Genomic DNA, 230686 nt, shown 5'->3' on the forward strand with positions numbered 1-230686 from the left:
CAACGAAGGGCTAAGACACAAGATCCACCCATGCTTCTCAGTTCAGTATCACCCTGAAGCAAGCCCGGGGCCGGAAGATGCGAATTACCTGTTTGATGAGTTCATTCAAATGATGGAGGACTTTAAAAAGTAAGAAAGACTTCAGATATTAGACATCAGATAACAGACTCTATCATGCATAATTTTGAAAAATTAGTTTTTTGGCAAAAATTAATTGAACTTGCAAAACAGGTTTATATCATTTGTTCAGAATTACCTAAAGATGAAAAGTTTGGTTTGATTTCTCAAATAAAAAGGTCAGTAATTTCAATTCCATCAAATATTGCGGAAGGAGCAGGAAGAAATAACGATCGGGAATTTTATCATTTTCTTGGTATTGCAAATGCTTCCTCTTTTGAATTGCAGACACAGTTAATCTTAACTAGAGAATTAAATTTACTTGATGTAGAAAAAATCAACAGTCTAATATCAAATCTGAATGAAATTCAAAGAATGATTTATACATTCAAATCTAATCTAAAAAAGTAAACACAACGCTGGAAAGTCTGAAATTTGACATCTGGCATCTCATATCTAAATTAGAAAATGGCAAAACGTACAGATATAAAAACAATTTTAGTAATCGGTTCAGGACCTATCATTATTGGTCAGGCAGCAGAATTTGATTACGCAGGAACGCAGGCTTGTTTGTCTTTGAAAGAAGAAGGTTACAAAGTGATCCTGATCAATTCAAACCCTGCAACAATCATGACAGATGTGGAAATCGCTGATAAAGTATATATCGAGCCGATTTCATTACAGTTTGTAAGCCACATTATCAGAAAAGAGCGTCCTGATGCACTTTTACCGACACTTGGAGGACAGACGGGTCTTAATATGGCGGTAGAGCTGGAAAAGTCCGGAATCCTTGAAGAATGTAAAGTAGAAGTACTGGGAACAAAGCTTTCAGCAATCAACAGAGCAGAAGATAGAGACCTTTTCCGTGAGCTGATGAGAGAACTGAATGAGCCCGTTCCGGAATCTGACATCGTTAACACGGTAGAAGGTGCTTTAGGATTCGCTGACAATATCGGTTATCCTGTAATCGTTCGTCCGGCCTTCACAATGGGAGGAACCGGAGGAGGAATTGCTTCCAACGAAGTAGAATTGAAAGAGATTGCTGAATTAGGACTGAAGTACAGTCCTGTTACCCAGTGTCTTATTGAAAAATCAATTGCAGGTTTCAAAGAAATAGAATACGAAGTAATGCGTGATGCGAACGACAATGCAATTGTAGTTTGTAACATGGAAAATATTGATCCGGTCGGAGTTCACACGGGAGATTCAATCGTAGTAGCACCTTCCCAGACCCTTTCAGACAGAGAGTATCAGTTATTGAGAAATGCTTCCTTAAAGATCATCAGAGCATTGGGAATTGAAGGAGGATGTAACGTGCAGCTGGCTTTAGATCCGCATTCATTCGACTATTATATCATTGAGGTTAACCCTAGAGTTTCCCGTTCATCAGCATTAGCAAGTAAGGCAACAGGGTATCCGATTGCAAAGATTGCGGCGAAAATCGCGGTAGGATTAACGCTGGATGAGATCATGAACCCGGTAACAGGAAAAACATACGCTTGTTTCGAGCCTGCTCTTGACTATGTGGTAACAAAATTCCCAAGATTCCCATTCGATAAATTCGAAACGGCGGACAGAAGACTTTCTACTCAGATGAAAGCAACAGGAGAAGTAATGGCTATCGGAAGAAACTTCGAAGAATCTTTACAGAAAGCGATCCGTTCCTTAGAAACAGGAATCAAGCATTTAGGATTAAAAACGAAGCAGGCAGAGGCTCTTACAGCTGAAGAAATTGAAAGAAGAATCAGAGTATGCGACGATGAGAGATTATTCATCATCGGAGATGCTTTAAGAAGAGGATATGACTGGGAACAGATTGTAGAATGGAGTAAAATCGATAAGTTCTTCATCTGGAAACTGAAAAAACTGGTTGACTTCGAAAAAGTGATCGCAGACAATAAATTTGATAAAGAAACTTTAATTCAGGCTAAAAAACTAGGATTTGCCGATATCAATATTGCAGTTCTTTGGGAAGTAAAAGAGCGTGAGGTTTTCAACTTCAGAAAAGAAAACGGAGTGATGCCGGTTTACAAAATGGTAGACACCTGTGCCGCTGAATTTGAAAGTGAAACCCCTTATTTCTACGGAACTTACGAAGAAGAAAACGAAAGCGTTGTTTCAGATAAAGAGAAGATCATTGTACTGGGTTCAGGACCTATCAGAATCGGGCAGGGAGTTGAATTCGACTATGCAACCGTTCACTCGGTTTGGGCCATCAAAGAAATGGGTTATGAAGCAATCATCATCAATAACAATCCTGAAACGGTTTCCACAGACTTCTCAATCTCTGATAAACTATACTTCGAGCCGCTTACAGAAGAAGATGTAATGAATATCATCGATCTTGAAAAGCCTAAAGGAGTAGTAGTACAGTTCGGAGGACAGACTGCGATTAACCTTGCCGATAAACTGGCCTCTCATGGAGTACAGATCCTGGGAACTTCTCTGGAAGACCTTGACAGAGCTGAAAACAGAGATAAATTTGAAAAGGCACTTCAGGAAATGGGAATTCCTCAGCCTTTAGGAAAAACATCAACTTCAAAAGAAGAAGCGATTAAAATTGCGAATGAAATCGGTTATCCGGTATTAGTACGTCCAAGCTACGTTCTTGGAGGTAGAGCAATGGAGATCGTATACGCAGAAGCAGAGCTGGCACACTATATGGAGCATGCAGTAGATGCAAGCCCTGAACATCCTGTCCTTGTAGACAAATACATGGTAGGTAAAGAGATTGAAGTAGATGCAATCTGTGACGGGGAAACTGTTGTGATTCCCGGAATTATGGAGCACATCGAAAGAGCAGGAGTTCACTCCGGAGACTCTATCGCTGTATATCCGCCGCAGAATATTTCACAAAGCGAAGTTGAAACACTGGTAGATTATACAAAAAGACTGGCAAAAGGACTGAACGTAATCGGATTAATGAATATCCAGTATGTTCTTTTCGAAGGAAACGTTTATGTGATCGAAGTAAACCCAAGATCTTCAAGAACCGTTCCTTTCCTTTCCAAAATTACAGAAGTTCCGATGGCTAATCTGGCAACAAAAGCCATTCTTGGACAGAAATTAACAGATCTGGGCTACAAAGACGGCCTGGTTCCAAATAAAGAAGGAGTATTTGTAAAAGTTCCGGTATTCTCTTTCTCAAAACTGACGAAGGTTGACATCTCTTTAGGCCCTGAAATGAAGTCTACAGGAGAAGTAATGGGGAAAGATACGACCTTGGAAAAAGCCCTGTACAAAGGACTTATCGCAGCAGGAAGAAAAGTTCCGATGCATGGTTCAATCCTTTTCACAGTAGCAGATAAACATAAGCAGGAAGCAGCTGACCTTGCGGCAAGATTCCATGAAGTAGGTTTCAGAATCTGGGCTACAGAAGGAACCGCGAAATTCTTTGAAGAAAAAGGAATTCCTTGTAAAATAGGATACAAAATCGGAGAAGAAGATGTGAACCTGATCGACCTGATCCAGAAAGGAAAAGTTCAGTATGTAGTGAACACAACCACCAAAGGAAAACAGGCAGAAAGAGACGGATTCCAGATCAGAAGAATGAGCGTGGAAAACGGAGTACCTTGTCTGACTTCAATGGATACAGTAGAAGCCATCTTAAAAGTAATTGAAAGCATGAGTTTCAAAATGGAAACCATGTAATCAGAACTTAAAATAATATTGTAAACCTCATAGATTTTTATAATCTGTGAGGTTTTTTTATTAAATTCGGATGCAAATATTTTTGAATAAAAGAGTATCAGGTAATTTTACAAAACTTTAAATCAGAATCAATGCATCTTCTAAAGAAATTTAAAATCATCTACGGAGTTATTTTCATCTTTATTTTGTTGGGGTGCTCAATACCAACAGATTTTTATATCCAGAATCTGACACAGACCAACAAAGTTGTAAAAATCAATTATGCAAGAAAGATAACCAATGCATTGAATAATGATGGTTATGGACATTTCAGTTTCAATTATCAGGAAGACATTGTAAAACCCAGAGTTTTTAAAAGGAATAAAAACCTGCGATCCTTGGAAAAAATAAGTATTACTGATTCTTTGATCACCATTGAAATTCCCCCGCATTCAACGGTAAGGATCGAAAAAACACATAATTATTACTGGGTGAGAGGCATAAGGAGTGTTGAAATTGATGGGCAGAATTTTGACATTAAAGAGCTAAGAGAAAAGTCAGAAGAAATTAAAGATGATTATGTTTATAAAATTCAATAAAAGGCTTTCAGTAGATTTTCTTAAAACATTACTTTCCAAAAATAAATTACACTCAATTTCAATGCTGCCCGGTACAAACGGCAAACGGCTTGGAAATATAAACGGGACAAACTATAAAGAAACGCTTTCCCCGATTAAAACTAATTAAAAATTAATAAAAATATTCCATGAAAAAAATTGTATTATGCTCGTATGCTTATTTTCCTGTAAGAAAGATCCGGAAATTTCTCAAAGTATGAGCGAAGAAGCAGAAACCTCTTCTCCTATAGAAAATCTGAATATTCAGACCAATTCTTTTATTGAAATTGACAGTACAGGTATTTTAATGTTTCCATTACAGATGGGGGAAAACCCAAGAGAAAACGGAAAGTACTCTTATAAGGAAATGCCGGATAATGGATATTGGAACATCATCTTTCTTAATTCAAACACAAATGAATATCATCTGCTTACAGAAAAGAAAACTCTGATACTGGATTATGACTACAAATATGGTACGGAAGAAGGAATTAACGTTTCCAAAAAGACCAATCATATTTTTTATGCCATAAGAAACCTTGATTTTAATAAGGATAAATTGTTAAATGAAAAAGACCCCGCTTATTTATTTGTTTCAGACCGGTTCGGGAAAAATTTCAGACCCATTTCACCGGTGAATTGTAATGTGAACAGCTGGAAATATATTCAGTCTTCCAATAAAGTGATCATGACTGTAACAAAAGACAGCAATAATAAACTGTTTGATGATAAAGATGAAGTTATGACTTTCGAAATTGTATTAGATCAATCCGAAACGCCTAAAGAAGTCTTTCAGCAGGATATTAAAAATAAACTCAAAAAGCTGTATGACAGAGACTGGAAAAGGATAAAATAATAGGTTTGTTTTATATTTCTTCAAGCTCACAGCAAAGGTTTATGAGTAATTCTGCTTTACTTTAAGTAGGCAAAGTTATGCGACTTCGTCGCTGATGAAGCGGGATGTTTATCCATACGCTTCGACGAATCAACAAAGTTGATTCTAACCTTTGCTCCCTTAAAATCAGCAGCTTCAAAAATGAAGACCTTTGCGTGAGAAAAACGCATCATAAGAACATCTTCTTTTTAATCAAAAAATACTCAAAGAATATGATTAAGATAAAAATTTGAATGATATACAAAAAATCAATTTCAGAAATTTAAACAGGCTGTTAATCTCCCAACTGTATTTCTATTTGCTGCTGCTTTACATAACTGCTGGGTGACATTTGGGTAATTTTCCTAAAATTCCGGTTAAAGCTGGTTTTGGAATTAAATCCGCATTCAAATGCCAGTGCCAGTAAAGTATACTGTCTGCTTTCCGGTTGTAGCAGCAACTCTTTAAAAGCTTCTACCCGGAGCGTATTGATATATTCATAAAAGTTTTTCCCCTCCTTTGAATTAATAACCTGTGAAAGAGTACCGGGAAGAATATTCAGCATTTTAGCCAGATCTCCTAGAGTGAGTTCAGGATCTTTATAACATTCCTGTTCTTTCATTAATGCAGCCAGTTCTGCTTGAATTTCACCTGCTTTGGTCTCTTCCAGTTTTGTCTTTTCGTATTTTATCCGGTCGGCCGTTTTTGTGATAGTCTCAGGTTCTTCCGGCTGACTGTCCGGTTCAAGTACAATTGGAAGAAGAACTTCATGCATTGATGCCGGATTAGAAAAAATGCCCGCCTGGCGGATGCCAAAATAACCGATAAAGAAAATAAACAATGCAACAGCAATATACACAGCCTGGGCCGATTGGATAAATATCACAACAATCCATATAATTCCCATCCCTGAAATAAGGTACCGCATCCAGTTAAGCGTGATTTTATCAGTATTGGAGAACTGTCCCACAATATTGTGCCGGTGTCTGTAGAGGAGGCGGAGTGATAAGGTCACATATACAACCCCTGAAATCATAATGCATCCCACAATTCCCTTAAACAAGGGAGTAAAAGCAGATAGTGCAGAGGTATCCAATCGTGCTGCCGGAATGACAAATGCCAATAAAAGAGATGCCAATAGTGTCGGAATAAAATGAAGTAAATACCGGAAACCATAATAGCGCTGCTGGCCGCTTAGAAACAAAATATAGAGATATAAAAAAGGACCATGCAGAAAGGGGAGTGGTAATTCCCATCCGACCAGTGCCGGAATTTTATAGATAAACCCTGAAGCATAGCCTGCAATGAGTATCAGATGAATCAAAGCAAACAAAAACCAGGTACTCAAAATCTTATCTGCCGTAGTTTTCTTCTGCTTACTGATCAGCATGATAAAAAGAAACAGTGATATTGAAATCCCGCCTATGTAAATAAGTTGCCAGCCTTCCGCCATGGTCATAATAAATCAAAAAAGTAAAAATAACAAATATCAGATTCGGATTTCCCTTTTTTGAGCAATGATTTTATTTATTTTTCATTAAGAGCTATATTTCATCTATTCTTTTTTTATTTTATAGAGCTTGATTCCTATACCCATTTCCAGATAGGCAAGATTGGTTAATGTACCCAGCGGATAATAGCGGATGGGGCTTAACGGAAGATAGAGTCTTGTATCAAATGTACATCTCTTTTTTCCCAGAGAAAATTCATACATAAGACCGTAATCCGGAACTGTATTTCGGGTGCTTACCGTTACCTTTTCCAGCTCCGGATTGTCCATAGTTTCTTTAAAGGCTACATACTTTATACCTCCTAAGGCCAGTAACGTATGTCGGCTTTTCCCTTTTTTCCCATACAGAGAGTAGCCTAAGCCCATTTTTTGTGAAAATGAATAATTATAATGGGTTTTAATATACTGTTGGGGGGAATTCCTGAACAATAAAAAACTGAACATAGAATGGGAAACCACAGAAAACCTGTGATTCAGCGGATAAAGAATCATTGTTGATACAGTAGGCTTTATTGAGCTGCCTGTGCCGCCAATGGCCGGTTTAATTTCTAGGGATGCCACGTGTTTTGTACTATCTTGTGCCTGTATATAAAAGGCAGTCATAAAAAGGAAGATGAATGTCAAACGCATAAAACAGATTAAAGTTGTTGGAAATAAAAAGCAATGGCTTTCCGGATATTGGGCTTTTTGGAACTCATATGGTTCAGCCCTTTAGCCAGATTATATTGTTGTGAAAAACCGGTGTAGTGCTGATGAAGAATCTGACGGAATGCTTCTACAGGTGGACGCATTACCTCTTCTTCAAGTTCACCAACAGCTAAAAAGAACCTACCATTTCGGGTCTGATTTGCAGTCCGGTTTTTTTTTTCTTCTTTAAGTACAATTTGATCTCCTATCCAAAGTGAAGGACTCAGACAAAGGTAGGTGCCGAAAATATCAGGATAATTAGTGAAGCAGTAAGCTCCAAACAGTCCTCCGGCAGAATGACCCAATATAGTACGGTCTTCCCGTGAGACTGCTGCATGAAAATCCTGTTCCACCTTTGGAATGAGCTCCTCATCAATAACCCGGGCAAATTCACTGGCCAGACCCTTTCCATCCTTGAAGGGAACCGGAAGATAATCATCCAGCCGGTCGTTACCCCAGCCAATACCTACTACCAGAATATCATTGCGTTGAGAATTTTCAGACTGTTTCTGAACCTCCCGTGCCACAATATCAAAATCCCATTTCGAATCCAGGACATAAATGGTTTTATATTTTGACGAGGCAGAGTAATTTTTAGGCAGGGCAACCTTAATAGGATAGCTGCTTCCGTTAATGGAAGAATTAAGCGTAAATTCCCTCACGTATTCCTGATCGAATGTATCCTCCCGGCAGGCCGTTAAAAAAAATAACAAGGTGCCGAGACATGCTGTAATATATCTGTTCATCTGGTTGGTTTTACGATTAGGTATGAAGTGTATAGCAGATGGTCGAAGTAAGCTTCGTATTTAAAAGTTGGTTCATGGGTCTTCATTTTGTTGGGGTTTAGTTGTTTTTTAATTTGTACTTCTTTCTTTGAGGTTGATAATGCAAAAATAGCCGGGTTATTTCATGCAGATGCTCCACCTTATAAGATGAAACTTATTTATAATATACTCAAAAACAGTGTGTTATTTCGTGTTTTATGGAAGGGTGTTGAAACTTGATATTCCTGCTAATATTAAATAATAAAATACAAACCGTCCGGAAATTATTTCTAAACAGGAGCATTAAAATGGAAAGGATTTTCTTGTTAATAGTGTTTTGCTTTTTGGTGAAAAAACAATTTAAATTTTACGGAATTATTTATAAATTAGAGCGTTATAAATAAAAGCAGACCATACGATTCAGAAACAGGCAGGAAATTCAACAAACTAAAAACTTACCATGGCAGAATATCAGGCAAAATCCATTAATTCTCTCACTTTTGAAGTCACTGATGAAGGACACACAATAGGAAAACTTATTTATAAAGGCTGGTTCAGTTTTAACGCTGAGATACAGACGTCGGAGGTTTCCTACCAAATTGAACCAAAAGGTTTTTGGGGAACAACCATAGAGCTGAAAGACAATGAAAAAGTACTGTTGAAATTCAGATTAAACTGGAACGGGGAAATTGTGGTGCAGACCTATTTTAATGGAGTAAAAGAAAGTTATGCTTTTAAGTATAGAGGGGTTTTTAAAGAATCGTTTGTCCTTACAGATCAGGAAGGAACAGAGCTTATGGTCATGAAGCCACACCTGAAATGGACCTCTATGAATTACGAATACAGGATCACAACCTCTGATGCATTTGAAGCATCTTCCTATAAAGACATTTTATTGCTCAATTCCTTACACTGTGCCAATTATTATATGGCGATGATAACTTCTGCAATGATATAAACAAGAAAATCCGATGTTCTCCGAATTCAACCCTATCCTGAAACATTTCAGCCAATATATTCCTATCAGAGAGCCCTTCAAAAAAGAACTCCTTGAAAGACTGTCTTTTCAGGTCTTTGAAAAAGGAGAATTGCTGCAGGATGCCGATAAGATCTGTACCAAAAGCTATTTTATTGTTAACGGGCTGGCAAGGACCTATTATCTGAAAGACGGAATTGAAATCAGCGAATACTTTTCCTGTGAAAATGAATGGATCAATTCACCGAAAAGTTTCATAGAAAGAACAAAAGATATTTATTACATCGACTGCCTTGAAAAAACAGAAACCTTCTGCCTGAATGTGCAGGATCTTGTCTATTTATTTGATCATTTTCCGGAAATGGAGCGATATGCTAGGCTTTCCATGGGAAGTGTATTCGGTCATTTGATGGAACGTATTACCTCACAGAGATTTACGACCGCCAAAGAAAAATATGAACATTTTCTCAGAATTTACAAAGGAATTTATCACCGTATCCCACTGGGAATGACCGCTTCCTATCTGGGAATTACCCAGTCTACACTCAGCAGGCTCAGGGCAGAAAAATAGATTTTTTGATCTAGAGCAAAAATAAATTGGAACCATTGAAATAGTTTTGTCAAAAAAAGCAATGAAACTACTATTCAAAACATTACTGATTCTGTTTTTTGTGAGCAGTATATTAAAAGCACAGGACACCCTTGTATCAAAAAATACCGATGCCGTTTTATATACTCCTTCAAAAAAGATTCGTGGTCTTGTTGTAGGATTAGGTGGCTCCGAAGGCGGGAATGCATGGGCCTCCAATCGATGGAAAACGGTGAGAGATCAGTTTCTGGGCAAAGACTATGCTTTTCTGGCAGTAGCTTATTTCGGATCAAAAAACTCACCCCGTCTGCTTGAAAAAATTGAAATTGAAGATGTTTATAAGGTAATTCAGTCTGCAAAAAATAAAATTCATACAGACAAAATAGCTATAATGGGCGGTTCAAGAGGAGCAGATCTGGCGTTGTTATTAGGAAGTTATTATCCGGATATTTCCTGTGTTATCGGACTTTCTTCAAGCCATGCTGTTTTTCCCGGTAATACCGATCATTTTTCTACCTCCACCTGGACCTTTCAGGATAAAGAGCTGCCTTTTATTCCCGTCAACGAAGCTGCTATACCTTTTATGATTCAGAGAAATATCAGAAAGGCATTTGAAGCGATGCTCCAGGATCATGATGCAGAACAAAAAGCCCTTATTCAGGTTGAAAATATCAGAGGTCCGGTTTTGCTGATCTCAGGTACAAAAGATGAAATATGCCCTTCATCCGAAATGTCTGATGCTATGGTTCAAAGACTGAAACAAAAGAATTTCAGGTATCATTATGAACATCTCAGATTAGAAGGCGGACATACAGAGCCCTATAAGCATTTTGATAAAGTCTTTGATTTTCTTCAGCATTATTTTTAAGATCTGCTTATTAAAATTTTGTATGAAAACTTACTCAAACCCCAATAAAACCTTGTATTTTAAAAATAATCGAAGCGGCTTTGCTTATCCTAAAAGCACGAGCATTTTATTAACCGTTGTATGCCTTTGTGATGAATTATAAAATTACTGTGATGTGAAAATATTTATTCTCGCTAATTTATTTTTGCCACTGATACGCGGATAAAATGATTCGTGCAGCAGTGGTATTTATTCTTTTTACTTTTTCGGGTAAGGAATTGCCTTATCCCTTTCTATAGGGTTGTACTCTCTTCGAATCTGATCCTGAGTAGGTTTGGTGAGTTCATAAAACTCCTCTCTTGATTTAATTCTCCTGTCGTTAATCTTTACAAACCAATCCGGATTAAACTCGGCTCTCATTCTGGCATACGGATCATTGTAAAACTCCAGATTCAGTTTGATCCATGTTTTGTAGTTGATCTTCAGGGCATTCAGGTTATAATGTTTTTCAAGAAATCCTGAAGTGTCGTAGGTCTTATCAAAGTTGACATTTCTTGACAGCTGATAGGTAAAATGCTGCTGTGAATCTTCAACAGCAAGGATTAAACCCGGTAGTCCCCTGAATTTATAGGGGCTTTCGGAAATCGGAATATCCGGAGTAAACCATGCAGTCCAATTCCTGCCTCCGAAATACGTGGTCGCCTTCTGAATTTTATAACTTCCCAATGTTTTGGTTTTATTTTCTATCTTCCATTTGATAGGATCATTAGATTCATAAACATAATAATAAGGCATCATCATAATCTGAACATAGTTGAGGTTATTATTGGTGTTTATTTTCCTTTTGAGTGTCTGCTGAGACTGGCTGGTATATTGAGAGTATTCATGTTGCGGAAGCCTGGAGAGGGAGTCGTTTACTGCAAATTGATATTCATAAAACTTTACTTCATCCGGATTAATGTCCAGGGCCATTTCCTGTTTGTCATATTCCGTATCCAGAGTATCCACTTTATATTTAAAATCATAAATAAACCGGTGGGTTTGTGAGAAAATGTTGGCTGAAAACAAAATAAGAGCGACAAAAGTTATCGTTTTTTTCATAATAATTTTTTCAATAAGTGTTTCTGGCTATTGGAAGGCCAGTTATTTAATGCCTGTTATCACATTTGATCTCCATTACCGGTTCCTTTTTATCAAGGAATGTAATAACCGGGCATCCAAAAGATTGAGAAAGGAACCCGAATACCACTATAGGTTTTCCCTTAAGAAGATAGCCTGTCCATTGGGAGTTATAATCCGCAACATCCATTTCAACACCGTTAAGTGGATAAAATTCCTCTCCTTCACCCTCATTCACAAATGATTTTTCAAATATCTTTTCTTTTTTACCGTTAAAAACAATCAGTTTTCGTTCGGCTATTTGCTTTTCCTGAAGGAAATCCTGAAGATAATACGTCAGATCATCATATTGTGCCTGATAGGTTTTTCCATACTCCAGTTTTCCTCCTGAAAAATGTTTTTTCGAAATCTCCGGACCTGCCTTTTCCCATTTAATTGGTTTCATTTTATTCTCAACAAAAGGATTTTGATTTCCGAAAGCAGCAACCGTATTATTGTACACACCATAAGATGCATCAGAACTTTTCTGGGAATTTACTTTGAACCCCAACATATAAGAATATCCGTCAATTTCATCGCCTTCTGAAACATAGGGATCAAGATAGGCAACGGCCTTTAACGTTTTGATGGGAATTTTTTCTAAGGTGTTGGATTCATAATTATAAATGAACAGAAAATCATTTTCTGTGAGATGAATGGCATCCAGCATTTTTTTTCTGTACCGGGCATCCAGTTCAAGATATTTCAGTTTTTCAAAAGAAACCTGTTTCTGTTTTTTGATCATATCTTCCGGAACAGGATGAGGATCATTATAAATATCCGAAACCGAAATAAAAGAATCCAGAAAGCCATTATGATCAATAGAGTAGACATCGAACAGATTAAAATTCTTATAATCTATTTGGTCTTCTGCTTTTTTTATAGAGATATTGGAAACAGCTGCATCAGGAACTGGCTTTTTCTCCTCTTTTTTACACCCGGACATTACGAGCTGGCAGGAAAGTAGGGCAACGGCAGTATTAATTTTTATTAACTTTTTCAAAGGAAAACTTCCGTTGTTTTTTAGATATAACATATTTTAATAAAGTTTATAATAAGGTTCTGAATAATATTTGCTTGGCTTGATATAAGCTGTCTTTCTGTCCGCATCAAAGATCCAGTTGAATCTCCTCAGCATATCCGCCCCAAAGTAATTTTTAGTCTGTATTTTAGGCTCCCCAGTGAAAAAACCGGCTGCCACATCCTTCAGAACAAATTTACCAAGCTTAAAAAAAGGAAGCACTCCCTGTTTGGTGGTGAGAGTTGCTCCACTGGAGGTTTTCAGTTGCTTTTCCCCGGCTATTTTCAGGGTTTTATCAAGTTCTTTTTCCTCCGCGAAATCATTACTGTATAGCAATGCCCCGGAATACCCCGATTGCAGTAAAAATAAAGCTTCCTGCTGTCTTTTGCCATCAATAACATTGTCTGCGGTAATGGAGAACTGATCATTATTATAAAATAGCATAATGGGCAGATATCCCTTCAGATCAGGCTTTTTATCGTAAATAACAAACATATTGTTGTCATAGTCAATTTTAAAAGCTTTTCCCTGAAATAGTCCGGTTCCTATCTTTCCGTCTGCTTCATGACCGGTGAGTTCATTATCGAAAAAACGGACTTTATCCAGGCTTATTTTCCCGATATCTACCGTATTATCATCACTGATTTCATCTTTAAAGATAATATGATCCGCTTTACGTTGTCTTTGCGGCGAAATAGAAGCATCTTTCATAGCAATCTGGAACATCAGATCCAGTGAGTCCTTCTTGTTAACCAGCGCTTTTACAATGATATTATGATGTTTGGTAATCCGGAACGGAACTGTCTGCTGGGCTTTCAGATTAAAAAATCCGATAGTGAGCAGTAATAAAAGACTTGTTTTTTTGAGCATTATCAGGTAATTAGTTATTTAAAAATTTAAAATTACCGATTATCTTTGGAACGGCAAATAATAAAATGCTATGGTAGAAAAATTGCTTAACAGCGGGCTCCATTGGGAAAAGAAAGAATTCAGAAGAAATGAGTTCCTGAAAATCTCGGGAAGTACAGATACTCAGATTTATTTTGTTGAAAAAGGAAGCATCCGGATTTTCATGACCGATGAAAATGAAGAACGCATCATCCGTTTCGGGTATACCGGAAATATTATTGTTTCATTAGACTCTTTTTTATCTGGAAAACCGTCTGAATTTTATATTCAGGCCATCAAAAAAACAACAGTAAAAACCGCTTCAAAAAAAGATTTTTACGAATTTATTGATGCCAATGAAGAACATCTTAAATTCTGGACTTTGGTTCTTGAAGACCTCGTTCTTCAGCAGATCGAACGTGAAAAAGACCTGTTGATTAATTCTCCACGGGAACGGTATGCAAGAGTTTTGAAAAGAAGCCCGCAGCTCTTTCAGGAAATTCCGAATAAATATATTGCCAATTACCTCAGGATGTCTCCGGAAACTTTGTCCAGATTAAAAAAATCTTGAGTTCAGTCAAGATTCAGGAAAAGATAAATTGGGAAATTTGCTAAAAAAATTAAAATGAAAATTTCTTCAGACCAGCTGATCCTCGATCTTCAAAATACCGTCCGAAATGCCATTCAGACTACAGAAAACATAAAAAATAAATCTGAAAATGATCTAAATTTCAGAACTTCTGAAAACAGCTGGAGCGTTCTGGAATGTCTGGAACATCTCAACCGTTACGGCAGCTTTTATATTCCTGAGATTACCCGCCGGATCTCAGCCTCAAAAACTTCTGCTCAGCCTGTATTTACTTCCGGAATTTTAGGAAACTATTTTGCCAACAGCATGCTTCCCAAAGAAAAATTAAATACCATGAAAACTTTAAAAAGTATGAATCCTATCCACAGTCAGTTGAACAAAAATACAGTGGATGAATTTATCAGACAGCAGTATCAGTTGCTGGACCTTTTGGAAAAAGCAAAAAATATCGACCTGAACAGAACCAAAACAAGCATAAGTATTTCGAAATGGATCAAATTGAAATTAGGCGATACGTTCAGGTTTGTCATCAATCATAATCTAAGACATCTTGTACAGGCGGAAAACGTTCTGAAGAATATCTGATAAATTGATGTGGAGATTCCGGAAATTGATTACCTTTAATTCAATGGAAATCATCTACCGAAAAATCATACAGACCCCATTGGGCGAAATGGCAGCCTGTGCCGTAGATCAGGGAGTCTGCCTGCTTGAATTCACCGACCGGAAAAATATTGAGAAACAGTTTACGTCTTTATCAACAATTTTAAAAGCTGAAATTAAAGAAGGAGACCATTCTCATTTTCAACAGTTGGAACAGGAACTGAAAGAATACTTTGACGGAAAAAGAAATTACTTTGAAGTACCTCTTTATACTACCGGGACAGCGTTTCAGGAAAAAGTATGGCAGCTGCTCCGCGAGATCCCGATGGGAGAGATCAGAACCTATAAGCAACAGTCTGAATTTTTAGGAAATCCTAAGGCTATCCGGGCTGTAGGAACCGCCAACGGAATCAATAAAATCGCTATTCTGATCCCTTGCCACCGCGTTATTGGTTCAAACGGTGAGCTGGTGGGCTATGCCGGAGGAATCTGGAGAAAACAAAAATTATTGGAGCTAGAAAAGGCTATTTTGTTTTGATTTTTGTAATTTTATGCAAAATTTTACACGTGAAAAAATTATTAGCAGCACTTTGCATATCAGTTTCAACATTCAGTTTTGCGCAGGATTATTCTGTGCCGGCAGCCAGCCCGCGCCAGAAAGTAGAACAGCAGTTTTCAATGTCTAAGATCTCTATCGATTACGGAAGACCGGGAGTGAAAGGGCGTAAGATATTCGGAGAACTTGTTCCTTACGGACAGGTTTGGAGAGCGGGAGCCAACTCTTCTACGAAAATTACATTCGGACAATCCGTTAACTTTGGAGGAAAAATGGTTCCTGCAGGAACATATGGTCTTTTCATTGTTCCTACTGAAAAAGAATGGAAAGTTATTTTAAATAAAGATTTCCAGCAGTGGGGAGCTTATACCTACGACCCTAAGCAGGATGTGGTAGATGTTACTGTACCGGTAAATAAATTGGCAGACAAGCAGGAATGGTTTGAAATTACCCTGAATCCTACCGATGAAAACTCAGGAAACTTAGTGATTAAATGGGATATGGCTCAGGCAGAGGTTGCTTTAAAACCAGCAAAACCAGATGCTGTGATCAAAATTTCAGATAAGCTGAAAGAAATTAAGAAAATTGAGTCTGACGCTGCAAAAACAAAAAGCTAAACTATGAATTTTTCTGTACAGCCTGTATTGGAAAATCAGGAATACCAATTAATCCCCTTACAGCAAGGGGATTTTGAGTCTTTATATGAAGTGGCTTCCGATCCGAAAGTATGGGAACAGCATCCCAATAAAGACCGCTACAAAAGAGAAGTCTTTGAAAGTTTTTTCAAAGGAGCAATGGAAAGTAAAGGAGCTTTTAAAATTGTTGAAAAAGCTACCGGAAATATATTGGGAAGCAGCCGGTACTACGATTTTGATGAAAATGACAGTCATATTTTCATCGGCTACACTTTCTACGGAACACAATCGTGGGGGAAAGGAATCAATCCTCAGGTAAAAAAGCTGATGCTGGATTATATCTTTCAGTTTGTAGATAAAGTACATTTCCATATCGGAAAAGAAAACTTCCGTTCACAGACGGCTTTAGAAAGACTTGGAGGAGAAAAAATTGCTGAAGAAGAAGTGGCCTATTTTGCCGAACCCACCAGAACCAATTTTGTATATGAAATAAAAAAAGAAAACTGGATATGAAAAAATATAAAATCCAAAAATCTCCGTTTGTGGTTCCTACTACAGACGGAAAATTAATTGAAGAACACTGGGGAAACTCAACCGGAAACAGCGGAGTTTCTATTGCTCACATGGTAGCTCCTCCGGATTGGAGCGAGCCCCATCAAACCCCTGAGTTTGATGAATTCACTTACATTATTTCCGGAAAAAAACAGTTTGAAATAGATGGTGAAATTGTTGTTCTTGAAAAAGGACAAAGTATTTTAGTGGAAAAAGGAGCAAGAGTACGCTACAGCAACCCGTTTTCTGAAGCCTGCGAATACCTTGCAGTTTGCCTTCCTGCTTTTTCTATAGAGCTGGTCAACAGAGAAGAGATTTAATAATGTAGCAATGTAACAATGCAGCAATGTCTTTATGATGGCTTAATCATTGGCTATTGCTGCATTGAAATATTTTTATACCTCCTTATTTGAATAATTTTTATAAGTTCGCGGCGCTAAAAAATGATTAGCACCCTTTAATTTATTCAAAAACTATGAAAATCAAATTATCAGTTATCGCCCTGGTAGGGATTTCGCTTTCTTCCACTTCATGTGCAACAATTTTTACGGGAACCCAGGATAAAATAACATTTAATTCTACTCCTGAAGGAGCAAAAGTATTCCATAAAGGAATTGAAAAATGTACCACTCCGTGTACTGTTAAAATCGAGAGAGCGTTAAGCAAGCAAACCGTTACATTTGAAAAGGAAGGCTTTGAGAACCAAGAGGTAAAACTGGTAAAGAATTTTAATGCCGTTACCCTTCTGAATATCATTCTTGGTGGTGCCATCGGTGTTGGAATTGATGCGGCCACAGGTTCTCTGACCAAGTATTCTCCAAAGCAATATGATGTTGAACTGAAAGCAAACCAGCAGTAGTAAAATATAACAATGTACCAATGATAACGCTTATTGGTACATTGTTACACTGAAATGAAACTTATTTCAGAATCTCCTTCAGAAACATCAGCGTATGATTCCAGGCTCTTTTGGCCATAACTTCATTATAATCCGGTGATTTTGGATCTGTAAAAGTATGCTTTGAGTGGGCATATGTGATGATCTGCCAGTCGGCATTCCCCTCATTCATTTCTTTAATGAGGTTATTGTAATCTTCAGGTGTTACCCCTTTATCATCAGCCGGGTTTTCAACAAGAATCTTAGCACCGATGGGGCCATTTTTTCTCGTCTGATCCTTACCCAGACTTCCATGGATGGAAACAGCACCTGCAACAGGAAGGCTTCCCCGCGCAGATTCCAGAGCTCCCGTTCCTCCGAAACAATAGCCAATCACAGCAATTTTTGCAGGAATAGCTCCATTTTTCTTAAGCTGCTCCAGTGCCAGAGAAATTCTTTTCTGATAAGCATCGTAATTTTTCTTATAATATCCGGATGTCTTGGCTGCACTTTCATTATCAGCCGGAATGTTTCCCTCTCCGTAAATATCAGCAATAAAAGCAATATAGCCTTGCTTTTCAAGTTCAGCAGCAGCCGTTTTTGCTTCCTGATCAATACCTTTCCAGGCAGGGAGAATCAATACGCCGGGCAGTTTTTTTCCGGCATTGGAAGTGATCATTCCATTAAGCTTTTGGCCGCCGTCCTGATAAGATACAGGTTTAAGGTTTTGGCCGAAAAGGGTTCCTGAAGCTACTATCATTGTAGTGGCTAAAGCTGAGCGTAGGGAAAATCTAGTTTTGGTAAGACTCCCATGTATTGTTTTTATACTCATAAGTTATCTTATTATTTATGCCATTTATGTAATCTGTAACTTCAATTTTATAAGGATTTTTGAAATGTACGTTTATAGGTATAGGGATATATGGATTCCCTTTTCCTGTCGCAGGTATCTTGATTCTCTTTGCTTGCTGATCATAATATCTGATCATATAACTAAAGGTAGGTTCACCGATAATTTCACGGTAGATATCAAAATCTTCACGGGGTATTTCAGTTGAAAAATAAAGATTTTTATTATATTTTTTTAAAAGATATTGAATAAAACTTTTATTCCAGAATTTACCCACGAGAAAGTTGTATTCCTTATAACGGTCAAAAAAATCGTCTTTTATGCCTTCGGGAATATTTTGTGCATAGTAAATATCAAGAAAAGTATTCTTATCCATCAGTTCTTTTTTGGATCTTTTTTTCATCATGTCATCCACAATCTTTTTGTTGATGGTATTGTAGATCTGTTCAATATCTCCATTTAAAGCAGCATCAAAGTTCTTCATCTTTTCAGGAGGATACAGTTTGCCCAATTCACAAAGCTGTTGGGAACATCCGTTTCGTTCAGGAACTCCCGGAATGGTAGGGCAGGCATCATCCTTATCCAGGATTCCGTCACCATCTATATCCGTCCACGGGCAGCCGTTATTTTCAGAAGGTCCGGACACATTAGGACACCTGTCGTCCTTATCTGGTATACCATCCTGATCCGCATCTTGCCACGGGCAGCCGTTATTTTCTGAAGGACCAGTTTCTTGAGGACATTTGTCCAGATAATACAGAATATGGTCCTGATCTTCATCCGAAAGACATATTTTCTTACTGAATTCTTTACGGCATTTTTTGAAATCCTCTTGGTTCTCTATATTCTGTGCCTGAAAAAAAGTTCCTGCTAATATCCATAAAATTACAAATTTTCTCATATTCAAAATAATAAATCTTTGTTTGAATAACGAAATCGGGTTATGGGGTCTCAGTTTTCAGCAGCTCCCATTGGTTGTTTTTATATTCATAGGTTATTGTAATTCCGGTTTTAGGATTTCCCGTCTTAATTAGGTAAGGGCTAATAAATTCTACTGTAACAGGTATTGATAACCCTAACGTACTTTTTTGCCTGCCGGGGATTTTTATTTTCATGAGTTCCGGGTCGTAATATTGGGTGATATAATCAGAAGTTTCATCACCAATGACAGCCGGATCGCGGAAAGCTTTAAAGTCTTCCCTCGGAAACTTTGTTGAAAGAATAATTTCTTTACCGTACTTTTTCCGGACATATTCCAGAACCTCTTTGTTCCAGAATTTTGTAATTAAAAAGTTGTATTCCGGAGTGCTTCCGTCATTACAGGAATGCTCATCAAAATACGCCTGATTATTCAAATATTTGATATAAATATAGGTGTTTTTATCATTCAGATCTTTTTTAGACCTTTTTTGGATGAGGTTATCCAGGGCCGTTTTATTGATTTTAGTATATATTTTTTCAATATCCCTGTAATCTGTTTTAAATTTTTCAAATCTTGCCTGAGCTTTTTCCCAGAATTCTTTGCAGTCCTGTTTTTTGAAAGTCTCTTTACCTTCTATATTTTGGGCATGATAAGAAGTTCCTGAGAGTATCAGTAAAAATAAAATTTTCTTCATGGTTATAAAAAATCCTCAGTCTAAAGTAATGAAAATAACTTAGATTGAGGATTAATGTCTTGTTTAGAAATGAAATACAATCAGAATAGTACACCCAAACCAGCCAGCTCTTGTCTGAGGTCCGTATCCGGATTGATCTGGATGGTATGGAAGCCCAATGATTGAGCAGCTTCAATATTTTTAGGATTATCATCAATGAAAACAGATTCTTGTGCATGAATGTTATACCTTTCCAATAAAACATGCCATATCTTCGGATCTGGTTTAATTAGTTTTTCAGTTCCTGAAACCACAATTTTCCCCTCAAACAGCTGGAAGAAATCATAGTTTTCCAGTGCGTAGGGAAAGGTCTCTTCCGACCAGTTCGTTAGTCCGAAAAGATGATAATCTGTATGAGCCAGTTTTCTGAGAATCTCTACATTTTGGGGAATATCACTTTTCAGCATTACCGTCCAGTTATCATAATAGGCTCGGATCTCTTTTTCCCATTCCGGGAATTTTTTTATCTGAATTTCTGTACCTTCCTCCAAAGATCTTCCCCTGTCCTGTTCGATATTCCATTCATCCTGTGCAATGTTTTCAAGGAAATATTCCATTTTTTCATCATCATTGAAATAGGTTTTGAAGAAATACCTAGGGTTCCAGTCCATCAGAACACCACCAAAATCGAATATAATATTTTTTACTTTCATAATAAATCAAATGTTGAGCCTGCTTAAATTTTTGAGCTAAAAAAGTTCCGGGAAAATGAGCCGTTTAGAGTGACAGAAAAGAACTGCAATTCTGAAACTCATAACAAAGATAAACTGGAAAAATGGATTGGCAAAAGGGATTTTCTGCAAGATTGGATTTAGGAAGAAATTTTTCAACTCAATAAATTCACAATTCGTTTAAGGTTTAAGCACCATCCAAAGGTCCTTTAAATCGGGAATATAAGTGGTGATTAATGATACATTTTGTTCCGGATAATTTTTTGCTTCCAGGCAGCCCCATTCACCCTTTGTTCTATAAGGAATCACCTCTGCCCAAAGTGCTTTAGAAGGATCAATGGCCAATAAAGCAGCTACAGTGTCGTGGAGCGCTTTTTCTTTGAGTTCTACGGCATCCAGAAACAGGCTGAGACCTTTGTTGTGGCTTCGAAACGGGATAAGTAATTCAGCATCAGCTTTCGTGAATATAGCGCCATGACATACATTTTTACTGATCATGCGTCTTTCGCTCATCGGGATCGAAAACAGCGCTTCAGCAGCAAGCGGGTTACCGTTCAGATTAAAGGTTGCACAAGTGCGTTTCCCATCGAATTTCTCCAGGCGGTATTCTTTAGGAACAATATTGTCTCCTGCAAAGCCTCCCTGACAAAACCAGCGGTTGAAGAAAACTCCGGTTTCGAATAAAGCATGTGGATTCGTAAGTGCTGCTCCGGTTAACAATGTACAATCGGGAAACTGACGGAGTGTTTCTGCCATGATATTGGCGGCAGTATCATCTGCTTCTGAATGTTCAAAATTTCCAACCCAGTCCCGGTGAAAACCGGAAACGCGGCTGGCCGTAGATTTGGGAGTTCCTGCTCCGATGCGGACATCTTCTCTGTCAAGAATTCGTAAAATATGACGTACGGCACCAATCTGGTCTGTTCCGCCCGGATGTACAGAAACACTGACCAGGTGAACCAGCGGATGGGTTGCTAAAATAGCTAGGGTCATAGAATCATCAGGATCAGCAGTTTCCATATCGAAATGGAAAGGTAATTTAGGGGCCATGAAGTAATTTTTGTTTAGTGTATTAGTTTTGACTGTAAAGATATAGAAAATAAAGATTATGTTTTATGGAGGACAGCTATGCTTTGTTTCTTGAATTTCGGAAGATAACTTTTGAAAAGTTTAACATTCCGGTAGTAATATGTTCATCTGAAAGCCATTTTCCAGATGACAGCAGGCATTTTTTACTTCTAAATTTATTCATGAAAATCTACGGAATATAATATAAACAAAACATCTTCTGGTTTGGAATTTATTCAATATTCGGCTTTAGCCAAAATTTAATAAAATCTGCCGAATCTGAGAGGGATTTATCTCAGATTGACAGATGTTTGTAGGTAAGTTTTAAATTGCTCTTGAATAGGTTGGGAGACGCTAAAGGGCGCAAGGTTTTGAACAATTATGCTGTTTGCAGGACGCAAGAAAATCAGAGATTTTCAGCAAGTTTTTACATCAAATATGCAGGATTAAATTTTATCGGAGATAAAATCCTAGCGCTCTTATTTATGCAGCATGAAAAATCATTTTGCGGCTTTGCGTATGCCAACAATATACATGGACGAAAGAGCAGTTACTCCGGTTTATAAAACATATACTGCCCGTTTTCATAATAGGCATTGATATGCTGAAGACCATTGGTAAGAATGATTTCCTTTGCCCCAATAATTGAGTTATATCTTGCAGTCTGCTCAAATGTTTTTTCCGTTAATTTAATTTGCGGAGCCTTGCATTCGATCAGGATTATGGGTTCTGTTTTTTCGGTAACTAAAAGGTCAATTCTTTTGGTAAGTCCGTTCAGAACGATCTTTTTCTCCGTGATAAGTGCGGAGGCAGAGTAGGCCTTTACCGTAAGATAATAATGGATCCAATGCTGCCTTACCCATTCTTCAGGGGTAAGTAAAAGGTAAGTTTTGCGGACCAGATCATAAATAAAAAACTTATCTTTGTCTTTCTTGAATTTAAAATCAAAAGTTTCCTGAAAATTCAGTTTTGGAAGTTCCATTAATAAGATGAAAGAATTAGATTTAATCCTCAAAAATATTAAAAATAAAGAAGTTTTACCTATTTATTTTTTCCACGGAGAAGAACCTTACTTTATTGATGTTGCTGTAAAAGCCCTTGAACACAACTTTCTGGAGGAAGATGAAAAAGCTTTCAACCAGACGGTGGTGTACGGAAAAGATACCTCTTACCAGGAAGTTCTTTCGCTGGCGAGACAGTTTCCGATGATGGGAGATAAGCAGGTGATCATTGTAAAAGAAGCGCAGGACCTGAAATTCAATGAAGAGGAAAACCGAATTCTGGAAACCTATGTGGACAATCCCGTGCCTTCTACGGTATTGGTTTTTGCTCATAAACATAAGAAGCTGGACAGCAGGAAGAAAGCAACAAAATCACTGGACAAGGCAAAAATTCTTTTCTTAAGTGAATCGGTGAAAGACAGCGGCCTTGCAAAATGGATTGCTGACGAATGTACCAGCCTGAAGATCAAGACCGCCCCGAATATTTCCCATCTTCTTGCAGAATACCTGGGTAATGATCTTTCAAGAATAGCCAATGAGCTGAATAAGCTGAAAATGATTCTTAAAGAAGGGGAACTGCTGGACGGAACCATGGTGGAAAACCATATCGGGATCAGTAAGGAATACAATGTTTTCGAGCTTCAGAAAGCTTTGGGGACCAAAAATGCAGATGCAGCCTTTAAAATTGCTCATTTTATGGGCAAAAATCCTAAGAATAACCCTTTTGTAATGATGTTGGCCAGCCTGTACAGCTATTTTTCCAATGTGATTATTTATCAGACTATGGCCGGGCAGCCGCCCCAGGTAATCGCTTCACAAATGGGGGTGAATCCTTATTTCGTTAAAGATTATGCGGAAAGTGCGCGCCTTTATCCTCTGAAACATGCTACAAGAGTGATTTCTATCCTGAGAGAATTCGATATGAAAGGGAAGGGGCTTGGAGCTGTGAATATGGGAGAAGCGGAACTGATTAAGGAGCTGGTGTATAAGATTATTAATGTAGACAAGATTAAAATGAAGGTTTGAGCATTGTAATTAAAGCAGAAATTTTGTATCCAAACAGATAAACCAATCCATGATGAAAAATATTTTTCTAATCGTTTTATCGGTAGTTTTGTCCGGATGTGCTGTAAAGAATACTACATGCAAAGTGGTGAAAGAAGATCAGTACGAACTGCATACAGCACAGAAGCAGAAAGCGGTTCTTGTTTTATTTCCATGCTTTCCCTGTGATAGTGAGCATACGAAAACGGAAGCAGGGTTTCTGAAAGATATTGAAAAGGAGGGAATCAGTGTTTTGCTTTTAAATTACAATGGGAAGCTGTTTTTAACTGAAGCAGAAAAGAAAGAATACACCTCGGCTTTAGAAGCTATATTCGATAAAAATAAAATTGAAAAGAACAATATATTTATTGGTGGTTTTTCCAGTGGAGGGAATGTAGCGCTTCTGTTATCAGACCACCTGATTAAAAACAAGAGTTCTATACAACCCAAAGGTCTTCTGGTGGTAGATTCTCCGGTTGATCTTGAAAAGCTGTATCATAATGCAGAAAGGGATGTTGCTGCGAATGTGGATCCCGCCGCGGTAGAAGAAGGGAAATTCCTGGTGGAACTATTTGAAAGCGAGTTGGGTAAGCCGGATGAGAATCTGGAGAAGTATAAGGAAGTTTCTCCCTATCTGATTTCTGTTAATTCAACTGAGAATATTCAATATTTAAAAGGAATTAAAACACGATTTTATTGTGAACCTGATCTGGAATGGCAGCAGAAACACAGAGGCCGGAAGTTTGAAAATCTTAATGCTTTTATGCTTAAGAAGGCAAATCAATCCCTAATCAACCTAGGAAGCAGAACCTCAGAATATATAGAAACCCAGAACCGGGGAATACGGGCCAACGGAAAGAAGCATCCCCATTCATGGAATATCGTTGAGCGTGGGGAATTGGTAAAATGGTTGCTGGAGAAGTAAGAGCCGGGGAATTAGAAGTAGTATAACATACTTTTTAAACTCTAAACCTTGAACTCTAAACCTTGAACCCCAAACTTTAAACATTATATCCCGGTTTCTTTCAATGAACCTTTCAGTCAATAATAAATAAACGTAAACGGATTAAACAAAACATTTATCGACAATCCGCATATCTGTTATTGACAAGTATCATTAAAATAACTTTAAAAAAACATTAAAAATTACGAAATTAGCAGACTTTAAAATTAAATCTTTTGAACAAGTAAATTTATGGAGCAAAATATTTTAGATTGTGTGATCGTTGGATCCGGACCTTCTGGTTTTACAGCGGCTATTTATGCGGCAAGAGCAGACCTGAAACCTGAACTGTATACAGGTTTGGAACCGGGCGGGCAATTAACAACGACTACGGAAGTGGATAACTTTCCAGGGTATCCGGCAGGGATTACAGGGCCTGAAATGATGATGGATCTTCAGAAGCAGGCAGAAAGATTTGAAACCAAAGTTCATTATGAAATGATCACCAAAGCTGAATTCTCTAAAGAAGAAGGCGGTGTTCACAAACTATATGCAGGAAACAAAGAGATCTTTGCCAAAACGGTGATTATTTCTACAGGAGCTACAGCCAAGTATTTGGGTCTTGATGATGAGAAAAAATACGCGGGAGGTGGTGTTTCGGCGTGTGCTACGTGTGACGGATTCTTCTACAGAGGAAAAGATGTTGTGGTGGTAGGTGCTGGAGATACAGCCGCTGAAGAAGCGACTTATCTTGCAAAACTATGCAGAAAGGTAACGCTATTGGTGAGAAAAGATGTTTTCAGAGCTTCAAAAGCAATGGTTCACAGGGTAGAAAATACTCCGAATATTGAAGTAAAATTCCACCATGAATTAATTGGAATAGAAGGCGAAAACAGCTTAGTAGAAAGAGCTGTGATCATCAACAACCAAACTCAGGAAACTTCTACAGTTGATGTTGAAGGAATTTTCATCGCTATTGGCCACAAACCGAATACAGATATTTTCGCAGGTCAGATTGATCTTGATGAAAACGGATATATCGTTACGGAAAAAGGTTCTTCCAGAACTAATCTTCCGGGGGTGTTTGCCGCAGGAGATGTTCAGGATCATATTTACAGACAGGCGATTACAGCTGCAGGAAGCGGTTGTATGGCTGCCATGGATGCAGAGAAATATTTAGCAGAATTACACTAAAATTCAGCTTGTTAAAATAATAGAAAGACTGTCTTGAAAAAGGCGGTCTTTTTTTAGAAGAGGATAAAATAGATTTAAGTTAATAATGTATGAGACTGTTTTATGTATCTAAATGACTTATAAGAAGCTGTTGGTAGTGGTTCTAATTATTACACGATGAATAACTTTTCAAAAGCAGATATAAAATATTATGAATCAGATGATCATGAAGATTGTACTATGATTTGATTTTACTATTTCTATTTCAAAGAAAGAATCAGGGCAGTAGTAAGGGGATACTGAAGTCTACAGGGTTTCAATATGGTAATATTTGGTTTGTGAAGATGATTTTCAAAGCATACTGTTCGTTTCTAAAAATAATACCTAAATTTAGCATCCAATCAAAAATAGAATATGGAAAGAAAGGTTATCAAAATCAAACACATCACAGGAACCTACATTATTGAAGTTCCCAATGGAGCACTGAATGAAATGAAAACGCAGCTGGACAAATGTCTGAACGATGAGCAGGGAGCAATTGTTGTAAAAGGAGAGGATGGAGACCAGTTTGTATATCCATCTGAGCTTTTAAAAAACAGCTTTATCTCAATCGTAGACAGGGAATAAGTTTGGTGTTCTGAAAAAAATCTCCCTGATTTTAAGTCTATTATTAAGTTTTGCTGAAATTTCTCCCACAAAAGTTTTGCAGGAAAGTAAAATCATTCTATATTTGCACCACTGAAAACGACGGTACAGCCGAAGTTCAGGGAGAGTTGGCAGAGTGGTCGATTGCGGCAGTCTTGAAAACTGTTGACTGTAACAGGTCCGGGGGTTCGAATCCCTCACTCTCCGCTGGTAGAGATACTAAAATAAGCTAAAACGCTGTAAACATCAATGTTTACAGCGTTTTTTGTTTTGCACTAGTATCAAAGAAAATCAAAAAAGGTCATATTTAAAGTGACCTATTTAGTGACCTATAGTGAAAATATCAAAATAGGTCACTGAAATCTCTGGAAAACCTGACCAATAGGCAGTCTAACGATTGAACATCTTGCAAAAAGTGGTAACAAAAAGTAAATTATTAAACAATTAAAGTTATCACACAATGAACAAAACATTCAACCTGTTATTCTTTATAAAAAAGAATAAAATCAGAACAAACGGAACCGCTCCTATCTACTTACGAATCACGGTAGACGGCAAGGCTGCAGAGATTGCAGCTAAAAGATATATTGACCCAAAGAAATGGGATAACAAATCGCAGAAAGCCATAGGTTATAGTCAAGAAGCCAAAACACTGAACTCTTACCTTAAAACTTTAGAACAGCAAGTTTACGATTTCCATTACTTGATGCTCAAAGAAGAAGACTTCGTAACCGCAGAAAGTTTAAAATCTAAACTGCTTGGAACTGATCTTTCGACAAGAATGCTCATTCCTATTTTTCAGGATCACAATGATAAAGTAGAAGCATTAATAGGTCAGGATTTTGCTCCAGGTACATTGGAACGATACAAAACTTCCTTGAAACACACACAGGAATTTCTAAATTGGAAATATAAAATTTCTGACATTGATATTACAAAGATTGATCACGCTTTCATTATGGATTATGATTTCTGGCTTCGTAGTGTCCGAAAATGCGCTAACAATACTGCTGTAAAATACATCAAGAACTTCAAAAAAATTATGCGTTTATGCATGGCGAACGGTTGGCTATCAAAAGATCCGTTTCTAGGTTACAAAGCAAAAATTAAAGAAGTGGAACGCCCCTATCTTACAAAGAAGGAAATTCAATCGGTTTATGATAAGGAATTTGCTTCAGACAGGTTGAATCAGGTACGTGATATTTTCCTTTTTAGTTGTTATACTGGTTTAGCTTATGTTGATGTAGTGAAATTATCTAGATCCCACATTAATATTGGAATAGATGGTGACAAATGGATATTTACAAATCGTCAGAAAACTGGTACTTCAACCAGAGTCCCACTACTGCCATTAGCTCAAGAGATTATTTTGAAATATGAAGACCATCCAGAATGTATAAATCTAAACGTACTTTTTCCTGTTCTAAGTAATCAGAAAATGAACTCTTACCTCAAAGAGATTGCTAATATCTGTGGGATTAACAAAGAATTGACATTTCATATTGCGAGACACACATTTGCCACTACAGTTACATTATCCAATGGCGTTCCGATTGAAAGTGTAAGTAAAATGCTTGGTCACAAGAATCTAAAAACCACCCAGCATTATGCGAAAATATTGGATAAGAAAGTAAGTGATGATATGTCGGTTTTGAGGCAAATACTTAAAAGTCGAGAGTAATAAAACGTACGGAATATCGGTAATCAAAGATGAATATTAATATACCACTCTAGTCATATGTAATAGCCACGACTTTATCTGACAGTTAGGGGTTAAAAATAATTGTCAGTTATCCAATATTATCCTTACTTCCAAAAGTAAGGATTTTTTGTTCCTCTGCAAGAGTTTCCAATAATTTCTCTTTTGCAATAGTTTTACTATCTAGAAACGTCTGCATCGGTGTTTTACCGTAACAATGTTTTCCTGTATGCGTTCTTTCATTGTTGTAATACGACAACCAGCTGTTCAGGTCTAATTGCAGTTCTTCAATACTTCTGTAAATTTTCTTTCTGAAAGCTATGGCATAAAACTCGTCCTGTATCGTCCTGTGAAAACGTTCACAAATACCATTGGTCTGAGGGCTTTTAGCCTTGGTCTTCGTATGATCGATATCTTCAATGGCCAAATAGAGCTGGTATTCATGCTGTTCTCTTATTCCACAGTATTCCGTTCCTCGGTCTGTTAAAATTCTGAGTAAACGAAGTTCCTGCTGCTCAAAGAAAGGGACTACCTGATCATTAAGCATGTCAGCAGCAATAAGAGCATTTTTACGGTCATATAGCTTTGCAAATACTACCTTTGAATATGTATCAATAAAAGTTTGTTGATAAATATGTCCAACTCCTTTGATATTGCCTACGTAATAAGTGTCTTGAGCTCCTAAATATCCAGGATGATGAGTTTCAATTTCTCCATGAGCTTTTTTCTCTTCCTTAGCCCTTTCTAGTGCTGAAAGTTGAGATTCAGTAAGGACTACACCATCTTGAGCAGATTTGGCTTCTAGGGCTTTCAATCTTAGTTTAAACGTATGTAGATCGTGTCTTAACCAAATACTTCTGACTCCACCTGGTGATACAATGAAACCTTTCTTTTTAAGTTCATTACTTACTCTAAGCTGCCCCAAAGCAGGGTTTTCAATAGCTATATCAACAACAGCTTTTTCAATGACTTCATCTACACGATTCTTTAATACTGGCTTTCTTCTGGAGATTTCCTGTAATGCTAATTCACCTCCTTGCTCATACAATTCTTTAAATCTATAAAAACTGTCTCGGGAATAGCCCATCACCTTACAGGCTTTGGATACGTTTCCTAAATGTTGTGCTAATTCAAGTACGCCTAACTTGTTTTTGATAATCTTTTGTTGTGTTGTCATAATACTTAATCTGTTTTAAAGTTATTTAATTTGATTATAACTGTCAGATTAAGTATTGACTAATTCAAGTCATAGAAGTTGGGATTTTAGTTGCGGTATAGTTCTTGTGAACATTTGCTAAAAAATTGTTGTAGGATATTTTTAATTTTTTAGTAAATTTATTTAATATTAATCTTAGAATTCAAGTTTATAAATTCTGCTACTTTCATCAAATTCTTTAATAATGTCCATTGCTTCAAGGCAATGGATTTTATGAGCTTTGAGAATGATCCAATATAGACTAGATAGCAACTTTCTTCATACCTGCAAATGGAACAGTAATCTCACTTAGATTCTCATTTTTCGCAAATCGTATTATAGTATCATTTCTGTTTGATCAGCTGTTTTTTTCATTTTAATATAATCTGTGTTCATAGATAATAGAGGTTCAAGATAACCTATAATACTATGATGTATTTAAATTTTAAATAAAGTTTATGGCTGACGATTTCTCTAAAGAACGGCAATACTATGTTATAATATTAATAGAAAAAAATATTTGTAAAGGCCTACTTTTAAGTTTAAGGCAATATGTTCTAGAGTCTTGAGACTTAACTTATGAAAACAGACATCTTCATATACTACTATCAATTAAGAATAATTTTAGTTTTTGAATATTTTTTTTCGCCTTTTGGAAAAATAAAAACAAAACTATTATAAGTACTATTGAAATAATGATATCCCGCTTTTAGCTCTTCTCCGTGTTCAGTTACTAAAGAAATGTTACCCTTTTCGTGAAAATTTCGTTTAAATTTAAAATCCTCAACAAATTTCCATTTAAATCCAAATTCACTTGGTAGTTTCAGATTACCAATCTCATTAAGAAAAGATGGTGAGTAAAATAAATTTCTTGTAGTTAGTACATTTGTAAAGCCATTAGCGTTTACTGGATGATTTAATACTAGTAAGCAACATTTATTTTTTGACTTGAGTACATAATTTCTAAATGCTGAATGAACGGATGATCCATATTTTTTGCGAAGAGCCATTACAGCACCCAAACCAAGACTATAATTATCGCAATCTTCTATAAACCTATCATGCTGAAATAATGTCACAGAAGCGAAATAATTTGCTTCTGCTTCAAATTGTTCTTCAAATTCCTCGCTAAGAGTTTCATTATTATCTAATGCAAGAATTATTTCATCTTGCCAAGATAAAACGCCATGCCCAATCTCATGTAGTTTAACAAAATTTTTCTTACCTAGATTTTTATCTAGATTGGTATCTATATATATAATCTTTTCTTCTCGATAGAAAAATCCTTGGACTTTCGATAGTGCATGAAGAAGAGCTTTTTTAGAAGGATCAAATAACTTTTCTTTGAAGGTATCAAAAAAAGAGTGATCAATATTTTCTAAATCAATTTTATTGTCAAGAGCAAAGTTTGAATAATTCAGAATTTTATCAACAGGAGTTGGGAAAACATCAAAAGATTTACTTTCTTTTAAAATATTGTATGAGATCTTATCAATTTCCTTACGAGTGTACTCATCAATCATAGGCCATTTTTTCGAGATTTGACAAATTCTAAGTATTTTAAAACATCATTTCTCTCTTCTTCTGATAAGCCTTCTGCTCGAAATGCAATGTTTTGTGCAAAGCTCAAGTTTGCTTCTTCTTTTTGAACTTCTTTTTTATCAATCATATTGGCGTTTGATAACAAGGTCTTTAAAGCAACTTTATAAATAGAAGATAACTTTGACAAAATATTTACTGACGGATTTTTGATTTTGTCATTCTCTAATTGACTAAGATAAGCATTTGAAATACCGGTTACTTCTTCTACTTGTCTTAAAGTCAATCCAATATTTTTTCTGGACTCTTTCAGAGTAGAACCTAATGTACTCATTTATCTATTTTTATGCAAATGTAGTGAATATATTGCTTGATAAACTTAGAAATATTCTAAATAAAATCTAAATATATAAAATAATTTGCTTGATATATTTAGATTTTTATTATCTTTGTAAAATAAATTAAAATTAGAAACATATTAATATCAAAATGATGGATAAAAACAAACATTTAGATTCAGTTATTTCGACACATCAGATAACTAAAGAAGAAACACTTTTTGACAAGTATGTTAAAAAGAAAAATGAGGTTAAAGAAGCCTTGGAAGAAAACTATGGAAGTAATATCTATTCTCCATTCAACTCAGGTTCTTATGCTAAGAATACCGCTATCAATACAAAATTTGATTTTGATTTGGTGTCCCCATTCAAACGTAATGCTTTTGGCTCGAACGGAACATTAAAAGAAATGTATGAAGATGTCTATGATTTTCTTTACGAAAAATATAAAGATGTTGCAGAGGTTAAAAAACAAAAAGTTTCAATTGGTTTGGAGTTTTACGCTGACAGCGATGGAGATGTAATTAAAATTGATGTTGTTCCTGGTCGTGAGTTGTCCCAAGACAAATATAAGGAAGATGAAAATTTGAACTTGTACGTGTATTACAAATACGGAAATATTGATGCAGGCAGTGAGCGAATTAAAACCAATGTCAAAGCTCAAATCAACAATATTAAAGACAGAGCTACGGCTGAAAAAGATTCGATAAGAAAAATTATACGTCTTTTGAAAGTTTGGAAAAATACCAAGTATAATTATCCTACTAAATCTTTCTTTTTGGAACTCATTACTATTAAAGCATTTGATTCTAAAAGTATTACCGGAAGTATTTGGGATAAACTCGAAACTGTCTTAGAATATATTAGGGACAATGTAACCAAAGAAAACTTTACATTAAAAGACCCAGGCAATAGTTCGAACGATTTAGCTGATACTTTGACTTCAACCGAAAAACAACAATTGTCGGATGATATGAAAAATATGCTTGATAGAATTGAGGATAATGATGAGAATCTGAAAACGTATTTTCCTGCAAATCCTAAGTTTAAAAAAGAAGATACCAACAATAATCAATACGGAAAGAACAGTGGTATGCCAATTCCTCCACCGAAACTAAATTTTGGATAATATTATAATGAGTCAAAGAGTAAATGAAATCAATACAGTAGTAGAAAGCATTCCCGATGTGAAAATTGTAAAGCCATTTGAGCAGAGCAGAATTGACATCGAGGGATGTATTACTGTTTTTGTTGAAGGATTAGAGCAACCATTAGAATTCAATGTTACTATTCATCCTCAATATCCGTTTAAAAGCCACGAAACAGAAACTATTAAGTTTTCTAATGATGATTTGATAGAGCATAAACACATTATGCAAAATGGAGCCATCTGTATTCATACAGCACATACTCCTGTTTTGTCCCAAAAACTAATTTATGATATTGAATCTGTAAAGGCTTGGATTAAGAAATATTACATCAACAAAGATTCGGATACTCATTATGAACATTTAATTGTACCACAAAAAGCATTTAATGAAAACCATTTTGCTTACTTCTTCAATGAAGTAGATTATACTTTCCATAAAAACCAGTTTGGCTTTGTTGACTATTCCATAATGAACAATGGAGTCTTTCACAAAGAGAATATTCAGAGCAGTATTTTTCAGTCTTTCTTAAATAAGGATAGAAAAAAAATAGTAGATGTCGATTGGAATTTTCAACTTAAAAACCTGCCTCAAAACACAGGATTATTTATCTTCTTAAAAGATGCACCAAGTAAAAATCAACGTTGGGTTTTTGATAATTGGAAAGATTTTGAAGCTACATTACCACAAGATTTTTTGAAATTTCTACACAATGTCGAAGAAAGACTTGTAAAAGAGGAAGGGAAATCGCTTCCTTTATTTGTAGGATATAATATTTCTGAAACAGAAATTCATTGGCAAGCAATTATATTGGAAATTGGTAATTTTCCTATTTATGGCGAAAAAATAAACAAACAATGGTTTACAAAGATTAAAGAAGATAAGTCCATCGTTTGGGCGATGACAAGAAATTGCTCTTACAAGTACTTTTTTGGCAGAGGAAAACTAAATGACCGAATAACAGAAAGTAAAATATTGATTATTGGCATCGGAGCTATAGGGAGCATAGTAGCTAAAGCATTGGTAAGGTGTGGCTGTCGAAAATTAGGTTTTATAGAATATGATGTAAAAGAACCAGAAAATGTTTGCAGGTCGGAATATTCTTTCTTTACAGGAATTACTAATAAGACTAATGATTTGATAAATGAATTGTGTTTGGTTTCTCCTTTCTTCGAACCTGTTGATGGTGGATACGATTATTCAGAAGCGTTTGATTTTTTAATTAAATCGCACCTTTCAGATACACGTCTTAAAGACGAAATGAAAAAACATCTTGAAGATTACGATATTATTATTGATTGCTCTACCGACAATGACTTGCTTTACGTGTTAAGTCAGTTAAATATAAATTCAACGCTTTTAAATCTTTCAATTTCAAACCACGCAAAACATTTGGTATGTGCTACGGAACATAATCGGTATGACTTTATAATCTCCCAATTTGGTGGAAATATTCTCAAATTTGACGTTGACGACTTACATAATCCTACTGGCTGTTGGAGCCCAACATTTAAAGCTTCTTACAATGATATAAACGTTCTTGTGCAGACAGCGATAAAGCAGATAAATTTGAAATTAGAGCAAGAAAAAACACTAAGAAATTTTGTTATTGAAACAGACGACATAGATGGTTTCAACATTAATATAAAAGAATTTTGATTTTAAAAATAGAACAAATAGGATTAAGTCTTGAGGTTGAGGACGAACTAATAAATAAACTTTTGGAAATAGGTAAAACCCACTATCCTAAAGAATTTGGTGGATTTTTGATTGGATATTACTCCAAAGACAATAAGCATTTGCATATTACAGATACAATACTTCCGAAGAAGTATCAAGCATCAAAATATTCTTTTGAACGAACTACAAAAGGGATAGAAAATGAACTTGCAGAATTTTACGCAGAGAATCCGAGAAAGATTTACATCGGGGAATGGCATACTCATCCAGATAATAGTCCCATACCAAGTGCAACAGATATTTCCGCAATAAATACAATTATAAACATCAAAAATACTTCCATCGCAAATCCAGTTTTATTGATAATAGGATATTCCAAGACAACGATAGATTTTGGATTTTACGTTTGGTTTGAAAAAAAATTATATAAATATGAGTAAAGTAGATTTAAAACAATTATTCAATGGGTTACAGCAACAGATGTCTGCCCAACTAAATACAAACAGAGAGTTTATTGACCATCCAGGTTCTAAAGGAGATGCTTTAGAAAATGCTTGGATAGATTGGTTGCGAAAATATTTGCCCAACAGATATTGTGTTGACAAAGCAATAGTAATAGACCACCAAGGCAATACGAGCCAACAAATGGATATTGTTATTTACGATAATTGGTTTACTCCGTTTATTTTTACTCAAAACGGATTTCATTATATTCCGGCAGAAGGAGTATATGCAGTTTTTGAAGTTAAACCTGATATACAAGGTAATGTGGGAGAAAGAACCTACATCGAATATGCGGGAGAAAAAATAGAAAGTGTAAGAGTACTAAAAAGAGAAGCTGCAAGCTTCATCAATGGTGGTACAAAATTCACTCCTCGCCCTTTAACAAAAATTGTTGGGGGGATTCTTTGTAGCACTAATGGTTTTACCCATAAGAATAATGATACCATTGAAAAGCACATCAAAGCATTAGATAATCTACAGAGTATTGATTTAGGTTGCATTGCTGATTATGGCAGCTTTTATATAGATTATAATCCAAATGCAGAAATTACAATAGTTGGTCAAGATGCATATTTAGAGTTTTATGCAAATCGAAAATTTAATAAAATGAAATTTAGCGATGCAAGTCATTCATTTGTTACTTTTTTTATGCAATTAACACGCTATTTACAGCAAGCTATAGGCACCATTCCTGCAATAAATTTGAATGCTTATTTGAAAAACATTGGTGAAGAAGTTGATGAACAGATATAGATACTAAATTTTAATATCTTGTACTCTATTGACTTAATTTATTAAGAGAATACCCCAAGGCTTGCCTCGGGGTAGTTTATTTTCGTCTAAAGAGAATACTTCGCAGATTCATTATAGGTCGAAAGAAAATAAATTTTGTAAAATGATGATTTTTTATCACAGAAACATAATTCCTTAATTGAATTAGTCAATACTTAATCTGACAGTTATAATCAAATTAAATAACTTTAAAACAGATTAAGTATTATGACAACACAACAAAAGATTATCAAAAACAAGTTAGGCGTACTTGAATTAGCACAACATTTAGGAAACGTATCCAAAGCCTGTAAGGTGATGGGCTATTCCCGAGACAGTTTTTATAGATTTAAAGAATTGTATGAGCAAGGAGGTGAATTAGCATTACAGGAAATCTCCAGAAGAAAGCCAGTATTAAAGAATCGTGTAGATGAAGTCATTGAAAAAGCTGTTGTTGATATAGCTATTGAAAACCCTGCTTTGGGGCAGCTTAGAGTAAGTAATGAACTTAAAAAGAAAGGTTTCATTGTATCACCAGGTGGAGTCAGAAGTATTTGGTTAAGACACGATCTACATACGTTTAAACTAAGATTGAAAGCCCTAGAAGCCAAATCTGCTCAAGATGGTGTAGTCCTTACTGAATCTCAACTTTCAGCACTAGAAAGGGCTAAGGAAGAGAAAAAAGCTCATGGAGAAATTGAAACTCATCATCCTGGATATTTAGGAGCTCAAGACACTTATTACGTAGGCAATATCAAAGGAGTTGGACATATTTATCAACAAACTTTTATTGATACATATTCAAAGGTAGTATTTGCAAAGCTATATGACCGTAAAAATGCTCTTATTGCTGCTGACATGCTTAATGATCAGGTAGTCCCTTTCTTTGAGCAGCAGGAACTTCGTTTACTCAGAATTTTAACAGACCGAGGAACGGAATACTGTGGAATAAGAGAACAGCATGAATACCAGCTCTATTTGGCCATTGAAGATATCGATCATACGAAGACCAAGGCTAAAAGCCCTCAGACCAATGGTATTTGTGAACGTTTTCACAGGACGATACAGGACGAGTTTTATGCCATAGCTTTCAGAAAGAAAATTTACAGAAGTATTGAAGAACTGCAATTAGACCTGAACAGCTGGTTGTCGTATTACAACAATGAAAGAACGCATACAGGAAAACATTGTTACGGTAAAACACCGATGCAGACGTTTCTAGATAGTAAAACTATTGCAAAAGAGAAATTATTGGAAACTCTTGCAGAGGAACAAAAAATCCTTACTTTTGGAAGTAAGGATAATATTGGATAACTGACAATTATTTTTAACCCCTAACTGTCAGATAAAGTCGTGGCTATTACACCTTAATCAAATTCCTGATAAACTTATTCCTTCAGCCCTCGTTAATCTTACTATTGTATTATATATAGTTATTGTTTCCCTCTAGGATCTCTCGAATTGAGAATAAATTAATTTTCTTAACTCTTTAAATAACTGTCGGTTTAAGAAATTATATAAAGTTTATTTTGAATGATAAACTCACTTTATTTTTCCAAGTATTTTATCTTTCATTTCTTTTCCATGTATCTCAATCTCTGTCAAAGTCCATTTTTGCTGGCGAAGCATGATTTTTTGTTTCAAACTTTCGTATGATTTTGTAGTTAGAAAGAATGTTCTTTTCCCTTCTGGGGGTAAATTCCAAAGTCGTGAATTTGTTTTATTACTTATTAAACATAAATTCCCAAAATTATCTACATCCCTTTGCTCTATTATATCAAGCCCTTCCAAAGGTCTTTGAGGATAATAATGCTCAACAGAGCTTCTGAAAGTAAATTTGAAATTTTCATCAGGTTGCTCTTCCCAAAGTAAAAAGTCGAGATAGTTGAACACAAAGTTTTCAACGGTTGTACCTTGGTCAAGTTTGTTTAAATCAATATCATTTTCAGTGTTTTGAGTTTCACCAGAATTCGAATATATTATTTCAAAATACTCCTTAGGGGAATTGGCTAAATAACGGTCATATAAAAACGATTTAGCTAGAGTTCTTAGATATGTTGTGTAGTTTTCAGTTGTTAATTCATTGTTTTCAAATGCAAATTTTAATGTTGCATTTAACCAATGCTTATAGACAAGAGTAGGTGTTGAAACATGAAACATAGCTAAAAGCATTAAAATTATCTTATTATTAGCGTCTTCATTTTGTTCTTCAACGCCAAAAGAATTCACATAACTTACTTTATTTCCATTATACCATTTTAATCTTTTTAAACTCCAATTATCTGTCCCATTTAAAAACTCTCTTTTGATAACATAATTATCAAATAAAAATTTACATTTAAGTAGATTAAAGACAAATGTTTTTACAAAAGTCGCTTTATTCGTTTCGTTTAGTAACGTATCATCAAATATATCTAAAAGACGTTTATCATCAAGCGGAATATCGGATTTCTGCTGAATTCTTAAAACGTGTAATAAAAAGTTTGGAAAATTGATTACAGAATTAAATCTATCAGGATTATCGCTGTCCTGTTCATTTTTATTTTGGAATGATTTTTTACCTTTTATAATATCAAAAGCTGATAGATTGTGATTGTCTGAATTATTTTCATTATCAACATTATTGAGTTTGGAAATTAAATCATCAAAAGATTGTACTTCAAATTTGTTCCAATCATTATTTCCAAAAATTTGATTTCTTTCAGCAACATTAAAACCATATTGAACATATTTTTCCATGTTAGAACACGCTTCCCAAACCTGACCAAATATTTTCGTTTCAGTTTTGTTTTGGGAAATAATTTCTAACAGCTTTGCTTTTAGCACTTCATGCTTTTCAAGTTGTTCACCTCTACTATTCATTATTTCAAAATAATGATTCAAGTCAGTGTCAGCAGGAACAGGGACACGGAGTATCAAAACCCTTTCAAATAAATAATCGCAAAATTGTTGAGTCTTTTCACTCGGGACAATTCTGGTTAAAATCTTAAGGCAATCTTCGTAGGCAAATTTTATTTCATAATTAAAATTTTGCTTAACAGAATTTTTTCCTTCGTAAACATTTTGCAATGTTTTAGTAGATGTTATTCGACTGTCAAACATCAAATTTAACTTAAACCAAGAAATATCACTTGAAATATTTAGTTTTTCCTGATTGTTTTTTAAAGTTGATAAAAGTATAGTCAATGTTGTTAATCGTTGTTGGCCGTCAATAGTTTCATAGATTAAACCTTTGCTTTCGTCTTTTCTTTCATAAACAACTAATGTCCCTATGTAGTAATCTTTATTGGGATTTTTTTCAGCATAATCTGCAATATCTTGAATGAGTTGTGTAATTTCTTTTTCCCCCCAAGCATAATTTCTTTGATAAATTGGAATACTATAATAGCTGTCTTGATTTAAAAGCTGTCTGATGCTTAAAGGTGTTAAATTAGTTGACATATTTTAATTTCTCAAAATGTTTAAAAATTATTTCTGTTTTGGTCGAATCGTTTTTCTCAATCGGTTTAACACTGTAGTTCATAATGTTTTTAGGTTCCAGTGATTCTCTAATTGCTTTGAAAAGATTATCTTCTAATGCGTGGTTATCAATTGAAGCAATTTGAACAGCCTGTAATTTCATTCTGACTGAATAAGCCCAAACAAAAATTTTATTAATTACTAATTCAATATCATTAATTCCAAATTTATCAATGTAATAAATTAAAGCACAGTCAAATAATGTGCGTACATAACCATCTCCAGTTCTATATCTTCCTTCATATGTTGTTAAAATTTCATTTATTGTTTTAAAATTTTGAAATTTTTCTGTGTCCAATTTATCGGTATTTGAAATGATATTATTGTAATAAATAATCATTTCAAAAAAACGTTTTCCATTAATTATAACTTGATCCAATTGAAAGGGAAAATCCGCTTTACTTAAATCAATATTTCTTTGGTAATTTTTATTGTATTCTTCAGTAAAAAAATGCCCAATGCGATATAATCGATTGTATGGAAAATCCGTTTTGTTTTCAAGGGAGATCCCTTTAAAAACATCAACCTCTTCTTTAGTGAAATACCTTGCAGAATATCCTTTTGACCAATTTCTAATTCTAAATAAATAGTTTTCAAATAAATCCGCAAGTTTTCTTGAATCCATTTCTTCCCAAGCTTTGACAACATTTAGCTTTTCGGTTGTAGAAATGTTCTGCATTTCTCTTAAATGAAATGCTTTTAACAAATCGTGTGGTTCTAAATCTTTTCCTCTTGAGTTTTGAGAATCAAAAAATTGAAATGCTTCCGAAATATCATCTAACTCGATTTGAACCAATTCACACTTTTCAAAAAAAAATCTGATTGAATAAATATCGAATTGCCTTATCCTTCTTGATATTTCTCTGTAATTATTTTGAATATTGAAAAGAGTTATGTCGTTTTGAAATTTAATACTTAGAATTTTTAATTTTTCAAAATCAATAGATTTTAGTTGTTTATCATTTTGAATTTCATTCTTAAATTTTTCATAAATAGCATAAGCTATCAAACTTAAGCTTATCGTCCGTTGCTGACCATCTACAATATTTGAAATGTTATTTTCCTTATGAATGACCAATGTTCCTAAACGATAGGAAGATTTCTTTTTATGAGTAATAATATCATCAATTAGTTGATTGACATTCTTTAAAGTCCATTTGTAAGGTCTTTGATATTCTGGAATATCTAAACTGTTATTTGTAATCAAGTCTTTAACAGTTATGATATGAGGTTGTAATTTTTTCAATTCAAATTTTTGTTTTGTGTAAATGCTGCATTTTCTGCTAGCAATTTCATAGGTTATTGTTGTTAATTTTTGTCAATTATTATATGCTTACATCAAGGAATATCCTTCATTTTGCCAAGATATTTTTGTAAAATCATTTTTTCTCACCAATATATTTATAACATTATCAAAACTCCTCAGCTATGGTTTTCTTGATATAAATTTCTGCTTTACCATTTCTATTGTCAATTAGTAGATGGGTAGATTTCTCAAATCCAATTTTAATTTTTTCAATATCTCTGAGTAGAAGTTCTTTATTTGAAATTAAAGCCTCGGACTTATTTAGTTCGCTAATTATTTTCTCACCATTTGCAATAATCTCATTTTTATTAAAAAAACTATTCTGCTTAAAAATTTCAATATTCATAACTATTTTTGACCTTAATTTTGAATTTATAAATTCAATATCATCAAAAATACTATCATCCATATTGAAGACAGAAATTGCTGTATATAATTCTTTAATTTTTCCAATTCTATTTGAGTCTGGTTCTCTATCGGATAGATTCATTTTAAGTTCAAGAAGTTTTGAAAGCTGGTATAAATGTTCTGCTTTCAAACAAATATCAACATAGAAAAAATACTTACAATCAATTAGTTTATTTGTTAGTTTATTAGTTTTTTCAATTGAATTTTCGCTTAATTTTTGAACGGAATTTAATCCTTTTTCTAATGCAGAATCTTTATATAAATTGTTAAACTTATCGTTTATAATCGATAATAACCTTCCAGTTTTTTGCTTAACAGAAAGTTTCATCCTTTCTAATGCATGAGTGTCTTCAATAGTTGTAACTATATCATAATTATCATCTTGGGTGGTTTCATCAAGAGATTTATCAAGAGATTTATTAATTGCTTGTTCAGCATTAAGTAAATATTCATAACGTATAGTGGATAAAGTGTACTTTAAACTATCGATTGCCATATAATCTTCTATTGTAAAGTAAGATCTTTTATTAAGTTCTGAAATTTTAAAGTTAATATATCGCAGTTTGGCTAATCTTTCATTATGTTGTAGTGAAATTAAATTATTTATGCTTTCGTTTATAGAATTTAATTGCTTGTTTAATCCATTAAAGTAATACTGTCCCGTAATCATTGACGCAAATTGGAAAGCTAAAATTGGCGTAAAAACGGCTATATTTGCATTAACAAAGCCCGCGTGGTTAGCAAATTTTGAACCATTTATAGTTATAGAACTTAATGTTCCGTTTCCATAAGTCATCAAACTATTTATACTTGCTGTAGCTGTGTAAAGCCCACTTGTAGAATACATAGTAGACGAAGCCATAGCTGATGTACCAGCAAATTGTGAAAACAAAAATTCAGCTTTCTTTGAAGAATTTAGAGATATCCAATTTTCGTCAATCTCAAAGTTATTGTTCAACTTAAAACTAATAACACCTGAAATATTACTTAATTGTATTTTTGAGATGGGTTCAAGTAATGTTGAGGAAGTTTCGTTGTTCTTCTCTAAACATTTTGAGATATTTTCTAGTTTGTAATTTGTTTCGTTGTGACTTGTTAATAACTTGACTATATCGGCTGAACTATTATCACCTTTAAAGTTGATTTCATTAATCATTTCATGGATTGAATCAATTCCTAATATTTTTTGTATCCAATTTCTCATTACATCTATTAAATTATTCTTATTATTTTCTCTCAAGAATTATTAAAACATCATACAACATTTTTTTGGTCTCAGTGTGATTCTTTATAAACTCAATTTCCTATAATTTTTTAAATAAAAATTAATCAAAAAAATCGTCATAATATAAAGCTCCTGTTACTCGATTTTAACTTTACTAATAAATATTTTTTTTTCGTCTATAATAAATTTGAAATGTTTTTCAGTATTTTCAGTTAATTGAGCTTTACCATAATGCAGTTGCCTGTGGTGATTGGCACAAACAGTCATTAAGTTTGTTACACTTAGAACGCCTGTTTTTATTGTTGAAACAGGTTCAACGTGATGGGTTTCTATATAAGTATCTCCATTTGCTTTTATAAATGAATTTGTAGGATTTCCTAATGCTTCACAAATTGAGCATTTATAATTGTTTAACTTTTTTACTTTGTTAGAAATTGCTCCCCGTTCAATATAATTTGAAATTCGTTGTTTAATTTCTGGTTGTTGACCTTTCATCTTTTTTTCGAGCTTTTCAATTTCTTTAAGTGTGTCAGCAGTTATAATTCCTACAATGCTAATGAAATCTTCCAAATCAAATTCTTCTTTTGCCAATTTCTCAAGAAGCGGAAATTTTTCAACAAAAAATTTTAGTTTCTTGTTTTTTGCATTCAATGATAGAGCAAGTTTAATTAGGTTATAAACATTGTCAGAATTAAGATAATTAAATCCTTGTTGAGATATTTTTTTTCCTTTTGGTAAAAGATTATTGCTTTGAACAATCTCATTATTAATTACGATAGGATTTTGGAAAAAGATTATATTTTCAGGAAATGCTTTGATATTTCCACTGTCATATTTTTTATAAAGTTTATTTTCTGGTGTTCTTTTAAACCACTCTCCAAAAAGTGGAAACCCATAAAAACCAATGATTGTTTTACGATTACTATTTTTATAATCACTGCTAGTAAAAAATACTACTTGCACATTTCTTGAATTTTTGATGTCGGGTGCTCTATTGAACATTGGTGTATAACCAATATAATAACCATCCTCTTCCGTTGGAAACTTGTCGTGTCCGAAATTTAAACTTTCGTGCATATGAGCATTGTCTTTTACATAATCATACTTGGATCTCTTTAAATCCTCAATGGATGGATCGTCTTCCCACTTATTACTATTCCACGAAATAGATGCAAGTATTCCGTAATTTATAATTGTCGTTTGATCAATATACATTTGATTAAATATTTTGAAAAATTAAGAGCCTTATAATTATTATACGTGACAGTTATTAACTTGATAAAGTTAATATAAAATACAAATTTTATCAGAAGAAAACTTATCAAAATAGCCAGCTATATTCTTAACATTCGTTGTGTTTCTAATTTAGTAATCTCCTGCAAAGTTATTGGGAATGTATTTATTATTTTTTCTAAATCAGTACGATTGATTAAGACAACATCATTTGATTTCGCAAGAATTTTAGCTGATGTACTGTACTCGTTGTTTGTAATAATAAGTAACTTAAACTGGTTTTTAAATTGAGTTTGATAATAATTTTTAGCTGTGTAAATTTCTTGTATTGCTTCATTTCCAACCAATGATTTTGTTTGTTTGACTTGTATAAGATAATTTTCTCCATTCTTCAAAACGACAACATCAACTCCTTTGTCGTTGGAATATGGCGTAAGATAAACTTCAAAACCTTGTTTGTTGTATAATGCTGCTATTGTCGCTTCAAATAAATTTGGATTCAAGCGGTCTATGTCTGTAATCGTTTGAACCTTTGGTTTACTTTCTGTTTTTGTTCCAAATATATTTCCAAACAATTCGTCTGGTGTCAGTTCGGCTTGTTCAGTCGGAAAAAGGGTATTGCTTGCCAAAGCTTTTTTGTTATTCAATAACGTGTCAAGAATTTCATCAAAGGATTTTATTCTATTGCCATGCTCATCTTTCATATCTTCTGGAAATATCGCCATAGGATAGTAAACAAACACTTCTTTTTGTTGTCCAATGCGGTAGGCTCTATCAGTGGCCTGCTCTTCTTTTGCCGGATTCCAATGTCGCGTGTAATGTATAATATGATTTGCTTTCGTAACATTCAATCCAACCCCTGCTGCAATAGGCGACATAATAATTATATTAAATCCATCTTCTGTTTGGAAACGGTCAATTGTTTGTTGTCTGCTTAACTTCGATTTTCCTTCAAGTTGTTTTGTAGTTGGTGTATCTCCGTTAATAATGCTGGCAAATATTCCAAAAATGTCATAAACTATTTTCTGCAACATTTTTTGTGTTTCTCTTCTGTCTGCAAACATAATTACCTTTTCAGCTTTTGATTGTATGTCAGCCAAAATCCCTATTGTAGTTTGTAGTTTGGATGAGCTTGCAATTAGTTCATCGCTGGTGAAATTCAAAATCTGACTTTCTAATAAAAATGGATGGTCCGAAATATCTCTTATCGCCCAAAGAGATTTTAGTTTTTGATTTCTTTTTTCTACTCCTTCTAATTCTGAATTATTTGCCATTTCAATTTCCTGTTTGTAGCGGTTTAACTGAATTGATGGCATTATTTTCTTAAACCTTGATTTTTCGTTGTCGTGTTTTGTTGGTAAATCTTTTGCGACATCACTTTTCAATCTTCTTTTGATAAAAACGCCAATATTGCTACGAAGCTGTTCGGTCAATAGTATAATGTCAGTGTTTTCATCACTCAATGGCTTTTGATATTCCTTTGCAAAGTCTTTGGCATTACCTAAAAGTCCGGGAACTGCAAAGTCCATTAAACACCAAATATCCACCAACGTATTTTCTACCGGTGTACCTGTCATCGCAATTTTGAAATCTGCTTTTAAGGCTTTGCTGGCGTTTGTTATTTGCGTTCCTGGTGTTTTTATTTTTTGTGCTTCATCAAGAGCAATTACTGCAAAGTCAACCAATCCCAAACTAATTTGATATGACCTTAATGTTTCATAATTGGTTAAAATTATTTGTTTGAATTGTAATCGTTTTGCGTCTTGCTGATTTTTTGCTGGATTGTTTTCCTTTGTCAAAGAAACTGAACCATACAATCTGCATAGTGATAGATTTTGTGAGCTGAAAAATTTCTGATATTCATTTTCCCAGTTTTCAAGCAAACTTACTGGTGCTACAATCAAATAAGGTTTGTTATCATTGCAATATTGGCAATGCCATTCAAGAAAATACAATAATTGCAAAGTTTTACCCAATCCCATATCATCGGCCAATAACCCACCCGCAAAGTTTTCTTTGAACAAGGATTGTAACCAAGAAATCCCTTCCTTCTGATGTTCTTTTAAAGTAATTCCGTTTTCTAAATTCGAAATGCTATAAAATTTGTGTTTTAAGTTTTCTGGTAATTCATTTCCATTAGAAAATTCAGTCAATTCTGCATTTTCTTTAATTATAAGTACTTCGTGGTCTGTTTTCTTTTCTTGCTTTACAGGTTTATTTGGATTTTCAAACTGCTTCTTAGCGGTTTTAATAAACTTTTCAGCGTCTTCAATTGGTATTTCAGCGTCTTCCCATTGAACTGTTTGCTTATTTTTCTTAACTGCATTTTCTTTTTGTTCTATGAAATCAGAGAGCTTTTCTTGCGACTTAAAATAAATTCTTTTTTCTCCAAGTACCTTGTCTTTAATAATAATTCCGGGAATCCATTGTGATTTGTACGGGCTTGCGAAAGGGTAGAACTTTGGACTGTAAATGCCAATTTCTTTTACTCTGTCACTGTAAAAAACAGTAAAATCTACTTCCTCATCATTAAAGAACAATTCGGGGTGTTCAATAATTTCTTGAATGTCGTTACGGTCTGAAATTTTTCTTTTCGCTTTTACTTTCTGTAATTCTGTTTTTTGATTTTCAGAAATTACTACTCTCGTTGTTTCTCCATTATCTCCTAATACTGGATATACATTATGAACCATCGGAAATTTATCAAACATATTGGTAAATCCAATTGTGTTTTTAATTTCTATCGAAGGCAAAATTTCAAGAAATCCATTATTGAAATCAATATCTAGTTTTATTTTTTCTGGAATAAATAATTCTTGATTATTTAAAAAATGCTCCAATGTTAAACTGCTATCTTTTGAAAATGATTTAATCTCTGAGAGCTTTTTAAGGTTTGTCATATTTCCTTTATCAGAATCTGCTGATTGATTGAACTCGTCAATTGCTTTGCAGATTTGATATTGGTTTTCAGATAGTAAATATTCGTTTTCTTCAACTTTTATTACTGCTCCGTTTCGGGTCGTTTTTAGTCTTGTTCCATTGGGTGCAAAATCATAAAATCCATATTTGAATTTAAAAGAATTGTGAGTTAAGGTTCCGTCTGATTCTACAAAAATCTCATACGGATAGATTTTTGGCAAATCCAATATTTGCTTATCTAGTTCGCTTAGCCTAACAATATCTATAGTTTCAATGTCACAAGAATTTTCTGTATAATCAGCTAAACCATTATCGTGTAATTCCGTAAGAATTGCAAGTTGTGATAAAAATTCTGCTTGTAATTTTTCCCATTCTGAAACATAAACTTTGCTTCCCGATTCGTTTAGGAAATAAAATGAGAATCTACTATTGTCATTTAAATATTTTAAAATCATTTGAATACTTTTTCATTTAACCAATGATTAAACTTATGTTGCCAATTTTCATTGTGAAATAAACGTCCTTCTTCGTTTGTGTAATAGTAATTTGAATCGCTTTGTATAGCTAATGGTAACGAGCTATTTCTTAAATCATCAACGCTGTTTAATTTATAGTTGAGATTTGGTTTATTAAGGCTGTTGATTTTATATGCGCAACAGGCGTAACCTTCATTGCTAAATTCAATCAGCATATAATCGCCAATGTATAAAATAAAAGCAGAAACATCTCTTCTACTTGAAACTGTTTCAAATCTGGCATCTATATATTCGGTTATTTTTTCATCTCGTTTTAAAATACTTTTAGTATGAACAGGTCCATAAACTTTGAAAGATGATATTTTTGAAGCAAAACGAAGCCAAAATTTCTTTCGTCTTTCATCATTAATGCAAACATTGAAAAACACATTGATAAATTGTTGCGTAATCCACTCGTTCAAAATATTTCGTCCTTGAATTATTTCTCGCTTTTCAATTTCTGTTGCATTCTCAAAAGCTGTCCAATTTGAAATATTACTTGGGTCACCAATTTGAGTGAAGGCGACTTTTTTTATTTTATCTTGTACCATTGCAAATTCAGGTTGGTTTGCTTGGATGATAATTTTACTGATTAACCTTTTATTGGTAACTGAGCTGTTGTGTTTTTGCAATACATCATTCAGGTTTTCAACCTCATCTGCAATTTTGGCTTTGTTTCTTTCGTAATAAGTTACAATAACCTTTGAGAAATAAGGATAATCAAACCAAGATTCAGGAACGCCTAATATTTTTGTAGCTTCTTGAATTGGTCTGTTAAGTTTGGCGATTGTATCTCCTAAAATCAAATCTCCATTTTTTGAGTTGAAAAATCTTTTGTTATTTTTGAATGAAGCTATTGAACTTCGATTGCCTGAATAATTGTCTAATTTTTGATTGATAAAATGCTCTACTTGCTCTAATGATTTCGGATATATTGTTTCCCAATTTTTCAAAAAGCAATCTATCAAACCAACTAAAAATGAATCACGCCAGTTTGATTCTAATAAAGTCAAAGCATATTTCAACTCATTTTCATTGCTGAAAATGGAAGTTAAACTTTGTTCTGAATAATTCAAGGAATAGGTAAGCGTTCTTAATTCTCTCCGTTCAAAACTTGTATCTTTACTAATGATAAAATTTTTAAATTTTCTAAAAACTTGTGGAATGAGATTATTTGGTGGTTCAGGAAAAGGATTTGCTCCGACTTCTTCTGTTATTTTTTGAAGCTTATCAATTCGATGGTCGTTCAACGACGCAAGAGTAATCGGAATAATCTTTTTTGCCGACTGCTGAAATGTAGTTGGTGAAAAATGAAATTGTAATATGTCTTGGGTTGTTGGCATATTAATTTCTTCTTCCGTTTAGTTTGCTAAGTTGTTCGGTTAGTTCTTCCAAAATATCTTCTTGTTTTGATGAGGCTCCCGCAAGTGATTCTGCGGTTTTAGTTAAAGCATCGGTATATTTGCCTAAATAGGTTTCAAGGCTTCCGCTTACGGTTGCTTGATAGTCTTTTAAACCTGTTGTGATTTTTGCAAAAATGTCTTGCAATCCTTTTTCAATAATCTCAAACTTCTGTGCGTAATCGGCAGAAACAGTTTTTGCTGTTTCTAAAGATTTTTGAATTTCAGTGATTGTATTTGAATTGTTTTGTAAGAATTGATTAGAATGTTTTGAAAATTCATTTTGCGATTCTCCAAATCTGCTTGATGAGGTATTGATTTCCTGCGACACGTTTCTAAATACGGAAATAACTTTATCCAACTCTGTTTGAGCTTGATTAAGTTTTGAAATACTTCCGTTTACTTCAGTGGACAGTCCGTTCATTTTTTCAATACTTGTATTGAAAGCACTTAAAAGGTTTTCTGAAACTTGAAGATTTTTAGATTGTTCGGTTAATAGTGTTTGTTGTCCTGATTGTAAATCTCCAACTTTGCTTCGCAGAATTTCGCTCATATCCTCAACTTGCTTTCTCATTTGATTTGTAGATTCTTCCGATTGAGAAAGTGTTTGTTTTGAAATTTGCTGTACCACCTCTTGCAGTCCTCTGAAATTTTCATTGAGGTTATCCGTCATATTTTGCAACTTGGTAGGGAAATCAGTCAATGAACCGCCTGCTTGTCCAAGCAATACTGCTAGACGTTCCATTTCGTTCTTAGTATCTCCACTCATTGAAATTTTAAATTCTTCAATCATTTTACCCATCGATTCCTGCAATTCTTTTACAATATTTTGCGTCATATCTGTTGCAGGATCCTTGAGCTTGTTACCTAAACTTTCAATTTCTGCTTTTACCAATTTCAATTCGGCAACAACACCTTCTGTCGGATTATTCAAAATTTGCTCGAATCCTGCTGAAATAGTCAATGCCAAATCGGAGGAGAATGTTTGTAATGCGTTTGATTGTTTAGCAGATTCTTTATAAATATCCCGAAAAATGTTCCCCGGTTTAATCGTATTACCATTATCGTCAGTAGAAGAAAACTCGTTTCTTAGTTCTGTTATTAATTCGATTAGTTTATTAATGGCGTTTGTTTCATCACTTAAAACTCCTTTTTCATTTTTGTTTTTAATAAATGAAATTCGTTTCGAGAAAATTATTGAAAGTGCAATTCCAAAAATAGATGCAAAAAAAGCTGTTTTTAAACCCTTTAATAATGTTGGGATACTTTGTTCAATATCTTCGGGATTAAAAAACCATAGTCCGTAAGCAATACCACCAAATGTTCCTAAAATTCCAATGGTGGTAAACATTGAAGGGATTAAATCCAAATCGTTTTGGTTTACTTTTTTGTAATCATTTTTTGATATATTTAGAACATATATTCCATAAATTAAATATGAAATCAAGCCTAGTGCGATAATTATTTCAACTATGTTCATTTTTCATCAATATTTTTAAGTGCCTCGTTTATAATGGCTTCACTGGTTGTTACAATTCTAAATTCAACCCTTCTCGATTTGTCATTATCAATCGGTTGTTTAGTGTCGAAGGAGATTTTATAGTTTTTATCAACGGCACGACCATAAGAGAGTCCATTAGCTGTAAGCCAATATTGTAATCTTTCTTTTTCTGTTGGTTGTAAGTTGATGAAACATTTTTGGGTACGCAGAAAAGCAAGTACATTTCTTCCTCTGTCTTGGGAAAGTTTCATATTGTCAATATAAGGGTCGCCTGAAAGTCCGATTGGTTTTGTATCAGTATGTCCTTCAATTCTGATTTCAGCAATCTTATCTTTATATTTTTCTTGCAATACAACAGAAAGATATTTTGGAAGAAAATCCGTAAGAATAGTTTGAAAATGAGAAGTAATGTCGGAGCTTCCTGTTCCGAAAAGCACTTGCGGGTTTGTAAATTTTATCGATAAATCATTGTCAAGCTTTAAATCCCATTTGGCAAAATCATTTTTAAAAGCTTCATTTAATTCATTGTATAAAGCAACTTTTGATTCTTCGTAGTCTTTAAAGATTTTGTTTTGTTCTTTCTGACGCTTTTCTACCAAAGCCATGTAAGAAATAGACATAAATAAAAAAATGACCATTAAAACCGTCATTAAATCCGCTAGGGGAATCCAGTGGCTTTCTTTCTTTGTTCCTGACATTTAATTTCTATATTCTAATTTGGATTCTTGATTATTAGTTAGTTTTGTGTGAAATGTATTAAATCACAAATGTAGCAATACATTTTACATTTATATTATGGTTTTCCGTAATCTATTCAATTAAGTATGCTTAAACTGCAGCTGGTAAGTGCAATGGACGCCAAAAGCACTCTATCATACAACTACAGTTGAATTTATTTGCACCGCAACTCTCCATTTTACTAAACTAATATTATCAGTTGGCATTTTTAATATGCGATTCACAGTCTTATTAATGACAAAATACTCATTATTAAAATTAGTCCTCCAAGTATCCAAACGGAAATTTTTAATGTCTTGTTTTCCTCCTTAATTGCGTGGCTTAACTCTTTTATATTTTTCGAAAACTCAATTTCAAAAATCTGTCTGATTTGGTTTCTCTCGTTCTCAATTAAGTTTTTAATTTCCGATTTATTTTCGTCAAGCTTTATTTTAATTGTACTTTCTAAATCTTTGTAAAACTCTTTATTTTCTTTTCGGATTTGCTCGGTTTTTTCTTCAACAAGTTTTGAAAGCTCAGTTTTGCTTTGCTTGTTAGAGTTTTCAAGTTCAACCAAACTTTGAGCAACTTTTTCTTGCTGTGCTTTTTGAAGTTCATTTATTTTGTCAAGCGTTTTACTGTTTTCATCAAATTGCTTGCTTATTTCGTTATATGTATCAATTAAATGCTCTAACTTTTTGTAAGCACCCGAAACTTCTTTAAGTTGTCCAACTTCTTGGTTGAACTCTTCAAGTGTTTCATTAAATTTCTGCAAGTTGCTCATATAATTTCCTATTAAGTTTTTTTAGTTCTTGTAATTTCTGTGCATATATATCATTGAGTAAATATGCTAATCCATAATATTCAGCTAATTCTTCCAATAAATTAGGATAAGGTTTTGTGATAGAAAGGCATAATTCTAATTGTTGTTCTTCCGACAAATGTTTTCCTAAAATTTTTAGACGGTTCAGAAAGTCGCTTTGTTCTTCTTCCGTAAAAGTTTGTTTGATACTTGATAATGCACTTTCAAATAAATCTTTGCCTCTGCTATTTTCATAGTCATTTAAAGCCAAATGAACAAAACCCGACAGAAAGTTTATACCCTCATTTTTTCCTCTACTACTCTCATAAAAACGACTTATGCCATCTTTCATCTTTCGATATTCTTCGATTTTTGCTAGTGGGTCAACAATTTCAGGAATGTGTACTTTCTTATATATTCTATTGCCATTATCATCAAAGCTTTTTGTGGCTTCATTTAAGTAGAATGCGTCAAACCATTGCAAGTAGTCATTGGGGTTCTCTGTAATATGTTGAAGAATGAATGTTGTGTCTGTGAATTTGAAATAACTATCAATTCTTCTTTTGAAACTTTCACTATCTTTAAATTCAGTACACCATTCTGCTAGTGTTCGTAATGATTCCTTTCTACTAAATGCAATATTTTGAAAAGTCCAATTCAGCAAATACCAAACAGATTTTTCTAAAATTGAATTTTGAGGAATTTTCTCTAAATCCATTTTTACATCTGTGTTCGGTTCATACTTTGTGATGTAATCCGAAACACTTTTTATAATATGGTTTTCATCAACAGTTTTGAACTGAACTTCAAAATGGTCAATGAAATTTGTTGTCCAATCGGAAACAATTCCTAAAAGACTTAAACGATAAATTGCTTTTTGTAAAGTGTCGCTATTGATTTGCAATTTTGAATAAGCGTCATTCCAAAATATCCGAAGTTTTGAGTTTTCTCGGAAATAGTTTGTGATTACACCCAAAATTATTTCCAAGTCTTTTTCAATATCGTTTTGTCCTTGCGTAAAAAGAAAAACTTGTTTGAAAATATCTCTTCCGTTCCATTTTACTTCATCACTTATTTCTTTCATTTCAGCAAAAGTTGTTTCTTTTTTAAATAACCTTTGCACTCGTTCTTCATCGTGAGTTTCGGGCGAATAAAGCACAAAACATTTTCCTATTTTATTTTTGTTTTCCTTTTTTCGTTTGTCCCAACGTCCGGCTCTTCCAGCTTCTTGATACAAAGCTTCAACCGAACTTGGTAAACCGTAATGGAAAGTGTAATGAATATTTTGTTTGTCAATTCCCATTCCGAAAGCTTTGGTAGCGACTAAGAGCTGATATTTATTTTCTTTAAAATCCTTTTGAATTTTTTGCTTGTATTTATTGAATTCATCTCTTGCCATTACCGGCTCTGTCCCAATTTTTCTTCCTGTATTTTCGTCTATAATATCACGTTTTGGAATGTCTCCCGAAAACCAACCTACTTTGTTTTGATAAACAGTATTTAATGTGTTTGAAACCTGATAACAACCATAAGCACCATTTACGTTTGGTGTAAATACCAAGCCTGCTTTTTCTGTTGTTTCAATAAAACTTTCCGTGTCTTTTAAATCTTCAAGAATTTCTCTGATTTTTTGACTTTTATTTCCGTTGTCGTTGATAACTTCAAATTGCAATTCCTTTCGGCTATAATCTAAAAGTGATTTGATATTTTCATCTTCCAAACGTTGCTTCTGTCTTGAAAACTCAATTTTAATATCTTTTAAAACGTTTACGGAAGCGGTTGCAGTTAAACCAATAAATTTGATTTTACCTTCTCCATTTTCGTCTTTCGGGCTTAACTTGTCTATGGTTTTGGCTAAATTCAAATACGAAGTTCTGAAATCGTGTCCCCATTCTGAAAGGCAATGAACTTCATCTACAACTGCGTAAGCGATTGAAAAATTAGCAACAATCACACTTATCTTTTCTCTGAATGTTGGAATTTGAAATTTCTCGGGCGAAATCCAAACAAACAAATATCGTCCTTGCTCGAAGTTTCTTTCAATTTCTCGTCTTTCGTCTGCTTCCAAATTACTGTTGATGTAATTTACATTTGTAATCAACATTTTTTGCAAGTTGTCATTTTGGTCATCCATCAAAGATTTGATGGGACAAACCACAAAATTGATACTTGGCTGAAGTAAACAAGGAAGTTGATAACACAAAGATTTTCCGCCACCTGTCGGTAAAAGTCCGATTGTATCTTTTCTGTTCAATACATTGGAAACAATTGGAAATTGCCCTTCTCTAAAATTTGATTTGTCGAAAATGTTGTCAAGAAAAAACTCTAAAGTCGTTTTGTCTTCGTTCGTAATGTTGTAATTAATTGGTTCAGTTGTGCTAACTCTGAAATAGTTTTTATCTTTTACGATGTCAAAATAATCTGTGCGGACAAAAATCACATCTTCGCTGATTTTGTTTTCATCTGTGTAGCGTTTTAATAGCGAAAAGTCAATGTTTATAGCTTTTGTCGTTGGCTGAAATTTCGTTTTGTCGTTAGTTATTGCAATGTTGAAATTTGGCTTTTTGAGTTCTTGTTTATTTTTGAGTTGCCAAAGGTTATCAATCCAAATAAGTAAATCTTTTATTGCTAGCTCCACAAAATTGGGTAAATATTCATGAGCTAAAATGTTGAAATTCCAATCTTGGTCAAGTGTCAAATACTTGTGGGTAAGCAACTCAATGAGCAAGACTTGAAAACGGATTATTGCCGTAGGCAATAATTTCGTTTTAATTTCTTCTTCGCTCATCCGATTTTCTTCTATTTTCACACAAGCATTTTTGTAGTAGAATAGAAGTTTCTCAAATCTTTCAAGATGATTTAAGATCGTTTCAACTTTTGAAACATAAGAACCATTTTCTAATTCTCTCGTGTCAATTCGTATTGTTGTAATTCCTTTGTTGGATAAAAAGCTATCTCTTGTGCTGTCAGAAACTCTGGTAACTTCAGCAAGTTTGTGTTGTTGTCCATCAATTTCAATCACAAGTTTGGCTTGTGGTAAATAAAAATCAACTTGCTGATTGATGAAGTTTTTATCTTCTTCGCCAATAATTTCGTTGATTTGAATTTCGGGAATGAGCAACGATTGAATAAAAGAATATTCTCCAAATTCATTTAGAATAATTCTTTCAAAAAAATCTTTTGCTGGGTAATAGTTATTGTCTTTGTCGCCTTTTATTGTGTCGTTCCAAATTGGTGTTTGGTTTGTCACAAACAAAAAACGTTCTTCAAAGTTCTCACGTTTATGGATTTTGCCTAATTCGGATTGTAGATATTTTGAAAGAGTTGTCGGAAAACCACGTTGCAAAATGTTTTTTACAACATACAAAATTGGCAACAAGTCAAAGTTTGTCTGATTTGTTACGAGGTTCTGAATTACAAAATTCGGATTAGTATATGTGTAGTTTGCCGTGTATTTCTTCATAAAATATTATCTTATCAATGCTACTATAAGAGATATGTCATAACTTATAAAGGTTATAATTACGGTTAAATTTTATTTTAATCTATAACATAAAAACAGATTCTTTTAATATTGCATACTTAACATAAACAAAAACCCCAACTGTCGTCAAGATTTTCCGTCTATTTTAAAATTGAATAATTCTTGAGCATGAACTTCTAACCCTTTAGATAGTTCTTGTATTGTTGAAATTCTTAAATCAACTTCTCCTTTCTCGATTTTACTGATGTTACTATGATCTACATCGCATTTTTGAGCTAACTCACGATAACTTAAACCTAATTTTTTTCTAAATTTTTCAACTCTTTTACCAAAAGCTATTCGAAATTCAATTTTCTCCATCAAATTTACATTATTAAAGCAATTTGGAAAGATTTCAATAAAAATATGTAGTTGAATTAACCTACAATTTGAAAATTGTATTATATTTGTAAAATAAGTTACTGTAATGTAACTTTGCGATACTTCAAAGAATAATAGAAGCTATTGCTTAGAAACTCGCTCCGAAAACTGGCACTTTTTAGTACACGAGATGATAAGCAGAAAGCTCACGACCTAGGCGTGGGCTCTCTTTATCTGTGTACAAGGTATGCCAGTACCCCAGAGCGGATATTGTAGAGTCCATGCCGTTTTATTTTCCAATGCAGTCCTCATTTTCTACACTCTCTAAGCGTCTTCAAAAACATAGTATCAGATTATACGATACAATGAGGTGTACAACTCATTGCGGCTTTACAGCTTTCTCAGGACATAAATTTTCATTCATATTAATTTTTTTATGATTGTTTGGGCAGGAGGTTTACCTCCACAAAGGGAACCTCCTCTCAAGCATATCATTTCAAACAACAATTAAAAAGTATTATAAGACAAAGATAATTTACAGTAACCTTTAGAAAAAGAAAAGCCCTTTCCGCAACAGTTTGGCGACCAAACGGAAAGAGCATAAGAGTAATTAATAATCATTAAAAACCTATTCAAAAATATGAAAAATATTTTTTGCAGGGGATCTATGTCCCTTGCTTTTACCCTTGTGGCAGCGACCACATCCTTTGCCCAAAATAAATCTCTTAAAATTGGAGATTCTCTTCCCGAGAGCTTTTGGACAACACCATTGAAGGTTGTCAACCATTCTCAGAAAACGATTACTCTTTCCGAGGAAAAGAACAAATTAGTCCTCATCGATTTCTGGAGTACGTGGTGCAGTGCCTGCCTTATGAGTCTCCCTAGAATTGAAGCCTTACAGCAAAAATTTGGAAACAAATTAAAAATACTTCCTGTTAGCAGTCAGGATAAGACAGCTTTGGATAAATTCTTCGCTTCATCCAATGGAAAGAAGTATAAGAGTATGATGTCCACTTATGAGGATAAAGCACTTCATAGTCTTTTCCCGCACGTAGGCGTTCCATTCATCATATGGGTAAAGGACGGAAAACTATTCAATTCCACAGACGCAGGACAGCTTACTGAACAGACCATCAATGAAGTACTAAACGGAGAAAAATCATCCCTGCAGACCATTATCCAAATGGACAGGGCAAGACCATTGATGCTATCTGAAGATTACGACCGTCAGAGAAATGTTCAACTCCTCAATTATTCATTTTTTGCCAAAGGACAAATCCCTGATATTGGTGCAGGGGGAACGTATCGCAAGACAGCTTTAGGGAAAATTCACGGCAGACAGTTCACCAACCAGCCATTATGGGATATATATTATCCTATAGGATACGAGCTTATCAAACAGCAGGATAAAATATCTTTCACGGAAAAAAGGATAATTATAGATGTCAAGGAACCAAAACAATTAATGCCGATAGAAAAAGCAGACGGCTCAAATGATGGAGCAGACCTCTATAACTACGAATTTATTATCCCCGAACAGAAATCTGACTCTCTGTACAATTATATGCTGGAAGACCTCAATCGTTATTCAGGTTATAGCGTAACCTTTGAGAAAAGACCTGTACAATGTCTCGTTCTTGTAAGAACAAGTACCAAAGATAAACTGGAAACCAAAGGAGGTGAAAAGCGCTCCACCTTTCCACAAACCCCATCCATCCTTAAAAATGTACCGCTTAAAAATATGGTCAATATGCTGAATGGTGAGATTCCTATCAAGGAATTGTTTATCGATGAGACAGGATACACAGGCAATGTAGATTTGGAAGTTTCGGGAGTCAAAGATATTGCCACCTTAAAAAAAGAGCTTCAGAAATACGACCTTGACCTCATCCCTCAAGAACGTCAGGTTTTGATGATGGTCATTAGAGACCAACGGAATTAAACATTCCACCGCTTGAATAATCATTGAATTTACATTAATGCAAAACTATATCAGACTATGAAGAAATTATTAGTGCTTCCCGTCCTATGCTACTGTGTGCCTATAATGGCACAACAGATGTTTACAGGAAGTGTTATTGACGAAACAACCCGCTTGCCTGTATCAGGCGCAACCATCGCCATTCAAAACTCAAAAATGGTTACGACTACGGACAGATATGGAAACTTCAGTCTCACAACCAATGATAAGAAAATCAATCTTGTGATACTTGGGAGAGGCTATGAAGAACAGATCATTGTTTTGGAGCTTCCTTTGAAAGAACCTTTAAAAATCAATCTTTCCGAAAAGGTAGCCCAAATTGATGAGGTAGTTCTTACGACAGGTTATCAGAAAATCCCTAAAGAACGTTCCACAGGTTCTTTCTCATCAGTTAGTAATTCAGCCCTGAATACACAGGTGTCTACCAATATCCTTGACCGTTTGGCAGCTACAGCCAATGGAATTGTCATCAACAAAGGAACATCACAAGGAGGCTCACAAATTATGGTCAGAGGATTAAGCACCATACAAGGACCTAAATCGCCATTGATTGTGGTTGATAACTTTCCTTACGATGGAGACATCAGCAATATCGACCCTAACATTGTTGAGAGTATTACTGTTCTTAAAGATGCCGCCGCTTCGAGCATCTGGGGAGCAAGAGCCGCCAACGGTGTAATTGTCATCACGACCAAAACGGCAAAATACAACCAGCCTGTGACGGTCAATTTCAATACTTATCTAATGACAAGTCCAAAGCCTGATTTCAATTATCTGAAAACGATGTCCAGTACAGACTTCATCGATGTTGAGCAGGAACTGTTCAAAAAGAATTTTTACAACACCGATATCAATTCTACAAGCCATCCTGTATTATCTCCTGTGGTTGACCTTTTGAATAAAGAAAAGAAAGGACTGCTTTCATCCGAATATGTACGAAACGAAATAGAACGCCTGAAGACGATTGATTCACGTGACCAGTACAAAAAGTATATGTACCAGCCTTTGGAAAACAGACAGTATTCACTGAGTATGGCAGGCGGAGCTCCTCAATTTTCGTGGACTTCATCTTTGGGGTATGATGACAATACGGGAAACCTCGGAGAAAAATACGAGCGTGTGAATCTTCGTTTCCAGAATACTTGGCAACCGTTGAAGAACCTGACTTTGAATACAGGAATCTTCTTTACCCATTCGGCAACCCAAAGCGGTCGCAGTGCTTTTGGAAGCATTATTATGAAAACCAATTCGGTTCCCTATATGGAAATGGCAGATGCATTCGGAAATCCGTTAGCGGTTTCAAAATCGTATGAGCAGGCTTACAAGTCAGCATTAGGCAACGGAAAATTACTGGACTGGAATTATTATCCGCTAACCGATTGGGAGCATAATACAGCCAAAAGCAAAAGTTCGGAGATCATTCTTAATGCAGGATTGAACTATAAGATACTAAAAGGATTGGATGTTGATATAAAATATCAGTATCAGAGAACTACAGGACTCTCCAATACAATGTATGATGAGGGAAGCTACTTTGTGAGGGATTATGTGAACAGATTCACGATCATCAATTCCGATGGCAGTCTGACCTACAATGTACCCAAAGGAGCGATAGTGGATAAGACCAACTCGCAATTATTAATTAACAATTTCAGAGGTCAGTTGAATTTCAACAGAAGCTTTGGTAGGCATCAGGTTTCAGCTATTTTGGGAAGCGAAGTAAGAGATTCCAATTCTCAGTCAAGTAATAACCGCTATTATGGTTATGACCCCAACAATCTTTCTTTTGGAATGGTAGACCTAAGCAAGAGATTCCCAATCATTGCAGGAGGTACAGCATTTATTGATAATCTGAATTCTTTGAGAGAGTCCACCAATCGTTTTGTATCGGTCTATGCCAATGCAGCTTACACCTATGATAACCGATATACCATTTCCGGAAGCGCCAGACGTGATGCCAGCAACTTGTTCGGACTGAAAACCAATGACCAATGGAATCCTTTCTGGTCGGCAGGTCTCTCTTGGAATGTAGGAAATGAAAAGTTCTATTCTGTAAGCTGGCTTCCGAATCTGAAACTGAGAGGTTCTTATGGGTTTAACGGAAATATCAATCCTGCAATGGTTGCCGTGACAACAATGGCATTACTCGGTGTTTCGACCTACACGCAGGAGCAGATGGCGAGATTTGACAATTACTACAATCCCCAGCTTCGTTGGGAGACGGTCAGAATGGTGAATGCAGGATTGGATTTTGCAACCAAAAACAACAGGATATCAGGTTCAGTAGAGTATTTTCAGAAGAAAGGAGAAAACCTTTTCGGACAGGTTCCGTTGGACTATACCATTGGACTAAGCAGTCTTGTATGGAATGTGGCAGGAATAGAAGGAAAAGGTGTTGATGTGAAACTCAAGACCATCAATATCAATAAATCTTTGAGGTGGTTGACCACTTTTAACTTCAGTACTTACAAAGATAAAGTGACGAAGTATTATCCGAGCAGTACTATGGCAAGGAACTTCGTGCTTGCCTCTGTTCCTATATCAGGAATTGAAGGCTTACCTGTATATTCGATGTTTGGCTACCAATGGGCAGGACTCGACCCACAGACAGGCGACCCAAGAGGTTATCTTAATGGAGAGGTCAGTAAGGATTACGCCAATATAATGGGTGGTGATGTCAAAGACCTGCAGTATTTTGGTTCTGCTGTACCAACTGTTTATGGCTCTTTCACGAATACCTTTGCCTATAAACAACTAAGCCTTGATGTCGGAATTACCTACAAGCTGGGTTATTATTTCAGAAAACCGTCCATTAACTATACCAGCTTATTCAGAGAATGGAACGGTCACAGTGATTACGAGCAAAGATGGCAGAAACCAGGAGATGAAGCCTTTACTAATGTTCCTTCCAACCTTTATCAGACAAATTCCAACAGGGATGCGTTCTATGCAGGTTCGGCTGCTCTCATTGAAAAAGGTGACCATATCCGTCTGCAGTACATCAATCTTGCATATGAGATCAGCAAAAGACAATGGCAAAGTTTACCGCTTAAAAGTCTTCAACTGTATGCTAATGTGAGTAATCTCGGAATACTCTGGAAAGAGAGCAAAAGTGGAATCGACCCTGATTTCAATTTGGGAAACAATATCTTAAAACCTCCTATGACCTTTACCTTAGGATTAAAAACTAAATTTTAAAATGGATAGAAATGAGAAAAACTAAAATACTTTTAATATCATTATCATTAATTCTAATCTCGTTTGGATGCAGTGATTTTTTAGACGAAAAGTCTGACCTGAAATTGGCGACTCCAGACAGATTGGAGGACAACCAAATGCTTCTTAACAATTATGGTTTCCTCAATGTGGAGTTTGCTTCAAGTGGAGAAACAAGTTCAGACGACTACTATCTTACCGATGCCGATTATAACGGTTTGAGCTTCGAGGCCACCAAACGTCTTCATATATGGATGCCTGATAATGTTGCTCCTCCCATTGAATCAGGAAACGATTGGTCTACCTGTTACAGAAGCATCTATATCTGCAATGCGGTATTGTTCAATATGCAGGATAAGAACTTTACAGGAGAACAGGCAGATAACATCAGGGGACAAGCGCTGGCACTTCGCGCTTTCCGATATCTGGACGCCGCTCAGATATGGTGTAAAGCTTATAATCCTCAAACTGCAGGAACAGATTTGGGACTTCCTCTAAGACTTGACCCTGATATGAATATCCCATCAGTACGCTCAACATTGAAACAGACCTATGACCAGATCATCAGTGACCTGCAGACTGCAATACCGCTACTTTTACCAAAGCAGATTTTAGGGATGCGAATATCAAGAGCGGCTGCTTACGGTTTGTTGGCTCGTACCTATCTTTTTATGGGAGATTATACCAACGCGCTATATAATACTCAGCAGGCACTCAGCATCAATAATGAGCTTATGGATTTTAATACGCTGAATCCCAATGCTGATTATCCTATTGAGGAAATGAATAAGGAAATTCTTTTATGGACAGCCCTAACATATGAATCCCACTTAATGCCTGCAAAGATTCCTGACTCCATTTATCAAATGTATGATAGCAATGACTTACGCAAAACTGTGTTTTTCAATAAGAATGCAGATAATGAAATTTTATTCAAAGGCTATTACAACAATGTCAATGGACCAATAGTAAGTGTGGCAACCGATGAACTTTATTTGATGGCTGCCGAATGCAATGCAAGACTGAATAAGATTCAGGAAGGTATGGGTTATCTCAATAACCTCCTTGTCAAAAGATGGAAAACAGGAACTTTTGTTCCGATAACAGCCGGTTCACAAACAGATGCTTTGAATATTATTTCAAAAGAAAGAAGAAAAGAGCTTTTGATTCGTGGGGTAAGATGGTCTGATTTAAAAAGATACAATCGTGACGGGACAAATATTACATTGACAAGAACTATAAATGGGCAAACCTATACTTTACCGCCCAATGATTTGCGATATGCAATAGCAATTCCTGAGGATATTATTACTCTTACAGGAATGCCTCAGAATCCAAGATAAAAATAATAGGGTTGGCAAATTATTGTCAACCCTACTTTTTAATACTGATTGAAAGGACTATTATTGTCTTCTTTCACTCGGATGAATAGCAAGGACCTGCGCATTGGTCATTCCTCCAATCACGTCAACCAAGTCTTGCCCTTCCGGAACTGCAATTGTACAAGGTTTGTTTCCTGTTGTAAGACAAGATGAACCTGCTCCTTCTGCCCAATTCGATACATTAGCGAATGCACCTGCTGAGGTACTAGTACTATTGTAATAAAACTGTTTGTCGGCTGCTTTTTTTTCTACGATTTTAAACGACATAAGAGCGCCTGTAAAAATAATGGCAACTATCGCTACTGCGTTGATTTTCAAAAATTGATTAATTTTCATTGTTATGGTCTTTTTATACATCAAAAAAGATTACCTTAAAAACTTTAGAAACCTGTTTGAGAAGTATAAAGAGTAGGCAGAAAAAATAATTATACCCATAGATTAACGAATCTTGCTGTACCAAAATATCCCATTCTACATATTCCCAAACAAATTGTTGTTAATAAATTCATTTTAGAAATTTTGATTGTTAAACAGCTTTCGGCTGTCTAATTTTAAGGTTAAACATTAATAACAAATTCAAATCATAAACATCCGTAAGCAATTACGGTAACATACTTACTCAGCAGGCCTGCTGTATCTTAGATTTAAACCTAAACCAATAACAGATAGAATGACACAACCAATATTAAAGTACAGATGTTGATGCCAGCTCATCTTCTCCAAAATTCCTCCACAGGAACAAGGAAGATTATTACTTGTACTTAGTATTAAAGCAATATATCCTGTGAAGATGAGCATCAAAACAAAACTTCCTACTAGTCCCATATTTCTTGTTTTCCGGTAGCATAACAATCCTGCAATAAGAACTTCAACAATGATTATCGTGTAAGGTAGGAATTGCAAAGACCCATTCAACAATGGTGATTCTGAAATCTGAACTTGGAAATTCTCAAAATCCAATATCTTACTGATAGCTGCATAGCAGAAGAGAATAACAAAGAAAATGCTTACCGCAAATGGTATTATTTTTTTAAAATATTTCACGACATTAGTTTTTTTGTTGACAGTATTTCTTTGTAATGTGTATGTCTATTTTACTTACAATTACTGATCAAATGTAACACAGAAATTCAACAGAAAAAATGATTTGTAATGCCTGTTTCCTATGTCTGATGCCAGTTTATAAACTGATCCTCTGTATCAAAATCTCAGAGCGGCATAGGTTTATGCTGTAGTTTTTTTCATAAAAGTGATTATAAGTTAGATTTAAATATTGTGCTCAAAAAGACAAATGATACTTATTCATCACATCAAATGTTATTTTGTGTAAATAAGAACAGTGATGGATGGTATTTTGGTTATGTAGTTTACAAAACAGTTGGATATTCCATAAAAAATAACGTAATTTTATAAAAGGTTATAATAAAATGAAGATAACGTGCAGATGCTCAGGTTGTTTATATTGCTATTTGTTTCCACTGCGGAATTATGGGTTGCGCAGAGCACAGACAATGTGGCCTATCATCAGATCAGAAAAAAGTATGATCACCAGAAGGTTAATGATACTACAGCACTTTCTTACGTTGACCTTTTAATTGCCCTCGCAAAAAAAGAAAAAAATTATTCTGAATTAACTTATGCATACCAAGATGCCCTGAATTTTGAGCCATCAGGATACCACAAAAAGCTGTATGCAGACAGTGCAATAACTTCCGCCCAGCATAGTTGCAATAACGATCTTATTGCCTCTGCTTATCTTGGAAGGGGAATTGTGTCTTACTATAGTTTTAAAGATTACCAACCTGCATTGGATGATTATATTAAAGCGTTATCCTACGCCAGACGTAGCACTAGCCCATACGTAAAGTATAGGGTATTATATCATCTGGGTGTAATGAAAAGTTATCTGGGATATTATGATGAGGCGGTTAGTCAATTTAAGGACTGTTCTGCTTTCTTTAAACAGGAGATTTTGAAAAATAATTCACCAGATATCCTTTACAATATGCGCAAAGGCTATTATAACAGTTTACATCAGCTTATTTATTGCTACCAGCAAATGGGAGATGATGATAGCGCCGACCGCTTAATTGAAATTGGCAACAAGGAAATACCCCAAAATTTAGATTTTGTCCAATTAAGGAGCTATTTTCTTAAATCTAAAGGCATTTCTGAATTTCGTAAAGGAAATTACGAGCAAAGTATTGCTGATCTTAATCGTGCACTTCCGGAACTATTCAAGGTAAATGACTTTGCCTGGGTATCAGTGATCTACTTTTATCTAGGAAAGAATAAATTGGCTCAGCACCAGCAGCAAGAATCCTTTAGTTTTTTTAGAAAAGTAGATTCCATTTATCAGAAACACCTTTTTTTCTTTCCTGAGCTTACGGAAAACTATAAAATTTTACTGAAGAATGCCCGTAAAAAATCAAATATAGATGAGACATTATCTTTTGCTGATACCCTCCACGAAATTGAAAAAATAAACATAGAAGACAGACATTACCTTTCTACGAGGTTTGAATTGGAAGAGATAAATATTGAATATTCCAGTACTGCCCAACGTTACAGGAGCATCCTCGCTGGTGTTGTAGCTGTCTCTATGCTCTTATTTGTGTTCATAGTCAACACTTATCTGGAAAAGAAAACCGAGAAAACATACGATGTGGTCTTAGCGGGTGTGGGTGTTGATATTGAGGAATTAGAAGCGGATGTCTTGCCACCAAAATGGACATTGAGCGCAGAGATTCGCAACAGAATTCGGAAAAATCTACAAAAATTTGAAGACGAAAAAGAGTTTTTGAAACCGAACCTGAGTTTGAAAAAAATTGCAATAAGAGTAGGGACAAATCCTAATTATCTATCTGCCTACATTAACACAGAGAAAGGAATGCATTTTAACCGTTACCTAAGTGAGTTGCGCATCAAATATATTGCTGAATTGCTCGCAGAAGATCCTATAACAGCTCATCAAAAAACCGAAGTTCTTGCCAAGTTATGTGGAATTGCCTCCCGCTCCAATTTTCTAAAATTGTTTTCAGAGATCTTTGGTATGTCGCTGCAAGAGTATCAGAATCAATGCAGAGAGAAGTTTGCTGCTAATGACAGATTTTAATTAAGTTGTGTTGGATGAATGTCTAAAATACTCCTCAAATCGTAAGGTTTTATGGTATCTACATTTTAGACATTGCCTAAATCAATTTCATAGATTTTCTCTGATTCAAGAGATTAAACGAAATTGAAGCGAAGCGATTATTATGTAAATTTGATAGCTAATCTTTAATTATAGAATATGCTAAGAGGCTTAGGTGTTTTTTCAGATTTTGAAGTTCAATTATTCAATCAAAATACTGAAACTAAAACCGTTGAAAAAAATGAAGTTCTTCTTTCTGAAGGAAAGATTTCAAAATCGATTTTCTTTATTAAAACAGGAGCTCTTTTTCAACTCCAAAAGATTGATGATGAAGAAATAATTATTGATTTGAATATTCAGAACGATTGGGTTTTCAATTTTGATAGTTTGACGAATCAAATTCCTTCCAATATAATTATAAAGGCATTTTCTAAATCAGAAGTTGTAGAACTAAAATTAGAAAGCTTACACAAGCTGATTTCGATTTCACAAAATTTCTTACAACTCAACAAGATTTTCAATTCGTTGTCTACCAAAATTCATATTTATGACAGCAATTTGAATCCGACTGAAAAATATGATTACCTTCTAAAAAATAAACCTCAAATCATTAAAATTTTTCCTTTGAATATGATTGCTTCTTATTTGAAAATACGCCAAGAAACTTTGAGCCGAGTAAGAGCCAGTGTGATTTTTTGATTTCAATCAAGTGCTCCTTCAATATTAATTCTGGAAATTTGAAAGAAAAAAAATGATTACTGATATTATTGCAAAATTGCCAATGAGACAAAAAGAACTTACTCTGAATTTTTATAAAAAACTAGGTTTTACAGTTTTCGGAAATGAGTTTGATAATTATTTAATGCTACAAAGAGATAATCTACAATTGCACTTTTTCGAATTTAAAAGCCTAATTCCAGACGAAAATTACGGACAGATTGTCCGTACAACCTCCATTGAAAATCTGTATAACACATTCATCGAAAATAAAGTTCCAATACATCCCCATGGACATTTAGCAGAAAAAGTTTGGGGTCAAAAAGAATTTTCTATCCTTGACCCCGATAGCAATCTGATAACTTTTGGAGAAACATTGAATTAAAAAGTCTTACAACATTAATTATGCGGATAGCTTTTACAGGTTCACATAGAGTTGGAAAAACAACTTTGGCAGAAGAGATTGCTGAAAGTTTACCTGATTATGAATTTATAATTGAGCCTTACTTACAACTTGAGGAAGAAGGATATTTGTTTTCAGAAATACCAACGTTGGAAGATTATATTGAGCAATTCAATTTTTCTGTAGAACAGCAACAAAATAATTATGACAACGTGATTTTTGACCGTTGTCCATTAGACCTATTGGCATACGTTTATGCAATTAATAAAAGGAAAAATATATCTTCTCTTTACCAAGAAATGACCACAGCAATTGCTGAAATTGACCTCTTGATTTTTGTTCCTATAGAAAAAGTCGATTTAATAGGTTGTCAAGAATCAGATTTGCCCAATCTAAGGCACGAAGTAAATGGTATTTTAGAAGACTGGATTGGAGATTTTAGCAATGAAATTCTGGAAGTAAGCGGAACTTTAGAGAACAGGAAAAAGCAAATATTAGATAAGATAGCTAATATGGAAAAATAAAAGTTAACCAACAAGATGCTATTAATCTGAGATTTCAATTAAATCTATTTTCAAATCTTAAATCAAATTATTGCCAACTGTTGAGTGTACAAAATTTGTACACTCAAATCAAAAGACTGTACAAATTTTGTACACTCAAATTAAAAACCTGTATAAATTTGGTACAGTCAGCTCACAAACGTATATAAAATTTATACACCCAAACTGTAAACCTGCATATTTTTTATGCAGGTTAAAGATTGGTTCTTTTCATACTTTTTTCTTTCTAAAGTAAAAATATTGAAAAACGCTCATAATCAATGTTTTAAATAATTATTTCAGAGATCTGAAAAATCTGAGTTTTATTACAGCAAGATGTGTCTTTGTATATACAAACTTTTCAAGTTTTACATCCAAAGACTCTCTTGCCTTTTTTGCAAAAGGGGAAAAAACTGCGGAACTTGTTTTTTTGTTTTCCTTAAAATCAAGTTTAAGATTCCAGAATCATCCAGATTCGTCTTATTTAGCCCAGCCACGATTAACACTATTGTTTTCAAGATTTTGATGCTCCAACTTTGCAGAGGAAATTTTAATCAAAAAACAAAAATGAAATAAATATGGTAGTAAACCTCATCACAAAAGAAGACCTTCAGGAATTCAAAACCGAATTGCTGGATGATATTAAGAATTTATTCAATATCAAGGTTTCTGAGCAAAAATTATGGTTACGTTCATCAGAGGTGAAAGAGCTTTTAAAAATCTCTTCTGGAACATTGCAAAACCTTCGCATCAATGGAACTCTGTCTTATAATCGTGTCGGAGGAAGTTTATACTACAATTACAAAGACATCGAAAAATTGCTAAATGGAAAAGGATAATTTATTAGTTCAGAAACAACAGAAAATGAATTACATAAAACATCTCACTGGTTTCTATGAAAAGGTGGCTCGAGACAATACGCTTAATCCTACGCACATCAGCCTCTACTTAGCATTATTCCAATTCTGGAATTTCAACCGTTTCCGAAATCCGGTCAGTATTTCACGGGACGAAGTGATGCGAATCAGTAAAATCCACTCAAAAGCTACCTACCATAAATGCCTGAAGAATCTTCATTCTTCGGGCTATATTGATTATCAGCCGTCTTATAATCCGTTTGTAGGAAGTCAGGTGGTGATGATGGATTTTGCTGGGGAATTAAAGCCTACTTCAAAAAGGCAGTAACAGCAATTAGAAGATGCTAATAGAAGCCTATAAATATAATAAATGGATTATATGATTGGATAAACCACCATTTAAAAAGTATTACTTACAAAAGTGCTTATTTAATTACTCGTTTTACTATCTTTAAGACTTAAAACTAAATTAGCCAATGTCTTTCAACGAAGATTCACGAGTTAAAATACCAGCCATCTTGCATTTGTTGAGGTTAGGTTATCAATATATTTCTTTAAAAAATCAAAACAGGATAGAGGAAAATAATATTTTCCCCTCTATTTTTTTGTCTAAAATTGCAGAGATAAATAGTATTTCTGAAACAGAAGCAAAAAGAGTTCTGGATGAAATTAATTTGGAATTGGATTTTGAGGATCTTGGGAAAAAATTCTATGAACGTTTAACATCAACTTCGGGTATTAAATTAATTGATTTTGAAAATTTTTCAAACAATGATTTTCATATCACAACCGAGTTAACGTGCAAATCTGGCGATGAAGAATATCGTCCGGATATCACAATTCTCGTGAATGGAATTCCATTAGCTTTTGTGGAAGTAAAAAAGCCACACAATAAAGATGGAGTTATTGCTGAACGGAAACGTATTAATGAAAGATTTGCAAACAAACATTTTAGACGTTTTGCAAACATCACTCAATTAATGGTCTTCTCAAATAATATGAATTATGAGGACGGAATTGTTGAGCCAATTTTTGGAGCTTATTATGCAACTTCTGCTTATTGTAATATTTCATTTAATTATTTTAGAGAAGATTTAGATTATCCAGTAAAAGAAAGGTTGTTAGAGTTAAATGAAGACATAGAGTTGGATATTTTGAGAGATAATAATTTGGTTGTTATTAAGCATAATCCAGATTTTACAACTAACAAGAATGAAAATAGTCCTACCAATAAAATTCTAACTTCACTCTTTAGTAAGGAACGATTAAAATTTATTTTACAGTTTGCTATTGCTTATGTAGAAGAAGAAGATAATGGTAAGCCTGTTCAACAAAAACATATTATGCGTTATCCGCAAATTTTTGCAACACAAGCAATTGCTGCAAAAATTGATTCAGGACAAAATAAAGGTATTATTTGGCATACACAAGGCTCAGGTAAGACTGCTTTGGCTTTTTATAATGTAAAACATTTAACTCATTATTTTTCGAAGAAGCATATTATTCCTAAGTTTTATTTTATTGTTGACCGCCTTGATCTTTTGATTCAAGCCTCAACAGAATTTTCCAATCGTGGTTTAAAAGTAAATCCTGTAAATTCTAAATCTGATTTTGTTAACGATTTACAAACTGTTGGTGCAATCCATAACGATAGGGGTAAGCCTGAAATTACGGTTGTTAATATCCAAAAATTTTCTGAGGATGCTACTGTCTTAAAAGATGTAAATTACGATATTAATGTTCAACGGATTTATTTTTTAGATGAAGCGCATCGCTCATATAATCCGAAAGGAAATTATCTTGCAAACCTTATTAATTCTGATAAAAATGCAATCAAAATTGCGCTTACAGGAACTCCTTTATTAAAAGAGGTAGCAAAAGATTATGATTCAAAACTACTTTTTGGAAACTATATCCATAAGTATTACTACAATATGTCTATTGCTGATGGATATACGCTAAGATTGATAAGAGAGCAAATAGAGGGCAATTTTAAAATGCAAATGCAGAATGTAATTGATGAGATTAAAGTTTTGCGAGGTGATATTTCTGCAAAAGATATTTACAAAAATACAAAGTTTGCAGAGCCACTGTTAGATTATATCTGTAATGATTTAATAAAATTCCGTAAAGATCAGCAAGATGCTACTCTGGGAGGGATGGTAGTTTGTGATTCCGCAGACCAGGCAAAGGAGTTATTTCGTCTGTTTCAGGAGAAATATGGAGAACAGGAAACCGATGCAAGTGTATTGATGGTTGCAGAACCAAGAACAAAATACGGTTTGAAAGAAGAGCCCAAACTTACTGCTTCTTTAATTTTACACGATGAAAATGACAAGCAAGTTAGAAAAGAACTTATAAAGGCGTACAAAAAAGGACACGTCGATATCTTATTTGTCTATAATATGCTGTTGACAGGTTTTGACGCTAAACGGTTGAAAAAACTATATCTGGCAAGAGTTATTCAGGATCATAATTTATTACAAACACTCACACGGGTCAATCGTCCTTATAAAAAGTATCAGTACGGATATGTTGTAGATTTTGCTGATATTTCAAAGGCGTTTGATCGCACCAATAAGCTTTATTTTGATGAGTTGCAAGAGCAGTTGGGTGATGAAATGGAAATGTACTCTCATCTATTTAAATCGGAAGAAGAGATTAAACAAGAGATTGAGGAAATAAAAGATACTTTATTTCACTATGACACTCAAAATAAAGAACTGTTTTCTCAACAAATTGCCGAATTAAATGACAAGCAAGAGCTTCTTAGACTTGTAAAAGCTTTAAGAACTGCAAAAGAGTTAAAAAATCTAATTGCATTAAACGGATATGAAGCTTTAAAAGGCTTAACAGATTTTGAACTTCTCAACCGTCTATTAATTGAAACGCAAAATCGACTTGACAATCTCAACCTTGTAGAAAGCATCGGAAACGAAGAAGCGAACCGAAATCTATTAAATGAAGCTTTAGAGGATATAATTTTTCAATTCGTTAAAGTTAATGAAAGTGAATTGGTACTTGCTGATGAATTTAAAAACATTCTACGAAAAGCCAGAGAATCTCTGCAAACTAATTTTGATCAGCTAGATCCTGAATTTGTAAGTCTTAGAGCTGAATTAGAAAGAATTTTCAAGAAAAAAAATCTTAGTGAGGTGACTCAGGAAGATATGGTAGAAAATATGCATCTTCTTCAGAAAATCTATGATCAAGCCAAAGAACTGAATAGAAAAAATGCCTTGCTAAAAGCTAAATATGATAATGACGATAAGTACGCTAGAATTCACAAACGCTTATCACAAAAAGGAGCTTTAAACGCAAAAGAATCTCAACTTCACCGAGCATTGATGCAGGTAAAACTACAAGTTGATGAAACTATTACTAATCAAGAAGAAATGGTGAAAAATGAAGCGTACTTCAAAAGATATCTTTTAAAACTTGTTGTGGATGAATTTAAAAAGAAAGAAAATATAAATATCGACTTTACAACGACAGAAAAAATAAATCAATTAATTTCGCAGGAATATTTACAACAATATCAATATAGATAATGACTCAAGATATAAACTTTATAACCAAAACAAAATCTTTAATAGATAATCTTAAAAGTGTATGCGCCAATTATGGGCTGGGAAATGACGGAAATGAATTTAAAATTATTACACAAATATTTCTATACAAGTTTCTTAATGATAAGTTTCGCTTTGCAGTAAAGGTAGAGCAACCTCAACTGGCGGAAGCTGAGAATTTTTCTAAAGCACTTCGTGAGATGAGTGATGACGAATATCAATTTTTACTAGCAAGTTTAGATCCGAATATTCCAAGATTACATCCGGAACATTTAATTTCCCATTTGTTCTCGATTCAAAATGACAGTGATTTTGGAAAAACATTTGATGATACTTTAAGACAAATATCGATTGAAAATGCTGATGTTTTCTCTGTAAAATCATTTAGCGGTGCAAAAGATACTTTGTTTGATGAGCTTACTCAGTTTATCTCTGATGCTTCTCAACGTGATGCTTTTGCAAAGGCGTTGATTAATAAATTATTTGAGTTTTCATTTGAAGAAATGTTTGTTCAGAAATATGATTTCTTTGCCACAATTTTTGAATATCTAATTAAAGATTATAACACTGATAGTGGCGGTAAATACGCTGAGTATTATACGCCACATGCTGTTGCTCGAATTATGGCGCAAATTCTTGTGCCGCATGAAGTAAAAGGTGTAAAATGTTACGATCCGAGTGCAGGATCGGGAACTTTATTAATGAGTTTAGCTCATCAGATTGGTGAAAAAAACTGTACCATATATTCGGAAGATATCTCCCAGAAATCGAGTAATATGTTACGTTTGAATTTGGTTTTGAATAGTCTTACACATTCGATTCCAAATATTATTAAAACTAACACCATTGCACAGCCTTTTTATTTAGACACGAAATTCGATTGTATTGTTTCCAATCCACCTTTTAAATTGGATTTTTCTGATTTTAGAGATGATTTGGAGAAAGATGCTTTTAAACAAAGATTCTTTGCTGGGATTCCAAATGTTCCGAAAAGTAAGAAAGAATCAATGGCGATTTATCTTTTGTTTATTCAACATATTATGCACAGTTTAAGCGAAAAAGGACAAGCAGCCATTGTTGTTCCAACAGGCTTCATTACTGCCCAAAGTGGAATTGAAAAGAAAATTCGTGAAAGGTTAATCAATAATGGTTGGCTTCGTGGTGTAGTAAGTATGCCAAGTAATATTTTTGCGAGTACAGGAACAAATGTATCTGTTTTGTTTTTTGATAAAAGAGCAGATAGCGAGCATATTATTTTAATGGATGCTTCCAAGCTGGGAAAAACAGTAAAAGAAGGTAAAAATCAACGTACTGTTTTAACTCCCGAAGAAGAAACTAAAATTGTAGACACCTTTAATCAAAGACAGGCTGTTGAAGACTTGTCTGTTGTTGTAACGAAAGAACAAATTGCAGAAAAGAATTATTCTTTCTCTGCAGGACAATATTTTGAAGTTAAAATAGAATATGTAGACATTACACCAGAAGAATTTGCAGAGAAAATGCAAGATTTTGAAACAACTTTACAAAGTCTTTTTGCGAAAGGAAATGCTTTGGATGCAAAAATTCAGGAACAATTAAAAAGTTTAAAGTATGAATAATTGGAAAATGGTTAAACTTTCTACATTATGTTCTCGGATTGGAGATGGTTTACACGGAACACCAAAATATGTTGATTATGGTAATGTTTTTTTTATAAATGGGAATAATTTAAAAGAAGGAAAAATTGAAATTAATGATGATACTAAAAGGGTTTCAGAGGATGACTTAAAAATGAATTTTATTCTGTTAGATTCATTTTCACTTTTAATAGGTATAAATGGGACAATAGGTAATATGGCATTTTATAATGGCCAAAAGTTAATGTTAGGTAAAAGTGCTGCTTATTTAAATTTTAAAAGTGAGATTAATAGATTTTATTATTTTTATTTTCAATTACCTAGAGTACAAAAGCATTTTTATGATATTGCTACTGGCTCAACTATTAAAAATCTTTCCTTACGTTCATTGAATGATTTTGAGGTTCCATTTCCCAACGATGATGAAGGAAATAAAATAGTTTCAGTTTTATCTTCTTTAGACAATAAAATAGATCTTAACAATCAAATAAATGATAATTTACAAGATCTATTTTTAGAATTGATAGAAGATAAGTAAGAATATAATAACAAATCATCATTTAAGAGGCTGTCTAAAATTGGATGGCCTCTGCTCTTTTTGAAATCTGACTGATAGCATTGATCTTAATCTTTGTAAGTCATTAATCTAACTATATTAATCTTAAAAAACAATTCAAACCCACTAATAGAGAAAATTTAGAGAAAATTTGTAAGAGACAATTATAATACGTCAAGTTTTGTCGCTACGCAGATATAAATTTGTAAAATAATCAAAGAAAACAAAAAGGATTGTTTCAATAAATCTTTTCAAAGTAAAAAGAAGTTGGCGCCATTAATTTAATTTTTTTTGATAAAACAAACAATGAAACTCTTACATGAAAATGCAGATAATTTCGAGCTTGGTAATTATCTGCCCAACCAAAACAAGCTAAACATAACCAAAATATTATATAACATTAAATCAATTTTCTAATTATTTATGAGAAAAAAAATTAACCTTATTATAGCAATGAGCATTGTTACAACCTCGTTGTTATATTCATGTACTTCTGAACTTGAAACAGAAAACCAGCGGGAAAACTCAAAAGAAAACTCAGCCCAATTAGCCTCGAAAGAATCAGCTTGTGAGCTTTTTAGTTCTGCCGTTGAAAGTACAATTATTCCAGGCGTAAAAGCAGTAAATCTTGAAAATGGAATTTCAACAACATGCCATAATAATATATTAATTTTTCCAACTTTACAAGATTATGAAAATTCAATCTTAAAACTTGACCAAATGATTGATGCCCATAACGATGATTTTGACCAACAAACTGCCAGCATGACTGATGTTGAAGCAGATGATTATGCAGATGAAGTCGGATTTAATGAGGATCTGCCATTGCTGAAATTTGAAGAAGAGCTGGGCTTTTGCTCTTTAAGGCAACATATCGAAACTATAGAAGATGAGTGGTTGAGTCAACAAGGTGACGGGCCATGGAACTTGGATTTTAATCCCGATAGTCACTATATTGATGATGAAACGGAAAGAGCATTATTGAGTGTGGGATCTGAGTTTATTATAGGCAATTGTAAAAGCGGTTATACTTATTATAAAAAATTTGATTGGGGGACTGTTGAAATTGAAATTAATGATTTAAACTCACTTTCCACAGTTATAGCTGCTCTAAATAATATCGTTAGCCCTACAAATATCAATGGAGCTACCTTGGCCCAAGTTACTGAATTAATAAACGCATCTGATACTCCTAATAAAGTAAGCATTAAAGATATTGGTGCGGTAGTAGGTGTAATTGGCCAACAACCTGGCAGCGAATGTAAGGATAACAATAAAGAAAAAGACGAACACATATTTAGTGGAGACAGGAGGATCATATGGAAGCATAAATATGGTAGATTGTTAAATGGAGGCGGTAATGTAGTAATAAGAGCGAAATCTATTACGAAGTCTTACAGAAAGAAGAAAAGTAAATGGAAAAAATACAGGGCGACAATCAGCGCAGGTTTCAGTGGATCGGCATTTGTTATTTGCTCAACTGCTGAATCATTGGACTCTAATACTACTAAAAAGAGAAAGAGGGTAAAACTGATGAAGTATACTGACGATGTTGCTGGAAATAATCAGCAAAAAAGGCTCAAACCAAATGGGTTATTCAGTACACACAAACAAGAAGGAAATTCTTTTCAGAATGACGTCTATTAACATTTACAAAAACATTGGGGAAAATCCCCAATGTTTTATTCATTTTATTATGGGTAATGATCTATTCACAGAGCTGAATTAAAATATTTAGCGGTTGTGCCAAATTCGTGGCAATGTTCATATTGTGAAATATTAATATTTTGATACTCAAAAATATAAGGGGCATAGTTCGAATCCCTCACTCTCTGCAAGGTTTAAATAAAAAAACAAAGAACTAAACGGTTTGAAGTTTTCAACATCTGAGCTACCTGAAGGAAACTATTTTGTTGTAATTAATTACGTTTTTTGGGTAGTTTTTATTATTCTGATTAGACTGTAGGAAACAGTTTTATATCATTTTTAGTTTAGAAAAGCTGCAGCAAAATACAACTGTGGCTGCTAAAATTCTCTTATTTTGTTATATTCTGATTTGTTACAAAATGAATATATTAAATCTGGCAGCAGATAAAAATTTACTTGAACCAAATTTAAGTTCAAAAAAGTATATCTATCCAAAATTCCTCAGATGTAATTCACTGGATATTGTATCATTATCTGGAATTGAATGTATGAAAATGGCTTAAACAGAAGAGTTCAGAATTACTGTATATAAGTAACATTACCTCTATTTGGAGATGTTTTTGGAATGGAATTCCTTGATCCGGAAAATATAGGTGAACTGGGATCTGATTTACAGAACCTCTGGTTATTATATAATTCCGTTTTTGTCATTAATTGCCAAAGTTTTGTGATTTCCCAATTTTCTGCAATAAAGTCTTTTTCAGTGATGTTTTATCGTTCAACGCTTTAAGTATAAGATCGGAACCATGGTAATCAATTGATTAACTGGTATAATTGCATGTGAAAAAAAAGATTGGGATTTTATGATATTGATAACCATATGATTAAAAAAATACGAATGTTAATATTTTATAATATAAGAAATAATGGAGTATCTTTTGCGTTAAATTTGTATAAAACCCTATATGTGCAAAGTCTATTTATTAGCTGTTAAATTAATTTCATTATTTGTCTTATTGGTTATCCTGTTATGCTCTTGTACTTCTTCTGTAGAAAAGGGTAACGATTATCTTTATAAATTTAATGACGAGTCCTTTGCAATGATTAATCAGCCTGAAAAAATCAATGCATTAAAAAAGAGAGAGCTGGAAAAGTATAAGAAAACCGGTGATCGTCTTTATCTGATAAGCAGTGAATATTGTGGCCTATTTACCCATCATGACAAATTTCCCGATACGGAACAAGTTTTCTTGATTTATAAAATTCTGAACCTGAATAATGATCAATATGATTATATAACGATTACCTGTAACTTTAACCTGGCTTATCAGTTTTTGAATATTTCCCCTGCCCAATCCATGGAATTTCTGGATAGAGCCATAGAAATAGATGAAAAAATAGGTAAAATGTACTTATTACCAGATATGTACCACCTGAAAGGCAAATTATATTATGACAGAAAAGATTATAATAAGGCGCTTCTTTATTACAATAAAGCTATGGAATGCTACATCAAAAGAAGGAAAAAGGGTTATATCCTTTATATTGCCTCTATGTACAGCAATCTGGGCACAGTGTATGAAAAGCAAAAAAATATTGATCTGGCCATTGAAAACGCTCAAAAAGCAATTAGTATTTTAAATGAGAAGAAAAAATTAACTTCAGAGGAACAGTATTATCTTCAGTATTTTAAGGGCCCTCTTGCTATTTATCTTACAGAGAAAAAAGATTATGAGCAGGCAGAAAAGTTACTCCTTACAGCACTGGAGCATTACAAAAAAATAGATTTTTATGATGATTCAATCAGTGCTATTCAAAAACTGATTGATATCTACAAAAAATCAGGAGAAAAAGGTAAGTATGCATCAATAATTAATTCTCTGATTGAAATAGAGCCCAAAGCCAACACGCTTCCGTTCAAAATTACAGCTAATAAAATGCTTCAGGACTATTATTCGGAAATAAATGATCTTCAGAATTTAAAATTGGTATCCAAAAACCTGACGGCTTTAGAACATCAGCATGATACCGATTCTAAAGAAAAGTTACAAAAAGTATCTGATTCTTTGTATAATTATGTATTACAAAAGATAGATGAGGAATATGATCGTAAAATGGCCGAAAACAAAAAAAGAAACTGGGCTCTTCTGGCTCTGGCATTATTTACAGTTTTATTTCTGATTTGGCTCATCACGTACACCAAAAAGAAAAATAAAAGAGAAAAGGAACTTCTGGAGCATCAAAAGCTCATCCTGGAGGAAAATAAAAGATTATTGGAAAAGGATGTACAGCTGCATAAAGAAAAAAATAAAAACCTCAACTTAAATCTTAATCTGAAAATAGAAACCGAAAAAGCTCTTCTCGAGAATCTGAAAAAGATAAGAAAAACCAAAAAGACTGATGTAGAGCAGAATTTGAAAGAATTACAATTCAAAATTAATAACCTGATCCAGATCGATAAGAAAAACTATGACTTCATTAATGAAAGTTCATTGGAAAATAAGCTCTTTACGGAGAAACTCTCTCATCAGTTTCCTAGTCTTACAGAGCAGGAGCTTAAATTATGTGTTTATTTTAAGCTTAATCTTTCATCAAAAGAAGTCTCTTTGCTTGAAGGAATTACTTCGGGAAGTGTGAGGGTATATAAAACGAAAATCAAATCAAAAATGGGATTAGAACGAGAGGAAGGATTAAATGAATTTCTAAACACGATATGAGTTATGTTGAATAAAATATAGTAAAACAAAATTAATTCAGTGTATTAGTTATTTTGTTGAAAATCATATTTTAAGATGGGACATGTTAAAAAGATAGCTGTCCTGTTTTTATTTTTTTTGTATTTTTATTGAAAGGAAAAATGTCTTTTTTAGCCATGAAATGTTTTATTCAATCCTATTATGAGTAAAAATATTATAACAGTTCCGTCTATACACGAGGTGCTTCAGGATAATAAAAAACGGAAATCTATTTTTGCCGGATGCATTGCTGTGTTCATGATGGCTAATGTGCTTTTGGATTATTTATATACACTTTTTCAAAAGAGTACATTTTATATTTCAGAATCTTTTTTATTCAGTGCTTCTTACTGGATTTTGTTTTTTCCTTTGTGGGCCTTACTCTCTGCCGGGCTGAAAAAAATGAATAGTGTCGCATTGAAGTTGGCCGTAACGCTTGCAGTCATTACATTTCATCTGCTTCTTTATCCCGCATTAGTCTGGTTTTTATCCGAAATATGGTATGATCATACATTTCCTTATCAACAGACGTTCAACTTTGCATTGTCGGCTTATTTTATCAAAACAGTACTTGTGTATGGCTTTTCATTGGTGGCATGGATGCTGTTGAGTAAAAATATAAACCAGCCACAAGCAGATGAAGAAACCTGTCAACAAAACTTTATCCGTTCAATTATCGTTACAGATCATAATCATCAAAAACTGGCCTTGGCTATCAGTGATATTTTGTATTTTTCAGCTAACTCACCCTATATTAACATACATCATCTTTCAAAAAAATATCTGTTGACAAGCACTTTAAGATCGTTAGAAACACAATTGGACCCTACACAGTTTGTCCGAATCCATAAATCAAGTATTATCAATATTCAAAAAGCTGTTTCCTACAAATCCCGGTTAAACGGAGATTACGATGTTACTCTCTCAGATGGTGCGGTTTTACGCATCAGCCGTAATTATGCATCAGATTTTAAAATGAAATTTGGAACGATTCATGGGGAGAATAAAACATTCCCATCAGTTATCAACTGAACAAAAATCAGAAATATAAATACCCCTCAGGTTACGGTAAAATTACCTCATTTCACGATATTCTATTTGTAAGAGAATGAATTACAGGATTTCTTTGCTGAAAATTCTGTACAATGAAAAATCTGATGATCTGCAAAACAATTTTTCTTCTGTTGTTGTTTATTGCCTGCGATGGACAAACCAATAATACTATAAAGAAAAATAATAAAACGGTGGGAGGTAGCTGTGATGGCTGTGAACTGATGTACATAGGTATGCCGGAAAAAATATCTTCCATAGAAACCAGTCCCGGCTGGGATGAAACCGGGCAAAAATTAGTAGTTACAGGAACTGTTTTTCAGCTGGATGGGAAAACCCCTGCGCCTGATGTTATTATATATTATTGGCAGACAGATCATACAGGTCATTACACGCTTACAAATGATATGGATGAGAGAACAAAACGTCACGGTCATATCAGGGGTTGGGTAAAGACTGATGCAGAGGGAAAATATACAATTAAGACGATCCGTCCTGCCCCTTATCCTGATGACGTTCTGCCTGCCCATATTCATTTATCCATTAAAGAGCCTGATGTGAAGAATGAATATTATACAGATGAAATTAATTTTGATGATGACAAACTGCTTATTCCCTACAAAAAGAAACATCCTCTTGAAAATCGCGGAGGGAGCGGTGTTGTAAGAATTCTTTTAAAAAACAATGTGCAGATAGCTGAACACGATATCGTACTTGGATTGAATATTCCGGACTATCCCAAAAAATTGAAAACATCAAAAAGATCGGGTTTGAATATTGGTGAAGATCAGCCTTCATTTATTCCTTTTCATGCATACGGTTTGGATAAGGGAACACAAACCTGTCCTGTATGCAAATATGGACGCTATCACGGTATTTTATATTTTGTAGGAAATCAACCGGACCGGAATGAAATAAAAAACTGGCTGTGGTTTTTGGAACAGGAAAGCGAAAAGAGAAAAAAGCATCTGAAGGTTTATTTTATATATGGAGATGAAAAAAACTATAATAAGCAGTCCAGGCAGGCAGAATTGGAAAAGCTGGGAATGGAGCTGCACATTAAAAATATGGCTTTAACTTTTGTTCCTTCATTTACGGACAAAACAACTGAAGCTTATCTGAACAAAATAAATCCTGAGGTTAAAAATACTTTTATCATCTACAAACACAGGAGTATTGTTGATAAATACATTGATCTGCAACCAACATCTGAAAATTTTAAAAAACTTTCCGATGCGCTCAACAATACACAGGGCGACTACTTTGATCTTCCGGAAACGGAATATGAATAATTTAGGTAAATGAAAAATGGCCGGAAAAAGCTCCGGCCATTCTGTAAAATTCACTGTTTTTATTTTACTTTTTAATTCCCTTTATGGTTTGTTTGGTTCCGTCTGTCATTTCTACAGTTAAGAAATAAACTCCGGAGTTAAGATCTGAAAGACTCAACTGGGCGGCTGGTTTTTCTATTGTTTTAAGTACTCTTCCTGAGGCATCAGAAACTGTTACATTTTTCACTTTTTCTATCTGAGAAATCATAACGATATCAGTGAACGGATTAGGAGAGATTTGTACTGTATTTTGCTTTGTTTTCACTTCGCTGGTTGCCAGATTTCCTGCTACCACTTTCAGGTCATCTATTCCAAGATACCATGGAGCTCCTGTAGACGAAACATCTAGGGCAAAGTAATAAACACCTGTAGTAGGAGGGGTAAACGTTACAGAATATGGAACATAGGTGGTGGTTCCTATATCAGGAGTGATAAATGTTCCCAAATCAGTTGCTCCGGTTATCGCCTGTTGTGTATTTACTCTTACATTTCCTGTATATCCAATATAGCTGCTCGTTGTACCTCCTGTATTATAGTTGAAGGCAAATGTATAAGTCGTACCACCTGTCATATTGAAACCCGGTGTCCATAACTGGCTTGCAGTGGTGTTACCGTATGGTATTCTCATATAATTAGGCGCTGATTTTGGAGTGTTGTAGGAAGTGGAGTTGGAGGATACCCATGCTTTGGTTCCGGTAACATTCAGCCAGCATGTTGGTACAGGTCCAACGCTTGTCATACTGTCGAAATTCTCAGTCCATGGAAGGTTAATAGCTCCGCAAAGGGTTGAGAAAGTAAATGGTTTCCATAGCCCTTTAACTCCGCCGCAATTGGATCTCACCCATAAATAATAGGTTGTGACAGCATTCAACCCCGGAATATTTACCGTTGTTACTCCTGCACCTACAGAACCCATAGGAGAAGGATTTTCCGTTGGAGGAGTAGAGTTTGTAGAATAATAATAGTCGTAACCGTCAGAAGGTGCTGAAGTCGGTGCATTCCAGCTGATTTGGGCAGATTGTGAAGTTGGTACCGCTGTAATGTTGGTTGGTGACTGACACGCCGGAACAAAACTAGAGGATACAGCAAAGATATTAGGGATTCCGGTTCCTCCTGTTTTAGCAATCGTAATGCTTTGAATGATTTTACTCTGATTCGCTGCATCCAGTACCAGCTCTTTCTGATACAATCTTGGATTGGTCCCGCCTGCAGGATCTGTGGCATTGTCTGTAAGACTTACTCTTCCTATTCCCTGAATAGCAAAGCCTGTTGCTCCATACCAATCCGATAAAGCAATTCCCGTAAAGACTTGGTTAGAGCCGTCTGAGAAATTAACAGTAGCCGATACCGTAGATGTTCCGCTTCCGCTTGTTGCAAGAAGGTAGAGCTTTAATGCAGCGGAAGGTGTTGCCAGGGTAAGTGTTCCCGAATCATTAGTTGCAGCAAGACGCAATGAATTGTTTGCATCCAGAGACGCCAGCTGATACGATAATCCCGGAGTAGCAGCTACAACAGAATTGATCACTCCATTTACCGGAATTCCGAAATTAATAGGAGTGCTTGAAGAAGTAAGCTGAAAGTTTCTGGCTACAAATGCATAGCTCACCCCATCCACATCTGAAGTAGTGGTGGTACTGGCAGCTCCGATGCCGTTGGCAATAACATCAGCTGTAAATCCTGATTGAATCTGCAGACTTTGATAATCCTGTGCGGAAAGCGCAGTGCATGAAAAAGCCATGACCCCTACGGATAGGGCAGTGAGTAGTTTTCTTCTCATATTTTAACGTTTTAAAAGATTTTCATTATGGTTGTTTAGTTTCATGTTACCATTTTTTATCAAAAAATTCACATGAATCTTTTTCAAATATAGATTGTTTGATTATAAAGATATAATTGTATTTTGTCATTTTATTAATAAAAAAATAACATAATAAAATATTTTGATTCAATAAAATTCAATATACGTTATAGTATTCTGAATATTTAAAATGTGTACTGAGAGAAATTAATGCTGCATTCTGATTTAAAATAGTAAAAAACAAAACCTCCAGATTCTTGATCTGAAGGTTTTTCAAAATGGCCTATAATCGTCGGAATATATTTATATTCGTTTGTTATAGTAATAAATACTTTTCAGTTTTTCCCGGTTTATCCGGATGATATCTCCGTTTTTAGTTTTGTGTTTCTTCTGCAGAGGTTTTCCGTGAACAGAAATCGCCTCTGTTTCAATGAGCCGGTTTAATTGGGAGGAGGAAATAGCCAGCCCAATCCGGATAACAGAAGAAAATCTGAGGTTAAACTCAAAAGGATACCGGATGGTAAAGGTTACTGTTTCACAGTCTTCATTTATAATATCTTCTAAAGTAATGGAGTTGTGCAACACATCATATTTTACACTCTCCAGGTCAGCTTCGGTATTGTTTTTTCGTCTCATTTCTTGAGAAAAAGCGTATTCCCAGGCTGTTTCCGGGTCATTGGCCATAAATTTTTTATACAACTCCATGTTAATTGATTCTGCTCTGATACGTGAAAAGATGGTCATATTATACGTGTTGCTGCATTTTATGCATCTGTAGATGAGCCAGATATCAATATTTTTTTTCTGGGCGTTTATTCTGAATTTTTCACTGCAGTAAAATTTTGTGCTGTCGCAATGGCTGCATCTTTTTTTGAGAAGGGGAGTGTTCCTTGCTTTAATCTCCCATATATGTTCTGTACTCATTATAACGGTCTAGCTTAGTATTCTTTGATAATTTTGACCCATTATTCACTGTATACTGTTTTTGCAGAATTGCAGCAGCTAAAACATGAATAGCAGATGCCACCGCCTTTGACAGTACAATAAATAATAGAATGAAATGAAATAAAGCCCGGACAGAATTACCCGGACAAAAGAATGATCAGCTGCAGTAAATGAAGCTGATACTAAGCGGTAATAATAAGTTTAAGAGTGGTCCTCAAAATAGGTTGTTTTACTTTTACAAGGTGAAAATAGTCAATTTACCTGAAACTTTAAAGGCTTATTGATGATTTTATTATGGTCAGGAAGCTTTTTTCATGGCTTTATCGGATATTTACTGCTATAACAAGACAAAAATTACTTTAACTTTGTCAATTGAATGATATATGCCGGATACTGAACCTGGTACCAATGGCAGAATCATTTAAAAACTAATACTGAGTGACTTAAAATTTAGCGGATAAAACAATTATGAAATATAAGTTCTTAAATTTTAAATTGAGGAAAATTGTTCATTATTCATTGATTCTGTGTATTTTACTGATACAGGTTATTATAGCGGTATTTTTTTACACCGAATCTGTCAATGGAAAAAAACTGAAGTTTATTAAAGACCAGCTGGAGGACAGCAGGGCATTGGGAGGTCTGACTGATAACTCAAGAAGAGACTTTATGGATGCACAGAAGTACTTCCAGAAATATATGGCAACCCAGGACGATAAAGACCTGAAACTCTATTTTGAAGCACTTAAAAAGCTGAAGAATAATTTTGATAAAATTAATAAGTATGAAAACATCAATCCAAGGTTGAAAACTAATCTGGCACGGCGGAAAAAAGATACAATGGAAGTTGTAAAGCTTAAAACCTTAATAGATTCCGTATACCAGTCTTCTAAGAATCCACCGGCTAAAATTGAAGATAAGCAATATGAACCTAAGAAATATAAAAATAACTTCGAAAACCTGAGTATAGAAACCAAAACCTATTCCGATACTGTTAAAAAGAAAGGCTTTATGGGAAGGTTGAAAGATGCCATAACGGGGAAAGTTGAGGTGAAAAAAGAAAGCACAGTAATTACCCTTACCAATAATAAAACCGTTGATCTGCCCGGGCTGAAATCAGAAATGGATAGTACCATGAAGTCAATGGATAAGCATTATGCAGGTGAAGTACAGAAAATTAAGCTGTATGCAGTTAAAAGCCAGAAGGATAATATGCATTTTTACACCAATTTCGGGAAACTGCTGATATACAGCAACGGTCTGATTGACGTATATGATAATGCCATTAAGGATTTTAAGTCTGAACTGGAAAAAGAATACAATGAGCAGAGCTCGGCCAATAATAAGATCAGAAAGTATCTGGTATTGGGATTAATGGTGTTGATGTTCATTGTATCCATCCTGATTATGTATTTTACAAGAGTTGCATTTATCTATGAAAGAAAACTTAACGCGGCCAATGATGAAATTAAAAGAAACCTTAATTTCAAAAACAGGATACTGGGAATGCTCAGTCATGACTTGAGATCACCACTGAAGATTATTAATATTTTTATTGATAAGATCTACAGAACAACAAAAGATGATACGATAAAAGATTATCTCCAGTCCATTAAATTTACCAATAGCACCCTGTTGCTACAGTCTAACCAGATTCTGGAATACACCAAAAATCAGGATGCAGATAAGAAGCTCATCAACACGGTCTTTGATCTTAAAAATGAAATCAATTCTATTGTAAAGGTTATTACACCTTACATAGAAACCCGAAATAATAAATTTGTTGTAACAGACAGGATTCCTGAAAATCTGACCGTGTATTCAGATAATATAAAGATCAATCAGGTATTTATGAATATTCTTGGAAACGCCAATAAGTTTACAGAAAACGGACAGATTGATCTTTCCCTGATTACAGAACTGGCAGGTGAAAATAAAATTTCTCTGATCACTACGGTAACCGATACGGGAGTCGGGATATCAGAAACAGATGTTAAGAAAATTTTTGAACCGTATTATCAGGGAATTGTGTCTGATGAAATTGACAACCTTGGAGCCGGTTTAGGATTAAGTTTATGCAAGGAAATCGTAGAGCTTTTTAATGGTGAAATATCTGTGACAAGCAAGCTTTATAAAGGAACAACCATAACATTCAGAATGAATTTAAATATCAATAATAATGGAAATGCCAATTGAAAACAGGGAAATTAATTTCCTTTTAGCGGATGATCACAGCATTGTAAGGCAGGGAATGGAAATCGTTGTCAGTGATATTGCTCCTAACGCCAGAATTTATCATACCTCATCCTTGCAGCAAATTGTAGAGCTGATAAAAACCAAGGAGATAGAAATGGCCATTATTGATGCTCATTTTCCGGAAGGAAACAGCCTGCATAGCATATCACAAATGAAGACTGTAAATCCTGATATTAAAATTTTAATCTTTACAGGGCTTGAAGAAGATCTGTATGCACTTAAATTCATAAAAGCAGGAGCCAATGGCTATCTGAGTAAACTGAGTGAAGAAGAGGACGTAAGAGAAGCTGTTTCGAAATTTATACAGAACGGAGAGTACTTTTCTGAGACTTTACGAAACTTACTGGTTCAGTTTGTCTACAATCCGAGTCTCATCAATCCGCTAAGCAGTCTTACCAAAAGAGAACTGCAGATTGCTGAAATGTATGCAGAAGGATATGGAAATCTTGAAATATCCAATGATTTGGGCATCAAACAGAATACAGTGAGCACTATTAAAAAAAATATATTTGAAAAATTAAAAATAGAAAATCTGGTTGAGCTGATCGATCTCATCAAAACCCATCATAAAATATAGAATTTCATCTTCAATTTTTATCATCAGAACCGTTTTATCGATAAATATCTATGCTGTTATCGACAGGTATCGATGGAAATTATAGTGCATCCTGTTTTGTAATGTTGTTACTTTGTACCAAGAAAATTTACTAATAAAAACATTAAGTCAACCAAGATATATGTGAAATAGTAAATGATCGCTTGCTAATAGAATAATAAACACAAATTATATAAAGAGCACAAATGATGAAAACGCAAGTGATGAGATGAATAGATGTGTATGCTTGACCTTAGAGTCCGCTTCTTGAAAGCTATTATTAAAAAAACACAAATTAATATAAAGAAGTTTAATTGGTCTTTTTAGGTTAATACTACAGTTAAAAAGGGAGCAGCTGCTCCCTTTTTTATTTTTATAATTATCCCGGTTAGAAGGAAATACGACAATTTTTACGCTTCTGCTTCCTAAATCGATCAATCAAACCTATTACCTCATTTTATCCTTAGCTAGTGTAAATTTCTGTTTTTTCAAAGCTGTAAGTTTAGATAAGGTCTTTGTATTTCTAAGATAAACTAAGCGCCCTTGTTTATCTTAAAAACACCCGGCGATTAATTATAAAAATGAGTTTTTCTCCAATTTTTACAGGTGGCTCCATTACTTTTAAATAGTTTTTAATCTTTCTTTGTACTTAATAATTTTTTACATTAGGATTTAATATATCTATATATTTTGACAAAAAAACTTACAGTAATAGAGAGAATACGTTCATGAAAGATAATTATATATATGTTTTTATTGGAAAAAACTCCGGTTTCCCATCAGGAATTTTTACAACCTTGGAGAAAGCATTAGAATGGATAAAAAAGTATTCATTAAGTGGGATCTTAAATAAATATCCTGTAGATATAGGACTATATGATTGGGCCGTACAAAAAGATTTTTTCACAGTAGAAAATGAATATCAAAAACGATCAGAATTTGTTCAACGGTTTACTTGTGCATCAATGGAGCATCTTCATTTTGAAAATGGGAAACAAAATTGAAATATCTCAGATGATTCCATGCTTAATTTTAGAATAAAATGATCAGGAACTTGCTTTCAGCATCGTGGGTGAGGTTCCATACTTCTTTTTAAATGCAAAAGAAAAGTGTGACAGGTCTTCAAAACCTACTTCAAGATAAACATCCTTAGGCTTTTTATGATGTTCCATTATCTGATAATAAGCCAGTTCAAGCCTTTTACTGATCAGCCATTTCTGTGGAGTGATATTAAAATGTTTTTTAAAATCACGGTTGAAGGTAGACAAACTCCGGCCCGTTAAATATCCCAGTTTCTCCAATGGCATATTGAACATAAAATTCCGTTCCATAAAATTAACCAGGTCAACTTTTCCCGGACTGTCAAAATTGGCAAGAACTCTGTCTACATCAGGGTTAATAGTTCTGAGGATCGTAATGGCTTCTGTAATTTTAAGGCTGGCTATATTTTCAGGGAAAGCTCCGTTCATATCAAAATAAGGAACCAATGAATTCAGAAAGCTGTCCAGCAGAGGGTGGTTATTAAAGCTGTAAATATGCTGGTTGGGAATTATCGTTTCCGGGAGATCAATTTTTTCATAGAAATGTTTCAGACGTTCCACAGAAAGATGCAGGACAACTGTTTTGTGGGGAAGCCCTCCTTTAGGGTAGTTGACAATAGTAGCCAGCTGATTTCTGGGGATCAGGAATATATCACCTGCACAAAAATTATAGGTCTTATCTGCCTGAATAATCCTGGTTTCGCCGGAAATAAACCATACCAGCATATGATCTTCAAACATAAGATCCGATTTGAACAGCTTATCCTCATAGCAGGATAGCTTAATCTCTTTGGTCAGGTATTTTGAGATATGTTCCATGTTTAAATATAGCGAATTTTATCGGTTTTTATCTGTTCGGAAACTCCGGTATTCTCTGTCATACACTCTGCCCTCCATCGATCAGAAACTCCGATCCTGTGATAAATGAAGCATTATCACCCGCAAGATAGGTAACCAGCTTGGCTACCTCAGAAGGTTTACCGAATCTTTTCAGAGGAACAGATTCCAGCATGGCATTTTCCAGACTGTCGTTAAGACCTATCTTCTGCATAATCTCTGTCGCTACCGGACCCGGACTTACAGCATTAACCCGGATACCCCGGTCTGCCAATTCCAGTGCAGCTATTTTCATCAGGGTATTTAATGCCGATTTACTGGAAGCATACACAGAGGCCATGCGAGGAGAGATATGCGCTGAGCTTGAAGACAGCAGAATAACGGATGCATTATCATTCAGTAGAGGAATAAAAGTACTTAAGGTAAAAAATGCGCCTTTGAAGTTGATATTCATCACTTCATCAAACAGTTCTTCAGAGGTAGATTCTATGGAAGCTGTTTTTGTAATCCCCGCGTTGATCAGCAGAATGTCTATTTTATCATAGCGCTGGGCAACTTCGGAAGCCAGAGCTTTTATATCTGTTATATTTGATTGATCGGCTATGATGCCGTCTGCGCCAAGTTTCGTGCAGGCAGCATCCAGAGCATCCTTTCTTCTTCCGGTGATGATAACAGAGGCTCCCTCACGGATGAATTCCTCTGCTGAGGCATATCCGATACCGCTGTTACCTCCCGTTACAACAGCAATTTTATTTTTTAATTGTTTCATTTCTTTATTTTTTAATGAGCTAGTTGATTAATCCGCATTGAAAGTAATTCCTGTAACTTCTTCGCTCCATGTCCAGAGGCGTTTTGCACTGTTTTCATCCAGAGAATAAGGTTTTACACCCTGAGTAACCGTATTTTCAAAGGAAAGCGGTGCAACGCCCACATCTTCGCAATACACTCCGCCGATGTTATTCAATAAAGGGCTCGTAGCGCACCATACCGTAGTGGCAGCCCCTTGAGGGATTGTTTTTAGGGAAGCCTGTACTTCTGGAAGCATATTTCCCCGATCATCAACAAATCCCATTTTTTGAAAAAGTTCCAAAGGAGCTTCTCTGCCGAGTTCAGTTCCTGCGATCGATCCTGGATGTAAAGAATAGGCTCTTACTTTATTCGATTGGGAGCGGGCATCCAGTTCAAGAGAAAAAAGATTAACGGCGGTTTTCGATTGTCCGTAGCCAAGAAGCGTTTCATATTCACGGGTAAGAAAATTAGGGTCTTCAAAATCAAAAGGAGCGAACTGGTGTCCCTGTGATGATACATTCACAACTCTTGCCCCGTCAGCACTTTTGAGAGCGGGCCACAGTCTTGCTGTTAACTGAAATTGAGCCAGATAATTGGTTGCCAATTGAGATTCAATACCGCGCACATCTTTACGGAAAGGAACCCACATGATCCCTGCATTGTTGATCAGCAGATGTAATGACCTTCCCGAAGCCAGAAATTTTTTCGCAAAATGATCTATGGATGCCGGATTCATCAGGTCCATGGGTTCAATTTCTACATTAGAAATCCCATAAAGATTCTCTCTCGCCTTTTCTACATTCCTGGCAGGAACAATAACAGTTGCTCCGGCAGCAGCCAGGGTTTTAACGGTTTCCAGACCTATTCCTGTATTTCCTCCGGTAACGATGGCTGTTGTACCTGAAAGATCAATTCCTTTAATAACATCTTCTGTTGTTGATTTTGCATTAAATCCTGAGTTGAGAGGCTTTTGCAGCACTCCCTGGTAATTGTTGGTTTCCATTGTTTTGTTATTTAAATGTTACATGACAAAGGTATCGCGGAATTTTCTGCAGCGTTTTGCTGTAAATGTCAATTTACTTTGTTGTAAATGTCATACTGGTAAAAATGAGATGATGGGTTTCCATAAAGATAATCGTGACGTTTTAAGTATATTTGAGTTTGAGAATTAAAATCATTGAAAATCATAAAGTAAGAATATTTAACTAAATTGATATGCCAATACCCGATAATATAAAAAGAGAACATGTGTTTCAGGCGATTATTACAATCGATAGAGAGGGAATCCCTCTCAAAAGAAAATCGATCTATTATAATTTACTTTATGCAGCAAAAGAATACCCGTGTAAACTTATAATTTCCTGGGCAAGTATTTTCATTGATGATGAAGAGTTGGATCCTGACCCAAACAACTTTACTACTTACCATGTTCAGGATTACCTTGAAAAATTAGGCTTTACTGTTTTTTAAGCCCTAGCTTTCAATATAGTGCTTACAGAAATCTCATACCGCCCCCAATACCCATTAAACAGCTTTGTGGATTATATCTGGATAGGAAAATCTCCTGATCTCAAGATGAGGTTTGTGCATCATGCAGCCTTATTTACCGAACTTATTTTCAGTTATGGGGACCATTATACGGTGGGAGGAGAAAATACTGAAAGAGTCACTGGCAGGGCAGGGCTTCAGATTATATCCGGATTAAAGCAACAACCGTTCGTAACTGAGACGGAAGGTGTTTATGAATGCATTGGATTACTATTAAAACCCTTCTGCTACGGAATGCTGATCCGTGAATTTGGAACCGGGACTATGGAAGCTATTTCCGAAATCTTATATGACTGTCTGTTTGATAATGAAAATCCGGATTTTGAAGAAGCCGAAAAATGTTTACTGAAAGTATTCGGCACTATGCAGCCCGATCCTGATCTCATGAAATTTGAAAAATATCTGGCTTCTGAGATGGGAGGAAAAGGAATGCTTAAAGACTTTAGTGAACTGCTGCCGATTTCCCAAAAAAGTTTCATTCAGAAATTCAGGAAATATTATTTTTTGACTCCCGGTGAATATCTGAACCTTTATAAAATGAACAGAGCGGTAAAGTTTCTTCAGAATAACCGGTCGGACAGATTAACTGATATTGGCCTTAATTCCGGATTTTATGACCAGTCCCATTTCATCAGAGTATTTAAAAAATTAAGCGGTCAGACCCCAAAAGAATTTTTAAAATCAGGAATAAGGTAAATTCTGTACAATTCTGAATCACATGCAGAAATTAATTTTGTACTGTAATTTTAAAATTGAATTCGATGGATCAGAAAAATAAGGTATTTATTGCCACAAGCCTGGATGGATATATTGCAGACCGAAACGGAGAAATAGGCTGGCTGCTTTCATTACCAAATCCCACCAATGATGATATGGGATATAAGGAGTTTAACTCCCATATTGACGCTCTTGTCATGGGCCGGAATACCTTCGAGGTGGTGTGTGGATTTGACGAATGGTATTATCAGAAACATGTTTTCGTACTGAGCAGCAGCATGACAGAAATTCCTGAAAAATTCAGGGATAAAGCTTCATTGGTTAAAGGAGACTTGAAAGATATTCTGGAAGGAATTCATGGAAAAGGCTATCACAATCTGTATATTGACGGAGGAAAAACCATTCAGGGATTTTTGAAAGAAGACCTGATTGATGAGATGACCATTACAGTGATCCCTTATCTGTTAGGTGCAGGTATTCCTTTATTTGGAGACCTTCCTGAAATGCTGGAATTTGAATGTACAGATACAAAAATCTTTCTGAATTCAATCGTTCAGAATCATTTTACCAGAAAGAGATAACATTTTTCTGTTGATAAAAAGAAGCTTATCTGTCAGGATTTTAAAACAAATACAATCCAGAAAAAGAGACTGATTGACAACCAGTCTCTTTTTCTGTTATTGATAGAAGTTAATCCCATTTATTCTTTGTTGAAACTGCAAATTTTCCGGCTCCGGTAAAAAAGAAACTTAAACCAATCAGAAGGTATATGGCTAATAATTCGAGGGCCCATCCTCCAAATTCATTAAGCTTAAATATACTGCCTGTCTGGGCAAGAATAATAGCCGTAAAACAGTTGCCTGCAAAAATTAATCCGGCCAGTCTTATCCTAAATCCTGCAATAATGAGTAAAGGGGCAATAAGCTCGCCTGCAAATACCCCATAGGCAAAGAATGGCGGAAGTCCCTGCTGTGCCATCATGTTTTCAATAAATCCAATTCCATGTACCAGTTTGCTGATTCCGTAAACCAGCATAGGAAATCCAACGGCTATTCTGCTGATCAGAATACCCAAATCAATGTTTTTGTTCATTTTTATGATTGTTTAAAAGTTATATTTTACAAATACCCCGATATTTTCCAACGTTTTTTTACCGTTGTTGAACTGGTCAAAATTGGAAGCGATACCATACATCATTTTATCCTGTTTCACTCCTAGTCTCAGGAATTGCAGTCCTCTCAGATAGCCACTGTCATCTAAGTTTCCGATGGCCAGCAGGCTGAAATATCCCTGAAGACCTTCTTTCAGGTTGGGGAAATATTCAAATGACAGCGACTGTTCCAGGGAAAATCCTTTCTGATAGGTTGCTCCGAGTGAATAAGAAAAGGAATAAAAAGACTGGATGATTTTATACTGTGCAGAAACCGTAAAGAAGGCTCCCGGATTCTTCACTCCGAATGCGGTATTGATACTTACTTTTTTAGTAAAACTGTAGGAAAGTGCATTTCTTATAAAAAATATATTGTCTTTGTCTTCCGTATATTCAGTGTCAAACAGGGTAAGATTGTTCAGTTTTAAATGATCACTCAGCTGATAATTTACATTGTGCATATAGGTGTAGGAACGGTGCCCCAGAACAAGATCGGAAGTGTAGGAAAGTTTCTGTGCATTCAACTTTGAGAAAGTGGCTGCCAGAATCATAACAACAGCATATTTAGCCTTCATAATTGTACTCGTTAAAAATTCTACGGGCAAAATTATCCAGGCTGAAACGGAAAAAACTTAAGAAAACTTAAGAAAGGTCAGACAGGTGTTTTTTTCTTAAATAACTTAAATATTCCACTGTAATTCCAAGGTAGGAAGCAATCATGTATTGGGGAAAACGCTGTTCAATATTGCGGTATGTTCTAATAAAACTGCGGTATTTGGTATAAGCATCTACCCGTGAATGTTCAAATGTCCTTTCCTGAAGCATCACATAAGCGTTCTGAATTTTCAGACGCCAGAATTCTGATAGAGCCGGAACCTCTTTATACAGCAGTTCCAGATTATTTCTGCTGATCTGTATAACGGTAGTTTCCTCATTGGCCTGAATAAACATTCTTGAAGGCTGTTCACTCAGATAGCTGTACAGATCATTAATCCACCAATTTTCGATGCCGAGCTGGGAGGTGTTTTCTTTCCCTTTTTCATCAATATGATACGCATACAAACTGCCTTTGGCAATAAAACGCATATGCTTTGAAACCTGTCCTTCACGAAGCAGATATTCCTTTTTACTGAGGTGTATAATTTCTAATTTGGGAATGATGGATTCAATATGTTTTTCTTCTAAAGCAACAATTTCCTTGAAATGCTGTATTACTTGTGAAATGGCCGTATCTGTATCCATGAAGGGGAGGTTTTGTAGAAAATACGCTGTTTGATGACAGGTATATAATGCTGTAAATGTACGCAAATATTGTGGTTCGTTGTATGATACAGAAGATGGACAAGTCTTTAATATATTATTTGTGTAAAATTTTCATTAAATATTTAATTTTTAGTAATTTTTTATTGGTTAACTAGTCGTATTTGTATAGAAAAAAATCTATAAATTTAAGTCGATATAATCTCTATTGAGTTTGTAAATACCGATTTTTATATAGTATTTTTGTCTTTTTTCTGTTTCCTTATTAATTGTACTGTTATTAAATATTTTCATGATAAATATTTTCAGCCCTAATTTTTTTCTTAATAACGCTATGTCTGGACATAAGAAAATCATTTTTCTGTTGCTTATTATTTTTCAATCTCAATTGTATTCTTCCCAAAACCGGGATGAATTGATGAAAATTGATAAGCTGCTCAGGCTTTCGGACAGTTGTGCGCAGGTAGATTTTGGTAATGCTTTGAAGTTTTCAAAAGAGGCTTTGGATATGTCGGAGAAAGCAGGTGATTCCGAAAGAAAGGCTTGGTCTTATTATTATATTGTGCGGTCTCTGGTTTTTTTCAGACGGTTTGAGGAATGTGCTCCCTATCTGGAAAAAGGGATGAAAGAAAAAGCGGTTCAGCAAAATAATATACTAAAAGCCTCTTTTTTAAGCCTGGAAGCTGGTTATTACAGCAGAATGTCTTTATTTGAACAGGCTTATCAGAATAATCTGGAAGTGCTGGATTTATTGAAGGGAAGAACTGATCTGGAGTCAGAACTGATTACTTCAAATATGTATATTGGCATTGCAGACTATTATACAGAATTGAAGGATTATAAAACAGCACATTTATATGCCAATAAATCTATTGCTGCTTCTGAAAAAATTCCCATGAATGAATATCTTTCTGCTAAAAGGATCTACAGAGGCAGGGCTTTTATTTATTTTTATAAAAGCTGGATCTATCTGCAGGAAAAAAGACCTGCTTTAGCTTATCCTTTTGTTCAGAAGGCTTATGACCAGGCAGTTCTTGAAAAATATCATTATCTGGCTCCATTCTATGAAACCTATGGAGATTACTATTTTCAGACCTATGATTATAACCATGCTATCGATTTCTATGTAAAAGCGGCAGAGAATAAAGAGAAATTCATGCAGAATTCAGCCTATGTAGATTCTAAAATAGCGGAGTCCTATAAAATGCTGGGCAACGGTGAAAAAGAAATTGATTATCTGAAAAAAGCAGAAGCTCAGCATAAGCTGGATTTGGAAGATGATAAAAGGATTGTTCAAAAAGAAGTGGACAGAATCCTGCTAAAGAAACAGAATGAAAAGTCGGATTTAATGAAAAGAAATATATTGATTATTCTGTTGGTAACAGCTGCTTTTATTGTATTGCTGGCAGTAGTTATAATACGTTATCAGAAGATCCGGAAGAAAAAAAGAGAAATTATTGGAGAGCAGAAGATCAGGCTTTCCGAAATAGAATCAGAAATAAAAGAAAGAGAAGAGAAAATTGAAAAGCTGCAACAAAAAGTCTCTGAATCATTCTCTGAACTCAGTGATCTTGTAAAAGGGAACTCTTCTCAATTTTGGGGCCGTTTTCAGGAAGTCTATCCTGATTTCTGTACAAAAATGCTGGAAATAAACCCAATGTTAAAAGCCTCTGAACTCACTTTTTGTGCTTATATCTATATGGGTTTTTCTACCAAAGAAATTGCAGAATATACTTTTAAAGCTTCCAAAACCATTGAAAATAACAGATATAATCTGAGAAAAAGGCTATGTCTCAGTCCGGAAGAAGACTTAATGGTCTGGATCAGAAAATACATAGATGGAGCTTAGCAAGTATTTTATTTTTATAACGAGAACCTGTAAAAGGTTCTTTTTTTATGCCTGTTTTTTCCGGGATAGAAAAATCCGGTAACGCTTCAGTAGGGAAAGGTATATAATTCTAACTTTTTATTGGGAAAATATTGATGTTTTTTAATTTTGTAAGACACTGATAGTCATTATTTTGTTTAAATAGAGGGCCTGATGAGGGCCTGTTTTTTTTATTTTTTTTGATGGGTTTCATTCATTTGCAGTTGATTTTACAACACATTGATGGCATCAGAAAAATACGATATAGCATTAATCATTTTATTACTTGTTATTTCAGTTTCGAAACTGAGAATAGTAATGGCGATGTTTTTATTAAGGCTGTCTGTTTTTCTTTTTTCAGATGCTGAGAAGTATTTTTTATCTGTAGGAAATTCAGGAGATCCAACGGATGATTTCTATTTAAAAAAATATACAAGACCTCCGCCTTTTCTGGCAATACACGATCATAAAGATATGAATTGGTTTATTTCTCCAAAAACACAGATTCCTTAGAAATAAACCGACGATTTGAAAATCAACAATCAATTTTAAAATATAAAAGCTGATGAATAAAAAAATTTTATTTCTCTTTTCACTACTGCTTGCAAGTATAGCCTACAGCCAATGCAGTGATAATATTTTTAACTGGGTACAGACCCAGAAAGATGATCCTAACCGGGGAGGCTTTGGATTTAATTACGGAAGTGATCCATATGTTTTATCTGACGATGATGCAGGAGGAACTACTATTGCTAAAGGATTTTTTGCTGCTCCATATACCGGAGTGAGTATAACTACCAATAAGCTGGAATTTGATATTGCATTTGACGATTATAATGACGGTTTAACAACTGAACTCTGGGTAAATGGCGTTAAATATATGAACATGGTCATTCCCCGGGATAATGATCCTACTCCTTATCATATTGCAGATTATAATGACAGAACGGTGTATGCCCCTGCAACCGCTTTTGGAGGTGCAATGATCAATGGCCAGCCTTCTGTACAGATCCGGGAGTCTAAACGGGATGCTCCGGCAACTCCTACAGGCTGGGTGAAAAATCATATTGTTTTAACTTTCCCATCTTCGCTCACTATAACTTCCGGAAGTATTGAAATAAGAAACTACTATCCTTATCTTACCGGGACCTCCAATGCCAGATCTCAAGGAGATTACAGATACTATATAAAATTGGCGGGCTGCGTCACAGATTCTGATAATGATGGCATTCCTGATGACGTAGATCTTGATGATGATAATGATGGAATACTGGATGCAGAAGAATCTCCGGAATGTTTTTACAACGTTTTTGAGGCTCATAGAATTGCTTCAGTCAGATCATCTTTCTATGGTTCCGGAACAAATCCTTCAGTTGGGAATGATATCGCATTATTATACAATGACAATACAGATGATGGAGCTGCTGCTTTTACTTTTGCAGCTGGCCAGACAATAACACCGGGTACACCGGTTTTTACAATAGAGTATCCTACATCAGTAGTATTAAGCTCTTTAACTGTTGTTCAAAGTAATTATGGCATGACGTCAACAACGATATACGGAAAATTGTATGGTTCAAACGATGGAGTCACTTACACGGTACTTACTGTAGGGAATGGCCTTAGTCTTGCTACCGGGCCCCGGTCATTTGCTATTTCCTCACAAATTCCATATAAGTATTACCAGATAAGATATATGGGTACAACAGCCGCCGGCAACTCTTCTAACGGAACAGTCGGAACAGCAAGGATTCATGAAATTACTTCGATAATATCAACCTCAGTTCCTTATAATGCTTCGGCTCATCCCAAACCTGGATCCTGCCATGCAGATGCTGACGGAGACGGTATTCCTAATCATTTAGATCTGGATTCTGATGGAGACGGCTGCTCTGATGCGTATGAAGGAGGTGCAGCCACCAATAAAAATGTTTCAGTAATTCCAGGGCCATACGGCAGTAATGGATTGGCAGATTCATTGGAAGCAAATTTAGATAATGGCGTAGTGAAATATACTTCTACCTATCATAAATATGCTCTTCTTGCTAATCAGAAATTATGTCTGGATACAGATAATGACGGTGTTCCGGATCCCATCGATATTGATGATGATAATGATGGAGTGCTGGATACAGATGAAGGAAACTTTTGTGGTAAACTTGACAGAAACATAAGGGTAGGTTATTTAAATCTGGGAGCAGGAAGCAGCGGATTGGCAACAGATCTCTTATATAATTTAAAGAATTTTGGAATCTATGGTACTTTTAATAAAGTAAGAGGAGTAACTTTAATTCCTTATGCCTCGGCAGCGGCAGTTACTGAAGCAGGTTTACTGGCAGATAATATTGATGTTTTCTTTGTAGGTTCTACAGCTGAAGATAATAATAACGCTACCGGTACTTCATCAACCAATAAAGTTCCGACGTCTGTAAATACAATATTGGTCAATTGGGCAAAAAACCATAATAAAGGAATTTTTGCAATACAGAATAATGCAATAGATTATGGATATAAAACAACACCTAATAATACAAATCCTAATACACCTTCAGGAACAATGGGTAAAAGTGTATATACAGACGGATATTGGCCCACACCTACACTATTGCAGTCAGGAAGTGTTCAGATGACTATAATGTCTGCCTCAAGAACATTCGATATTCTAATGACAGACGCTAATCTAAGACCCGTTGTAGTGGCAGATAGGGAATATAATTTAGTTATTTTTCCTGATGCCACCATATACAATGATAATTCCGGAATGACTACTCCGGCTAACAATGATCAAAAGGCTATCGCAGATACCTGGGCTTATATATTTGATAAATATTTGCATACTCAATGTACATTTCTTGACACGGATGGAGATGGAATACCCAATCATTTGGATTTAGATTCAGATGGGGACGGGTGCAGCGATGCGCTTGAAGCAGGAGCAACAGGAAATACATCCCCAAACTTTTCTTTTGCTGCCCAGGCCGGTACATCAACAGACATTAATAGCGATGGATTGGCAGATATTGTTGATGCAAATCTGAATAGTATACCTGATTTTTTGAGTTTTTATGATCCCAATGCACTGGACAGTACCATCAACCAGTGTAAAGACAGTGATGGCGATGGAATAGTAGACAGTATTGATCTTGATGATGATAATGACGGAATACTGGATACAGATGAAGGACTGAGCTGCAATTCATTGAACAGAAATTTAAGAATTGGCTATCTGGACACCACCTTAGGTAAATATGGTCTGATGATGAATATGCTGAATAATCCTTTGAACTTCAGTGAAACAGGGGTTTATAATAAATTTCCGGGAATCACTTTTGTTCCGTACGCTACGCAGGATGCCATTACTGAAGCCCAGTTATTGGCAGATAAAATAGATGTATTTTATACAGGATCTTCTGCCAATGAAACGCAGACTTCATCTGATAAATTATTGACAGCAACCAATAAACGTATTTTTTCATGGTCAGTAAACCATGATAAAGGAGTAATAGCTCTTCAGAATAATGCAACAGATTTTGGGTATATACTATCCAATGTAAGCACCAACCCTTCAATACCATATGGGCCTACAGGTGAAGCTGTATTTACCAATGGATATTGGCCGGTAACTACTTTTAATATGTCGGGCTCAGTACAAATGACAATTAATTCCACAGAGAGAAATTATATCTCTATTATGGCAGATGCAGCCGGGAAGGCCACATTTGTAAGAGACAGAGAAGCTAAAATAGTTTTAATACCGGATGCTACAATTTTTATAGACAATCAGTCTGTTGCTGCGATAGATACCAATGCTACATTAAAAGTGGCTGCAGATGTATGGGCCTTTGCCTTTGATACTTTTTTACAGGGAAAATGCTTTACTCAGGATACCGACGGAGATGGAATTCCGGATCATCTTGACCTTGATTCTGATAATGACGGATGCCTTGATGCCTTAGAAGGAGATCAGAATATAACCAATTCACAATTGATGGATGCGGGAGGAGCCCTAACGGTTGGGACAGGTTCTTCAGCTCTCAATAAGAATTTATGTAAGGATGGAACCTGTGTTGATCAGTATGGTATTCCTACAATAGTGGGAACAGCAGGACAGGGGATAGGGACCTCTCAGAACGGCTCAGTTCAGTCAGGGTGCGAAGGATTTTGTACAAAGCCAGGAAACTTTACAATGGCAGGTACTCCCACCAGACTCGGTATTACCAAACACAATAAATTGGGCGATTGGCCGGGAAGTATTCCAAACGGTTTCGTTGCTCTGGAATCTAATACGAAAGGACTGGTGATCACCAGAGTTCAGAATTCTTCTATGATCAGTGAACCTAAAGAAGGAATGATTGTTTATGACATTCAGGATAAATGTGTAAAACTGTACAATGGTACGATCTGGAAATGCATTGAAAGAAGTTGTAATGACTAATAATTAATATTGAATACAATGAAAAAAATAATATACAGCATCCTGTTTTGTTCGTTAGCTGTTTTTGCTTCAGGCCAGGTTGCCATAGGAAAAGAAAGCGTTAATGGTACAGCCACCATTTTAGATTTTAATAATACAGCCGGAAATACCAATGGCATTATACTTTCTGCCGTGAATAATCTTTCCGGGGCTTTATCTTCAGCTCCACCAGAGAATAATGGAACTTTTCTCTTTGATAAAAGCGATAAAAAGGTAAAAATGTATGAAAACGGAGTCTGGATTGAACTGAGCGATTCAGGAAACGATTCACAGATCATAACAAATACAAGTGCAGAATCCGGGGGTAACCAGGGCGTGATTATCGGGGCATCAACTAGCAATGCCAGGGGAGTATTGGTTCTGGAGGCACAAAGTAAAGCACTGATCCTTCCCCAGATCAATACCCCTCATACAGCAGTAAAAGGTCCTTATCCGGGAATGATGTGCTATGATACTGCGAGTAAATCATTGGCTGTATTTGACGGTTCCAGCTGGAATTACTGGAAATAGAAAGTCAGAATCTGGTATTTATTCAGATTGACCTTTTAATGAGGAAAGAGATATAATACCATACAATATAAAACACAAGTTATATATATAATTCCGTCCTGTCGGAGGCTGGCTTCCGGCAGGACTTTTAATATAAAAATACAGATGAATTTCAAAAATATCCATATAGGAAATATGATTCAGAATGCGGTTAAAGAAAGTGGTCTGGAGCTTTTCAGAATCTGTAATTTCTTTCAATGCACAGAGCAGGAAATAGAAGCAATGTATGGCTCGGAAAGTATAGATACCCATCTGCTGCTGAAATGGAGCAAGTTTCTGGAATATGATTTCTTCAGAACCTATTCCCAGCATCTTATTTTGTATTCACCACCTTCCCGGAAAATGAAAAAAGGAACAACAAAAGAAGTGACAGGCCTGCCGCAATTCCGGAAGACCATTTATACACAGGAAGTCATCGATTTTGTCCTTGAACAGATTCGTTCTGAAAATATGACCAGAAAAGAAGTCATGGAGCGCTATGCAATTCCTAAAACAACACTTTTCAAATGGATTGAAAAATATAACCGATAAAAACAATGAAAAAATACAGACAGCCCAACTTTAAGCAGATTTATACCGATATTCTCTTTAAAAAATATCCGGAAAAATATAACGCATGTGAAGGATTATTATTGAAAAAAGAGCTTCTGGCATTAGATGTAATGAAAATCAATACCCTTATTTTCGGAATATCTGAAAAGAACAGCCAGAGATACCGTTCCTATAAAGAATCTGATATCATTTGTATGCTTGAATATCAGAAAAAAAACAAACTGAACAATACCCAGCTGGCCGTCCATTTTAAGCTGAGCAGAAATACCGTAGCTAAATGGAAAAAAATCTTTCTGTATAACACAGAAGTATGAGAAAGAAAATAAAGGGGAAAGCGTATTTCCCCTTTATTTTTTGTAGTTTAGTTTTTCTGAAAAATAGATTTTTCACCATTTGTCACATTTTACAAAGCTTTATGAAAAGAAACTTCATCAATCAGGAGGAACTCTCGGATAAATTCTGGAATATTGAATATACAGGAACTACACAAACGATAACATTCGGAAAAACCGGAACAAAAGGACGTGAAACCGTCAAAGAATTTGCTGATGAAAAAGAATGCACTCGGGAATCTGAAAAACTGATCAGCCAGAAAATAAAAAAAGGCTATACTGAAATTCAGGAAAACGATGAAATACCTCAGAAAAAAGAACTTTCGGAACAGGAGAAAGCAGATATTTATTTCTGGGAAGCCATCGAAAAATCAAATAAATACAAAAAAGCCCATTGGAGCGAATATGATATAGATGAGCATGTAGAAAACCTGACATCCTATCTCTCTAAATTCGGGAAAGAAAGATTGATTCTTTTCGAAAAAACACTTCAGGAAAAACTAAGTGTGCTCTACACTGCAGAAATTGCAGAACTTTCCTTTATCCTTGAAGGTAACTTTAGACTGGAAAACGGAACCTATGTTTTTGATGGTTATCTTTCCGATGACGGCTTCATCTATTTCCGATGCTGGCTGCTGTTGAAAGGAAAAGAATTCTTTGAAGATATTACAAAAGATATTCAGTCATTCGTAAACGGAAAATACAGCTTTGATATTGGTGATTGCTGGGGTGAAGAACTTCTGTATGTATCAGACCGGGCCTATTCTGAAAATCATGACAATAAAGACGAATCAGAAATAAGAGATACTGTAGATGAATTGTATCCCGGCAATCACTACGACAGTATGGACAGGAAGATGAACCGTGAGCCGAAAAGCGGAGCAGGTTTGCAGAAGATGTATCCGAAACTGGTAAAAGAGATTGGTGACCTGAGGAACTCATAAAGCCTGATATGACCATGTTTACCATACCGGAAGTTTCTGAAGCAGAAGCAGATATTCTGAAAGAAAAGAGAAATCCGCAGAACTTTCCAAAAACAATAACATTTCCTTTTTCTGAACAATATAAAAATCTAGTAACACCCATCAGAACCATTGAAATTGCCTCAGAAACGATCCTGTATAACGCTGTGGAAGCCGTTTCTGAAAACAAGGAATCTGAGTGGAAAGACTATTGGTGTTTTGCCGGAAACGGACAGGGCGACCGTTGGTTTTTGAATAAAGAGAATTCCATTTTTTTCTATGATCATGATGCGTCCGATGAACTTCTGCCCATGGAAATAAACTTTGGGCAGTGGCTTCAGATGGCTTATATAATCCACCAGCTGGATGACTGTTATGATGAATACGAAATTATTCCGCAACTCATAAAAGAGACTTTTTATAAAACATTGAACAATATCGGCCCCGGATTAGGAGAACGTTATCCGTTTACAGTATAAAAGAGTGTATGATGTTTAAAAACAGTTCAAAATAACCATCACAGAACGAATATCATTTCGTAATAATAAAAGTATTGGCGAAGAATAGTTATTTTTGCCAAAATCCTGTTTTATAATGAAGAATGCCATAAGCTGGATATTGATTGTATTTCTCACGGTTTCTCTTTTGCAGAACTGTTTAAATACCCGTGTTCAGAAAGAATTCCGGCAGAAGTCTTCATTTCTCGCGGAATTGAGGATATTATATTCCTCAGGAAACCCTTCAAAATGGCCAAAACCAATCCTTGATCCCGATGCGGCTCCTTATTTTACTGAAATAGGGCATTTACCGGAAGTCGGCTTTCCGGAAGACAATCCATACTCCGAAGATAAAGCATTGCTGGGCAAGACCCTTTTTTTTGATCCACGGCTTTCCCGGTCCAACCAGATTGCCTGCGCCTCATGCCATGATCCGGAACTGGGTTGGGGAGATAACAGAACTTTTTCTTTCGGACATGACCGGCAGCTGGGTATCCGGAATGCAATAACCATTATGAACTCCGCTTATGCCCAACCTTTATTCTGGGACGGAAGAGCGTCATCATTGGAAGAACAGTCCCATATGCCGATTCAGGATGAACGGGAAATGGGTGAGCATATTGATATTGCCGCAGGAAAAATTGCAAAAATCAATGGCTACGGAATATTGTTTGAAAAAGCTTTCGGTGATAAGACAGTAACCAAAGACCGTATAGCCAAAGCGATAGCCACTTTTGAAAGAACGGTTAAAAGCGGAACCGCAAAATTTGACCTTTTCATCAGTGGAAAAGCCGATGCCTACTCTGATGACGAACTTATGGGGCTGCATCTTTTCCGTACCAAGGCGCAGTGTATGAACTGCCACAACTCAGGATATTTCTCCAATAACAGGTTTGAAAATGTAGGAACCGCTCTGTTGGGGGAAACAGGAGAAGATTTGGGGCGTTATCTGGTGACTAAAAAGCCGGAAGATGCAGGGAAGTTTCGTGTGCCGGGTCTTCGTGAGACCGCAAGAACCGGACCCTGGATGCATAACGGTTCCATGACAAGCCTTACGGAAGTCATACAGTTCTACAGCAAAGGAAACCCGGAATATGCACAAAAACGCTCAACCATTCATGAAGGAGTTACTCTGAATTCTGAAAAATCAACTTTTGTAAGATTACTGGATCTTACTGATGAAGAAATCTCACAATTGGAAGCTTTTCTACGCACACTGACCACAAAAACAGAAAGAGTAGCACCTCCCGTTTTGCCAAAATAAAAAAGCTAGTTAAGCTAATCCGGAAATCAAAATAAATCCGGGATTAGATTGAGCCTTAATTCTACTATTTAGCCTATTAAAAATCATTGATTTTTCCTCTTAATCAATCTTAAAAGCTGAATCCCCTTAATGGTTTAAAAAACAACTGAAATTGATATATTCAGAATTGAAATCAACGATGGAAATAATTTACATCCTTCACCTTCAAGCTCCCGTCGTCAAAACTTTTCGTAACTTTATCCATATACAATCATTTCACTATGAATATCAGTCTTTCATCAAAAAATGCTTTAGTAGGAGCTGCCACCCAGGGAATTGGCGCCGGAATTGCCCTTGAGTTGGCCAAATGCGGAGCCAATGTTACCATCATGGCACGAAATGAAACCAAACTAAAGGATATTACAGCCTCACTTCCTGTTGTTAGTCCCGATCAGAAGCATCAGTATCTCGTTGCTGATTTTTCTGATTTTGAGAAATACAGAGAAATCATTGCCGGATATTTTCAGAATCATGCTGTAGATATTCTTGTGAACAATACCAATGGTCCGGAGCCGGGTTTTGCCTTAGAAAAAGAAACCAATGATTACCAGAAAGCATTTGACCTGCTTTTTAAAACGGTATGCGAAACAACACTATTGGCTTTACCTCATATGATCAGGCAGAAAAACGGACGGATCATCAATGTGTCTTCACTTTCCGTGAAAGCTCCTATTGGAAACTTAGCCCTTTCCAATTCTATCCGTTCAGCAGTGATCGCCTGGGCAAAAACCTTATCCAACGAAGTGGCACAGCACAACATTACCATCAATAATATTCTCACCGGCTATTTCGATACGGAAAGAATCCAAAACCTGATTCACCACGAAGCTCAGCAGACAGGACTTCCTGTTGAAGAAATTCTAAAAAACCGGGAAAATAAAATCCCGATGAAAAGACTGGGACAGCCGGAAGAATACGGACATCTGGCAGCTTTTCTTGCATCAGAATATGCGTCTTATCTTACCGGAGCCAGCATACCTTTAGACGGAGGACTGAACAATACCTATTAGAAAAAACAGCGAAATTTCTTTAAAATCCTGTACTTTCGCAAATGACATGAATTAAACTCATAACCGGATGAAAATGAACAACAGGGTTAAGATTCTGAGAGAACAGCAAAACCTTACCCAGACTGAGCTTGCCGAAAAATCTGGACTCTCTTTAAGAACTATTCAGAGAATTGAAGCCGGAAATATACCCAAAGGTTTTACCCTGAAAGCCATTGCGCAATCTTTGGAAGTGACGCCTGAAGACATTATTCCTGATACAGATGAAGAAACAAAAAAAGTGACAACAGATAGGGCAAAAATGATTAATTTATCCGCTTTATCAGGGTTGATTATACCATTCGGAGGAGTTATTTTCCCTTTGATTTTAACCTACAGAACGAAAGATCAGGAAAATAAAAAACTGGGAAAAGAGATTGCAGGAGTACAGATTATTCTGTCTGTTATTCTGTCTGTATTAATGATATTAAGTCCATTTGTTCAAAAAGGGTTGACGATGAGATTTCCTCTTTTTCTTCCCATTTTAATAAGTTTTATGGGTCTTAAATTATGGATTATATTCAAAAACGGAAACAGCCTGAATCAGAAAAATGCCCTTGATATTAAACTGAAAATTGATTTTTTGTAGCACTTATGGTAAGGAATAAATAGAATTTATGTTTTTTTCTAATGAATGATTTGCATTCCATTTTAATCAACTCTATGTAATATTCTGCAGCTCCCGGATGTCTTTAAAATAAGAAAACAGAAATTTACTTTCCGGGATAAAATGATAATCATTGATTTTGGAATTCTGTTAAATAAACGGCTGAAAAAATAAAATTACATTTTTGACTAAAACCATGTAATGATCTGTTACGGCTAGTTGTCTTAATAAGTATTGGAATTAAATATTTATATGAAAAACTGGTCTTTTAAAAAATGGAACACCATTTTAGGATGGGTGGTCTTTATCATTGCATTAATTACATATACCTCTACCATTGAGCATTCGCTCAGCTTTTGGGACTGCGGGGAATATATCTCTTCTGCGGTAAAACTTGAAGTAACGCATGCTCCCGGAGCGGCATTATTCCAGATTGTGGGGGCTGTGGCCAGCATTTTTGCGATGGGGAACGTAGAAAACTATGCTGTGGTCATCAACACCATGTCCGCGGTATTCAGTGCATTTACCATTCTTTTCCTGTTCTGGACCATTACCCATTTTGTAAGAAGATTGCTGAACAAAGATTTTGATGAAATAGCAAAACATCAGGAAATCTCCATTCTTTTTGCCGGAGCTATAGGAGCTTTGTGTTTTACTTTCTCGGATACATTCTGGTTTTCAGCAGTGGAGGGAGAGGTATATGCCATGGCGTCTATGTTTATTGCTTTATTGGTTTGGCTGATCACGAAATGGGAAAATGATTATCAGGCAGCCGACAATGAGCGGTGGATCATCCTTATTTTCTTTATTATTGGCCTTTCTGTAGGAGTTCATATGATGTGTATGCTGGCGATTCCTGCTGTTTGTCTGGTCTATTACGCCAGAAATTATACGTTTTCCTGGAAAAACTTCATCTGGGCGAATCTGATTACTCTGGGAATTCTGATTATTGTTTTCAAAATTATCTTCCCTTTGATCATGACGATGTTCGGAAATCTGGAAATCTTCTTTGTGAATGGGATGGGACTTCCTTTCCATTCAGGGACCATTGCCGCATTTATTTTAATGACAGCAGCATGTTATTTCCTGATTAAATATGCAAGGAAAGCAAAAAGAAAAGTTTACCAGGCCATTGTACTGTCAGTGGTTTATATGATCATCGGTTTCTCATGCTGGATGGTGATCCCCATCAGAGCAAACGCCAATCCTCCAATGAACCTTAACGATCCTGATACGGCGATCGGAATGCGGGATTATTACAACAGAGAGCAGTACGGAGATTGGCCGACAATTTATGGACAGAATTATACCGCTTTCCTTGATGCCAAAGGAATGGAGAAAAACGAAGACGGAAGCTATAAAATAGATAAAACCGGAGATATGTATGAAAAGGATGAAAAAACCGGAACCTACAGGAAAACGGGTGAGCGCTTCAATTACGTATTCAACAAATCTCATATCAGCTTTATGCCGAGGATGTTTAAAGAAGATAAAGAGATCATGGAAAACTATATCGCGTTATATGGGGCTCCGGATTTTACCTTCAACTATGACAATGAAGATGTTGCAGATAATCCTCAGGCCAAACAAATTTTTGATGAGCTGAGAGCCAAATATGAAGATAAAACCATCACGGCAGCAGATTATTTAAAAGTAAAACCCTATGATTTGATCAATGTACAGAGACCATCACTGGCTCAGAATCTTGATTATTTCATTTCCTTCCAGAACGGATATTACTTTGCCAGATACCTGATGTGGAATTTTGTAGGAAGACAAAATGATCTGCAGGGACACAAGGAAATCACCAACGGAAACTGGATCTCAGGAATTCCGTTTATTGACAATGCTTTAGTTGGAAATCAGGATAAAATGCCTGCGAAATTTAAAAATGAAAGCACGGTAAAATTCTTTTTTCTTCCGTTAATTTTAGGATTGATTGGTTTCTTTTTCCAGCTGAACAGAGACTTTGGAAGATTTTATGCCCTTCTTTCCCTGTTTATTCTGACAAGTGTAGGAATTGTTTTCTATACAGGGGTAAAACCGTTTGAAGTAAGGGAAAGAGATTATGCGATGGTAGGTTCGTTCTATGCTTTTGCCATCTGGATCGGATTGGGGGCTGGAGCTATTTTATGGTTTCTTCAATCTAAAATAAAATCCAACGGAGCCAATATTGTTTTAGGAGCTGTTTTATTAGGAATACCTTTCATGATGGGATTCCAGAATTACACGTCACATGACCGTAGTAAAAAAACGGCAGCTTATGATTCTGCATATTCCTTTCTCAGATCTTTACCAAAAAATGATATTATTTTTATTTACGGGGATAATGATACCTTTCCGGTATGGGCCATCCAGGAAACAGAAAGATTCAGGGATGATGTGAAAACCGTCAACTTTACCCTGCTGGCCACCCCATGGAATATTGATCAGGTAAGGAGAAGAACCTACAATGCAGCAGGAATTCCAACCCAGCTGACACATGATGAATACAGAGACGGAGTAAATGACCAGATTTATCTGATGAAAAAAGAAGACTGGGAAGGATTTTTCTCCATGCTGAAAGAGCAAGGGGCTCCGGATACGGAATTCCAGGCCTTCAGAAAATACCTTACACAGGACTCCATTACCCTGAAGGAAGCGATTGAATTTATCAGACTAAAATCTCCTGAAAAAGATGAGCTTCTGAAAATGTACTTCGGGGAAGAAAAATATGAAAAATATAATATCCTTCCGGTTAATAAGTTTATCCTTCCGGTAAACAAAGAAAATGCTGTAAAAGCAGGAATTATTACGCAGGCAGATCTTCCGGATACCGTGAATCAGATTATGATTTCCTACAAAGCCAATACACTTTATAAAAGCAATCTGATGATGCTTGATCTTTTGGCCACTTTTGATTGGAAACGTCCGATTAACTTCTCTTCAGGCGGAGTTTATGAAAGCGAAAATATTTTCTATCTCGATGAATACCTTCAGTTTGACGGGTTCAGCTACAGACTGGTTCCTATCCATACAAAACAGACACCGGATGGAGATTTAGGCAGAGTAGATGCAAATTCTCTTTACAACGTGGTGAAAAACTTTAAGTGGGGCAATTTTAAAGATCTTAGTATTTATTATGATGAATCGGCTACTTCAAACATCATGAGCTACAGAACATCGGCTAGTAGAGCTGCTTCGGCATTGGCTTTAAGCGGACAAAAAACTAAGGCAATTGAAATTCTTGATCTTGCTGCAAGAGAAATCCCGGCAGAAAAATACAATGATCCGCGGTCATTAAGCGCGATGGTCACTGGATATATCGTGGCCGGACAGGAACAGAAAGGTCTTCAGCTGGCGGAAATCCTTAAAAAAGGAATCTTTAAAGAATATGATTATTACCTAAGCTTAGATCCTGCTGATCAAAGGTATGTGAAAAGGCAGATGAGAACGAAACCAATGGAATATTCTCTTGTGGTTTCTGCGGTTACAGATGCTTACAAAAAGATCGGTCAGAACGAAAAAGCCTATGCTTATCTGGTAAAATCAATTGAACCTATCGATAAAAAGTTCAATGTTTTCATCAAAGAACTTCAGCAGATGGGGAAAGAAAAAGCGATGAAAGAATCTGAAAATGTACAGAAAATAACTCCTTTCTACCAGTATTTATTTGATGTGATGGAACCTTTCGATTCTACGTATTCCAAAGAAAAAGAAGAACAGATCACCAAAGCACTTATCAAAGCAACTCAGTAATTTTTCAATAAAAAGATCCTGTTTTTGCAGGAGAAGCAGAGCCTTCTGGTCAATGACCGGAAGGTTTTGTGATATCTGGTGGCCATTAATGTGATTTAAGACAGAAAATATGTCTTTAAATGAAGCCTTTTACAGCCATATTATTGAGTAAACCACCGGAAATCCGTATTATTGTAAGAGTTTAAGGTATACCCCTGAAATTATGATTATAAGAAAAAAAGAACACTGGTTCAGAATGCTTTTTGTATGGCATGGTTCGGTACTTCCAGGGCTGCTGCCCAGGCTGGGGCTTCTTTTTATTTTATCTTTGGTAGTGGTGTATTTCCACGGAACTATTTTAGATTTCAAAATACCGCTTAATCCGGCACCGCTTACTCTGTTTGGGTTTGTGCTGGCTCTTTTTCTGGGATTCCGGAACAATGCAAGCTATGAAAGATTCTGGGAAGGAAGGAAACTTTGGGGAGCTTTGCTCAATATCGCGAGAGCGCTGACACGTCAGGCACTCACATTAGGAAAAAAGGCAGATCCTGCTGCTGTTGAAGACTTTCTGAATTTACTCAGCTCCTTTTTATATGCCCTGAAGCATCAGCTGAGAGGTTCTGATCCTCATGAAGACCTGCAAAAGAGGCTTCATCCTGAACAACTGAAAATCGTTGAAAACGCAAAGTATAAACCTATCGTACTGATGAGGTTATTGGCAGAATGGGTAGAAAGGGCCAGGGAAGAAGGACGAATAGATTCTATCCAGCAGGGACGGTTTGATGAAAATTTAGACCGGTTGGCGGATGTTGTAGGCGGATGTGAGAGGATTTTGTCTACCCCTATCCCGTACAGTTATCGCGTGTTGCTTCACCGTACGGTTTATATTTATTGTTTTCTTTTGCCATTTGGTCTGGTAGACAGCTTAGGATGGTTTACTCCGCTTATCGTTGTATTTGTAGCCTATACTTTTGTTGCTTTTGAAGCCATTGCGGATGAGATTGAAGAACCTTTCGGAACCGAAGACAATGATCTTGCATTAAACAGTATGTGCGAAATGATCGAAAGTACCATACATGAACTGGCCGGAAAACATCTTGAAACCATATCCAGACCTGTAAATAATATTATCAACTAAATTGTGACGCTGTTGTCGCGTATTTCAGATGCAGTCTCAAAACCCTCATATCATTTATACCATAGGCCATTCTACCCGAAGCATGGAAGATTTCCTTGCCCTGCTGAAAGAATTCGGGATTGAGTTATTGGTGGATATAAGACGATTTCCGGGTTCAAAAAAGTATCCATGGTTTGATAAAGAAAACCTTGAAAAAGAGCTTCAGGAAAATGGCATCATTTATATTCATATGGAAAGCCTTGGCGGGAGACGAAAAGTACAGCCTGATTCACCAAATGACCGCTGGCGGAATGATTCTTTCAGAGGCTATGCGGACTATATGGAAACCGATGAGTTTAAAACTGCGGTCCGGAAATTAGAAGATACAGCATCAGAAAAAACTACAGCGTATATGTGTTCAGAAGCCGTTTGGTGGAGCTGCCATCGGTCTATGATTTCAGATTACCTGAAAGCCGCAGGATGGAAAGTCCACCACATTATGAATCACGGGAAAACAGAAGAACATCCTTATACTTCGGCCGCCCGTATTGTGGATGGACAGGTCTGCTATTCGGATGAAAATTTATTCAGTTAAACCATAAAAATACCAACCAGTGATAACGGAATTTAAAATTGGTGATCAAGTAAGCTGGAACTCAGAAGCCGGAATATTATTAAAGTACATACCAAAGACTTTGATTATAAAGGCTATACCCACCATGCCAGTCCGGAAGACCCTCAGTATGAGATAAAAAGTGATAAATCCGCTTATATTGCGGCCCATAAAGGCTCTGTATTTAAGAAAATCGACGACTAAACCTGAAAATCCATCAACATTAAATAATGAGAAAAAAAATACTTACATTAATCCTATTCGCTATTTTTTTGCAGTCCTGCTTCAAAAAAAAGGAAGAGAAAACAATTACACAAACAACCTCTGAAATCAAAGTTTCTGATACGATTCAAAAAAAAGAACCTTCAGTAAAAGATGTTCAATACAATATTGAGGTTGAAAAAATAGATTCAATACAGTTTTATTCAGCAGAAACAAAAGCGGGAAACCGGCAGGAGAAAATAACGAAAATCGAGAATTTTGATGAAGCCAGAAAATTACTGAAAGGCGTTGTAGAATTTTCTGAAAAAGATGAATACGGCGAAAATCAGGCTGTAAAAAAGATCCGCTTCAGAAACGGAAAAATATTTCAGAACGAAAATGATTTTGACGGAGAATTTTTTGTGGCCTATTTTCCGGGGGAAGATATACTACTGTGCGAAGGCGGCCACACAACTGATGTGAGCTTTAATCTGAAAAACGGTCTGCAAACGGAAGACACCGGAAACCCTGATATGATCGTAAATTCACCCGGCAAGGCATTCAGGCTGAATGGTCATTTCGGAGGGCAGGAATGCAGTTTCTATTTTATTCAGCGCAAAATCAACAATGAATATGTAAAGATTATACAGCTGGATAAAGAATTTGAAAAACAGACCAAAACCTGGCTCTGCATTATCGGAAAATCTTTCTGGGCAGACGGGAAAACACTTTATCTAACAGAAGGGAGCAACTATACAGAAAGTGGCGTTAAAAAACGGTATTTTAAAATCATGATTATCGAGAAATAAAAGACTCAAAACTTTACAGGATCAATAAGCTTAGTCCTAAAACGCCGGAAGCTGGAAGGGGGAGGATGGAAGTTACTTTTAGCTATAGGTATTGATGACTGTCATACAATTTTAATGTTATCAAAAGAGTAAAAACAGATCAATAGTTATTCTTGATAACCTTCATAATCTCTTTTTCATGACAATAAGCGTTTCTTTTTTTCCAGGATGAGGAGAAACCTCCTTGAACCCCATTCTTTCGTATAGCTTATAAGCCTTGATATTTTTACAGGTTACTTCCAGAATAATTTCACGCGTACCAAATCTGTGAACAGCTTCCTCTATAACTGCACTGAGAAGTCCTGAACCTATATTTTTACCCTGAACTTCAGCCCTTACATACATCTGATAAATATGGCCTGTATTGTTTTTCTCCTCAATAAATACACAAATTCCGATAAGCTCATGATCCACAAATGCACCCATTACAAACCTTCCCGAAGTCTGGTTTTCTATATCAGTTTCCAGCCTGAGTTTTTCAGTTTTTAGCGCCTCCTGATAATCTGCACCAAATGATTCTGGAAAATGCTTCAGGCTTTCAAGTCTGATGGTTCTGTAAAGAGCGCTTTCTGTAGGTAAAAGGTTTCGGAACTTTATGGTCATGAGAGAAACATTGTAGATTGAGTAAATATAGGGAGTTTTAAATTGAGAATTGATCCGCAGTAAAATGCTGGAAACCTTTTATGTAAAGTTTCGGCGGGCCAAAGGCCCGCCGAAACTCATATTATCAGCATAAAATACTAATCAATCCCATGTTGCCGCATGAATCCTTTCGTGTGGCATTTTTATTTCAAAAAGTTTTTATCTTTATCAAAAACATAATTGACGAGTCGTAATTATAAGTTTTTTAGAAGATAATTTTAAACCACACAATACAATCGAACGGATCTTCAAAATAGTGATATAATTGGAGGATCTTGAGCAAATTGGTATATTGGCACACAACAATGGTCACAAAAAGAGAATCACGAAAAACAAACCACAATCTTAAGAGAACATGCAGAATTGCATTATAATAATACTCCAGAACCAAATAAGAATAAGTTAATGATGAATGTAACACTAAAAGTAGTTTAAAATGATACATGAGGATTTTATAGATAGATTGAATGAGCCTGAAAAGATTAGCACAATAGATATATCAACTTTAAAAATAGAATATGCGGCACAATTAGCCACTCTTATCGATAGTGATGTTCTTTTGGAATATCTTGAATATTATGGTGAATCAGTTTTCATGGAGGGATTATTTTCTTTTATAAATCCTCTTGATTATGAAACATTATTAAAAGAGTTTCCAAAATTAAAAAATCAATCTATTATGCCTTTTGCAAAAACGGCAATGGGTAATTTTTATTTAATTGGGGAACTTGATAATGAAAAGTGTATTGCTTTTTACAATATACAAACAGAAGAATATATATATGTAGATAATAAATTAAATCGATTTCTAGAAGGATACGCAGGAAGTAGGCTTTATATGGAAGATGAGTGGTATGGATACATAGAGCTACCTGCGCTTGATAAATACGGTCCGGTAGCAATTGATGAATGTTTAACGTTTATACCTGCCTTAGTTTTTGGTGGGGACGAAAATATAGAAAACATGCAAAAAGTAAAATTGAAAGAAAATTTACAAATATTAGCACAAGCTTTTAGTTGATATATTATCTGTGCTATAACAATAGATTCACCACAAATTAAGAGAGGGTTTTCTTAGCCATAGAAGATACCGGAAATAAAAAAAGAGGCTGACCTTTTTAGACAGCCTCTCATATTATCTGTATAAAATACTAATCAATCGGTTCCCAAAGCTGGATTTTATTACCCTCAAGATCTAAAATATGAATGAATTTTCCATAATCATAAGTGGCGATTTCATCCAGGATCGTTACATTTTCTTTTTTTAGCTCTTCCACCAGGGTTTCAAGATTTTCAACCCTGTAATTAATCATAAAGTCTTTTTCAGAAGGTTCAAAATATTTTGTATTCTCTGCGAAAGGGGCCCATTGGGTCAGTCCTTTTTTACCATCGGTCTGAAGCCATTCAAAACTGGTTCCGTAAGGGCTGGTTTCAAGACCAAGATGAGCTTTGTACCATTCGTTCATGGCGTTTGGATCTTTAGATTTGAAGAGGATGCCTCCAATTCCGGTTACTTTTTTCATGTATTATTTTTTTATCGTTAGGGGGTTGTGTTCAGCAGAAGCTGAGACGGCCTTCAAATATAAGTAAAAACCGGAAACGCTGTATTGTTTTTTGATTTCAAAGGATTTTTCATGATGCCTATTTCTGGAATTCCTTATCAGTCTGCAGAGGTTGGTTTTACACTCATCTCCTGAACCTCTTCAGCAGAAAAACCATAGATCTGGGGTGTTTTCACATCCAGTAAATTAAGGTAAATATACAATTCGCCTCTGTGATGGATTTAATGCTCCGTCATAGCCCGCAGCCACTTTCATACCGATATTTCACTTCCGGCAGGGGTGAGGCATCTCCGGTTGAGGTCTTCATCAGAAAGCCCACTAAGAATTTCAATCATCTGCCGATGCATTTCATTAAAATATTTTACCGTCTCATCATAGCCGTCCGCCAGATCTTTACCGCAACCCTGATAGGAGCTTTTTCTTCCGGAAATAGTTTCTCCGTACATGTTCCGTTCAATAGCAGCAATATGTCTGATTTGATCTCCGATGGTAAATTTCCCGGGTTTATAGGAGAAATCAATATGTTCAGGAGGAACCACTTCGATGAGCTTTATCGTCCGGGCTCTTATTTTTTCATAATAGTCAATAAATGCTGCGGCAGATGTTATTTCCATGATCAGTTTTTTGAATGGTTAAATTATTGAAAAATAGAAAAATAGACAAAGGAATATTAATCGTTTTTGTTACCCTGATGTCCGTTAAAAAACGCAAGCATCGTTTCCAGAGCTTTTTCCGAATGCATTCGTTCACCGTTATCAAGCGATTCCTGTATGGCTTCGCCAGCCCGTTTCCGCATTTGGTTTTCGTACAGAGCAATAGCTTCTTCCATGGAGTGAGAACTATCATTGGTAAGGCATTTACTCAGTTCCAGAGCATCCAGCATTGCCATATTGGCTCCTTCTCCGGCAAATGGGGGCATCACATGGGCGGCATCACCAATCAACGTTAGATTAGGACGGGTTTTCCAACCTTCATCTAATGGCATATAATAGATTGGGCGGGGAATAAAGGGAGATTCGGCATTTTCAAAAAGTTCCGTCCAGCTGTCATCCCATTCAGAATACTCTTTTTTATACCAGTCCAGGATTTGTGTCTGATCAGAAAAATCAAGACCGCTGGTTGAAGCCCAGTTTTCATCCGCCCTGAAACTTGCATAAAATCCAAGGTTACCGTTTCCTTTCTGTCCAAGCAGTAAATTCTGATGGTTTCCGAAAGCCATGATCTTTCCGCCTTTAAGAAAATCAGTAATGGCAGGAGCTGTTTTTTCTGCCTGGATAATATTCCCTTCAAGCATAGTAATTCCAGAATAAACGGGCTTAATATCTGTGAGATAGGGACGAACTTTAGAATTAGCACCATCTGCAGCAATAACAAGATCCGCATACGCTGATGAACCGTTTTTAAAATGCAGTATCCAGCCTTCACCCTGTCTTTCCATAGAAATAAAATGACTGTCCCAGACTACAGTTTCCGGTTGAAGGGATTTCAGCAGCATATTTCTCAATGGGCCACGGTCAATCTCTGGTCTGAAATGGGCATTTCCGAAATCTTCGTCAGGTTTGCTATCATGATCGCTGTAGAATACTTTGGCATGGTGGTTAACAATCAGGGTTTTATCTGCTCCTGGACGGTAGTTTTCCTTAAACTCTTCCAGAAGGTCTGCCCCGCGTAGGGCCGCCATCCCCGAGTCCTCATGCATATCCAGAGGAGATCCCTGTACGCGGGCATTTTTGTCGAAATCTCTTTCGTATACCCTTACATCTGCATTTTTAAGCTGTAATAGTCTGGCCAGCGTAAGACCGCCAGGACCGCCGCCGATAATGGCTATTGATTTATTTTTTATAAGCATCTTAATTGAATTTACAGATGCAAAGTTATTTTTGTTTTAAAACAGATAATAGTATAAATCGGTCGTCTTTATTTTTTGCCAATTCTTTGGGAATCACGCCGGAAAATTTTTTGATTTCCTTAATAAAATGGTTCTGATCCGTAAAATTGAGCTCCGGAAAAAGTTTTCCTTCTGCAATATGTTCCAGAGAAGCCCGGAAACGGAGAATTGTAGAATATGATTTTAAGGAGAGCCCAAACTGTTTACTGAAATAACGGTTGATCTGCCTGCTGCTCCACGAGACTTTTTCAGAAAGTTCCATGACATTAATTTCACCTTTTGAAGCATAAATGAGCTCAAACAAAAGACGCTTTTTTAAGTCTATGGTTTCAGGAGCTAATTCTTTGAGAACATGGGAAACGTGCTGGTAAAATGTTTCGAAGTCATTCATGATATCCTTTGTGAAGTTCCAGAAACCAATAGGAAGTTCTCTTGCTGTATTTAAAATATCAGCAATGGAAGTTTTCAGAATGTATTCGGCTCCTAGTGGCCGGAAACTGACTACAAATGCCAGGGTATGAGGAGGAATGATTCTCTGTTCGGGAGCAGTTTCCAGTCCGATCAGCATTATGTGAAAGGATTCCGGTCCGGATTGTAAAAAAAACAGGTCGATTCTTCCATCCGGAATAATCACAACTTCTTTAGGCTGATCTGATGGATTATGAAACATTCCTATGCTTTCAACAAAGACATCAAGAGACGGATCAGGGGAGAGGAATTTACAATAAAATTCATGGTTCATATCAGCCGGAATATATTTGATGATGAATTTACAAAAAATGCTTAACTAAAAGTCAGGACGACCTAAGATTACTTTATTATGCTCCGGATTATAAAACATCTTTGTATTGTGAATAATATGGCTTTAAAATTTGGAGAATCCGCAAATAACTGATATTTTAGTCAAAAATGACTAACCATGAAGAAATGGATTTCGATGTTTATTATTGTATTAGGGTTCAATACAATAAGCGCTCAGGCTGTAAATATAGATAAAGAAAAGCTGCTTGAATATTATGAGAACCAACGGTATGCTGATGCCGCACGATATCTGGAAAGCCTTTATCCTCAAGATACACAGGATGTAAAAGCACTTACTCAGATGGCTTACTGCAATATGATGGCAGGAAAACTTCCGGAAGCAGAGAAAAACTACATGAAAGCCAATACGGCAGAACCCAACAATCTATCTATTCTGTTCAGCCTGGCTAATATCAACTCGCGTAGGGGAAATGCAGTGAAAGCTAAAACCTATCTAACGCAAATTATGCAGCTGGACAGTCTTAATTTCAGCGCCTGTAAACAATTGGCGGTTTATGCAGAAACTCCAGAAGCCAGATTGAGCTACCTTAAGAAGGCAAACCGTCTGAACACTACTGATCCGGATGTTGCCTATGACCTCTCCATGGCTTATAAAGAACTGAAACAATACCAGCCTGCTTACGATGTTCTGAAAACAGCTATTGCCGCAGATACAGAGAATTTTACCCTGCAGCAGGCACAACTTCCGGTTGCCAATCTTCTGGGAAAATATCAGGAAGTAATAGATACAGGAAAAAAGCTGATGAAAAATAATACCGATGCCAATGTGATCAATGAAATGGGGCAGGCTTATTTCTATTTAAAAGATTATCAGACCTGTGCTACTGTTTTTAAAACTCTGGAAGATATGGGGATTCAGAATGAAGGTACCCTGTATTTTATGGCTTTGAGTTACCGTGAACTGAAAAACTTCGATCTTGCAGCTATCTATGCTAAGAAAACCATTGAAGAAGGAATATCAAAGCATACTGCTGTTTATTATACTGTACTTGGAGGTATTTACGAAGCGAAAAACCAGTTTCCTGAAGCAGTGACGGCTTACAAAAGAGGGCTTACTTTTGATAGCAGTAATACAATTAATTACCGCTTGGGACTGCTTTACGACCTGAGTATGAAGCAAACCAAAAATGCTTTATCTTATTATAATCTATACCTTAAAAGTAAACCGGATCCGGAGAAAGAAAAAGATCAGATTACCTATGCAAAAGCGAGAATTGCTGCGCTTACTACCTCAAAATAGCCATTTCCTTATTTATTGTAGAGCTTTAAACTCCCGCTCCCGCAAGAACCCTTCAAACACTGATACTAAAGAATGAACAAAAGCTCCCGCTCTTTCCCTGTATATGCCATTGCTGACAAAACAGTCACATGGATGATGCGCATACTGGCATTGATTGGGCTCGTCGTTTTATTTTTATTAGGACTCTTATTGCCGATAGCCTTTGTGGTTGATGATGGGTATAGGGTTTCATACAGCAGAAACCCGGTGAATTCGGTAATATTGATAGCACTCTATGAACTGTGTTTCTTTTTTCTTTGCCGATGGTTGGTAAAATACTGGAAACGGAACCAGGATAAAACAATTGTAAAAATGTGGATAGACGAAAAAGGTCTGCATCGCCAGCAAAAAGATGGCAATATCCTCTCCATTTTGTATAGTCAGTTACGTTCAGTTCCGAAAGAAGGGAGATATGATGTTTATACTCAACAGACCGGGTCCGGAAAATATTCCAGAACCGCACTGTTGGTTAATTACAGGGATGAAACAGGTATCGTGAAACCTGTAGAGGCAGAATTTACGATGAACATCTGGTATGCTTTCTATCCGGCCAACACCATGGAAATGAGAGCTGCCTTTTTTCAGAATATAGCGGGCTATAAAGAAATAAGAATAAATCCTGAAGTATACAGGCATTACCATATAAATCCTGTTACCTTTCAGTTTGATGCAAAAAAATACTGGATACAATGGATCCTGATTCTTCTTTTTATAATTTCTGTACTGCTCATCATTTTATTGCTGACAAAAGAATAAAAGTCATCACAACGTACTGGTTAATCTGAAAATGTAGTAACTTAGAATAATGGAATATTGGTTTTATCCGAAGGAATAACTGCCATATCCGTAATCTTTTCTTTTAATTAATCCCTATGAAATACCTTAGATTTATCATAATATTTGTCCTTTTTGCTGGTCTGGTTATCCTTTTAACGCGTATCGGAGCCAAAGAATATGCTGAAAAAAATAAAGTTTTAAAAAACGGAGTTACCTTTGAAGGCGTTGTAACCGATATAAAAAGATCCAATAATCATAGTTTTGGAATACTGTCTGTAAACATTTCCAAATCAAATGTAAATGACTTTTCAGCTAAACCGGAACAGGGAATATATCCGTATCAAATCAGAGGAAAACAGGGCGAAATCTATTTACCGGTGTTCGTACAAAGAGAGGTGGGTGACAGTGTTAAACTTATTTCTGATAAAGAAATTGTTTATTATAAAGGCCAGAAATCCAGTGATAAAGGCGAAGTTTACATCATTACAGAATCTGAAGATATTGATTTTGTAAAACAAAACTCACTGTTCAAATAAAAAATGAATCTTCTTCACTTCAACAGAATTTTAGTGAAAATCAATACCTTTATCCTACAGAATAAGAAAGATGAAACTGAAATTAGGAATCCTCGATCAATCTCCCGTTATTTCAGGCAGCACTCCTTTGAACGCACTGAACGACAGTCTCAATCTTGCCGTATTTGCTGATGAAGCGGGATTTCACAGCGTAATGTATTCCGAGCATCATGGGGTAGAAGCATACGGAAGTTCAAGCCCTGAGCTTCTTGCAGCTGTTGTTCTGGGAAAAACAAAAAAGATCAAAGTAGGAACAGGGGGCATTATGCTCCGAAATTATTCAGCTTATAAAATTGCGGAATGGACGAAAATGCTGAGCACACTCTATCCCGGACGCTTTATCCTGGGGCTGGGAAAAGCTCCCGGAGGACTAAAAGATGCAGTACAGGCACTTAATAATAACAAACCTCCGGTGTTATCCAATGCAGAAAAGAAATTGGAAGAGATCATCCAATACATCAAAGATGAGGAAGGGATCTACGCTGGGCTGATCGCTCAACCCCAAAAACTGATTCATCTGCCTGAGATCATCTGGCTAGGTTCCGGAGTTACGTCAGCGGGTGAAGCAGCAAGACATGGAGTAGGATATTCCTTTGCGGATTTTATGCGGCATGGAAAAGAAACCGAAAGCACTGAAGCTTATCAGAAAGAATTTGATAACAACGCATACGGAAAAGCTCCCTTACTACAGATTGCAGTTGCTGCATCAGTAGCACCGGACCTGAAAAAGGCCAGGTATAACGCCTATGGAATGGCTTACCAGTTTTTGCAGGCAAGACATTTAGAGGCCCCTGAAGCACTTCTTTCCTCAGAACAGATAGAAAACAGAATCATGGGAACAGAAAATGAGGAGGAATTTTTTAATATTCTGGACAACATCATTATTGATACTCCCGAAAACATAGCCGGCAGATTGCAGGAAACAGCTGAGAAATATAATACGGATGATATATTGATTTTATGCAATATGTTCCAGCAGGAAAACCGTATGAATACCTATAAAAGCATCATTCTGAACAGCAGATAGCAATAGTGCATTCAGAAAATTCCGATATTGAAAGGTTTTTACACCGGACAGCCATTAAAAGTATTATATTGGCGAAATAAAAACAATAAACCAGACCTTCTCCCTATGAGTTATAACATCCAGCTTTTCAGATCCGAAACAAAAGAAAAAGAACAGGCCGCCAACGATGAGAGCTTTTTTGACCGCGAAGATAACCTTATACCGTTTGAAAAACAGCAGATTGCCGGTTTAAAAGAACGCCTTCTGAGTTATAAATATGAGCTGGTCAGGGAAGATGCTTCAGGACTTCACTTCAATCATCCCGATGAAGATTTTGGAAGTGTACTGCTTTCAGAAAGAGGTCTGTATTTCAGAGCAGGTCTGAGCGAAAGCTCCATTTTTGAAGTCGGAATGACTGCGTCAGAATTTACCGATACCGGAGAATTTGCAAAATACGACCCACAGCAGGAAGGTTGGGAAGAATTTTAACCATCTTTGTTGAAAATAAGACTATGAATAAAAAACATATCGTTATAATCGGTCTTGGAGGCGTTGGCGGATATTTCGGATTTAAGATCAATCAGTATAATGAAACTTCAAAACAATATAAAATAACTTTTACAGCCAGAGGAGAAACCTATGAAAAAGTAAAAGAAAACGGTCTGATCCTGCTCTCTCCCGAACATTCGGTTGCCCATACTTTTCCTGATACCGTTGAACAGCAGATCAGCAGCATCAAAGATCCGGATCTTATCCTGATCTGTGTCAAAGAATACGATCTGGAAAATGTCTGCACTCAGCTGAAGCAGGTCATTCATAAAAATACCGTACTCCTTCCGATGATGAATGGAGCCGATATTTATGAAAGAATCAGAACAGTTATTCCGGATAATGTTATTCTTCCGACCTGTATTTATGTGGCTTCCCATATCAAGGAAAAAGGAATTGTAGAACATAAAGGAAAAGCGGGGAAAATGATCATGGGCAGAGATCCTCAGCATTTTTCAGCAGATATAAACTGGATTGTTGAACTGATGAAAGAGAGTAAGATTGACATTGATTTCAAAGATGATTCATTAACCGATATCTGGACTAAATTTATCTTCATTGCGAGCTTCGGACCGGTAACCGCAAAATATAATTCATCTATCGGAACGGTATGTACCGATGTACAGCAGAAACATGAGGCAACGGAAATTATGAAAGAAATTAAGCGGATAGCCGATGAAAAAGGAATTCACCTTTCCTATGATATTATAGCAAAAACCTTTGAAAAAGCAGCAGCATTTCCTTTTGAAACTCCCACATCTTTACAGCTGGATATTCATTCCGGAAAGGAAGATAACGAACTGGAATTGTTTGCCGGAGCTATTTTAAAGTATGGTAAAGAATTGAGTATAGAAACACCTTTCATTCAAAAGGTCTACAATGAGATAAAAGGAAAATAGTTATATCAATAAAGACGGTTTTAGGCCGCCTTTACTAATGCAATAGAAATTTAAATATAGAGAACATTTATCCGGTTAGGAAAAAATCACAATCAATTCTTTGTATTACCTTGTTAAGTTTACCCTTTGTTTACCTTAAAAAAGAGAGTTATCATTTCTCTTTGTCTGGCTTTGCGGTAAAAAAGTATTTAGATATTCTGGATTTATTTAGATTTTTAATCACTAATAATATGAATTAGTGATTAAAAAAGAACTTTTATTATAATCCGTAATTTTATTAAGTTAAACATGAAATTATATTTTGTAGCATTATTATTGGTCTCAGCATGTTCTAAAGATAGCAGTCAGGAATATGCAAAAATTTTAAGGGATGAAGAATGTAATTTAGTTATTCTTTCTCCTCCTTATGACAATTCTGTTTGGTTTTCAACAAAAGGTTATGACCCAATAACACATGAGTTTAAAACCTGTAAAACCCATAACAGGTGGTGGAATATGTTTGCTGACGAAATGGAAACAGGTGATACAATTGTTAAAAGGAAAGGTGAATTAATTTTCGCTATCCATAAAAAAGATACAATAATCTATCATGACTGGAATAAATAACCCTTGTGTTAACAGAGATCGTTAAGACAGGTTGTAAGACGTTCCGTTTAAGTGATGATTCAATATATTTAATCGGCTCGGAAATCTTGTTTTTCTCGTTTTTAATTGCTAGAGTATATTTTCGGGGTTAATAAAAAGACTAAGCTCCATGCATGAATTTCTGCCGGTCTAATAATACCTCATCGGTTTCACGGTGGTCCGGATCATCAATGCAGCAGTCTACGGGACATACTGTTTTACATTGAGGCTCCTCATGAAAACCTTTACATTCTGTACATTTTCCGGGAACAATATAATAAACCTCATCAGAATAGGCCTGTTGGTAAGTTCCTGCATCAGCTTCCGTTCCGTCCGGGAAAACGATCTTTCCTGAAAGCTTTGTTTTATCCTGCCAGCGCCAGTCAATTGCACCCTCATAAATAGCCGAATTAGGACATTCCGGCTCACAGGCCCCACAGTTGATACAGTCGTCGGTTATAATAATAGCCATATTTTTAGTTGTTTTTTAATGATTTTCAAAAAGGGATTTCCTAAACAGCATACACCGTAAGAAATCCCAGTCTAAACTTAAGTAAATAAACTCCGGTATAAGACCGGAAACGTTGAAAAAATAAGCTGCATTGGCAGTTGTTCTTCATTATTCAGCAATTTCTATGGAAAGTCCGTCCATTGCCGCCGTAAGTTGGATCTGGCAGGCTAATCTGCTGGAAGAAGTGGTTGTAAACAGCTCAGACAAAAGAGCTTCTTCAATATCACTTTTTTCAGGAAGCAAAGACGTTTCGCTGAGGATATAGCAGTGGCAGGTAGCACACATCGCCATTCCTCCGCACATGGCTTCCATGGGTAATTCATAGGCTTTGCAGAGATCTTTAAGACTAAGTCCCATTTCCAGCGGACAAACCAGCTGATGAATATTTCCTTCCCGATCCTTTACCGTAATTGTAATTTCATCCATTCTCCTGAACAATTATTTATAAGTCTGAGGTATTCTTTCTATTCTTCTTGTAGTAGCAATGTTGATGAGCTTTTCAAACTTATCCGAGTATAAAGATGAGATCTTTGCCGGATCTTCCTGATCATATAATGCGGCACGGATAACAGGGACACTGAAGGGCAGAGGCCACGCACGGAGCGATTTGGCGATCACATCCATGGTGTTAATGCCCTGCATTGCCTGTAGTCCGTCTGCCCAGCACACCAATCCGACTGTTTTATCAGTAAGATAAGGCTGATAATATCCGGAAGTAACTTCCAGCCAGTCCAGGCAGTTCTTCATTACTCCCGGAATGCTTCCATGGTACAAAGGAGCCAGCCAGAAATGGATATCAGCTTCCAGAAATAACTGTGTCATCCGCTCTACGGCTAAAGGCGTTTTACCAAGCGTAACATCGAACATAGGAATACCAGATTCTGCCAGGGTAAAAATTTCGGTCTCTATTCCTGATTTGTCCAGGCTTTCTTTGAAAAACTGTGCAATACGGCCTGAAGCAGATTCTGTTCTTCTTTCCAGAGATCCGTTGAATATAATGGCTTTCATTCTGATTTAATTTTTAAAAATGACTTTAGGCATACCTATTTCTCCGTACATGAGGCTTTTAACCATGGGTTTCAGAAGCCCGGCTGCCAGTAAATAAAGGGCTGGGTCATGATCTGCTCTTGCTCTCACCACAACTTTCTGATTTTTATAATGTTTCAGATCTGCATACGTCAGACGGCGTTTCCAGAGATCCAGCAAAATCGTCTCAGCATTATTCAGATCTACATAAATAGCATAAGGAGATAATTTTTCCATCAGCAGCATATAAACCCAGGGTGGAATGATGGCATCCGTAGAACAGATGATTCCCACGGCTTTTTCGTTGTATACAGAAAAATCCACGGCAGCAATAGATTCCTTAAACTCTTTCTCCTTTACAATCATTCCCATAAAAAGATGATCTTTGATATCCAGTTCTACAATCTCTGTGGAAGGTTTATAATCCAAAAGATCAAGGGCTATAATACCTGAGGTTTCTGCTTTATTGATGAATATTTTCTGATTCATAACTCTCTTCTTAATCTGAAACAATTTATCTGATTTTGGTGAGTGCTTCTTCGTACTTTCTTTCAACAGCGGCCCAATCCAATACAGCCCAGAAAGAATCAAGATAATCAGCTCTTTTATTCTGATATGCCAGATAATAGGCGTGTTCCCAGACATCAATTCCCAGAATAGGAAAACCTCTGTTTACCAATTGTACATCCATCATTGGGTTATCCTGGTTAGGTGTGGAAGTTACAGCCAGCGAACCGTTGAACTTTACAAACAGCCAAACCCATCCCGATCCGAACTGTCCAAGTCCTGATTTCTTCATTTCCGCTTTTAAATCTTCAAGGCTTCCAAAAGTTGAGTGGATGGCTTCAGCAAGTTTTCCTTCAGGATTTAATTGGGGTTTAGGAGAAAGAATTTCCCAGAATAACGAGTGGTTGTAGTGTCCGCCGCCGTTATTTCTCACCGCCGGACCGTATTCACTTACTCTTTGTAAAATAGAATCAAGATCTGTAGATGTTTCATTTGCTTTTTCTAAAGCAGTATTCAGATTGTCCACATAAGCTTGATGATGACGCTGATGGTGAATAGTCATCGTTTCTTTATCTATAAAAGGTTCCAGGTCATCATAAGAATAAGTCAGCTGGGGTAGTGTAAATGAGTTCATAATAGTATTGTTTTGATTATTACAGGTCAAAGGTAATATTATATTTCAATAAAACAACTATTATGTTGTTTTATTGAGTTTGTTCTTTAAATATATAATGTGTTGATAATTACTAATTTGTATTATAGAATTAAAGGTTATAGAAAATGACTATATTTGTTGTTGAAAAATAAAACAACTAAAATATTGTCAAATGAAGAAGCCGGCTGCCGACCGCATTCTGATGTTTTTAAAAATGAGAGGAGAAGCTACAGCTTTGCTGATCTCAGAAGAGCTGTCCATCACTAAAGAAGGAGCAAGGAAACATTTGCTAAATCTGGCTCAGGACGGTCTCATTATACCTTTTGCAAAAAGTGAAGGAGTAGGGCGTCCGTCTACCTATTATCAGCTGACAGAAAAAGGGATTTCCCAGTTTCCTGATACCCATGCTGATGTTACGGTTCAGATTCTTCGGTCAGTTAAAAATCTTTTAGGCGAAAATGCATTAGAGCTGTTAATTAATGACAGAGAAAAAAATACCTATCAACGGTATGAAAAATCACTGGAAGATGCCGGATCATTGGAACAGCGTCTGGATATTCTTGTCAGAATCCGCAGTGAAGAAGGGTATATGGCAGAGTGGAAAAAAGAGGACGGAGAATATTTTCTGATTGAGAATCATTGTCCGATCTGTGCCGCCGCAGCTGAGTGCCAGGGATTTTGTCGTGCCGAATTGTCTAATTTCCGTAACCTGATCGGTAAAGATTTTCAGGTAGAAAGGGTAAGTCATATCCTTTCAGGCGGACAGCGATGTGTATATAAGATCTCTTGATTAATATCCGTCTACATTGAAATAATCTCGTTTTTTAATCACTAAATTATAGCTCAAGGAAGTAGGTCAGGGAAAAAAAATAAAATATATATAGTTAACTATATAGTTGACTGTATTTTTTATATATTTGTTTATCAATTTATTACTAAAATGGATTTTGATTTCATTAAAGAACTTGGCTACAAAGCTTTAGACAGCAGATTAAAAAGAATCAGTGACCGGATGGCTCATGATGTAAGACGGTTTTATAAAGAACTGGACATAGACGTGGAACCTAATTGGTACCTTGTTTTTATGCTGCTGCAAAAGAATGGGGAAATGGCCATTGTAGATATTGCAGAGCCTCTGGGATATGCTCATCCCACAGTAGTTGTCATGGTAAAAAAGATGGCAGATAACGGATACCTCAATATTAAAAAGGATAAGGTTGATAAACGGAAGCAGATCATTTCGTTGACAGAAAAAGCAGTAAAAATGCTGCCGAAGCTGGAGCATATCTGGGACAGTTGTGAAAAAGCAATTCTTGAAATACTTTCTGATGATCTGGGAATTCTGGCCTATCTGGATGGGATAGATGATGAACTGAAAAGCAAATCCTTTCATAACCGCTTTAAAGAACACTATTTAAAATCACATACTTTATGAAAACATTAATTTTTCTCACTGCATTTCTTTTTTCCGGGCTGATGCTTCACGCCGAAGAAACCAAGGTCATGATTCGGGTAAAAGCCAGAGATGCTAAATTTATCGGCAGCTCATTAGGAGGCGCGCACATTATTGTCCGGAATAAACTGAACAGGGAAATCATGGCAGAAGGAAATACCTCCGGAAGCACAGGAAATACAGACCTGATCATGAAAACTCCCAAAACAAGGGGAAGTTTAATTACAGACAGCCAGACAGCCGGATTTCTTGCAAAAATGAATATTGAAGAACCTGTATTGGTCACCATTGAAGTCATTTCACCATTGAACCAAAGACAGGCACAGGCTGCGGTAAGTACGGAATTATGGCTGATTCCCGGGAAGCATATTTTAGGGGACGGGATTATTTTAGAAATTCCGGGCTTTATTATTGACATATTGAAACCCAGAACTCACCAGTACATCGCTCTGAATAGCATTAAGGACAAACCTTTCCAGTTTCAGGCAAATATTGTAATGATGTGCGGCTGCGTAATAGAAAAAAATGGAGTATGGAACTCTGATGAGATGGAAATAAAAGGTATCCTTAAAAAAGATGGAAAATTGGTTAAAGAGGTCAAATTTTCATTGGTGAACACCAACCTGTTTGAGGGAGATACAATGATCACCACGGCTGGAAATTACGAACTTGTTTTATACGCCTATCATGAAAAATCAGGAAATACAGGAGTTGATAAAATGAATTATGTAATTTATGAATAGTGGGGCAGTACTGTCAAAAATCAATCCATGCGTTGTATTTTGGTTGATGATGAAAATTCATACATTTACATAAAATTGACAGTTGATATAGTATGGAGATGAGCGGATTTGAACTTTCTGAGACGTTAAAAATATTCTGGCAGTTTTCGTGGCTGCAATGGATTCTGTTTAGTTTAACAGTCAATATTTTTCTGTATTTATTTTCTATAGGATTGTATTGGTTTATTGATAAAACCTGCCGTAAAGAGAAATTACAGCCGCAGGATCATCCGGTGAGCAGATCAGATGTTTATCTCAGCTTTCTTACGATTGGCTGTAACAGCTTTGTGATGATATTGGGCGTTTTTTTATGGAAACACGGATGGATCATTCTGAGCCAGAATCAATCCGCAATTGTTGTCATTGCGGAAGTTATTGCTTTATTGCTTCTGATGGATTTTATGATGTACATCTTTCACTATGCAGCTCACAGTCCTTTTGTATACAGTCTTTTGCATAGAAAACACCATGAGCATACAAGTACCAATTTTCTAAGCCTCTTTGTATTGCATCCTTTGGAAACTATCGGATTTGGAATAATGATGCTGATTTTGCTAATGATGTACAATTTTTCGGTTACGGCAGTAGCAGTTTATCTTATGATTAATCTTATCTGGGGAACGATCGGGCATCTGAACAGGGAATTTTTTCCGCCGAAACTGGACCGTTTTTTTATCGGAACAACAAGATTTCACCATCAACACCACACAGACGAAAGTAAGAACTTCGGGTTTTATACCTCTGTCTGGGACAGAATATTCGGAACCTATAAGCCCTGATTAATTGAAGGTTTACAATCCCGTTCCTGCATTGAATGCTTTCGCTTCATCCCAGCAGGAAACACAGACAATTTTAAAATCGCATCCGGTGAACCAGTTTTCGCGATCTTCTTCTGTTTCAGTAAGATCCCAGGCATCTTCACACTGATTGCACCACGCATCAGGGCGTCCCATATCTCCTTCATCATGCTCATGAAACCCTGAAGGTACTTTATGCAACAGACTATGTGCCAGGTGCGTACATAGCAAACCCATTTCCTGTTTTCCATGCGTTGAACAGTCTACATATTTTTGTTCCATCTTTTTTAATTTAAAATTGAAGTATTGTTATTCGTGTACAATCATTTAGGTATATTCAAAACAGATTACAGCTTTCCGGAGATCCCGGTCATAGAAAAGATAGATATGATCTGCCGAGCTCTGCTGGAAATCATAACCTTCAATGCAACAGATATAGTCTAATGGCTTTCCGTTGTGGGCCGGTTTGCTTATCAGGTTACAGCCATCAAAATTGCAGTCTTCAAGAATCTTTTTTTCCGAATTCAGTTCATCAAAAATGCCATGTATTTTAGCAGCATTTCTTTCTTCCATATACTCAGAATTTTCATCCTTTTCAAGATCTTCCGGTGTAAGCTGGCGAAGCCTATCAAGTCTCCTGATATCGTCTACAGTAAGTCCTGATCTATAAGCATATTTATCATAGAGCTGGCGATGTTTATTGAAATAAGCTTTTTTCAGCTGATACATCGCATCATTCATATTGTATTCAATCTCAACATCAGAAAACTCCTCGTCATACTGGTCCGGAGCAATTTCTGTGGACACTTTGAAATAGTTCCAATCTGCATCAAATCTGTATTTCCCCCCAATAACATCAAAACCAAGCATATCAGCCTGAGTAAACGGAGTATAGAATGCGGTACTGTCTTCTCCAACACAGCCGTCATAGATTTCTTTCACAGAAACCACGTGGAGCCATTCATCCTGAGAAGGATCAATCAGTTTAAGATTAAAAGAACAGATGGGCAGAAAGTACTTTTTGTGATTTTCTATATCATCATGAAATACATCTTCATAGGCCGGAAAGATTTTCACAAGTTCATTCATAGAAATAAGATAATGGTGTTTTTTTAAGCTCCCGAAAATACGAATAAATCTTAGTATTTAAAACACTTTAGAGAACTTTAAAAGAAATTCAGGTCCGGAGAACTCAACGAAAAAGACTGTCCGGAGACAGCCTTTCATGATAAAAAATATTCCTATTTAATCATTATCAACCCTGATCCATTTTCCATTTTCTACACCTTCGTAAAAATGGTCATTATGATAGATAATTGCTCCCTGAGCATGAGGCTTCTGAGCGGGAAGCACCAGTGTTTCCGGAAGGGCATCAATGTTTCGGATCATCAATACATCATTTCCTTCCTTCACCGTAATTCCGGTTCCCGGGATGAGCTTTGTCGTTCCGGCATCAACAGGAGGATTAATTAGTGTTACAGGGTCAATCTCAGATAAACGTCTGGCTCCCATACTGGCAGTACATCCTCTCAGAATACCGTTCATCAGCATGGTAACCCCAGGAACAGTACATTCAGGATTGATGTTGATAACAATATTTTTATTATTCAACACAAGTGGACATGCTTCCCCGCTTGAAAAACGGATGCTTTTCAGACGGTAAACAAATGTCCCGGCCTGGTTTTTCGCATGAAGAACGACTGCTTCACCATTAGCTGCTGAGGTGATATCCTGATCCGGACCATTATTTACAGAATAAGTGAAAATATAGGTTTGCGCCAGAGATCCCTTGAATTTCACTTGTACATCACCAGTTGCCTGTTGTACAGCACTTACCGGAGTAATTACGGTATTGTCAACCGGCATGGTGACAGAACTGATCGTAAAATTCTCCGTAATATTACATCCGTCCTGAGCATATACTACTTTCACACTATAGTTTCCGGGTTGAGTGAACGTAACCAATGGGCTGGTACTGATTACTCCGCCGCCCGGTTGATTTATTTTTGTCCATGTATAAGAAGCATTGGCATCCGTTCCGAAGAGAGTAGCCGCGTCATATGTTTTAGGGAATTCCGAAGCACAAAGAGTCTTATTTCCTCCAAAACCTGCTGCCTGTACATTGGTAGGTACAATCGTAAGATTAGTGGTGTTTCCAAGATCCTGACTGTTTCCATATGCACTTACTGCACGGGAGAAATTCATGTCCCGGACAGATGCATAGAACATGGTATAAGCAGCCGCAGGATCCAGTGTAATTAAGCTTTGTCCGGAAGCAGCCGTTCTGCTGATATTAATCCTGTTACACGGTGTACCGGTCATAAACATATTTTCTGTAATAATCTGTCCCCCTGCAATACTGTAATTTCCGGGATTGAAATACAGGGTTTTGTAGCGTCCGGCAGAAGCCAAAGTACTGGTTCCTGCTCCTCCCAGGAAGGTTACTTTATTGAAATTATGAACCGTATTTCCTCCGTTGAGTGTTCCGTTTCCGGTGATAATGATCTCATTAAAATCTGAAATAGTTGGAACAGTAACGGCAAAATTCTGAGTGGTAATTTTACTTCCTTCCGCCTGAATAGTGACCGGATTTCCTCCTGCGTTTATGGTGAAACTATAGGATCCTGTATTGATAACAGACTGGCGGAAATCCAGTACTGGATTTACATTTTGATTATAAGTAAAGCTTACGCCGCCCGTCATCGGGAAATTGTTGGATTTAAAACTTTTTACATTTGTTCCTCCGATATTTCCTAAATATGGGCTCAATAACTCAAAATCGTCCTTATCAGCAAGTATTGCGATGTTTATGTTCACCCCTTTCGTATCAATATATCTGGTATTTACCACTGCCGGGTTTTGAACCATGTTGATGAATGAATTACCCGAAAGAGTGGTCATATCAGGCTGAAGCGTAAGATTTCCATAAATATTCAGATAATAGGAAGAATTACTGCTATATACGCCCAGATTAGGAGAATTAGGAGCATTATTGAAGGTTACATTATTGGCAGAAGCATTGCTTCCTGTAATCGTAATGGATTTCTGGGAAGCTGTGAAACCTGAATTCTGATCAAAGAATACATTATCATTGGCTCTCGGAGGATTACAGCCTGTAATAGCTACCCCGCCTGAGGTCAGTGACCAGTGCAGAGGATCATTCCACTCACCCTGTCCGCCAATCCAGAAAAGATCTCTCGGAGCCGAAGTAAGCGTATCAGAAAAGCTGAAGCCTGTCACACCTCCCAGATTCTTGCTGCTGGAGGTAATATAGGTCTGCCCTCCGGAAGACGAAACATTTCTCAACTGTACCCTGTCTATCACAAAATCTGTAGGATTGTAATTGGAAATAACGATCTGTCTTACCGAATTATCACCCGAGAAAATCACCCGCTCATCTTCCAGACAGCCTCCCTGCAAAAGCATTGAGTTATTCACTGTAATATTGCTTGCTAAGATGACTGAGTTGGTTTTCTGAATATTGAGGTGATTCACATTCAGACCTGTGATCTGAAGAGCATAAGGCTGGGTGTAAAAAGTTCCCTGCAGCATATTAAAATGATTAACAATCCCTCCCTGCATCGAAAAATAAGCAGTAGTGTTGAGGTTAATACTCTTGTAATCAATTCGTTCAAAATAATGGGCCAGGTTATTGGCTGAAAAATTACTTTGTCCTCCCAGTACGGAATTCAGCTTCAGAATACTGTTGTTGGAGATCACAGGCTGTTGTGTATTGGCTGTAAAAGCTCGTACAGTAATGTCAGAATTGCTTAACAGTACCTCCTTCCCATTGAAGGTAACATTGTTAAGATTAAGTAGGGTTCCTGTAAGATCAAGAGTTCCTGCTGTATTGTTCTGAATAATATTACCACTGCTCATATCAGTAACACCTGATCCGTGGTACATCTTCCAGTTGGCATTACCCGAAAAAGTGAAGGTGGCATTAGCCCCGTTGGGATAAATGGCTTTATTGATTCCTGACACTTTTCCAGCTGAGTTTATAAAAATAAATCCACTGAAATATCCTGCATCATAATAACCGGGATGAAGGGTAAGATCTCCGTTGATCCCCATCGAATAATAATTATTGCTTCCTGCAAAATGAGACCGGGCTGAAGACGGAAGCCCACTGAATGTAAGGTTGTTTACCTGTACATTGTTTTCCAGGCTGATGCTTGTAATATTGGCAGGTGAAAAGCCGGAATACTGATCAAAGAACACATTGTCATAAATGGTAGGAAGCCCGCAATTGGCGGTTACCCTTGCTGGAGAAGGGTCCATAGACCAGTGGCTGAGATCATTCCAGTTTCCGTTTCCTCCTTTCCAGTAAAAATTCTTTGCCGTAGGAGGAGTAAAGTTAATTCCGCTGTTGCTGCCGTTGTCAATGGAATTGTTAGCATTTACAGGTTTTGCACCGGCAACAGGAGTAATATAGCTGGCATTAATTCCGGATATCATCATTCTGTTAAGCTCTACAAAGCCGGTTCCGTTGATGTTATTACCCAAAATGAGATTATTGCCTCCATTTCCGGTAAGATTTGCATGAAGATCACAATCTGCACGGTTGTACACAAAAGTATCTGTGGCTCTGAGATTGGCAGATGCATTGAAAGTAATAGCAGAAGGAGCATTAATATTCACATTCTTTACGGTATTAGTATTTACCAGCGTAGTGTAGCTTCCTGAATTGATCTGAAACAGGTTGGCCTTCATATCAGAAAAAGTTGCAGTACCGTTTCCTTCCTGGTAAATGCTTCCGAAAAAATGATTTGGATTGGCTGAATAATACTTGCCGCTATATGTATTACTTATGTATACAGCTGTGTTGGGAGCATTGATCTGCTGTGCAGTGGAAACGTATAGGACAGATGTCCTGATAAGGGCATTATCTATGGAAACATTTTTTCCTCCCAGTCTGAAAGGGCCACCTACTGATATTTTTCTGCCATCAGCAGACAAGGTGCTTACCAGAGTAGAAACACTACTTGATTCATTAAAATTAAAATCTAAAGCAACACTCACGTCATAAGGTGCAGCCCAGCTTGCCGGCAGTAAACGGAATTCATCATTGACATTGATGACAAGAATCCTGTTGACCGTTTGTCCTTCGAAATTCATATATCGGACAACCGGAGGATCGGTACTTTTATATTTTTGAAAACTAAACAGGCCAGATGAAGCCGTCATGTCTTTCTGAAGATAGATATTTCCGTAAATATAGGAATTGGTTACACCGTAAACAGGATTTCCGGGAGCATTGTTCCAGGTCATATTCCGGAAATAGGCTGTGCTTCCTACAGGATTGGTAACGCTGTTATTTCCTGCTGTGAACCCTGAATTGGCATCAAAAACAACATCATCATACATGGTAGGAACACAGTTGGCAGAGACACCGCCGGATGAAAAAGACCATTTGGACGGATCATCCCATGCGCCTGCACCAATTCTGTAATACGTTTTTCCTGTCAGGCCGGTATATGATATATTTCCCGTGTTTCCGCTGCCATCTATAGCTGCTGTTACTGCTGCACCGCCGGATAATAGAGTGTTGGAGAAGGTATAACCTAAGAAATTAGCTCCGGAACCATTGTTAATACTGGCTGGGATGATAAGATTTACAAAATAGGAGCTGTTCATTCCCCCGAAAACAGGCAGAGCCGAATTTTTACAGGACAGATTAGCGGTCAGAGTCTGGGTAACAGTAAAAAAGCCTGAATTAGGTATGGAGTTAAACAGACAGTCACCACCATTCAGGATGAGATTGTTGACGGTATACTTGGCCATAAAGCCAAAATAAAATCTGTTGAGACCATTTCCCAGAGAACAGGTATTGATTTCATTCTCTGCCGCATAAAAATTGGCGGTTCCGCTGTCCGTAGTCAATGTATTGACTTTAATTTTAGCAACATTATAGGACATATTGGATGTTCCGATATTGTAATTTCCACTTCCCGATAAGCTCAGCGTGTTGATGTCGTACTGACCGGTTCCGGTGGTGGTAAGAAGCTGGCCTCCTGATGTTCCGGTAATATTATCTGCCTTCAGGTAAGTTCCTACAGAAATCTGGTTTCGTATAATAATCTTTTTAATATCCTGAGTAGAAGGAACAGATAACTGCCCTGAAACAGTTGCCTGTGTAAGATTGGCATTAGGCGTGTAAGTTGAAGTTCCGCTTACGGAAGTAAGCTGTATTGTTCCGAAATCTGAAACCGCGGTAGAATTATAATTAATATCACCGGTCACCCTGATGTTTTTATTATTGGGATCAAAGACGCTGCTTCCTCCTATAGTAAAGGAAAAATAGCCATTGGTATAGAAATCATTGATCAGCTTAAAACTTCCTGTCCCTAAAAAATTAATGGATGACTGATAACTCGAAGAAAGATAAGTAGAATCTATGAGGTTTCCGGGAATGTCAATAATATTAGGAGTAGGATTCACACTGTCAGAATAAAGATTCATGGTCATATTATAATAACTGCCCACATTTCCTCTCCATTTAAGATTTCCGTAAATATTGAACGTCGTTCCCTGGTTGAAGTTAATCTTTCCGGTAAAAGAATCGTCTATAATGAAATCTTTCGCAATGATGGAAGGAGAGACACTAATGGTTCCTCCTGAAGCCGTAAAGCCACTCCCTGAAGTAAAGTACACATTGTCATACCGGGATGGAATGATGGTAGCCTGCTGTCCGGATGAAGAGCCGATACGCCAGTGATTAAGATCGCTCCAGCTGCCGGCACCGCCTACCCAATAGTAGTTGTTCTGCGCGAAAATACTGCTGCTTATAAGGAAGAGCAGCATGAAATATAGTTTAATTTTCATTGTTTTGGAATTACAGATTAATAATGCCCTGAAATCAGAGGATTTCAGGTGGATATAAACTCGTGATTCAGATTATTTTGCCTTTTTCAGGACCTGAATTTCTCTCTGTAATTCATCGATTTTTTTATCCTGCTCCTGAACGGTCTGCAGCAGAAGCGGGATAAGTTCATTGTAATTGACTGATTTATACCCTTCATTGTCGGTATTTACAATATTCGGAAGGACTTTTTCTACTTCCTGGGCTATTAAACCGTACTGAAGCTGTGCATTTCCACCTTTCTTTTTTCCTTTTTCATTCCAGAAATAAGAAACAGGTCTCAGCTTTGACAGGAGTTCATTAGAAGACTGTATAGGAGTTATATTCTGCTTCAGCCGTTCATCAGAGTTGTAATCTATAGCACTGGCTTTAACCGTTCCGGCTACGTCTAGTTTGGCTGATGCAGAAGGTGCAGTACCTATCCCTACACTTCCGGTTCCGGAAAATACAAGGTTTTTACCATTAAGATCTACATTTCTGGCTGCTAAAGGCGTTGTAATGCTGCCGTCTGCCATATATATATTTGAGCTTACACTTTCCCAGGTGGTTCCGCTCCAGTAATAATAGCCGGATTGGGTGATTTTAGCCACTTTTGCAGTAGGAGAAGCCGGAGCAGAGGTAGCATAGATCATCAGGGATTCCGTTCCGGGTTGTATATTATTGGTCATTGTCTGAATCTGGTCACCTGTGAGACGGGGAATCATTAATCCTTCTGTTTGTGAAGCACCGTTGGTTTTTGCCCGGATATCAAGGGTAGATTTAGGATCGGGTGTATTAATCCCGACTTGGGAGAAAAGAAATGAGCCGGAAATAATGCTTCCGATAAGGCAAAGCTTAGACATTGCAGTGCTGTGAGCCTGCAGGATAGTAGAGTTTTTCATAGTTTTTAAATGCTTTTTATTGTAGTCGTATATTCAGAATTCCTTAGTGTAGTTTTTTTAATAGATCCCGGAGTATTATTTTTGATTTTTCAATGAGTTCATTTGACCTGTAAAGCTGGCTGGTAAGAATAGAACTTTCAAACAGAAGGTAAATGTGAGCTGCAAGAAGTTCATCCTTAATCTCGCTGCTAAAAGAAATTCTCAATCTGTTTTTGTGATCCCGGATGACATCATGAATTGCGGTTTTCTCAGCAGAAACTTCGGATAGCAGATTCAGAAAGCTGCAGCCTCTGAAATTTTCCTTTTTATTCATATACATCAAAAAATCGAAGGACATCATTAGTTTATCCTTAAGATCAACAGCTCCTGAGGTAAAACTGACCAGCTCAGATACCCAGTAATCATATCTCCTTTTCAGGAATTCAATGCACAGGTCATCTTTTGACTTAAAATGCTGATAGAAGCTTGCCTTCGAAACACCTGAATCTTCAATAATCTGATTGATCCCTGTATTGTTATACCCTTGTTGATGAAATAAAACAGAAGCGGTATTTAAAATTCTTTCGCGAGGTCGGTACATTTGTGAATTATTTCCACAAATATAAATAAAAGATGGACTGACTGGTCTGTATTGTTAATAAAATCTTAAAAATAATTTAATATTTTTATGAAAAAATACCTCATATATTCCTTTAAAGACTTATTTGATGGGAATTTTCAAGACAATTATCATATCTCATTTTTTTTAATCAATTTGCATTTCTATGAAAAACTAGCCCGAAATTGATCCAAAAATGGGCAGATTTCTTAAAATTTTATCCCTTTTACAGGTGTAGAGTTCCCCCAATCGTACCAGTAATGAGACTTCTGAAAATATCCAATGCTTAAGAAAGCTTTTGGAAAAGAGAAGACCTTTTGATGAAAATTACCCTTTTGTGGTAGTAATTTTAACCGCAAAATGTTCAAATTAGTAATTGAGAAATTAATGAACCAGCTATCTATTCCATCATTCCAATCCTTATCTTTGATTTATGAAAAAAACAGGTTTTTTGGCATTATTTTTTGTCATTTTCAATAGTGGCAGTCAGGCACAGGCACAGTCTTTATCTAAGATTGAATCAGGTGTGTCATATGAATTGGCCCAATCAAGAAAAAGTACAATAAGTGAGATTAAATATGAGCTTAGTCTGAAAATTCCGGAAAATAAAACAGAAAGGATTTCCGGAACAGAAGTTCTGTATTTTAACTATAAAAAGCAGAATGATGCTCCGCTACAGATTGATTTTAAAGAAGATACTTCTTCTATGCTCTCAGTATCTGTCAATGGACAAACGGTAAGACCTGTTCTGAACAATGAGCATGTCATTATTGATGCCCAATATCTGAAATCAGGATCTAACCGCATTGATTTTACTTTTCTTGCCGGAAATGGTGCTCTGAACAGGCGTGATGGCTATCTTTATGCATTATTTGTACCGGATCGGGCACGAACCATGTTTCCGTGTTTTGATCAGCCCAACCTCAAAGCCAATTATTCTTTAACCCTGACGATTCCTGAGAAATGGAGTGCACTTGCCAATGGAAAACTAAAGAAAGAAACCATACAACAAGGGCAGAAGACTTTGCAGTTTGATCAGTCCGACCTGCTTCCTACCTATCTGTTTTCTTTTGCCGCCGGAGATTTTAAGACAGCTGTACAACCAATCGGTCAGCAGGAATCCCATCTTTTATACCGTGAAACAGATTCTTTGAAAATTAAGAGCAGTATGGATTCTATTTTCACCCTATACCGAAACTCTCTGTCTTATTATGAAAAATGGACAGGCATTAAGCATCCTTTTCAAAAGCATGGAATGGCTGCTATTCCTGATTTCCAGTTTGGGGGAATGGAACATCCGGGTGTGATCTTACTTCAGAACTCAACATTGTTTTTAGATCAGAATGCTACGCAAAATGAATTAAATAACCGCTCGAATCTTATGGCTCATGAAGTGGCTCATCTCTGGTTCGGAGATCTGGTTACGATGGACTGGTTCAATGATGTATGGACGAAGGAGGTTTTTGCTAATTTTATGGCAGATAAGAGTACCGGAGCTTCTTCTGACAAACAGATTTATGATCTGAAATTTTTAACGACCCACTTTCCGGCAGCCTATTCCGTAGATCGTACTTTGGGAGCCAATCCCATCCGACAGGTTCTGGATAATCTGCAGAATGCCGGAATGATGTACGGACCTATCATCTACAATAAAGCGCCCATCATGATGCGCCAATTGGAATTGCTGACTGGAGAAGAAAGCTTTAAAAAAGGAGTAAGTGAATATCTTAAAAAATATGAGTACAGCAATGCAACATGGCCCGATCTTATTGCCATTTTAGATAAACACACTCCTGAAGACTTACAAAGCTGGAATAAAGTATGGGTGAACGACCCGGGACGACCTGTCATTGATTATGATCTGAAAGATAAAAATAATAAAATTCAACGCTTTATTATTTCTCAGCATCCCGAATATGGTAAGGAACAAAAAACCTGGCCGCAGGAATTTCAGATAAGCTTATTTTATGCGGATAAGGTTGATAAAGTAAACGTAAAGCTATCCGGAAGACAACAGGAGATTTCAGAATTAAAAGGGAAAACGAAGCCGCTTTTTATCCTGCAAAACTCTTCAGGAATAGGGTATGGGGTATTCAAAACAGATAAAGCTGTAATGACTAACTTTTCTTTGGTGAAAGACCCTGTCAGCCGTGCCAGTGCTTATATTTCGTTATATGAAAATATGCTGGCCGGTTCGGGAGCTGTGCCGCTGGATTTATTACATTTTTATGCCGGACAGTTGCAGCAGGAAACTACAGAGCTGAATCTCCGGCTTATTGCAGGCTATATTTCTACCATTTATTGGGGATTCTTATCTGAAAATATAAGATTAAAAGAATCTGTAAATATAGAAAATACATTATGGAAGGCATTACATGTACAGACCGCAAAAAATAATAAGAAAATTCTATTCGATGGTTACCGGAATGTTTTCCAGTCTCAGCAGGCTTATGATGCTCTGTATGCCATCTGGAAATCACAGACCCCGCCAAAAGATGTGTCCCTTAATGAAGACGATTTTACGAATCTTGCCCTCTCATTATCCCTACGGAACAGTAATAATGGTGTTTTGCTTGATGATCAGCTGACAAGAATTAAGAATCCGGACCGGGTGAACCGTTTTAAAATTATTATGAAGGCAGCTTCCTCGGATCAGAAAATACGTGATGATTTTTTCAACAGTCTTATGGAAAAACAAAACAGAACGAATGAATCTGCTGTTGGGGCAGCCTTAAGCTACTTACATCATCCGTTAAGGCAGAAAACTTCTGTAAATTATCTTCTTAAATCCTTGGAGGTATTGCAGGAAATACAAAAGACAGGAGACATTTTCTTTCCGGATAACTGGCTTCGTTCAACATTCAGCAATTATCAGAATCCGAAAGCACTTGAAATGGTCAATCAGTTTCTCTTACACAACCCTAATTATAATGCGATCCTGAAGAATAAAATTTTACAGGCAGCCGATAACCTGAAAAGAGCTCAGACCCTGGTGAAATAAATGAGATGTACAATAAAGTTCTAAACGTTATAGGTTTCCAAAACCTATAACGTTTTAATTGCCACGTAATGCAGATCTGCAAGAGATTTTTTCGCTCGCTGATTGGGCAGATGGCGCAGATTTTTTTACTGACTTGGTGAAAATCTTTGATTTTCAAACTTCTGTGTACTTCTTTGCCCCAAAGTATTTAAACTTAAAAATCACTAAACAGTCAAACTACCTTTTGTTCCTTTTGACTTCGTTGAATCTTCAATTTGTGATTTAGAGAAATTATTGCTAATTATGCGGATAAAATGATTCATTTATCCTTGTGGTAAACAATAAAACCGTGAAAGCAGATACTTTACTTCAGTTTTCTGCCATTCATCAGGAAAATTATTTATATTTAAGTAGCCATAAAAATTCAGATGAAAAAATTCATGCTCATTACAGGGATCATTATACTGCTGGTTTTTATTTTCCTTTATAATTTTTGGGGGTTGGATCTGTATCTGATGAATAAAATGAACCGATCTCAATTACCTGATGGATATAAGAATTATCAGAATATTGATACGAAAAAGCCTATTGTTTTCGGGCAACATGAAATGAAACTCATGTGGAATGACAGTTTTGAGCCGATCCAACATTTTATAAGCTCAAAAGGGGATATGATCATTATGACAAGTGAGATCCCTAAGAACAGAGATCAGGAAGAGGTAGAAGAAGAAGCCAGAGGAGGCGGGGTTCGTTTCCATCAGGATTTTCATTTTTATAAGCTTGATAAAGAGGGAAAAATCAAGGATCATTACGTCTATAAGCGGACTAATAAGAACAGGGGAGAAGAGCTGTTTGGAGACTTTATTGTCAATAAGTATAAAAAATATTACCGAACCTGGGTTACAGACGGAGATACACTGGCTAAACCGATTATCATCCAGAATGAAGATCTGAAATGGGATAAGGAGCAGCAGATTAGCCTGTATCATAAGATCTTTGAGGAAACAGACTATTTTGATAATGTCAGTAAAAGTTATCCTGAGCAGGAAACGACCTATTATATGGATGGAAAATGGTATCAGATGCGAACCAATACCAAGCTTACCGAAAGAATCTATAACCACAGAAGACCTAATGGATGGAGCAATCTTTTTAGGCATTATTCTTCTAAAGATATGGCTATGGTACCCAACAGCTTTCCGGAAATATCACCGGTTTATTTTCAGAGAACAGAAGTGGTGGAACTTACCCATAGTGTAGGAGGCGGTTCTGCATCATCTACCGCAAAGAACTGGAAAGGAGAGCTGTACTGCCAGCTACCGGTTGATAAGGATACTTTAAAATTTAAAATACCGATGTATTTTGAAGAAGGCTTTACCACACAGAAATTCTATGAAAGTCCGGGAGAAAAAATAAGAAAATATAAAGCTGAACTGGAAAAACAATATTCACCTTATTTCTATTTTGCAGATAAGAATTTTAATTTTCAGCTGTTTACAACAAGTGACCGGAAACTCTACATCATAAAACCCGTCAAATAAAATCAATTCATTCATAAAAGAGAATTTTAGAAACCCTTGAAAAAACTAATTAGCCATTTTAAATTCAGATTCAATCAGAGTTTTAGATTATTGAATCTGAATCCCAGAGCCAGCCTTCCGGCTTTACTTATTTTCGGCCTTTTGATTGTCGTAAAGCTTCCTGAAAATTATTATTATCCTGTTCTGTTTTTTTTCCTCCTGCTGTTGTTTCATTTGGAAAGAAAAGATATTCCGTTCCTGAAGAAAGTCTTTGTGAAAAGCTGGCCGTGGGTGATCTCCTTAGAATCAGCATGTATCTACAGTGTTTTGTTATTGGGAAACATCCATTATAAAATTGAGAAAACAGCTTTAGCAGGCTATATCCTGATTTTTTTACTGACCGTGATCCCTCAGAAAACGAAACCCTGGCTGTCCCCGAAATGGAATTTTATTCCCAATGATTTATTTGAATGGAGGAGTTTTCTCCGAAAGAATACCTGGATGTTTTTGATAGGATATATTGCTGTTGTATTTTCATCCTATCAACCCATATTGCTTATCTTAGCAGGAACATTTGTATTGGATTTCATTTCCCATATTTATGAACCGCATGAAAGTAAGGAAATGCTCGGAATGTACTTTAAAAAGTATAGCTTGAGGCAAAAACTCAGAAGGAATTCTCTGTTTTTTAACCTTTTGCTTCTGCCCGTTTATTGTTCATATCTCATCTTACATCCGGCTGAAAGCGTATACCTTATTTATTATTTTGCTTTTATGAACCTGTATTTCCTGCTGATTATCACAAGAAAGTACAGACAGTATACCCATAAAGAAAAAAGCAGTTATTATAATATGGCCGTTTTTATTGAATACTCAATCTGCAGTATGACTGTAATCCCGGCTTTGTTTATCCTGAATACTCATTTAAAAGTTGCCACTCAAAATATCAGAACTTATGTTGGAGATTAAAAATGTAAATGTTGAATTTAAAAGCCAGAAGGTATTAAGTAATCTGAATTTATTGATAGAAGAAGGTTGTATACTGGGACTTCTTGGGAAAAATGGAGCAGGAAAGACCACATTGTTTGAATCCCTGTATCAAAGTGTAAAATTCTCAGGAAATATCAATTGGAAAAATAAACGTCTGAAGCGCGAAGTGATCTCTTACCTGGAAACGGAAAATTATTTTTATCCCTATATGACAGGGGAAGAGTATCTGGCTTATTTTATTTCAGAAAAAGAAGTTAATGTTGCGGAAATCACTGAAAAATTCAATCTTCCTCTTAAAAAATATGTACAGTATTATTCCAGCGGTATGAAAAAAAAGCTGGCCCTGATTGGAATGCTGATGCTGGATAAACCGATTAATATTCTGGATGAGCCTTTCAACGGGGTTGATTTTGAAGGGGTACATATTTTATATGATGTGATCAGGCAGCTGAAATCAGAAAATAAAATAGTGATTATAAGTTCCCATATCATTGAAACCCTTTTCCATACCTGTGATAAAATAGCGGTTCTGGAGAATGGAAGCATCCATAAGATCTATGAAAAGAAAGATTTCAGTGAGTTGAGCACATTGAAGTTTTAAAACTATCCGAAAATGAAAAATTCAGACGATCAGCTATATGTAATTACCGGGGGACCTGGTGTAGGGAAAACTACTCTGCTTGAAGCACTGAATAAGCAGGGTTTTACAACAGTTAAGGAAGAAGCGAGAAGGATCATTAAAGAGCAGATAGATTCAGGAGGAGATGCATTGCCCTGGGAAAATAAGATAAAATATGCTGAATTAATGCTGAATGCTTCCGCAGAAACCTATCGGGAAATTAAAAATACACATCCGGAGAATCCCGTTTTCTTCGACCGTGGTATTCTTGATACGGTCTGTTATATGGAAATGGAGAAAATCTCATTATCGGACAAAATCCATACAATAATTCGTGAAACAGTATATAACAATACCGTTTTTATTCTTCCGCCCTGGAAAGAAATCTATGAAAATGATTCAGAAAGAAAGCAGACATGGGAAGAAGCTTTATCAACCTTCGAAAGCATGAAAGCAGCTTATGTAAAATATGGTTATCACGTTGTTGAAGTTCCAAAAGATACGGTGAAAAACAGGGTCATGTTTATTTTGAAAAAAATGGATGGCTTGAAAAATTAATAAAGCAAATTGGCCGCCTCATTTTCGTCTTCAGACCTCTCCAGTTAAATCTTCTGAAGGGGGTTGTGTTTTCCATTGTGATATAATATTCAGTCCATAAAATAGAGAATGCTTATAATTTCCGAAAAATTCACCATTCATAAGTCGTTCATTTGATGCATATTTGTATAAAAACAAACAATGATCTTAAAAATTATCAATGGGATACTAATTCTGGCCGCTGTTTTTATGGGAATAAAGCAAGGAACGGCGATGGTTATGGGGAAACCTGAAATGACGGCAATGTTCGGAAAATGGGGGTTTGATAAAACCGGGCTGATGATTAACGGAGCAGTTACGATTCTTGCCGCTGTATTGATCTTATTCCCTAAAACTTTTATCTGGGGAAATTTTTTGATGGCAGCCGGAATTCTGCTGATTATCTGCTTCCATCTGGCAGACAAAGATTTTAAAGGAGTATTGATTGAGATTCCGTTTCTCCTGCTCAACCTGCTGATCATTTATCTGCAGCATCCTCTTAAAAATTAATGGAGTAACCTTAGTTTGGGATTATAAAGGTTTGAAGCCGGGAGCTGGAAGAGGGAAGTTATGAAGGTCATTAATAATAAGTTTTGATCTGTTTTTAGGATAATTTGATTCTACCATGGTTTTCAATACCTATAACTAGAAGTAACTTCCAGCCTCTTTCTTCCATCTTCCAGCCTTTAATACAAACTCTCAAGATAGCCTATGAAAAAGTATATCATGTTCACTATTTCCGTGATCTGCGGAATATGTACAGCGTGTGGACAGAAATCACCCGAACGTCAGGAACGGAATCCTGCAATATCAACGATAAAAAAACAACAAAGTATGGATCTTTCAAAAATTACAGACACAGATGTAAAATTGGCTGTGGAAGCGTTACAGTCAGGAGATAAAAGCTGGTACAGCTTTTTCACGGAAAACCCGGTTATGACCGATGACGGAAATACCGTTAACTTCAAATCATTCTTCTCCAATGCTCTTGGAAAGGAAAAATTCCTCACCATAGATAAAGTAGAGAACGATGGGAAGGACATTTACGGAAATTTCCAGGCAGGGCAGTGGGGTACATTTCCCGTATTCTTCAAATTTCATAAAAATGCGGAGGGAAAGTTTGACAGACTGGATATAGGGCAGAGCAAGTAGAATACAGCTTTCTTGCTTCTTGTTTTTTTAGAAGTGGCCGGCAAAATTCTTACAGACCTTGTTTACATTTGAACAAGGTCTTATATTTTAACCTCAGTTTGCGATAAGAATTTTTGATTTATAGAGCTTGGAAGATGGAAGATGGAAGATGGAGGTTCTGAAGGTCACCAACAATAGAATGCCCTTTTTTTTAGCTAATTTGATTTTACAGAGGTTTTCAGTATCTATAAATAAAAGTGATTTCCAGCCTACTTCTTCCATTTTCCAACCTTTTATATTTAAACTCCTTAACCCGGCTTCAGGTTATTTTAATTATTTTTTGGAAGATTATATTTTTCGTTTTTCAAGATGGAGGTAATGGCATCTGAAATTTCAAATAGTTTTCCATTGCTGTTATTTCCTAATAAAATAATGGTCAACTTTTCATTCAGGTCAGAAACTAAAAGTGCTTCATAATTTCCGGATTTTCCATCGTGTAGATGCTCAATTAATTTTCCGTTTTTAAATTTTGCTAGTCCTAATGATGATTGAGTTTCCGGAAGATCAAAATGCCGGCCTAATTCAAACAATGAATTTGTACTAATTATTTTATGGGAGTGAAGACACTCTGCCCACTTCAGTAAATCATTAGTGGTGAGGTAGGTTCCGCCTGTTATAGGTAAATCTGGTTTGTCTGCCACTAAATTATTGTTAAATGCCTGAGCTATTCTTTCTTCATTTTCGAAAAGAGTCATTACAGACGAGCTCATCTTACAAGGTTTGAAAATGAATGTTTCAACATATGTTTTAAAGGACATTTTGGTCAGCCGTTCAACAATAAACTGGCGTAGAAATAGATTATTGTTGTTGTAATCGTAATGGGTGCCAGGTTTGAAATCAAGCGTATCAATGCTTTTTAAACCATCGAAAAGGTCTTTATCATTTTTAATTTTTTTCCAGTTTACATTAGGAATTCCGCTTGTATATTGCAGTAAATCTTTTATTTTAACTTCATCTGCCCATTTTGGCAGCTCCGGAATGTATTGGGAAACCACATCCGTTAGTTTCAGTTTGCCTTGTTCTTGTAATTGCAGCAAAGCAACTGCACTAAATTCTTTGGTGATTGAACCAATATTAAACCTGTAATCAGTCGTTAGTTTTTCTGTTTTTGAAGCATTTGTAAAACCAAAAGCCGCATTATAGATTATTTTATTATTTTTTGAAACTAATACATTCCCGTTAAAAACTCCAATTTGACTGGACCATTTCATCAGAGACTCAATCTGATTGATCTTTTTCGTCTGAGCGACAGCATGATGAGTGAAAATGAAGAGAATAGTAAAAATAGAGAATAATTTTTTATAATAGGACATGTTTAATTTCTTGTTTTTTTATTGGTTTTTAGTAATTGTCAATCTGAGTTAACTGATATAGATTGATATTGAACTTCCAGGCCTCTTCAATTTTATTATGGTCTGCTTTTTTTAATATGGTTGATGTGTTCAGCAAAGTCTTTGTAATCGGAATGCCCAATATAACAGGCAAAATAAGGTTTAGAACTATAGATCTTTTTGAGATTTGCTTCATTGTTTTTCCAATCCATTAAATTTTTTAATTCAATAATTTCATCATTTTGAAGGATTAATTTTGAATTGAATATTTCCACAATGTCTTCCGGTTTTTGTTCCGGCGGCATTTCATAAAACAGTCCTTCACCTCTTCGGAAATTCTCATAGCTTCCATCTTTAAATTTTGCAAGAAAGAAATGGGTGGGGGTATTGCTCATGCTTTGAAGAATCCTTTCAGGCATTGCGTATTTACATTTTTCAATTTTGATTATATCAGAGTCAAACTTTACCATATTTTCAGAGGTAAGGGTATACTCAATGATTCCTTTTTGGATAAATTCGGTATCATAAGGCCTTTTATCTATAATACCATACCGTTTTTCATGTAATCTGTTATAGATGATCTCAACTGCTTTTCCTTTATGTCTGAATACGACACAAGGGAAAAATGTTCCGTCATTTAACAGAACAGAAGCAGAATATTCATCGCCGTAAGGTACACTGGAAATAGGTTCAACATATTTGTTCAGAAGGTAAATGAGATCATACTCATCTATTGTTGACCCATAACGCTTAAAATTTTTTTCGTCTCTTTCAATGATAATCATGGCTTTAGATTAGCTTATATATATGACATGCCTGCATAGATGTGTTGTACAGGGTATCATAAATTTTTACAATACTACAAAAAAATAGCTACAGTATAATATTTATCTACTTTTAATATCTCTGATCATTGTAAAGAATTGGAATTCAATTATGTAATGAGCCATTCTATTCTATATTACGTTTGTTGTAAATTGAACACTGTGCCGGCAGGATCCGTAATCCAGTGCATGTTTTCAGGAAGTTCCTCAATTTCGTCACAGGTTTCCACACCGTTTGACTGCAGATATTGGGTCGCTTCTTCTACATTGGGAACGGTAAGCTGTAACCAGGTTTCAGAATGGGTGTAATTGTCTACACAATCCAGCCATACTATATTGCTGCCGAACTTCACCTGATGGGTTCTGGAAACAGTGGGATTATTAATCGGTTTTTCTTCCACATCCAGCTTCAGAATATTCTTGTAAAAAGCAATTGTTTTTTCATATTTATTTTTTGGAATTTTTATAGCGATATTAATTCCAGCTTCAAATTTTGGGTGCATATTATCTGTTTTTTGTGAGTTTTACAAAGTAATTATTGAGGTGAATTAGAAACCTTTGATTAAAATTATCAATTTACTGTGAAAATGAGCTTGCCACAGGACAAGATTTTATCCGGATGAAATCCATTCTTCGTGAATTCTGTTTAAATAAAGGTTTTTCGGTATTTTTTAATTCATATCATATTGTGTTTTATTTTGCGGATTTCAGGGAGAATAAATTCATTTATGGTCAATATTTTTTAAATAATTTACTTTGATTAGAAAAAAATGATTAATTTCGAATGCAAACCAAACCTATTATTATGAAAAATTTAAAAAAAATCCAGAGACAGGAAATGAAAGTAATTAAAGGCGGGATTAACTGCCCGGGCGGACAAATATGCTTAATCGGTGGAAAATGGCAATGCATGCCTTATGATGGATGTGGCGGCGGAAACCAGCCTTAAAATATACGTTTAACCCAATAATTACTTTATTATGAAAAATTATAAGAAAATTTCAAGAGATCAATTAAAAAGTATCAATGGTGGAGCAGCTGGATGCTCTGAAGCATGTTGTCCGCCGCCGGGAATAAAAAAATGTCCCTGGGTGCTTTGTTATGCACCATGTGATATATTAATGTGATAAACAGTATTAATGTAGATAACTAAAAAGCCTTAGATTCAAAGATTCTAGGGCTTTTTTTAATGGGTATACCCGTACTTGGTTAAAATCTATTTAAAAACATCAAATTACCACTTTTGTGGTATTTAAATTTAATCCTAAAATATTGTAATTAGCAATTACAAATTATTGATGCTGAATGAGCATATCAAAACAGAACCCTCATTCCTGCGGTGCGTTTACCTATTTGAAGGCACAATGTTATTCCGGCACGAGACAATGGCAGAATGCCGCGTTATGTTATCAAAAATATTTGCCTATCCATGATTCTTTGTACACGGATGACATACAAAAAAGTATGGATGAAGCGGAAGCGAAATTTCAGAATAAAGAAAAGCAGCTGCAGATAAAATCCCAAGCAAAAAGATCTGAGTTTTGCACTGTAATAACTATCTGACTAAAATGATTATCAAAACTTCTGTGCTATTATAATGCGGAATCTCATAAAGGTTTGTTTGAGGGATAAAGGAAAAATATTTGAAAGGAAGAATAAATCTAAAAAATAGCTTATTCTTATACCTTTAAAATATATAATAGTAACTATTGTAGAGCTTTACTATTAAGTCTTGTATCGGCAACTTTAGTTAAGAGAGCATCACACTTTTTTTCTTCCCCAAGGGTAGCTAGGAAATTCTTAAGACAGAAATTTTCTTTCAAGACCTTCGCATACGCAGCCAGTGTTCCATATGTGGCGATTTCATAATGTTCCACTTTTTGGGCTGCTGCAATAATACCCGCATCTCGGACAGATCCTGCTAGTGTTTCTTCCATAATACTTTTGCCTTCATCCAGTAGTCCCTGCATAGCATCACATTTCTTTGCCTGAGGTCTTTTCTTTAGTGATTTAAAGCATTCTTCCAGTCTCTTAACATGAATTTGTGTTTCCAGTAAATGAGCCTCTATTGCTTCCTTAAGCTTCTTATCCGTAGCATTTTTGTGCATTTTAGGTAAAGCTTTTACTAAAGCCTTTTCAGCCCAGTAAATATCTTTCAGTGAATTTTCAAATAAGTCTTTAAGCTCCTTGGCTGCTCCTTTTTTAGCAGGAGTTTTAATTGTTTTTTTTGTAGCAGTTGATTTACTTGCACTCGTTTTTTTTGTAGTGGATTTTGCCATAATATTAGATTTAGTGGTGAGAATTAATAACAGCAATTTTAAGACCATACATTTTAAGCAAATAACTACGAGTATTTCATCTTATGATCTGGCTCATAAAAAAAAAACAGGGTTCTGCATATATTAGAGAAAATATTACCAGACAGCATTGCATTTCTTTTACCGTTTCAGTTTTGAAATATTGTTTTGTATAAATCCCCTCTTAATTATGAAAAAGAACCTTTTTGACCGATTTTCCGACTGGGCTGTATGTTTTACAGGAAGTGCGGGCGCATTTATCGGCGCAAGTCTGATGGTGGTTGCATGGGCAGCTACTGGCCCGATGTTTAAATTTTCAGAGGTTTGGCAGATGGTAATCAATACCGGAACAACTATTATTACCTTTCTTATGGTATTTCTGATTCAGAAAGCACAGAATAAAGACTCTAAGGCTATTCAGATTAAACTCAATGAACTTATTGCAAGTTATGAGAACGCAAGTAACCGGCTTGTGGATATAGAAGATCTGAGCGAAGATGAACTTGATCAACTCCATAAATTTTACGAAAAATTAGGCAAATCTCCCGGAAATAAAAAAGGACCATCTGGCAAAAGGGATGATAAGTATAAACAAAGCCGTTACAAATAATGATTTATTGAAATGAATTGTTTTATAAAATAGCATAATATGGAATGTGATACATGAAAATTATTCAAATCACTCAAAATGAACCTTTGATTTCTACCACAACAAAAAATTATTCATATGAAAAAAAGTAAAGAAAATAAGAACGAAAAGTTAAATCAGCTTGAATCGTTAAGTACATCCAATGATATTGAGATGCTAACAACCAATCAGGGTCTGAAAATTAATAATAATCAGGATTCCTTAAAGTCAGAAGAAAGAGGTCCCACATTATTGGAGGACTTTATTCTTAGAGAGAAGATCACTCATTTTGATCATGAAAGAATTCCTGAGAGAATTGTCCATGCGAGAGGATCGGGAGCTCATGGTGTTTTCAAGCTTCATAAAAACATGGAGAAATATACAAAAGCAGGATTTTTAAATCAGGTCGGAAAAGAAACTCCTGTATTTGTAAGATTTTCTACTGTAGCAGGAAGTAAGGGAAGTACTGATCTGGCAAGAGATGTCAGAGGATTCGCAGTTAAATTCTATACGGAGGAAGGGAATTATGATCTGGTAGGAAATAATATTCCTGTATTCTTTATTCAGGATGCCATGAAGTTTCCTGATCTGATTCATGCCGTAAAACCCGAGCCTGATAACGAAATTCCCCAGGCCGCTTCTGCTCATGATACGTTCTGGGATTTTATATCATTAATGCCTGAAAGTATGCACATGATTATGTGGGCAATGAGTGATCGTGCTATTCCCCGTAGCCTTAGAATGATGGAAGGTTTTGGGGTTCACACATTTAAGTTCATTAATAATGAAGGTACAGTAAATTTTGTGAAATTTCATTTTAAACCTAAGCTTGGTGTTCATTCCGTAGCATGGGATGAGGCTCAGAAAATATCAGGTATTGATCCTGATTTTCATAAAAGAGATCTTTGGGAAGCCATTGAAAACGGGAACTTTCCGGAATGGGATTTCGGAGTACAGATTATTCCTGAAGAGGATGAAAATGATTTTGATTTTGATCTGTTGGATCCTACCAAACTAATTCCTGAAGAGTTGATTCCTGTACAAATTATAGGAACATTGACACTGAATAAAAACCCCGAGAATTTTTTTGCAGAAACCGAGCAGGTGGCTTTTCATCCTGGACATCTTATTCCGGGGATTGATTTCAGTAATGACCCTTTACTTCAAGGCAGACTGTTTTCCTACACAGATACACAGTTATCTAGGTTAGGATCTCCTAATTTTCATGAGATTCCTATTAACCGCTCTGTTAACGGTGTTCATAATAATCAGCGTGATGGCCATATGAGACAGCAGATCGTAAAGGGAAAAGTAAGTTATGAACCTAATACGATTGGGGGTGGGTGTCCTTTTCAGGCAATGATGAAAGAAGGGGGTTTTACTTCGCATCAGGAAAGAGTTTCAGGAAATAAAATACGGGCACGAAGTAAAAGTTTTGTGGACCATTATTCGCAGGCCAAATTATTTTATAACAGCCAGTCAGATCATGAGAGAAAACATATTCAGAAAGCTTTGATTTTTGAATTGTCTAAAGTCAATATTCCCGACATTAGAGAAAGGGTAGTAGGACAGCTAGGATATATCGATAGGGACCTAGCTGCTAAAGTTGGTGAAAAATTGGGGATAAAAGTAAAAAAACTGGATCAGCCTAATCAAAGTATTCCAGCTGACCAAAACCCAGATACTTTACAAAGTGAATCTCTGGAGCCTAAGCCAGATAAATCAGAAGCACTCAGCATGCATAATACGATTAAAGATACAATTAAAAGCAGGGTGATTGGATTTATTGTAGCTAATGGGTTTAATGAGGATAAGGTGAACATATTGAAGAATAAATTGGAGTCTCTTCATGCAAGGGTAGATTTTATCGCGCCAAGTATGGCACCTGTGAAGTCTGAAAAAGGAACATTAATTAACCCTAAACATACATTGACAAATACGGCAAGTGTATGTTTTGATGCATTGTATATATGTTCAGGGAAAAATGCAGTGCAGGAACTTTTAAATAGTGAGAATAAAAATGGAGTGTTGAATTTTGTAAATGAGGCCTACAGGCATTGTAAAGCAATTTACTTTGGAGATGAAACCGAAGAAATTTATATTTTTAGCAATATTTCCGATAAAAAGCATGACGATCCTGCAGTTATTACATCAGAGCATCAGAACGGGATTGAAAAATTTGTAAAAGCAGTGGCAGGACATAGAGTTTGGGAGCTTGAAACGGAGCGGAACAGTTAAAAATTTTGTAAAATAATTTACAAAATCCAAAAAATGTATGATGGGTGTAAAGATAGTGTGAATATGTGCAGTATATTATATTTAAGATTACGCATGTTTGTAAACTGTTATCCAGTTTTACTTTTTTGTTACCACTTTTTGCAAGATGTTCAATCGTTAGACTGCCTATTGGCCGGTTTTTTTAAGAGATTTTATTGACCTATTTTTATATTTTCGAATAGGTCATTAAATAGGTCACTTTTAATATGCCCTTTTTTGATACTAGCGCTAAAACAAAAACGCTGTAAACATCAATGTTTACAGCGTTTTTGCTTATTTTGGTTTCTAGCCTGGCGGAGAGTGAGGGATTCGAACCCCCGGACCTGTTACAGTCAACAGTTTTCAAGACTGCCGCAATCGACCACTCTGCCAACTCTCCCTGAACTTCGGCTGTACCGTCGTTTTCAGTGGTGCAAATATAGAAAAATTTATATTAATTCCACAAATAAAAACAGTTCAGAATCTATATATCTTGTTACTTACTGTATTGAAATTAAAAGTTTCCATGTTGTACAAAATTGATAAATGTACTGGTTACCGGACCGTTATCCGTAGGATTATTGGTGGATTAAATGCCCTCTAAGTTTTTTCATTTTATAGTAAAAAATTTAGAGGCAAAATTATATGCAAAGCTTACTTTGATTTCCAAAATTATTCAGAAACTTCATTAATTTATAACATTACGATATTATTTTAAAAAAGATGAAGAAGGCTGGAAAATGGGAATGATGATGTTAAAAAGCCAGGGCAGTTAAGTGATCTCAGTAGGAGATTATAGTTTTTGGGCTACTTCCGGATTAAACCCGGATTCCAATGCTTTCAATGGAGGAAGTTTAGGCAATATAGCTGGTGTTATGGAACTCAATGGCAACAAAAGATATAAATGGTGAAGTTATTGAGGGAATAGGAATGAAGCCTGATATCTATGTAACGTCTCCTACTGATGCAGAACTCGCCTGCCGTTTTTGTAGACAGGATGATGATAGAAGCCGTAAAATATCTCAATACCAAATAATCTGGACTTATAGAATGATGCAAAAAAACATGGAGACTTAACTCTCCATGTTTTTTTGGTGAATACTTTTTAGATCACATTTTAATCTCCTTTATTATACTCAATTTATTCCAGAATGAAGTGCCATTTATAACCTTATTAAGTAATATCAGACTTATGTTTCCAATGGTAGTAGGTCCATTCTATACCAAATAATCCGGAATGGATTTCAATATCGAGATAATCATTTTTTCCAAACTTATTATAGATTTTAGGTTTTACATTGATTATCATAGGCTTTGTATATTCTCTCAGTTGGTACGTGCGCAAGTAGCCACTATCCTTCATATGTTTGAAAAGGTCAATTTTATTCGTAAGAATTTCATATTTCTTATTTTCAATGGTGAGAAATACTTTACCAGGAGTTAAGACTTCTGCTTCTGGATGTAAGTGTGGATGTTTTGTTGCTGATATGTCTATCCAAAATGGGGTAGGATTCATCTTTTCTTTCGGAATAACCTTAAACTCATAATTTGCCATTTTCTGTGACCCTTCCGAGTCCATTTTTTCGGATACATAACTTTCTTTGTCGGTAATAAAATATTCTTTAGATGATGGTTGGGAAAAATCAAAAGATATATTAATGGCTAAAAAGAATGGGATACAGTAGAAACTCATTGTCATTAAGATCTGCTGGGTTTTAGTTGAAATATTCTTACTTTTCGCTTTGATAAAAAAAGCTGCTGCCAGAGTTAAAAGGAATAAAATGAGCGGGTTAATTAGAGTGAATTGATACAGTTCTGAAATTTTCCAAATGATGCAGAAATATAAAATAGGGGAGGTAAGAAACAGAAGCTTATAGCTAAGATACAGATCAATATTTTTTCTGTCAGTATCATTCATGAAAAACCTGATCCAGGGAATACAAAAAATGATGATACAGAGAAATTTGAACTGCAATGATAACGGATCTGAAAACAATAAAATTGTACATAAAATTATTCTTGTAATGAGAGAAAATATAATATTTAGAATAATTCGTATGTTATATTTGTCCATTAATTTTTTGAATAAATATAGCATAATTTTTTGTTGAATCATCATTGTCAAAAAATAGGTATATGTTGGTTTCTATTCAAACAATATATAAAGTATATTATTATCTTATCTTTTAATGTTACGTATCTAAAAAAATGTAACTTTATAGTATAGACAACGTGAATGATAGTAATGAGGGGTATGTTTGTTTTAGAGAAATCACATTATGGATCATCAACCGCTTCCCATAACACCTGCCCTTGACAGATATATCGCAAGTGCCAGTTATTTTTTGCAAAGCGCAGGAGAGTTTTGTGAATTTAAGATGGTGCCAAGGATGTTTTCAACACTGTTTTTTGTGATAGAAAAAAAGAATTCTCTTGAAATGTCTAATGGTACGGAAGTCCATAAATTCCAACCCAATTCCATTTACGCTTTGGGTGTAGGGAATCTTCCTGCGTCATTCCATGTGATATCCGAAATAGAGGTTATTTTGATACAGATGCACCCTGGTATGTCGTGCCTGTTCCACAATGATGATGCACACATTTCTACCAATCAGCGGTTTGATATTACCGATATAGACCAAAGTATCAAAGATCTGAACGAAAAGCTGGCTTATGCCGATTCGATTAGGATAAAATGGCAACTTATACAGGAATATCTTATGAGAAAATTCCGGGTAAATCTACCAGACAAATACGGAGCAGTTGCAAAAGCCATCAATATTCTCCAAAAAAGTTCAGGAAATTTTCCTGCCCAGAATTTCAGCGGGCAAGTGTTTACCAGCCACAGAAATCTGAATTATCTTTTTATGGAGTATATTGGTTTCTCACCGAAGAAATATGCCGACATTATCCGTTTTAACACTTTTGTGAATCAATATATAAAAAAACCAGAATTACTGTCTGATATTGCCTTTCAATGTGGTTATCACGATCTTTCACATCTGAATAAAGATTTTATGCGATACATCGGGACTTCTCCGTCGGATTATTTTGAAAACTTTCATTCCGATGTCAATAACTGGTGCGAGCTGGACCGTTTCAATTCTTAAAAATTTCCATTTTTTACAAACAACACTACTTAAAGCGAGAGTACCTTTGGATAGAACTAAGGGTATTTTTTATGCCAAAACGTGTTGAAAATTTAAAATTAAAAAAATGGAAAAATATTTTAAAATTATTACAGTGGTATTTTTTTTGGTCATTACCATATCGTGCAGCAAAGACGATGAAGCCTCTGAACTGAAAACATATCCCGAAGAAAACCCACTGGCACTGTATCTTGAGAAATCTGAATTTAACCAATCGACAGCCAATCATGTTGATACTCTTTATTCTGAACAAGGATTTCAATTTAAGCCAAAAGTAAAAGGTATAATGAAGGCAGTAACACTTAAAATTCCGGATAATGCAACTAATATACGTGTTACTATTTGGAATGCTGATACCCATGTCATTATCAAAACAATAACAGTTCCGAATGTGAATGCCAATACAGAAATACGCCAAGAGATTGAGCCTTTGGAAATGGTTCCTGAAACAAGATACAGTATTGTTTTCAATGGAAATGACTATTACGAACGTTTAAGAGCAAATGGCTCCGAACAAAATGCTCCGATAGATGCCGGAAACGTATCGATAATTTATACCGTTTTTGTTGATGGAAATAGTCAAAATTACCCATGGCCTATGCAAAAAAATCTTATTTGGGCGATATAAGTTTTGTTTTTCAGCAAACAAAATAGTTTTTTTAGTGTAAGTTGTGTATTTAAAAATGAAAACAAAAATTTTAATTATATTTCTTATAATTAGAAGGTAAGAATTATGCTGTAAAGTCAGGCGATACTATATTTATTCTTAGAGAAACTCTACACTTGCATCAAGTCTTTAGAAAATAATCCGGAGATCCTGATAACAATATTCCAGCCTGAATCCAAAGAGGTAGAAGATTTTTTCAGCTACATTAGTGAAAAGAGGGAGGTAGATAAAGATATAATACCAGAAGGATGGTAAATTAAAAACGACTATGGAAAGAAAAAGTAAAATATTAATCCTGTTTTTTATTGCTGTAGTAGCGGTGTCACTTACAGGATTTTTCAATTCTTATATTAGATTTTTGCCGGAACCAGATAGGTTTCCGTTGGTTATTCATATTCATTTTGCGGCGTTTGTCTGTTGGTTTGCCTTACTTATTATTCAACCTGTTTTGATAAAGCAGAAAAAGTATGAGCTGCATCATACAATAGGGAAATTGTCCTATTTTATTGCTCCGGTGTTGGTTGTTACTATTCTTATTTTGGTAACGAGTCAAACCAGGCGAGAAATACATATTTCTGAAGACAGAGCTGCGGTTACTGCATTCATTGGTTTGTTGGATGCCATTTCGTTTTCTGTATATTATCTCATTGCTATGTTAAATAGGCACAATTTGAGATGGCATGTTGCCTTTCTTATTGCTGCAACCTTAATTATCCTGAACCCCGGAATGTCGAGATTGCTCAATCATATCAAACCCGGTTTGGGTTTGCCTGCGGCAGTTTTTCTTCCATTTTTAGTTTCGATAAGCATTATTCTCATTGAAAAGATTAAATGTAAAAAACCGGTTTTAAAAAGCCCTTACTTTCTGTTCTTTTGCTGTTGGACACTAGAAATAGTATTGTTTATCACCGTTCCGAATACAGAGTTCTGGCATTTGGTGGTAAGAAAGATATTGAGTATCACGTAAGATTATTTAAAATTATTTTGATGAAGAACTGTATAATAGTCTAGGCAATGATATATTTAAATACATCATAAACGCTATAAACAAAAAAAACCTGCAAATCATTGATTTGCAGGTTTTACCATTTTTTTGATGTCTTTTGAAAACTTTTGTTTTCACATCTTGCGGAGAGTGAGGGATTCGAACCTAATAGATTAAGTAATTGAAAATCAAATGATTTAAAATTTACTTTTCAAAAGTGCCACGAATTTGCCACAACTCCAATATTTTATGGATAAGCTACAAAATCTTAACAACTCAACTAAAAAATATACTTTAGTTTCGATATGCAAATATAGGTATTAAATTGTTATGGAAATATTAACAGCTTGATCTATGGGGTAAATATGACTTATTTTGTTTTTTTGAAGGGTGAAAGACTAATTTATGATCCAAAACTTTGAGTCTAGAACAACCTTTTGTTTACCAGTGTTTAAAAATATCAGGGGACAAATGGATCACATGCTAAATTAAAATCTAATAAACTGTTTAAAGATAGTTATATTGTTGTGTTACACAAAGTCAAAATTGAATTTTCACTACATTTGGAAAAACTGCTGGGCTTTTAGGATCTAAGTAATTATCAGCATTGTTTTATAGTGGCTGCCTTTGCTAAAATAGTAATTGATATCATTCTTTTAAAATTAAATTATCTTTTTTGCCCCATTTTTATTTTACCTGAATACTGCTAAGTTTATCGTTATCGACATATAAAAGTTTAGAAAAAATTAAATAGGTAAATTATTTTAAATATTGATAATCAAGTGTTTTTATTTGTGAAGTGGTAAATATAAACGTATTGTATCTAGGAAAAAATTCGGAAATCGTCATATATAATATTTATTGGGATGGTAACCTGCTGTTAATATTGTAATCATATAATTTATATATCAGCAATAGTATTTATTGTGACATAATAATCAATGGCTTCTTTAGATGCTTTGTTAATTGGTGGTAACCAAATAATCCATCCGGTGTAGGCCCTTTCTTTATAAGCTTTGAAAGGGATCAGCCTTACAGGCGTTCTTTTAATTTTTACAATAATCCAATACAATGGATTTTAAAGATATAGAATAAATAAAATACATTGTTAAAAGTTCTTGCTATGCTGTTGGCAAAATGCTACAAGTCATACCGTAAAATGATTATCAATAAAATTGAAAGGGGCTAATAAAAATAAGCGCAACATGAATGAACGAAAAAATAAATGTAGAAGTGAGGAAATATCAGAAAAATATTTTGAGTTTTTAGATTGTCACATAGATGATGTTCTTTCTGCAAGAACGGCAGATTTGATGGGTTTGAATCAGATTGCGTCAGAATTGGCAATTTCTCATAAACATCTTATAGATAGTAATCAGCATGAATTCGGAAAGCATCCTGGTTATTTTTACGATTTTAAAATCATAGAAAAAATAAAGGAAATATTATTGAAAGCAGATATGTCCATTGCTGCAATCGCGAGAAAATTTATATATGATCTTTCCAATTTTTCAAAGTTTTTCAAAAACCGGACAGGGCAGACTCCTGGAAGTTTCCGCATGCAGAGTAAGCCATAATTTTCCGGAAAGTTCATTATGCTTCCCCTTATAAAAGATCTAAAAGATTTCTGGAGATAGGCCCTGGAGAACAAATAGGGAGCCCTGAAAAAAAGCTCCCTATTTAATATTAAAAATAATAATAATGATATCCTATTGAAAAATCCTCCGCCATTTGGTCAAGGTATTTCTACTCATTCCGAAGTGTTCGGCTACCTGAAGGTTATTCATTCTGTGATTTTTTTGATAATTAAGGATGCGCAGAATATCAGACTCATTATAGGAACGAAGTTTTTGATTCATCTTTTTCAGGTTCTGGTCTTTGGTGCCAAATATTCTGTTATTCAGTTCCACGATATCTAAGGCGGAAAGCATTTTTTTTCCTATTAACTTTTCGCATTCCGCTTTTTTATGGGGAAATTTTTTTTCAATGATATCCGAGTAAATTCGTTTATAGTTAGGTTGATTATGTTTGTTCATGTCTATTTGATACTGTTATTTATTATGTTTTGCGATCCATTTGCATAAAGTGGTATAGGGAATTCCATACTCTTCTGTAATCTGACGTTTGGTCTTTTCCTTTTTTTCTATAAGTTCCAGCATAAAATCTATTATTTCCCGGGTATAAATGTTCTTCCTGAAACGGGGCAGCCTTGATGAGTTATCAGCTTTCTGAAACGAAGCAGAAGGTGGAGCATAGAGGATCAGGTGTTGGGAATAGATTCTGAAGAAATCATAATCAAGCAGTTTGCTCCATCTCAGTAAAATATGAGTGGAAAGGTCTTCCTGCATGTACATTTCGCTGACCTCAGTTTCTGTGCATTTCATAAAGTTGCAGATGCGGGGCAGGTCAATGTTACTTTCCGTAACCCGCAGATGTATATATTTTCCAATATGAATATTTCTAAAATTTGAATTCATAAGTAACATTTTTTTAAATGGGATAGAGTAGGAAATATTAATTCCGTAATGCCTTACAATTAAATAGTGTTGATTTGGTATTGATTACCATTGTATCGTCATCTGATTTTTCATTCCTAAAGTGGTATAAGGGTATGCAATGCTTCATCATGTCCTGTATTATATCATGATATTTCTTAATTTTTACAATCCGGTTCATCATTCTTTGATTTTAAAAATTGATAGCCTTAGCTCCGCTCCACAGGATATTTTCAGGAGCTAAGGAGCTATCAATGATGAAACTTGCTTATTCTAATCAGGGCAAGTCTGTATAGATATGCAATGCCAGGTCATAGATGTATCACCTTCTTTAAGAGTGTACATTTTCATACACTTGTTGGTGATATCATATACCATCATACCTTCTACAGGGGCTGTAATAACAGGGGTTACCCCGTCAGCTGCTACAGGTTGATTGGATACATTAAATTTCACTCTGTTCGGAACAAAACCTTTGGTCTTTGCTTCCAGGGCCAGCCAGCCACCATTTCTTACCATCGGCCAGTTATCTGCACCGGCTCCAGCCCTTCCAAGAGCGGTAATTCCCACTTTTGTAGGTAATGCTGGATTTCCGGCTGTAGCAACGGCGCCAGGTTTATAGCAATAGGCTTTTCCTTCAGCAAATGTGATATACCTTAAAGCATTATCCGCGTTGAAGTCATTCATGAATACCCATTTACCGCCTGTAAAGGCTCCGGCAATTGTTTTTACATTCGTTGTAAAGGCAGCGTCATCCGCTACAATCATCTGGATATTATTCCCAGCGGCAAAAGTAGCTCCATAAGCTGATAGGTCTGCCTCAAAGTATAAACTTCCAGGAGTATTTGAACGTTGAGATAACCATGTTCTCTGAATTCTCTGCATGATATTTCCGGAAACAGTGATGCTGGCAAGCGTTGTTGCAGTGACATTGTTGTCTCCTAACAGGAAGTATGTTTTATCATTGGCAAATCCTGTTCTTGCTGCAAGCTGGTTCGAGCTCACAAAATCGTTGATGGTGGCAATAGTAAGAATAGTTCCTGCATTGACACTTTTCGATACTTTTTGTTCTAGTACCTCAACATCATCACGGGATATTCCAAAGATGTTATTGTTGAACGTCGTATTGCCTGCTCCGTTCCATACTGTATTTCCATCCGTATTCAGATAATGATCCGTATTAACTTGTCCCAGTGTAATACCATATTTGATGGCCAGGTAAGAATCTACTTTCCTTCTTTCCGTAACACTAAGATTTCCGTCTCCATAAATAATTGTTTCTCCCAGGTTTCCTACAAAACCTCCGTTATCACTACTATTCGCTCCAATTTGTGTAGAACCGAATGCGTGTCCTCCATTCAAAAAGCCTATTGCTGTGTGCGTTCCACTCATCGAAACCGCATTTCCATTAATGGCTTTTCCGGTTGTGGTATTAAAAAGATTATGATACATGATACTCGGAATTGTAGTAGATCTTGCTGGACCTGGATTAGCGAGGTATCTGTAGCTTTGCGCAGCATTAACCCTTTCAGTACGGTTATCATACATATCTCCAAAACCGTCCCAGTAATCGATATTTCCGGTTAATTTTGAATTTTCAAGTAGTGAGCTGAAGATTCTGCCATTAGTACCTGGAGTTGAAAGTCCGTCTTTGGTCAGAACAAAAATATCATACATATTATTGTTGAAAGTTCTTACTGATACATTTCCAATCGTCTGGCTGTTTGCTGTAAAATTAATTCCAGGATTAAAATTTAAATAATTAGCGGCTCCTGCCTTGAATTTAGGCAACGCATTAGTTCCCAACTGTGCAGAAGTAGTTCCTGAGAACTGGTCTGTCCATGCCGTAACATCTGTACCATCTCCTGTATTGGCCGCCTCTTTATCAGCTCGGTACCAATAAGAAAGATTATTGACAACTCCACCTGGAGCCACTCCAAAGCCGGCAAAAGTGAAAAACTGTCCGTTGCTTAATGCTATATTGGCTGTTTTGTAGATGGTTCCATTGATGGTAATCTCAGTAGCCATTGGAGTAAAATTATCTGTTGTATCAAACGTTTCATCCGAAGACTGTATCAGATAAAGGTTTTTGATACCTTTTGGCCATGCAACAGTGATCTGTCCTACATTTCCTGTGTTCTGGGCTTTCCAAACCGCTTCGAAACGGAAGTTAGTAGCTCCGTTAGAACCAGCAGTATAAACCAATGGAGTTTTTAATCCCTGTTTCAGATTGTTATCTCCAACCATTAGGAATTGTTGATTGCTTGGTAATTCCGTATTGTTGGCAGCATTACTATCGGTAAGACCTGTAGTGGCAATAATAAGCTTTTGGCCGTTATTGATGCTTCCGGATTGTTTCTGGTTCAACACAGTAACCTCATCTTTTGCAATACCAAAAATATTATTGTTGTAACCGGTATTGAGAGTTCTGTCCCATACTACATTACTGTTTGTAGAAAGATAATTCTCATTTAAGGTAACCCCATTCTTCACAGCAAGATAAGAGTTGATTCTCGATTGTTCGTTGGCTGTTAATGTACGTTTGTACCAAACAACCTCCATGATGTCTCCAGGGAAAGCACCTGATGCATCCCATCCCGCGTGGCCTACCCTTAGGTTACGGCCGTAAAGCTGGAATTTATTGGTATTATTGAAGGTCGTTGTTTCATAAGCACCATTCAGTCCTAATCTTTTTTCTCCTCCTGAGAAAGTAGATGTTCCTCCATTCGCAACAGAATTATCCGCTATTGCTGAGAATACATTGGATACTCCGATATTGAAAGCAGTTGAAAAATCAGTTGAAGTGATGATGTTGTAATACTCATAATGTCTAGGTTTTCCATTGGCAATTGATAATGCAGGCTCGGAAGCATACGTTGCATCATCATCAATTCCTGTAATACGTCCGTTATCTGAAGTGATAGGTCGTACAGCTGAGAAAATAGAGTGGGATATATTAGGAAGTTCACCATTGGTAGGATTCAGTACAGAGGCATTATTATAGAATAATTTCGAAGTACTGTATCCTGTTGTATAGGGATGGAAGTTGTGGTTTCTGTCTGCTGAAGAAAGAGACCATGTACCCACCGCAGGAATATCGTTGGCGTTGATAGAATTATCCTTCCATGCTGTTGCAATATCTCCGGCATCATCAGATCTTATCCAGAAATCGGGTCCGGCAACTCCTCCCGGGGCATACAGATATCCAGCAAAAGTAAAGTACTGCCCATTCGTCAATGTTACATTGACGGTGTTGTATACCACTCCGTTTACAGTTGCTTCAGCTGTCATTGGAGTAAAGGTAGACGTTGCATCAAAAGCAGGAGAGGAAGACTGTACCAGATATAGATTCTTTACTCCTTTAGGCCAGGCAACCGTCACAGTTCCTACACCATTGGTGTTCTGAGCTTTCCAGATGGCTTCAAAACGGTGATTGGTTTCTCCATTCGATCCTGATGTGTACACCAGCGGAGTGTTCAGGATTTGCTTAAGACCGTTATCTCCCGCGATTAAGAATTGTCCTTCCGCTAAAGAGTTGGTATTGTCAATATTGGTATTCGCCAATGAATTTCCTGCACCAATGATCAGCTTTTGACCATCATTCACACTTTGTGATTGCTTTTGATGTAAAGCAGAAGTATTATCCCTTGCAATACCCAGAATATTGTTATAATAACCGTTGGCTGATCCATCCCAAACCACTGTACCTGTAGAGCTCAGATAATTTCTATTTTGTTCTTTACTCAGGGTTTGTCCGTATTTTATAGCAAGATAAGATTCTACTCTATTTACCTCTTCATCGGTTAGCTTGTCTGCGAAAATAATCATTTCATTCTGTTGTCCGGTAAGCTGTGATCCTGCATCTGCTTTTCCTACCATCAGCGCATTACGTGCAGCTGCTGTGTTTACATTCGAAATATTAGTGTTATACGTCTGGTGAAAACCGTTTAATGTGATATTCACAGCATTATTTCCTCCTGTTCCGGCACCGTTTTCCCAGGTACCTCCACCAATATAAAAGCCATTGATTGGATAGGTACTCTGTGGAGTATATTCACCTATAACAGGATAAAATAAAAATTTATTTCCTGTGAAACTGTACAGTCCCGGGTCATCCATTGCATTTCCGGCTCCCGATACCCCAAATCCAACTAATGAAGCATTTGCACTGGTTGTGTTTCCCACAGAGAAAATAGCTCCTTTATTTCTGCTCAATATATTGCCTTGGGCATCTACCGGAGCATACTGCAGCCATTTTTGAGTTCCATCATAATTCATCGTTGGATTGAAGTTCGCCAATGTTGCACTATTGGAAAACTTCGGACGATACGCTACTGTTGCTTGGAGAAGAGAGAATGGTTTGTTGTTGAACTCATTCCATTGCTGAATTGCAGCATTGTCTGTAGCAACAGTAGTACCGGCATCTGAAAATAAGTTTGAAACTGCATCTGCACGGTACCATGCCGCAGAAAATACTCCGCCAGGCGCATAAGCATAACCGGCAAAAGTAAAATACTGTCCGTTCGTTAATGTTACATTCGTTGTGTTGTGTACCACACCGTTGATGGTAACTTCAGTAGTCATTGGCGTAAAGCTGTCAGTAGCATCAATAACAGCATCCGGAGACTGAACCAGGTACATGTTTTTTACTCCTTTTGGCCAGGCAATGGTTACAGTTCCTACATTTCCGGTATTCTGTACCTTCCATACAGATTCAAAACGGGAGTTTACGGCTCCGTTAGTACCAGCGGAGTAGGTTAGTAATGTTTTCAGTTCTTGTTTTAATCCGTTGTCTCCGGCTATTAAGAATTGCCCTTCTGCTAAGCTATTGGTATTGGCGCTATTGGTATTCGCTAAAGAATTACCAGCTCCGATAATCAATTTCTGATCAGGATTTTCACTTCGTGACTGTTTTTGATATAAAGCTGAAAAATTATCCCTTGCAATTCCTAAAATATTGTTTTGATAGGCCGGATTAGCATTCCAGACAATATTGTTGGCAGAATTTACATAATCTTTTAAAAGGGTTGTGCCCCATTTAACTGCCAGATAAGAATCTACACGGGCTTTTTCTGTTGCTGTAAGAGGAGTGGCAAATACAATAGCTTCATTCATCTGTCCGTCATGGCTTCCCCAGTTGGTATCACGGCCTATTCTAAAGGTGCGGGCTGTATTTCCTGTATTTACATTATTAAGTGTATTGATATAAACAGACTCATTGCCATCCAGCCACACTTTAGCTAATGGATTGGCAGTGGTGGCTCCGGCAGCATTCAGCCATGAAGAACCAGCTACAAAAGGCTTTTTATCCGCAAATAGATTGGTAGATAGAGTCGTATATCCACTTCCGGCTGTATAAAACAATAACTTGTCTGTAGTCGCATTATTGGAAATATGCAATCCTGGATAATCCATACTTTGGTCAAATCCAGCCAATCCGGCTGCACCTAACGTACTCATTTTACCAGCAATGTAAATACTTCCTTTAGTACGGTCTATAATTTCTTTCCCGGTTCCCGGATCTGCTGCCATAAAACCTCCTTGTGCTGTTCCATGTGCTGTCGAATTGAAAGTTACTGTTGGGTTGAAATTAGCCAGTGTATTCTGATTCGAGAAAGCAGGCTGTAAAGTAGAGGTAGCCTGTACAAGGTTATATCCCGTTCCCATCTGGTCATTCCATTGATTCAGCGGAGTATTGTCTGTGGAGGTAATAGCATCTGCTTTATACCAGACTGCTGCTGCAACCCCTCCAGGAGATGGTGCAGAAACATTAACAGACAGATCACTGAAGCTGCTGCAGGTACCAGTGGTAATAGTCCATCTGAAAGTGTATGTTCCTGAGCTGGTAAGTCCTGTAACATTGGTATTGTATTGAGACGGGGTGACGATTACCGGATCAGATGCTCCAGCTGGTTTTGCAACCAGTATCCATATACCTGAAGAGGCTGAACCCGGATTGTTTCCGTTTAAGGAAGCTTGCGATGCTCCTATTTCCAGAGTTTGATTAGATCCTGCATTAGCATTGACCTGTGGAGAGACGAATATGGAAAATGTACCCTCTGAAGAAGTCCCCGAACAAGCATATTCTTGATCAATGAACCTAGGGTCTACCCCTCCTGCATTAGGAACAGCCTTTATCTTGAAAACATATTCTCCCTGTTTATCAAGGTTACTTATTGTGGTAGAAGTATTGGTGAAAGTTCTGAGATTACTGGATTCATAAACAGGATTGGCTGCTCCGGCTGGTTTTGAAACCAGGGTGAAGTCATACCTGCCGGAAAATTTCTGAAGATAGCTGCTGTTGACCACTCCTTGATATACAGCAGGTAAAGGAACAGTGGCGGTCACAACACCTGATCCGGTATAGCATATCGTAGTATTGGGAACTGCCACATTCGGACGGCTGCCGTCTGAAATATGAATATAATAATCCTGGCTATTGCCGCAGGTTCCATTATTAATAGATAAATTTACAATGTAAGTTCCCACTCTCCAGCCTCCCGCAGGTGGCGTTGCTACTATATTTCTATTCATTGTTCCTGCTCCGTTCAACACCAAAGAAGGGCTTCCCCCCGGAGGAACAATTCCCGAATTGCTAACTGCTGTAGTAAGTGTTGCCGGGTCTGAGGGATCAATCTTGAAATAAATAGTAATAGGAGTTGTTTTTCCTGCCATATTACAATAAACACCACCTCCGCTACCGGTTGCATAGTAATATTGCATTTGTTCAGGGTATGAAGCATCAACAAAACTTATGAGCTTGGGATCTGTACCATTGTAGTTATAGGTAATCTGAGGAGTAGTGTATGTTCCATTAGCATTGGTAACAGTCATGGTGAATATATAACTTCCTGTAACATTTACACCATTGAAATAGATTGAGCTGTTCCTGATCTGGTAAAATGAAATATTACCTCCCGCGGGTTGGCTGATAATATTCATGGTTACCGAGGTTCCAAATGCAGGATTTCCGGCTGAATTTGCTGTATTGCTTGCAAACATTGGAGAAGTTCCACTCAAACTGATGTACCGGCTTGTTTCTGTTGATTGATAACATCTGTTATGGGTGGCAGGAAGACTGATTTGTGGATTGGGAATAAACCTTACAATGGCATCATCTTCATACCAGCAGTTGGGATTGTTGATGGAGGTTATCCTTAATACCGCACGATAAGCAGGATCAATATCATGATCTGCTTTCTTGATCAGACTCAGCGTAGGAGTTGCTGTTGTCGTATTGGACATGGTAGCATTCGTGGTGGTGGTCTGATTATAAAATTCTTTATTATAAATATTATAATACGTCCACGATGCCGTATACCCTGCCGGTATTACAGCATTTAGGGTTGCAACGCCTGTAATTGCAGAAACATTCGTAATGTCAGGTCCTGCAGTGAAGGAAGTAACATCTCCCGGAGCAGTAATGGTTACCTGTGAGGTTGCTGTTCCTGTAGTACAGTTCTGTGCAATCTGGAATACATAATTTCCGGGATAGGTCATTCCTGTAACATTGGTATTGTAGCCTGTGGGAGTTACAATAACCGGGTTGGGTGCGCCGGAAGGCTTGGACACCAAGGTCCATAGTGGAGTTCCGGATGTGCTTCCTCCCGGGCTTCCTGATAAATTGGCAGACGTGCCGCAAATGACGGCGTTGGCTCCTGCATTAATGTTGCAGTTCTGTGCCAGAATCAACATATTGCCCATAAGAAGGAATATGAAGAAAAAGAGGGTTTGTTTTTTCATGACTAAATAATTTTTAGCCGGATTTCCGGCATGTACGTTTTGTAATGAAATTTTTTATAAATAGGCATACATTTTATAAATTCAGCGTTGCGAAAGATCAATAAGAAGCTTTTTCCATGTTGCTGATTTCCATATGATTGTTTGATGTGTACTGATGTTGGATCAACTGTTTTTAAAGACCTAGTATTAATGCCTAATTGAGTAAAATTGCCATGTTTATAAAGAATAAGGCTAATAAATCTGTAGTTTTTTCATGTTGTGTTCATTTAAGGTTTCCAAAAAGTCCATACTTTGCCGTTGTATACAGCAAGCTGCCGTTTAACTGTGTCATAAGCCATCATTCCGGGGGCAGGGTCAAGGATATTGAGATGTGGGCTGGCCACTTTAGGTAATATCATCGCCTTGCTGTCATCAGACAAAATCAGAATTCCAGGAGTGGTGTTTGTGGCAGCATCTGTTCCGATAACTGATTTTGCAGTTGCAGATTCAGTTTTGCCGATCTGAGCCGAAAGGCTGGCTGTTCCGGTATTGTCAACACTCAAGTCGGTCCAGGTTCCGGTATCCTTCAGGTATTTTACTTTGTAGTCGGTAGTATCATAAATAAGGGTACCGTTGTTTGTAATGCCTGTTTTCGTTTCTACATAGGGGAGTATGAATCCCCGGTTTTCTGTGTCTGCAAATTCCAGGGAGACCGAAGTATTGGTTACTGTCGGTTTCCCTATGGCAATCTGAGACTTTACAGTGCCCGTTACAGCAAGGAAAATTGCGATGGGCAGAAGTTGTTTTTTCATGATTTTTAAATAGGTTTTTATAAATGGAATGTTTTTCTGTATCATATTGTTCCTTCCGAAAATACTACTTACCCTTCCCAAATGAAACTAATTCAGAGGTCTTTATATTTCATTTATTCTGATCAGAGCTCCGGCTCATTATATGGATAGGGTAAGCAGTATTATTTGTTATTTTTATGGATTTACATTTAATGTCAGTCCGTTACAGCTTTTCCCTCCCGCAGTGATGTTTACAGACATGGCTCCGGAAGTGGCAGGCGTACCGTTGATGGTGTACACCAGGTTTCCGTTTCCTATTCTGAAGTTGCCGGCTGTAAGGGTGAACGTAAGTCCATTCTGGGTAAAACTTTGGGCAGTATAAGTTCCCCCATTGCCTCCAGTGTAAGGAATAGCCAAAGATTTATTCTAAGGTTAGTTGTGTTTTTTCCCAATTGCAACCTGTGATTTTTTGCAGTACAGATTCGGAAATTGGCTTTTGTTAATAATGTTTTTCTTTATAAATATTTGTTGGGTTTAGCAAATAATCTTGCCTGTTCGCGACGTATAAGTCCGGCGAATTGAGATGAATTACAGTAAATTTTTCGTGAATAAGGCTGCTTGAAGTTCCGAATTAAATGAGGCTCATCACAGAAATAAAGCGTGGGGTGGAGGTCTGTTAAAATTTTGAAAAAATGTCAGGGCAGAAAACCAATGACTTTTATGAATGTTTTTGAAATAAATATCTTTCAGGCAGAGTAAAGACAGTATTTTATTTTCAGGCCTAAGTATATAGAATTTCATCATATGCTGTGGCCTTACAATTGGGTTATCACTGTCAGATACACTCAATAAAGATTTTTCTGACTGATGATCTCTACTGAAAGTTAATACCGTATTATTTCCGTTTTCAACAGGTTGGGAAAGGTTTTCTTTTTTCTTTTGCTTCTTTTTGTTAGAGATCAATGAATTTTTTCTCTTAGCCTTTTTCTTTCCTTTTTCCTTTGCCGGCTGGAGAACATGTATTTTTTCCATTCCTGAAACTACAGTACCTTCTGATATGAATAGGGTATTGGATGGAGTAGCCATGTCTGATGAAGCAGATTCATTATTCCTGCAGCCAGCCTGCGTTATCTGAAAATTGACGAATAACAGGAGTAAAAAGAAAAATCTCCCCCCTTCAAAGAAATGCAGAGAGAAGAGTTTGTTCATCACGTTATTTTCAGAATCGGTTTTCATTTTGATGCAATATTATGATTACCACAATAGCTGTACAAACTTAATACAGGAATAATTCGGAAAATTTCAGGTGCTTTTTTATCTGTTTTACAAATTTTATATATTGAAAATCAATGTTTTATAGTTTATTGTTGTTTTTTTATAAAATTTCAAAATTCACAAATTGGTATTTGCGTTATTGGAATTTATATTTCATTAAATTTGCTCAAATGATAAATATTTTAATAGGGTTTGTAATATAAAAATCAATCAGGCAGGGGATCCTGAAATATTGAACAAAAAAAGAATTATTTTTACTATCATAAACTTTTAAAGATCAGTTAAAATTTAATCTTTCTAGCCTTATACAAATGTTTTAATCAATGATTGTGTTTTTTATATTGAATTATTACTTTTAAAACTAATTTATAATGAATAAATTTTTTTATTTTTTTCACCTTCCTCGCTTTTACTGTATGAGAAAATCATTTTATCTTTTTATCCTACTATTTTATTTTGATATTACTTTTTGTCAGAATAGACCATCCGGTACTACACCAAATGGAATATCTATTGACAGACAACTGGATGAGATCAGTAAAGAAAGTAAAACATATACTGCTCTTAAACAGGAGAAACTATTACTCAAACTAATGTCAGAGTCAAAGAAAGAAGGGTATGACTGGGGAGTAATTCGAAGTGGGAGTGCTCTTACATCTGTTTATCTTGGACAAGGTGAATATAAAAAGACAATAGACCTAAGCAACGAATTAAAAAAAGTAATCAATAACAAGAAAGACATTTATGGACATATTTCAAGTATCTACCGGAGAAATGCTTTAGCTTTGGGATATTTAGGTTTAAATGATGCCAGTTTAAAAGATTTCAGAAAAGCAATCACTTATGCAAAACAAATTGAAAATGAAGATCGAAAGAAGCACCAATTAGCTTTTAGTTATGAGAATATTAATATATACTACGAAAATAAAGAGAAGGAGCCAGGAATAAATGATACGATATTATCTAATTACCTTAAAGCTTTTGAAATAGCTAAAACGATAAGTGATAAAAATACGGAAGTATTTATTGACGATAAGTATGGATTAATTGCCTACTTATCGATGGCTATAGGCTCTTCTTATATAGAACGAAATGCTCTTGAAACAGCAGAAAAATATCTTTTAAATGCAAAGAATATTTATGAAAATAAAAATTATAATACAGATCCTACACAAAAAGCTGAAACCTTCAATGAGCTAAGCAAATTATATATTAAGAAAAAACTGTATCAGCAAGCAATTGAATATGCTACAAATGCATTAAAATTTGAGAAGCAGCATTCTTTTCCTTTTGAAAGAAAACAAACCTATGAACATCTTCTTCAGGCATATCTGAAAATTGGTGATGATGAAAAGGCAGAATTCTACAGAGAAAAATTTACTGCTCTTAGTGACAGTCTAAATTATGAAGAGAAAAAGACTGCTAATTTAACCATGAAAAAGATGGTTACGGATGAGATAAATGAGCACAAGGCAATTTCAAAAAAACAACTCATTGCTATAATAAGTCTGTTTCTTTTTGCTACAATCGTTACAAGTCTGCTTTGGAGGAGAAAGAATAAAAATCTTCACAGGAATTATGAAGATTTAATTGCTAAAATAAAGGATAAAGAAGATACATCATATCTATTTAGTTTAACAACAGGGAAAACTGAAAATAACGAAACTAAGTTTTCTGTTACCATACCAGACGAAACCTCAAAAGTCTTGCTTGAGAAATTGGAAAAATTTGAAAAATCCGGAAAGTTTCTTAAAAAGGATATTACACTTTCTTCCTTATCCACTTCTCTTGATACCAATCCAAGATACCTTTCTGAAATTATTAAACAATACACTGGAAAAAATTTTAACAATTATCTTAATGGTCTTAGAATACAGAACATAATACAACTCTTGTATAATGAACCTGTTTATAGAGAGTATAAGATTACTTATCTTGCAGAATACTGTGGTTTTGCTTCAACGAAGGTTTTTACTACTGCTTTTAAAAAAGAAACAGGAGTTACTCCTTCTTATTTTGTGGAACAATTAAAAGTGTCTGCATAAGGTCAATCTATTTGTAGCTAAATTTTGTTGGCTTCATATACATCGTAAATATTTTACCGTTTTTTGACTTTCAGCATGATGAAAAAACAGATTCATTATAAAATATAATCCTATGGCTAAAAAATTATCTTTGCGGAGAACCGGATTTGTTGGGAAAGACAGGAACTTGATTTTCCAAAGATTGTATACTGTTTTTATCACCCTGTTACTTTTATTTTTTTTCTCCGAAACAAAAGCCGGAACAATTTCATGTCCCGGAAATAAAGAAATTGATCAACTAATTGATAAGGGAATTTCTCTTAATAATGAGGGGGAAAATAAAGAAGCACTTAAACTATTTCAAAAAGCTAATTGTAAACTTCCCTAAAAATGTGTCCATTTAAAGATAGAGTTTTTGGCTTAAAAAACTTTAAATTTAAATATGAAAAAGAGTAAGTATTCAGAGAGTCAGGTTTTTGGAATTTTGAAAGAACAGGAACTTGGTAAAAGTGTAATAGAGATATGCCGTAATCATGGCATTACGCAAGGTACTTTCTATCGTTGGAAGAGTAAATATTCAGGTATGGAAAGTTCGGATATTCAAAAGATGCGAGATCTGGAGTCCGAAAATTCTAAGCTTAAGAAACTTTATGCCGAACGATGTTTAGAGATTGAAGCTTTAAAAGATGTTTTGTCAAAAAAGCGGTAAAGCCTTCTGTACAGCGTGAAATTATCAACTTTATTTGTAAGAAATACCATTTAAGTGAGCGTAGAAATTGTTTGACAATAGGTATCAGTAGGCGAAGTTACCGTTACACAAGCATTAAAAATGACGATGAATTAATTGAAGTTTTGACACAACTTTCACAAGATCATCCAGGTTATGGTTTTTGGAAGCTCTATCATAAGCTTCGGGATTTGGGATATATTTGGAATCACAAACGGGTTCATAGAGTCTATATAGCTTTAAATATGAGTATTCGCAGAAGGGTAAGAAAAAGGCTTCCCACCAGAGTCAAAGAAAGTATTAATATTCCTTTAGAACCTGATGAATGCTGGAGTATGGATTTTATGAGCGATAGTTTGTATGATGGGAGAAGATTCAGAATATTAAATATTGCTGATGATTATAACCGGGAATTACTATCCATGGAAATTGATACAAGTATCTGCTCTGCAAGAGTAGTAAGGGTTTTAAATAGTTTAAAACAACAAGGACGCAAGCCTAAACGCATAAGAGTTGATAATGGACCTGAATTTATATCTAAAAATCTTCAGCTATGGGCTCAGGAAAATAAAATAGAAATTCATTATATACAGCCTGGAAAACCAACACAAAATAGCCTTATTGAAAGACTGAACAAAAGCTGCAGAAATGAACTTCTCAATATGTATGTCTTTAAAAGTTTACAAGACGCAGAAGAAAAAGCAAATCAATGGTGGATAGAATATAACTATAATAGGCCCCACGAAGCATTAGGGAACATAAGTCCTAAAAAATATAAACAAAAAATGAAAGAAGAATCTATCATTTAGAATGGAAACAAAATTGGTGAGCTTACACCTCCACAAACGAATTCATAATCTGAATTAGTCAATACTTAATCTGACAGTTATAATCAAATTAAATAACTTTAAAACAGATTAAGTATTATGACAACACAACAAAAGATTATCAAAAACAAGTTAGGCGTACTTGAATTAGCACAACATTTAGGAAACGTATCCAAAGCCTGTAAGGTGATGGGCTATTCCCGAGACAGTTTTTATAGATTTAAAGAATTGTATGAGCAAGGAGGTGAATTAGCATTACAGGAAATCTCCAGAAGAAAGCCAGTATTAAAGAATCGTGTAGATGAAGTCATTGAAAAAGCTGTTGTTGATATAGCTATTGAAAACCCTGCTTTGGGGCAGCTTAGAGTAAGTAATGAACTTAAAAAGAAAGGTTTCATTGTATCACCAGGTGGAGTCAGAAGTATTTGGTTAAGACACGATCTACATACGTTTAAACTAAGATTGAAAGCCCTAGAAGCCAAATCTGCTCAAGATGGTGTAGTCCTTACTGAATCTCAACTTTCAGCACTAGAAAGGGCTAAGGAAGAGAAAAAAGCTCATGGAGAAATTGAAACTCATCATCCTGGATATTTAGGAGCTCAAGACACTTATTACGTAGGCAATATCAAAGGAGTTGGACATATTTATCAACAAACTTTTATTGATACATATTCAAAGGTAGTATTTGCAAAGCTATATGACCGTAAAAATGCTCTTATTGCTGCTGACATGCTTAATGATCAGGTAGTCCCTTTCTTTGAGCAGCAGGAACTTCGTTTACTCAGAATTTTAACAGACCGAGGAACGGAATACTGTGGAATAAGAGAACAGCATGAATACCAGCTCTATTTGGCCATTGAAGATATCGATCATACGAAGACCAAGGCTAAAAGCCCTCAGACCAATGGTATTTGTGAACGTTTTCACAGGACGATACAGGACGAGTTTTATGCCATAGCTTTCAGAAAGAAAATTTACAGAAGTATTGAAGAACTGCAATTAGACCTGAACAGCTGGTTGTCGTATTACAACAATGAAAGAACGCATACAGGAAAACATTGTTACGGTAAAACACCGATGCAGACGTTTCTAGATAGTAAAACTATTGCAAAAGAGAAATTATTGGAAACTCTTGCAGAGGAACAAAAAATCCTTACTTTTGGAAGTAAGGATAATATTGGATAACTGACAATTATTTTTAACCCCTAACTGTCAGATAAAGTCGTGGCTATTACACATAATCCGTCTTCCTAAATGGAAAATAAAAACCACTGTGATTTTACAGTGGTTTAATTTTTATCAACTAAAGTATGTGTGGAAATTTACACCTTAGGTCTATGATTGATTACATTTGAATTATAATCAATCATTTCTTTAATTTCTCTTATCGTTTTAGATACTTTTTTATTTTACTTCTTCAAAAATAAAATATATTGATTATCATATTATTAAAATAATAATATAAATAAAGTACAAAACTATTTAAACTTATAGAACGCAAAACATCTCATAGTAATCATAAAAACATACACTACGTCCAAATTAGAGAGACTTTATGAAAGGATTAGTATGGCAGCAGGCAAAATGTAATAAATTAAAACTATTTAAATCTCATAGTTTCATAAGGATTTGTCTGTATATGATTTAAGTCAAGCGAATAAACTCCGCCAAGTTTATTTAAATCATCCTTTGTTATATTTTTATTTATTTTAAAATCTTTGTCTATAAAAAAAACTTTACCTTGATAATTAATTTTCCTACCATCATCCATATCCATTTTGCATGAAAATAGTTGTTCTGTATTAATAGAACTAACATATAATTTATACCTGATCTTTCTATTTCCATTTACAAATTCTTTCTTTACAGAATATACTAGGTTTTTATTATTATATATTTTATTAAAAATATAATTCAATTGCTTATCTGGCAATGTGTTTTCAGTTCGATTAAAAATACCAAGCGAACTATTATTTTTGCAAAGTGTTTTCATTTCTTCATCAACAGTAAAAAAGAACAGAGGATATATAGAGGAATCTTTATCTGATTCGTCGATTATCCAAAAAAATCTTTCATTTTCTTTTGGATATGCTGTATCATATTTATCAATTGTAACAATAAAATATTTTTGTTGTGAAAATAAAAATATAGGTAAAAATGTGAATATAGCTGTAATCAATTTCATAATTATTTTTTTTGATATGCGTTCATAATAATCGTATCTATTTCTGTAGAAGTTAGCCTTTCAGGAGGATAACTCATAATTCCTGTGGCAACAGCACCTCCATTGGGATGATCTAATCCCAAATTATGGCCAAATTCATGAGAGAGGTTTCCTACTGAAGGATTTTTGCTATTAATTCTCCAAATCATAGGGCCCAAGAGTTGGGCCTCTCCTACAGAAGATGTTATTGCGGTAGTCCAAATTGAAGCAGGAGATATTAAGTTTTTTCCTTCTTTAGTTTGATCAGATATTATTCCCAATCTGTTACCTAAAGTCCTAATAGGTACACCATCTACCATTTTATCTTTGGCACTAGTATCATTTACTTGTAATTCACTAATATTTATTTTAAAATTAACATTTTCTTCATTACCATTTTTAAAAGTTCCAGCATAATAAGTATTAAGATCTTCTTTTGCAAAATCAACTCTAGCTTGATTAGCTAGTTTAATGTTTTCATTTTGACGAATAATTTTATCCCTTGCTTTTACCTCTTGTTTTGATGCATCATCAGATAATATAGGAACGTCCTTAGTTTTCTGAGTTAAAATAACAAAATTTTTTTCGATCGTGTGAGATGTTTTGTTGTTTTGATCTGTGTGAGTATAATGTATTCCTTCAAGTCCCTCTATCTCTCTAAAAGCTATAACCTTATTTTCTGCAAAATTATAATGAGATTGATAAGCATATTTCTCGCTTAACGGATCTACATTAAAGAACCTACCAAGTTCCGGTATACTATTACGCCATTTAAAAGAACTCCAACCTGTCTCCTTCTGTTTTTCTTGTCCCTGAAAGCCGTACGCATAACTTGGCAGCTCCGTACTTATCCCAGAAAAACCTTCATACTCTAATCCGAAAGGATAATATCCGGTTTCACGGTCTACTATTGCTTCATTGTTATCCCCACGGTAATAAGCAAGCCTTAAATTTCCGAGGTGATCTTTGTAATTATAAATATACCTTTTTTTCTGATAATCAAAATACCCTTCTGAGGTTGGTAAAAACAGTAGTCTAGCACCAAATCCCACATCTTCGTATTGAAAGCCGTCCAGATAGTCAGTTTTCGTCGTGCGGGGCGCACCTGTATAAGGATTGATCTCTCTGTATGTCTTCTTTTGTTTAACGCCATCAGCTCTGTATATAAACGCAAGGCTATTATTGTTTTCTACAAAAATTACTTCCTTGGGCAGATTTACATGGTTGTAAATGATTTTCTCAATCCCTTTATCAAAATGATCGGTCATGTTACCATTATCATCATAAGCAATCAGGGTTCCGCCCTGCGTATAGCCGGATTCATTGCCACTTTCATCTATAACTTTTTTTAATCTGTTTCCTTCATATAGGTTGTATTTAAGATCATCGATCAGAATAGGCGTACCTGTTAATGGTTGGTACCTTTTTAAGGTCTGGATATTTCCATTCAGGTCATAGGTTATATATTCGCTATAACCGTCATTTACAGGAGCAGTAGCAGAAGGCTCGCGGTAAGAAGCATCAGTAAGTCTGTCCAGTTTATCAAATCTATAAGCATATCTCTTCTGTACATCATCATTCGCTGAACGCCAGTCAAATTCTGCAATATTTCCATTGTATTTGGCAGGTGCATGGGCGATATCTGCCGGATCTTCATACTTTAGGGCATAGCCAAACAGTTTTCCATCAAGATTCTCAGGATCATTAGTTTTTGTAAGCCAGCCCTGAATATTGTATGTATAATCTATCGACTGTAAAGCTGTCCCCGTTGTATTGCCAGTTTTCTTATTTACAAGCTGTCCTATTTCGTTGTAGGTATTTTCAGCCAGTAACTCTTCAGGCCGCGTATCTACCTGATGGTATTGCTTAACAAGCCTATTCTGATTGTCATAAACAAACCGTTCTTTTATTTTAACTTCAGTTGAAGCAGCAGTTCTTCTGTGATAGATATAGTTTTCCAGTGGCTGTCCGGAAAAATCAAGCTTTGTTTCCTTACGGGTATATCCTCCCAAATGGTTTACTGTATTGGAAGCAATATTTCTCGCTTTGGTATCGTAAAATTGATAGTTCTTAGTCCAGTTATCATCCTCTATGTTTTTCAGGTAGGAAGCGGTAAGAAGACCTTTGGTGGAGGAATCGTTAAAACGGTCCAATTCCTGAGCCATAACCTGTTGCCCTAAGATCTCCAAAGGAATTGTAGTAATCTCGGGGAGATAGGTATCGTAATAATTAACGTTGAGCAATTTAAAATTTGTGGTTGGGTATCCGTTACTGTTGGTATAATAGACATTTGTTCCACTATTACTAAAACTTGTGGAACTTCTTGCTTCGATATTAAGCCCCAATGCCTCTACAGTGTTTACCAGTGTCTGCCTATTTGCAGAGTTGTTTACTATCCCCGTATAAATGGGTCTCGAATATTCATCATACTTGGTAAATTGCCATTGTCCAACTGTACGCAAATTGACGTCCTGCGATAAAACAAGCCTGTCAGCTTTATCATACACCATGAATTCCCAGCCTTTTCCCGGTAATTTCTTTTCCACAATCCTGTTTTGCCCATCATAACTATACTGATAACATAGTTTATCCAATAGCTGCCCCGTCACGCTATTACCGTTCTGTTGTATGTCCTGTACAGCTTTGGGAGGAATGACAAAGACCTGTTGGTTGTATTCATTATAGACATAATAAGTATCAACTTTTTCCGCACCGTCTGTTCTACGGATTAGAATAACCTGACCACGACTGTTCTGGAATTGTGTCACGGGATTTCCATCTTCATCAATTACTGTGTTCTTATACAGCATTCCTGCTGGATAATTTCCGGAATCATTCGAGGCTACATACACCATTGAAACGGTATTGGAAACGCCATTAACTGTATTTATCGAGGTATTTGTTATAAACTTCTTAACTTCTTTGGCTGTATTGGTCTCGTACAAATACTTTTTGGTATGGCCTGCGGATAGTTTCCACGCATCACCGGGTTTTGCTTCCTGTAATACCCTGTCGAGTGGAGTATTTTCTAACTGCTTTTCGCTAAAAGCATTGGCAGAACCATAGTAGCTATTGGCAGTAGTTTCATTGGTAATATCCGAATGATAATGCGAATTCATGGTGGACGCAGGTACCGGAAGAATATCTTTCAGCTGTCTTCCATAAATATCATAGGTAACCGGAACCACGATATCCTGTCCGAGAGGGGTTGCCTTTACGTTAACAATCTGTTTGGCCCTGCCCAGTCCATCAAAATAGGTAATGGTTTCTGCTTTTTTTGTACAGTCACCATCTAAGCAGGTCTTGGTCTGTACATAATTTTCAGCTGTGGTCTGTGCTTTGGACAATCCAAAAAATTCCAAAAGAAATACAGACCATATTTTTAGGTTTAATTGTTTCTTCATGATCTGGTTTTTAATGTTTGTAATTGTAATTCAGTTCTTTCACCTTTTTGGAAACATATTCTACACTGTCCTTTTTCTCCCTTACCCTTACTTCATTCAGTCTGTTTGCATTATCATAAATATAAGTTTCCCTTATTCCGGTAGGTGATGTAATATTGGTTACCCCGATCAACGGGTCATGGGTATAAGTAGTGACCATTTTATCCTTCAAAATTGGTTCCTTACGGAATCTTTCGTAAGAAAGAATCAATCCCTGTTCCCTTGTTGGATCTAAAGCATCGCCATCTGAATCGTTTACATAAGATGATATGATACCTTCGATCTGGCTGTATGCTATCCCTTCAATTTTAAAAATTGGTAAGGTTTTGTTGTAGCCCCAGACCACACTTACAGGAATCCCGTCTTTGGTCGTGTATTGCAGGATGTTTCCTTTATTATCATACCTATCGTACGTTACTTCTGTATTCACTTTTGTCAGGTTCAATAGATCATAAGACCTCTCCGATAATGGTAATACCAGATTTCCGGTTACAGAATGTGGCAGTGATGAAGGATAAACCGTTTCTGTCTTAGACAGTGTTTTCGTAATATTTCCCGATGTCTGGGTAACCTGGCTTTCCAAAGGAATATCAATCATGTTTTTATCAATCATCAGCTGACTTCCCTTATCGTGAGCATACTGATAGGAAGTTTGCTGGATGGTACCGTCAGAAGATGTTGTTATAGAGTTCTTCAGATTGATCGGCTTATTGATATCGGTATCAGAGTATGTATAATCGGTTACCGTTTCTATGACTTTATTGTTCTGGAAGTATTCTGTGGTTTTAGATTGCTTCTTCTCTATTTTTGCCCCATAAATAGAAACCGGGTAATATTCCACTGCATAAGTGGTCAGGTCAGGGTTTATCCCGTGTGTAGCATGGTATTTGGCAAGATACAGATCCATCCCGAAAGCAATTTCATCAGGATTTCCCATAATAAAACCAGCCTTGGTATTTTTCAGGGGATTGAACTCATAATGAAACGTTTCTTTTCTTAAGGTATCACTTCCTTTTTTATAAATGGTTTTTAATGGCAGGCCGTACTGCCATGCAGTATAAGCTTCATTGCCACTCATATAAATACCGTTTCCTGAATTATCATCGGTAAAGGTAGAAACCACCTCTCCAAGACCATTACGTTCGGTTACTTCAGAATAGGTTACAATATTGGAGGAGTTATAAGAGGTGTACGCATTGCCGGAGGTCTGCACTTCGGTAATTCTACGGACATAATCTTCAGGAGAAACCGGTTCGCCTTCTCCTTCACCTGGTCCCATACCTCCACCCATAGGTTCTGCAATTCTGAAATAAGGCTTATAATAGCTGAACTTCTTTTTCAGAGTACCAGAATTGTTGTAATCATAGTAAAATACATTGGATACATTATTCTGGTCAATGTCTTCAATCTGCTTTACCCGCAGTCCTCCAGCTTGGGTATCTCTAATTCCAATTGAGGTTTGAATATATTCCCGGAATAATGAGATCTGACATCCACAATCGCCACCTCTTGTAAGCTTTAAGGTAATCGGCTGGCCTGTGTTATTAAAGGGTCTGACATCTGCCTGCAGATGAAAAGCCATTGATGTGCTCCCACTAACCGCAGTTCCCTTGCATGAAGTAAAAACACCATTCTCCGGAAGCTGAGGCGGGTTCGTATTGTTGGTACAGTTATTATAAAAACGGACTTTTACATCATGATAAGATGGATTAATGGTAAAGGTTTCTGTAACGGGAGATCCGATCGGATCGGTAGATGAATCATTATCGATTACTCCGAAAATTTGTTCAAGATGTTCTGTATCAGTGAAACGGGATGAATATGAATTATTTTCATAATACAGCTTTTTAACCGCACCCGTCGGATATTTTATGCTGGTAAGAACACCCAATGGGGTAAATTCCTGACTGCTGGCTCTGTTTCGTCCGTATGAATCACCAGGGATTATCCCAGAAGGAAGATTGGAAGCAGAACCTGTATTAGTATTAAAATACCCCCAGTAATCATCTGAATTGGCATTTCGGGCGGGAAGAATTTTTTCTTCATTATAGGTAAAAACATGTTTTGTATTGTTTAATTCATCCACTTTTTCAAGAAGCTTTAATCGATAACCTTCATAGGTTGGGTTGGAACCTGCCGGCTCAAAATAAGCATAGTTTAAAGTCACATTTCTGATCGTTTTCCCGCTTTTATCTTTAACAATAATCCGTTTCAGGGCCAGTCCGCCTGTATCAGAATTCAGGTCTTTACGGTAAACGTTTGAAGGTGTTGTAGATAAATTATCATCACCTGAATAGAAAAAGTTGACTTCTCCTTCCGGAAATATAATTTTTGTAATCAGATTTTCCGTATTATTCTCTATGTTTTCAACCATAGGAGGATTAGGATTCAGATATGGGAAATTGCTGTATCCGGGAGGTACATAATTATCCTCCGTTGTAATAATGTATTTTTTTTCGTACTTCGTTTTCTCCCTATATTTCTGTATTTTTAAATATTGAAATTTTAAAGACTTTCCTCCGGCAGTCCTTATACTGTCTATTAACATAAGGTTTTGTGAAAACTGTGACGTCACACCGGGACTTTTTGACACAACAAAATTCTGAGGTGATAGCCAGTACATGGACCCTCCGGTATCGGTTATCTTAAAATTAAAACCTGACTTTTCAATTTTTATATCTTCATGCGGAATGGTATATCCTATGTTATTATTAACAATAAAGCTTCCGCTTAAACCAGGTAAATTATAGCTATAGAGATCCGGCTTCAGGTCATTTGTCCCTGTGTTGAGCAGATCTAGATTATCCTGCTGTACCGCATTGTTTGGATCAATATTAGTCAGTGTTAAGGTCGCCTGATTGATATCTTTGAAAAATAAAGTAGACATGTCATCATCTTTATCGAAAATACTCTTTGAAACAGAGTTTGGCATTGACAGAGCCCATCCTAAGCCTACAGAACTGGCAATTTCGTTTTGTTTGATTCCGCCTGTATTGTAACTAAGACCAATTGGAAAGCTCAGATCTCCTAGTTCTATGGTATAAATAGGCAGGTTGATATTGGCTTTCCCGTTAAATAAATCCATCGGGAGTTTTCCCACTTTATCCAGTGCATAAGCATTCGGAGAGGTGGGATAATTAAGAACCTGTCTGTTTATCTGAGCATTCCCGATGGTTTGTTGAGCGTATAAGCTCAGCATGCCCAGTAACGTAAAGAGCATACCTATTATTTTCTTTCTAATCATTTCTTTATCAGTTTTGCGTTGGCTGTTTTATTCGTATCTGTTTTGATCACCACCAGATAAGCTCCTTGAACCAGTGACTGGGTATTAATCTTGGTCACTTTATTCTTCGTCTTTACACTCTGAAGCTGTCTTCCGCCCATATCATACACCAGAATATCGGATTCTGAAAAATCATAGCCTATCTCGATGTAAGCATAATCCGTGGCAGGATTCGGATAGATTTTGATATCCTGCTTTTGAATCAGCTTATCGATCTGGCTGTCTCCAAGCTTCACAATCTTCCAGTTCTCTTTTCCTAATTCCTCTGCGCTGGTTCCGGCTAGGATGATAGAACCGTCTCGGTTCAGCTTAATATCCGAAAGTCTTTCTTCTTTCTTTCTGTCTTCTCCGGCGATGTGTTTTCTCCACTGCTCATTGCCTTCCTGATCCAGATACAGCATCCAGAACGTTTCATCATCTTTTTCTATTCTCCCTTCTGCCTGGGTGTAACCACCGAGTAAAATACCTTTAGAAGTTTTATCATCTGCGGAATGAATTACACTCATCCCCATCAGAATATCCCGGTTTTTGAAGTTGTAGGATTTCTGCCACTGTTCTTCTCCTCTTTCGTTTAAAGCAATAAGCCATAAATCGGTTCCTTCTTCTATACCTACGGTTTTGTTTCCTGATCTCTCAGATCGGGATTCTCCACCGATAAGATAGCCTGTAGAGGTTAAGGCAAGAGTTCTTAAGTGATCATCACCTTTTCCTCCATAGTTCTTTTCCCATTCTATTTTTCCTGTTTTATCAAGCTTTATAATCCAGTAATCGCCTTCGCCGGAATTCTCGGTTTTCTTCGAGCCTCCGATTGAACTTCTTGAATAAATCCCTAACAAAGCGCCACCATCTTTCGTTGGAATCATTTTCTCTACTTCATCCAATCCTTTTCCGCCTAAGATAACTTGCGAAAGTTCTTTTCCGTTTTTATCCAGTCTGATGATCCAGGCATCTTTAGAGCCATAACCTTTGGAAGAGTTCTGAACATTACCTGCCACAAAGAATCCTAAATCTGTAGCCTGAACGACTGCTCTGGCTTCTTCATCAGAAGCGGTTCCTAAAGTTTTCTGCCATAATTCATCCCCGAACTCATTCAATCTTATCAGCCAGATATCGGATCCGCCTTTGGATTCTTCTTTTTTATTCAGTCCTTTTCCCGAATATGAAGTTCCTGCTATAAGGAATCCTCCTTCCTGGGTAGATACTGAAGCGGAAAGATAGTCGTGATTCTGTCCTGAAAGGTATTTTTCCCAGACCTGCTCGCCCTGTTGGTTGAGTTTAACCAAGTGGAAATCGTAGCCGTTGTTTTGCTTGTTAGCAGCTGGTTGTTGGCTTTTTGTCTGGATGGAACTTCCAGTGATCAGATACTGCTGATCGATAGTGGTGGTAATCTGGCTTAGGAAATCCTGAGTGGAAGACTTGATGTCTTTCTGCCATAAGACTTCCTGCGCAGAAAAAGTAAAGACGCTACATACAGCCAGAGCGCCTGCATATATTTTTCTCATGTATTTATGTATTTTAAAGTTATTGTTAGTTTTTTATTGCCTATATGTTAATTTAACATATTTTAAGATATAGTATCACCTAAACGAGACTTAACATCTTTTATTTTGTAGATAATTTATTTTTTTTCATAATATGGCATAGATTGTTGTTTCTCGGACAAAACTATAGCTTCATAGCGACAGAACTTGACGTATTATTTTTTTATTTAAATGATTAAATATTTTATTGAGAAAGGTATTGCTAAGTTTGGTAGGAAAAAAGAAGGCTGGTTATAAATTTAATAACCGAGGGTTATGAATATATATAGTTTTTCTATATTAAAAATCATTATTTTTGTATAAACAAATAATATTATGGTTTCACTAGGGACGAAATTGAGTAGGCTTAGAAAAAAGAAAGGTTATACACAACAAGAAGTTGCTGATTTACTAAACATTTCACAACCTGCATATCATAAATGGGAAACCGATTTGGCAAAACCAGCTATAGAAAATCTACTAAAGATTTCTGAAGTATACGAAATTGACCTTAATGATCTTTTAGAAGAAGCTCCAACTTTCACAATAACAAATAATGATTGTAGCATCCAGAATATTGGCAATCCTAATTCTAATTTCTACACAGAATCACCTGAACTGATTAATGGTATTTTAAAGAATCAAGATGCTATTACAAATCTCCTTAATGTTCAAAATAAACTTATTGAGACTTTAATAGATAAAATTAAGGAATAATTGTAAACATTTTTCTTAAATATAAAGAAACAAAACTGGCAAATAGGCCAGTTTTATTATTTTGTAAAAAAAATACTTGCATAGTTTTGCATTGATATATTTAATTAATAAGAAATATAATCAAACAGTACTCATAGATCAAGAAATTCTTCTTCTTTTCTTTTTCTTTATTTGGATCGGGATCTCATCCAGCTCATTATTTCTACCTCCAATACTCAAAAGGGCGAAAAGGTCCGTCGCCAGTTCCACCACCTGAAATATAGCTTCAAAGGCAGAAAACGGGATATGACTATTTAAGGATAATTCTTTGCATATACTGTTCATCTCTCCGTGTAAAAAATCTTTATCAAACCGATCAGCTTGGGGATATTCGAACCAATGTTGCCTGATCGATTTTTCAAGTAGATTGATTACAGAGCCAAAGTATTTTTTCTTTTCCAAAGCAAAAATATCGGGATTGGTCAATAGCGTGGCATTTTTGCTTTTCAGATCCGAAATTTCTTTTTTAAGATCTTTTATTTCTGCTCCAAGTTCAGTGTTTAGCTTCTTCAATGTTTCAAGTTCATCATTGCTTTTTATGCGTTCAGCGTTATAGAGCTTGAACACATTTCCAAAGTTTTCTGCTGTCTTATCCAGATTAATCCGTTGATTTCCGAAGAAATTGGAATCCTTACTGATTAACTCCCTGAATTTCCCAGAACCGAGTTCAGCTGTCATTTGCTGAACTTTGCGTTCGAGGGTCTTTAATTCCTCTTCTTTTTTTTGGATCTTGAATTCCACGGCTTCCAGTCTTCCAATTGATCCAGCGGTACCACGTTCCATTCCCAGACATTCCGCCGCCAGATCCTGCATTTTGGAGTAATGAAATGACTGATGTTTTAAAGTCTTTCCAGTTTTCGGATCCTGCCAGTCAGCAACAAGATGCGCATGGTAATTTGGTTTCCATTCTTTGGATTCTTTCTCCCAGTGGCCTTCGTCCTTGTGGATAGCAATCTGAAAAATCTGGATTCCCAGTTCTTGCTGAAGTTTTTGTGCCAGATCGTGAAGGTCTTTCATGGTGGTATCTTCTTTGATGACCACCACAGCTTCACGGATCGGCATTGCGTTACTCTGTAACTTTCTGCCTGATTTCTGTTTACAATATGCTTCAATTTTCAGTGTCCTGTCAGAAATCTTATCTTCTTGCCAGTATTCATTTTTCGGGGTCAGTTCCTTTCGGATATAATCAAAAGTCTTCTTTCTGAAATTATGAATCTCAGAATCAGATTTCACAGCTTTAAAATTGATGGAAGTTTTCATAGGCTGACTGATTATATCATTGTATATTTAGTATGATAACTTATGTTCATATTTGAAGTCATTTCAGATATTATCTACTTTCAGCCCATAAATGGGCTTTTTTTTTGCCCCCGGCAGGGCGAAGCAGAAACTTTGTTACGACCGTAGGGAGTTTCAAAGTTGCGAATGAGCTCCTAACTTTTGCAGACAGTTTGTAAAAAGCGCAGTGTTACATTCTTCTGCGCATCCCCTTTTTTATCCTGTTCGTTTCTTTGGTGCAGCCCTCTTGTTGTTCTGCACTGCCAGCTTCCTTTTGGGGAGCATTTCCCGTATTTTGTGCAGACAGAGCCTTCCGCTGTCTCTTTGCTATGAGGTGCTCGTTCAGATCTTTGCATGATGAATAGAGATAGGAATAGTCTTTCGCATGGGGATAGGCAGCTATGATTTTGGCAGTACATTTTTTGCCCGCATTGTCATTATCAAGAAATAGATTGATCTCGGTATAATCTTTTAGGGTCTCTATTACTTTTCCGAGTAAACTTATCGAATTGAGAACAAGCAGGTCTCCCCGGTAGCTGGTCTGCATCTCAATAAACGAGAGGGCATCCATGAAGCCTTCCGTGACAGCAATCCTACGCTCCGGAATTCCATCATGAGGTACCGCAGGAACTCCATTCTGCTGAAATTCCTGCGTTCCGGCATTCAGAATTGCCGGAGGGGTATGCAGGATTGAAATATCCTTGTTCAGCAATGCGCCTTTATAGTAAGGATTGCGAAGTTCCCAGCCATTGGATAGGTTCTGGAATCCTACTGCATAATAAGATTTATCTTTTATAGTGAACCAGACTTCCTTTACATAAGGATATGTTTTGGATGATAATCCTCTTTGTCGAAGATAATCCATAAGGTGAATATTATGTAAGTCCATTACCTTTTCTATCCTATATTCGGTAGTTATTTTCCTAATCGGTTTTATTTGCTGATGAAAAGAAGAAAAATTCTGTCCGGATGCCCACCGCAGGACATCGTTCACAGATGTGCCAAAATACTTCTGCACAAGATCCGTGGTTGTACCACCGACACCTTCTGAGAACAGATACCATAGGTTGAGGCGTTTGTCAACCTTAAAAGAAGCCTGTTTCTCCGCTCCAAAAGGGCTGAGATACCAGGTTTCTTTATTATTTTGTTTGACTGGAAGGTGTCCAAGACCAGCGAGGACTTCTTCCAGGCTGATAGCATTTAATTGTTTACAGTTCATTATCTTACGTATTGAATTTCCGGAAAATATGACATTAAACCATTGGGATATTCAGCGTGGCGGTCAGTTGCCTTATTTGGTGTTTGATTTCCTTAGGAAGAGGTTGGTAAAGCTGTAAAATGGATCAAAAGATCATATGGTGTATTCGCGGTTATACAGATATATGGTGAGAAAAGCAATTATCATGTCTTATAACATTTGGGTAATAAAAGTGTTAGGTTTTAAAAGTATTTTAGCAGAAAGCACTTTCCTCTATAAAGAACGGAACTGATTACCGTTAACCTTTACCCTGAAAGAAAAGGAGAAAGAAATATATAGGATTGAAACCCATTATAGGGTCATTATATCTTATAACCAATTACATTAACATATATTATTAATTTGGGATCTAAGAATTTGCTTTCATCGAAAAGGAGCAAGAGAGAAATAAACCTCTATTCTAACGGATGTGAATTAGGACAATAAAGGAAAAAGAGTGCCTCTCAATACAATTTTATATACCTATAAGCAAAAAAATATGATTTTTGATTTGCTTCAAAATCTAGAATGCAATAACCGAAAAACATCCTAATAAATTAAGAATTCAATTTTTTGAAAGAAAATTTATGATAAATCCAAAGTATCTGAATATCGCAATACCCAGGTTCTTTTTGAAAAATATAATGTTTAAATTTGTTTAATAAATCAATATTTAGTTCTATGAAAATGAGTAATATAAAAAATAACAAAGGTATTCAAACCGGGCTTTTTGTTCCACTTGAAGAACTGTCTGAGTTAAAAAATAGTTTAAAAGAAAATAGCCAAATGAGGTTATTATTAGAAGATCTTATGGAAAAGTGGAAAGAGGATAATATGTTTCTTAATAACATGATCCCTGGAGGGCAGACTATAACAGAAACACATGAGAAAAGCATTATCACTACAGAGAATCTTTACCGTGAGGCTTTTGCAAAAGGAGTATCTCTGCACTACAAGGATGATAGATGTACCGCTGAAAGGGAATTTATCAGTGCCAATCCTGATGGCTCAGAAGATCTTGTGGATTTTAATGCTGATAGCAGAAAGTATTCCATTATAAAACGACTTCTGCCAGCCGGAAAAGGGCGTTGGGCTTATATCATTAACAAGAATTAGCTTTAATCATGAGCAGGCCACAGTTTTTCCTTTTAGCAGGCCCCAACGGGGCAGGAAAGTCAACTTATAGCGGCGATTTTATTCCTGAAAATGTATTTTATTTCAACGGTGATGAGATCTATGCGGAACTTTTGCGTAGATATCCAAATTATGACCCTGAGAAACTTAAAGGAGGTGTGCCATCAAGACTGGAAAAAGAAATTGAGACTGCTTTATCTTTAAAAAAGGACTTTGCATTTGAAAGTAATTTTTCGACCGATATGGCAGCCCAGATAACTAAGATCTTTATAGATGCAGGTTATCAAACTAATCTTATCTATTTTGGCCTTGACAATATTAATTTGGCGACTTCAAGGGTTACAGACCGTGTCGCACTAGGCAAACATGATGTAAGCCCTAACGATATAAAATTTAATTACGATGAAGGCGTTAAAAGGGTCAATGAAAATTTTGAACTCTTTAATATAATTAGGTTTGTAGATACTACGAGTTTGGGTGTGCCTATATCAATCGCTTATTATCTTAAAGATAATACAAGTTGTCAAATAATCAATAAGGACATACAGTGGTTTAATACACATTTTAGTGATAGTCTAAAAAAATACGTTAAGAATAGAGCCGAAAAACTAGCTCAAATCAAAAAGTCACAAATCCAAATTAATCCGCCCAAAAAAGGAAAAGGTTTTCGAAGATAAATAGCCGATTGACATCAATAAGATCATTATTTCTAGAATATAAAAAATAGGGCTAATAATGCTTTGAAACTTAACCTACACAAGTGTATTAATCTCCAATAGTTATACTCCAATTAGGAAAACATCGGAAAAAAAGAGCCACTGAAAGCCACAGACCAGCAGCATATCACTTAAAACAAGATTTTTGAAGTGAATCAAAAATCTTAGATATGGAGACATTGACAAAAAATGACCTCGAGGTCTTAAAAAAACAGCTGATATCAGAACTTGAAAAGTTGATCGATTTGAAACTTACAGGTGAAGCTGAAAAGGAAAGGGAAGAGTTTGGATGGATGAGGAGCAAAACAATCCGGAAAAAACTGAATATCTCTGCTGCTACACTGCAAAACCTGAGGATTACCGGAAAAATTAGATTTAAGAAATTATTAGGGTCATATTATTATAATAAAGAAGACCTTCAAAAACTGTTCAGCGATGAAAACGAATGATCCCCAGAGATGGTTCGATTTCCTCGATTTTATCGTAGGAGACCCACAGCTCTGTCCAACGCATATTTCATTGTTGGTCGCCATCGCCAGACTTGCCTGCAAGCAGAATGAGAAATGGACAATAAGGGTAAGCCGCAGCAGATTGATGGCACTTTCCCACATCAGGACATTGACCTGTTACCATAAATATTTAAAGCAGTTACAGGAACTGGGGTATATCAAATATACACCTTCTTACCATCCGGATTACCGTAGCACTGTAGAAATTCTACGAAGGCAACAGGAATGACCCTGAAATCATAAGCCTCAACAGGGTAAATGCCGTTGAGGCTTATTTTATTATTAAATCATTGCTTTTGCTCTTTCCAGCATATCTTCAAAGGCCAGAAGCCTGTTATTATGTGTCGGGTCAGTCTTAGCATTACTGATATTCTTTAAAAGATCAAACTCTTTTTCAAGCTTTTCAAGGAATCTAAGCAGATCCATATTAAAATCTCCGCTGTTAGCTCCCAGTTTCGTTTCAAGCTCCTTCATTTCCCGTGCGATGGACTGTTGCTCTGTAATTGCATAATCCTCTGTCTGTGATACGGAATGATGCCCAAGCATTTCTTTTACGATATTGATCGGCACACCATTGTTGAGGGTAATGGTACTAGCGAACGTGCGTCTTGCCTTATGGGTATTGAGTGCTGTATGTATCTCGCAGAGATCAGCAATCTCTTTCAGGTACTCATTCATTTTCTGATTGGAACGGACGGGAAGAACCGTTCCTCTTTTTATACATAAAGGATGATCCTTGTACTTGGTCATAATTTCGAGTGCTTTGGGCAATAGGGGAATATCGGTGTCTGATTTTGACTTCTGTCTGTTTGACATGATCCACAACCAACCGTCATCAGTTTCCTTGATGTCGCTCCATTTCAGCTGGTAGGCATCAATATAACACAGCCCTGTGTAGCACTGAAAGACAAAAACATCACGGATCACACTAAGGCGTTCGGAAGTAAAAACCTTATCTTCAATTCTTTTAAGTTCAGCTTTTGTCAGGGGTTTCTTTTTTATCTTGGTTTTCTTGCTGACAAAAAGCTTGAAAGGATCTTTGGGAATGATTTCTTTGGCCACTGCCCTTAAAACAATCTTTTTGAAATTGCTGATATACTTCAGGGAAGTATTATTCGAGCATTTTCGCACGGTTTTAAGATACATATCATAATCCTTTACGAACTCATAGTTCAGGGCACTGAATTCAAGATCATTCCTACCATATTTATATTGGATGAATTCCTGTACATGTGAACGAGCGGTAACATAGCGCTCATGGGTACCTTTGGAATATTCTTTTGTAGGGATCAGTGCCTCTATTTCATCGTTATGTTCCTGAAATTCCTCAAGTACCTTATTACGGTGTTTGTATTTACCGTTTACAAAATTGATAAGGTCCACAGCAGAAATAGGAATGCCATTATTTAATAATTCTGTCTTGTGGTTATTGATCTTTGTGGTCAGTGATTCCAGAAAGAAATTCAGGGACTTGGCATCCTCTTTTGTTCCCGTTGCTTTTCCTTCCTTCTGATCCCATCTGTTTACCTCCCATTTTCTTTTTGTGGAAGTTTCTTTGGGAATGCCATCTACTGTGATCCGCAGATAAACATGGCGGATCGACTTGTCCTTTACATTTGAGCTCTTTAAGAAAAAGGTGAGCCCATAACTTTGCTCTAACATAATTCAACATTTTAAGGGTTATAAATGTCAAACTAAAAGTGCTTAAAATCAAGATGTTTAGATTTGCTACGCGTTTACTTTCAATCAATTACGTGTAATTCTGTGGCAATTTTTAGGATTTTTGAATATTGCCACGAATCTGCCACAAACTTTTGGATTATTTTTGAAAATTATAGCGACTGCCATCAACAAAAAAATCCTGCAAATCATTGATTTTGCAGGATTTAAAAATTTTTGATGCTTTTTGAAAACTTTAAAAGATGAGTTTTAAAGTGCTCATTTAGCAGGTTGCGGAGAGTGAGGGATTCGAACCCCCGGACCTGTTACAGTCAACAGTTTTCAAGACTGCCGCAATCGACCACTCTGCCAACTCTCCCTGAACTTCGGCTGTACCGTCGTTTTCAGTGGTGCAAATATAGAAAGATTTTTATTAATGGGCAAATTTTTTTTATGTCTTACAAAAAAAGTTGAAAATAGCTTAAGGCAGAGTAATCCGTAACTGTGAATTTCAATAGAAAATCTGAAATTATAAGGGAAAATTCTACAGAATATCTTACATTAAAATATCATTGATAGGTTGAATAGGCTGGGGTACATGTGTTTTGCCCAGTATCTGCAGTAAATCAATTTCTATGGTACGGCAGATAGAAAGCATAGGGATATCGGTACCTAAGCCTTCAAAAGGATTTTCGGAATAATCTCCTATCAGTTCCATCAAAACATAGATCCAGCCAACTATAGCGCCAAATGGGATCATCAGCCATACTCCGGCTTCACCCAGTTTTGCAAATTCCGCTACAATGCCTAAAGGTAACAGGAAAATAAAAATACAGTTGAATATGAAGCTTAAATTGGCATATTGGCGGGGGATAGGGAACTTTTTAATACGTTCAGCTCTTCCCTGATGGTCATAAAAATCAGAAAGCACTTTTTGCATATCCAGCTGTTTTCTCATGTGTAGAACTTGTTTTTCTTCAAGCTCTGCAAGATCCAGAGACTGCAGGTTGATGAGCTGGGTTGCTTTATTGGCAGCGCCGGCTAATCTAGACTCATCGAAAAAATAATTGGTTTTCTGTTGTTCATTTAAAAAATCTTTAAATAGTCCTATACCTTCAGATTCCTGCCGTTTCTGGGCTATTTTTCCAAAATGCCACCGCAAGCTCACATGTTCCCATTGCGTTGGAACCAGAAGTTGGTCCCTGAAAGTATAGAGCCAGGCGATATGCCGGTAGATCAGACGCTCTTTGATCTGTTCAAGTTCCTGTACCGTAAACTGTGTATCAGGGCTGTTTTTTACAAAAGAATTGACCATTACTGCCCAACTTCGGCTACTGTTTACAATAGCACCCCATATTTTCCGGGCTTCCCAGACGCGGTCGTAAGACTGGTTATTTTTAAAACCGATGTAAAAAGCCAAAGCAGTACCTACCAGTGAAACCGGCAGCCAGGGAATGGAAATCCAGTGCCAGCCCGCCACTTTATAGAGTACGGACACCAGAGTCATATAAGTGGTCAGCCACCAGATATGATGGCCTGCAAAACGCACAACACCTTTCAGACCAATCGTTTTTCTGACAATCATTTTTTATTATTTATGTTTTTTAAAGATCATGAATTGAAAATAATACATCAGTTCCTTTGCATAATCTTATACGATGATACAAATTTTAGTATAATAAAACAAGAATTTACTTTAAGGTTTTAACAGAACTAAGTAAGAGAATATCATTTTTATAGCCATCGTCTCCCAATAGGATTTATCTTTTGTAAAATAAAATAGTGTATCTTTGAAATTGTTGAAAACGACCTGACATGGATATCAAATATGTGGCTGTGAAAAAGTATTTTACTTCATAGCTTCCCAGAAAGTTTGATGTTTTTTATAAATAACCTCAGTTCGGAATAAGAATACCTGATAGATGCAGGTTTGAAGCTGGATGATGGAAGAGGGAAGTTCTGAAGATCATCAATAATAGATTGCCATCTTTTTTAGCTAATTTGATTTTACAGAGGTTTTCAGTATCTATAACTAAAAGTAACTTCCAGCCTCCTCCTTCCATCTTCCAGCCTTTTACATTTAAACTCCTTAACCCCAACTCACGTTATTTTAATATCTTTATCCATCCAATCTTTAAATATTAAATACTACATCTTATGCAGCTAAAACCACTTACTTTAGTTTTAACCGTACTTTTTCAATTGTTAAGCTTCACAGCATTTTCACAGAAAACTGCAAATTTAAATTCTTTACTGAACAAAAGCTCAGAGTTTATTTTTCCACAGACACCGGAAAAAGTATCAGCCGCTTTAAAGGTGAAAACTGAATTTTATGAAGATGCCAATGATGAAAAATATGCCAAGTGGCTTACCAAATCAGGGTTGGAGCTATATTGCAGTCTTGGAAAGAATAACGCAATCAACGAAATGTTTTTTGATATTCCGGAGGATCAATTTTTAATTGTTGATGGACTTCCTTTTGGCCTTGCAATGAACAAAACAACTTTGCAGGAGGCTAAAACCAAATTCGGGAAGCACGGAGTTAAAATCCAAAAACTTGGTGATGGCAGTTCATTTCCGGGAGGTTCACAACTGATTTTTAAAAAAGGAACACACTATGCAACTTTACTTTTTGATGGTAAGGATCTTTTAAAATCTTTGGGAATTACCAAAGAACTTATTGACCCGGCAGCCAACTAACCGAATACTTGTAAAATAAACTAAACCCTCTGAATATAGAATTTGGAGGGTTTAATTTTTTGGAGACCCTTGAATAGAAGACATCTTCAACTTTTAATAAACAATGGGTGATCTTTTTTATAAATCATAGCAGAGAATTTCATATTGCAATAGGGCAGACAATCCCTAAATTTGTTATTATTGTATTAAATTAATTCTCAATACAACAGCATGGGGCACTGGGAAATCTTTTTCTTCTTTTTAATAATCGCTTTTGTGTATTCATCAATAGGATTTGGCGGAGGTTCCAGCTACTTGGCTGTTCTGGCTATGTATAACCTTCCGTACCAGGAAATACGGTTAACAGCATTAATCTGCAATGTCATTGTTGTCATTGGAGGAGTTTATATTTATTGGAAAAATAAACAGGTTAATTGGAAAAAGGTGATTCCCATAACCCTGGTAAGTGTTCCCATGGCCTACCTGGGAGCTGTATTAAAAATAAAACAGGAAACCTTCTTTTTAATTTTAGGAATTACACTAATCGTGGCGGCCCTATTATTATGGGTGAAAACAGAAACGAAGAATGAAGAAAACACTGTAGAGGATTCTAAAATATCAGTTGTCAGAAACAGTTTTTTGGGAGGAGGCATCGGATTTTTATCAGGATTGGTGGGAATTGGCGGTGGAATCTTTCTTTCACCGTTACTTAATCTGATGAAATGGGATACCCCGCGAAAGATTGCCGCAACATCCAGTGTTTTTATTTTAGTGAATTCCATATCCGGAATTTTCGGGCAGATATCACAAGTATCGATAGATATAGATTTTTTCAGAATCCTGAGTTTATGTCTGGCTGTTTTCATCGGCGGACAGATAGGGTCAAGAATGTCTCTGAAATGGGATGCGCTGGTCATCAAAAGAATGACCGCAGTATTGGTTTTAGTAGCAGGAGTAAACGTTTTAATAAAGTATTGGTAAATGAAACTTAAAATATTGGCATTTGGTATAACGAAAGATATTTTCGGAGCGTCAGAAAAAATAGTGGAGGTAAATGATGATCTTAATGTAAAGCAGCTGAAAAACTTTCTGGAAGGAGAATTTCCGGAACTGAAAAAGCTGAAATCATACTTTATAGGAGTAGATGAAGAATATGCCGAAGATGAACAGATATTAAGCAGTATCAACGAAATAGCAATCATCCCTCCGGTAAGCGGCGGTTAACTCAACTGATTATGAGGCTTCCAATAAAAAGACTCCGCAAAACATAAAAATATCTATACCCGGTACAAAAAATCAGGATTGCAATGATTGATATAAAAATAACAGAAAACCAGCTGGATATCTCTAAATGCCTTGCCATAGCTCAGGATCTTACAAGCGGAGGCATCGCTACATTTATAGGAACAGTCCGCAATATCACAAAAAACAAACCCGTTATCCGCCTGGAATATGAGTGCTATCAACCCATGGCAATAAAAGAGATGCGGAAAATAGCAGAGAATGCGGTTTCTTTATTTTCTGTACAGAATATTGTCATTCATCATCGCATCGGAATCCTGTTTCCCGGTGATGCCGCGGTAATAATTGTGGTCAACGATGGGCACAGGGATGCTGTTTTCGATGCCTGCCGGTATGTTATCGATACCATAAAACAAACAGTTCCTATATGGAAAAAAGAAGTGTTTGAAGATGGGGAAGAATGGGTTTCTGCCCATCCGTAATTGGAAGAACTAAATTTCGTATATTTACTATACCAGTTCGTGAAGTTATGAAAACCAATATACTAGAAAATAAATCTGTAGCCCAGATAGAAATCGTTAAGGTTAAGGGTGACATTAGTTCTTACTTTACTGATGATATTGCTGTGGAAGAACCTCTGGAAATCCGGGTGTCTTCTGGATTGGAAGGACAGCGGGAAACTAAAAATATATCAGTGACGATGCGAACCCCTGGCAATGATGCAGAATTGGCAGTCGGTTTTCTTTTTACGGAAGGAATTATTTCCGGTTATCAGCAGATTAAGAAGGTAGAACATTCCCCAAAAGAATGTTCAAGAAACAGCCAAAATATTATCGTTGTGGAATTGATAGAAGGTTTTGCTCCTCAGCTGATGAAATCGGACAGAAATTTTTATACCACATCCAGTTGCGGAGTATGCGGAAAAAGTTCTATAGAATCTATCAGAACGGTAAGTCCGTTTCAGAATCCGGAAAAACAAAACCATATAATACCCCTTGAAATACTATATCAGCTGTCGGGAAACCTGCAGTCTTTTCAGAATAATTTCAGTGCTACCGGAGGAATCCACGCTTCCGGTATTTTCGATTTAAAAGGAAATTTACTTGCCTTAAGAGAAGACGTGGGAAGACATAATGCTCTGGATAAGCTTATTGGACATGCTTTGTTTACAGAAAAGCTTCCCCTTGAAGATAAAATTCTGGTATTAAGCGGAAGAGCCAGCTTTGAGCTGATACAGAAAGCTGCCATGGCAGGAATATCGATAGTTGCAGCCATAGGAGCACCTTCAAGTCTTGCTTTGGATCTGGCGAAAGAATTTGATATGACTTTATTGGGATTCCTTCGGGACAATCGGTTTAATATATATAACCAAAGCCGTTTTCTTGAGATTATTATGAAATAGTAAGCAGGAATATCTAAATAAAAACATTCGTGCATCCGTGGCAAAAAAATAAAAATATTGATATAAAAGCAGGCAGTGTTACACTAGAAAAATGAACATCAGCAGCCATCTAAATAAGTAGACCAATGAAAATAAGAATAAAAGACAACTCAATCCGCTTACGCCTTACCCAGTCGGAAGTTTCAGAATTAGGAAAAAACGGAATTGTTTCCAGCGTGACTCAATTCGTAGACAGGCCATTTATTTATGAAATTAAGAAAACGGATGATGATGAACTTTCCGCAGTCTTCACTGAAAACAGAATAGTCATGAAAATACCTGAAACCATGATTGAAGAACTGGTTTCTACAGACAAGGTAGGCTTTGACGGACAGACAGGTCTTGTAAAACTACTGGTAGAAAAAGACTTTGTATGTATAGATAATACCCTGGAAGACCAGAGTGATAATTATCCGAACCCCAATCTTACCTGTTGATCCCATTACAAAATAAAAAGCTATGGAAGATAATAACAAAAAGAAAGAAATAGAAGAAAGTATCCGCAAAGAACCTGATGCAGAGAATCCCTATACTTTACTTGATCTTAAGCTTACCCACGTTGAGAAAGCCGCTGCAGGAATACCTGCTGTGATGGCTGCTTTTAGTGATTTATTTGAAGAAAAAGCTCCTGTTCGGGGAATGAGAGCCTTATTTAAAATGAACCAGATGGGTGGTTTCGACTGTCCCAGCTGTGCATGGCCGGATCCTGATGATGAACGTTCTGTTTTAGGTGAATACTGTGAAAACGGAGCAAAAGCATTGGCCGAGGAAGCAACTACGAAAAGAGTGACACCCGAGTTTTTTAAGCAGAATTCAGTATATGATCTTGCCAAATTGGATGATTATCAGATCGGAAAAATGGGAAGACTTACAGATCCAATGTATCTGCCGGAAGGAGCTACTCATTATCAGCCTATCAGTTGGGAGAATGCCTTTAAAAAAATAGCAGAACACTTCAACGCACTGGAATCTCCGGACGAAGCCGCTTTTTACACTTCCGGAAGAACAAGTAATGAAGCTTCTTTTGTTTACCAGCTGTTTGCCAAAGAATTCGGAACCAACAATATGCCGGACTGTTCCAATATGTGTCACGAAACCTCCGGATCAGCATTGCGCCCCACCATTGGAATTGGTAAAGGAACCGTGACACTGGAAGACTTTTATGAAGCAGAAGTCATTGTAATCATCGGGCAAAATCCCGGAACCAATGCTCCGAGGATGATGAGTGCACTGGCCAAAGGGAAAAAAAACGGAGCTAAGATTATTGCCATTAATCCTCTTCCTGAAGCAGGTCTGATGGGCTTTATCAATCCACAGAGTGTTAAAGATATTCTGAAAGGCGGTGTTCAGCTTGCCGATCTGTATCTTCCTGTAAAAATCAATGGGGATATGGCTTTATTAAAAGCACTTGAACTTTTATTGATTGAATTTGAAAAGAAAAACCCGGGCACTGTATTCGATAAAGACTTTATCAAAGAGAAAACAGTAGGATACGATGATTTTATAAAGCAGTTTGATCATTACAACCTGGATGAGCTGGCTGTCCTTTCAGGAGTTTCTAAAGAAGGATTGTATGAAGTAGCAGAAGCGATCGCCACTAAAAAAAGGATTATTTTCAGTTGGGGAATGGGATTGACCCAGCAGCCTAACGGAGTTGATATGATTCGTGAGATCCTTAATATTCTTCTGCTGAAAGGAAGCATAGGAAAGCCGGGAGCCGGAGTATGTCCTGTCCGGGGTCACAGCAATGTGCAGGGAAACAGAACCATGATGATTGATGAAAAGCCTACTGATGAACAGCTGGACAGACTTGAAAACTTTTATGGCTTTAAAGTACCCCGTAAGCATGGCTATGATGTTGTTCGCGCCATAAAGGCCATTCATGAGGAGAAAATAAAAGTGATGTTCTGTATGGGAGGAAATTTTATATCCGCAACACCGGATACTACCTTTACGGCCAATGCGCTGCGGAAGCTTAATTTACTTGTATCAGTTTCCACCAAACTAAACCGCGGGCATCTGGTCCACGGGAAAGAAGCGCTTATCCTGCCAACATACGGGCGAAGCGACAAAGATATTGTAAATGGTGAAATACAGATTGTCTCCACAGAAAATTCAATGGGAGTTGTTCAGGATTCAAAAGGAATGCTGGATCCGGTATCTGATAACCTGGTGAATGAGACCCAGATTGTCTGCCGTATGGCCATGGCTACTTTGGGAGAAAGGTCTGTGATCAACTGGCAACGTTATCATGACAGTTATGATGCTGTGCGGGATGATATTGAACATTGTATTCCCGGATTTGAAGATTATAATGTCCGTGTCCGCCAAAAAGGAGGCTTTTACCTTCCGAATGCAGCCCGCGACAAGCAGTACTTTTCTAAAGAACTTGGAGGACGGGCTCCCTTCACTTTAACAGACATTCCGGACAATACCCTTGCTCCGGATGAATATATGATGGCCACCACACGTACCCATGATCAGTTCAATACAACCATTTACGGACTGGATGACCGATACCGTGGAATTAAGAACGAACGCCGGGTGGTTTTTATGAATCAGAATGATATTGACAAAGCCGGATTTAAAGCCGGTGATAAAGTAGATCTTTATAATTATGATGATGGTATAGAAAGAGTGGCTCCGCTATTTATTATTGTTTCCTACCAGATTCCTGAAAAAAATACTGTAACCTATTTTCCGGAAACCAATGTGCTGGTATCTGTAAACAACGTAGTGAAAGAGAGTAATATGCCGGCTTCCAAATATGTTAAAATTAAAATTAAAAAACACGATCCCGAAGTTTATAAAAAGGTAGATGAAATGCTTTATAAAGGAGCTGTTCAAAGACCTTAACCGGATAAAAAAACGATATCAATGAGAAAGATTATATTGTTATTCCTGTTTTTAATCTCAGGAGGTATTTGGGCTCAGTCTCAGTTTACATTAAAGGTTGGGGGAGAGGTAAAACAGTTTCTGGAGCTCTCTTTATCAGAACTTTCAAAAATGCCGCGAAAAGAGGCTTCATTAAAAGATAAAGAAGGTAAAACCCATATTTATTCCGGAGTGGTACTTCAGGATATTCTTTTAAAGGCAGGAGTTCCTTCTGGTAAAGAACTGCATGGTGAGAATCTGTCAAAATATGTATTGGTAAAATGTACCGATGGATATCAGGTTCTGTTTTCACTGGCTGAACTGGATTCCTCCATAGCAGATAAGAATGTCATTATTGCAGATATGGTGGATGGAAAAGCATTGCCGGAGTCAAAAGGCCCGCTCCGTATCATTGCTGAAGGAGAAAAAAAGCCTGCCCGAAGTTCTTATCAGGTGGAATCTTTGATTATAGGACATATTACAGATTAAATATACGGCAAAGAGCATTGGGTAAAATGCTCTTTGTTTATAATAGCACATAAGGTCAGTAATACAAAGCTTTGTTTATTAAGGTCATTTGAATTTACAATGGCTTTTAATATTTATAACCAGAAGTAACCTGCAGACTCCTTTCTTCCAATCTCCAATCTTTAATATGTGTCTCCTTAACCAAAACTAGGTTATTTAGAATCACTTAGTTTGTCGATTCCATCTTTCAAAGAAAATACCTCCGCCTGAGGAAAAGCTTTTTTGATGATTCCAGCTGCAGAAGCACTCCGTTTCCCGGTTGCGCAATAGCAAACAATAGCAACCAAATGATCGATTAAACTCAGCTTGTTTTCCAGATCATCCAACGGAATATTCTTCCCGCCGATATGGAAATTCTGATGTTCCAGCTCTGTCCGGACATCTATCAGCTCATACCTGTTATTCTGTAATTCTTCAAAAGTAATTGAAGCAATGGTTGGAGTAAGAGTGGTAATCTGAGTTGAGGTTTTTCGCAGCTTAATGGTTTGGGTTTTTCCGCTCATCACGTTGATCATCCATAATTTTCCGGCTAAAATATCTTCTGATCGGGTTAAGTATTTTATCGCTTCGTTGGCCTGCATACAACCTACTATTCCAGCCAGTGTGGGAATAACTCCGCCTTCCCTGCAGTTAGGAACCTGTGATTCTTCTACATGAGGGAAAACATCCCGGTAATTGGGGGAATAACTGCCGTCTTTCTGCAGAACATTCCAGAGGCTTACCTGTCCTTCATGCTGATAAATAGCGCCATATACCAACGGTTTTCCTGACAGGACACAGGCGTCGTTCAGCAGGTATTTGGTCTCGAAATTATCGGTTCCTTCAATAATCAGATCAAAGTCTGAAATCAGATCCATTACATTATCGGAAGTAACTCTCAAACGATAAGGAACCACCGAAACAGAAGGGTTCTGCTGCTGCAGTCTTTTGGCAGCAATATCTACTTTAAATGATCCTATATCATCAGGGGTATATAAAATCTGGCGGTGAAGGTTACTCAGAGAAACAATATCATCATCCACAATACCGATAGTTCCTATGCCGGATGACGCTAGATATTGTGAAGACGGGCAGCCAAGACCACCCATACCCACGATCAGTACTTTGGAATTTTTAAGCAGTTCCTGGGAAGAAAGGCCAAATCCGGGTAAAACGATCTGGCATTGATAACGTTCAAATGGATCTCCACTCATAATGATTTCTTTTTTGCTGCTGATCCATAAATACTTTTATTAATGCATTAGTGGCAGCTATTAATCTCTATTTTTTCAGAATACCCTGAGCCCTTTCAGCGTCTTCAGGGGTGTTCACATTCATTAAAGCATCCGGATTCTGAGGTTTCAGAATAAGAGTGTCACTATTGATGAGTACTTTTCTCGGGCATGTATTTCCGATCCCTAAAAAATTCAGCAAAAGAGGGTAGCTTTTTGGCTCCCAGATGGTAATCAGGGGTTCCGGCAGGCCATCAAAAGGACTTTCATAAGTGGTGGCTGCTTTTGTACTATCCCGTGATTCGATCAGAAACTCCAGTGATTTTTTATCCAGTAAGGGCAGGTCACAGGCAACAACGAGCCAGGCTTTATCCCTTTGGGAACGGAGTGCAGAAAGAATTCCTCCAAACGGACCCATATTCAGGAAGGTATCTGTAAGAGCATGATAATCCGGATTAAAATCTTCCAGCTGATCCTGTCTGCAGGAAATAAAAACTTCCTCACAGAAGGGAGCCAGTAAATCCGCAGCAAAATAGCGCTGTTCCTTTCCGTGCCATTTCAGTAAATCTTTTGGAGTACCCATTCTCCTGCTTTTTCCCCCAGCCAGAACAAGACCATTGAGGGAAGGAATGGTATTATTCTCTTCTGAAATCATTTTTTCCACCGGATTTTTCTATTAATTTAATTTCTTTAATAACAATATCATGGCTCAGGGCTTTACACATATCATAGATGGTTAAGGCGGCTACAGAGGCTCCTGTAAGAGCTTCCATTTCTATCCCTGTTTTGGCTTCAACTTCCGCAGTGCAGTAAATTTCAATCTCATTTTTATCATTTACTTCAATGTCTACTTCACAGTTTTCAAGGCCTATCGGATGGCAGAGCGGGATGAGCTCGCCTGTTTTTTTTGCAGCCATTATCCCTGCGATAATAGCGGTCTGAAAAACGGACCCTTTTGGGGTTTTAAAATCACCTTCTTTCAGCTTTTGAAGAATGTTTTCAGGAACTTCAATTGTTGCTTTGGCCATAGCTTTCCTGTGGGTAATCTGTTTTGTGCTTACATTCACAATTTTGGGCTGCAGCTTTTTATTAAGATGTGAAAAATCTGTCATACGTTTTTTAAGAATTATATTTCCATATTTTATAAACTTCATCCTTTCTGAAAGAGTTCTGTTCCAGAGGCAGCTCTATAAAAGCTTCCGTATCCGCGAGATGGGAAAAATCTCCTGAGCCATTGGTGTCTACAATTTCGGCAGTTAACATCCCTTCTGAATTCACATGAAGTTTTACCTGTGCAAAATACTGAAGAGAAGGTAGAAAATCAATATCATTTTGTAAAACCGCGTACTGAAATGCCGGATCTTGTATTTCCAGGGATTTTCGCAGCCACGGAATAAAATAACGGTGCAGGCACATGAAAACCGACACAGGATTTCCCGGAAATGCAAAAACAAGCTTTTGATTTCTGCTTTTTCCAAACCAAAATGGCTTTCCCGGTCTCTGCTTTATTTTATGAAAGAGCTTCTCAACGCCCAGTTCTTCGCATACCTGGGGTAAATAATCAAATTTTCCCATAGAAACACCGCCGCTCATCAGAAGTATATCATATTCCTCAATACAGCGTGAAAGTTCTTTTTTTATCTCCTCGTAATCATCATTAAGATGAAGCATATCTGCCTGAACGGTATATTTTTCAAGGACAGATTTTATGCTGATTCCGTTTGAACGTCTTAACTGGAACGCTTCAGGAACAGATTCAGGATTGATCATTTCGTCTCCCGTTGAAATAATCAGGATTTTGGGAAGTTTTTTTACAGATAATGTGGTTTTTCCTACGGATGCAGCAATGCCGATGATAGCCGGAGTGATCACCTGATTGGCTTTAACCAGGATTTCTCCAGCTTTTTTATCCTTTCCTTTAAGGTGAATATTTTGGCCTTTTTTTATATCAATCTGAATCGTGGCGATTCCGTTATCAATGGAAATATCTTCATAGCGGATGACCGTATCTGCTGATTTATCCAGTGAAGCTCCCGTCATAATTTCAATACATTCATTGTCGGCAATAATGGAAACTGGAGGTTCTCCGGCAGGCTGTACTGCTTTAATGACAAACGAACGGATGCCCTGCTCGTAAGAGCTGTAAGCTATTGCAATGCCATCAACGGTAGGTCGGTCAAAAGGCGGTAGATCGCGGTCAGCAGTGATCGCTTCGGCCAGGACTTTCCCCAATGCCAGATCATAAGGGATGGATTCCCTGCCAAAATCCTGAGCCTGGGAAAGTATAATATCTTCTGCCTGTTGTACGGTAATCATTTCCATAGTTATCCTCCGATTGTAGCCATAGACTGATGAGTCTGTGAGGGGAGCAGGCTGAGTTTTTCAGCTTCCCATCCGTCTTTGGGTTTATTATTGATGGTGTTGATGATTCTGTTTTTCAGCTCATGATCTGTTTTTCCGGAACGCATTTCCTCTTTCAGATTGATACCGCCGCCTTCATACAGGCAGTTTCTTAACACACCGGTAGGAGTGATGCGTATTCTGTTGCAGTCTCCGCAAAAAGAACGGGTGTAAGCCGCAATAATTCCTACATCTCCCATAAAACCAGGGATTGTATAGTTGTAAGATGTTGAACTTTTCGGATCCTCAATTTTTTCTATTTCAGGAAACTGACTTTTAATATGGTTATAAATGTGAGCATGATCCCATTTCAGGGATACTTCTGTGGTACTTCCGTTAAATGGCATTTCTTCTATAAAGCGGACATCCACAGGCAGATCTTTGGTAAGGGATACCAAGGGAATCAGATCTTCAATATTCTGCCCCTCCATCACCACTGTGTTGATTTTAACTTTGATATGATGATTCAATAGGGCTTCCAATGTTTTCATAACCTTATCAAAGCTGTTCCGGCGGGTTATCCTGAAGAATCGCTCTTTATCCAGAGTATCAAGACTCAGATTGACCGATTGTATTCCGGCCGCTTTAAGCTGTGGAATATATTGTTCAGTAAGGAGGCCGTTGGTTGTCAGACTGAGGTTATTGAGGCCTTTTAAATTTGATATTTTTTCAATAAGACTGATGCAGTTCTTCCTTACAAAAGGTTCCCCTCCGGTTATTCTGATCTTATCGACTCCCAATTTCGTAAAAACAGAGCAGATTCTCAGCATTTCTTCATCCGTCATCAGGTCTTTTTGTTTGATCCATGTAAGTCCGTTTTCCGGCATACAATAAGTACAGCGGAGATTACAGCGGTCCACAACGGCCAGCCTTAAATAGTTGATATGTCTTCCGAATTGATCTGTCAGCATTTTAAAAAGAAAGAGTGTTACTACAAATATACTGATTGTTTTGGGTGGAATGGTTCAATTTTACACATAGAATTAAAGAGTATTTCTTTGGATGAACTATTTCATATTTCTGAATGATCAGCAGCAGTTCCTCATAAACCATTATGATTTGTATAAGCGATTAAATGATGATAACCAGTTCTGTAAGCGTATTCATTGCTATTTCCTTCTGGAATACAGGAAACAATACCTACACAATTCCTGATACCGATGTGATAGAATACAGCACCAATATTTCAAACAGTCCCAACGGAGACGGAACCTCCAAAATGAAGGAAAAAACAAAATGAGTGTTTTAAATGCGGTGAGAAATAAACTTATCCATCGAATTATGGCTGTTATCAAAAGAAATGAACCGTTTTTACCAAAAGACAAATTTTTATCAAATAAGAATAATTTTACTTGCATATTAACATAGAAATCTTTGCGTTTCCCAACTCTTCTTATGAAAGGAGCAAAAAAAATCCCGGCTAAAACCAGGATGTTATAATGAATTTATGTTTTTATGGTTGGATTACGAAGCTCTGCTTGCTAAGGGTGTGCGCTGAAAAATATCCCAAAGCTCCGTTGCTGATGTTACTTGGAGGGTTGGCCGGAGTTACACCGCTTCCACCGTCTGCAATATCAAGAAGAGCACTGTAGAAGGTGAAAACATTGGTGTCGATGCACTGCATTTCAACATGGATGGTATCTCCTACAACAACTTCATGGTCGGCACCGTCGTTGTCATCATTAGGAAGCATTAAAGGTCTCTGGTTCGGGAGACCATTATTGATGTTGTCTGAAAAAACATTCACGGTCTTTTTAGATAAATTATTAATGGTAAAGCTGAAAAGATAGCGGTTTCCCAATGCGGCAGGATCTGTAAAAACGGGTAGGAGGGTATAGCTGATTTTTCCTCCGAATGTAAAAGAATCCTGTTCCAGACCTTCAAAAGCAACCGCTTCCGGCATAGTGCTTTGGGCGGTGTATTGCTTTCCGTCTGCATTAATTTTTAAGGTATAAGTTCTTCCTGATGCTCCCACAAAAGCCGATGAAGTCTGATATTTCCCGTTACCAACATATTGCAGGGTCTCTGCTTGTCCGGTATTATCGCTTAAGATCACTGTGGCTCCTGTTACAGCAGGATACTGGTTATTCTGTGTAAAAGCGACAGATCTGGTTATTTTCACAAAATAAGGTCCCGGCTGGTTGGTAATATTTCCTTCAATAACAATATTTCCGCTTTGGTCTTCCAGGTCAAGATCGATTTCCTTCTGACAGGCGGTGAATAAAAAAAGAGAGAGTATAATTAAAAAAGTATTTTTCATGATTTAAAATTTGAAATTATAAGTGATGTTAGGAACCCATCGGAATAGGGAAGTCTGCATAGCACGGGTTGTTCCCGGGTTATTCGGATTGTCTTCAAAAGTAATGGTGTAAGCATTTTCACGGCCATACAGATTATAAATTCCGAAAGACCATGAACCACGGAAACGTTTCGTGGAAACAGGTTCGTAGGTGGCACTCAGATCCATTCTGTGATAAGCAGGCATCCGGTCTGCATTTCTGCTGCTATATTGGAATATCGTCTTGCCGTCCAGCTCATACTTTCCGGTAGGGAAGGTAACTGCATTTCCCGTGCTGTAAAGAAAAAGCCCGGAGAAAGACCATTTTTCGTTCAACTGATACGTTGCCACTATTGAAAGATCATGGGTTTTATCCATTCTGGCATTATACCATTCATTGTCATTGATACCATTGATCTTTCTTTCTGTTTTAGAGAGCGTATAAGAGATCCATCCGGTCAGCTTACCGCTTTTCTTCTTGGCAATTAATTCCAGTCCGTAGGCTCTTCCTTTTCCGAAAAGAAGTTCACTTTCTATATCAGCTGCAGTATCAAACGTGATCTGTGCCCCGTTTTTATAGTCGATTTGGTTCTGCATCGATTTATAATAGATCTCCGCATTCAGCTCATAATTATTATTGTTGAAATTTCTGCTGTAGCCCAGGCTGACCTGGTCTGCAATTTCAGGTTTTACCGTATAGCTGCTTCCTATCCATTGGTCTGTAGGGTTTCCGCTGCTGCTGTTGCTCAAAAGATGCAGGTTCTGGGTATTGCGGGAATAACCTCCTTTCACGCTGCTAACCTCATTGATGCGGTAATTGGCTGTAATACGAGGCTCCGGATTGATGTATGTTTTCCCGAATTTTCCTTTTTCTAAAAACTGGCTGTCCGTAAGAACCCCGTTTTCATAAGTATTGAAAGTATCACCACCCAGCACACTGAATAGAGCGAGCCTTACCCCGTAATTAACGGTCAGCTTATCATTCACTTTAAAATCATCATTGATGTACAATGCATTTTCCCATGAATATCTTTTATTTCTCGGAAAACTGCTAACACTTGTGCCTGAAGCGCTGCTTGGAGTAAGGGTATGGTAAATAGACTGGAGACCAAAGCGTACAGAATGCTTATTTCCGGCAAACCAGGTGAAATCCTGCTTAAGATTCCAGTCCTGTATCTTTGAATTCAGTCCGAATTTATTGTCATTACTTTCCAGGCTTATCTTATAATCATAATTGCTGTAAATAAAAGACGTATTAGAGAACAATTTGCTATTAATAATGCTGTTCCATCTCAGGGTAGCGGTTGTATTCCCCCAATCTGAGGAAAAGGTGTTGCCAATTCCCAAAACATCCCTTCCGAAATACCCCGAAAGATAAAGGCGGTTGTTTTCGTTGACCTGATAATTGGCCTTCAGGTTGAGGTCGTAAAAGTATAATTTATTGTCCTTAAAATCATCGGTTGTTTTCAGAAACAGATCGGCGTACGTTCTTCTTCCCGAAACAATAAATGATGACTTTTCTTTCTGAATAGGGCCTTCTACACTCAAACGGCTGCTGATGAGGCCTATTCCTCCGTTGATATTATAATCTTTGTTGTTTCCGTCTTTCATTTTTACATCCATCACAGAAGAAAGGCGGCCCCCGTACTGGGCAGGGCTGTTTCCCTTGATGATGCTGGCATCTTTCAGAGCATCGCTGTTAAATGTACTGAAAAATCCAAGCAAATGCGATGCATTATAAACAGGCGCTTCATCCAGAAGGATCAGGTTTTGATCCGTAGCACCTCCTCTCACACTGAATCCGCTGCTTCCTTCACCATTACTTTTGATACCGGGCAGAAGCTGGATAGTTTTCATGACATCCTTTTCTCCAAATAAAACCGGAAGCTTTTCTATATTTTTAATGCTTAAAGTTTCTGTACCCATTTGGGCTGTAGAAAGATTTTTATCTTTTTTGATCCCTGAGACAACCACTTCGTCAATGCTTTTGGTTCTTTCTTCTTCCTGGCTAAGGGGAAGGTCCAGTTTGATATTCTGATCCACTTTTACCTGCTGCTCAAAATCTTTGTAGCCAGGGTAAGAAATGATCAGAGTATAGCTTCCTTCCGGTAATGATAAGGAATAGAAGCCATATTCATTGGCCGTTACATGGATGGATGGGTTTTCACTTACTTTTACATTCACTCCAATCAGGAGCTCACCGTTCTTTTGGTCTTTCACGGTTCCGCTTACAGAATACGTCTGCTGAGCCATCGCTAAAGTACTGAAACAGAGCGCAGCCGTAGCAGCGGTAATTTTTAAAAAGGATGTTTGCATTAGTTTATTTTAAAGTAGTAAAACTTTCTTCTATAGAAATAACCATTTGTTGATGCCTGATTAGTAGGAAGAACAAGTGATTAGTTACACGAATAAAACTTATTATTGATACTATTCTTAGCTTTTAATCAACAATTTGTGATTTATAATTAATCTTATTAAGTCCTATCAAAAAGCTAAAATGTTTTTTTGAATAAAGACATTTATAAAATATTCTTTGAAATAAACATAATACTGTAAATTATTTCATGTAAAATAAAATGCGACAAGTTTTGTCGTTGCTCATTCTTTTCTTTGTTGAATAATATCAATGGTAATCATTTGATTGTCTTTGTAAAAAAAGTATTAAATCTACTTAACGTGAAGTAAAAAAGTGTATTTTTGCACCGCTTAAAAAATAATAAACCAACAACTCAAATAACACAGAATGAAACGATTCTATCTCAGTGCATTGATGATATGCACAGCTCTGAGTGCATCAGCCCAGGAAGTCTTATGGCAGAAAGACATCAAGTCCTCCACTCAGGATTTCCTAAGCCAGATTACCACCACTATCGATCAGCAGTACCTGATTACCGGAAGTTCCATTCAAACGAAAGATCAACAGTCAGTTGCTAACAGCCAAAAGCAAAACAACGGCTACGATTTCCACTTGGTTAAACTCAACCAGCAGGGAGAGCAGGTCTGGGAAAAATACCTTTCAGGACAAAACCACGATTATCTTTCCGCTTCAGTTTCTACCCAAGAAGGTGGATTTTTAATTGCAGGAACCTCCTATTCCGGAAAAGGACTGGATAAAAAAGAAGAATCCAAAGGCGGATCCGACCTCTGGCTGGTAAGATTGAATGAATTCGGGGATGAATTATGGCAGAAAACATTAGGAACCGCTTCCGATGAAGAAGCCAGAGCAGTCGTTCAGACTACAGACTTAGGATTCTTTGTGGCAGGTAATGTTCAGAACTCTTCCAAAGGTTATGGCTCTAAAGATGCCTGGATCATCAGACTGGATAAAGATGGAAAAGAACTTTCGCAGTTAATTTTAGGCGGAAAAGGATTGGATGAAGTAGAGAAAATGATCCCGACAAAAGATGGCGGTGTTCTAATAGGGATTTATTCACGAAGCTCAGTTGGTGGAAACAAGAAAACCGAAAACTCAGGAGAAGGTGATTACTGGATCGTGAAGCTTGACAAAAACGGTAAAGTAGAATGGGAAAAGAACTACGGAGGAAAAGGAGATGATCATTTGAGAACATTAGCTTTAACATCCGCAGGTTATCTTATCGGCGGAGAATCCAGATCAGAGAGATCAGGAAACAAAACCGTAGGAATAGAAAAAGGAACCGATCTTTGGCTTGTAGCTTTAAACGAAAGAGGAGAAGAACAATGGCAGAAATCCTACAACTTTAAAAACAGGGATATTCTGATGGGGATGAGTGTAATTCATTCCGCAGATGATAAAACTTCTAAAGGTATTTTACTCGGTGGTTACACTCAGGCAGAAGGGAGAATAGAAAAAGATGATGAAACGTTCTGGATGCTGTATCTGGATCAGGAAGGCAATGAGCAGTGGAGAAAACATATCAACGGAGAAAACCGAAAGAAAGAAGAAAGACTTTCAGATATTAAACTGAACAGAGATGGTTCTATTATCCTAGCAGGAACCAGTGCAGAGGAACTCGGAAAAGAGAACTGGAAAATTGTAAAACTGGGAGACAGCCAGATCGATAAGCTGATTCAAAAACAGGATATCAAGATCTACCCGAACCCTGTCACGGATTATGCTTACATCGAGATAGGCTATGATTTTTCAGATGCAGATATTTTGGTTTATGATATGGGAGGAAGACAGCTTCAGAGTGTGAAAACCAAGAATAAGGTAACCAAGATTAATACCCAGCCACTGGTTCAGGGGGCTTACCTTGTGGTGATCAAGACGGATACTAATAAAACAGCGAATGCAAAACTGATCAAAAAATAAAAACTGATTATGAAGAAAACAAATTATATAAAAGCCTTGGGCCTTGTCCCTGTTTTTTTAGGAACACTGGTCTACGGACAGGCAGGCGTAGGAGAAACTGTTACTACCCCTATTGCCTCACCATCAATGGCTGCTATGTCGCAGTATTCCGATGTGCCGATATCGCTGGCTACTGGATTACCGGATATAGGGATTTCCCTTTCTGATGCTCCTACATCAGGTGGGGTGAAATGGCCGCTAGGGTTAAGCTATAATGCAAGAAGGACAGATAATACTGAAGAACTGGCGAGTGATGTAGGCCGTGGATGGTCATTTTTCGGGGCAGGAGTGGTTTATAAAAAAATTGTCATGGGTCTGGACGAATGTTATGACAATGCAGGTGCTGTGGATTATCAAAAAAATGAGTTTGATGATCTCTACTATTATAACCTTCCGGGACTTTCAGGAAAGTTCAGAATCAAAAGAGATATAGCCACTAATACTTTTTCATTGGTGAACTTAGTGCCCAACGGAGCTAAGATAGAATATGTGAGAGACAGCAATACATCAACTTTCAAAGCAGATAGTTTTACAATAACAGCGGATAACGGATATAAATATTTTTTTGACAAACCGGATATCGGAAGATATAATTGTGATGTTGGACTTATTATTCCAACGATTTATAAACCAGCTTATTATCTGACTAAAATTTTATCTCCGATAGGGTCTGAGGTAGCTGTATTTACCTATGATGAAAAGACAAAATATAAGGAAAATAGTACAAATTATCTTATATTCCTTCAGAATAAGCTGAAAGCCATCACCAGCAGAAACGGGCAGACGGTTTTTAATTATTCATATGATGAAACGCTGGAAGGCAAAAAAGAGAGCGATAAAACAGCCAGTGATCCGTACAGCCTTCAGAAAATTATTTTTAAAAATCCTGCGGGAGAAGAATTGTCTTCTTATGCATTTAACTATACCATGGTTTCAAAAGGAAATGGTATTTCAAATAAAGAAAGAGTTCTTAACTCTGTGTTCAGAAATGATAAAAACAACAGTCCTGTTGAAAAGAACAGTTTTGTATACAATGAAGCTTCCGGTTTAGGACCTCTTAAAAGACTCATTACCCCTTCTGGCGGAGTTACGGAATACAACTTTGAAAATGGAGAGGTTTATTTTAACTTTAATGATCCTTACTATTTATACTATCTGTCTATAGAATCAAAAATTATAGATCCTATCATACAATACCGGGAAGGAGTAGGCAGCGGGCCGGTTGATACCAATGAGACTTTGCAGTACAATTTTACAGTACCCGGGGATCCTTCAGAGAAAAGGTACTTTAAATTTATTTTTCAAATTGATGAGTATAGCTATCCTCTGTCTCCTGAAATTCCGGGTGTTCCTCCAAAACCAAGAAAGGACAAGCTTAAGGTTACCCTGAAAAGAAACGGGGAAATTATCATTCCTTCCTTTACCATAACTGCAGAGTTCTATAAGGAACAAAATATCAATGGTTATCCCGGAAATTATACCATTGAATTGGAGTCAATTGAAGGAGCTGCAGGAAAAGGAGAGTTTGGAGTATCTGTGATAAAATTACGTCCTGGTCCGTTCAGAAATGCAAAACCTTCAGGCCAAACCAGAATTAAAAATATAAAGTATTATAAAAATGCTGCTGCTGCCAGTCCGGACAGGGCAGTTAATTATGATTATGAATCTGTTGAGCAGTCTAACAGTACAAGTGGTTATCTGTACGAGAATGAAAGAGATGATATAAGTGATTTTATAAACGGGTATATCATCCACAGAAATGTAAAAGTCTCAGAAACAGGCAAGGGATATGTACGCCACTACTTTAGAACACCAGATGATTACCCTAAGTATCAGACCGGGGGAACAGTAGGAACTCCGCTATATTTCTGGCCTTATTACAATGTGACTAAAAGCGGGTTAATGAGAAAGAAAGAAACCTATAATGAACAGAATACACTTTTGACAGAGGAGGTTTATGATTATGAACTCGATAATTATGTAAACGAAGAATATGATATGAGGTTTGGAGATAAGACTACTTCAAAACCTGCTTACATTAAAAAGAGTATGATTACTGCAAAAGCATTTTTCCCTAATAACGGAATGCTGGAGTCCAGTTCAGAGACCTGGATGAACACAAGTCAGAAACCGTATTATACAAAAAGTACGGCAGATGGAGAAACTTCAGAACAGTTCATTACTTATCCTTCCGGACAGGCAGGATACAGCCACCTGGTGACTGCTAATATGATAGGAATTCCTGTCATAAATGAAGAAAAGAAAAACGGAAAAATGACCTCTAAATCGATAACCCGTTATGAATCTCCGTCTCTTCTTCCAACATCTGCCCTCGCGACCAATATTGCCGATGGAAGTACAAAGCAGACCGCTTCTCTGGACGCTTATGATGACAAAGGAAATGTACTTCAGGTGACTTCTGCAGACGGGATTTCTACGACATTGATCTATGGCTATAACAAAACGCAGGTTATTGCCAGAATAGAAGGCGCAAAATATAATGATATTAAAAACAGCCCGCTTATTACCACGGCTATTGCTGCATCAGACAGCGATAATACCAACCCGGGATCAGAAAGTGCGTTGATTACGGCTTTAGATAATCTCCGTATGGACAACTCAATGACGGCATACAGAATTACAGCATATACCTATGACCCGATGGTGGGTCTTACCACGACAACGTCTCCGGATGGCCAGCGTGAAATGTATGAATACGACAGTGCCGGAAGATTAAAAACCCTGAAAAGAGCAGAAAAAGATGCTTCAGGAAATACCGTGTACAAAACGCTGAAAGAATACAAATACAACTACAAACCGTAAAATGATGAAAAGAATTTTAAGCCTGTTCGGGATATTGTCAGCGGTAGTTTTCTCTGCACAGAACAATCTCACCAATACCGAAAATTATACCTATACCAAAGAATGCCTGAATGCAGACTGTACCAAAGTTTCAGAAAGTGTACAGTATTTTGACAGCTTCGGCAGACCATTTCAGGCGGTCAGCATAAAATCCAGTCCTTCAGGAAAGGATATGGTACAGCATATTCCGTATGACAGTTACGGAAGAAAAGTAGACAGCTGGTTTCCTGTTCCCATGCCTACATCGGGCGGGGCAGTTCATGACACAGCAGCCGTAAAAAGCAATGCAGTGAGTTTGTATGGAGACAACCGTCCGTTTTCCCATACCGTATTGGATAATTCGCCACTAGACCGTGTTTTGCAACAGATTTCTCCGGGGCAGGACTGGCAGAACCATCCGGCAGCTTTTGCCTATGAAACCAACATCAACGGTGAAGTTAAAAAATATATGGTTTCTTCTTCCTGGACTGAAGGGAGAACAGAGTCGGTACTCTCACTTCCGGGAAGCTATCCGGCTAATACCCTGACAAAAAATACGGTGACCGACCAGGATGGAAAAGTCTCTGTAGAATACAAAAACAAGCAGGGCCAGCTGATTATGGCAAGAAAAGGAGCAGGAACATCAGATGCTGCAGATACCTATTATGTTTATAATGAATTTGGACATCTGGTCTATGTTATTCCTCCGCTGGCTTCGGCCTCAGGATCAGTATCTCAGGATACTCTGGAAAAGCTTTGTTACCAGTACCGCTATGATGGCTGGAATCGCCTGGTGGAAAAAAGACTTCCGGGTAAAGGCTGGGAATATATGGTGTATGATAAAGCAGATAAGCTGATTCTTACCCAGGATGCCAATCAAAGAACTTCGTTCAGCTGGATGATTTATAAATATGATGCATGGGGAAGGCCTATTTATACAGGAATACTAACGGCTAATAATACCAGACCAGGTATGCAGAGTCAGATTAGTGACACATCTGTTATTGAAAGCAGAAATACCACAGGACTCACGGCCAATGATATGACTTATTATTACTCCAATATGTATTGGGGACTGAATACCCTGTTATCAGTCACTTATTACGATTCTTATCCTCAGCAGTATGGTTTTAATCCTCCTTTTCCGTCAACGATTTTGGGAGAACCGGTACTGACTGAAACTCCTGATGCTGATGGAAGAAGCACCAAAGGTCTTCCGGTGATGAGCCTGGTAAAAAATATAGAAAATGACAGCTGGACAAAAACCTATACCTATTATGATCAAAAAGGAAGAGCAATAGGAACCTATTCCATCAATCATTTGGGAGGCTACACCAAAACAGAATCCAAACTGGATTTTGCAGGATTAACTCTACAAACCAAAGCCTATCATAAAAGACTGGCCACAGATACTGAGAAACTGATCACCCAGACCTATGATTATGATGCTCAGGGAAGACTGCTGGTACATAAGCATAAGATTGATAATAACCCTGAAGAGATTCTGAAGCAGAATACTTATAATGAACTCTCCCAGATTGTCAATAAGAAAGTAGGGGGAACCAATGTTTCATCTCCTCTGCAGAGCATTGATTACACCTATAATATCCTTGGCTGGCTGACGAAGATCAATGATCCTGCCAATCTGAACGGGAAGCTTTTCGGGTATGAGATGAAATATTTCAATCCTCAGAATACCACAAGCACCTCAGGGAAATATGGTGGGAATATTACAGAAATAGATTGGAAAACAGCCACAGATAATGTATTGAGAAGATATGATTATCAGTATGATGCCTTAAACCGGTTGAAAAAAGGAATATATTCTGAACCGGGTTCATCTGTTCCGCAGAATGACTTTTATAACGAGGCAATGAGCTATGATCTCAACGGAAATGTAAGTTCTCTGCAAAGAAATACTAAAGGAGAGGGAACAGCACAACAGATTGATAACCTTATCTATACTTACACCGGAAATAGGCTGCAGACAGTTGTTGATAATACTGGAAATTATATGGGCTATCCTGATAGTTCCGGCAGTGCGATTTCATATGACGACAATGGAAACATGACTGATCATATTGACAAAGGGATATTAGAGATCAAATATAATTATCTGAACCTTCCGGGGAGAATGAAATTCAGTACTACCTATGTAATCCGGAATAACGAAACAGGAGAAGATGAAACAAGAAATGTAAGATCGGAATATATCTACCGTGCTGACAGAACCAAACTTAGAAAGAAATACACTTTTGAATTTAGAAAAAATAATACAGAACGCACCAACACAACAGATTATCTGGATGGATTCCAGTATACCATCAATCATCTGAACACGGTCTCTCTGGATTTTGTTCCTACCTCGGAAGGATACTACGATTTTAAAAATAATAAGTATATTTACAACTATACCGATCAGCTGGGAAATGTACGGTTGAGCTATCAGAATAATGGCTCAGGAGCAGCAGTTCTTGAAGAAAACAACTATTACCCATTTGGATTAAAGCATGAGGGATACAATTACACATCAGGAAATCCAGACTACCGATACCAATACAACGATAAAGAGCTGCAGGATGATACGGGAATGCTTGATTATGGCTGGAGACAGTATATTCCGGAACTGGGAAGATGGAATGGGATGGATCAGCTTTCAGAAAGCTATTTTTCTTATTCTCCTTATGCTTATGTGATGAATAATCCGGTGATGATGTATGATCCGGATGGAAGATTGAGTCAGGATTGGTTAATGAGTTTCTATAACAATTCTCAAAATGGGTATAATACTACCTGGAGAAATACTGGGATGGGATTTACTAATAACTGGGGAGGAAGCATGAACTATGAGGGTGTGTCTACTAATTTCTATTTTGGAGGAACATCAACTGGTATAGGTGATCCGAATGGAATTTATATAAATGTACCTACTGTTGAATTACAAGCGAGAGGGAATTCCAATACGTGGAACAAAGGAATGAATTTAGATATCAATAGTTTTTTGATGTCTAGTCTGTTTACCGGAGCTCTTGGCAGGGCGACATATGATATGAACAGCAGTAATATGGGTTCATATATCCTAAACTCCAAGGCTTCTATGGAAGTTGCTGCTTTTGAAAATTTCCTTTTCTTAGAACTTCCTGCTTCTTTTGCAGGTGAGGGACTGCTTGTAGCAGGATGGAGAGCTGCAGGGTTGAGTAGGTATATTTGTCGCCCTCTTGGAAAAGTTACTAATGGACTGATAAAAATCTGCTTTACAGAAGGAACTCTGGTTGCTGCAGAAAAAGGCAATAAAAAGATTGAAGACATCAAAGAAGGTGATTTTGTCTGGAGTTACAATGAAGAAACAGGCAAAAAAGAACTGAAAAAAGTAGTAGCATTATCCCGCAATACTTCTTCTTCCTTGGTAAGAATCTCCATAAACGGAACAGAAATTACCTGTACCCCAGAACACCCGTTCTACGTAAATGGAAATTGGATAGAAGCTAAAGACCTTACCAAAGGGATGCTTTTAACCACTTTAGACGGAAAAACTTCTCCTGTAGAGTCAATAAAATTCTTGGATGAGAAAGTAAAAGTCTATAACTTTGAAGTAGAAGGCAATCATAATTATTATGTTTCTGAGAAAGGGATTTTAGTGCATAATACGTGTTGGACAGAAAGACTAGCAAAATTTATGGAATATGCTGCGAATATTGAAACAAAATCTCTTACTTCCCAAGAGGCAACCATTAATCATTTAGAAAGTGTTTTTAAAATTTTAGATAAAACGAGAACAGATGATAGGATAATTAAATTAGTTGCTGATGATATGAGTAATGTCAAGTCTGTAGGTAAAGGAGTAATAGAGATAAGCCAAAAGAATGCGGGAGACGCAACTCTTGTATATCCAGATGGAGGCTTCCAAATATTTCAAAAAGGAAAAATAGTTATTAATAAAATAAAATAGATGATGATCGAAAAGCTTAAAAATGCAATTTTCAATATTTCAGATTTTGAGTATATAAATTTTGTTCAAAATTCTAAAAGTATAAAATTTATCTATCATGATGTTATTGTTTACGGATATAAAGATTCTATTTCAGTTTTTTATGATGATGCAGAAATGGGAGTTCTTACTCAATTAAAATTTATTAATAAAGAAAACTCTTTAAAAACATTTAGTGACATTTCGAATGCTTTAGACTACATGAAGTATCTTTCTAAGGTAACCTCTGAGATAAAGTATGCATCATATCATTACTTTTTATACCGATTAAAAGAAATAGAATTTAATTACACTCATTTTTCATTTGGTTTGGTAGGGTGTTATCCAAATTATTCTAAGGAGAATCTAAGTATTCGTTGTGATTTCGGAGGCTTGAGTATAATGAATAAGCAAGTAAGGTATAATTGTCTGATTATTTTTAATAATGACGGATCTTGCAAATTTTCTTTTTATCCCGAAAATCCTGAATGGAACGAAGAAAAAATATGCCCTAAAAGAGATGTGGATAAAATTATAGAATATATTCTGAATCTTAAAGTTGATAATTATGATGATATCCCATTAATAGAATCATAAGTAAAAAGGTTATTCTTTTCTTTACTATTTTAGACAAAACAATGACGTGAACATCATCGCCTATACCCAAAGAAAAGCAATAGACTGTTTCATTTTGAAGCAGTCTGTTTTTTCCAAATGGTATTGTATGTACTAAAATTTAAAATAATAAAATACATTTACAACTATACCGATCAGCTAGGAAATGTACGGCTGAGCTATCAGAATAATGGCTCAGGAGCAGCAGTTCTTGAAGAAAGCAACTATTATCCGTTTGGGTTATAGCATTATGGATACAATTCTACATCATGAAATCCTGACTACCGATACCAATACAACGGTAAAGAATTACAGGATGATACAGGAATGCTTGATTATGGCTGGAGACAGTATATGTCGGAACTGGGAAGATGGAATGGGATGGATCAGCTTTCAGAAGCTTATTCTTCGTATTCACCTTATGCTTATGTAATGAATAATCCGGTGATGATGTATGACCCGGATGGAAGAGTGAGTCAGGAATGGCTTAATGGAATTTACAATATGTCACGACCAGGAAAAACGACATATAGTCAGTTTTCTTCTAACGGGATAGCAGTTCTTGAAGAAAACAACTATTATCCGTTTGGGTTAAAGCATTATGGATACAATTCTACATCAGGAAACCCTGACTACCGATACCAATACAACGGTAAAGAATTACAGGATGATACAGGAATGCTTGATTATGGCTGGAGACAGTATATGCCGGAGTTGGGAAAATGGAATGGGATGGACCAGCTTTCAGAAAGTTATTTCTCGTATTCACCTTATGCTTATGTAATGAATAATCCGGTAATGATGTATGACCCGGATGGAAGGGTAAGCCAGGAATGGCTTAATGGAATTTATAATATGTCACGACCAGGGAAAACGACATATAGCCAGTTTTCTTCTAACGGGATGTCAGCTTGGGCTAATTATGAAAGTTTGCCATTTGGTGAAGCTTCCCGACTTTATAGTTTGATTGATAGAGGAGGTAGTGGATATTATAGATATTGGTCAGGAGGAGATAGTGATTTTACAGCATCTCTTAGAGAAGGAAGGTTAAATTTTGGTGGAGATTTTGGGATTTTAAATCAGGTTAGAATTTATAGTAATGGAGCAGAGATTAGACAGTCATATCTAAGCTATGGATTAGGGGAAGGAGATGCAGCTAGGATGCAAAATATATCATGGGATGCATATAAAGACTGGGCAGATTGGAGTGCAACTATTACAGAAGATGGTCTTAAATATATGGTTAAGCAGAGAACTTCTCTTTATAATGAAGGGTTTTGGATTGATAATTTAGGACAAAGAAGAAGTGTAGCCTATGCCGGTCGATCAAGAGGCTCATTAATCGGATTAAGAAGTGATTATGTAAGAACTACTACAAAATTAGGAAGATATGCAAAAAAAGCAGGTATGGTTGGTAATGTAATCAGTGTTGGAGAGATTGGTTATGGAGTTTATGAAGATAATTGGAGATTTGGAAAAAATGCACAAGTAGCAACAGCTGGAGTAGTCGGTGGAATGGCAGGCGCAGCATCGGGAGCATGGGTGTTAGGTAAGGCGGGAGGTTTCATAGGAACCTTTGTAGGCCCTGAAGGTACTGTCGTGGGGGCTGCAATAGGTGGTGTTATCGGAGGGGAGGTATTGTTGGAGGTGTTTGGGGAGGTGATATAGTAAAAGGTTGGGCAGAGGATTTACTTTAATAATATTTAAAATAGGAATTTATGAACAAAATAGAAATAAAAGGGAGTAAAGCGAAATTAGTAATAATGTTTATAGGAGCACTAATGTTTGTAATTTTAGGGGTATTTCTAATAATTAATCCGGAGATTTTTTCTTCCGTAATATTTAAAAATATAATATTTATACGTGTTATAGGGATTATATCAATAATATTTTTTGGGTTATGTTTTGTTTTTATACTAAGGATGTTGTTAATGAAAGAAAATAATCTTATCCTTGACAAAAATGGAATTACTGATAACTCTAGTTATTCCAGCGTAGGAATGATTGATTGGAAGGATATAACCTCTATAAAATCTATTGATGTTATGTCAACAAAATTTTTAATTATTAATTTAAAAGATCCTAATAAATACTTAATATCACAAAATAGTATTAAAAGAAAACTCTTAGAAAGAACTTTTAAAACTTATGGAACTCCTATTGCAATCTCTTCAAATGCATTGAAGTGTAGTTTTAAAGAACTTGAACAAATCATTTTGCAATTTTATAATAAATATAAGCATAATTAATATTTGTATTAAAGTAAGAAATTAATTTCTCAATGGTGAGTATTACAGCTCTGTCCAAAGAAAAGCAATAGACTGTTTCATTTTGAAGCAGTCTGTTTTTTCCAAAGGGTATTGTATGTACTAAAATTTAAAATAATAAAATACATTTACAACTATACCGATCAATTAGGAAATGTACGGTTGAGCTATCAGAATAATGGCTCAGGAGCAGCAGTTCTTGAAGAAAACAACTATTACCCGTTTGGGTTAAAGCATGAGGGATACAATTACACATCAGGAAATCCTGACCAATACAACGGTAAAGAATTACAGGATGATACAGGAATGCTTGATTATGGCTGGAGACAGTATATGCCGGATCTCGGAAGATGGAACGGGATAGACCAATTGGCAGAATCTTACTACCTGGCCAGCCCTTATGCGTATGTGTTAAACAATCCTATTTCTTTTATAGATCCTGATGGAAGAGCAGTGGAGCCTGTTGCGGACGGCTGGGAATTTATCGGACAAGACGTAGCACGTCTTTTCAATTATTTAAAAAGAGGAGGAAATGTAAAGTCACTTACCAATGCTTTGGGAAATTGGAACGGAAGCGGACGTGTAGATGATTTCTGGTCTTATTTTGGCTCCTGGTTAGCATGGTCATCAAATCCATATATGGGAGCTGGTGGAGCTGTTTATGCCACAGTGATTTCAGATGGAGCTAAGGGAGCTACATCAACGGACATACAGGAAATTGTTTTCACTAGAATCAAAGTTGCTGATGTTCAGAGTTTAGAAGATAGTTTCGCAGACACTCAAAAAGCATGGAGACAGCCCGGAAAAGCCATTATGATGGACAGTATGTTTGACGTTTTGGGGATTTTAATCGTAAATAAAGTCGAACCGGAAACACAGACTCAAGCATTAGGAATTGCGGCATTAGCCGTTATCTTCGCTAAAGGAAGAGTTGCTCCAGGGATTATTAAAGCAGAGGAATTTATAACAGTACGACATCATACATCTACTTCAGCTGTTAAAGCTATTAAAAAAAGTGGTTCTATTAATGTTTCGTCACCAAGACCATTTGGAGTAGATGTTGAAATGGCTCCTTTTGTATATCCGCTAAATGTAAAACTAGGTCAAGCAAGTGGAGGTTATCTTGGTGGAGGATATATAGAATTTACAGTACCTAAATGGGGAGTTACTCCTACTCCTTTTATAGGAGGTGTAGGAAATTCTGGAAGAATTATGGTAGAAGGGCATATGTAATTGAATATAAGTACTTTGAATCCAAAATATGTTAAACGTTGGTGGTGGCCATTTTAATAAAAATATGAAAAAAATAAAATTAGAATATAACTTGTGTGTTTTTTTATTTGCTTATTTAAATCAAGCAGATTTATCATTACACAGAGCGGGATGGACAAGCATCAGAGAATTGAAAAATTTTTACTCAAATCAGGTAAATCCTAGAGAAGTAGGGCGATTTTTAATACTAAATGCTGATATAAATGAGAGTAAATTAGGATATTATTACGGAATAAAAGGATATTCTCTAAAAAAAATTATTCTTTCGCGGATAAATTTTATGTTTGGGTTTCCTCCTGTCTTCCTTAGCGAGGAAATTTATTATATATGCCAAAAATTGATGAATTTTGCAGAAATGCTTGAAAAAGATGATGTTCACCAGTTGGAAATGGAAAAATTAAGGCTTGAAATTTCAAAATTTTCTTTTGATATATTAAGGTATAAAATATCTTATAAGGATTATAGTGAAGCATTAAAAATTGAACATTATATGCAACATGATGGGCTAAAGGATATTAAAATAAAAGAGTTTATAAAAAGGCTTCCCGACTCATCTGTTTTTATAATGTATTTCAAAAATATTTGATAATTTTTTAATCTGTAGCTTAACGCTGATGCTGGCTTTGATAGTAAAAAATGTAGAGATTTTTTAGAGAAAAAGGAAATAATGATACAAACAGAAAAATTAAATAGTGCAATATTGGCAATCCAAGACATGATAATTCGTGCACGCAGTTTGGCTTATAAAAACGAATCATATGAGTTCTTAGCAGACTTTTTAGATGGTATAGAGTATCTTCCAGCCTTGATATTGGAGAAAGGAGATCAAACAGAATTATTTGAGCATTTTTTAGAAGAACTATCTACTAAATATAATTTTCCAGAGGTTTTTAATAAATATAAAAAATATGAGTAATGTAAGTGAATATTAAAGGTTGTTCAAAATGGAAATAATGTTATTTGAAAACCCACATAATTTATAAGTAAATAATTATGGAAATAACAACAGATATAAATAGAATCAATCAGATTTTGACTGAATATCAAGGTGATAAAGCGGAAATGTGGCTGTTTGATATTAGTCACATTAGATTAGCAATAAAAATATATTCAAAAAGAAAGGATGATGTTCCTTTTCTTGTAATGATAGGATGCAAATATATTAAGGGAACTTTTATGTTGGATAATCCGAAATTATCTGTGAAGAAGGATTTTGATACAGAAGGATCAGAAGTCATTTTCAAGATTATTGATGATGTTAGAGATTTTGAACTGATATCGACAGGAGGTATCGCTTTAGCTAAAGGAGTCGAATCAGAGTTTGGTGATTCATTTGAGGGGTTTTTATTAGAAAAATAAAAAATTCCAGATTAGATTATCATGAAGGGCTATTACTAAAAGTTCAAAACTCAAAAAATCAGGTAAGAGTATCAAAAAATACTCTTACTTATTTTGCTGTTATATATCAAACTAAAATCCACATTATAGAATGTTCAATAACTGAAATTAATAAAAAATAAAAAAAATGCATATTTTGTTAACAGTTTATTTGATGATAATTTTAATAGTAGATGCTTATGAAGTGTGGAATTACATGATTAATATCTCAAATGAAACAATTATATTATTTTTCACTTTATTGAATTTCAGAGAAAAGTAGGAAATAATGACATATCAATATTTTCAACATCTATATTTTTTACAATAATGCTATGGATGAATATCTTAACAGCATTAAATTTTATCCTTCTTAAAAATTATTATCCTACTAAAAATTATTTTATTCCTATTACATTGTTTTGTATTGGATTATTCTGGGTAATAAATAATTATTTAAGGAAAAAGAGGCATGAAAATTATGGTTTTCATACATCATTTTTAGGGTATTCATGTTTATTACTTTATATTATAATAAGCTTTGCTTTATTTGTATATAGTGTAGAACTGTTAAGATAAAAGATTAAGATATGAATTATAACCTCCTCTATAAAAACAAAACCCCGGAAAAGCCCTTAAACAAAAGAAAAAATCCATAATTTTGCGGCATGAGAATACTTTTCTATGCGTTTTTATGCTTTCCTTTTTCTCTTTTCTCACAGACGACGGCAAAGGTAGTTGGAATTTCAGATGGTGACACCATCACGGTTTTATTAGACGGAAACATTCAGAAGAAACTTCGGTTGGCAGAAGTAGACTGTCCGGAAAATAAGCAGCCATTTGGGAAAAATGCCAAACAATTCACCTCAGACCAGATTTTTGCTAAAAAAATCACTTTCACAGAAATCAAAACAGACCGATATGGACGTAGCATAGCCAAGGTATATTATGACAATGGAAAATACCTTTCCGCGGAAATTATTAAAGCAGGGTATGGATGGTGGTATTATACCTATTCCAAAGATAGTTTGCTCGGAAAAATGGAAAAATCGGCAAGAATCCGCAAGGTAGGTTTATGGCAGGATAAAAAAGCAATTTCTCCATGGGATTACCGTAAAAAAAGACGCGAAGAGGCTCTTAAAAAACGTCTGCAAAAACAAGCTGCAGAGCAATCTGAAAAGAAGAGGACAAAGTCATTGCACAATTCTTCAAAACAAGATAACAAACCAAATCAGGTAATTTATTAGCTGAAACCCAATTTTCATCAATCCAAATGAGTCCTGTGAAATAAAAATATTAGTCAGTAATCTTTATTTTGCAGAATATATTCAATAGAGGTGGACTTTAGTCCGCCTAAATGATAAAAAGACCATCCATTGGCTTTGGCCAAAACCTATACAGTCAATTTGTAAAATCCGCAATAAATTAGAACTCGTGCATCCGTGGCAATGAAATTTTTTAACTACAATAACACTTAAGTTTTTTTAAGAGACAAGCTCTACGTCGAGAAGTGCACTGCAATTTTTATTAACCATCGAATAAGAAATCTGCGCCATCTGCAAAATCAGCGAGCGATTTGAAAATAAAAAATGTGTATTGGTGATATGTTTTTTTACCACGCAAAAATGAAATCCTTTAGTTTCCAAAAAAACAGCTGCAATTTAAAAGCACACACAAGTTCGATGCTTTATCCAATAATTATTAACCAAAGTTAAAAAGTTGATTTCGAAAAATTGTTATAAATCTGCTTTCAGGAGCCCAAATCCTGAAGAAGCCGGCTCTTTACCAAAAAGGCAGGAGAATATATTCTGAAACTCGTGAATATACCTGCATCTGATTGAATTTCCATAAATCTTCAGTCCTTCAAGAAACTTTTTTGAGCTAAGATCAATATCGTATTTTATAAACGGTTCTGGTCTTTCATATCGGATTCTTCGTTCCGAACTGTAGGTACATGAAAATCCAAGCCTTTCAAGCCATTCTTCCGTAATTTGAATCGGTTGAATAGAAACGGCTGGTACAGAGAGACTTTGGGAATTGTTTTCAATTTTCACAAAATAATCATGACTGATATTTTGGAAGATTTCAGTGATCGTATAAATCTGACTTTTGTACTCAACTAAATTTTTAATTTTAAGATCTGCTACATTCATGATACTCTGGATTTTTGATGGTGAAAAGTGCTCAGTATACAAGTGCAAATACTATGCCTCGCATTGGATTTAAAACCCTGTATTTAGTGAATGTTTTGTTAATTTTTATGACTCATATTTAATTATTTATTAAAATAAGTCTTCCTGCTCGTAAAAGATGGTCATTCCGGAAAAAATGAAATGTGGTAGCTATGTGGTATCTGTTATTTTGCTCTCAAATACTTGTTGTCAGATGCGAATAGAAATGAAACAGCTGCAGCAAAAATAATTACCCCTATGAAAAAATTCCAGGAGAAAGAATGGAGAAGATATCCCGTTCCGCTTCCCAGAATGCTGGAGCCGAAGTAATAAAAAAGCCAGTAAATAGACGTTGCAGAAGATTTTCCGCGTTTTGCCCGCAGAGCTGTCATCTGGCTGGCCATCGTATGAGCAGCAAAGAAAGCGAGCGTAAATAGCCCCAGACCGAAAATAATAATATAAATATTCTCAGAGAAAAGCAGTATCGCCCCTGCAAGCATGCATAGAATAGAACCATTCAAAATAAGAGAAGAATCCAGTCGTTTTGAAAGTCTGCTGGTGATCATCGTTCCGAAAACCCCGAAAATATACATTAAAAATATAAATGCAATCACAAAATGATTAAGGTAAAACGGACTGCCTTCTAATCTAAAGCTCAGGTAATTGTATACACTGACAAAAGCACCCATCAACAAAGCAGCAATACAGTACAAACGCAGCATATACGGATCTGTAAGAAACCGTTTCATCTGTTTTACCTTTAGAGAATAATCCATTTTTTGAGGATTGAAAAATCTGGAATCAGGAAATAGCTTCCAAAACACCAATCCAAGAAGTAAACTTTCTATTCCTATGATCAGTACAGCATTCCGCCATCCGAATTCTCCCGCTAAAATAGTTGCCAGTATTCTTCCGCTCATACCTCCGATTGTATTTCCACTGAGGTACATACTAATGGCAAGAGCTACCACAGATGCATGAACTTCTTCCGTAAGATAGGCCAATGCAACGGAAGAAACTCCGGACACAACAAAACCTTTCAGAAATCCTGCGGCAATAAGAAAACTCAGATCGGGAATCCAGGCAGAAATAATAGTAAGCAGGGCAGAGGAGATCAGGGAAAAGACCATCAGGTTCTTTCTTGAATAAGAGTCTGCTTTAAAAGCAAAAAAGAGCAAACCTACAGCCATCCCAATTGTAGAGGAAGAAACAAGAAGAGAACTGTCGCCGGCGGTGGTTTTAAAATATTCTGCAACCATTGGAAGCATCGGCTGAAAAAGATAAAGCTGGGCAAATACAGAAAGTCCCGAAAAGAAAATACAAAGTTTTATATACCGGAAACGGGCACTGCCTTTTTCTGCTTTTTCAGATGAATTCATGATCTTTTGAGTTATAAAAATACCGGGTTTTTATGATGAAATATGAATTCTGTAAAGTTGCTGATATTTTTTTAATTAAAAAAATGGAGTATTCAATAAGAGCTATTGGCAGAAACAATTATTATAAATGTCGCTGTATGGCCAAGTGAAAGAGGCTGGCCATACAGTTGCTGATGATATCATCGCTGGATTAGTGCATCATTTCATGAACTTTGATCAGTTCAGCAATATTAGAAATATTCAGCTTTTTGAAAATCCTTTTTTTATAGGTACTTACCGTAGACATCTGAATGTCTAGTTTATTGGAAATTTCAAGATTTCCGTATCCGTCTGCCAGCAGTTTGAAAATTTCATGTTCACGGGATGACAGCTTCTCTACAGGATTACTTTTTTTATTCTGAATGATCAGGCCGATCAGCTCTGCAGGATAATGATACCCTTTTTCTATGACTGACCTTACGGCTTCCCGGATCTCTTCTTCGCTGCTTTGCTTACTGAGATAACCTTCAGCACCTTCTCTGATGTACTGAATGGCAACATCTTTATCATATCCGGAAAATACAAGAATTTTAAGACTTTTCTGTATATCCTTAAGCTCAGTGATCATCCTTTTGTACTGGGTTCCGGGCATATCAATGTCCAGCAGAAGCAAATCATAATGACGTACGGCCAATTGTTCCTTGACCTGTTCATAATTTTCTGCAAAATCAATGTCAAGCTTGGGATACGCAGACTCCAGTACCAAAGCAGTTCCGGCTCTTACTACATAATGATCATCAGCGATTAAAATTCTTTCATTCATATAATATTAGCTTTAATAAGAGTTATTTCAATAGAGTTCCTTTTAGAGATATCCGGAGTTGAAACTAATGGAAGTGTTACTTGATTAGGAATGGATTTCCAACTTTTAAAATCAAATTGATAGCATCCCATATTCTTTGAAATTTTGATCCTTCCTGCAGCTGGCTCTTCAGACATTTCCGTAGAGGTGGTTATTATGGCAATTTTTTGCCTGGTTTTAGAGGGTTTAAGACTAGTTATGTTGGTTAAAATATTTTTTGCGACATTCTTAAGAGCTATCCGGATAAAACCATACCTGTTCCGGACAAAAAACTTCGCCATGTTCAGCAAAAATTCGTTGTCTGTAATATACCGTGTAGAAGTATGACGCTGTTTGTAAATATTTGAAAATAATATTACAAAAAACAATGTCCGGGCTCTCAAATACATAAATGATCTATGTTTTTCCGTATGATCAGTACAGAAATCTGTTAATAATAGTCATTTTACAAGCCAAAGTTTTTTAAGTGTGGGAATTACTGAACGCATTTTTTCTCATAAATATTTCTATTTTTTGTGTTTTTGATTAAGGAGTTTTAGTTAAACACGTAAAATTAATAAAAATATACATATTAACTGCCATGGTATGGCTAATTTTGATATGAGTTTTATCTCCCCGAAAAGAGAGTAAATGAGATAAATTTTTCGTAAGAAAGAGATGTAGTTTCTTGAATAAGGTAAAAATGTGTTTAAGCTTTTCTCATTTTCAATGAATAGAAGAGATTTTTAAAACATCAATTGAAGAGCTGATAAAGCCTGAAATTCTGGAGCATTTAAAAATATACCATATACAGAATTCAAACGGAAGATATTCCCCTTTTTGTAATAAAAGTTCATGAAAAAAAACCTTGTGATAATTGTTTGTAAATGAATGATTTTCTTTGGTTTCCGAAAAGTTCACCATGTTCTTTTTTATTCTTATCTTTAATTTCATAGAGGAATTGTCTAAAAATATAAAGATGACAAAAATGAAAAGAAGTGAAGAAATCACAAGCCAGTATTTTGCTTTTCTGGATAAGCATATCCTTGAGGTTATGAATGGCGTTACTCCTGAATTTATGGAACTCAATGAAATTGCAGGACAGCTCGCTGTTTCCCATACCCATCTTACCGATACCATAAAAAAAGAAAAAGGAAGGCATCCTTGCTACTTTTATGATGAAAAGATTATTGATACAGCCAAAACTATGCTTGCCGGTTCTGACAAATCTATTGCCGAGATTGCGAGAATTCTTACCTATGATCCGTCTAATTTTTCCAAGTTCTTTAAAAAAATGACAGGCATCACCCCTGGAGACTTTAGAAAAATAAATAAAAATTCAGTTGAAAATAGTATTGGATAACCCTCTTTAAGGATGATTAAAATAAGCAGATAGACAGGGTTTTTTAGGTTTTTTCATCTTGTAGAGAAAAAAAGACAAAAATAATATTTTATAAATGAGGTGATTGTAATTGATAATCATCTTTTTTGTTATTTCTCTATTAATAGTGTTTTATGGTTGTCTTTTTTTTGTTAATTTAGGTTTCTTAAAAAGCTATCCAAACCATTAAAGCATAAAGTGAATTATTTAATAAAAATAAAATTATTTGATTATCAGATATTAAGCGGTTTTTTTTTAAAATGTTTATAAATTTAATGTAAATGTTAAATTTTAACAAGCTTTATTAATCATATATTTGTTTATTCAAACAACTAATACATAATATAAACAACATTAAGGATGAGTATCGATTTTACTACAGCAACTTTTAAAGATTTTGAGAATATTCCTGACTTTAATATTCTTCAAAGAGCAGAAGCCTTCAGTGATTTCCTGGATTATATGAAATCCAACGGTCGTATGCACTACAGGCTTAGAAATACCACAGGAACCAATGCTACATTAAATGTAAGTATTGCAGATCAGAACAAGCAGTATGTAAGTTTTGTTTCCAGTGATTATTTAGGGTTTACACAACATCCGAAAGTAAAGAAGGCTGCCATTGAAGGAATTGAAGAATATGGGACAGGTACAGGAGCAACTCCTCTTATCGGTGGCTATTTTGATTATCATTACAGATTAGAAAAGAAAATTGCTGAATTTTTTGGAAGAGAAGCGGATGAAGCAGTAGTATTTACAACAGGGTATACAGCAAATAGTGCCATGTTGCAATGTCTTATGAAAGGAGAAGATCTTGCTATTTTAGATATGGCAGTACATGCCAGCGTACATGAAGGATGTGCATTTACCAATAAAAAGACATTTCAGCATAATAATCTGGAACATTTGGAACACATTTTGAAGACATCAAAAGATCAGTACCGTACAAAGCTTGTCGTAATCGATGGTGTCTATTCCCAGGATGGTGATATTGCACATGTCAGAGAAATTTATGATCTTGTGAAAAAATATAATGCCTTTCTAATGGTAGATGATGTTCATGGGATAGGAGTCTTGGGAAAAACCGGAAGAGGGACACTTGAACTGACAGATATGTTAGATAAAGTGGACATTATGACAGGAACTTTAAGTAAAACTTTCGGAAATCTGGGAGGATATGTGGTTGCAAATAAAAAAATTGTAACTTTCCTTAAATTCCAGTCACGCCAGCAGATATTTTCAGCAACCGCAACACCTTCTTCAGCAGGAGTGATCAAAGCTATTGAATTGATCGATGAAGAACCGGAATGGAGAGAAAAACTTTGGAATAATATTAATTATTTCAAAAAAGGACTGGATGATCTGGGATTAGATACAGGAATTACCTGCTCGGCAGTGGTCCCTGTAAAAATCGGAGATCCGCACATAACAGGAGATGTAGGACGACTGCTTATGGAAAACGGGATTTACACCAATCCTATTATATATCCTGCCGTGTCAAGAAAAGATGCACGTATCAGAATGAGCGTGACGGCAAGACACGAAAAAGAACACCTTGATAGAACTTTAAATGTATTTGAAGATATCAACAAAAAATTGCATATAGCAAAAAAATAATAAATTATGCCTAGAAAAGTAGTGCAAGGTCCCATCAGGGATAAGGAGAAAACCAAACAGAAACTGCTTGCAGCAGTTGGTAAAATCTTGAGAGTAAAAGGATACTCAGGATTAAAAGTTAGTAAAATCGCTGCCGTAGCAGGATTTGATAAAAAACTCATCTATGAGTATTTTGGAAGTACAGATAAGCTTATCGATGAATATATCAGATCACAGGATTACTGGAGTAAAGTAAATCCGGAAAACGTAGATGTGGATCTTTCCGACGGAGGAAAAGAACTGACTAAAAAAGCTGTACTTGCTCAATTTGAAAGTCTTAAGAAAAACAAAGAACTACAGAAAATCATTCTTTGGGAACTTTCAGAAAGTAAGCCTATCCTTAGAAAACTGGTAGAACAACGCGAAGAAGCCGGAGAAATTCTGTTTGAAAATATTATTGATCCTTATTTTGGTGATAAAGCGCTCAGAACAAGAGCTATTATGGCATTGCTTGTTTCCGGAGCCTATTATCTGAACCTGTATACAGGGTACAATGCAAGCAAATTCTGTGGCATTGATCTGAAAAGTGAAGAAGGAAGAAAAGCTATTGAAGAGGCTATTGTTGAAGTGATTGATTTATCTTACCAGAAATAATGATGATTAAAAGTTTTCTTATTTGACCAAAATTAATTTTTTGTTGATAATTTGAAAACTTTAAATTTTCAAATTAAAACTATATTTCTTACTTTTGGCCAATGGAAAATTTTATCGTATCTGCAAGAAAATACCGCCCGCAGCAGTTTGATACTGTGGTAGGGCAATCCCATATTACGGATACTTTAGAACATGCAATTGAAGAAAATCAGCTGGCTCAGGCTCTGCTTTTCTGCGGACCTCGTGGTGTAGGTAAAACTACTTGCGCCAGAATTCTGGCAAGAAAAATCAATGAAAAGGACGGCTCCGTTTCAGAAGACGGCTTTGCTTACAACATTTATGAACTGGACGCGGCATCCAACAACTCCGTGGATGATATCAGGGAACTGATAGACCAGGTACGTTTTGCCCCTCAGGTAGGACAGTACAAAGTTTATATCATAGATGAGGTGCACATGCTGTCTTCTGCAGCCTTCAATGCTTTCCTTAAAACACTGGAAGAACCGCCGGCACATGCTATTTTTATTTTGGCTACCACAGAAAAGCATAAAATAATTCCTACCATTTTGTCCCGCTGCCAGATCTATGATTTCAAAAGAATCACTATAGAGGATATCCAGGGCCATTTAAGAAATATTGCTCAGAAAGAAAGCATTCAGTATGAAGATGATGCTTTATATCTGATAGCCCAGAAAGCAGATGGTGCTTTAAGGGATGCACTTTCCATTTTCGATAGGCTCTCAACCTTTTCCCAAAAGAATATTACCCTGGCCAAAGCAGCCGAGGTTCTTAATATTCTGGATTACGATCAGTATTTAAATATAGTAGACCTCGCCAAAGAAAATAAAATCCCGGAAGTCCTTTTTGCATTTAATGAAATTGTAAAAAGAGGTTTTGATCCTCATATTTTTATAGCCGGCTTAGGCAACCATTTCAGGGACCTTATGATGGCTCAGAACGCTTCCACCATCGAGTTGATTGAAGTGGGAGAGAGGACGAAGGCTAAATTTGTTGAGCAAAGCCAGAAATGGAATGCCCAACAGCTGATAGACGGTGTTGAGATCTGCAACCATGCGGATATTAATTATAAAAATTCCAAAAACCCTAGACTTACAGTTGAAATTGCACTGATGCAGCTGGCTTCTCTGACCGCTGGTTCAGGCGATACTAAAAAAAAAAATTCCTGATACTGGCTCCGTTTCTTCATGAGAAACTGGAAATAAAAACTCCCGAAAAAGCTCATGAGAAACGAGAAGAAAAACCACAACCAGCCGTTCAGACCGATGCTGTTCAGGAAACAGCAGTAAAAACAACGAAACCTTTATCAAGACAAGGAACAGCTTCTGGTTTCAGTATCAATTCATTTCTGAATAGAGAAGATGAAACAACCACTGAAGCAACAGTAGTCGTAAAAACTGACAATCTTCCCCAAAACCATTTTACAGATACAGATCTGCAGATGGCATGGAACCTTATGCTGAAACAGCTCCAGGCCAAAGACAGTTTCGCCTTCAATGCGGTGAAAGCCTTCAAATTGGTGAAGTCTGGTGAAAATCAGATTCGGGTTTTATACCCTTCAGATTCTGCAAAAGCTGAATTTGATAAGATCAGCGGGGAATTTTTCAACCATTTCAAAACAAAGGTACACAACCACGCTATTGAAATAGATTATCAGAGAGACTTCGAAAATCTGAAAGTAGAAGTGGTTACTAAAAGAAAAATATTTGAAAAATTCATCGAAAAAAATCCACTTTTAAAAGATCTTGATGATTTAATGAGGTTTGATTTGACATAATTTTTATATATTTGTCAAATATTTTTGTGAAAAATAACTTTTTGACAAAAGCAAATATAATCCGAAAAGGCTAAAACAAGACATTTTCAGAACAAAAGTG

General features: G+C 36.2%; 206 protein-coding genes, 3 tRNA genes and 2 pseudogenes (1 of these 211 only partly in view). 128 read left to right on the forward strand and 83 right to left on the reverse strand.

Features of this window, described 5'->3' with window-relative positions; all coding sequences use genetic code 11:
- The 5 genes from FW768_RS00475 to FW768_RS00495 all read left to right on the forward strand — a co-directional run.
- Window positions 1–133, forward strand: partial view of a carbamoyl phosphate synthase small subunit gene (locus FW768_RS00475; RefSeq protein WP_153391382.1) — the final stretch only. The gene continues 941 nt to the left of window position 1, outside the view; 133 of the gene's 1074 nt are visible here — the last part of the coding sequence; the start codon falls outside the window, past its left edge; its stop codon occupies window positions 131–133.
- A 41-nt stretch (window positions 134–174) separates the two neighbouring features.
- Window positions 175–528 (forward strand): four helix bundle protein, encoded by a 354-nt coding sequence (locus FW768_RS00480; protein ID WP_153391384.1) that lies wholly within the window; start codon window positions 175–177, stop codon window positions 526–528.
- A 57-nt stretch (window positions 529–585) separates the two neighbouring features.
- Window positions 586–3768, forward strand: a complete 3183-nt coding sequence (gene carB / locus FW768_RS00485; protein WP_153391386.1) for a carbamoyl-phosphate synthase large subunit — start codon at window positions 586–588, stop codon at window positions 3766–3768.
- Window positions 3769–3899: 131 nt separating this feature from the next.
- Window positions 3900–4346, forward strand: coding sequence for a hypothetical protein (locus FW768_RS00490; protein WP_153391388.1), 447 nt, complete (start codon window positions 3900–3902; stop codon window positions 4344–4346).
- A 235-nt stretch (window positions 4347–4581) separates the two neighbouring features.
- Complete coding sequence (locus tag FW768_RS00495; protein WP_153391390.1) at window positions 4582–5220, forward strand: hypothetical protein; 639 nt, start codon at window positions 4582–4584, stop codon at window positions 5218–5220.
- Window positions 5221–5533: 313 nt separating this feature from the next.
- On the opposite strand, the gene FW768_RS00500 is transcribed toward FW768_RS00495, so the two are convergent.
- From FW768_RS00500 to FW768_RS00510, 3 genes are all read right to left on the reverse strand, one after another.
- Window positions 5534–6697, reverse strand: a complete 1164-nt coding sequence (locus tag FW768_RS00500) for an AraC family transcriptional regulator (protein WP_153391392.1) — start codon at window positions 6695–6697, stop codon at window positions 5534–5536.
- A gap of 96 nt (window positions 6698–6793) precedes the next feature.
- Window positions 6794–7309 (reverse strand): hypothetical protein, encoded by a 516-nt coding sequence (locus FW768_RS00505; protein ID WP_153391394.1) that lies wholly within the window; start codon window positions 7307–7309, stop codon window positions 6794–6796.
- 77 nt (window positions 7310–7386) lie between these two features.
- Window positions 7387–8181 carry an alpha/beta hydrolase gene (locus FW768_RS00510; protein WP_153391396.1) on the reverse strand — a complete coding sequence of 265 codons (795 nt, stop codon included), beginning with the start codon at window positions 8179–8181 and terminating at the stop codon, window positions 7387–7389.
- 478 nt (window positions 8182–8659) lie between these two features.
- On the opposite strand from FW768_RS00510, the gene FW768_RS00515 reads away from it, so the two are divergent.
- From FW768_RS00515 to FW768_RS00525, 3 genes are all read left to right on the forward strand, one after another.
- On the forward strand, window positions 8660–9157 hold the full coding sequence (locus FW768_RS00515; protein WP_153391398.1) for a hypothetical protein: 498 nt from the start codon (window positions 8660–8662) through the stop codon (window positions 9155–9157).
- Window positions 9158–9170: 13 nt separating this feature from the next.
- A complete protein-coding gene (locus tag FW768_RS00520) occupies window positions 9171–9746 on the forward strand; it encodes a Crp/Fnr family transcriptional regulator (protein ID WP_153391400.1) in 576 nt (191 codons plus the stop codon).
- 61 nt (window positions 9747–9807) lie between these two features.
- Window positions 9808–10632 (forward strand): acyl-CoA thioester hydrolase/BAAT C-terminal domain-containing protein, encoded by an 825-nt coding sequence (locus FW768_RS00525; protein WP_153391402.1) that lies wholly within the window; start codon window positions 9808–9810, stop codon window positions 10630–10632.
- 237 nt (window positions 10633–10869) lie between these two features.
- Here FW768_RS00525 and FW768_RS00530 read toward each other — a convergent pair whose 3' ends face one another.
- The 3 genes from FW768_RS00530 to FW768_RS00540 are packed head-to-tail and all read right to left on the reverse strand — an operon-like array spanning window position 10870 to window position 13660.
- On the reverse strand, window positions 10870–11712 hold the full coding sequence (locus FW768_RS00530) for a GLPGLI family protein (RefSeq protein WP_153391404.1): 843 nt from the start codon (window positions 11710–11712) through the stop codon (window positions 10870–10872).
- 46 nt (window positions 11713–11758) lie between these two features.
- A complete protein-coding gene (locus FW768_RS00535; RefSeq protein WP_153391406.1) occupies window positions 11759–12805 on the reverse strand; it encodes a hypothetical protein in 1047 nt (348 codons plus the stop codon).
- Window positions 12806–12808: 3 nt separating this feature from the next.
- On the reverse strand, window positions 12809–13660 hold the full coding sequence (locus FW768_RS00540; RefSeq protein WP_153391408.1) for a pepsin/retropepsin-like aspartic protease family protein: 852 nt from the start codon (window positions 13658–13660) through the stop codon (window positions 12809–12811).
- Window positions 13661–13730: 70 nt separating this feature from the next.
- Between FW768_RS00540 and FW768_RS00545 the strand changes: the two genes are divergently transcribed.
- The 7 genes from FW768_RS00545 (at window position 13731) to FW768_RS00575 (ending at window position 17472) form a co-directional block, all read left to right on the forward strand.
- Window positions 13731–14249, forward strand: coding sequence for a Crp/Fnr family transcriptional regulator (locus FW768_RS00545; protein WP_153391410.1), 519 nt, complete (start codon window positions 13731–13733; stop codon window positions 14247–14249).
- A gap of 54 nt (window positions 14250–14303) precedes the next feature.
- On the forward strand, window positions 14304–14852 hold the full coding sequence (locus FW768_RS00550) for a DinB family protein (RefSeq protein WP_153391411.1): 549 nt from the start codon (window positions 14304–14306) through the stop codon (window positions 14850–14852).
- Between the two features lie 43 nt (window positions 14853–14895).
- Window positions 14896–15408, forward strand: coding sequence for a methylated-DNA--[protein]-cysteine S-methyltransferase (locus FW768_RS00555; protein ID WP_153391413.1), 513 nt, complete (start codon window positions 14896–14898; stop codon window positions 15406–15408).
- A 29-nt stretch (window positions 15409–15437) separates the two neighbouring features.
- Complete coding sequence (locus FW768_RS00560) at window positions 15438–16043, forward strand: DUF2911 domain-containing protein (protein ID WP_153391415.1); 606 nt, start codon at window positions 15438–15440, stop codon at window positions 16041–16043.
- A gap of 3 nt (window positions 16044–16046) precedes the next feature.
- Entirely contained in the window at window positions 16047–16574 is a 528-nt protein-coding gene (locus FW768_RS00565) for a GNAT family N-acetyltransferase (protein WP_153391417.1), read from the forward strand.
- Entirely contained in the window at window positions 16571–16933 is a 363-nt protein-coding gene (locus FW768_RS00570; RefSeq protein WP_153391419.1) for a cupin domain-containing protein, read from the forward strand. Before FW768_RS00565 ends, FW768_RS00570 begins: the two co-directional genes overlap by 4 nt.
- Before the next feature lie 155 nt (window positions 16934–17088).
- Entirely contained in the window at window positions 17089–17472 is a 384-nt protein-coding gene (locus FW768_RS00575) for a PEGA domain-containing protein (RefSeq protein WP_153391421.1), read from the forward strand.
- Window positions 17473–17533: 61 nt separating this feature from the next.
- Here the strand turns inward: FW768_RS00575 and FW768_RS00580 are convergent, their stop codons facing one another.
- From FW768_RS00580 to FW768_RS00605, 6 genes and pseudogenes are all read right to left on the reverse strand, one after another.
- The gene (locus tag FW768_RS00580; protein ID WP_196782915.1) at window positions 17534–18322 is read right to left on the reverse strand and encodes a dienelactone hydrolase family protein; all 789 of its coding nucleotides are present in this window, start codon (window positions 18320–18322) and stop codon (window positions 17534–17536) included.
- A gap of 547 nt (window positions 18323–18869) precedes the next feature.
- Window positions 18870–19121, reverse strand: a pseudogene (locus tag FW768_RS24045) (thrombospondin type 3 repeat-containing protein); the annotation flags it as partial.
- 160 nt (window positions 19122–19281) lie between these two features.
- On the reverse strand, window positions 19282–19956 hold the full coding sequence (locus FW768_RS00590; protein ID WP_153391425.1) for a hypothetical protein: 675 nt from the start codon (window positions 19954–19956) through the stop codon (window positions 19282–19284).
- 80 nt (window positions 19957–20036) lie between these two features.
- Window positions 20037–20648: an HAD family hydrolase gene (locus FW768_RS00595; protein ID WP_153391426.1), complete on the reverse strand. Its 612-nt coding sequence runs from the start codon at window positions 20646–20648 to the stop codon at window positions 20037–20039.
- 198 nt (window positions 20649–20846) lie between these two features.
- On the reverse strand, window positions 20847–21716 hold the full coding sequence (locus tag FW768_RS00600) for a nucleoside hydrolase (protein WP_153391428.1): 870 nt from the start codon (window positions 21714–21716) through the stop codon (window positions 20847–20849).
- A gap of 568 nt (window positions 21717–22284) precedes the next feature.
- The gene (locus tag FW768_RS00605) at window positions 22285–22716 is read right to left on the reverse strand and encodes a type I restriction enzyme HsdR N-terminal domain-containing protein (RefSeq protein ID WP_153391430.1); all 432 of its coding nucleotides are present in this window, start codon (window positions 22714–22716) and stop codon (window positions 22285–22287) included.
- 7 nt (window positions 22717–22723) lie between these two features.
- Here FW768_RS00605 and holA point away from each other — a divergent pair, with 7 nt between their 5' ends.
- From holA to FW768_RS00635, 6 genes are all read left to right on the forward strand, one after another.
- Complete coding sequence (gene holA, locus FW768_RS00610) at window positions 22724–23761, forward strand: DNA polymerase III subunit delta (RefSeq protein WP_153391432.1); 1038 nt, start codon at window positions 22724–22726, stop codon at window positions 23759–23761.
- Between the two features lie 49 nt (window positions 23762–23810).
- Window positions 23811–24704, forward strand: coding sequence for an alpha/beta hydrolase family protein (locus FW768_RS00615; RefSeq protein WP_153391434.1), 894 nt, complete (start codon window positions 23811–23813; stop codon window positions 24702–24704).
- Between the two features lie 270 nt (window positions 24705–24974).
- A complete protein-coding gene (gene trxB / locus FW768_RS00620; RefSeq protein ID WP_153391436.1) occupies window positions 24975–25916 on the forward strand; it encodes a thioredoxin-disulfide reductase in 942 nt (313 codons plus the stop codon).
- Window positions 25917–26309: 393 nt separating this feature from the next.
- Window positions 26310–26522: a glyceraldehyde-3-phosphate dehydrogenase gene (locus FW768_RS00625; protein WP_153391438.1), complete on the forward strand. Its 213-nt coding sequence runs from the start codon at window positions 26310–26312 to the stop codon at window positions 26520–26522.
- Window positions 26523–26662: 140 nt separating this feature from the next.
- Window positions 26663–26747: transfer RNA gene (locus FW768_RS00630), tRNA-Ser, on the forward strand.
- 253 nt (window positions 26748–27000) lie between these two features.
- Window positions 27001–28221 carry a site-specific integrase gene (locus FW768_RS00635; RefSeq protein WP_153391440.1) on the forward strand — a complete coding sequence of 407 codons (1221 nt, stop codon included), beginning with the start codon at window positions 27001–27003 and terminating at the stop codon, window positions 28219–28221.
- 109 nt (window positions 28222–28330) lie between these two features.
- Here FW768_RS00635 and FW768_RS00640 read toward each other — a convergent pair whose 3' ends face one another.
- The 3 genes from FW768_RS00640 to FW768_RS00650 all read right to left on the reverse strand — a co-directional run bounded on the left by FW768_RS00640 (window position 28331) and on the right by FW768_RS00650 (window position 31307).
- Window positions 28331–29416: an IS481 family transposase gene (locus tag FW768_RS00640; protein WP_153391442.1), complete on the reverse strand. Its 1086-nt coding sequence runs from the start codon at window positions 29414–29416 to the stop codon at window positions 28331–28333.
- A 626-nt stretch (window positions 29417–30042) separates the two neighbouring features.
- Window positions 30043–30957: an ImmA/IrrE family metallo-endopeptidase gene (locus FW768_RS00645; protein ID WP_153391444.1), complete on the reverse strand. Its 915-nt coding sequence runs from the start codon at window positions 30955–30957 to the stop codon at window positions 30043–30045.
- Window positions 30954–31307: a helix-turn-helix domain-containing protein gene (locus tag FW768_RS00650; RefSeq protein WP_153391446.1), complete on the reverse strand. Its 354-nt coding sequence runs from the start codon at window positions 31305–31307 to the stop codon at window positions 30954–30956. The genes FW768_RS00645 and FW768_RS00650 overlap by 4 nt, the downstream gene beginning before the upstream one ends.
- 155 nt (window positions 31308–31462) lie before the next feature.
- On the opposite strand from FW768_RS00650, the gene FW768_RS23460 reads away from it, so the two are divergent.
- The 5 genes from FW768_RS23460 to FW768_RS00675 all read left to right on the forward strand — a co-directional run bounded on the left by FW768_RS23460 (window position 31463) and on the right by FW768_RS00675 (window position 36728).
- Window positions 31463–32440 carry a nucleotidyltransferase family protein gene (locus FW768_RS23460; protein ID WP_196782916.1) on the forward strand — a complete coding sequence of 326 codons (978 nt, stop codon included), beginning with the start codon at window positions 31463–31465 and terminating at the stop codon, window positions 32438–32440.
- A 7-nt stretch (window positions 32441–32447) separates the two neighbouring features.
- Window positions 32448–34118 (forward strand): ThiF family adenylyltransferase, encoded by a 1671-nt coding sequence (locus FW768_RS00660; RefSeq protein ID WP_153391450.1) that lies wholly within the window; start codon window positions 32448–32450, stop codon window positions 34116–34118.
- A complete protein-coding gene (locus tag FW768_RS00665) occupies window positions 34115–34579 on the forward strand; it encodes a Mov34/MPN/PAD-1 family protein (protein ID WP_153391452.1) in 465 nt (154 codons plus the stop codon). Before FW768_RS00660 ends, FW768_RS00665 begins: the two co-directional genes overlap by 4 nt.
- Window positions 34572–35396 carry a DUF6602 domain-containing protein gene (locus FW768_RS00670; protein WP_153391454.1) on the forward strand — a complete coding sequence of 275 codons (825 nt, stop codon included), beginning with the start codon at window positions 34572–34574 and terminating at the stop codon, window positions 35394–35396. The genes FW768_RS00665 and FW768_RS00670 overlap by 8 nt, the downstream gene beginning before the upstream one ends.
- 246 nt (window positions 35397–35642) lie before the next feature.
- The gene (locus FW768_RS00675) at window positions 35643–36728 is read left to right on the forward strand and encodes an IS481 family transposase (protein ID WP_153391442.1); all 1086 of its coding nucleotides are present in this window, start codon (window positions 35643–35645) and stop codon (window positions 36726–36728) included.
- Window positions 36729–36956: 228 nt separating this feature from the next.
- Here the strand turns inward: FW768_RS00675 and FW768_RS00680 are convergent, their stop codons facing one another.
- From FW768_RS00680 to FW768_RS00730, 11 genes are all read right to left on the reverse strand, one after another.
- Complete coding sequence (locus tag FW768_RS00680; protein ID WP_153391455.1) at window positions 36957–38855, reverse strand: GmrSD restriction endonuclease domain-containing protein; 1899 nt, start codon at window positions 38853–38855, stop codon at window positions 36957–36959.
- Complete coding sequence (locus tag FW768_RS00685) at window positions 38845–40179, reverse strand: DUF262 domain-containing protein (protein WP_196782917.1); 1335 nt, start codon at window positions 40177–40179, stop codon at window positions 38845–38847. Before FW768_RS00685 ends, FW768_RS00680 begins: the two co-directional genes overlap by 11 nt.
- Window positions 40180–40345: 166 nt before the next feature.
- Entirely contained in the window at window positions 40346–41851 is a 1506-nt protein-coding gene (locus tag FW768_RS00690; RefSeq protein WP_153391459.1) for a hypothetical protein, read from the reverse strand.
- Between the two features lie 156 nt (window positions 41852–42007).
- Window positions 42008–43087, reverse strand: a complete 1080-nt coding sequence (locus tag FW768_RS00695) for an HNH endonuclease (protein ID WP_153391461.1) — start codon at window positions 43085–43087, stop codon at window positions 42008–42010.
- Between the two features lie 119 nt (window positions 43088–43206).
- Entirely contained in the window at window positions 43207–46479 is a 3273-nt protein-coding gene (locus FW768_RS00700; protein WP_153391463.1) for an SNF2-related protein, read from the reverse strand.
- Window positions 46476–47882 carry an EH signature domain-containing protein gene (locus FW768_RS00705; RefSeq protein ID WP_153391465.1) on the reverse strand — a complete coding sequence of 469 codons (1407 nt, stop codon included), beginning with the start codon at window positions 47880–47882 and terminating at the stop codon, window positions 46476–46478. Before FW768_RS00705 ends, FW768_RS00700 begins: the two co-directional genes overlap by 4 nt.
- Before the next feature lies 1 nt (window position 47883).
- Window positions 47884–49419 carry a methyl-accepting chemotaxis protein gene (locus tag FW768_RS00710; protein WP_153391466.1) on the reverse strand — a complete coding sequence of 512 codons (1536 nt, stop codon included), beginning with the start codon at window positions 49417–49419 and terminating at the stop codon, window positions 47884–47886.
- On the reverse strand, window positions 49416–50138 hold the full coding sequence (locus FW768_RS00715; protein ID WP_153391468.1) for an OmpA/MotB family protein: 723 nt from the start codon (window positions 50136–50138) through the stop codon (window positions 49416–49418). Before FW768_RS00715 ends, FW768_RS00710 begins: the two co-directional genes overlap by 4 nt.
- A 260-nt stretch (window positions 50139–50398) precedes the next feature.
- On the reverse strand, window positions 50399–50941 hold the full coding sequence (locus FW768_RS00720) for a hypothetical protein (protein ID WP_153391470.1): 543 nt from the start codon (window positions 50939–50941) through the stop codon (window positions 50399–50401).
- Entirely contained in the window at window positions 50919–54422 is a 3504-nt protein-coding gene (locus FW768_RS00725) for a DEAD/DEAH box helicase (protein ID WP_153391472.1), read from the reverse strand. The genes FW768_RS00720 and FW768_RS00725 overlap by 23 nt, the downstream gene beginning before the upstream one ends.
- Before the next feature lie 147 nt (window positions 54423–54569).
- Window positions 54570–54803, reverse strand: coding sequence for a helix-turn-helix domain-containing protein (locus FW768_RS00730; protein ID WP_153391474.1), 234 nt, complete (start codon window positions 54801–54803; stop codon window positions 54570–54572).
- 640 nt (window positions 54804–55443) lie between these two features.
- On the opposite strand from FW768_RS00730, the gene FW768_RS00735 reads away from it, so the two are divergent.
- From FW768_RS00735 to FW768_RS00745, 3 genes are read left to right on the forward strand one after another with little or no spacing between them, the layout of a single operon-like run.
- Window positions 55444–56745 (forward strand): TlpA family protein disulfide reductase, encoded by a 1302-nt coding sequence (locus FW768_RS00735; RefSeq protein ID WP_153391475.1) that lies wholly within the window; start codon window positions 55444–55446, stop codon window positions 56743–56745.
- Between the two features lie 57 nt (window positions 56746–56802).
- Window positions 56803–59982, forward strand: a complete 3180-nt coding sequence (locus FW768_RS00740) for a SusC/RagA family TonB-linked outer membrane protein (protein ID WP_153391477.1) — start codon at window positions 56803–56805, stop codon at window positions 59980–59982.
- An 11-nt stretch (window positions 59983–59993) separates the two neighbouring features.
- Window positions 59994–61343 (forward strand): RagB/SusD family nutrient uptake outer membrane protein, encoded by a 1350-nt coding sequence (locus FW768_RS00745; RefSeq protein WP_153391479.1) that lies wholly within the window; start codon window positions 59994–59996, stop codon window positions 61341–61343.
- 60 nt (window positions 61344–61403) lie between these two features.
- On the opposite strand, the gene FW768_RS00750 is transcribed toward FW768_RS00745, so the two are convergent.
- Window positions 61404–61718, reverse strand: coding sequence for a hypothetical protein (locus tag FW768_RS00750; protein WP_153391481.1), 315 nt, complete (start codon window positions 61716–61718; stop codon window positions 61404–61406).
- 279 nt (window positions 61719–61997) lie between these two features.
- On the reverse strand, window positions 61998–62426 hold the full coding sequence (locus FW768_RS00755) for a MauE/DoxX family redox-associated membrane protein (protein ID WP_153391482.1): 429 nt from the start codon (window positions 62424–62426) through the stop codon (window positions 61998–62000).
- Window positions 62427–62826: 400 nt separating this feature from the next.
- On the opposite strand from FW768_RS00755, the gene FW768_RS00760 reads away from it, so the two are divergent.
- The 13 genes from FW768_RS00760 to FW768_RS00820 all read left to right on the forward strand — a co-directional run bounded on the left by FW768_RS00760 (window position 62827) and on the right by FW768_RS00820 (window position 79499).
- Complete coding sequence (locus FW768_RS00760; RefSeq protein WP_231128781.1) at window positions 62827–64497, forward strand: helix-turn-helix domain-containing protein; 1671 nt, start codon at window positions 62827–62829, stop codon at window positions 64495–64497.
- A gap of 177 nt (window positions 64498–64674) precedes the next feature.
- A complete protein-coding gene (locus tag FW768_RS00765; protein WP_153391486.1) occupies window positions 64675–65214 on the forward strand; it encodes a Crp/Fnr family transcriptional regulator in 540 nt (179 codons plus the stop codon).
- A 52-nt stretch (window positions 65215–65266) separates the two neighbouring features.
- A complete protein-coding gene (locus FW768_RS00770) occupies window positions 65267–65617 on the forward strand; it encodes a VOC family protein (RefSeq protein ID WP_153391488.1) in 351 nt (116 codons plus the stop codon).
- A 20-nt stretch (window positions 65618–65637) separates the two neighbouring features.
- Window positions 65638–66159, forward strand: a complete 522-nt coding sequence (locus FW768_RS00775; protein WP_153391490.1) for an AAA family ATPase — start codon at window positions 65638–65640, stop codon at window positions 66157–66159.
- 596 nt (window positions 66160–66755) lie between these two features.
- Window positions 66756–67016 (forward strand): helix-turn-helix domain-containing protein, encoded by a 261-nt coding sequence (locus tag FW768_RS00780; protein WP_153391492.1) that lies wholly within the window; start codon window positions 66756–66758, stop codon window positions 67014–67016.
- Between the two features lie 25 nt (window positions 67017–67041).
- Window positions 67042–67362: a hypothetical protein gene (locus FW768_RS00785; RefSeq protein WP_196782918.1), complete on the forward strand. Its 321-nt coding sequence runs from the start codon at window positions 67042–67044 to the stop codon at window positions 67360–67362.
- 148 nt (window positions 67363–67510) lie between these two features.
- Entirely contained in the window at window positions 67511–70585 is a 3075-nt protein-coding gene (locus FW768_RS00790) for a type I restriction endonuclease (RefSeq protein ID WP_153391494.1), read from the forward strand.
- Window positions 70585–72201, forward strand: a complete 1617-nt coding sequence (locus tag FW768_RS00795) for an HsdM family class I SAM-dependent methyltransferase (RefSeq protein WP_153391496.1) — start codon at window positions 70585–70587, stop codon at window positions 72199–72201. Before FW768_RS00790 ends, FW768_RS00795 begins: the two co-directional genes overlap by 1 nt.
- Window positions 72194–72757 (forward strand): restriction endonuclease subunit S, encoded by a 564-nt coding sequence (locus FW768_RS00800; RefSeq protein ID WP_153391498.1) that lies wholly within the window; start codon window positions 72194–72196, stop codon window positions 72755–72757. Before FW768_RS00795 ends, FW768_RS00800 begins: the two co-directional genes overlap by 8 nt.
- A gap of 441 nt (window positions 72758–73198) precedes the next feature.
- Entirely contained in the window at window positions 73199–74422 is a 1224-nt protein-coding gene (locus FW768_RS00805) for a hypothetical protein (protein WP_153391500.1), read from the forward strand.
- Between the two features lie 965 nt (window positions 74423–75387).
- Window positions 75388–77139, forward strand: a complete 1752-nt coding sequence (locus FW768_RS00810) for a tetratricopeptide repeat protein (RefSeq protein ID WP_153391502.1) — start codon at window positions 75388–75390, stop codon at window positions 77137–77139.
- 180 nt (window positions 77140–77319) lie between these two features.
- Entirely contained in the window at window positions 77320–78189 is an 870-nt protein-coding gene (locus FW768_RS00815) for a LytTR family DNA-binding domain-containing protein (protein ID WP_153391504.1), read from the forward strand.
- A 113-nt stretch (window positions 78190–78302) separates the two neighbouring features.
- A complete protein-coding gene (locus FW768_RS00820) occupies window positions 78303–79499 on the forward strand; it encodes a dioxygenase family protein (RefSeq protein WP_153391506.1) in 1197 nt (398 codons plus the stop codon).
- 64 nt (window positions 79500–79563) lie between these two features.
- Here the strand turns inward: FW768_RS00820 and FW768_RS00825 are convergent, their stop codons facing one another.
- Both FW768_RS00825 and FW768_RS00830 read right to left on the reverse strand, forming a co-directional pair.
- Window positions 79564–81315, reverse strand: coding sequence for a T9SS-dependent choice-of-anchor J family protein (locus FW768_RS00825; protein ID WP_153391508.1), 1752 nt, complete (start codon window positions 81313–81315; stop codon window positions 79564–79566).
- A gap of 324 nt (window positions 81316–81639) precedes the next feature.
- Entirely contained in the window at window positions 81640–82260 is a 621-nt protein-coding gene (locus tag FW768_RS00830) for a DUF1062 domain-containing protein (protein WP_153391510.1), read from the reverse strand.
- Window positions 82261–82749: 489 nt separating this feature from the next.
- Here FW768_RS00830 and FW768_RS00835 point away from each other — a divergent pair, with 489 nt between their 5' ends.
- The 3 genes from FW768_RS00835 to FW768_RS00845 all read left to right on the forward strand — a co-directional run bounded on the left by FW768_RS00835 (window position 82750) and on the right by FW768_RS00845 (window position 86136).
- On the forward strand, window positions 82750–84477 hold the full coding sequence (locus FW768_RS00835) for a sensor histidine kinase (RefSeq protein ID WP_153391512.1): 1728 nt from the start codon (window positions 82750–82752) through the stop codon (window positions 84475–84477).
- Window positions 84461–85114: a response regulator transcription factor gene (locus FW768_RS00840; RefSeq protein ID WP_185151917.1), complete on the forward strand. Its 654-nt coding sequence runs from the start codon at window positions 84461–84463 to the stop codon at window positions 85112–85114. The genes FW768_RS00835 and FW768_RS00840 overlap by 17 nt, the downstream gene beginning before the upstream one ends.
- Window positions 85115–85860: 746 nt before the next feature.
- Entirely contained in the window at window positions 85861–86136 is a 276-nt protein-coding gene (locus FW768_RS00845; RefSeq protein ID WP_153391514.1) for a DUF7710 domain-containing protein, read from the forward strand.
- 42 nt (window positions 86137–86178) lie between these two features.
- Here FW768_RS00845 and FW768_RS00850 read toward each other — a convergent pair whose 3' ends face one another.
- Genes FW768_RS00850 through FW768_RS00860 form a run of 3 tightly spaced genes read right to left on the reverse strand, consistent with a single transcriptional unit; the run spans window position 86179 to window position 88801 of the window.
- Window positions 86179–86991 (reverse strand): helix-turn-helix domain-containing protein, encoded by an 813-nt coding sequence (locus FW768_RS00850; RefSeq protein ID WP_153391516.1) that lies wholly within the window; start codon window positions 86989–86991, stop codon window positions 86179–86181.
- Window positions 86992–87049: 58 nt separating this feature from the next.
- A complete protein-coding gene (locus FW768_RS00855) occupies window positions 87050–87778 on the reverse strand; it encodes an SDR family oxidoreductase (RefSeq protein WP_153391518.1) in 729 nt (242 codons plus the stop codon).
- A gap of 27 nt (window positions 87779–87805) precedes the next feature.
- Window positions 87806–88801 (reverse strand): SDR family NAD(P)-dependent oxidoreductase, encoded by a 996-nt coding sequence (locus tag FW768_RS00860; protein WP_153391520.1) that lies wholly within the window; start codon window positions 88799–88801, stop codon window positions 87806–87808.
- A gap of 212 nt (window positions 88802–89013) precedes the next feature.
- On the opposite strand from FW768_RS00860, the gene FW768_RS00865 reads away from it, so the two are divergent.
- From FW768_RS00865 to FW768_RS00875, 3 genes are all read left to right on the forward strand, one after another.
- A complete protein-coding gene (locus FW768_RS00865) occupies window positions 89014–89268 on the forward strand; it encodes a hypothetical protein (RefSeq protein WP_153391522.1) in 255 nt (84 codons plus the stop codon).
- A gap of 18 nt (window positions 89269–89286) precedes the next feature.
- A complete protein-coding gene (locus FW768_RS00870) occupies window positions 89287–90042 on the forward strand; it encodes a helix-turn-helix domain-containing protein (protein WP_317163046.1) in 756 nt (251 codons plus the stop codon).
- A gap of 65 nt (window positions 90043–90107) precedes the next feature.
- The gene (locus FW768_RS00875; RefSeq protein WP_153391525.1) at window positions 90108–90644 is read left to right on the forward strand and encodes a dihydrofolate reductase family protein; all 537 of its coding nucleotides are present in this window, start codon (window positions 90108–90110) and stop codon (window positions 90642–90644) included.
- Between the two features lie 109 nt (window positions 90645–90753).
- Here FW768_RS00875 and FW768_RS00880 read toward each other — a convergent pair whose 3' ends face one another.
- From FW768_RS00880 to FW768_RS00890, 3 genes are all read right to left on the reverse strand, one after another.
- Window positions 90754–91155 (reverse strand): DoxX family protein, encoded by a 402-nt coding sequence (locus tag FW768_RS00880; protein WP_153391527.1) that lies wholly within the window; start codon window positions 91153–91155, stop codon window positions 90754–90756.
- 12 nt (window positions 91156–91167) lie between these two features.
- Window positions 91168–91788 (reverse strand): hypothetical protein, encoded by a 621-nt coding sequence (locus FW768_RS00885; protein ID WP_231128602.1) that lies wholly within the window; start codon window positions 91786–91788, stop codon window positions 91168–91170.
- Between the two features lie 67 nt (window positions 91789–91855).
- Window positions 91856–92455: a Crp/Fnr family transcriptional regulator gene (locus tag FW768_RS00890; RefSeq protein WP_153391529.1), complete on the reverse strand. Its 600-nt coding sequence runs from the start codon at window positions 92453–92455 to the stop codon at window positions 91856–91858.
- Between the two features lie 436 nt (window positions 92456–92891).
- On the opposite strand from FW768_RS00890, the gene FW768_RS00895 reads away from it, so the two are divergent.
- From FW768_RS00895 to FW768_RS00970, 16 genes are all read left to right on the forward strand, one after another.
- The gene (locus FW768_RS00895) at window positions 92892–94322 is read left to right on the forward strand and encodes a tetratricopeptide repeat protein (protein ID WP_153391531.1); all 1431 of its coding nucleotides are present in this window, start codon (window positions 92892–92894) and stop codon (window positions 94320–94322) included.
- Window positions 94323–94583: 261 nt separating this feature from the next.
- On the forward strand, window positions 94584–94853 hold the full coding sequence (locus FW768_RS00900) for a hypothetical protein (protein WP_153391533.1): 270 nt from the start codon (window positions 94584–94586) through the stop codon (window positions 94851–94853).
- Between the two features lie 52 nt (window positions 94854–94905).
- On the forward strand, window positions 94906–98775 hold the full coding sequence (locus tag FW768_RS00905; protein WP_153391535.1) for a hypothetical protein: 3870 nt from the start codon (window positions 94906–94908) through the stop codon (window positions 98773–98775).
- An 18-nt stretch (window positions 98776–98793) separates the two neighbouring features.
- Window positions 98794–99324, forward strand: a complete 531-nt coding sequence (locus tag FW768_RS00910; RefSeq protein ID WP_153391537.1) for a hypothetical protein — start codon at window positions 98794–98796, stop codon at window positions 99322–99324.
- Between the two features lie 144 nt (window positions 99325–99468).
- A complete protein-coding gene (locus FW768_RS00915) occupies window positions 99469–99894 on the forward strand; it encodes a transposase (protein WP_153391539.1) in 426 nt (141 codons plus the stop codon).
- A gap of 5 nt (window positions 99895–99899) precedes the next feature.
- Entirely contained in the window at window positions 99900–100229 is a 330-nt protein-coding gene (locus FW768_RS00920) for a helix-turn-helix domain-containing protein (protein ID WP_153391541.1), read from the forward strand.
- A gap of 101 nt (window positions 100230–100330) precedes the next feature.
- Window positions 100331–101191: a DUF4240 domain-containing protein gene (locus FW768_RS00925; RefSeq protein ID WP_153391543.1), complete on the forward strand. Its 861-nt coding sequence runs from the start codon at window positions 100331–100333 to the stop codon at window positions 101189–101191.
- An 8-nt stretch (window positions 101192–101199) separates the two neighbouring features.
- Entirely contained in the window at window positions 101200–101688 is a 489-nt protein-coding gene (locus FW768_RS00930; RefSeq protein WP_153391545.1) for a hypothetical protein, read from the forward strand.
- 115 nt (window positions 101689–101803) lie between these two features.
- On the forward strand, window positions 101804–102970 hold the full coding sequence (locus tag FW768_RS00935) for a cytochrome-c peroxidase (RefSeq protein ID WP_153391547.1): 1167 nt from the start codon (window positions 101804–101806) through the stop codon (window positions 102968–102970).
- Window positions 102971–103230: 260 nt separating this feature from the next.
- Window positions 103231–104019 (forward strand): SDR family oxidoreductase, encoded by a 789-nt coding sequence (locus FW768_RS00940; RefSeq protein WP_153391549.1) that lies wholly within the window; start codon window positions 103231–103233, stop codon window positions 104017–104019.
- 67 nt (window positions 104020–104086) lie between these two features.
- Window positions 104087–104644 (forward strand): helix-turn-helix domain-containing protein, encoded by a 558-nt coding sequence (locus FW768_RS00945; RefSeq protein WP_310001557.1) that lies wholly within the window; start codon window positions 104087–104089, stop codon window positions 104642–104644.
- A 270-nt stretch (window positions 104645–104914) separates the two neighbouring features.
- Entirely contained in the window at window positions 104915–108400 is a 3486-nt protein-coding gene (locus FW768_RS00950; RefSeq protein ID WP_153391551.1) for a glycosyltransferase family 117 protein, read from the forward strand.
- Between the two features lie 202 nt (window positions 108401–108602).
- The gene (locus tag FW768_RS00955; RefSeq protein ID WP_153391553.1) at window positions 108603–109517 is read left to right on the forward strand and encodes a bestrophin family protein; all 915 of its coding nucleotides are present in this window, start codon (window positions 108603–108605) and stop codon (window positions 109515–109517) included.
- Between the two features lie 28 nt (window positions 109518–109545).
- Window positions 109546–110091, forward strand: coding sequence for a DUF488 domain-containing protein (locus FW768_RS00960; RefSeq protein WP_153391555.1), 546 nt, complete (start codon window positions 109546–109548; stop codon window positions 110089–110091).
- A gap of 78 nt (window positions 110092–110169) precedes the next feature.
- The gene (locus FW768_RS00965; protein ID WP_231128783.1) at window positions 110170–110313 is read left to right on the forward strand and encodes a hypervirulence associated TUDOR domain-containing protein; all 144 of its coding nucleotides are present in this window, start codon (window positions 110170–110172) and stop codon (window positions 110311–110313) included.
- A gap of 26 nt (window positions 110314–110339) precedes the next feature.
- Entirely contained in the window at window positions 110340–111119 is a 780-nt protein-coding gene (locus FW768_RS00970; protein WP_153391557.1) for a hypothetical protein, read from the forward strand.
- 162 nt (window positions 111120–111281) lie between these two features.
- On the opposite strand, the gene FW768_RS00975 is transcribed toward FW768_RS00970, so the two are convergent.
- Window positions 111282–111761 carry a GNAT family N-acetyltransferase gene (locus FW768_RS00975; protein ID WP_153391558.1) on the reverse strand — a complete coding sequence of 160 codons (480 nt, stop codon included), beginning with the start codon at window positions 111759–111761 and terminating at the stop codon, window positions 111282–111284.
- Window positions 111762–112236: 475 nt separating this feature from the next.
- Here FW768_RS00975 and FW768_RS00980 point away from each other — a divergent pair, with 475 nt between their 5' ends.
- Entirely contained in the window at window positions 112237–112821 is a 585-nt protein-coding gene (locus tag FW768_RS00980) for a T6SS immunity protein Tdi1 domain-containing protein (RefSeq protein ID WP_153391560.1), read from the forward strand.
- A gap of 130 nt (window positions 112822–112951) precedes the next feature.
- Here FW768_RS00980 and FW768_RS00985 read toward each other — a convergent pair whose 3' ends face one another.
- From FW768_RS00985 to FW768_RS01000, 4 genes are all read right to left on the reverse strand, one after another.
- Complete coding sequence (locus FW768_RS00985; protein ID WP_153391562.1) at window positions 112952–113323, reverse strand: VOC family protein; 372 nt, start codon at window positions 113321–113323, stop codon at window positions 112952–112954.
- A gap of 290 nt (window positions 113324–113613) precedes the next feature.
- Entirely contained in the window at window positions 113614–113976 is a 363-nt protein-coding gene (locus tag FW768_RS00990) for a DinB family protein (protein ID WP_231128603.1), read from the reverse strand.
- Between the two features lie 56 nt (window positions 113977–114032).
- Window positions 114033–115211: an FAD-dependent oxidoreductase gene (locus FW768_RS00995; protein ID WP_153391564.1), complete on the reverse strand. Its 1179-nt coding sequence runs from the start codon at window positions 115209–115211 to the stop codon at window positions 114033–114035.
- A 25-nt stretch (window positions 115212–115236) separates the two neighbouring features.
- Window positions 115237–115992 carry a helix-turn-helix domain-containing protein gene (locus FW768_RS01000; RefSeq protein WP_153391566.1) on the reverse strand — a complete coding sequence of 252 codons (756 nt, stop codon included), beginning with the start codon at window positions 115990–115992 and terminating at the stop codon, window positions 115237–115239.
- Window positions 115993–116169: 177 nt separating this feature from the next.
- Between FW768_RS01000 and FW768_RS01005 the strand changes: the two genes are divergently transcribed.
- The 7 genes from FW768_RS01005 (at window position 116170) to FW768_RS01035 (ending at window position 121763) form a co-directional block, all read left to right on the forward strand.
- A complete protein-coding gene (locus FW768_RS01005; protein ID WP_153391568.1) occupies window positions 116170–117312 on the forward strand; it encodes a tetratricopeptide repeat protein in 1143 nt (380 codons plus the stop codon).
- A gap of 72 nt (window positions 117313–117384) precedes the next feature.
- Complete coding sequence (locus FW768_RS01010; protein ID WP_153391570.1) at window positions 117385–118107, forward strand: hypothetical protein; 723 nt, start codon at window positions 117385–117387, stop codon at window positions 118105–118107.
- A 116-nt stretch (window positions 118108–118223) separates the two neighbouring features.
- Window positions 118224–118664: a hypothetical protein gene (locus tag FW768_RS01015; RefSeq protein WP_153391572.1), complete on the forward strand. Its 441-nt coding sequence runs from the start codon at window positions 118224–118226 to the stop codon at window positions 118662–118664.
- A 70-nt stretch (window positions 118665–118734) separates the two neighbouring features.
- Window positions 118735–119730 carry an MsnO8 family LLM class oxidoreductase gene (locus tag FW768_RS01020; RefSeq protein ID WP_153391574.1) on the forward strand — a complete coding sequence of 332 codons (996 nt, stop codon included), beginning with the start codon at window positions 118735–118737 and terminating at the stop codon, window positions 119728–119730.
- 105 nt (window positions 119731–119835) lie between these two features.
- The gene (locus FW768_RS01025; RefSeq protein WP_153391576.1) at window positions 119836–120198 is read left to right on the forward strand and encodes a hypothetical protein; all 363 of its coding nucleotides are present in this window, start codon (window positions 119836–119838) and stop codon (window positions 120196–120198) included.
- 23 nt (window positions 120199–120221) lie between these two features.
- The gene (locus FW768_RS01030) at window positions 120222–121157 is read left to right on the forward strand and encodes a ketopantoate reductase family protein (protein WP_153391578.1); all 936 of its coding nucleotides are present in this window, start codon (window positions 120222–120224) and stop codon (window positions 121155–121157) included.
- 288 nt (window positions 121158–121445) lie between these two features.
- On the forward strand, window positions 121446–121763 hold the full coding sequence (locus FW768_RS01035) for a hypothetical protein (protein WP_153391580.1): 318 nt from the start codon (window positions 121446–121448) through the stop codon (window positions 121761–121763).
- Between the two features lie 139 nt (window positions 121764–121902).
- On the opposite strand, the gene FW768_RS01040 is transcribed toward FW768_RS01035, so the two are convergent.
- The 5 genes from FW768_RS01040 to FW768_RS01060 all read right to left on the reverse strand — a co-directional run bounded on the left by FW768_RS01040 (window position 121903) and on the right by FW768_RS01060 (window position 124459).
- On the reverse strand, window positions 121903–122253 hold the full coding sequence (locus FW768_RS01040) for a 4Fe-4S dicluster domain-containing protein (protein WP_153391582.1): 351 nt from the start codon (window positions 122251–122253) through the stop codon (window positions 121903–121905).
- Window positions 122254–122400: 147 nt separating this feature from the next.
- The gene (locus tag FW768_RS01045; protein WP_153391584.1) at window positions 122401–122718 is read right to left on the reverse strand and encodes a 2Fe-2S iron-sulfur cluster-binding protein; all 318 of its coding nucleotides are present in this window, start codon (window positions 122716–122718) and stop codon (window positions 122401–122403) included.
- Window positions 122719–122730: 12 nt separating this feature from the next.
- Window positions 122731–123300 (reverse strand): NADPH-dependent FMN reductase, encoded by a 570-nt coding sequence (locus FW768_RS01050; protein ID WP_153391586.1) that lies wholly within the window; start codon window positions 123298–123300, stop codon window positions 122731–122733.
- A 6-nt stretch (window positions 123301–123306) separates the two neighbouring features.
- Window positions 123307–123807 carry a DUF2480 family protein gene (locus FW768_RS01055; RefSeq protein WP_153391588.1) on the reverse strand — a complete coding sequence of 167 codons (501 nt, stop codon included), beginning with the start codon at window positions 123805–123807 and terminating at the stop codon, window positions 123307–123309.
- A gap of 25 nt (window positions 123808–123832) precedes the next feature.
- Window positions 123833–124459, reverse strand: a complete 627-nt coding sequence (locus tag FW768_RS01060; RefSeq protein ID WP_153391590.1) for a superoxide dismutase — start codon at window positions 124457–124459, stop codon at window positions 123833–123835.
- Window positions 124460–124652: 193 nt separating this feature from the next.
- On the opposite strand from FW768_RS01060, the gene FW768_RS01065 reads away from it, so the two are divergent.
- From FW768_RS01065 to FW768_RS01080, 4 genes are all read left to right on the forward strand, one after another.
- Window positions 124653–125270: a helix-turn-helix transcriptional regulator gene (locus FW768_RS01065; RefSeq protein ID WP_153391592.1), complete on the forward strand. Its 618-nt coding sequence runs from the start codon at window positions 124653–124655 to the stop codon at window positions 125268–125270.
- 150 nt (window positions 125271–125420) lie between these two features.
- Complete coding sequence (locus FW768_RS01070) at window positions 125421–125915, forward strand: MarR family winged helix-turn-helix transcriptional regulator (protein WP_153391594.1); 495 nt, start codon at window positions 125421–125423, stop codon at window positions 125913–125915.
- The gene (locus tag FW768_RS01075) at window positions 125912–126676 is read left to right on the forward strand and encodes a hypothetical protein (RefSeq protein WP_153391596.1); all 765 of its coding nucleotides are present in this window, start codon (window positions 125912–125914) and stop codon (window positions 126674–126676) included. Before FW768_RS01070 ends, FW768_RS01075 begins: the two co-directional genes overlap by 4 nt.
- 98 nt (window positions 126677–126774) lie before the next feature.
- Window positions 126775–127494: a sterol desaturase family protein gene (locus FW768_RS01080; RefSeq protein ID WP_231128604.1), complete on the forward strand. Its 720-nt coding sequence runs from the start codon at window positions 126775–126777 to the stop codon at window positions 127492–127494.
- Window positions 127495–127506: 12 nt separating this feature from the next.
- On the opposite strand, the gene FW768_RS01085 is transcribed toward FW768_RS01080, so the two are convergent.
- The 5 genes from FW768_RS01085 to FW768_RS01105 form a co-directional block, all read right to left on the reverse strand.
- A complete protein-coding gene (locus tag FW768_RS01085; protein ID WP_153391600.1) occupies window positions 127507–127794 on the reverse strand; it encodes a hypothetical protein in 288 nt (95 codons plus the stop codon).
- 45 nt (window positions 127795–127839) lie between these two features.
- Entirely contained in the window at window positions 127840–128601 is a 762-nt protein-coding gene (locus FW768_RS01090; RefSeq protein WP_153391602.1) for a hypothetical protein, read from the reverse strand.
- A gap of 156 nt (window positions 128602–128757) precedes the next feature.
- Window positions 128758–134337 carry a hypothetical protein gene (locus tag FW768_RS01095; RefSeq protein WP_153391604.1) on the reverse strand — a complete coding sequence of 1860 codons (5580 nt, stop codon included), beginning with the start codon at window positions 134335–134337 and terminating at the stop codon, window positions 128758–128760.
- A gap of 72 nt (window positions 134338–134409) precedes the next feature.
- Window positions 134410–135255: a tail fiber domain-containing protein gene (locus FW768_RS01100; protein ID WP_153391606.1), complete on the reverse strand. Its 846-nt coding sequence runs from the start codon at window positions 135253–135255 to the stop codon at window positions 134410–134412.
- Window positions 135256–135298: 43 nt separating this feature from the next.
- Window positions 135299–135835, reverse strand: coding sequence for a TetR/AcrR family transcriptional regulator (locus tag FW768_RS01105; protein ID WP_153391608.1), 537 nt, complete (start codon window positions 135833–135835; stop codon window positions 135299–135301).
- 469 nt (window positions 135836–136304) lie between these two features.
- Between FW768_RS01105 and FW768_RS01110 the strand changes: the two genes are divergently transcribed.
- From FW768_RS01110 to FW768_RS01140, 7 genes are all read left to right on the forward strand, one after another.
- Window positions 136305–138854 carry a M1 family metallopeptidase gene (locus FW768_RS01110; RefSeq protein WP_231128605.1) on the forward strand — a complete coding sequence of 850 codons (2550 nt, stop codon included), beginning with the start codon at window positions 136305–136307 and terminating at the stop codon, window positions 138852–138854.
- A 407-nt stretch (window positions 138855–139261) separates the two neighbouring features.
- On the forward strand, window positions 139262–140374 hold the full coding sequence (locus FW768_RS01115; protein WP_153391612.1) for a hypothetical protein: 1113 nt from the start codon (window positions 139262–139264) through the stop codon (window positions 140372–140374).
- A 36-nt stretch (window positions 140375–140410) separates the two neighbouring features.
- Window positions 140411–141322, forward strand: a complete 912-nt coding sequence (locus tag FW768_RS01120) for a hypothetical protein (RefSeq protein ID WP_153391614.1) — start codon at window positions 140411–140413, stop codon at window positions 141320–141322.
- Window positions 141309–141944, forward strand: coding sequence for an ABC transporter ATP-binding protein (locus FW768_RS01125; RefSeq protein ID WP_153391616.1), 636 nt, complete (start codon window positions 141309–141311; stop codon window positions 141942–141944). Before FW768_RS01120 ends, FW768_RS01125 begins: the two co-directional genes overlap by 14 nt.
- A 12-nt stretch (window positions 141945–141956) precedes the next feature.
- Window positions 141957–142520 carry an AAA family ATPase gene (locus FW768_RS01130; RefSeq protein WP_153391618.1) on the forward strand — a complete coding sequence of 188 codons (564 nt, stop codon included), beginning with the start codon at window positions 141957–141959 and terminating at the stop codon, window positions 142518–142520.
- A 180-nt stretch (window positions 142521–142700) separates the two neighbouring features.
- Window positions 142701–143048, forward strand: a complete 348-nt coding sequence (locus tag FW768_RS01135; protein WP_153391620.1) for a DoxX family protein — start codon at window positions 142701–142703, stop codon at window positions 143046–143048.
- Between the two features lie 201 nt (window positions 143049–143249).
- Window positions 143250–143690 (forward strand): hypothetical protein, encoded by a 441-nt coding sequence (locus FW768_RS01140; RefSeq protein ID WP_153391622.1) that lies wholly within the window; start codon window positions 143250–143252, stop codon window positions 143688–143690.
- Between the two features lie 308 nt (window positions 143691–143998).
- On the opposite strand, the gene FW768_RS01145 is transcribed toward FW768_RS01140, so the two are convergent.
- From FW768_RS01145 to FW768_RS01155, 3 genes are all read right to left on the reverse strand, one after another.
- On the reverse strand, window positions 143999–145042 hold the full coding sequence (locus FW768_RS01145; protein WP_153391624.1) for a serine hydrolase domain-containing protein: 1044 nt from the start codon (window positions 145040–145042) through the stop codon (window positions 143999–144001).
- Window positions 145043–145137: 95 nt separating this feature from the next.
- Entirely contained in the window at window positions 145138–145845 is a 708-nt protein-coding gene (locus tag FW768_RS01150) for a hypothetical protein (RefSeq protein WP_153391625.1), read from the reverse strand.
- Between the two features lie 176 nt (window positions 145846–146021).
- Entirely contained in the window at window positions 146022–146387 is a 366-nt protein-coding gene (locus FW768_RS01155) for a VOC family protein (RefSeq protein ID WP_153391627.1), read from the reverse strand.
- 302 nt (window positions 146388–146689) lie between these two features.
- Here FW768_RS01155 and FW768_RS01160 point away from each other — a divergent pair, with 302 nt between their 5' ends.
- Window positions 146690–146833, forward strand: a complete 144-nt coding sequence (locus FW768_RS01160) for a bacteriocin-like protein (protein ID WP_153391629.1) — start codon at window positions 146690–146692, stop codon at window positions 146831–146833.
- A gap of 31 nt (window positions 146834–146864) precedes the next feature.
- Window positions 146865–147011 (forward strand): bacteriocin-like protein, encoded by a 147-nt coding sequence (locus FW768_RS24050; protein ID WP_409017735.1) that lies wholly within the window; start codon window positions 146865–146867, stop codon window positions 147009–147011.
- Between the two features lie 579 nt (window positions 147012–147590).
- On the opposite strand, the gene FW768_RS01165 is transcribed toward FW768_RS24050, so the two are convergent.
- Complete coding sequence (locus tag FW768_RS01165; protein ID WP_153391631.1) at window positions 147591–148163, reverse strand: YciE/YciF ferroxidase family protein; 573 nt, start codon at window positions 148161–148163, stop codon at window positions 147591–147593.
- A 208-nt stretch (window positions 148164–148371) separates the two neighbouring features.
- Here FW768_RS01165 and FW768_RS01170 point away from each other — a divergent pair, with 208 nt between their 5' ends.
- Together FW768_RS01170 and FW768_RS01175 are read left to right on the forward strand one after the other, a co-directional pair.
- The gene (locus tag FW768_RS01170; RefSeq protein WP_153391632.1) at window positions 148372–148791 is read left to right on the forward strand and encodes a low affinity iron permease family protein; all 420 of its coding nucleotides are present in this window, start codon (window positions 148372–148374) and stop codon (window positions 148789–148791) included.
- A 117-nt stretch (window positions 148792–148908) separates the two neighbouring features.
- A complete protein-coding gene (locus FW768_RS01175) occupies window positions 148909–151047 on the forward strand; it encodes a catalase (protein ID WP_153391634.1) in 2139 nt (712 codons plus the stop codon).
- Window positions 151048–151377: 330 nt separating this feature from the next.
- Here the strand turns inward: FW768_RS01175 and FW768_RS01180 are convergent.
- A tRNA-Ser gene (locus tag FW768_RS01180) sits at window positions 151378–151465 on the reverse strand.
- Window positions 151466–151841: 376 nt separating this feature from the next.
- Here FW768_RS01180 and FW768_RS23800 point away from each other — a divergent pair.
- Window positions 151842–151976 (forward strand): hypothetical protein, encoded by a 135-nt coding sequence (locus FW768_RS23800; RefSeq protein WP_262885767.1) that lies wholly within the window; start codon window positions 151842–151844, stop codon window positions 151974–151976.
- A gap of 263 nt (window positions 151977–152239) precedes the next feature.
- On the opposite strand, the gene FW768_RS01190 is transcribed toward FW768_RS23800, so the two are convergent.
- Window positions 152240–152983: a hypothetical protein gene (locus tag FW768_RS01190; RefSeq protein ID WP_153391636.1), complete on the reverse strand. Its 744-nt coding sequence runs from the start codon at window positions 152981–152983 to the stop codon at window positions 152240–152242.
- Window positions 152984–153344: 361 nt separating this feature from the next.
- On the opposite strand from FW768_RS01190, the gene FW768_RS01195 reads away from it, so the two are divergent.
- From FW768_RS01195 to FW768_RS01210, 4 genes are all read left to right on the forward strand, one after another.
- Window positions 153345–154175 carry an AraC family transcriptional regulator gene (locus FW768_RS01195; protein ID WP_153391638.1) on the forward strand — a complete coding sequence of 277 codons (831 nt, stop codon included), beginning with the start codon at window positions 153345–153347 and terminating at the stop codon, window positions 154173–154175.
- Window positions 154176–154281: 106 nt separating this feature from the next.
- Window positions 154282–154842: a DUF4082 domain-containing protein gene (locus tag FW768_RS01200; RefSeq protein ID WP_153391640.1), complete on the forward strand. Its 561-nt coding sequence runs from the start codon at window positions 154282–154284 to the stop codon at window positions 154840–154842.
- Window positions 154843–155149: 307 nt separating this feature from the next.
- Window positions 155150–155848 (forward strand): hypothetical protein, encoded by a 699-nt coding sequence (locus FW768_RS01205; protein WP_153391642.1) that lies wholly within the window; start codon window positions 155150–155152, stop codon window positions 155846–155848.
- 1193 nt (window positions 155849–157041) lie between these two features.
- A complete protein-coding gene (locus FW768_RS01210; RefSeq protein WP_317163047.1) occupies window positions 157042–157443 on the forward strand; it encodes a helix-turn-helix domain-containing protein in 402 nt (133 codons plus the stop codon).
- A 132-nt stretch (window positions 157444–157575) separates the two neighbouring features.
- On the opposite strand, the gene FW768_RS01215 is transcribed toward FW768_RS01210, so the two are convergent.
- The 6 genes from FW768_RS01215 to FW768_RS01240 form a co-directional block, all read right to left on the reverse strand.
- Window positions 157576–157797 (reverse strand): hypothetical protein, encoded by a 222-nt coding sequence (locus FW768_RS01215; RefSeq protein WP_231128606.1) that lies wholly within the window; start codon window positions 157795–157797, stop codon window positions 157576–157578.
- A 120-nt stretch (window positions 157798–157917) separates the two neighbouring features.
- Window positions 157918–158343: a transposase gene (locus FW768_RS01220; protein ID WP_153391646.1), complete on the reverse strand. Its 426-nt coding sequence runs from the start codon at window positions 158341–158343 to the stop codon at window positions 157918–157920.
- Between the two features lie 291 nt (window positions 158344–158634).
- Window positions 158635–166104: a hypothetical protein gene (locus tag FW768_RS01225; protein WP_153391648.1), complete on the reverse strand. Its 7470-nt coding sequence runs from the start codon at window positions 166102–166104 to the stop codon at window positions 158635–158637.
- Between the two features lie 266 nt (window positions 166105–166370).
- Window positions 166371–166895: a hypothetical protein gene (locus tag FW768_RS01230; RefSeq protein WP_153391650.1), complete on the reverse strand. Its 525-nt coding sequence runs from the start codon at window positions 166893–166895 to the stop codon at window positions 166371–166373.
- 174 nt (window positions 166896–167069) lie between these two features.
- The gene (locus tag FW768_RS01235) at window positions 167070–167291 is read right to left on the reverse strand and encodes a hypothetical protein (protein WP_153391652.1); all 222 of its coding nucleotides are present in this window, start codon (window positions 167289–167291) and stop codon (window positions 167070–167072) included.
- A 228-nt stretch (window positions 167292–167519) separates the two neighbouring features.
- Complete coding sequence (locus tag FW768_RS01240) at window positions 167520–168110, reverse strand: hypothetical protein (RefSeq protein WP_153391654.1); 591 nt, start codon at window positions 168108–168110, stop codon at window positions 167520–167522.
- A 455-nt stretch (window positions 168111–168565) separates the two neighbouring features.
- On the opposite strand from FW768_RS01240, the gene FW768_RS01245 reads away from it, so the two are divergent.
- From FW768_RS01245 to FW768_RS01265, 5 genes are all read left to right on the forward strand, one after another.
- Window positions 168566–170194 (forward strand): response regulator transcription factor, encoded by a 1629-nt coding sequence (locus tag FW768_RS01245; RefSeq protein ID WP_185151918.1) that lies wholly within the window; start codon window positions 168566–168568, stop codon window positions 170192–170194.
- A gap of 112 nt (window positions 170195–170306) precedes the next feature.
- A complete protein-coding gene (locus FW768_RS01250) occupies window positions 170307–170561 on the forward strand; it encodes a hypothetical protein (RefSeq protein WP_153391658.1) in 255 nt (84 codons plus the stop codon).
- A 54-nt stretch (window positions 170562–170615) separates the two neighbouring features.
- The gene (locus tag FW768_RS01255; RefSeq protein WP_153391660.1) at window positions 170616–170882 is read left to right on the forward strand and encodes a transposase; all 267 of its coding nucleotides are present in this window, start codon (window positions 170616–170618) and stop codon (window positions 170880–170882) included.
- A gap of 32 nt (window positions 170883–170914) precedes the next feature.
- Window positions 170915–171709, forward strand: coding sequence for an IS3 family transposase (locus FW768_RS01260; RefSeq protein ID WP_231128784.1), 795 nt, complete (start codon window positions 170915–170917; stop codon window positions 171707–171709).
- A 117-nt stretch (window positions 171710–171826) separates the two neighbouring features.
- Window positions 171827–172912: an IS481 family transposase gene (locus FW768_RS01265; protein ID WP_153391442.1), complete on the forward strand. Its 1086-nt coding sequence runs from the start codon at window positions 171827–171829 to the stop codon at window positions 172910–172912.
- 415 nt (window positions 172913–173327) lie between these two features.
- On the opposite strand, the gene FW768_RS01270 is transcribed toward FW768_RS01265, so the two are convergent.
- Genes FW768_RS01270 through FW768_RS01285 form a run of 4 tightly spaced genes read right to left on the reverse strand, consistent with a single transcriptional unit; the run spans window position 173328 to window position 182158 of the window.
- Window positions 173328–173912: a hypothetical protein gene (locus FW768_RS01270; RefSeq protein ID WP_153391664.1), complete on the reverse strand. Its 585-nt coding sequence runs from the start codon at window positions 173910–173912 to the stop codon at window positions 173328–173330.
- Window positions 173913–173914: 2 nt separating this feature from the next.
- On the reverse strand, window positions 173915–177334 hold the full coding sequence (locus FW768_RS01275; RefSeq protein ID WP_153391666.1) for a DUF6443 domain-containing protein: 3420 nt from the start codon (window positions 177332–177334) through the stop codon (window positions 173915–173917).
- A gap of 10 nt (window positions 177335–177344) precedes the next feature.
- Entirely contained in the window at window positions 177345–180617 is a 3273-nt protein-coding gene (locus FW768_RS01280) for a hypothetical protein (protein WP_153391667.1), read from the reverse strand.
- Window positions 180614–182158 (reverse strand): T9SS type A sorting domain-containing protein, encoded by a 1545-nt coding sequence (locus FW768_RS01285; RefSeq protein ID WP_153391669.1) that lies wholly within the window; start codon window positions 182156–182158, stop codon window positions 180614–180616. Before FW768_RS01285 ends, FW768_RS01280 begins: the two co-directional genes overlap by 4 nt.
- Window positions 182159–182512: 354 nt before the next feature.
- Between FW768_RS01285 and FW768_RS01290 the strand changes: the two genes are divergently transcribed.
- Window positions 182513–182893 (forward strand): helix-turn-helix domain-containing protein, encoded by a 381-nt coding sequence (locus FW768_RS01290; RefSeq protein WP_153391671.1) that lies wholly within the window; start codon window positions 182513–182515, stop codon window positions 182891–182893.
- Window positions 182894–183031: 138 nt separating this feature from the next.
- Here the strand turns inward: FW768_RS01290 and FW768_RS01295 are convergent, their stop codons facing one another.
- Together FW768_RS01295 and FW768_RS01300 are read right to left on the reverse strand one after the other, a co-directional pair.
- Window positions 183032–184192, reverse strand: coding sequence for a hypothetical protein (locus FW768_RS01295; RefSeq protein ID WP_153391673.1), 1161 nt, complete (start codon window positions 184190–184192; stop codon window positions 183032–183034).
- A 208-nt stretch (window positions 184193–184400) separates the two neighbouring features.
- On the reverse strand, window positions 184401–185429 hold the full coding sequence (locus tag FW768_RS01300) for a toprim domain-containing protein (RefSeq protein ID WP_153391675.1): 1029 nt from the start codon (window positions 185427–185429) through the stop codon (window positions 184401–184403).
- A 699-nt stretch (window positions 185430–186128) separates the two neighbouring features.
- On the opposite strand from FW768_RS01300, the gene FW768_RS01305 reads away from it, so the two are divergent.
- The 4 genes from FW768_RS01305 (at window position 186129) to FW768_RS01320 (ending at window position 188035) form a co-directional block, all read left to right on the forward strand.
- Window positions 186129–186563: a hypothetical protein gene (locus tag FW768_RS01305; RefSeq protein WP_153391677.1), complete on the forward strand. Its 435-nt coding sequence runs from the start codon at window positions 186129–186131 to the stop codon at window positions 186561–186563.
- Between the two features lie 8 nt (window positions 186564–186571).
- Window positions 186572–187258, forward strand: coding sequence for a zeta toxin family protein (locus FW768_RS01310; RefSeq protein WP_153391679.1), 687 nt, complete (start codon window positions 186572–186574; stop codon window positions 187256–187258).
- Between the two features lie 209 nt (window positions 187259–187467).
- Window positions 187468–187746, forward strand: coding sequence for a helix-turn-helix domain-containing protein (locus tag FW768_RS01315; RefSeq protein WP_153391680.1), 279 nt, complete (start codon window positions 187468–187470; stop codon window positions 187744–187746).
- The gene (locus FW768_RS01320) at window positions 187733–188035 is read left to right on the forward strand and encodes a hypothetical protein (protein WP_153391682.1); all 303 of its coding nucleotides are present in this window, start codon (window positions 187733–187735) and stop codon (window positions 188033–188035) included. The genes FW768_RS01315 and FW768_RS01320 overlap by 14 nt, the downstream gene beginning before the upstream one ends.
- Window positions 188036–188088: 53 nt before the next feature.
- Here FW768_RS01320 and FW768_RS01325 read toward each other — a convergent pair whose 3' ends face one another.
- The 3 genes from FW768_RS01325 to FW768_RS01335 all read right to left on the reverse strand — a co-directional run bounded on the left by FW768_RS01325 (window position 188089) and on the right by FW768_RS01335 (window position 191050).
- Window positions 188089–189468, reverse strand: coding sequence for a site-specific integrase (locus FW768_RS01325; protein ID WP_153391684.1), 1380 nt, complete (start codon window positions 189466–189468; stop codon window positions 188089–188091).
- Between the two features lie 291 nt (window positions 189469–189759).
- Window positions 189760–189844: transfer RNA gene (locus tag FW768_RS01330), tRNA-Ser, on the reverse strand.
- 177 nt (window positions 189845–190021) lie between these two features.
- A complete protein-coding gene (locus FW768_RS01335) occupies window positions 190022–191050 on the reverse strand; it encodes a bestrophin family protein (RefSeq protein ID WP_153391686.1) in 1029 nt (342 codons plus the stop codon).
- A gap of 572 nt (window positions 191051–191622) precedes the next feature.
- On the opposite strand from FW768_RS01335, the gene FW768_RS01340 reads away from it, so the two are divergent.
- The 8 genes from FW768_RS01340 (at window position 191623) to FW768_RS01375 (ending at window position 198190) form a co-directional block, all read left to right on the forward strand.
- Entirely contained in the window at window positions 191623–192165 is a 543-nt protein-coding gene (locus FW768_RS01340; RefSeq protein ID WP_153391687.1) for a hypothetical protein, read from the forward strand.
- 210 nt (window positions 192166–192375) lie between these two features.
- Window positions 192376–193125, forward strand: a complete 750-nt coding sequence (locus tag FW768_RS01345; RefSeq protein ID WP_153391689.1) for a sulfite exporter TauE/SafE family protein — start codon at window positions 192376–192378, stop codon at window positions 193123–193125.
- A complete protein-coding gene (locus FW768_RS01350) occupies window positions 193126–193368 on the forward strand; it encodes a MoaD/ThiS family protein (RefSeq protein WP_153391691.1) in 243 nt (80 codons plus the stop codon). It abuts the gene before it with no gap.
- Between the two features lie 83 nt (window positions 193369–193451).
- Window positions 193452–193868: a molybdenum cofactor biosynthesis protein MoaE gene (locus FW768_RS01355; protein ID WP_153391693.1), complete on the forward strand. Its 417-nt coding sequence runs from the start codon at window positions 193452–193454 to the stop codon at window positions 193866–193868.
- Between the two features lie 47 nt (window positions 193869–193915).
- Complete coding sequence (fdhD, locus tag FW768_RS01360) at window positions 193916–194788, forward strand: formate dehydrogenase accessory sulfurtransferase FdhD (RefSeq protein ID WP_153391695.1); 873 nt, start codon at window positions 193916–193918, stop codon at window positions 194786–194788.
- A gap of 125 nt (window positions 194789–194913) precedes the next feature.
- Complete coding sequence (locus tag FW768_RS01365) at window positions 194914–195264, forward strand: DUF7009 family protein (protein WP_153391697.1); 351 nt, start codon at window positions 194914–194916, stop codon at window positions 195262–195264.
- 22 nt (window positions 195265–195286) lie between these two features.
- A complete protein-coding gene (locus FW768_RS01370; RefSeq protein ID WP_153391699.1) occupies window positions 195287–197683 on the forward strand; it encodes an FdhF/YdeP family oxidoreductase in 2397 nt (798 codons plus the stop codon).
- A 21-nt stretch (window positions 197684–197704) separates the two neighbouring features.
- A complete protein-coding gene (locus tag FW768_RS01375; protein WP_153391701.1) occupies window positions 197705–198190 on the forward strand; it encodes a molybdopterin-dependent oxidoreductase in 486 nt (161 codons plus the stop codon).
- Between the two features lie 191 nt (window positions 198191–198381).
- Here the strand turns inward: FW768_RS01375 and FW768_RS01380 are convergent, their stop codons facing one another.
- The 5 genes from FW768_RS01380 to moaA form a co-directional block, all read right to left on the reverse strand.
- On the reverse strand, window positions 198382–199422 hold the full coding sequence (locus FW768_RS01380) for a HesA/MoeB/ThiF family protein (protein WP_153391703.1): 1041 nt from the start codon (window positions 199420–199422) through the stop codon (window positions 198382–198384).
- A gap of 67 nt (window positions 199423–199489) precedes the next feature.
- Window positions 199490–200095, reverse strand: coding sequence for an NTP transferase domain-containing protein (locus FW768_RS01385; RefSeq protein ID WP_153391705.1), 606 nt, complete (start codon window positions 200093–200095; stop codon window positions 199490–199492).
- Complete coding sequence (gene moaC / locus FW768_RS01390; protein WP_153391707.1) at window positions 200076–200552, reverse strand: cyclic pyranopterin monophosphate synthase MoaC; 477 nt, start codon at window positions 200550–200552, stop codon at window positions 200076–200078. The genes FW768_RS01385 and moaC overlap by 20 nt, the downstream gene beginning before the upstream one ends.
- A 7-nt stretch (window positions 200553–200559) precedes the next feature.
- On the reverse strand, window positions 200560–201762 hold the full coding sequence (locus FW768_RS01395; protein WP_153391709.1) for a molybdopterin molybdotransferase MoeA: 1203 nt from the start codon (window positions 201760–201762) through the stop codon (window positions 200560–200562).
- 2 nt (window positions 201763–201764) lie between these two features.
- Complete coding sequence (gene moaA, locus FW768_RS01400; protein ID WP_153391711.1) at window positions 201765–202751, reverse strand: GTP 3',8-cyclase MoaA; 987 nt, start codon at window positions 202749–202751, stop codon at window positions 201765–201767.
- Between the two features lie 164 nt (window positions 202752–202915).
- On the opposite strand from moaA, the gene FW768_RS01405 reads away from it, so the two are divergent.
- On the forward strand, window positions 202916–203080 hold the full coding sequence (locus FW768_RS01405; protein ID WP_153391713.1) for a hypothetical protein: 165 nt from the start codon (window positions 202916–202918) through the stop codon (window positions 203078–203080).
- A 213-nt stretch (window positions 203081–203293) separates the two neighbouring features.
- On the opposite strand, the gene FW768_RS01410 is transcribed toward FW768_RS01405, so the two are convergent.
- Together FW768_RS01410 and FW768_RS01415 are read right to left on the reverse strand one after the other, a co-directional pair.
- Window positions 203294–204100 (reverse strand): DUF4249 domain-containing protein, encoded by an 807-nt coding sequence (locus tag FW768_RS01410; protein WP_153391715.1) that lies wholly within the window; start codon window positions 204098–204100, stop codon window positions 203294–203296.
- Between the two features lie 3 nt (window positions 204101–204103).
- Window positions 204104–206434, reverse strand: coding sequence for a TonB-dependent receptor (locus FW768_RS01415; protein WP_153391717.1), 2331 nt, complete (start codon window positions 206432–206434; stop codon window positions 204104–204106).
- Window positions 206435–206861: 427 nt separating this feature from the next.
- On the opposite strand from FW768_RS01415, the gene FW768_RS01420 reads away from it, so the two are divergent.
- The 12 genes and pseudogenes from FW768_RS01420 to FW768_RS01470 all read left to right on the forward strand — a co-directional run bounded on the left by FW768_RS01420 (window position 206862) and on the right by FW768_RS01470 (window position 222037).
- On the forward strand, window positions 206862–208412 hold the full coding sequence (locus FW768_RS01420) for a T9SS type A sorting domain-containing protein (RefSeq protein WP_153391719.1): 1551 nt from the start codon (window positions 206862–206864) through the stop codon (window positions 208410–208412).
- 9 nt (window positions 208413–208421) lie between these two features.
- The gene (locus FW768_RS01425) at window positions 208422–211274 is read left to right on the forward strand and encodes a hypothetical protein (protein ID WP_153391721.1); all 2853 of its coding nucleotides are present in this window, start codon (window positions 208422–208424) and stop codon (window positions 211272–211274) included.
- 1 nt (window position 211275) lies between these two features.
- Window positions 211276–215241, forward strand: coding sequence for a DUF6443 domain-containing protein (locus FW768_RS01430; protein ID WP_153391722.1), 3966 nt, complete (start codon window positions 211276–211278; stop codon window positions 215239–215241).
- Window positions 215242–215856 (forward strand): hypothetical protein, encoded by a 615-nt coding sequence (locus FW768_RS01435; RefSeq protein ID WP_153391724.1) that lies wholly within the window; start codon window positions 215242–215244, stop codon window positions 215854–215856.
- A gap of 315 nt (window positions 215857–216171) precedes the next feature.
- Window positions 216172–216330 (forward strand): annotated as a pseudogene (locus FW768_RS23910) (RHS repeat-associated core domain-containing protein); the annotation flags it as partial.
- The gene (locus tag FW768_RS01440; protein ID WP_394349971.1) at window positions 216325–217542 is read left to right on the forward strand and encodes an RHS repeat-associated core domain-containing protein; all 1218 of its coding nucleotides are present in this window, start codon (window positions 216325–216327) and stop codon (window positions 217540–217542) included. The pseudogene FW768_RS23910 and the gene FW768_RS01440, both read left to right, overlap by 6 nt.
- Before the next feature lie 50 nt (window positions 217543–217592).
- A complete protein-coding gene (locus FW768_RS01445; RefSeq protein WP_153391726.1) occupies window positions 217593–218123 on the forward strand; it encodes an STM3941 family protein in 531 nt (176 codons plus the stop codon).
- Between the two features lie 111 nt (window positions 218124–218234).
- Window positions 218235–219374 carry an RHS repeat domain-containing protein gene (locus FW768_RS23915; protein ID WP_317163048.1) on the forward strand — a complete coding sequence of 380 codons (1140 nt, stop codon included), beginning with the start codon at window positions 218235–218237 and terminating at the stop codon, window positions 219372–219374.
- 64 nt (window positions 219375–219438) lie between these two features.
- Window positions 219439–219999, forward strand: coding sequence for a hypothetical protein (locus FW768_RS01455; RefSeq protein WP_153391729.1), 561 nt, complete (start codon window positions 219439–219441; stop codon window positions 219997–219999).
- Between the two features lie 81 nt (window positions 220000–220080).
- Window positions 220081–220329, forward strand: coding sequence for a hypothetical protein (locus FW768_RS01460; RefSeq protein WP_153391731.1), 249 nt, complete (start codon window positions 220081–220083; stop codon window positions 220327–220329).
- A 77-nt stretch (window positions 220330–220406) separates the two neighbouring features.
- Window positions 220407–220772 (forward strand): hypothetical protein, encoded by a 366-nt coding sequence (locus FW768_RS01465; protein ID WP_153391733.1) that lies wholly within the window; start codon window positions 220407–220409, stop codon window positions 220770–220772.
- Between the two features lie 686 nt (window positions 220773–221458).
- A complete protein-coding gene (locus tag FW768_RS01470; protein WP_153391735.1) occupies window positions 221459–222037 on the forward strand; it encodes a thermonuclease family protein in 579 nt (192 codons plus the stop codon).
- A gap of 489 nt (window positions 222038–222526) precedes the next feature.
- On the opposite strand, the gene FW768_RS01475 is transcribed toward FW768_RS01470, so the two are convergent.
- The 4 genes from FW768_RS01475 to FW768_RS01490 form a co-directional block, all read right to left on the reverse strand.
- Complete coding sequence (locus FW768_RS01475) at window positions 222527–222943, reverse strand: hypothetical protein (RefSeq protein ID WP_153391737.1); 417 nt, start codon at window positions 222941–222943, stop codon at window positions 222527–222529.
- 203 nt (window positions 222944–223146) lie between these two features.
- Window positions 223147–224340 carry an MFS transporter gene (locus FW768_RS01480; protein WP_153391739.1) on the reverse strand — a complete coding sequence of 398 codons (1194 nt, stop codon included), beginning with the start codon at window positions 224338–224340 and terminating at the stop codon, window positions 223147–223149.
- Between the two features lie 190 nt (window positions 224341–224530).
- Entirely contained in the window at window positions 224531–225142 is a 612-nt protein-coding gene (locus FW768_RS01485) for a response regulator transcription factor (protein ID WP_153391741.1), read from the reverse strand.
- Window positions 225139–225462, reverse strand: a complete 324-nt coding sequence (locus tag FW768_RS01490; RefSeq protein WP_153391742.1) for a hypothetical protein — start codon at window positions 225460–225462, stop codon at window positions 225139–225141. The genes FW768_RS01485 and FW768_RS01490 overlap by 4 nt, the downstream gene beginning before the upstream one ends.
- A 677-nt stretch (window positions 225463–226139) precedes the next feature.
- Between FW768_RS01490 and FW768_RS01495 the strand changes: the two genes are divergently transcribed.
- The 5 genes from FW768_RS01495 (at window position 226140) to FW768_RS01515 (ending at window position 230586) form a co-directional block, all read left to right on the forward strand.
- Window positions 226140–226523 carry a helix-turn-helix domain-containing protein gene (locus tag FW768_RS01495; protein ID WP_153391744.1) on the forward strand — a complete coding sequence of 128 codons (384 nt, stop codon included), beginning with the start codon at window positions 226140–226142 and terminating at the stop codon, window positions 226521–226523.
- 378 nt (window positions 226524–226901) lie between these two features.
- On the forward strand, window positions 226902–228158 hold the full coding sequence (locus FW768_RS01500) for an aminotransferase class I/II-fold pyridoxal phosphate-dependent enzyme (RefSeq protein ID WP_153391746.1): 1257 nt from the start codon (window positions 226902–226904) through the stop codon (window positions 228156–228158).
- A gap of 6 nt (window positions 228159–228164) precedes the next feature.
- A complete protein-coding gene (locus FW768_RS01505) occupies window positions 228165–228791 on the forward strand; it encodes a TetR/AcrR family transcriptional regulator (protein ID WP_153391748.1) in 627 nt (208 codons plus the stop codon).
- A gap of 101 nt (window positions 228792–228892) precedes the next feature.
- The gene (gene dnaX, locus FW768_RS01510) at window positions 228893–229978 is read left to right on the forward strand and encodes a DNA polymerase III subunit gamma/tau (protein ID WP_153391750.1); all 1086 of its coding nucleotides are present in this window, start codon (window positions 228893–228895) and stop codon (window positions 229976–229978) included.
- Between the two features lie 272 nt (window positions 229979–230250).
- Complete coding sequence (locus tag FW768_RS01515; protein ID WP_153391752.1) at window positions 230251–230586, forward strand: hypothetical protein; 336 nt, start codon at window positions 230251–230253, stop codon at window positions 230584–230586.
- Window positions 230587–230686: the final 100 nt, after the last annotated feature.

It is taken from the genome of Chryseobacterium vaccae (assembly GCF_009602705.1).
Classification (GTDB): domain Bacteria; phylum Bacteroidota; class Bacteroidia; order Flavobacteriales; family Weeksellaceae; genus Chryseobacterium; species Chryseobacterium vaccae.

Coding starts and splice junctions, on each gene's coding strand:
- FW768_RS00935 (WP_153391547.1), top strand. CDS start 101,804: ATGAAGAATGCCATAAGCTGGATATTGATTGTATTTCTCACGGTTTCT.
- moaC (WP_153391707.1), bottom strand. CDS start 200,552: ATGACAGATTTTTCACATCTTAATAAAAAGCTGCAGCCCAAAATTGTG.
- FW768_RS01325 (WP_153391684.1), bottom strand. CDS start 189,468: ATGTTAGAGCAAAGTTATGGGCTCACCTTTTTCTTAAAGAGCTCAAAT.
- FW768_RS00980 (WP_153391560.1), top strand. CDS start 112,237: ATGATACATGAGGATTTTATAGATAGATTGAATGAGCCTGAAAAGATT.
- FW768_RS00760 (WP_231128781.1), top strand. CDS start 62,827: ATGCTCAGGTTGTTTATATTGCTATTTGTTTCCACTGCGGAATTATGG.
- FW768_RS01285 (WP_153391669.1), bottom strand. CDS start 182,158: ATGAGAAAAATATATGCAGGCGCTCTGGCTGTATGTAGCGTCTTTACT.
- FW768_RS00525 (WP_153391402.1), top strand. CDS start 9,808: ATGAAACTACTATTCAAAACATTACTGATTCTGTTTTTTGTGAGCAGT.
- FW768_RS01075 (WP_153391596.1), top strand. CDS start 125,912: ATGAAAACATTAATTTTTCTCACTGCATTTCTTTTTTCCGGGCTGATG.
- FW768_RS01395 (WP_153391709.1), bottom strand. CDS start 201,762: ATGGAAATGATTACCGTACAACAGGCAGAAGATATTATACTTTCCCAG.
- FW768_RS01310 (WP_153391679.1), top strand. CDS start 186,572: ATGAGCAGGCCACAGTTTTTCCTTTTAGCAGGCCCCAACGGGGCAGGA.
- FW768_RS01040 (WP_153391582.1), bottom strand. CDS start 122,253: ATGGCTATTATTATAACCGACGACTGTATCAACTGTGGGGCCTGTGAG.
- FW768_RS01295 (WP_153391673.1), bottom strand. CDS start 184,192: ATGAAAACTTCCATCAATTTTAAAGCTGTGAAATCTGATTCTGAGATT.
- FW768_RS01175 (WP_153391634.1), top strand. CDS start 148,909: ATGAAAAAAAGTAAAGAAAATAAGAACGAAAAGTTAAATCAGCTTGAA.
- trxB (WP_153391436.1), top strand. CDS start 24,975: ATGGAGCAAAATATTTTAGATTGTGTGATCGTTGGATCCGGACCTTCT.
- FW768_RS00875 (WP_153391525.1), top strand. CDS start 90,108: ATGGATCAGAAAAATAAGGTATTTATTGCCACAAGCCTGGATGGATAT.
- FW768_RS01460 (WP_153391731.1), top strand. CDS start 220,081: ATGATACAAACAGAAAAATTAAATAGTGCAATATTGGCAATCCAAGAC.
- FW768_RS01155 (WP_153391627.1), bottom strand. CDS start 146,387: ATGCACCCAAAATTTGAAGCTGGAATTAATATCGCTATAAAAATTCCA.
- FW768_RS24050 (WP_409017735.1), top strand. CDS start 146,865: ATGAAAAATTATAAGAAAATTTCAAGAGATCAATTAAAAAGTATCAAT.
- FW768_RS01000 (WP_153391566.1), bottom strand. CDS start 115,992: ATGAACCATGAATTTTATTGTAAATTCCTCTCCCCTGATCCGTCTCTT.
- FW768_RS01290 (WP_153391671.1), top strand. CDS start 182,513: ATGGTTTCACTAGGGACGAAATTGAGTAGGCTTAGAAAAAAGAAAGGT.
- FW768_RS00880 (WP_153391527.1), bottom strand. CDS start 91,155: ATGAACAAAAACATTGATTTGGGTATTCTGATCAGCAGAATAGCCGTT.
- FW768_RS00590 (WP_153391425.1), bottom strand. CDS start 19,956: ATGAAGAAAATTTTATTTTTACTGATACTCTCAGGAACTTCTTATCAT.
- FW768_RS00885 (WP_231128602.1), bottom strand. CDS start 91,788: ATGAAGGCTAAATATGCTGTTGTTATGATTCTGGCAGCCACTTTCTCA.
- FW768_RS01195 (WP_153391638.1), top strand. CDS start 153,345: ATGGATCATCAACCGCTTCCCATAACACCTGCCCTTGACAGATATATC.
- FW768_RS01455 (WP_153391729.1), top strand. CDS start 219,439: ATGAAAAAAATAAAATTAGAATATAACTTGTGTGTTTTTTTATTTGCT.
- FW768_RS00680 (WP_153391455.1), bottom strand. CDS start 38,855: ATGTCAACTAATTTAACACCTTTAAGCATCAGACAGCTTTTAAATCAA.
- FW768_RS00950 (WP_153391551.1), top strand. CDS start 104,915: ATGAAAAACTGGTCTTTTAAAAAATGGAACACCATTTTAGGATGGGTG.
- holA (WP_153391432.1), top strand. CDS start 22,724: ATGAAAGAATTAGATTTAATCCTCAAAAATATTAAAAATAAAGAAGTT.
- FW768_RS01495 (WP_153391744.1), top strand. CDS start 226,140: ATGACAAAAATGAAAAGAAGTGAAGAAATCACAAGCCAGTATTTTGCT.
- FW768_RS00895 (WP_153391531.1), top strand. CDS start 92,892: ATGAAAATTGATAAGCTGCTCAGGCTTTCGGACAGTTGTGCGCAGGTA.
- FW768_RS01015 (WP_153391572.1), top strand. CDS start 118,224: ATGAAATACCTTAGATTTATCATAATATTTGTCCTTTTTGCTGGTCTG.
- FW768_RS01420 (WP_153391719.1), top strand. CDS start 206,862: ATGAAACGATTCTATCTCAGTGCATTGATGATATGCACAGCTCTGAGT.
- FW768_RS01480 (WP_153391739.1), bottom strand. CDS start 224,340: ATGAATTCATCTGAAAAAGCAGAAAAAGGCAGTGCCCGTTTCCGGTAT.
- FW768_RS00480 (WP_153391384.1), top strand. CDS start 175: ATGCATAATTTTGAAAAATTAGTTTTTTGGCAAAAATTAATTGAACTT.
- FW768_RS01140 (WP_153391622.1), top strand. CDS start 143,250: ATGAAAAAGTATATCATGTTCACTATTTCCGTGATCTGCGGAATATGT.
- FW768_RS00575 (WP_153391421.1), top strand. CDS start 17,089: ATGAAAATCAAATTATCAGTTATCGCCCTGGTAGGGATTTCGCTTTCT.
- FW768_RS01305 (WP_153391677.1), top strand. CDS start 186,129: ATGAAAATGAGTAATATAAAAAATAACAAAGGTATTCAAACCGGGCTT.
- FW768_RS00565 (WP_153391417.1), top strand. CDS start 16,047: ATGAATTTTTCTGTACAGCCTGTATTGGAAAATCAGGAATACCAATTA.
- FW768_RS00865 (WP_153391522.1), top strand. CDS start 89,014: ATGCCAATACCCGATAATATAAAAAGAGAACATGTGTTTCAGGCGATT.
- FW768_RS01265 (WP_153391442.1), top strand. CDS start 171,827: ATGACAACACAACAAAAGATTATCAAAAACAAGTTAGGCGTACTTGAA.
- FW768_RS01215 (WP_231128606.1), bottom strand. CDS start 157,797: ATGCTTTCCGCCTTAGATATCGTGGAACTGAATAACAGAATATTTGGC.
- dnaX (WP_153391750.1), top strand. CDS start 228,893: ATGGAAAATTTTATCGTATCTGCAAGAAAATACCGCCCGCAGCAGTTT.
- FW768_RS00490 (WP_153391388.1), top strand. CDS start 3,900: ATGCATCTTCTAAAGAAATTTAAAATCATCTACGGAGTTATTTTCATC.
- FW768_RS01095 (WP_153391604.1), bottom strand. CDS start 134,337: ATGAAAATTAAACTATATTTCATGCTGCTCTTCCTTATAAGCAGCAGT.
- FW768_RS01225 (WP_153391648.1), bottom strand. CDS start 166,104: ATGAAAAAACAAACCCTCTTTTTCTTCATATTCCTTCTTATGGGCAAT.
- FW768_RS01490 (WP_153391742.1), bottom strand. CDS start 225,462: ATGGCGAAGTTTTTTGTCCGGAACAGGTATGGTTTTATCCGGATAGCT.
- FW768_RS00785 (WP_196782918.1), top strand. CDS start 67,042: ATGAATTACATAAAACATCTCACTGGTTTCTATGAAAAGGTGGCTCGA.
- FW768_RS00775 (WP_153391490.1), top strand. CDS start 65,638: ATGCGGATAGCTTTTACAGGTTCACATAGAGTTGGAAAAACAACTTTG.
- FW768_RS00615 (WP_153391434.1), top strand. CDS start 23,811: ATGATGAAAAATATTTTTCTAATCGTTTTATCGGTAGTTTTGTCCGGA.
- FW768_RS00530 (WP_153391404.1), bottom strand. CDS start 11,712: ATGAAAAAAACGATAACTTTTGTCGCTCTTATTTTGTTTTCAGCCAAC.
- FW768_RS00780 (WP_153391492.1), top strand. CDS start 66,756: ATGGTAGTAAACCTCATCACAAAAGAAGACCTTCAGGAATTCAAAACC.
- FW768_RS00790 (WP_153391494.1), top strand. CDS start 67,511: ATGTCTTTCAACGAAGATTCACGAGTTAAAATACCAGCCATCTTGCAT.
- FW768_RS01270 (WP_153391664.1), bottom strand. CDS start 173,912: ATGAAATTGATTACAGCTATATTCACATTTTTACCTATATTTTTATTT.
- FW768_RS00910 (WP_153391537.1), top strand. CDS start 98,794: ATGAAAAAAATAATATACAGCATCCTGTTTTGTTCGTTAGCTGTTTTT.
- FW768_RS00515 (WP_153391398.1), top strand. CDS start 8,660: ATGGCAGAATATCAGGCAAAATCCATTAATTCTCTCACTTTTGAAGTC.
- FW768_RS01150 (WP_153391625.1), bottom strand. CDS start 145,845: ATGATTATCATTGAAAGAGACGAAAAAAATTTTAAGCGTTATGGGTCA.
- FW768_RS01060 (WP_153391590.1), bottom strand. CDS start 124,459: ATGAACTCATTTACACTACCCCAGCTGACTTATTCTTATGATGACCTG.
- FW768_RS00635 (WP_153391440.1), top strand. CDS start 27,001: ATGAACAAAACATTCAACCTGTTATTCTTTATAAAAAAGAATAAAATC.
- FW768_RS01465 (WP_153391733.1), top strand. CDS start 220,407: ATGGAAATAACAACAGATATAAATAGAATCAATCAGATTTTGACTGAA.
- FW768_RS01515 (WP_153391752.1), top strand. CDS start 230,251: ATGGCATGGAACCTTATGCTGAAACAGCTCCAGGCCAAAGACAGTTTC.
- FW768_RS01300 (WP_153391675.1), bottom strand. CDS start 185,429: ATGAACTGTAAACAATTAAATGCTATCAGCCTGGAAGAAGTCCTCGCT.
- FW768_RS01005 (WP_153391568.1), top strand. CDS start 116,170: ATGAAGAAATGGATTTCGATGTTTATTATTGTATTAGGGTTCAATACA.
- FW768_RS00925 (WP_153391543.1), top strand. CDS start 100,331: ATGAAAAGAAACTTCATCAATCAGGAGGAACTCTCGGATAAATTCTGG.
- FW768_RS01250 (WP_153391658.1), top strand. CDS start 170,307: ATGGCTAAAAAATTATCTTTGCGGAGAACCGGATTTGTTGGGAAAGAC.
- FW768_RS00990 (WP_231128603.1), bottom strand. CDS start 113,976: ATGGAAATAACATCTGCCGCAGCATTTATTGACTATTATGAAAAAATA.
- FW768_RS00675 (WP_153391442.1), top strand. CDS start 35,643: ATGACAACACAACAAAAGATTATCAAAAACAAGTTAGGCGTACTTGAA.
- FW768_RS01160 (WP_153391629.1), top strand. CDS start 146,690: ATGAAAAATTTAAAAAAAATCCAGAGACAGGAAATGAAAGTAATTAAA.
- FW768_RS01340 (WP_153391687.1), top strand. CDS start 191,623: ATGCAGCTAAAACCACTTACTTTAGTTTTAACCGTACTTTTTCAATTG.
- FW768_RS00940 (WP_153391549.1), top strand. CDS start 103,231: ATGAATATCAGTCTTTCATCAAAAAATGCTTTAGTAGGAGCTGCCACC.
- FW768_RS00945 (WP_310001557.1), top strand. CDS start 104,087: ATGAAAATGAACAACAGGGTTAAGATTCTGAGAGAACAGCAAAACCTT.
- FW768_RS00975 (WP_153391558.1), bottom strand. CDS start 111,761: ATGACCATAAAGTTCCGAAACCTTTTACCTACAGAAAGCGCTCTTTAC.
- FW768_RS01030 (WP_153391578.1), top strand. CDS start 120,222: ATGAATAAAAAACATATCGTTATAATCGGTCTTGGAGGCGTTGGCGGA.
- FW768_RS00815 (WP_153391504.1), top strand. CDS start 77,320: ATGAGTAAAAATATTATAACAGTTCCGTCTATACACGAGGTGCTTCAG.
- FW768_RS01435 (WP_153391724.1), top strand. CDS start 215,242: ATGATGATCGAAAAGCTTAAAAATGCAATTTTCAATATTTCAGATTTT.
- FW768_RS00580 (WP_196782915.1), bottom strand. CDS start 18,322: ATGAGTATAAAAACAATACATGGGAGTCTTACCAAAACTAGATTTTCC.
- FW768_RS01430 (WP_153391722.1), top strand. CDS start 211,276: ATGATGAAAAGAATTTTAAGCCTGTTCGGGATATTGTCAGCGGTAGTT.
- FW768_RS01035 (WP_153391580.1), top strand. CDS start 121,446: ATGAAATTATATTTTGTAGCATTATTATTGGTCTCAGCATGTTCTAAA.
- FW768_RS01025 (WP_153391576.1), top strand. CDS start 119,836: ATGAGTTATAACATCCAGCTTTTCAGATCCGAAACAAAAGAAAAAGAA.
- FW768_RS00640 (WP_153391442.1), bottom strand. CDS start 29,416: ATGACAACACAACAAAAGATTATCAAAAACAAGTTAGGCGTACTTGAA.
- FW768_RS00855 (WP_153391518.1), bottom strand. CDS start 87,778: ATGAAACAATTAAAAAATAAAATTGCTGTTGTAACGGGAGGTAACAGC.
- FW768_RS00890 (WP_153391529.1), bottom strand. CDS start 92,455: ATGGATACAGATACGGCCATTTCACAAGTAATACAGCATTTCAAGGAA.
- FW768_RS01165 (WP_153391631.1), bottom strand. CDS start 148,163: ATGGCAAAATCCACTACAAAAAAAACGAGTGCAAGTAAATCAACTGCT.
- FW768_RS00710 (WP_153391466.1), bottom strand. CDS start 49,419: ATGAACATAGTTGAAATAATTATCGCACTAGGCTTGATTTCATATTTA.
- FW768_RS01415 (WP_153391717.1), bottom strand. CDS start 206,434: ATGCAAACATCCTTTTTAAAAATTACCGCTGCTACGGCTGCGCTCTGT.
- FW768_RS00715 (WP_153391468.1), bottom strand. CDS start 50,138: ATGTCAGGAACAAAGAAAGAAAGCCACTGGATTCCCCTAGCGGATTTA.
- FW768_RS00930 (WP_153391545.1), top strand. CDS start 101,200: ATGACCATGTTTACCATACCGGAAGTTTCTGAAGCAGAAGCAGATATT.
- FW768_RS01475 (WP_153391737.1), bottom strand. CDS start 222,943: ATGAATGTAGCAGATCTTAAAATTAAAAATTTAGTTGAGTACAAAAGT.
- FW768_RS01275 (WP_153391666.1), bottom strand. CDS start 177,334: ATGAAGAAACAATTAAACCTAAAAATATGGTCTGTATTTCTTTTGGAA.
- FW768_RS01505 (WP_153391748.1), top strand. CDS start 228,165: ATGCCTAGAAAAGTAGTGCAAGGTCCCATCAGGGATAAGGAGAAAACC.
- FW768_RS01130 (WP_153391618.1), top strand. CDS start 141,957: ATGAAAAATTCAGACGATCAGCTATATGTAATTACCGGGGGACCTGGT.
- FW768_RS00550 (WP_153391411.1), top strand. CDS start 14,304: ATGAAAATTTCTTCAGACCAGCTGATCCTCGATCTTCAAAATACCGTC.
- FW768_RS01375 (WP_153391701.1), top strand. CDS start 197,705: ATGAGAAAGATTATATTGTTATTCCTGTTTTTAATCTCAGGAGGTATT.
- FW768_RS01200 (WP_153391640.1), top strand. CDS start 154,282: ATGGAAAAATATTTTAAAATTATTACAGTGGTATTTTTTTTGGTCATT.
- FW768_RS00995 (WP_153391564.1), bottom strand. CDS start 115,211: ATGCTTATAAAAAATAAATCAATAGCCATTATCGGCGGCGGTCCTGGC.
- FW768_RS00695 (WP_153391461.1), bottom strand. CDS start 43,087: ATGTATATTGATCAAACGACAATTATAAATTACGGAATACTTGCATCT.
- FW768_RS01080 (WP_231128604.1), top strand. CDS start 126,775: ATGAGCGGATTTGAACTTTCTGAGACGTTAAAAATATTCTGGCAGTTT.
- FW768_RS01090 (WP_153391602.1), bottom strand. CDS start 128,601: ATGAATGAACTTGTGAAAATCTTTCCGGCCTATGAAGATGTATTTCAT.
- FW768_RS00595 (WP_153391426.1), bottom strand. CDS start 20,648: ATGAAAGTAAAAAATATTATATTCGATTTTGGTGGTGTTCTGATGGAC.
- FW768_RS01500 (WP_153391746.1), top strand. CDS start 226,902: ATGAGTATCGATTTTACTACAGCAACTTTTAAAGATTTTGAGAATATT.
- FW768_RS01100 (WP_153391606.1), bottom strand. CDS start 135,255: ATGAAAAACTCTACTATCCTGCAGGCTCACAGCACTGCAATGTCTAAG.
- FW768_RS01365 (WP_153391697.1), top strand. CDS start 194,914: ATGAAAATAAGAATAAAAGACAACTCAATCCGCTTACGCCTTACCCAG.
- FW768_RS01255 (WP_153391660.1), top strand. CDS start 170,616: ATGAAAAAGAGTAAGTATTCAGAGAGTCAGGTTTTTGGAATTTTGAAA.
- FW768_RS00920 (WP_153391541.1), top strand. CDS start 99,900: ATGAAAAAATACAGACAGCCCAACTTTAAGCAGATTTATACCGATATT.
- FW768_RS00500 (WP_153391392.1), bottom strand. CDS start 6,697: ATGACCATGGCGGAAGGCTGGCAACTTATTTACATAGGCGGGATTTCA.
- FW768_RS01410 (WP_153391715.1), bottom strand. CDS start 204,100: ATGAAAAATACTTTTTTAATTATACTCTCTCTTTTTTTATTCACCGCC.
- FW768_RS01115 (WP_153391612.1), top strand. CDS start 139,262: ATGAAAAAATTCATGCTCATTACAGGGATCATTATACTGCTGGTTTTT.
- FW768_RS00625 (WP_153391438.1), top strand. CDS start 26,310: ATGGAAAGAAAGGTTATCAAAATCAAACACATCACAGGAACCTACATT.
- carB (WP_153391386.1), top strand. CDS start 586: ATGGCAAAACGTACAGATATAAAAACAATTTTAGTAATCGGTTCAGGA.
- FW768_RS01405 (WP_153391713.1), top strand. CDS start 202,916: ATGATGATAACCAGTTCTGTAAGCGTATTCATTGCTATTTCCTTCTGG.
- FW768_RS00985 (WP_153391562.1), bottom strand. CDS start 113,323: ATGAAAAAAGTAACCGGAATTGGAGGCATCCTCTTCAAATCTAAAGAT.
- FW768_RS00570 (WP_153391419.1), top strand. CDS start 16,571: ATGAAAAAATATAAAATCCAAAAATCTCCGTTTGTGGTTCCTACTACA.
- FW768_RS00700 (WP_153391463.1), bottom strand. CDS start 46,479: ATGATTTTAAAATATTTAAATGACAATAGTAGATTCTCATTTTATTTC.
- FW768_RS01230 (WP_153391650.1), bottom strand. CDS start 166,895: ATGAAAAAACAACTTCTGCCCATCGCAATTTTCCTTGCTGTAACGGGC.
- FW768_RS00835 (WP_153391512.1), top strand. CDS start 82,750: ATGAAATATAAGTTCTTAAATTTTAAATTGAGGAAAATTGTTCATTAT.
- FW768_RS00730 (WP_153391474.1), bottom strand. CDS start 54,803: ATGGAGAAAATTGAATTTCGAATAGCTTTTGGTAAAAGAGTTGAAAAA.
- FW768_RS01045 (WP_153391584.1), bottom strand. CDS start 122,718: ATGGATGAAATTACAATTACGGTAAAGGATCGGGAAGGAAATATTCAT.
- FW768_RS00520 (WP_153391400.1), top strand. CDS start 9,171: ATGTTCTCCGAATTCAACCCTATCCTGAAACATTTCAGCCAATATATT.
- FW768_RS00660 (WP_153391450.1), top strand. CDS start 32,448: ATGAGTCAAAGAGTAAATGAAATCAATACAGTAGTAGAAAGCATTCCC.
- FW768_RS01145 (WP_153391624.1), bottom strand. CDS start 145,042: ATGTCCTATTATAAAAAATTATTCTCTATTTTTACTATTCTCTTCATT.
- FW768_RS01220 (WP_153391646.1), bottom strand. CDS start 158,343: ATGAATTCAAATTTTAGAAATATTCATATTGGAAAATATATACATCTG.
- FW768_RS01320 (WP_153391682.1), top strand. CDS start 187,733: ATGAAAACGAATGATCCCCAGAGATGGTTCGATTTCCTCGATTTTATC.
- FW768_RS01350 (WP_153391691.1), top strand. CDS start 193,126: ATGAAACTTAAAATATTGGCATTTGGTATAACGAAAGATATTTTCGGA.
- FW768_RS00810 (WP_153391502.1), top strand. CDS start 75,388: ATGTGCAAAGTCTATTTATTAGCTGTTAAATTAATTTCATTATTTGTC.
- FW768_RS00750 (WP_153391481.1), bottom strand. CDS start 61,718: ATGAAAATTAATCAATTTTTGAAAATCAACGCAGTAGCGATAGTTGCC.
- FW768_RS00650 (WP_153391446.1), bottom strand. CDS start 31,307: ATGAGTACATTAGGTTCTACTCTGAAAGAGTCCAGAAAAAATATTGGA.
- FW768_RS00535 (WP_153391406.1), bottom strand. CDS start 12,805: ATGTTATATCTAAAAAACAACGGAAGTTTTCCTTTGAAAAAGTTAATA.
- FW768_RS23460 (WP_196782916.1), top strand. CDS start 31,463: ATGATGGATAAAAACAAACATTTAGATTCAGTTATTTCGACACATCAG.
- FW768_RS01335 (WP_153391686.1), bottom strand. CDS start 191,050: ATGATTGTCAGAAAAACGATTGGTCTGAAAGGTGTTGTGCGTTTTGCA.
- FW768_RS00840 (WP_185151917.1), top strand. CDS start 84,461: ATGGAAATGCCAATTGAAAACAGGGAAATTAATTTCCTTTTAGCGGAT.
- FW768_RS00555 (WP_153391413.1), top strand. CDS start 14,896: ATGGAAATCATCTACCGAAAAATCATACAGACCCCATTGGGCGAAATG.
- FW768_RS01135 (WP_153391620.1), top strand. CDS start 142,701: ATGATCTTAAAAATTATCAATGGGATACTAATTCTGGCCGCTGTTTTT.
- FW768_RS00705 (WP_153391465.1), bottom strand. CDS start 47,882: ATGCCAACAACCCAAGACATATTACAATTTCATTTTTCACCAACTACA.
- FW768_RS01070 (WP_153391594.1), top strand. CDS start 125,421: ATGGATTTTGATTTCATTAAAGAACTTGGCTACAAAGCTTTAGACAGC.
- FW768_RS00720 (WP_153391470.1), bottom strand. CDS start 50,941: ATGAGCAACTTGCAGAAATTTAATGAAACACTTGAAGAGTTCAACCAA.
- FW768_RS00800 (WP_153391498.1), top strand. CDS start 72,194: ATGAATAATTGGAAAATGGTTAAACTTTCTACATTATGTTCTCGGATT.
- FW768_RS00510 (WP_153391396.1), bottom strand. CDS start 8,181: ATGAACAGATATATTACAGCATGTCTCGGCACCTTGTTATTTTTTTTA.
- FW768_RS00860 (WP_153391520.1), bottom strand. CDS start 88,801: ATGGAAACCAACAATTACCAGGGAGTGCTGCAAAAGCCTCTCAACTCA.
- FW768_RS00645 (WP_153391444.1), bottom strand. CDS start 30,957: ATGATTGATGAGTACACTCGTAAGGAAATTGATAAGATCTCATACAAT.
- FW768_RS01190 (WP_153391636.1), bottom strand. CDS start 152,983: ATGAATGATACTGACAGAAAAAATATTGATCTGTATCTTAGCTATAAG.
- FW768_RS01315 (WP_153391680.1), top strand. CDS start 187,468: ATGGAGACATTGACAAAAAATGACCTCGAGGTCTTAAAAAAACAGCTG.
- fdhD (WP_153391695.1), top strand. CDS start 193,916: ATGAAAACCAATATACTAGAAAATAAATCTGTAGCCCAGATAGAAATC.
- moaA (WP_153391711.1), bottom strand. CDS start 202,751: ATGCTGACAGATCAATTCGGAAGACATATCAACTATTTAAGGCTGGCC.
- FW768_RS00805 (WP_153391500.1), top strand. CDS start 73,199: ATGAGAAAAAAAATTAACCTTATTATAGCAATGAGCATTGTTACAACC.
- FW768_RS00960 (WP_153391555.1), top strand. CDS start 109,546: ATGCAGTCTCAAAACCCTCATATCATTTATACCATAGGCCATTCTACC.
- FW768_RS00825 (WP_153391508.1), bottom strand. CDS start 81,315: ATGAGAAGAAAACTACTCACTGCCCTATCCGTAGGGGTCATGGCTTTT.
- FW768_RS00955 (WP_153391553.1), top strand. CDS start 108,603: ATGATTATAAGAAAAAAAGAACACTGGTTCAGAATGCTTTTTGTATGG.
- FW768_RS01050 (WP_153391586.1), bottom strand. CDS start 123,300: ATGAAAGCCATTATATTCAACGGATCTCTGGAAAGAAGAACAGAATCT.
- FW768_RS01380 (WP_153391703.1), bottom strand. CDS start 199,422: ATGAGTGGAGATCCATTTGAACGTTATCAATGCCAGATCGTTTTACCC.
- FW768_RS01385 (WP_153391705.1), bottom strand. CDS start 200,095: ATGATTTCAGAAGAGAATAATACCATTCCTTCCCTCAATGGTCTTGTT.
- FW768_RS01440 (WP_394349971.1), top strand. CDS start 216,325: ATGTATGACCCGGATGGAAGAGTGAGTCAGGAATGGCTTAATGGAATT.
- FW768_RS00830 (WP_153391510.1), bottom strand. CDS start 82,260: ATGAGTACAGAACATATATGGGAGATTAAAGCAAGGAACACTCCCCTT.
- FW768_RS00770 (WP_153391488.1), top strand. CDS start 65,267: ATGATTACTGATATTATTGCAAAATTGCCAATGAGACAAAAAGAACTT.
- FW768_RS01355 (WP_153391693.1), top strand. CDS start 193,452: ATGATTGATATAAAAATAACAGAAAACCAGCTGGATATCTCTAAATGC.
- FW768_RS00850 (WP_153391516.1), bottom strand. CDS start 86,991: ATGGAACATATCTCAAAATACCTGACCAAAGAGATTAAGCTATCCTGC.
- FW768_RS00545 (WP_153391410.1), top strand. CDS start 13,731: ATGGTAGAAAAATTGCTTAACAGCGGGCTCCATTGGGAAAAGAAAGAA.
- FW768_RS00915 (WP_153391539.1), top strand. CDS start 99,469: ATGAATTTCAAAAATATCCATATAGGAAATATGATTCAGAATGCGGTT.
- FW768_RS01345 (WP_153391689.1), top strand. CDS start 192,376: ATGGGGCACTGGGAAATCTTTTTCTTCTTTTTAATAATCGCTTTTGTG.
- FW768_RS01280 (WP_153391667.1), bottom strand. CDS start 180,617: ATGATTAGAAAGAAAATAATAGGTATGCTCTTTACGTTACTGGGCATG.
- FW768_RS01085 (WP_153391600.1), bottom strand. CDS start 127,794: ATGGAACAAAAATATGTAGACTGTTCAACGCATGGAAAACAGGAAATG.
- FW768_RS00795 (WP_153391496.1), top strand. CDS start 70,585: ATGACTCAAGATATAAACTTTATAACCAAAACAAAATCTTTAATAGAT.
- FW768_RS01205 (WP_153391642.1), top strand. CDS start 155,150: ATGGAAAGAAAAAGTAAAATATTAATCCTGTTTTTTATTGCTGTAGTA.
- FW768_RS00740 (WP_153391477.1), top strand. CDS start 56,803: ATGAAGAAATTATTAGTGCTTCCCGTCCTATGCTACTGTGTGCCTATA.
- FW768_RS00900 (WP_153391533.1), top strand. CDS start 94,584: ATGGCATCAGAAAAATACGATATAGCATTAATCATTTTATTACTTGTT.
- FW768_RS00600 (WP_153391428.1), bottom strand. CDS start 21,716: ATGGCCCCTAAATTACCTTTCCATTTCGATATGGAAACTGCTGATCCT.
- FW768_RS01105 (WP_153391608.1), bottom strand. CDS start 135,835: ATGTACCGACCTCGCGAAAGAATTTTAAATACCGCTTCTGTTTTATTT.
- FW768_RS00690 (WP_153391459.1), bottom strand. CDS start 41,851: ATGAGAAATTGGATACAAAAAATATTAGGAATTGATTCAATCCATGAA.
- FW768_RS01065 (WP_153391592.1), top strand. CDS start 124,653: ATGAAGAAGCCGGCTGCCGACCGCATTCTGATGTTTTTAAAAATGAGA.
- FW768_RS01485 (WP_153391741.1), bottom strand. CDS start 225,142: ATGAATGAAAGAATTTTAATCGCTGATGATCATTATGTAGTAAGAGCC.
- FW768_RS01240 (WP_153391654.1), bottom strand. CDS start 168,110: ATGAAAACCGATTCTGAAAATAACGTGATGAACAAACTCTTCTCTCTG.
- FW768_RS01445 (WP_153391726.1), top strand. CDS start 217,593: ATGAACAAAATAGAAATAAAAGGGAGTAAAGCGAAATTAGTAATAATG.
- FW768_RS00820 (WP_153391506.1), top strand. CDS start 78,303: ATGAAAAATCTGATGATCTGCAAAACAATTTTTCTTCTGTTGTTGTTT.
- FW768_RS00845 (WP_153391514.1), top strand. CDS start 85,861: ATGAAAGATAATTATATATATGTTTTTATTGGAAAAAACTCCGGTTTC.
- FW768_RS00495 (WP_153391390.1), top strand. CDS start 4,582: ATGAGCGAAGAAGCAGAAACCTCTTCTCCTATAGAAAATCTGAATATT.
- FW768_RS01125 (WP_153391616.1), top strand. CDS start 141,309: ATGTTGGAGATTAAAAATGTAAATGTTGAATTTAAAAGCCAGAAGGTA.
- FW768_RS00745 (WP_153391479.1), top strand. CDS start 59,994: ATGAGAAAAACTAAAATACTTTTAATATCATTATCATTAATTCTAATC.
- FW768_RS00670 (WP_153391454.1), top strand. CDS start 34,572: ATGAGTAAAGTAGATTTAAAACAATTATTCAATGGGTTACAGCAACAG.
- FW768_RS01055 (WP_153391588.1), bottom strand. CDS start 123,807: ATGAATCAGAAAATATTCATCAATAAAGCAGAAACCTCAGGTATTATA.
- FW768_RS00735 (WP_153391475.1), top strand. CDS start 55,444: ATGAAAAATATTTTTTGCAGGGGATCTATGTCCCTTGCTTTTACCCTT.
- FW768_RS01245 (WP_185151918.1), top strand. CDS start 168,566: ATGAGAAAATCATTTTATCTTTTTATCCTACTATTTTATTTTGATATT.
- FW768_RS00970 (WP_153391557.1), top strand. CDS start 110,340: ATGAGAAAAAAAATACTTACATTAATCCTATTCGCTATTTTTTTGCAG.
- FW768_RS01370 (WP_153391699.1), top strand. CDS start 195,287: ATGGAAGATAATAACAAAAAGAAAGAAATAGAAGAAAGTATCCGCAAA.
- FW768_RS01170 (WP_153391632.1), top strand. CDS start 148,372: ATGAAAAAGAACCTTTTTGACCGATTTTCCGACTGGGCTGTATGTTTT.
- FW768_RS01425 (WP_153391721.1), top strand. CDS start 208,422: ATGAAGAAAACAAATTATATAAAAGCCTTGGGCCTTGTCCCTGTTTTT.
- FW768_RS01470 (WP_153391735.1), top strand. CDS start 221,459: ATGAGAATACTTTTCTATGCGTTTTTATGCTTTCCTTTTTCTCTTTTC.
- FW768_RS00725 (WP_153391472.1), bottom strand. CDS start 54,422: ATGAAGAAATACACGGCAAACTACACATATACTAATCCGAATTTTGTA.
- FW768_RS00605 (WP_153391430.1), bottom strand. CDS start 22,716: ATGGAACTTCCAAAACTGAATTTTCAGGAAACTTTTGATTTTAAATTC.
- FW768_RS01020 (WP_153391574.1), top strand. CDS start 118,735: ATGAAACTGAAATTAGGAATCCTCGATCAATCTCCCGTTATTTCAGGC.
- FW768_RS00765 (WP_153391486.1), top strand. CDS start 64,675: ATGCTAAGAGGCTTAGGTGTTTTTTCAGATTTTGAAGTTCAATTATTC.
- FW768_RS00540 (WP_153391408.1), bottom strand. CDS start 13,660: ATGCTCAAAAAAACAAGTCTTTTATTACTGCTCACTATCGGATTTTTT.
- FW768_RS01010 (WP_153391570.1), top strand. CDS start 117,385: ATGAACAAAAGCTCCCGCTCTTTCCCTGTATATGCCATTGCTGACAAA.
- FW768_RS00905 (WP_153391535.1), top strand. CDS start 94,906: ATGAATAAAAAAATTTTATTTCTCTTTTCACTACTGCTTGCAAGTATA.